Origin of the sequence: Marinobacter salarius (assembly GCF_032922745.1) — a bacterium.
GTDB lineage: Bacteria > Pseudomonadota > Gammaproteobacteria > Pseudomonadales > Oleiphilaceae > Marinobacter.
In genome coordinates, this window is record NZ_CP136693.1 from 3,555,485 (window position 1) to 3,786,170 (window position 230,686).

The 230,686-nt window shown below is 57.4% G+C and carries 217 protein-coding genes, 6 tRNA genes, 3 rRNA genes, 3 pseudogenes and 1 riboswitch (2 of these 230 cut by a window edge); of the genes and pseudogenes, 73 read left to right on the forward strand and 156 right to left on the reverse strand.

The window, feature by feature from the left end; genetic code table 11:
- Together R1T46_RS16495 and R1T46_RS16500 are read right to left on the reverse strand one after the other, a co-directional pair.
- Positions 1-244, reverse strand: the 5' portion of a protein-coding gene (locus R1T46_RS16495) for a hypothetical protein (protein ID WP_317306223.1). It extends 29 nt beyond the left edge of the window; the window shows 244 of its 273 coding nt (coding positions 1-244); its start codon is at positions 242-244; the stop codon falls past the left edge of the window.
- Positions 245-343: 99 nt separating this feature from the next.
- A complete protein-coding gene (locus R1T46_RS16500; RefSeq protein ID WP_092034174.1) occupies positions 344-841 on the reverse strand; it encodes a DUF3291 domain-containing protein in 498 nt (165 codons plus the stop codon).
- Between the two features lie 140 nt (positions 842-981).
- Between R1T46_RS16500 and R1T46_RS16505 the strand changes: the two genes are divergently transcribed.
- Both R1T46_RS16505 and R1T46_RS16510 read left to right on the forward strand, forming a co-directional pair.
- Positions 982-1,293, forward strand: coding sequence for a BrnT family toxin (locus R1T46_RS16505; protein ID WP_213480222.1), 312 nt, complete (start codon positions 982-984; stop codon positions 1,291-1,293).
- Positions 1,268-1,540, forward strand: a complete 273-nt coding sequence (locus R1T46_RS16510) for a BrnA antitoxin family protein (RefSeq protein WP_213480221.1) — start codon at positions 1,268-1,270, stop codon at positions 1,538-1,540. The genes R1T46_RS16505 and R1T46_RS16510 overlap by 26 nt, the downstream gene beginning before the upstream one ends.
- A 90-nt stretch (positions 1,541-1,630) precedes the next feature.
- On the opposite strand, the gene R1T46_RS16515 is transcribed toward R1T46_RS16510, so the two are convergent.
- From R1T46_RS16515 to R1T46_RS16595, 18 genes are all read right to left on the reverse strand, one after another.
- The gene (locus R1T46_RS16515; RefSeq protein WP_012137897.1) at positions 1,631-1,918 is read right to left on the reverse strand and encodes a helix-turn-helix domain-containing protein; all 288 of its coding nucleotides are present in this window, start codon (positions 1,916-1,918) and stop codon (positions 1,631-1,633) included.
- Positions 1,911-2,222 carry a type II toxin-antitoxin system RelE/ParE family toxin gene (locus tag R1T46_RS16520; RefSeq protein ID WP_213480223.1) on the reverse strand — a complete coding sequence of 104 codons (312 nt, stop codon included), beginning with the start codon at positions 2,220-2,222 and terminating at the stop codon, positions 1,911-1,913. Before R1T46_RS16520 ends, R1T46_RS16515 begins: the two co-directional genes overlap by 8 nt.
- Positions 2,223-2,367: 145 nt before the next feature.
- Positions 2,368-2,778 carry a hypothetical protein gene (locus tag R1T46_RS16525; protein WP_213480196.1) on the reverse strand — a complete coding sequence of 137 codons (411 nt, stop codon included), beginning with the start codon at positions 2,776-2,778 and terminating at the stop codon, positions 2,368-2,370.
- A gap of 105 nt (positions 2,779-2,883) precedes the next feature.
- Positions 2,884-3,180 (reverse strand): hypothetical protein, encoded by a 297-nt coding sequence (locus R1T46_RS16530; RefSeq protein WP_041336301.1) that lies wholly within the window; start codon positions 3,178-3,180, stop codon positions 2,884-2,886.
- A gap of 100 nt (positions 3,181-3,280) precedes the next feature.
- Positions 3,281-3,646 (reverse strand): hypothetical protein, encoded by a 366-nt coding sequence (locus R1T46_RS16535; RefSeq protein WP_213480195.1) that lies wholly within the window; start codon positions 3,644-3,646, stop codon positions 3,281-3,283.
- Between the two features lie 112 nt (positions 3,647-3,758).
- Positions 3,759-4,169 (reverse strand): YybH family protein, encoded by a 411-nt coding sequence (locus R1T46_RS16540; RefSeq protein WP_213480194.1) that lies wholly within the window; start codon positions 4,167-4,169, stop codon positions 3,759-3,761.
- 211 nt (positions 4,170-4,380) lie between these two features.
- Positions 4,381-4,890: a GNAT family N-acetyltransferase gene (locus R1T46_RS21650; RefSeq protein ID WP_368389748.1), complete on the reverse strand. Its 510-nt coding sequence runs from the start codon at positions 4,888-4,890 to the stop codon at positions 4,381-4,383.
- 97 nt (positions 4,891-4,987) lie between these two features.
- Entirely contained in the window at positions 4,988-5,452 is a 465-nt protein-coding gene (locus R1T46_RS16550; protein WP_062383255.1) for a hypothetical protein, read from the reverse strand.
- 88 nt (positions 5,453-5,540) lie between these two features.
- Entirely contained in the window at positions 5,541-5,927 is a 387-nt protein-coding gene (locus R1T46_RS16555) for a VOC family protein (protein ID WP_213480190.1), read from the reverse strand.
- A gap of 100 nt (positions 5,928-6,027) precedes the next feature.
- Positions 6,028-6,444 (reverse strand): hypothetical protein, encoded by a 417-nt coding sequence (locus tag R1T46_RS16560; protein WP_213480202.1) that lies wholly within the window; start codon positions 6,442-6,444, stop codon positions 6,028-6,030.
- Positions 6,445-6,677: 233 nt separating this feature from the next.
- Positions 6,678-6,857, reverse strand: coding sequence for a hypothetical protein (locus R1T46_RS16565; protein WP_317306233.1), 180 nt, complete (start codon positions 6,855-6,857; stop codon positions 6,678-6,680).
- 135 nt (positions 6,858-6,992) lie between these two features.
- A complete protein-coding gene (locus R1T46_RS16570; protein WP_317306234.1) occupies positions 6,993-7,445 on the reverse strand; it encodes a hypothetical protein in 453 nt (150 codons plus the stop codon).
- Between the two features lie 123 nt (positions 7,446-7,568).
- Positions 7,569-7,868, reverse strand: a complete 300-nt coding sequence (locus R1T46_RS16575) for an antibiotic biosynthesis monooxygenase (RefSeq protein ID WP_317306235.1) — start codon at positions 7,866-7,868, stop codon at positions 7,569-7,571.
- A gap of 549 nt (positions 7,869-8,417) precedes the next feature.
- Positions 8,418-8,753 carry a hypothetical protein gene (locus R1T46_RS16580; RefSeq protein ID WP_303292033.1) on the reverse strand — a complete coding sequence of 112 codons (336 nt, stop codon included), beginning with the start codon at positions 8,751-8,753 and terminating at the stop codon, positions 8,418-8,420.
- Between the two features lie 88 nt (positions 8,754-8,841).
- Positions 8,842-9,192 (reverse strand): Imm8 family immunity protein, encoded by a 351-nt coding sequence (locus R1T46_RS21655; protein ID WP_410797502.1) that lies wholly within the window; start codon positions 9,190-9,192, stop codon positions 8,842-8,844.
- 117 nt (positions 9,193-9,309) lie between these two features.
- Complete coding sequence (locus R1T46_RS16585; protein ID WP_213480180.1) at positions 9,310-9,684, reverse strand: phosphopantetheine adenylyltransferase; 375 nt, start codon at positions 9,682-9,684, stop codon at positions 9,310-9,312.
- Between the two features lie 233 nt (positions 9,685-9,917).
- Positions 9,918-10,238, reverse strand: coding sequence for a hypothetical protein (locus R1T46_RS16590; RefSeq protein WP_317306239.1), 321 nt, complete (start codon positions 10,236-10,238; stop codon positions 9,918-9,920).
- A gap of 6 nt (positions 10,239-10,244) precedes the next feature.
- A complete protein-coding gene (locus R1T46_RS16595) occupies positions 10,245-10,868 on the reverse strand; it encodes a hypothetical protein (protein ID WP_317306241.1) in 624 nt (207 codons plus the stop codon).
- Between the two features lie 131 nt (positions 10,869-10,999).
- Here R1T46_RS16595 and R1T46_RS16600 point away from each other — a divergent pair, with 131 nt between their 5' ends.
- On the forward strand, positions 11,000-11,944 hold the full coding sequence (locus R1T46_RS16600; protein ID WP_041657592.1) for an IS5 family transposase: 945 nt from the start codon (positions 11,000-11,002) through the stop codon (positions 11,942-11,944).
- Between the two features lie 129 nt (positions 11,945-12,073).
- Here the strand turns inward: R1T46_RS16600 and R1T46_RS16605 are convergent, their stop codons facing one another.
- The 3 genes from R1T46_RS16605 to R1T46_RS16615 all read right to left on the reverse strand — a co-directional run bounded on the left by R1T46_RS16605 (position 12,074) and on the right by R1T46_RS16615 (position 14,167).
- Positions 12,074-12,775, reverse strand: coding sequence for a hypothetical protein (locus tag R1T46_RS16605; RefSeq protein ID WP_317306242.1), 702 nt, complete (start codon positions 12,773-12,775; stop codon positions 12,074-12,076).
- A 564-nt stretch (positions 12,776-13,339) separates the two neighbouring features.
- Positions 13,340-13,735 (reverse strand): hypothetical protein, encoded by a 396-nt coding sequence (locus R1T46_RS16610; RefSeq protein ID WP_023012172.1) that lies wholly within the window; start codon positions 13,733-13,735, stop codon positions 13,340-13,342.
- 132 nt (positions 13,736-13,867) lie between these two features.
- Positions 13,868-14,167 (reverse strand): antibiotic biosynthesis monooxygenase, encoded by a 300-nt coding sequence (locus R1T46_RS16615; RefSeq protein ID WP_317306235.1) that lies wholly within the window; start codon positions 14,165-14,167, stop codon positions 13,868-13,870.
- 381 nt (positions 14,168-14,548) lie between these two features.
- Between R1T46_RS16615 and R1T46_RS16620 the strand changes: the two genes are divergently transcribed.
- Positions 14,549-15,556: an integron integrase gene (locus R1T46_RS16620; protein WP_407070123.1), complete on the forward strand. Its 1,008-nt coding sequence runs from the start codon at positions 14,549-14,551 to the stop codon at positions 15,554-15,556.
- On the opposite strand, the gene R1T46_RS16625 is transcribed toward R1T46_RS16620, so the two are convergent.
- Positions 15,553-15,828, reverse strand: a complete 276-nt coding sequence (locus R1T46_RS16625; protein WP_041336773.1) for a YrhK family protein — start codon at positions 15,826-15,828, stop codon at positions 15,553-15,555. The genes R1T46_RS16620 and R1T46_RS16625 overlap by 4 nt on opposite strands.
- A gap of 31 nt (positions 15,829-15,859) precedes the next feature.
- Positions 15,860-16,207, reverse strand: a complete 348-nt coding sequence (locus tag R1T46_RS16630) for a 4a-hydroxytetrahydrobiopterin dehydratase (protein WP_040474671.1) — start codon at positions 16,205-16,207, stop codon at positions 15,860-15,862.
- A 127-nt stretch (positions 16,208-16,334) separates the two neighbouring features.
- On the opposite strand from R1T46_RS16630, the gene imuA reads away from it, so the two are divergent.
- The 3 genes from imuA to R1T46_RS16645 are packed head-to-tail and all read left to right on the forward strand — an operon-like array spanning position 16,335 to position 21,570.
- Entirely contained in the window at positions 16,335-17,024 is a 690-nt protein-coding gene (gene imuA, locus R1T46_RS16635; protein ID WP_151981891.1) for a translesion DNA synthesis-associated protein ImuA, read from the forward strand.
- A gap of 8 nt (positions 17,025-17,032) precedes the next feature.
- Positions 17,033-18,451, forward strand: a complete 1,419-nt coding sequence (locus tag R1T46_RS16640; protein ID WP_075196072.1) for a Y-family DNA polymerase — start codon at positions 17,033-17,035, stop codon at positions 18,449-18,451.
- Complete coding sequence (locus R1T46_RS16645) at positions 18,451-21,570, forward strand: error-prone DNA polymerase (RefSeq protein ID WP_213480177.1); 3,120 nt, start codon at positions 18,451-18,453, stop codon at positions 21,568-21,570. Before R1T46_RS16640 ends, R1T46_RS16645 begins: the two co-directional genes overlap by 1 nt.
- 98 nt (positions 21,571-21,668) lie before the next feature.
- Here R1T46_RS16645 and ltrA read toward each other — a convergent pair whose 3' ends face one another.
- The 5 genes from ltrA to dbpA all read right to left on the reverse strand — a co-directional run bounded on the left by ltrA (position 21,669) and on the right by dbpA (position 28,609).
- Entirely contained in the window at positions 21,669-23,060 is a 1,392-nt protein-coding gene (gene ltrA / locus R1T46_RS16650; protein WP_127401912.1) for a group II intron reverse transcriptase/maturase, read from the reverse strand.
- A 519-nt stretch (positions 23,061-23,579) separates the two neighbouring features.
- Entirely contained in the window at positions 23,580-24,914 is a 1,335-nt protein-coding gene (locus tag R1T46_RS16655; RefSeq protein WP_369810904.1) for a sodium ion-translocating decarboxylase subunit beta, read from the reverse strand.
- Positions 24,915-24,927: 13 nt separating this feature from the next.
- Positions 24,928-26,718: a sodium-extruding oxaloacetate decarboxylase subunit alpha gene (oadA, locus tag R1T46_RS16660; protein WP_075195257.1), complete on the reverse strand. Its 1,791-nt coding sequence runs from the start codon at positions 26,716-26,718 to the stop codon at positions 24,928-24,930.
- Positions 26,719-26,760: 42 nt separating this feature from the next.
- Entirely contained in the window at positions 26,761-27,012 is a 252-nt protein-coding gene (locus R1T46_RS16665; RefSeq protein ID WP_036206745.1) for an OadG family protein, read from the reverse strand.
- A 223-nt stretch (positions 27,013-27,235) separates the two neighbouring features.
- A complete protein-coding gene (gene dbpA / locus R1T46_RS16670) occupies positions 27,236-28,609 on the reverse strand; it encodes an ATP-dependent RNA helicase DbpA (RefSeq protein WP_041335028.1) in 1,374 nt (457 codons plus the stop codon).
- A gap of 115 nt (positions 28,610-28,724) precedes the next feature.
- On the opposite strand from dbpA, the gene R1T46_RS16675 reads away from it, so the two are divergent.
- Positions 28,725-29,261 (forward strand): DUF2058 domain-containing protein, encoded by a 537-nt coding sequence (locus tag R1T46_RS16675; RefSeq protein ID WP_036206740.1) that lies wholly within the window; start codon positions 28,725-28,727, stop codon positions 29,259-29,261.
- 43 nt (positions 29,262-29,304) lie between these two features.
- On the opposite strand, the gene R1T46_RS16680 is transcribed toward R1T46_RS16675, so the two are convergent.
- The 6 genes from R1T46_RS16680 to alaS all read right to left on the reverse strand — a co-directional run bounded on the left by R1T46_RS16680 (position 29,305) and on the right by alaS (position 34,142).
- Positions 29,305-29,381: transfer RNA gene (locus R1T46_RS16680), tRNA-Arg, on the reverse strand.
- Positions 29,382-29,421: 40 nt separating this feature from the next.
- A tRNA-Arg gene (locus R1T46_RS16685) sits at positions 29,422-29,498 on the reverse strand.
- A 51-nt stretch (positions 29,499-29,549) separates the two neighbouring features.
- A tRNA-Ser gene (locus tag R1T46_RS16690) sits at positions 29,550-29,640 on the reverse strand.
- 149 nt (positions 29,641-29,789) lie between these two features.
- The gene (csrA, locus tag R1T46_RS16695; RefSeq protein ID WP_007155535.1) at positions 29,790-29,987 is read right to left on the reverse strand and encodes a carbon storage regulator CsrA; all 198 of its coding nucleotides are present in this window, start codon (positions 29,985-29,987) and stop codon (positions 29,790-29,792) included.
- A gap of 185 nt (positions 29,988-30,172) precedes the next feature.
- The gene (locus tag R1T46_RS16700) at positions 30,173-31,408 is read right to left on the reverse strand and encodes an aspartate kinase (RefSeq protein WP_075195259.1); all 1,236 of its coding nucleotides are present in this window, start codon (positions 31,406-31,408) and stop codon (positions 30,173-30,175) included.
- A gap of 103 nt (positions 31,409-31,511) precedes the next feature.
- Positions 31,512-34,142, reverse strand: coding sequence for an alanine--tRNA ligase (alaS, locus tag R1T46_RS16705; protein WP_213480070.1), 2,631 nt, complete (start codon positions 34,140-34,142; stop codon positions 31,512-31,514).
- 130 nt (positions 34,143-34,272) lie between these two features.
- On the opposite strand from alaS, the gene R1T46_RS16710 reads away from it, so the two are divergent.
- Positions 34,273-34,812, forward strand: a complete 540-nt coding sequence (locus R1T46_RS16710) for an RDD family protein (protein ID WP_036206731.1) — start codon at positions 34,273-34,275, stop codon at positions 34,810-34,812.
- Here R1T46_RS16710 and lptG read toward each other — a convergent pair whose 3' ends face one another.
- Positions 34,813-35,874 (reverse strand): LPS export ABC transporter permease LptG, encoded by a 1,062-nt coding sequence (gene lptG, locus R1T46_RS16715; RefSeq protein WP_126810291.1) that lies wholly within the window; start codon positions 35,872-35,874, stop codon positions 34,813-34,815.
- Positions 35,867-36,970: an LPS export ABC transporter permease LptF gene (lptF, locus tag R1T46_RS16720; protein ID WP_085681073.1), complete on the reverse strand. Its 1,104-nt coding sequence runs from the start codon at positions 36,968-36,970 to the stop codon at positions 35,867-35,869. The genes lptG and lptF overlap by 8 nt, the downstream gene beginning before the upstream one ends.
- A gap of 210 nt (positions 36,971-37,180) precedes the next feature.
- On the opposite strand from lptF, the gene R1T46_RS16725 reads away from it, so the two are divergent.
- The 4 genes from R1T46_RS16725 to R1T46_RS16740 all read left to right on the forward strand — a co-directional run bounded on the left by R1T46_RS16725 (position 37,181) and on the right by R1T46_RS16740 (position 43,214).
- A complete protein-coding gene (locus R1T46_RS16725; RefSeq protein WP_317306246.1) occupies positions 37,181-38,674 on the forward strand; it encodes a leucyl aminopeptidase in 1,494 nt (497 codons plus the stop codon).
- A complete protein-coding gene (locus R1T46_RS16730) occupies positions 38,661-39,134 on the forward strand; it encodes a DNA polymerase III subunit chi (protein ID WP_085681075.1) in 474 nt (157 codons plus the stop codon). The genes R1T46_RS16725 and R1T46_RS16730 overlap by 14 nt, the downstream gene beginning before the upstream one ends.
- A gap of 261 nt (positions 39,135-39,395) precedes the next feature.
- Entirely contained in the window at positions 39,396-42,266 is a 2,871-nt protein-coding gene (locus R1T46_RS16735; RefSeq protein ID WP_317306247.1) for a valine--tRNA ligase, read from the forward strand.
- Between the two features lie 3 nt (positions 42,267-42,269).
- Positions 42,270-43,214 carry a ketopantoate reductase family protein gene (locus R1T46_RS16740; protein WP_300495683.1) on the forward strand — a complete coding sequence of 315 codons (945 nt, stop codon included), beginning with the start codon at positions 42,270-42,272 and terminating at the stop codon, positions 43,212-43,214.
- Positions 43,215-43,235: 21 nt separating this feature from the next.
- Here the strand turns inward: R1T46_RS16740 and R1T46_RS16745 are convergent, their stop codons facing one another.
- The 4 genes from R1T46_RS16745 to R1T46_RS16760 all read right to left on the reverse strand — a co-directional run bounded on the left by R1T46_RS16745 (position 43,236) and on the right by R1T46_RS16760 (position 49,374).
- Positions 43,236-45,266, reverse strand: coding sequence for a methyl-accepting chemotaxis protein (locus tag R1T46_RS16745; RefSeq protein ID WP_317306249.1), 2,031 nt, complete (start codon positions 45,264-45,266; stop codon positions 43,236-43,238).
- 124 nt (positions 45,267-45,390) lie between these two features.
- The gene (locus R1T46_RS16750) at positions 45,391-46,278 is read right to left on the reverse strand and encodes a histidine kinase (protein ID WP_317306250.1); all 888 of its coding nucleotides are present in this window, start codon (positions 46,276-46,278) and stop codon (positions 45,391-45,393) included.
- Positions 46,278-46,838, reverse strand: coding sequence for a 1,6-anhydro-N-acetylmuramyl-L-alanine amidase AmpD (ampD, locus tag R1T46_RS16755; RefSeq protein ID WP_300495700.1), 561 nt, complete (start codon positions 46,836-46,838; stop codon positions 46,278-46,280). Before ampD ends, R1T46_RS16750 begins: the two co-directional genes overlap by 1 nt.
- Before the next feature lie 172 nt (positions 46,839-47,010).
- Entirely contained in the window at positions 47,011-49,374 is a 2,364-nt protein-coding gene (locus R1T46_RS16760; protein ID WP_300495677.1) for a DUF1631 domain-containing protein, read from the reverse strand.
- 223 nt (positions 49,375-49,597) lie between these two features.
- On the opposite strand from R1T46_RS16760, the gene nadC reads away from it, so the two are divergent.
- Positions 49,598-50,446 (forward strand): carboxylating nicotinate-nucleotide diphosphorylase, encoded by an 849-nt coding sequence (gene nadC, locus R1T46_RS16765; RefSeq protein ID WP_286749194.1) that lies wholly within the window; start codon positions 49,598-49,600, stop codon positions 50,444-50,446.
- A gap of 26 nt (positions 50,447-50,472) precedes the next feature.
- Here nadC and R1T46_RS16770 read toward each other — a convergent pair whose 3' ends face one another.
- The 5 genes from R1T46_RS16770 to R1T46_RS16790 are packed head-to-tail and all read right to left on the reverse strand — an operon-like array spanning position 50,473 to position 54,270.
- A complete protein-coding gene (locus R1T46_RS16770) occupies positions 50,473-50,811 on the reverse strand; it encodes a YqcC family protein (protein WP_286749196.1) in 339 nt (112 codons plus the stop codon).
- A 14-nt stretch (positions 50,812-50,825) separates the two neighbouring features.
- Positions 50,826-51,623, reverse strand: a complete 798-nt coding sequence (locus R1T46_RS16775) for a ParA family protein (RefSeq protein WP_286749198.1) — start codon at positions 51,621-51,623, stop codon at positions 50,826-50,828.
- A 38-nt stretch (positions 51,624-51,661) separates the two neighbouring features.
- A complete protein-coding gene (gene hda / locus R1T46_RS16780) occupies positions 51,662-52,378 on the reverse strand; it encodes a DnaA regulatory inactivator Hda (RefSeq protein ID WP_286749200.1) in 717 nt (238 codons plus the stop codon).
- The gene (locus R1T46_RS16785) at positions 52,357-52,914 is read right to left on the reverse strand and encodes a CDP-alcohol phosphatidyltransferase family protein (protein ID WP_286749202.1); all 558 of its coding nucleotides are present in this window, start codon (positions 52,912-52,914) and stop codon (positions 52,357-52,359) included. The genes hda and R1T46_RS16785 overlap by 22 nt, the downstream gene beginning before the upstream one ends.
- Before the next feature lie 33 nt (positions 52,915-52,947).
- Complete coding sequence (locus tag R1T46_RS16790; protein ID WP_317306251.1) at positions 52,948-54,270, reverse strand: DUF2066 domain-containing protein; 1,323 nt, start codon at positions 54,268-54,270, stop codon at positions 52,948-52,950.
- Between the two features lie 198 nt (positions 54,271-54,468).
- Between R1T46_RS16790 and purM the strand changes: the two genes are divergently transcribed.
- The 3 genes from purM (at position 54,469) to R1T46_RS16805 (ending at position 57,034) form a co-directional block, all read left to right on the forward strand.
- The gene (purM, locus tag R1T46_RS16795; RefSeq protein WP_286749206.1) at positions 54,469-55,533 is read left to right on the forward strand and encodes a phosphoribosylformylglycinamidine cyclo-ligase; all 1,065 of its coding nucleotides are present in this window, start codon (positions 54,469-54,471) and stop codon (positions 55,531-55,533) included.
- Positions 55,530-56,195 (forward strand): phosphoribosylglycinamide formyltransferase, encoded by a 666-nt coding sequence (gene purN, locus R1T46_RS16800; RefSeq protein WP_036206689.1) that lies wholly within the window; start codon positions 55,530-55,532, stop codon positions 56,193-56,195. Before purM ends, purN begins: the two co-directional genes overlap by 4 nt.
- Before the next feature lie 98 nt (positions 56,196-56,293).
- On the forward strand, positions 56,294-57,034 hold the full coding sequence (locus R1T46_RS16805; RefSeq protein WP_317306252.1) for a DUF3108 domain-containing protein: 741 nt from the start codon (positions 56,294-56,296) through the stop codon (positions 57,032-57,034).
- Between the two features lie 9 nt (positions 57,035-57,043).
- Here R1T46_RS16805 and R1T46_RS16810 read toward each other — a convergent pair whose 3' ends face one another.
- The 4 genes from R1T46_RS16810 to apbC all read right to left on the reverse strand — a co-directional run bounded on the left by R1T46_RS16810 (position 57,044) and on the right by apbC (position 60,953).
- Positions 57,044-58,315, reverse strand: a complete 1,272-nt coding sequence (locus R1T46_RS16810) for a valine--pyruvate transaminase (RefSeq protein WP_317306253.1) — start codon at positions 58,313-58,315, stop codon at positions 57,044-57,046.
- Between the two features lie 69 nt (positions 58,316-58,384).
- A complete protein-coding gene (locus R1T46_RS16815) occupies positions 58,385-58,984 on the reverse strand; it encodes a YjaG family protein (RefSeq protein ID WP_036206680.1) in 600 nt (199 codons plus the stop codon).
- Positions 58,985-59,039: 55 nt separating this feature from the next.
- Positions 59,040-59,606 carry a dCTP deaminase gene (gene dcd / locus R1T46_RS16820; RefSeq protein WP_085681099.1) on the reverse strand — a complete coding sequence of 189 codons (567 nt, stop codon included), beginning with the start codon at positions 59,604-59,606 and terminating at the stop codon, positions 59,040-59,042.
- A 246-nt stretch (positions 59,607-59,852) separates the two neighbouring features.
- Positions 59,853-60,953, reverse strand: coding sequence for an iron-sulfur cluster carrier protein ApbC (gene apbC, locus R1T46_RS16825; RefSeq protein WP_317306254.1), 1,101 nt, complete (start codon positions 60,951-60,953; stop codon positions 59,853-59,855).
- A 180-nt stretch (positions 60,954-61,133) separates the two neighbouring features.
- Here apbC and metG point away from each other — a divergent pair, with 180 nt between their 5' ends.
- The 8 genes from metG to nth are packed head-to-tail and all read left to right on the forward strand — an operon-like array spanning position 61,134 to position 69,364.
- Positions 61,134-63,167, forward strand: a complete 2,034-nt coding sequence (gene metG / locus R1T46_RS16830) for a methionine--tRNA ligase (protein WP_317306255.1) — start codon at positions 61,134-61,136, stop codon at positions 63,165-63,167.
- 12 nt (positions 63,168-63,179) lie between these two features.
- Entirely contained in the window at positions 63,180-63,761 is a 582-nt protein-coding gene (rsxA, locus tag R1T46_RS16835) for an electron transport complex subunit RsxA (protein ID WP_007155451.1), read from the forward strand.
- Positions 63,762-63,776: 15 nt separating this feature from the next.
- On the forward strand, positions 63,777-64,355 hold the full coding sequence (gene rsxB / locus R1T46_RS16840; protein WP_036206670.1) for an electron transport complex subunit RsxB: 579 nt from the start codon (positions 63,777-63,779) through the stop codon (positions 64,353-64,355).
- Positions 64,355-66,193, forward strand: a complete 1,839-nt coding sequence (rsxC, locus tag R1T46_RS16845; RefSeq protein WP_317306257.1) for an electron transport complex subunit RsxC — start codon at positions 64,355-64,357, stop codon at positions 66,191-66,193. Before rsxB ends, rsxC begins: the two co-directional genes overlap by 1 nt.
- A 19-nt stretch (positions 66,194-66,212) precedes the next feature.
- The gene (gene rsxD, locus R1T46_RS16850) at positions 66,213-67,265 is read left to right on the forward strand and encodes an electron transport complex subunit RsxD (RefSeq protein WP_317306258.1); all 1,053 of its coding nucleotides are present in this window, start codon (positions 66,213-66,215) and stop codon (positions 67,263-67,265) included.
- Between the two features lie 3 nt (positions 67,266-67,268).
- Entirely contained in the window at positions 67,269-67,970 is a 702-nt protein-coding gene (rsxG, locus tag R1T46_RS16855) for an electron transport complex subunit RsxG (RefSeq protein WP_317306260.1), read from the forward strand.
- A 1-nt stretch (position 67,971) separates the two neighbouring features.
- Positions 67,972-68,682: an electron transport complex subunit E gene (locus R1T46_RS16860; protein ID WP_036206662.1), complete on the forward strand. Its 711-nt coding sequence runs from the start codon at positions 67,972-67,974 to the stop codon at positions 68,680-68,682.
- A 40-nt stretch (positions 68,683-68,722) separates the two neighbouring features.
- Positions 68,723-69,364 carry an endonuclease III gene (gene nth, locus R1T46_RS16865; RefSeq protein WP_317306261.1) on the forward strand — a complete coding sequence of 214 codons (642 nt, stop codon included), beginning with the start codon at positions 68,723-68,725 and terminating at the stop codon, positions 69,362-69,364.
- 42 nt (positions 69,365-69,406) lie between these two features.
- On the opposite strand, the gene R1T46_RS16870 is transcribed toward nth, so the two are convergent.
- The 17 genes from R1T46_RS16870 to R1T46_RS16950 form a co-directional block, all read right to left on the reverse strand.
- Complete coding sequence (locus tag R1T46_RS16870; RefSeq protein ID WP_317306262.1) at positions 69,407-69,982, reverse strand: chalcone isomerase family protein; 576 nt, start codon at positions 69,980-69,982, stop codon at positions 69,407-69,409.
- A gap of 187 nt (positions 69,983-70,169) precedes the next feature.
- On the reverse strand, positions 70,170-71,171 hold the full coding sequence (rpoS, locus tag R1T46_RS16875) for an RNA polymerase sigma factor RpoS (protein ID WP_036206655.1): 1,002 nt from the start codon (positions 71,169-71,171) through the stop codon (positions 70,170-70,172).
- 215 nt (positions 71,172-71,386) lie between these two features.
- Entirely contained in the window at positions 71,387-72,142 is a 756-nt protein-coding gene (locus tag R1T46_RS16880; RefSeq protein WP_317306264.1) for a peptidoglycan DD-metalloendopeptidase family protein, read from the reverse strand.
- A 352-nt stretch (positions 72,143-72,494) separates the two neighbouring features.
- Positions 72,495-73,397, reverse strand: a complete 903-nt coding sequence (locus tag R1T46_RS16885) for a DUF368 domain-containing protein (RefSeq protein WP_317308325.1) — start codon at positions 73,395-73,397, stop codon at positions 72,495-72,497.
- A gap of 74 nt (positions 73,398-73,471) precedes the next feature.
- Positions 73,472-74,128 (reverse strand): protein-L-isoaspartate(D-aspartate) O-methyltransferase, encoded by a 657-nt coding sequence (locus R1T46_RS16890; RefSeq protein ID WP_286749229.1) that lies wholly within the window; start codon positions 74,126-74,128, stop codon positions 73,472-73,474.
- Positions 74,128-74,892, reverse strand: a complete 765-nt coding sequence (gene surE, locus R1T46_RS16895) for a 5'/3'-nucleotidase SurE (protein WP_317306266.1) — start codon at positions 74,890-74,892, stop codon at positions 74,128-74,130. Before surE ends, R1T46_RS16890 begins: the two co-directional genes overlap by 1 nt.
- Positions 74,870-75,970 (reverse strand): tRNA pseudouridine(13) synthase TruD, encoded by a 1,101-nt coding sequence (gene truD, locus R1T46_RS16900; protein ID WP_317306267.1) that lies wholly within the window; start codon positions 75,968-75,970, stop codon positions 74,870-74,872. Before truD ends, surE begins: the two co-directional genes overlap by 23 nt.
- Positions 75,967-76,446 (reverse strand): 2-C-methyl-D-erythritol 2,4-cyclodiphosphate synthase, encoded by a 480-nt coding sequence (ispF, locus tag R1T46_RS16905; RefSeq protein ID WP_286749234.1) that lies wholly within the window; start codon positions 76,444-76,446, stop codon positions 75,967-75,969. Before ispF ends, truD begins: the two co-directional genes overlap by 4 nt.
- 42 nt (positions 76,447-76,488) lie before the next feature.
- Positions 76,489-77,187, reverse strand: coding sequence for a 2-C-methyl-D-erythritol 4-phosphate cytidylyltransferase (gene ispD, locus R1T46_RS16910; RefSeq protein WP_317306269.1), 699 nt, complete (start codon positions 77,185-77,187; stop codon positions 76,489-76,491).
- Between the two features lie 39 nt (positions 77,188-77,226).
- The gene (locus tag R1T46_RS16915) at positions 77,227-77,499 is read right to left on the reverse strand and encodes a septum formation initiator family protein (protein ID WP_286749238.1); all 273 of its coding nucleotides are present in this window, start codon (positions 77,497-77,499) and stop codon (positions 77,227-77,229) included.
- A 183-nt stretch (positions 77,500-77,682) separates the two neighbouring features.
- Positions 77,683-78,978, reverse strand: coding sequence for a phosphopyruvate hydratase (eno, locus tag R1T46_RS16920; protein ID WP_317306270.1), 1,296 nt, complete (start codon positions 78,976-78,978; stop codon positions 77,683-77,685).
- A gap of 181 nt (positions 78,979-79,159) precedes the next feature.
- Positions 79,160-80,005 (reverse strand): 3-deoxy-8-phosphooctulonate synthase, encoded by an 846-nt coding sequence (gene kdsA / locus R1T46_RS16925; protein WP_317306271.1) that lies wholly within the window; start codon positions 80,003-80,005, stop codon positions 79,160-79,162.
- Between the two features lie 2 nt (positions 80,006-80,007).
- Positions 80,008-81,636: a CTP synthase gene (locus R1T46_RS16930; protein WP_317306273.1), complete on the reverse strand. Its 1,629-nt coding sequence runs from the start codon at positions 81,634-81,636 to the stop codon at positions 80,008-80,010.
- Positions 81,637-81,724: 88 nt separating this feature from the next.
- On the reverse strand, positions 81,725-83,086 hold the full coding sequence (gene tilS, locus R1T46_RS16935; RefSeq protein ID WP_317306275.1) for a tRNA lysidine(34) synthetase TilS: 1,362 nt from the start codon (positions 83,084-83,086) through the stop codon (positions 81,725-81,727).
- Positions 83,070-84,023 carry an acetyl-CoA carboxylase carboxyl transferase subunit alpha gene (gene accA / locus R1T46_RS16940; protein WP_286749247.1) on the reverse strand — a complete coding sequence of 318 codons (954 nt, stop codon included), beginning with the start codon at positions 84,021-84,023 and terminating at the stop codon, positions 83,070-83,072. The genes tilS and accA overlap by 17 nt, the downstream gene beginning before the upstream one ends.
- A gap of 176 nt (positions 84,024-84,199) precedes the next feature.
- Positions 84,200-87,682: a DNA polymerase III subunit alpha gene (gene dnaE, locus R1T46_RS16945; protein ID WP_317306277.1), complete on the reverse strand. Its 3,483-nt coding sequence runs from the start codon at positions 87,680-87,682 to the stop codon at positions 84,200-84,202.
- Positions 87,683-87,725: 43 nt separating this feature from the next.
- Positions 87,726-88,205, reverse strand: a complete 480-nt coding sequence (locus tag R1T46_RS16950; RefSeq protein WP_407070132.1) for a TlpA family protein disulfide reductase — start codon at positions 88,203-88,205, stop codon at positions 87,726-87,728.
- Positions 88,206-88,277: 72 nt separating this feature from the next.
- Here R1T46_RS16950 and arsC point away from each other — a divergent pair, with 72 nt between their 5' ends.
- From arsC to R1T46_RS16970, 4 genes are read left to right on the forward strand one after another with little or no spacing between them, the layout of a single operon-like run.
- The gene (arsC, locus tag R1T46_RS16955) at positions 88,278-88,631 is read left to right on the forward strand and encodes an arsenate reductase (glutaredoxin) (protein ID WP_036206611.1); all 354 of its coding nucleotides are present in this window, start codon (positions 88,278-88,280) and stop codon (positions 88,629-88,631) included.
- Positions 88,632-88,644: 13 nt separating this feature from the next.
- The gene (gene wrbA, locus R1T46_RS16960) at positions 88,645-89,247 is read left to right on the forward strand and encodes an NAD(P)H:quinone oxidoreductase (protein ID WP_036206608.1); all 603 of its coding nucleotides are present in this window, start codon (positions 88,645-88,647) and stop codon (positions 89,245-89,247) included.
- Positions 89,248-89,280: 33 nt separating this feature from the next.
- Positions 89,281-89,649 carry a DUF2069 domain-containing protein gene (locus R1T46_RS16965; RefSeq protein ID WP_036206605.1) on the forward strand — a complete coding sequence of 123 codons (369 nt, stop codon included), beginning with the start codon at positions 89,281-89,283 and terminating at the stop codon, positions 89,647-89,649.
- A gap of 13 nt (positions 89,650-89,662) precedes the next feature.
- Positions 89,663-91,465: a GspE/PulE family protein gene (locus tag R1T46_RS16970; RefSeq protein ID WP_036206603.1), complete on the forward strand. Its 1,803-nt coding sequence runs from the start codon at positions 89,663-89,665 to the stop codon at positions 91,463-91,465.
- 36 nt (positions 91,466-91,501) lie between these two features.
- Here the strand turns inward: R1T46_RS16970 and R1T46_RS16975 are convergent, their stop codons facing one another.
- The 8 genes from R1T46_RS16975 to smrA form a co-directional block, all read right to left on the reverse strand.
- Positions 91,502-92,551, reverse strand: coding sequence for a DUF3080 family protein (locus R1T46_RS16975; RefSeq protein WP_036206600.1), 1,050 nt, complete (start codon positions 92,549-92,551; stop codon positions 91,502-91,504).
- 6 nt (positions 92,552-92,557) lie between these two features.
- Positions 92,558-93,250 (reverse strand): acireductone synthase, encoded by a 693-nt coding sequence (gene mtnC, locus R1T46_RS16980; protein ID WP_317306279.1) that lies wholly within the window; start codon positions 93,248-93,250, stop codon positions 92,558-92,560.
- A complete protein-coding gene (locus R1T46_RS16985; RefSeq protein WP_317306280.1) occupies positions 93,247-93,807 on the reverse strand; it encodes a cupin in 561 nt (186 codons plus the stop codon). The genes mtnC and R1T46_RS16985 overlap by 4 nt, the downstream gene beginning before the upstream one ends.
- Positions 93,804-94,430, reverse strand: coding sequence for a methylthioribulose 1-phosphate dehydratase (locus tag R1T46_RS16990; protein ID WP_036206583.1), 627 nt, complete (start codon positions 94,428-94,430; stop codon positions 93,804-93,806). Before R1T46_RS16990 ends, R1T46_RS16985 begins: the two co-directional genes overlap by 4 nt.
- A 115-nt stretch (positions 94,431-94,545) precedes the next feature.
- On the reverse strand, positions 94,546-96,744 hold the full coding sequence (locus R1T46_RS16995; protein WP_317306281.1) for a xanthine dehydrogenase family protein molybdopterin-binding subunit: 2,199 nt from the start codon (positions 96,742-96,744) through the stop codon (positions 94,546-94,548).
- A 7-nt stretch (positions 96,745-96,751) separates the two neighbouring features.
- Complete coding sequence (locus R1T46_RS17000) at positions 96,752-97,237, reverse strand: (2Fe-2S)-binding protein (protein WP_041334968.1); 486 nt, start codon at positions 97,235-97,237, stop codon at positions 96,752-96,754.
- A gap of 71 nt (positions 97,238-97,308) precedes the next feature.
- Positions 97,309-97,500, reverse strand: a complete 192-nt coding sequence (locus R1T46_RS17005; RefSeq protein ID WP_036206969.1) for a hypothetical protein — start codon at positions 97,498-97,500, stop codon at positions 97,309-97,311.
- Positions 97,501-97,540: 40 nt separating this feature from the next.
- A complete protein-coding gene (gene smrA / locus R1T46_RS17010; protein ID WP_036206967.1) occupies positions 97,541-98,119 on the reverse strand; it encodes a DNA endonuclease SmrA in 579 nt (192 codons plus the stop codon).
- Between the two features lie 185 nt (positions 98,120-98,304).
- Between smrA and R1T46_RS17015 the strand changes: the two genes are divergently transcribed.
- The 9 genes from R1T46_RS17015 (at position 98,305) to R1T46_RS17055 (ending at position 110,497) form a co-directional block, all read left to right on the forward strand.
- Positions 98,305-100,221, forward strand: coding sequence for a putative nucleotidyltransferase substrate binding domain-containing protein (locus R1T46_RS17015; RefSeq protein WP_317306282.1), 1,917 nt, complete (start codon positions 98,305-98,307; stop codon positions 100,219-100,221).
- Positions 100,222-100,238: 17 nt separating this feature from the next.
- The gene (locus R1T46_RS17020; protein ID WP_036206569.1) at positions 100,239-100,949 is read left to right on the forward strand and encodes a PolC-type DNA polymerase III; all 711 of its coding nucleotides are present in this window, start codon (positions 100,239-100,241) and stop codon (positions 100,947-100,949) included.
- 208 nt (positions 100,950-101,157) lie between these two features.
- The gene (locus R1T46_RS17025) at positions 101,158-101,421 is read left to right on the forward strand and encodes a DUF4212 domain-containing protein (protein ID WP_036206566.1); all 264 of its coding nucleotides are present in this window, start codon (positions 101,158-101,160) and stop codon (positions 101,419-101,421) included.
- Positions 101,422-101,427: 6 nt separating this feature from the next.
- Positions 101,428-103,194 (forward strand): VC_2705 family sodium/solute symporter, encoded by a 1,767-nt coding sequence (locus R1T46_RS17030; RefSeq protein WP_036206564.1) that lies wholly within the window; start codon positions 101,428-101,430, stop codon positions 103,192-103,194.
- Between the two features lie 98 nt (positions 103,195-103,292).
- Entirely contained in the window at positions 103,293-103,799 is a 507-nt protein-coding gene (locus R1T46_RS17035) for a hypothetical protein (protein WP_036206561.1), read from the forward strand.
- Between the two features lie 52 nt (positions 103,800-103,851).
- On the forward strand, positions 103,852-107,370 hold the full coding sequence (locus R1T46_RS17040) for a PAS domain-containing hybrid sensor histidine kinase/response regulator (protein ID WP_317306285.1): 3,519 nt from the start codon (positions 103,852-103,854) through the stop codon (positions 107,368-107,370).
- The gene (locus R1T46_RS17045; RefSeq protein WP_317306286.1) at positions 107,367-109,007 is read left to right on the forward strand and encodes a tetratricopeptide repeat protein; all 1,641 of its coding nucleotides are present in this window, start codon (positions 107,367-107,369) and stop codon (positions 109,005-109,007) included. The genes R1T46_RS17040 and R1T46_RS17045 overlap by 4 nt, the downstream gene beginning before the upstream one ends.
- Entirely contained in the window at positions 109,004-109,720 is a 717-nt protein-coding gene (locus tag R1T46_RS17050) for a HAMP domain-containing sensor histidine kinase (RefSeq protein WP_317306287.1), read from the forward strand. Before R1T46_RS17045 ends, R1T46_RS17050 begins: the two co-directional genes overlap by 4 nt.
- A 33-nt stretch (positions 109,721-109,753) precedes the next feature.
- A complete protein-coding gene (locus R1T46_RS17055; RefSeq protein ID WP_317306288.1) occupies positions 109,754-110,497 on the forward strand; it encodes a response regulator in 744 nt (247 codons plus the stop codon).
- 43 nt (positions 110,498-110,540) lie between these two features.
- On the opposite strand, the gene rrf is transcribed toward R1T46_RS17055, so the two are convergent.
- The 24 genes from rrf to R1T46_RS17175 all read right to left on the reverse strand — a co-directional run bounded on the left by rrf (position 110,541) and on the right by R1T46_RS17175 (position 138,860).
- Positions 110,541-110,656, reverse strand: a 5S ribosomal RNA gene (rrf, locus tag R1T46_RS17060).
- A 101-nt stretch (positions 110,657-110,757) separates the two neighbouring features.
- Positions 110,758-113,653, reverse strand: a 23S ribosomal RNA gene (locus R1T46_RS17065).
- Between the two features lie 361 nt (positions 113,654-114,014).
- Positions 114,015-114,090 (reverse strand) — tRNA-Ala (locus R1T46_RS17070).
- 270 nt (positions 114,091-114,360) lie between these two features.
- Positions 114,361-114,437 (reverse strand) — tRNA-Ile (locus R1T46_RS17075).
- Between the two features lie 88 nt (positions 114,438-114,525).
- Positions 114,526-116,065: ribosomal RNA gene (locus tag R1T46_RS17080) — 16S ribosomal RNA — on the reverse strand.
- Together the 16S, 23S and 5S rRNA genes with 2 tRNA genes alongside form the textbook arrangement of a ribosomal RNA operon.
- A 369-nt stretch (positions 116,066-116,434) precedes the next feature.
- The gene (gene purT / locus R1T46_RS17085; RefSeq protein WP_036206548.1) at positions 116,435-117,625 is read right to left on the reverse strand and encodes a formate-dependent phosphoribosylglycinamide formyltransferase; all 1,191 of its coding nucleotides are present in this window, start codon (positions 117,623-117,625) and stop codon (positions 116,435-116,437) included.
- A gap of 38 nt (positions 117,626-117,663) precedes the next feature.
- Positions 117,664-117,846 (reverse strand): DUF1289 domain-containing protein, encoded by a 183-nt coding sequence (locus R1T46_RS17090; RefSeq protein WP_007154793.1) that lies wholly within the window; start codon positions 117,844-117,846, stop codon positions 117,664-117,666.
- Positions 117,847-117,879: 33 nt separating this feature from the next.
- A complete protein-coding gene (gene bluB / locus R1T46_RS17095) occupies positions 117,880-118,602 on the reverse strand; it encodes a 5,6-dimethylbenzimidazole synthase (protein WP_317306290.1) in 723 nt (240 codons plus the stop codon).
- 18 nt (positions 118,603-118,620) lie between these two features.
- The gene (locus R1T46_RS17100; RefSeq protein ID WP_317306291.1) at positions 118,621-120,078 is read right to left on the reverse strand and encodes a cobyric acid synthase; all 1,458 of its coding nucleotides are present in this window, start codon (positions 120,076-120,078) and stop codon (positions 118,621-118,623) included.
- A gap of 15 nt (positions 120,079-120,093) precedes the next feature.
- Positions 120,094-120,705 (reverse strand): cob(I)yrinic acid a,c-diamide adenosyltransferase, encoded by a 612-nt coding sequence (gene cobO, locus R1T46_RS17105; RefSeq protein WP_007154796.1) that lies wholly within the window; start codon positions 120,703-120,705, stop codon positions 120,094-120,096.
- Positions 120,698-122,026 carry a cobyrinate a,c-diamide synthase gene (locus R1T46_RS17110; protein WP_228210901.1) on the reverse strand — a complete coding sequence of 443 codons (1,329 nt, stop codon included), beginning with the start codon at positions 122,024-122,026 and terminating at the stop codon, positions 120,698-120,700. Before R1T46_RS17110 ends, cobO begins: the two co-directional genes overlap by 8 nt.
- Positions 122,027-122,039: 13 nt before the next feature.
- Positions 122,040-122,810: an ABC transporter ATP-binding protein gene (locus tag R1T46_RS17115; RefSeq protein ID WP_085681135.1), complete on the reverse strand. Its 771-nt coding sequence runs from the start codon at positions 122,808-122,810 to the stop codon at positions 122,040-122,042.
- Positions 122,810-123,763: a FecCD family ABC transporter permease gene (locus R1T46_RS17120; RefSeq protein ID WP_300498503.1), complete on the reverse strand. Its 954-nt coding sequence runs from the start codon at positions 123,761-123,763 to the stop codon at positions 122,810-122,812. Before R1T46_RS17120 ends, R1T46_RS17115 begins: the two co-directional genes overlap by 1 nt.
- Before the next feature lie 33 nt (positions 123,764-123,796).
- The gene (locus tag R1T46_RS17125) at positions 123,797-124,693 is read right to left on the reverse strand and encodes a cobalamin-binding protein (RefSeq protein WP_317306296.1); all 897 of its coding nucleotides are present in this window, start codon (positions 124,691-124,693) and stop codon (positions 123,797-123,799) included.
- Positions 124,687-128,898: a cobaltochelatase subunit CobN gene (locus R1T46_RS17130; RefSeq protein ID WP_317306297.1), complete on the reverse strand. Its 4,212-nt coding sequence runs from the start codon at positions 128,896-128,898 to the stop codon at positions 124,687-124,689. The genes R1T46_RS17125 and R1T46_RS17130 overlap by 7 nt, the downstream gene beginning before the upstream one ends.
- A gap of 22 nt (positions 128,899-128,920) precedes the next feature.
- Complete coding sequence (locus R1T46_RS17135) at positions 128,921-130,732, reverse strand: TonB-dependent receptor plug domain-containing protein (RefSeq protein ID WP_317306299.1); 1,812 nt, start codon at positions 130,730-130,732, stop codon at positions 128,921-128,923.
- Between the two features lie 144 nt (positions 130,733-130,876).
- Positions 130,877-131,084: riboswitch (cobalamin riboswitch) on the reverse strand.
- 52 nt (positions 131,085-131,136) lie between these two features.
- Complete coding sequence (gene cobD / locus R1T46_RS17140; protein ID WP_317306301.1) at positions 131,137-132,156, reverse strand: threonine-phosphate decarboxylase CobD; 1,020 nt, start codon at positions 132,154-132,156, stop codon at positions 131,137-131,139.
- A gap of 28 nt (positions 132,157-132,184) precedes the next feature.
- On the reverse strand, positions 132,185-132,742 hold the full coding sequence (locus tag R1T46_RS17145; RefSeq protein WP_317306302.1) for a cob(I)yrinic acid a,c-diamide adenosyltransferase: 558 nt from the start codon (positions 132,740-132,742) through the stop codon (positions 132,185-132,187).
- Positions 132,743-132,784: 42 nt separating this feature from the next.
- Positions 132,785-134,482: a methylmalonyl-CoA mutase family protein gene (locus R1T46_RS17150; protein ID WP_317306304.1), complete on the reverse strand. Its 1,698-nt coding sequence runs from the start codon at positions 134,480-134,482 to the stop codon at positions 132,785-132,787.
- Entirely contained in the window at positions 134,469-135,449 is a 981-nt protein-coding gene (meaB, locus tag R1T46_RS17155) for a methylmalonyl Co-A mutase-associated GTPase MeaB (protein WP_317306306.1), read from the reverse strand. Before meaB ends, R1T46_RS17150 begins: the two co-directional genes overlap by 14 nt.
- Positions 135,450-136,871 (reverse strand): phenylacetate--CoA ligase family protein, encoded by a 1,422-nt coding sequence (locus R1T46_RS17160; RefSeq protein ID WP_317306308.1) that lies wholly within the window; start codon positions 136,869-136,871, stop codon positions 135,450-135,452.
- 60 nt (positions 136,872-136,931) lie between these two features.
- Positions 136,932-137,357, reverse strand: coding sequence for a cobalamin B12-binding domain-containing protein (locus tag R1T46_RS17165; protein WP_007151650.1), 426 nt, complete (start codon positions 137,355-137,357; stop codon positions 136,932-136,934).
- A 15-nt stretch (positions 137,358-137,372) separates the two neighbouring features.
- On the reverse strand, positions 137,373-138,065 hold the full coding sequence (locus R1T46_RS17170; RefSeq protein WP_317306310.1) for a GntR family transcriptional regulator: 693 nt from the start codon (positions 138,063-138,065) through the stop codon (positions 137,373-137,375).
- A gap of 207 nt (positions 138,066-138,272) precedes the next feature.
- A complete protein-coding gene (locus tag R1T46_RS17175) occupies positions 138,273-138,860 on the reverse strand; it encodes a CoA pyrophosphatase (RefSeq protein WP_317306311.1) in 588 nt (195 codons plus the stop codon).
- Positions 138,861-138,962: 102 nt separating this feature from the next.
- Between R1T46_RS17175 and R1T46_RS17180 the strand changes: the two genes are divergently transcribed.
- Positions 138,963-139,511 carry an NUDIX hydrolase gene (locus R1T46_RS17180; protein ID WP_317306312.1) on the forward strand — a complete coding sequence of 183 codons (549 nt, stop codon included), beginning with the start codon at positions 138,963-138,965 and terminating at the stop codon, positions 139,509-139,511.
- A gap of 20 nt (positions 139,512-139,531) precedes the next feature.
- Here the strand turns inward: R1T46_RS17180 and R1T46_RS17185 are convergent, their stop codons facing one another.
- Complete coding sequence (locus tag R1T46_RS17185) at positions 139,532-139,843, reverse strand: YqfO family protein (protein ID WP_036206488.1); 312 nt, start codon at positions 139,841-139,843, stop codon at positions 139,532-139,534.
- A 465-nt stretch (positions 139,844-140,308) separates the two neighbouring features.
- Positions 140,309-144,214, reverse strand: a complete 3,906-nt coding sequence (gene purL, locus R1T46_RS17190) for a phosphoribosylformylglycinamidine synthase (protein ID WP_317306313.1) — start codon at positions 144,212-144,214, stop codon at positions 140,309-140,311.
- A gap of 536 nt (positions 144,215-144,750) precedes the next feature.
- On the opposite strand from purL, the gene mltF reads away from it, so the two are divergent.
- Positions 144,751-146,145 carry a membrane-bound lytic murein transglycosylase MltF gene (gene mltF, locus R1T46_RS17195; protein WP_407070141.1) on the forward strand — a complete coding sequence of 465 codons (1,395 nt, stop codon included), beginning with the start codon at positions 144,751-144,753 and terminating at the stop codon, positions 146,143-146,145.
- On the opposite strand, the gene R1T46_RS17200 is transcribed toward mltF, so the two are convergent.
- Positions 146,140-146,607, reverse strand: coding sequence for a regulatory protein RecX (locus R1T46_RS17200; protein ID WP_317306317.1), 468 nt, complete (start codon positions 146,605-146,607; stop codon positions 146,140-146,142). The genes mltF and R1T46_RS17200 overlap by 6 nt on opposite strands.
- 185 nt (positions 146,608-146,792) lie before the next feature.
- Here R1T46_RS17200 and R1T46_RS17205 point away from each other — a divergent pair, with 185 nt between their 5' ends.
- Entirely contained in the window at positions 146,793-149,258 is a 2,466-nt protein-coding gene (locus tag R1T46_RS17205; protein WP_317306318.1) for a DUF349 domain-containing protein, read from the forward strand.
- 40 nt (positions 149,259-149,298) lie between these two features.
- Here the strand turns inward: R1T46_RS17205 and R1T46_RS17210 are convergent, their stop codons facing one another.
- Entirely contained in the window at positions 149,299-149,562 is a 264-nt protein-coding gene (locus R1T46_RS17210) for a late competence development ComFB family protein (RefSeq protein WP_317306320.1), read from the reverse strand.
- Positions 149,563-149,750: 188 nt separating this feature from the next.
- Between R1T46_RS17210 and R1T46_RS17215 the strand changes: the two are divergent.
- From R1T46_RS17215 to R1T46_RS17230, 4 genes and pseudogenes are all read left to right on the forward strand, one after another.
- Positions 149,751-150,960: pseudogene (locus tag R1T46_RS17215) on the forward strand (acetyl-CoA C-acetyltransferase).
- A 32-nt stretch (positions 150,961-150,992) separates the two neighbouring features.
- Complete coding sequence (locus tag R1T46_RS17220) at positions 150,993-153,143, forward strand: 3-hydroxyacyl-CoA dehydrogenase NAD-binding domain-containing protein (RefSeq protein WP_317306321.1); 2,151 nt, start codon at positions 150,993-150,995, stop codon at positions 153,141-153,143.
- 131 nt (positions 153,144-153,274) lie between these two features.
- Positions 153,275-153,415, forward strand: coding sequence for a hypothetical protein (locus tag R1T46_RS17225; protein WP_317306322.1), 141 nt, complete (start codon positions 153,275-153,277; stop codon positions 153,413-153,415).
- An 8-nt stretch (positions 153,416-153,423) separates the two neighbouring features.
- A complete protein-coding gene (locus R1T46_RS17230; protein WP_407070140.1) occupies positions 153,424-155,616 on the forward strand; it encodes a carboxy terminal-processing peptidase in 2,193 nt (730 codons plus the stop codon).
- Between the two features lie 6 nt (positions 155,617-155,622).
- On the opposite strand, the gene mtnA is transcribed toward R1T46_RS17230, so the two are convergent.
- Complete coding sequence (mtnA, locus tag R1T46_RS17235; protein ID WP_317306324.1) at positions 155,623-156,687, reverse strand: S-methyl-5-thioribose-1-phosphate isomerase; 1,065 nt, start codon at positions 156,685-156,687, stop codon at positions 155,623-155,625.
- Between the two features lie 160 nt (positions 156,688-156,847).
- On the opposite strand from mtnA, the gene R1T46_RS17240 reads away from it, so the two are divergent.
- The 8 genes and pseudogenes from R1T46_RS17240 to rdgC all read left to right on the forward strand — a co-directional run bounded on the left by R1T46_RS17240 (position 156,848) and on the right by rdgC (position 162,719).
- Positions 156,848-158,188: a TRZ/ATZ family hydrolase gene (locus R1T46_RS17240; RefSeq protein WP_317306325.1), complete on the forward strand. Its 1,341-nt coding sequence runs from the start codon at positions 156,848-156,850 to the stop codon at positions 158,186-158,188.
- Positions 158,189-158,222: 34 nt separating this feature from the next.
- Positions 158,223-158,951: a bifunctional 2-polyprenyl-6-hydroxyphenol methylase/3-demethylubiquinol 3-O-methyltransferase UbiG gene (ubiG, locus tag R1T46_RS17245; protein ID WP_317306326.1), complete on the forward strand. Its 729-nt coding sequence runs from the start codon at positions 158,223-158,225 to the stop codon at positions 158,949-158,951.
- Positions 158,952-158,974: 23 nt separating this feature from the next.
- A complete protein-coding gene (locus R1T46_RS17250) occupies positions 158,975-159,634 on the forward strand; it encodes an HAD-IA family hydrolase (RefSeq protein WP_317306329.1) in 660 nt (219 codons plus the stop codon).
- Positions 159,635-159,680: 46 nt separating this feature from the next.
- A pseudogene (locus tag R1T46_RS17255) lies at positions 159,681-160,415 on the forward strand (YciK family oxidoreductase); the annotation flags it as partial.
- Between the two features lie 15 nt (positions 160,416-160,430).
- Positions 160,431-160,664 carry a glutaredoxin family protein gene (locus tag R1T46_RS17260; RefSeq protein WP_007151668.1) on the forward strand — a complete coding sequence of 78 codons (234 nt, stop codon included), beginning with the start codon at positions 160,431-160,433 and terminating at the stop codon, positions 160,662-160,664.
- 12 nt (positions 160,665-160,676) lie between these two features.
- Positions 160,677-161,447 (forward strand): peroxide stress protein YaaA, encoded by a 771-nt coding sequence (yaaA, locus tag R1T46_RS17265; RefSeq protein WP_317306331.1) that lies wholly within the window; start codon positions 160,677-160,679, stop codon positions 161,445-161,447.
- Positions 161,448-161,473: 26 nt separating this feature from the next.
- Positions 161,474-161,674 (forward strand): DUF2788 domain-containing protein, encoded by a 201-nt coding sequence (locus R1T46_RS17270; RefSeq protein ID WP_199480788.1) that lies wholly within the window; start codon positions 161,474-161,476, stop codon positions 161,672-161,674.
- 115 nt (positions 161,675-161,789) lie between these two features.
- A complete protein-coding gene (rdgC, locus tag R1T46_RS17275; protein ID WP_317306332.1) occupies positions 161,790-162,719 on the forward strand; it encodes a recombination-associated protein RdgC in 930 nt (309 codons plus the stop codon).
- Between the two features lie 10 nt (positions 162,720-162,729).
- Here the strand turns inward: rdgC and R1T46_RS17280 are convergent, their stop codons facing one another.
- Complete coding sequence (locus R1T46_RS17280; RefSeq protein WP_288352870.1) at positions 162,730-165,474, reverse strand: GNAT family N-acetyltransferase; 2,745 nt, start codon at positions 165,472-165,474, stop codon at positions 162,730-162,732.
- Positions 165,475-165,646: 172 nt separating this feature from the next.
- Between R1T46_RS17280 and R1T46_RS17285 the strand changes: the two genes are divergently transcribed.
- Positions 165,647-166,573 (forward strand): histone deacetylase family protein, encoded by a 927-nt coding sequence (locus R1T46_RS17285; protein WP_288352872.1) that lies wholly within the window; start codon positions 165,647-165,649, stop codon positions 166,571-166,573.
- Positions 166,574-166,590: 17 nt separating this feature from the next.
- Here the strand turns inward: R1T46_RS17285 and R1T46_RS17290 are convergent, their stop codons facing one another.
- Positions 166,591-167,523, reverse strand: coding sequence for a flagellar protein MotY (locus R1T46_RS17290; RefSeq protein WP_199448956.1), 933 nt, complete (start codon positions 167,521-167,523; stop codon positions 166,591-166,593).
- Positions 167,524-167,676: 153 nt separating this feature from the next.
- Here R1T46_RS17290 and pyrC point away from each other — a divergent pair, with 153 nt between their 5' ends.
- Positions 167,677-168,708 (forward strand): dihydroorotase, encoded by a 1,032-nt coding sequence (gene pyrC, locus R1T46_RS17295; protein ID WP_288352874.1) that lies wholly within the window; start codon positions 167,677-167,679, stop codon positions 168,706-168,708.
- A gap of 110 nt (positions 168,709-168,818) precedes the next feature.
- On the forward strand, positions 168,819-169,445 hold the full coding sequence (gene rnt, locus R1T46_RS17300; protein WP_407070142.1) for a ribonuclease T: 627 nt from the start codon (positions 168,819-168,821) through the stop codon (positions 169,443-169,445).
- A 65-nt stretch (positions 169,446-169,510) separates the two neighbouring features.
- Here the strand turns inward: rnt and R1T46_RS17305 are convergent, their stop codons facing one another.
- A complete protein-coding gene (locus R1T46_RS17305; RefSeq protein ID WP_317306334.1) occupies positions 169,511-171,496 on the reverse strand; it encodes an SDR family oxidoreductase in 1,986 nt (661 codons plus the stop codon).
- 401 nt (positions 171,497-171,897) lie between these two features.
- Here R1T46_RS17305 and R1T46_RS17310 point away from each other — a divergent pair, with 401 nt between their 5' ends.
- Both R1T46_RS17310 and R1T46_RS17315 read left to right on the forward strand, forming a co-directional pair.
- Positions 171,898-172,197, forward strand: coding sequence for a hypothetical protein (locus R1T46_RS17310; protein ID WP_288352877.1), 300 nt, complete (start codon positions 171,898-171,900; stop codon positions 172,195-172,197).
- A gap of 24 nt (positions 172,198-172,221) precedes the next feature.
- A complete protein-coding gene (locus R1T46_RS17315; RefSeq protein ID WP_317306335.1) occupies positions 172,222-175,074 on the forward strand; it encodes an insulinase family protein in 2,853 nt (950 codons plus the stop codon).
- Between the two features lie 7 nt (positions 175,075-175,081).
- Here the strand turns inward: R1T46_RS17315 and R1T46_RS17320 are convergent, their stop codons facing one another.
- Genes R1T46_RS17320 through R1T46_RS17330 form a run of 3 tightly spaced genes read right to left on the reverse strand, consistent with a single transcriptional unit; the run spans position 175,082 to position 176,841 of the window.
- Positions 175,082-175,720 (reverse strand): TIGR04282 family arsenosugar biosynthesis glycosyltransferase, encoded by a 639-nt coding sequence (locus R1T46_RS17320; protein WP_317306336.1) that lies wholly within the window; start codon positions 175,718-175,720, stop codon positions 175,082-175,084.
- Positions 175,704-176,447: a TIGR04283 family arsenosugar biosynthesis glycosyltransferase gene (locus R1T46_RS17325; protein ID WP_227664155.1), complete on the reverse strand. Its 744-nt coding sequence runs from the start codon at positions 176,445-176,447 to the stop codon at positions 175,704-175,706. Before R1T46_RS17325 ends, R1T46_RS17320 begins: the two co-directional genes overlap by 17 nt.
- A gap of 25 nt (positions 176,448-176,472) precedes the next feature.
- The gene (locus R1T46_RS17330) at positions 176,473-176,841 is read right to left on the reverse strand and encodes a DUF488 domain-containing protein (RefSeq protein WP_075194573.1); all 369 of its coding nucleotides are present in this window, start codon (positions 176,839-176,841) and stop codon (positions 176,473-176,475) included.
- An 87-nt stretch (positions 176,842-176,928) separates the two neighbouring features.
- Between R1T46_RS17330 and R1T46_RS17335 the strand changes: the two genes are divergently transcribed.
- Positions 176,929-177,005 (forward strand) — tRNA-Arg (locus tag R1T46_RS17335).
- Positions 177,006-177,027: 22 nt separating this feature from the next.
- Here R1T46_RS17335 and merR read toward each other — a convergent pair.
- The 4 genes from merR to merT all read right to left on the reverse strand — a co-directional run bounded on the left by merR (position 177,028) and on the right by merT (position 179,641).
- Positions 177,028-177,462 (reverse strand): Hg(II)-responsive transcriptional regulator, encoded by a 435-nt coding sequence (merR, locus tag R1T46_RS17340; protein WP_286749383.1) that lies wholly within the window; start codon positions 177,460-177,462, stop codon positions 177,028-177,030.
- 97 nt (positions 177,463-177,559) lie between these two features.
- Positions 177,560-178,963, reverse strand: coding sequence for a mercury(II) reductase (merA, locus tag R1T46_RS17345; RefSeq protein ID WP_317306338.1), 1,404 nt, complete (start codon positions 178,961-178,963; stop codon positions 177,560-177,562).
- A 5-nt stretch (positions 178,964-178,968) separates the two neighbouring features.
- Positions 178,969-179,265 carry a mercury resistance system periplasmic binding protein MerP gene (merP, locus tag R1T46_RS17350; protein ID WP_317306339.1) on the reverse strand — a complete coding sequence of 99 codons (297 nt, stop codon included), beginning with the start codon at positions 179,263-179,265 and terminating at the stop codon, positions 178,969-178,971.
- A 13-nt stretch (positions 179,266-179,278) separates the two neighbouring features.
- Positions 179,279-179,641 (reverse strand): mercuric ion transporter MerT, encoded by a 363-nt coding sequence (gene merT / locus R1T46_RS17355; protein WP_317306340.1) that lies wholly within the window; start codon positions 179,639-179,641, stop codon positions 179,279-179,281.
- 163 nt (positions 179,642-179,804) lie between these two features.
- Here merT and R1T46_RS17360 point away from each other — a divergent pair, with 163 nt between their 5' ends.
- From R1T46_RS17360 to R1T46_RS17410, 11 genes are all read left to right on the forward strand, one after another.
- On the forward strand, positions 179,805-180,479 hold the full coding sequence (locus R1T46_RS17360; protein ID WP_278593430.1) for a MerR family transcriptional regulator: 675 nt from the start codon (positions 179,805-179,807) through the stop codon (positions 180,477-180,479).
- A 227-nt stretch (positions 180,480-180,706) separates the two neighbouring features.
- Positions 180,707-182,161 carry a cytochrome D1 domain-containing protein gene (locus tag R1T46_RS17365; RefSeq protein ID WP_185906433.1) on the forward strand — a complete coding sequence of 485 codons (1,455 nt, stop codon included), beginning with the start codon at positions 180,707-180,709 and terminating at the stop codon, positions 182,159-182,161.
- Positions 182,162-182,234: 73 nt separating this feature from the next.
- Positions 182,235-182,819 (forward strand): RNA polymerase sigma factor, encoded by a 585-nt coding sequence (locus R1T46_RS17370; RefSeq protein WP_127400882.1) that lies wholly within the window; start codon positions 182,235-182,237, stop codon positions 182,817-182,819.
- Complete coding sequence (locus tag R1T46_RS17375; RefSeq protein WP_127400880.1) at positions 182,812-183,627, forward strand: anti-sigma factor family protein; 816 nt, start codon at positions 182,812-182,814, stop codon at positions 183,625-183,627. The genes R1T46_RS17370 and R1T46_RS17375 overlap by 8 nt, the downstream gene beginning before the upstream one ends.
- 125 nt (positions 183,628-183,752) lie before the next feature.
- A complete protein-coding gene (locus tag R1T46_RS17380) occupies positions 183,753-184,982 on the forward strand; it encodes a sulfite oxidase (RefSeq protein ID WP_127400878.1) in 1,230 nt (409 codons plus the stop codon).
- Positions 184,983-185,048: 66 nt separating this feature from the next.
- Entirely contained in the window at positions 185,049-185,363 is a 315-nt protein-coding gene (locus R1T46_RS17385) for a c-type cytochrome (protein ID WP_127400877.1), read from the forward strand.
- 186 nt (positions 185,364-185,549) lie between these two features.
- Positions 185,550-185,711 carry a hypothetical protein gene (locus R1T46_RS17390; RefSeq protein ID WP_317306345.1) on the forward strand — a complete coding sequence of 54 codons (162 nt, stop codon included), beginning with the start codon at positions 185,550-185,552 and terminating at the stop codon, positions 185,709-185,711.
- Positions 185,712-185,851: 140 nt separating this feature from the next.
- The gene (locus tag R1T46_RS17395) at positions 185,852-188,278 is read left to right on the forward strand and encodes a cation-translocating P-type ATPase (protein WP_317306346.1); all 2,427 of its coding nucleotides are present in this window, start codon (positions 185,852-185,854) and stop codon (positions 188,276-188,278) included.
- Positions 188,279-188,319: 41 nt separating this feature from the next.
- On the forward strand, positions 188,320-188,637 hold the full coding sequence (locus R1T46_RS17400; RefSeq protein WP_199448948.1) for a heavy-metal-associated domain-containing protein: 318 nt from the start codon (positions 188,320-188,322) through the stop codon (positions 188,635-188,637).
- Positions 188,627-189,544, forward strand: a complete 918-nt coding sequence (locus tag R1T46_RS17405) for a transporter (protein WP_288352886.1) — start codon at positions 188,627-188,629, stop codon at positions 189,542-189,544. The genes R1T46_RS17400 and R1T46_RS17405 overlap by 11 nt, the downstream gene beginning before the upstream one ends.
- Before the next feature lie 14 nt (positions 189,545-189,558).
- Positions 189,559-190,530, forward strand: coding sequence for an NHL repeat-containing protein (locus tag R1T46_RS17410; protein ID WP_317306347.1), 972 nt, complete (start codon positions 189,559-189,561; stop codon positions 190,528-190,530).
- Here the strand turns inward: R1T46_RS17410 and R1T46_RS17415 are convergent.
- The 21 genes and pseudogenes from R1T46_RS17415 to R1T46_RS17515 form a co-directional block, all read right to left on the reverse strand.
- Positions 190,527-191,366: an ABC transporter ATP-binding protein gene (locus tag R1T46_RS17415; RefSeq protein WP_317306348.1), complete on the reverse strand. Its 840-nt coding sequence runs from the start codon at positions 191,364-191,366 to the stop codon at positions 190,527-190,529. The two genes, R1T46_RS17410 and R1T46_RS17415, sit on opposite strands and share 4 nt — an antisense overlap.
- 14 nt (positions 191,367-191,380) lie before the next feature.
- Positions 191,381-192,457 carry a FecCD family ABC transporter permease gene (locus tag R1T46_RS17420; RefSeq protein ID WP_269400121.1) on the reverse strand — a complete coding sequence of 359 codons (1,077 nt, stop codon included), beginning with the start codon at positions 192,455-192,457 and terminating at the stop codon, positions 191,381-191,383.
- Position 192,458: 1 nt separating this feature from the next.
- Entirely contained in the window at positions 192,459-193,463 is a 1,005-nt protein-coding gene (locus R1T46_RS17425; RefSeq protein ID WP_127400871.1) for a FecCD family ABC transporter permease, read from the reverse strand.
- Positions 193,460-194,383: an ABC transporter substrate-binding protein gene (locus R1T46_RS17430; protein WP_286847944.1), complete on the reverse strand. Its 924-nt coding sequence runs from the start codon at positions 194,381-194,383 to the stop codon at positions 193,460-193,462. Before R1T46_RS17430 ends, R1T46_RS17425 begins: the two co-directional genes overlap by 4 nt.
- Positions 194,383-196,491 carry a TonB-dependent receptor family protein gene (locus R1T46_RS17435; RefSeq protein WP_286847943.1) on the reverse strand — a complete coding sequence of 703 codons (2,109 nt, stop codon included), beginning with the start codon at positions 196,489-196,491 and terminating at the stop codon, positions 194,383-194,385. Before R1T46_RS17435 ends, R1T46_RS17430 begins: the two co-directional genes overlap by 1 nt.
- A 105-nt stretch (positions 196,492-196,596) precedes the next feature.
- On the reverse strand, positions 196,597-197,793 hold the full coding sequence (locus R1T46_RS17440) for a type III PLP-dependent enzyme (protein ID WP_286810023.1): 1,197 nt from the start codon (positions 197,791-197,793) through the stop codon (positions 196,597-196,599).
- On the reverse strand, positions 197,786-199,636 hold the full coding sequence (locus tag R1T46_RS17445) for an IucA/IucC family protein (protein WP_286847942.1): 1,851 nt from the start codon (positions 199,634-199,636) through the stop codon (positions 197,786-197,788). Before R1T46_RS17445 ends, R1T46_RS17440 begins: the two co-directional genes overlap by 8 nt.
- A gap of 4 nt (positions 199,637-199,640) precedes the next feature.
- On the reverse strand, positions 199,641-200,822 hold the full coding sequence (locus tag R1T46_RS17450) for an MFS transporter (protein WP_286847941.1): 1,182 nt from the start codon (positions 200,820-200,822) through the stop codon (positions 199,641-199,643).
- On the reverse strand, positions 200,819-202,615 hold the full coding sequence (locus R1T46_RS17455; protein WP_286810026.1) for an IucA/IucC family protein: 1,797 nt from the start codon (positions 202,613-202,615) through the stop codon (positions 200,819-200,821). The genes R1T46_RS17450 and R1T46_RS17455 overlap by 4 nt, the downstream gene beginning before the upstream one ends.
- Positions 202,615-203,826, reverse strand: coding sequence for an ATP-grasp domain-containing protein (locus tag R1T46_RS17460; protein WP_317306354.1), 1,212 nt, complete (start codon positions 203,824-203,826; stop codon positions 202,615-202,617). The genes R1T46_RS17455 and R1T46_RS17460 overlap by 1 nt, the downstream gene beginning before the upstream one ends.
- A 37-nt stretch (positions 203,827-203,863) precedes the next feature.
- Positions 203,864-204,649 carry an HpcH/HpaI aldolase family protein gene (locus R1T46_RS17465; protein ID WP_075194559.1) on the reverse strand — a complete coding sequence of 262 codons (786 nt, stop codon included), beginning with the start codon at positions 204,647-204,649 and terminating at the stop codon, positions 203,864-203,866.
- Between the two features lie 202 nt (positions 204,650-204,851).
- A pseudogene (locus R1T46_RS17470) lies at positions 204,852-205,019 on the reverse strand (ISNCY family transposase); the annotation flags it as partial.
- A gap of 73 nt (positions 205,020-205,092) precedes the next feature.
- On the reverse strand, positions 205,093-205,491 hold the full coding sequence (locus R1T46_RS17475) for a heavy metal-responsive transcriptional regulator (RefSeq protein ID WP_286810028.1): 399 nt from the start codon (positions 205,489-205,491) through the stop codon (positions 205,093-205,095).
- A 241-nt stretch (positions 205,492-205,732) separates the two neighbouring features.
- On the reverse strand, positions 205,733-206,014 hold the full coding sequence (locus R1T46_RS17480; RefSeq protein ID WP_286810029.1) for a permease: 282 nt from the start codon (positions 206,012-206,014) through the stop codon (positions 205,733-205,735).
- Positions 205,981-206,247 (reverse strand): DUF4396 domain-containing protein, encoded by a 267-nt coding sequence (locus R1T46_RS17485; protein WP_317308328.1) that lies wholly within the window; start codon positions 206,245-206,247, stop codon positions 205,981-205,983. Before R1T46_RS17485 ends, R1T46_RS17480 begins: the two co-directional genes overlap by 34 nt.
- Positions 206,248-206,261: 14 nt before the next feature.
- The gene (locus R1T46_RS17490) at positions 206,262-206,642 is read right to left on the reverse strand and encodes a hypothetical protein (RefSeq protein WP_041334575.1); all 381 of its coding nucleotides are present in this window, start codon (positions 206,640-206,642) and stop codon (positions 206,262-206,264) included.
- A gap of 90 nt (positions 206,643-206,732) precedes the next feature.
- Positions 206,733-207,938 carry an ISL3 family transposase gene (locus tag R1T46_RS17495; RefSeq protein ID WP_317306355.1) on the reverse strand — a complete coding sequence of 402 codons (1,206 nt, stop codon included), beginning with the start codon at positions 207,936-207,938 and terminating at the stop codon, positions 206,733-206,735.
- A gap of 79 nt (positions 207,939-208,017) precedes the next feature.
- Positions 208,018-208,158: a hypothetical protein gene (locus R1T46_RS17500; RefSeq protein ID WP_286931000.1), complete on the reverse strand. Its 141-nt coding sequence runs from the start codon at positions 208,156-208,158 to the stop codon at positions 208,018-208,020.
- 81 nt (positions 208,159-208,239) lie between these two features.
- On the reverse strand, positions 208,240-208,362 hold the full coding sequence (locus R1T46_RS17505; RefSeq protein ID WP_265091860.1) for a hypothetical protein: 123 nt from the start codon (positions 208,360-208,362) through the stop codon (positions 208,240-208,242).
- Between the two features lie 125 nt (positions 208,363-208,487).
- A complete protein-coding gene (locus R1T46_RS17510; RefSeq protein ID WP_041334572.1) occupies positions 208,488-209,402 on the reverse strand; it encodes a cation diffusion facilitator family transporter in 915 nt (304 codons plus the stop codon).
- 38 nt (positions 209,403-209,440) lie between these two features.
- Positions 209,441-209,725, reverse strand: a complete 285-nt coding sequence (locus tag R1T46_RS17515) for a zf-TFIIB domain-containing protein (protein WP_041334569.1) — start codon at positions 209,723-209,725, stop codon at positions 209,441-209,443.
- 331 nt (positions 209,726-210,056) lie between these two features.
- Here R1T46_RS17515 and R1T46_RS17520 point away from each other — a divergent pair, with 331 nt between their 5' ends.
- Positions 210,057-210,755, forward strand: coding sequence for an MBL fold metallo-hydrolase (locus tag R1T46_RS17520; protein WP_041334566.1), 699 nt, complete (start codon positions 210,057-210,059; stop codon positions 210,753-210,755).
- A gap of 43 nt (positions 210,756-210,798) precedes the next feature.
- The gene (locus R1T46_RS17525; RefSeq protein ID WP_286811664.1) at positions 210,799-211,236 is read left to right on the forward strand and encodes a TIGR01244 family sulfur transferase; all 438 of its coding nucleotides are present in this window, start codon (positions 210,799-210,801) and stop codon (positions 211,234-211,236) included.
- A 93-nt stretch (positions 211,237-211,329) separates the two neighbouring features.
- Here R1T46_RS17525 and R1T46_RS17530 read toward each other — a convergent pair whose 3' ends face one another.
- The 15 genes from R1T46_RS17530 to R1T46_RS17600 form a co-directional block, all read right to left on the reverse strand.
- On the reverse strand, positions 211,330-212,562 hold the full coding sequence (locus R1T46_RS17530; protein WP_286811665.1) for a TolC family protein: 1,233 nt from the start codon (positions 212,560-212,562) through the stop codon (positions 211,330-211,332).
- Positions 212,559-215,705, reverse strand: a complete 3,147-nt coding sequence (locus tag R1T46_RS17535; protein ID WP_041334559.1) for an efflux RND transporter permease subunit — start codon at positions 215,703-215,705, stop codon at positions 212,559-212,561. Before R1T46_RS17535 ends, R1T46_RS17530 begins: the two co-directional genes overlap by 4 nt.
- A 60-nt stretch (positions 215,706-215,765) precedes the next feature.
- On the reverse strand, positions 215,766-216,107 hold the full coding sequence (locus tag R1T46_RS17540) for a copper-binding protein (protein ID WP_052479501.1): 342 nt from the start codon (positions 216,105-216,107) through the stop codon (positions 215,766-215,768).
- Between the two features lie 15 nt (positions 216,108-216,122).
- The gene (locus tag R1T46_RS17545; RefSeq protein ID WP_041334556.1) at positions 216,123-217,619 is read right to left on the reverse strand and encodes an efflux RND transporter periplasmic adaptor subunit; all 1,497 of its coding nucleotides are present in this window, start codon (positions 217,617-217,619) and stop codon (positions 216,123-216,125) included.
- Positions 217,620-217,708: 89 nt separating this feature from the next.
- Positions 217,709-218,095 (reverse strand): hypothetical protein, encoded by a 387-nt coding sequence (locus R1T46_RS17550; RefSeq protein WP_143071139.1) that lies wholly within the window; start codon positions 218,093-218,095, stop codon positions 217,709-217,711.
- A 153-nt stretch (positions 218,096-218,248) separates the two neighbouring features.
- A complete protein-coding gene (locus tag R1T46_RS17555; RefSeq protein WP_278367928.1) occupies positions 218,249-219,022 on the reverse strand; it encodes a class I SAM-dependent methyltransferase in 774 nt (257 codons plus the stop codon).
- A 48-nt stretch (positions 219,023-219,070) separates the two neighbouring features.
- The gene (locus R1T46_RS17560; protein ID WP_227664202.1) at positions 219,071-219,757 is read right to left on the reverse strand and encodes a methyltransferase family protein; all 687 of its coding nucleotides are present in this window, start codon (positions 219,755-219,757) and stop codon (positions 219,071-219,073) included.
- A gap of 17 nt (positions 219,758-219,774) precedes the next feature.
- Positions 219,775-220,578 carry a prolipoprotein diacylglyceryl transferase gene (gene lgt / locus R1T46_RS17565; protein ID WP_075194548.1) on the reverse strand — a complete coding sequence of 268 codons (804 nt, stop codon included), beginning with the start codon at positions 220,576-220,578 and terminating at the stop codon, positions 219,775-219,777.
- Between the two features lie 39 nt (positions 220,579-220,617).
- Entirely contained in the window at positions 220,618-221,508 is an 891-nt protein-coding gene (ccmI, locus tag R1T46_RS17570; protein WP_317306356.1) for a c-type cytochrome biogenesis protein CcmI, read from the reverse strand.
- On the reverse strand, positions 221,505-221,993 hold the full coding sequence (locus R1T46_RS17575; RefSeq protein WP_317306358.1) for a cytochrome c-type biogenesis protein: 489 nt from the start codon (positions 221,991-221,993) through the stop codon (positions 221,505-221,507). The genes ccmI and R1T46_RS17575 overlap by 4 nt, the downstream gene beginning before the upstream one ends.
- The gene (locus R1T46_RS17580) at positions 221,984-222,505 is read right to left on the reverse strand and encodes a DsbE family thiol:disulfide interchange protein (protein WP_371915651.1); all 522 of its coding nucleotides are present in this window, start codon (positions 222,503-222,505) and stop codon (positions 221,984-221,986) included. Before R1T46_RS17580 ends, R1T46_RS17575 begins: the two co-directional genes overlap by 10 nt.
- The gene (locus R1T46_RS17585; RefSeq protein WP_127402369.1) at positions 222,505-224,502 is read right to left on the reverse strand and encodes a heme lyase CcmF/NrfE family subunit; all 1,998 of its coding nucleotides are present in this window, start codon (positions 224,500-224,502) and stop codon (positions 222,505-222,507) included. The genes R1T46_RS17580 and R1T46_RS17585 overlap by 1 nt, the downstream gene beginning before the upstream one ends.
- A gap of 108 nt (positions 224,503-224,610) precedes the next feature.
- The gene (locus tag R1T46_RS17590; RefSeq protein WP_036206316.1) at positions 224,611-225,249 is read right to left on the reverse strand and encodes a peroxiredoxin; all 639 of its coding nucleotides are present in this window, start codon (positions 225,247-225,249) and stop codon (positions 224,611-224,613) included.
- Between the two features lie 99 nt (positions 225,250-225,348).
- Complete coding sequence (lspA, locus tag R1T46_RS17595; RefSeq protein ID WP_036206313.1) at positions 225,349-225,861, reverse strand: signal peptidase II; 513 nt, start codon at positions 225,859-225,861, stop codon at positions 225,349-225,351.
- Positions 225,862-225,864: 3 nt separating this feature from the next.
- Positions 225,865-226,761 carry a cation transporter gene (locus R1T46_RS17600; RefSeq protein WP_036206310.1) on the reverse strand — a complete coding sequence of 299 codons (897 nt, stop codon included), beginning with the start codon at positions 226,759-226,761 and terminating at the stop codon, positions 225,865-225,867.
- Between the two features lie 97 nt (positions 226,762-226,858).
- Between R1T46_RS17600 and cadR the strand changes: the two genes are divergently transcribed.
- Complete coding sequence (gene cadR, locus R1T46_RS17605) at positions 226,859-227,260, forward strand: Cd(II)/Pb(II)-responsive transcriptional regulator (RefSeq protein WP_317306359.1); 402 nt, start codon at positions 226,859-226,861, stop codon at positions 227,258-227,260.
- Between the two features lie 46 nt (positions 227,261-227,306).
- Here the strand turns inward: cadR and R1T46_RS17610 are convergent, their stop codons facing one another.
- The 5 genes in view from R1T46_RS17610 to dsbG are tightly spaced (at most 56 nt apart) and all read right to left on the reverse strand, a layout consistent with a single transcriptional unit that may run on beyond the window.
- Positions 227,307-227,882 (reverse strand): TlpA disulfide reductase family protein, encoded by a 576-nt coding sequence (locus R1T46_RS17610; RefSeq protein ID WP_317306360.1) that lies wholly within the window; start codon positions 227,880-227,882, stop codon positions 227,307-227,309.
- A 56-nt stretch (positions 227,883-227,938) separates the two neighbouring features.
- On the reverse strand, positions 227,939-228,643 hold the full coding sequence (locus tag R1T46_RS17615; protein ID WP_317306362.1) for an SCO family protein: 705 nt from the start codon (positions 228,641-228,643) through the stop codon (positions 227,939-227,941).
- A 42-nt stretch (positions 228,644-228,685) separates the two neighbouring features.
- Positions 228,686-229,276, reverse strand: a complete 591-nt coding sequence (locus R1T46_RS17620) for a protein-disulfide reductase DsbD domain-containing protein (RefSeq protein WP_036206299.1) — start codon at positions 229,274-229,276, stop codon at positions 228,686-228,688.
- Between the two features lie 16 nt (positions 229,277-229,292).
- Positions 229,293-230,483 carry a protein-disulfide reductase DsbD family protein gene (locus R1T46_RS17625; protein ID WP_041334537.1) on the reverse strand — a complete coding sequence of 397 codons (1,191 nt, stop codon included), beginning with the start codon at positions 230,481-230,483 and terminating at the stop codon, positions 229,293-229,295.
- Positions 230,483-230,686 carry the end of a thiol:disulfide interchange protein DsbG gene (gene dsbG, locus R1T46_RS17630; protein WP_317306368.1) on the reverse strand. 519 nt of this gene lie beyond the right edge of the window, so only the last 204 of its 723 coding nucleotides appear in the window; its start codon lies off the right edge, out of view; it ends in the stop codon at positions 230,483-230,485. Before dsbG ends, R1T46_RS17625 begins: the two co-directional genes overlap by 1 nt.

Genomic DNA, 230,686 nt, shown 5'->3' on the forward strand with positions numbered 1-230,686 from the left:
TATTGATTGCCCCGTTGATTTTATCGGAATACTCCTTGGCTTCCTTCGCTGAAAATTTCTTCCTCGAGTACCACCATCCACCCGTGGGTTGCTGGATTTCGATTTCGGTGGGTTCAAGTAACGATCCCGAATACCCAACTGCGTGGACCTCAAGGGGAGTCTTGGTGCCTTCTATATCGTCGACAGCCCATATATATCCATCTTTAACCTCTAGTGAATCGTAGTACTGCTTGCTGGATGGCATGACGTAACTCCCTTCGTATTTGGCTAACGCTGAAATAAGCGGCGGCCCGACAGGGACGTCCGGTGGAGGCCGCAGGCCGGAACGAACTTAATTGATTTGTTAAGTGGCTGGACATTCACCACCCCAAGTATCGGTTGGCACACTGGCTAGTTCGCTGGGAGCAGGGAATGCTTTCTTGAATGTGAAAGCCTCCGCGGTTGGGCCATGCTCTCGCAGAATGTTCAGCTTTTGCGCTGCTTCTTCGACTGACGGAATGTGACCGGCAGGCACCCACCAAAGCACCATATATGCCTCACCCATTTTGTTGAACCACTCTTTCTTGCGGCGCATGATCTCGACGTGGGCAGACCGATAAACGTAATTGTGCAAAGCCTCGACCGAATCCCAGAGGGAAAGATTCACGATTTTATCGGAGCCGAAATAATCAATGCCGGTGGCATCACCTTCTTCGGTTTGCAGCCTCCAAACAAACCCCGGAGACTCCTCTGCCAACGCATTGATCCTGTCGAGATTCGCAACAAAATCCGAAAGCTGCGGGGAATCAATCGGAGCCAAAAGAGTGGCAATGTTGAGTTGCGCAATATGATACTTACTCACAGTTTCCTCCCTGAAAACACTTAACGCCTGCAGCACGCGCGCCCTTGGAATGCAGCCGAAGGCGCAATGTAAAGGGCGTCGCCGTGCCTGCATTGGTTAGCACTTGTTGACGCCTGCGTATATGCTGATAATATACTTTTATGATCAATTGGGCACAAGTTACTGGCTTTGACTGGGACGAAGGCAACTCCCGCAAAAACGCGGAGAAGCATGGCGTCAGCCAGTCCGAAGCGGAAGAAATTTTCTTTAACGAGCCGCTTCTGTTGCTGGAAGACTCCAAGCACAGCCAGGCTGAGGCCCGTTTTCACGCTCTTGGTGAAACAGATGATGAGAGGCTGCTCCACATAACGTTTACATTAAGGCAGGGCGGTACGCTGGTTCGGGTGATTTCCGCTCGAGACATGCACCGCAAAGAGAGGGCTGTTTATGAGCAAGCTAAAAAAGATGCCTGAGTTCAAAACTGAAGCAGAAGAGCGAGAGTTCTGGGAAACTCACGATTCCACAGACTACCTGGATTGGGGTCAGGCCAAGCAGGCATCGTTCCCGAAGCTGAAACCCTCAACCAAGACCATCTCACTCCGGTTGCCGGAAACCCTGCTTGATCGGATCAAAATCGAAGCCAACAAACGGGACATGCCCTATCAATCGCTGATCAAGGCTTGGCTTGCGGATGACGTGAACGACAGTCGTCGGACCTGAGGTGCTAACGCCCGCCATCACCGGTGACAAAACCAGAGCGAAGCGGAGGTTTTGGCATCCGGTGCATGGCCTGGTTACACCTCACTCAGGTCAGTGAAGCTGATTGAAAACTTCCGGGTGTTGCTCAGCAATGCGCAGAAGCGCAACCGCAGGCCCCTGCGGCTCGCGCCGACCCTGTTCCCAATCCTGAAGGGTTCGCACACTCACACCCATAAGACCGGCAAACGCAGATTGCGACATGTTCAACTTCAGCCTGATCACTTTAGGCGGTGAGGGCTCTGATAGCTCATGGGTTCGTAGAGCCAATTTGCCCTTCTTGAACTGCTTGATTTCATTGATGCCATCAAGAATTTCTGCCCCAAGGTTCCTGTCACCCATTTTTGATTGCCTCCGCTATCTGCTTGAGCGTATGGCCAGGAATGCTGGCGCGCTCTGATTTACTGTACAGCGTGAGCATCCATATCTCGTGGTCAGACTTCTTCCAGTAGTAAATGGCTCTGATACCACCGCTCTTTCCCGAACCCGCTGGTGCCCATCGAACTTTACGAACGCCACCTGAGCCTCTGATTAGATCCCCGGCATCCGGCTTCTGCAAAAGGTAGGTTTGAAGCCCACGATATTCCTCGTCCGTGAGGTAGTTCGGCAATAGCTTGGTGAACGTTGAGGTTTCGATGAATAGCATTACCAAAATATACGGCATTGCCGTACAAGCATCAAGACAAGATCTGTGAGGTGTAACGCTGAGCTTAGCGGCGACCTTGGAGTGGCGACGAAGGAGCCACGTAAAGGGCGTCCGGCGGCCATCGGCCGCGAACTACAGCGACTTGTTAATTGGATACTTCAATGTACCACTTCGGTTTGATACGCCCGAAATCTCTACGAGTGTTGGATTTCAGTGCTTTCTTGGAATCCAACACCTTTGCCTCGCCATACTCCCGGGTAAAAACAACCCAATGCCAAAACGGCTTGCCTCGCTCAATACGCCATTTAATAGCCATCAGCGCTTTATCTGGCAGGCTCTCCCATGATTTAAAAGGAGTTTCTTCGGAGGATGCGGAGATGCCGAATTCACGCAACAGTGCTCGAACATGCTCTGTTTCTGACCAGAGCGCTGTGTCTGCCGCATATATGCCCAGCGCGTTTGCCTTTTGCTTGGCCTCCGCATAACTGACACCGGCAAGAGCAGCACTTGCCGCAATACCGCAACCAGTTGGCTCTTCCTGGATGACAGGTTCCATAGCTTTACCAATTAACGCTGAGCTAAGCGGCGCCCTGACAAGGGCGTCCGGTGGACGGCCGCTAGGCCGGGAACAGACTTAAGCGACTGGTTATGTGGCATGCATTCACGACGCACCAAAGTTCTCCCACGGAGCGAGGAGCACCGCAATGGTGAACGGTACTGCTAAACCAACCAGGCAAACCAAAATTGCTTCCGTCAGTGAGGCATTGTCACCATTGCCAATCTCCGTTTTCGGAAAATGCCCAATGCTCAGTGCCCGACAAATGGGCCAACCAAAATACCAGGCCAAGTTCACTATAAGGTATTCCCAAGCCGCGACGACGAGCCAAACCATTGATCTTGCAGCTAAACCGAGTAATTTCAGTAGCCAGCCAATTATGCCTACGCCTATCTCTTCCATGTTCGGCTTTCCTTACACATAACGCATAGGTAACCGGCGCCGGAGCGCCAGCGGAGGGAACCAAAAGCGGTACGCTTTTGGCGTCCGGTTGACCGACTGGTTATGGCTGCTCATTCCGCCTCACGATACCGATGACCAACTTGCCGCAACCTAGCGCCAACAAAAGCATCGATAGAATCTGCACTACGCTGATGGCTATAAAGTACCACTGGTATTTGTCTTGGGCTTCTTTTTTGGCTGAAGAGAACTTTTTCAGGAAGTCATCATTTTTCATAAGACTCGAAAGCTGCTCTTTCGACATAAATTCCCAGGTTTCGAGATTCCAAGGCTCCTGACTAAGCACGCTCACGCGAATCTCTTTCTCCAACCTTTCCTGAAGAACGCTTCGACCTGTTTCCAATACAGATTCGACCAAGTTCACGAGAAAGAAAAAGACGAAAATGGTAAAACAAACTTTAAGCTTCACTCGACTTCCCTGTGGGCATAACGTCGCCAACACGCGCAGCTTTGCAGTGGAGGCAAAGCCGAAACGAAAAAGCTGTCGCGGTGCTTGGCCTTGTTATGCAACTGACACATTCTCAAGAATCCCCTATAGGTTTAGATATGTGTTGGTGCTTAATTATCCAAGAGCCATTTTCCTTTCTCAGGCAAAAAGTCGCACGGACCAAATCCTGAAACGTCCTTCCGTCTGGTAGCGTACCACCACAACGAATGAAACTGTATGCGAACGCAACGTCTTGGCTGGCAGTAATGGATAGGTTTTCAAGGTTGAAAGTAGCTTCACCCTGAGACTCCGGCTGCCACTCTTCCCAGCTACGGCGATACGATTCGGCACTCACATATTTCATGGGAGGCAGAACATCGAATATCACAAGATCGATGGCATGATTTTTCAGGATGTCATCCTGCCGGCCCTCGCGTGTCGCAGCAGCCCAGGATTCCAGCACGGTGCGAATTTCGGACTCTGTCGCGGAATTGTTACTCATCATTCATGCTCCTGGTTATGAAATATACACTCATTAGTCGAATGACCAATCGAGAATTCGACAGGTGCTGAAAAAATTTGTAGTTCTCCAATCTAATATTCGAGCGGATGCATAACGCCAATATTCAGCGGCGACCTTTACGCAGCGAAGCGGAGAAAAGGGCGTCCGGTGGAGGCCCATCAGGGCCGGAACGAACTGGAATGACTGGTTATACCTAATCCTCGGTTTTAGCCATAAATACCGCATCTTGCCCGTATGCGGATAAACCTCTCTTAATCGACTCACCTGCATGCACAACTTTGAAGCCATGACGCATCCAATACGATGACGCTCCTTGGATAGCAACCAAGAATATCCGTTTGTACCCCCTGTGCTTTGCGGAAGCTAGCACAGTGTTAAGCATGTGTTTCGCAGCGCCGACCTTACGGACGGTAGGAGTAACCGCCATATCATGGATGCACAAGCTATCCGCACTTGGAGGCACGGGATACTCAGCGCCATCCAGGTCGGGTATTTCACCGAACACCCATGGAAAAGATACAACATAGCCTACTACCAGCTCCCCCTGTACTGCCGTGAAACAAAAATCAGGGGAGGCAGAGAGCTTTGCGGAGAACGAATCTACAGATTCAAGAATGCTCTCGCTGTAGCACTCCCGCTGTATGCGAGAAACCTCCGGGAGGTCAGACTGTGACATTTTTCGGATTTTCACGTTGGCACACATCCCGACCCATTTAGGTATAAACGCCTGCGTCACGGGTGGCGAAAAGCGCAGCTTTTTGACATCCTGTGCACGCACTTGTTAGAAGTTTTTTCGCTCATTATTTACCTACTGGAATATGGTAAGTTGTAAAATACCGACCTAATTGTTCTGTTTTATGAACTTTAGTGGCCATTTTATTTAGTGCCTTGTACTCAGGCCTACTTTCGAGTAAATGAAATAGTATTTCTTTATGCCCTAACTCATTAGCCCAACACATGAGCACTTTAAAAATTGGAATGCCAAAACCCCAGAATTTTTGTGAGATAACAACAGCTAACTCAAAACCATTATCATCTGGCTGAATTCCACACCAACCAGCTAAAACCCCACCTATATAAACTGCCCGAATACGACAACCCTCTATCGCATCCACTTTAATTTTATCTCCCATCCACTCTTGAAGGCTGGCTGCATCAAAATATGGATGATCGATTAAATGTGTTCTCAGAGAATCCTCATTGACGACTGCCATGAAGTCTTCTGGATTCACTTGATTAAAACACAAAAATTCAATTTCACTCATATCTCAATACTTCTAACGCTTGCAGCATGCGCGCCTACGAAATGAAGCCGAAGGCGCAATGTAGTAGGCGTCGCCGTGCCTGCACTTGTTATGTTGCAGTTGCATATGACGACACCTCGATCAAATTATGATCTGGATCTCGGAAATAAAACGACTGAATTGGTCCTACCGCCCCCGTACGTGAAACGATACCCTCAATGATACAGACGCTCTTTTCCGAAACTCGATCGTAGGCTTCGCTGATAGGCAAATCTGTAATAAAGCATACGTCGGCTGAACCTGGCGTAGGCGAGTTAGCTTTTGGCTCAAATTCTTTACCTGATTCATGCAAATTGATCTTTTGAGCACCAAACTTCAACGCAACTCGTCCCGTACCGAAAATTTCTTGCTCCATACCTAGCACTTCCGTATAGAAGCGAACTGTATCCTCTATGCTGCGAACAGTTAGGACTATGTGGTCAAGGCGCGATATCACTGCTTAACTCTCCTCGCAACATAACGCTCTTGTTTAGCGGCGCCCTGACAAGGGCGTCCGGTGTAGGGCCGCCAGGCCCGGAACGTACTACAACTATTTGTTAAACAGCGCCACACTTTGAAGCCGCAAGATCCACCAATTTCTCGTAATAGTGAGGCTCTACCTCGTATTCGTGCGCATCTTGAATTCTCGGATCACCGTCCAGCTCTGCTATGGCCAGAAGAACCCTCAGCTCATGCCCGGCTACACGAAATGACTCAGCAGGGGCTGTTCGGCCAAAAGCTTGGTGCAACCAGACAGAGAAGCGCGCAAACAAGCTATTTTTCTCTGCCGCATGGAATCGAACTCGATTCTGCGCCACGCGGATGATTTGATCGTCAGAATATTTGAGCTGATTGGCATATCTTCGCGCATCGTCTGCCCATTTGCCCCGTGGGGGGATAGACAACCGATCCTCGCGAATAAGGTTGCGCCTGATCTCACTATCAATATTTCTATAGCTTTCCTTTGCCACCACGAACTCAATATTCCTTATTGTTTAACGCTGAGCTTAGCGGCGCCCTGACAAGGGCGTCCGGTGGACGGCCGTCAGGCCGGGAGCGTACTACAGCGACTGGTTAGCTGGGGGCATCACTGAAGCCCGGTCCGTGGCAACCAACATCGCAGCCCACACCGCTGCCCTTGCACCCAGATTCGCCGGCGCATCATTATTGGAACCACCACCAATGATGCGGTGAATGAACCTGAACATCAGAATAGCAGGTAAGCAAGGAACCCACTCTCGGCGGACAGCCCCACACGGCTAACTCCAATTTCGAAACCAGCGCCGGTGACCAATTGCGCTGCCAGCAACACGCCAATTTCTCGGGCCTTGGCAGAGCAACAAGCCTGCCGGTTTTGCTGCCAGTTTTCGGCCAAGGCCATGAGCATCCAACCACCCGAAAAGTGCAAAGCCACACCAGCTAACGCCATGCGAAGCGGCCGATTTGGAGGCGCACCCGCGCCGGAAAACCGGTCCGCTTGCGCTACTGGTTATATCAGACCTCACTCTCGTAAGGCACTACGCTACCAGCCGGTCAATAAATCCAGAGCATGCGGGAACGTAAACACCGCAAGAATCAGTGCAATAACTCCTATGTACACAACCCTATAAAATTCAAAAAGTTTCGGGTCAACATCTTTATAGATGACCTTGTACTGAACCAATACCTTATGCTTTGACATCAAGTAGACCTCTCCTCCCAATAAGGGAGGAACAACCACAGCAGCAAAATACTCTTTCTCCAGATCCACTCCCAAGAACAAGACGCTCGTAAAACATACCGCTAGGAGAAGAAACCCCGCTATGAGAAGGCCTACACGGCTTTTTACGTATGGTTTAAGAGTCTCAACATTGGTTTCAAAGTATCCAATCGAAATGCTTACGATCTCATGGCATTGCGCGCACACATACCCTCTATTCGTGGGAGAAGGCATTGTCGACCCGCACTTGGGGCACACAGAGTAGTATCCACTCATAAGATTTAACGCCGATGTTAAGCGGCGACCTTTTTGGAGCGAAGCGGAGAAAAGGGCGTCCGGTGGACGGCCGTCAGGCCGGGAACGAACTTGAACGACTGGTTACAAAGCAAGTACACCCGTTTACCCCCGCTGCTCTGCCGAAAACTGATGTTCGATGACTTCATAGTGCTGCACCGAAAGGTCGGGCTCAAGCTGATAAACCTCATCTTCCGGGTAAAGGCGCGCCTGCGAAATATCGTTGCCAGCGAACGCCTTGATCGATTCCAGGTTGTCCCAGTACGTGATGAGGGTGAGTTCAATTTCGGCCGCCAAGGAACGGCGTAAAATCTGAGCGCCGAGAAAGCCTGGTGTTGCGGACGAATCCTTGATGCCGGTTTGGTAAAGATAGCCTGTGAACCCTTCATTGTGGGCTTCAGGCACTCGGCATTTCCATTCCCTGGCGATCATCGCTATGCACTTTCCCTTGCTTTGTAACGCTGAGGTAACCGGCGCCGGAGCGCAGCGAAGGGAACCAAAAGCGGTACGCTTTTGGCGTCCGGTTGACCGCCTGGTTAATGGCCGTTCACCACCGTGGTTGAGTCTGAAATTAAAGGCCGCATGCCCTCTCCCGGACAGATTGCACCAACTCAACGAATGGCGAAAGGAACCAGAACGCAAACGCTGCCGGCCCGATTACCGTTTAAGACGGACGGCCCCACGACTGGGGCACACCATGAATACCAACACCGCTGACCATTGTGGCAACCAAACCAGACAGCGTATTTTCCGGCCTTGGCGATCATCAGAGTAAGCGGACTTTGCAACGAAAGCTGGTGCCAAGGCCTTTGCACCGGACCAGCCAAAAACTCACAAATGCCGGGCCAATAACGCCTGCATTTGCGCGCAGGAACGGAGTGTGGCCTTTTGTGCGACAGTGGCGAAGCCACGCACAAAAGGCCACACGTAGTGACTGTCCGCAAGATGCACTGGTTATACGTTTTTGTTGATGCCATAGTATTTTTTACACGTTGCCCAAAACTGCTCTTTTTTACCTTTTACATTATCGAAATAATCTTCGAAAAAGTAGTTGCGAAACCATGGAGGTGGATACGCATAAAGTTCGCCGTCCTCGCCCTTTTCACTGAGCCAAAACTTGGGCATTTCAGAGTCAATGATTTCAAATTGCTCTGGCTCATATAGGTAAGGCTCATTTTCATCACATATTACCCTAAAGGAATCACCTTCAATACCAAGGACAATATACTGTTTACCTATTGTCATATTTTGAGCTTGGTCTTCTAGGTATTTGATGAATCTTGCTTTCATTTTTTACGTATAACGCCGGCCATAAGCGGCGCCCTGACAAGGGCGTCCGGTGGAGGGCCATCGGCCCGGAACAGACTTAATGGCATTGTTAACTGGCATGAGGCACGTAACCCTCGAACTCCCATCCAAGGGTTCGGGATAATTTATTGGAAACCTCGCCCCAGTCCGAACCCGTACATTGGGTAACCAGCTTATTAACAGCTTCCTCTATACCTGACCAAGAAAACTCTGGAAGAAGTAAGTAGCCTCTCAACCACGACGGAGCGGGCAAAGATTTGACGGCAGCTGGCGTAACCACCTCGAAAGAGAAAACCTCAGCCCCTTCACTTTCAGAAGGTCCGATTTCCACCTCTATCAAGACACAACAATTTTCGGGATCGTCCGGAAGTGAACCGTAGTCCAAATCCGGGCTCATGATACTCTTGACCCGAGCGTACATTGCTGATCCTTTGCTAGTTAACGCCAGCGCACAACGGCGCCCTTGTAATGGAGGCGCAGCCGCAATGAAAAGGGCGTCCGGCGGCCATCGGCCGCGTATTGATGCGCCTTGTTAAATTTAGTTGCGACCGACGACATGGATTACCCCTGCAGCAATGAGCGCGATTATGGCGACAATGTCTGCGATGACGACCTTGCGAACGGACTCATTGCAACCGCCAACTGACCACGCAATCGCGATGAAGGACACAACGCTGACGAGGCCCGCAACAATAGCCAATGTTTGCAACGATGGCCGAAACGCCGCATACACCAAGAACAGACCGAGAAGCCCGAACAGGATAGCCCGGTGGCGCATCAGGATTTCGATATTGGGCTCTCCCAGGGAAATGCCGTATAAAGCGGCCAATCGCTCCGCGCCCAAAACTCCAGAAACGGGCAAGAGATGAATAATGCCTACGAGCACCAGTAAGCCTGTGACAACTTTCTCCATTAGTGCGTTTCCTCCCTGAATTTAACGCTGAGCTTAGCGGCGCCCTGACAAGGGCGTCCGGTGGACGGCCGTCAGGCCGGGAGCGTACTACAGCGACTGGTTAGCTGGGGGCATCACTGAAGCCCGGTCCGTGGCAACCAACATCGCAGCCCACACCGCTGCCCTTGCACCCAGATTCGCCGGCGCATCATTATTGGAACCACCACCAATGATGCGGTGAATGAACCTGAACATCAGAATAGCAGGTAAGCAAGGAACCCACTCTCGGCGGACAGCCCCACACGGCTAACTCCAATTTCGAAACCAGCGCCGGTGACCAATTGCGCTGCCAGCAACACGCCAATTTCTCGGGCCTTGGCAGAGCAACAAGCCTGCCGGTTTTGCTGCCAGTTTTCGGCCAAGGCCATGAGCATCCAACCACCCGAAAAGTGCAAAGCCACACCAGCTAACGCCCGCATTTGCGGCTTGGTTTGTAGCGCAGTGGAAAACCAGTCCGACAACATGCGATTGTTATAGGGCAACACTCGGATCTGGTTAATGTTTTTTGTGATCATTGTTTCCTAGTACTTTCCAAGCATGAAGCCCAGCGCCGCACCGGCGGCCAGCCAGCCCCATGAAAATGTGCTTTTCTGATAGAGCTTACCTAAATGCTCGCCAATCTGCTGAAGCTCTAGCCGTAAATCATTGAGTATACTGTTTTCGCCGAATTCATTAGACTCTTGATATTCACCTTTGTCGCCAAGTAGCGCTTTATGTAACTCGGCAACTTGAGTGTTTAAATACTCTAAACGTTTTTCTCGCCGCTCGTCCGCATCTTCAATTTCTTCAAATGGCAGCTCTCCTGACCAGCTATCTTTGAACCATTCAGGATGTTTAGCAGAAAGGTATTCTGCTCTAGAGTTGAAATAATTGGGGTAATCCATTGTGCTATGTTCATCTGGGGCATCCCAGCAAGCCTGTTTTAAAGCACTTCTTGTTTCTTCGCTTGTGAAAAATGAGTCATTGTAAATGGCGGAATCCAGAAATTCCTTCCCGTCTTTATCAAAACCATCAGATACATCCTCAGGTTTCGCCCACCTTAAATTGGCGTAATATCCCTTTCTGAGGGCCACATCATCGTGGCTTTTTAAATCTTTAAATTCATCGCTATAGTTCCCAATAATCTTTACAAGAGCAGTGCGCACATATGAGAAAGTCTCATCTTCTTTCTTATCGTTAGACCGCCAGCGGTCGACTACATTTAGGGAGACTCTGAATAAGTCTCAAAATCAGCGATAATATGGCCATCGCCAACCGCATAGGATTCGTTGCCACCATGGATCAGATCACTTTCTCCGAAGCTGAGTACCAGACCAAGAAGCGCAAGACGCGTCGCGAGATCTTTCTGGAACGGATGGACAAGCTGATTCCGTGGAAGCAGTTGGAGAAGAAGGTAGCCCGTTATTACCCCAAGGGTCAGAACGGTCGGCCTCCGTATCCGCTGCCTGCCATGCTTCGAGTTCACTGCATGCAGTTGTTCTATAACCTGAGCGACCCGGCGATGGAAGACGCTCTTTACGAGATCGAATCCATGCGCCACTTCGCTGGCCTGAAGCTGGACCGCTTGCCGGACGAGACCACCATTCTCAACTTCCGGCATTTCCTGGAGCAGCACGGTCTTGGCAAGGCGCTGTTTAAAGAGGTGAATAAACACTTGGAGAAGAACGGCCTGATGCTGCGTGAAGGCAGCATCGTAGATGCCACCATTATTTCTGCTCCAAGCTCCACCAAGAACAGCACTGGCAAGCGCGATCCTGAAATGCACCAGACCAGAAAGGGCAACGAATGGCACTTCGGCATGAAGATGCACATTGGTGTCGACGATACGCTTGGCCTGATTCATAGCATCGATACCACCGCTGCCAACGTGCACGACATCGTGCCCACCGACAAGCTGCTGCACGGTGAAGAGCAACGGGTCTTCGGCGATGCCGGGTACCTTGGCATTCAGAAGCGGGATGAGCATAAGCACCGTGAAAACGTCTCCTGGTTCATTGCCAAACGGCCTGGCACCCGGAAGAAGCTGGATGCTGACAAGCTGAAAGCCGAGAAAATCAAAGCCAGTGTTCGTGCCAAAGTGGAGCATCCCTTCCGGTACATTAAACAGGTCTTCGGTTATAGCAAGGTCCGCTATCGCGGTCTAGCCAAGAACAACAACCGGCTGCATTTGCTGGCCGCGTTCAGCAACCTGCTGATTGGTGAAAAATACATGCTGGCGTAGGGCCAGTGCGCCTGTTTTTCGCCAAAATGGCGGGAATCGGGCAAGAAACACACAACTAACGGGAAAATAGTGTCTGAATCTTCGATTTTTTGCCGGTTAAACCCAAGATCGGCAAATATCAGCAGTTATTCAGACCTTCCCTAGTGCCTTCATATCGTGTGGGCCATCAGGTACCAATCGATCTGAAAGATAGCTAAGGACATGTGCAGCTCTTTTATTTACAGGAAACTCCTTAAAAAGACGCCAAGCCGCTGAAAAAACCGCGTTGTATCTATACTCATCATAACCATCCATCCAAGTGCTACTATAAGGGGTGGACAACCGTTCATTTCTGGTGCTCATCGCCACCATACTTATCCATAAATTGTCATCTACATCGGAAAAGTGGCCGGATTTCTCGTAAACAGCCTCTAATATTCCAGAGGGTAAGAATTTATTACTAAGGAGTTCGTTTAGTAGCGTAACTCCATCATCGTCCGTTTCAGAGTTTTCGTTTTGCCTTTCTTCTTCTAGCAGCGCTGGAATAACGTCATCATTCAAGACCCAGCTTTCATCCAGAAATATTGGCCTAACCGACCTTCCAGATAAAGCTGCTCTTTTAATGGTTGGGTCATCTGATTTGAAGAGTGAGTAGCCAACAGAAGGAACCTCGCCATAAAGCGCAAGGCCTAAATTGATCAATTTCTCATTGCGTGACAATAGAGAATTTTCAAGTTGATCTCGCTTCTCGTCACCCAATGTGTGCTTTTCTACTACATTATCCTTAAGCCACTCAAACACATATTCCGGTGCTGCATTAACCAACTGATATTCAATTGCCCACAATTCCATTCGCATACCTTAAATTTTTACCTAAATTAGCTCTATCGCCCTGGCTTGAGCAGCCCTATAACGCCTGCATAAACGGCGCCCGACTAGGGCGTCCGGTGGAGGGCCATCGGCCCGGAACGTATTTAATGCGTTGGTTAGAAGCCGGTCACCCGTTGGTCTCCGGTCCGCACCAAAACGTCCATGCGTACTCCAGAGAAGCCCCGCACCTGCTCGCGGTCCGGCACCGATACACACCATCAACCTACCCCGCTTACTCAAAACTTTCGGCGAACAGCCCCACAACCTGGGAACGTTGCCGATAACCCGTAAAAAACCAATGCCGGCTACCAAATTGGATGCGGAGTTCGATGGCCTTGGCCGTTACCGAAAGCTTAAATCTTTACTCCAGATTTTCCGCCAAGGCCCATGCACCCAACCACCATAAAAATGACCGAGGCCTTGGCTTATAACGCCAATATTCAGCGGCGACCTTTTTGCAGCGCAGCGGAGAAAAGGGCGTCCGGTGGAGGCCCTTCAGGGCCGGAACGAACTGGAATGACTGGTTAGAAACTTTTTGCACGGTCTCTACCTTTCCGATTTGTACACGATCCAGTTCCGATAGGACTCTGGCTTGATTTCCTCAGTTTCCACTGGCTTAACGGGAACCCGGGATAACCACTGCTCTGAGTCAATTTGCTCGAACGTTTCGGACCTAACCTTGTACACATATCCCACCTGATCCCAATCCACCTCGGTATCCTTTAGCACGATACGAGGTGGACGCTCCGAGGTTTCAACAGAGAAAACTGCCCCGTCACCGAGAGGGCGATATGAAATTGCAAAAGGGATTGCCAACTCGCGCTCTGAAACAGCATAAACGCCGTGCTCATTATCCGCCATGCCATATCCAACGCCCTGCGTCGGATTGAGCAGATCTAGCTTTTTTCGAGTACCGTGATACAGATATTCGGGCTTACTCATCGCTCGACTCGTTTCTAACGCCGATGTTAAGCGGCGACCTTTTTGGAGCGAAGCGGAGAAAAGGGCGTCCGGTGGACGGCCGTCAGGCCGGGAACGAACTTGAACGACTGGTTACAAAGCAAGTACACCCGTTTACCCCCGCTGCTCTGCCGAAAACTGATGTTCGATGACTTCATAGTGCTGCACCGAAAGGTCGGGCTCAAGCTGATAAACCTCATCTTCCGGGTAAAGGCGCGCCTGCGAAATATCGTTGCCAGCGAACGCCTTGATCGATTCCAGGTTGTCCCAGTACGTGATGAGGGTGAGTTCAATTTCGGCCGCCAAGGAACGGCGTAAAATCTGAGCGCCGAGAAAGCCTGGTGTTGCGGACGAATCCTTGATGCCGGTTTGGTAAAGATAGCCTGTGAACCCTTCATTGTGGGCTTCAGGCACTCGGCATTTCCATTCCCTGGCGATCATCGCTATGCACTTTCCCTTGCTTTGTAACAGCTAATTCAACGACAAATGACATCTACCAAAAACGCGCCTATTTCCATGCGCCCAGATGTCACTGACCATAATTTCCTTTATTTTCAATGAATTAAAATGCTCAACAACTGCCCAGTCTGAAAATAAGCGTCAATTGTCAAGTTTCACCCAGTACACCTGTTCGCTTATCTGAAATAGATCCTCAACGACTATTCCATATCTTTCATAGAGTTGTCAGCTCATTGGCACAAAATTTACGAAGTTTTGCGACAATTGTCGTATATCTCCGTTTTTCACCGTGAAATAACCCAAAAGTAGGCCTAAAATGCTGTATAAATAAACAGCATGGAGGCTGAGCCGATGATTTTGGATGTACCACCAAAGTTGCCAGACAACCCTACCCGCTTTATGGATCAGCTGCGCACACTGATTCGTAGCCGAAATATGGCCTACAAGACTGAACAGACGTACTGCCACTGGATCAAGCGCTTCATCCGTTTTCATGGTATGCAGCATCCTTCCGCGTGTTCGGCAAAAGAGGTGGAACAATTTCTATCGCACCTTGCGGTGCAGCGTAACAACAGTGTCAGTACCCAGCGGACTGCGCTGAATGCCCTCGTGTTTCTGTTCCGCGAGTTTCTGGAGCAGCCCCTGGATGAACTATCGTTTGAAATGGCACGAAAACCCAGACGCTTACCCACCGTTTTTACCCATGATGAAGCCAAAGCCGTTATCAACGGCCTGGAAGGCGCTCCTCAGTTGGTTGCGCGCCTGATGTATGGCTCCGGCCTGCGAATCAACGAAGCCTTGAGACTTAGAGTGAAAGATGTGGATTTCGGGATGCAGCAAATCATCGTGCGCAGTGGAAAAGGCAATAAGGACAGAACAACCTTGCTCCCGGACTCATTGGCAGAGCCATTAACCCTGCAAATTGACGCTTGCTTGGTTCAGCACAAGAAAGACCTGGCCGGCGGTCATGGCGAAGTCTATATGCCCTTTTCTCTGAATCAAAAATACCCCAGCGGAGGCAAAGAACCTGCCTGGCAATATCTGTTTCCAGCCGCCAAGTTATCCATGGATCCGCGTAGCGGCGTCTTACGCCGGCACCATCTTCTGGATCGCGGTGTTCAACGGGCCATCGGGTTAGCTATTCGTGAGGCGGGAGTATACAAGCAGGCAAACAGCCACGCGTTTCGCCATAGCTTTGCCACTCGCCTACTGGAAAACGGATACGATATTCGCACTATTCAGAAGCTGCTGGGCCACGCCGACGTGCGCACCACTGAAATCTACACACATGTGGTTCGTAAAGGAGGCTTTGGAGTTCGCAGCCCGATAGACGACACCTTCTAACTTTCCCAGCGGCTTTCCGGAATGCGCTGTACGTGGATATGCCCGATCAGGCGAATGGTGGGGCGAATCAGGAATTGGAAACTGCCAATAATGAACAGCCAGATGGCCGCCTTCTCGTGTTCGGGAAACAGAAACAGGACGCTGCCCACCAGAAACCAGATGGCGATCAGGAAATCATTGATGATGCTGAGCACTTCGTAACGGCGCCGTATAACCAGTTCTTCATGGCCTAACCGAAAGGTTAGTGGGTTATCTGTACGGTCTTCAGCCATTACACATCCTGTTTCCGGTGGGTTTGGTGAATTATTGCATGTCTTTGTAGGCTGCGTCGGTGCGCGCCGCCATGATGTAATCGTTTTTGTGCAGGCCGCCTATCTTGTGGGTCCACCAGCGTACGGTGACCTTGCCATATTCCAGAAGGATGGCGGGGTGGTGCCCTTCCTCTTCGGCCAGGTCACCCACCTTGTTGGTAAATGCCTGGGCCTGGGCGAAATTCTTGAGCTTGAACACTCGCTGTAACTGTTCCTCCCCGTCCAGCTCAATCTCCTGCCAGTCGGGTACATCTTTACCCAGGGCTTGCTTCTGATCGGCAGTGACTGTGGGAGCATCTGCGCTGCAGGCTTCACAGCTTTGTTTCGTCAGTTCACTCATTTCAACCTCCATGGTTGATGGCTGTACTACTAAGCGTGGGTTCGTTCCGCCACATTATCAACCCACTGCTTGAAATCCTGTCTTTTTCAGAATACTGTATATTTAAACAGTATATAGAGAACTTTCCATGAGCGAGATTCTGAATACGCTGATGCAGGACGACCGTGTGTGGCAGGGTCAGCACCATACCCGCACTGGTCGGCCAACGGAGCCAACCGGTTACCAGGTGCTGGACAACCAGCTCGGCGGTGTTGGCTGGCCCCGTGGGGCGTTGAGTGAGTGCCTGCTGGATGAGCCCGGCATTGGTGAGCTGCACCTGCTGCTCCCCCTGATGCAACGGCTTTCTCAGGCAGGTAAGACCGTCTTCTGGCTGAACCCTCCCCATACACCCTACGCCCCTGCCCTGGCCCGCGAAGGGGTCAATCTGGATCAGGTCATACTGATCAACACCGAAGACGATGGCGACTTCCTGTGGACACTGGAAAACTGCCTGCGTTCACCGGTCACCGGCCTGGTGATGGCCTGGCCCGGAAAACTGGCTGCCCGTGACATACGGCGCTTGCAACTGGCTGCGGAGGCCGGCAGCAATGTGTGCGTGCTGTTCCGCGAACGGCGTCATGCCGAACAGAACTCCCCGGCGGCGCTACGCCTGGATCTGACGGCAGGAAGTCAACAGGCGCTCAAGGTCAATGTTCTGAAACGTCGCGGCAGTTGGCCCGGCCAATGTTGCTCCGTAGCCATGTCTCACCGGGCGGATCTGGCCTTCCGGGAAGCCCCCCGGGTGGTCCAGGGCCCCTGGGCCGGCAAGACCGGGTAAGGCGTATCATGCTCTGGCTGTACCTGCATTTTCCTCACCTGTTGCTGGATCATATTCGCCGCTCCCGCGAAAACCAGGGGGCGCTGGCTGTTGTGGAAGGCTCCGGCCAGAAGATTATCCAGGCCTGCCCGGAAGCTTATGCCCAGGGAGTACGCGCTGGCATGCGCCTGAAAACCGCTATCAGCCTGGTTCCGGAGCTGCGTATGCTCAGGGCGGACCACCAACAGGAAGCCCGGATACTGGAAGACCAGGCGCGCTGGCTATACCGGTACGCGGCTCATATCGTATTGGTACCCCCGAATGGCCTGTTGGCGGAAGTGGGCAGCCTGCAGCGGCTTTACGGTGGGCTGGCAGCCGTCTGGCAAACGGTGGAACAGGGGCTGGAGGAACGCCAGCTTAACGCCTGGACAGCCATCGGCCACACACCACTGGCCGCCCGACTGATTGCCCGGGCCGGCAAGGGCGAGTGCACGGCGGACAAAGGCCATATCCTGCGTACACTGGGGCAGATGCCCCTGCTGACGGCAGAGTTCGATGACAAAACCTGTACCCGTCTGCAACGGCTCGGCCTGAACACCCTGGATGAGGTCTTCGCACTGCCTGCCAGTGAACTGGCCCGCCGTCTGTCGCCGGAAACCCTCGCGTATGTGCAGAAAATCCAAGGTAACCGCGCGGACCCACAAACACCCTGGCAACCGCCCCACACCTTTCGCCAGCAGGCGGATTTTGTGCAGGAGATTGAGCAGTCCCAGGGCCTGCTGTTCCCCCTGCAGCGCATTCTGTCAGAACTCGAGGAAGACCTGTGCTGGCGACAGCAGGATACCGACAGCCTGCTGCTGGTCCTGCAGCACCGGCATGAGGAGCCTACCCGCATTCGGGTTCGCACCTCCGGCCCCGAGCATCGGGCCGAAGCATTTCTGAATCTTATCCGCCTACGGTTTGAGCAGCACCCGTTAAGGGCTCCGGTGGTCTCATTAGTGCTGTCCGTTAAACGCTTCCTGGGGCGGGAAGCGGCCTCTGGCCAGGATCTTCTGGGTGAAACGCAGGATCTGAACGAAGCCTGGCACACCCTGATCAGCCGTCTGCAGGCACGGCTTGGCGGACATTCATTACGGCAGTTATCGCCGCAGGCGGATCACCGGCCCGAACGGGCCTGGTCGGCCTCCGAAGTGCAGCGGAAAAATCATAGCCGCCTTCCTTCTCCCGACCAGTTACCCCGTCGTCCTTTATGGTTACTCAAAGGGCCACAACCGCTGGCCGAAGCTCCGACCATGTGGTTTTCGGGCCCGGAACGGATCAGTGGAGGTTGGTGGGATGGCCAGCGGGTTCACCGGGATTATTACATTGCCGAGCTGTCCACCGGCCAGCTTGCCTGGGTGTTCCGGGATGTGCGGGATGGCTGGTTTGTGCATGGCTGGTTTGGCTGATGGACAACTTCAGCTATGCCGAACTCTTCTGCTTCAGCAATTTCACCTTCCTGACCGGGGCCTCACATCCCCATGAACTGGCCGAGCAAGCACTGGAGCTGGGCTACTCTGCACTGGCCATCACAGATGCCTGCTCAGTGGCTGGCATTCCTCGGGCCTGGGCCGCACTGAAAGACAGCCCGGTAAAGCTGATCACCGGCAGCTGGTTTGAACTTGACGATGCCCCACCCGGAGCGGTTACTCCCCGCTTCATCCTGCTGGCCCGCACCCGTAAGGGTTATGGTCAGCTTTGCCAGTTGATCACCACTGGCCGACGGCAAGCGGAGAAAGGCCAGTACCGGTTATTCTTCCGGGATATCGAGACCCATTCCCTGGACGATTGTGTGTGCCTGTGGCTGCCACCCTCACCCACTGTTGCAGATGCAGACCAGGCCCTGGCCTGTGGTGAGTGGCTTCAGCGCCTGTTTGAGCCGAATCTCTGGATAGCCGCAGCCCGCACTCTTGAATCCGGAGAGGAGCAGCAACTGGCCCGGGCACGCTGGCTGGCAGACCACCTGCGTTGTCCGATAGCCGCCACCGGAGAGGTGCACATGCACAGCCGCGAGCGGCAACCGTTGCAGGATGTGCTCACGGCCCTGCGCAACCACACCAACCTGGAGAACGCCGGCCATTGCCTGTTCCAGAACGGGGAGCGCTACCTTCGACCATTACCGGTTCTTGATCGCCTGTTTCCGGAAGCCTGGCTCAGGGAAACCCTGGTGATTGCAGAGCAATGTACTTTCGAACCGGGTAGCTTGCAGTACGAATACCCACCGGACCTGGTGCCGGGCGGAACATCACCGGCGGCCTACCTGAAACAACTGACCCAAGACGGTGAACGCCGGCGATACCCAAACGGCACGCCACAAAGCGTTCAGAGGCTGATACGCAAGGAACTAAGCCTGATATCAGAGATGAAGTACGAGCACTACTTCCTCACTATCCAGGATATTGTCGCCTTCGCACGCAGCAAAGGCATCCTGTGCCAGGGCCGCGGGTCGGCTGCCAACTCTGCCGTGTGCTACTGCCTTGGCATCACCGAGGTCAACCCGGCTCGCGTGGAGTTGCTGTTCGAGCGCTTCATCTCCAAGGATCGTGGAGAGCCACCCGATATTGATGTGGATTTCGAGCATGAACGGCGGGAAGAGGTTATCCAGTACATCTACCGGCGTTACAGCCGGGAACGCGCAGCCCTGGCCGCCACGGTGATCCGCTACCGGCCGCGCAGCGCCATCCGGGATGTGGGCAAAGCCCTGGGTTTTGATCCCGCCATGGTGGAACAGCTTTTGGAAGGCATCGATTGGCGGGACAAGGCCAGCAACTGGCGCCAGCAGATTCTCGACAAACACCTCACCCGCAACCCGAAAGTGGCCGACCAGTTCTTTACTCTGGTGAATACCCTGTTGGGCTTCCCTCGCCACCTGTCCCAGCATGTCGGTGGTTTTGTCATCAGTGCCGGACCATTGGCCGAATTGGTACCAGTGGAGAACGCGGCCATGGCGGACCGTACCGTCATACAGTGGGACAAGGACGATCTGGAAAGCCTGGGCCTGATGAAAGTGGACGTGCTTGCCCTGGGCATGCTCACGGCCATCCGCAAGGCCTTGGACCTGATCAGTGAGGAAAAGGGTGCTCCTTTTTCCATGCAGGATATTCCCCTGGAAGATCCCGCCACCTATGCCATGTTGCAAAAAGGCGACAGCATCGGTGTTTTCCAGGTGGAATCCCGTGCCCAGATCAACATGTTGCCGCGTCTGAAACCGGAAAAGTACTACGATCTGGTGATCGAGGTGGCCATCGTCCGCCCCGGCCCTATCCAGGGTGACATGGTTCACCCCTATCTGCGTCGCAAGCATGGCCTGGAGCCGGTGGACTATCCCAACGACGCTGTACGGAACGTTCTGGAGCGCACCCTGGGTGTGCCTATCTTCCAGGAGCAGGTGATCAAGCTGGCCATGGTGGCCGCTGGCTTCTCTGCCGGTGAAGCCGACCAGCTCCGCCGTGCGATGGCTGCCTGGAAGTCCCACGGCGACCTGACGCCATTTCGGGACAAGTTGATCAACGGCATGCTGGAACGGGGCCACGATGCCGATTTCGCCGAACGGTTATACCTGCAAATCTGCGGGTTCGGCGGTTACGGCTTTCCCGAATCCCACGCCGCCAGTTTTGCGCTGCTGGTGTATGTGTCCTCCTGGATTAAACGCCACTACCCAGCCGCTTTCTACTGCGCCCTGCTCAACAGCCAACCCATGGGATTCTATTCACCGTCCCAACTGGTCCAGGACGCCCGTCGTCATGACGTCACCGTGCTACCACCGGATGTAAACCACAGCCAATGGAATCACACCCTGGAGTCGCCTAATCGTCATTTGCGTCTGGGGCTCAGGCTCATACAGGGCCTCTCTGCCAGCGGCGCCGAGCGCCTTTACAACAATCGCCCGGCTGAAGGTTACCGGTCCACCGCCGAACTACGTCACCTGGCCGGCCTGAACCAACGCGACATGGAACTGCTCGCAGGCGCTAACGCCATGCCAGCGTTTACCACTAATCGCCATCAGGCTTACTGGCAACTGCTTGAGCACGAACAGCCCGCGGAGCTCTTTGCCAAAGAGACAGCGGCTCATTACCAGCCAGAACACTGTTACCAGTTGCCCGAACCCACGGAAGGCCAGAATGTACTGGCCGACTACGCCAGCCAGGGCCTGACCTTGCAGCGCCATCCCCTGGCCCTGCTCCGGGAACAGGGGCACCTGAAGTTCTGTCTCAACGCTGAACAACTCAAGAATATCCAGCCTGGCCGACCGGTTCAGGTTGCTGGCCTTGTCACAGGCCGCCAACGCCCCGGCTCCGCCTCCGGCGTCACCTTCGTTACCCTGGAAGACGAAACTGGAAACGTAAACGTGGTGGTCTGGCTGGAAACCGCACGGCGGCAGCGCAAGCCGTTGATAACGGCCCGGTTGTTACATGTGAAAGGGATCCTGGAAAGAGAAGGCGATATTGTTCACGTGATGGCAGGAAGGCTGTCGGATTTGAGCCATCTGATTCAGACGTTACCGGTTAATTCCCGGGATTTTCATTGATGAAGCACCATTGCGGAGGCGACTAAATCGAGTAGGAGGGGGAGTTACCTCCCCCGTCCTCTCACACCACCGGGCATACGGTTCCGTACCACGGCGGTTCATGGTCGGCTCTGAAGCCGAGTCATCGTATCCAGCAAGCTTACCAGAGACAGACGGTCGAATACCCTCTTAGGCAGGGCCGCGTTCATATGAGTCGCGCCACTGTTCCACCAGGGTCCACGACCATTGGTCGCGCTCCTCCAAGCCCTTATCTCAGTCAAGCCTAGCCGTACCAGGTTGCGGGCCCGCGTGCGGGTCCGCTTCCACTGCTGCCACAGGATCAGGCGAAGCCGCCGTCTTATCCAGCCATCCAGGGCTTCGACCGAACGCTTCGAGGCGGTCAGGCGATAGTAATTTGCCCAGCCTCTCAGCACCGGGTTCAGGTTCCGGATGGTGGTCGTCAACGACTGTCCCCGTGACCGTTTCAGCAGGGGGCGAAGCTTGGCCATGAAGGCCTTCAGGCTTTTGGGCGCGACTCTCAACCGGACCTGACGTTTATGCCAGCTCACGCTGTAACCCAGAAAGCTCCGACGCCAGGGGCGGTCCACGGCGCTTTTCACCGTATTCACCTTCAGGCGCAAGCGCGTTTCCAGGAAGTGGGTAATACTGGCCATCACCCGTTCGCCGGATCTTTTGCTGCTGACGTAAATGTTGCAGTCGTCCGCATAGCGGCAGAACCGGTGTCCCCGCCGCTCCAGCTCCCGATCCAGTTCGGTCAGGAGCACGTTAGAGAGCAAGGGCGACAGGGGGCCGCCTTGCGGCGTGCCTTCCCGTCTCGGGCTGACCAGTCCTCCTTCGAGCATGCCGGCTTGCAGGTAACGCCGGATCAGGGTGAGTATCCGCCGGTCGGCTATGCGACAAGCCAGCAGGCTCATCAGCACATCGTGGTTGACCCGGTCAAAGAACTGGGCCAGATCCAGATCGACCACCCAGCGGTGGCCGTCGTTGATGTGTTGCTGCATCGCCTTGACCGCCTGGTGGGCACTTCGACCGGGGCGGAACCCATAGCTGTGATCCGAGAAGGTCGGTTCCAGCGTCGGGCTCAGCACCTGGTGAAGGGCTTGTTGGATCAGGCGGTCCTGCACCGTTGGGATACCCAGTGTCCGCTCCCCGCCTTGCGGCTTGGGGATACTGACCCGGCGGACCGGTTGAGGATGGTAGTCTCCGGCCAACAGCCGCTCGCGCAGCGTTGGCCAATGCTGTTGCAGGTGGCCCTTCAGGGCCATCACCGGCATCTGATCGACACCGGCGGCACCCTTATTGGATACCACCCGCTGATACGCACGCATCAGGTTCGGGCGCTCAAGCACCTGTTCCATCAGCGTGTTCGGCTCCGCGTTCGTCCACGAGTGAGCCCCCGCGTCTGCCTCGACACGGACTTCAGTCTCTGCCGGATACCGTCCAGCGCCTTCCTGAATGCCCTGCCCCATCCGGGTCGCTTCTGTCTTCATAAGCACACTACGAGAACTCATCGCCTACTAACGGCCAACCATGTTCGGCCCTTCCGTACGCGGTGACGCACCTACTATGGCCTCGGCTGAGTTCTGGCTCCCCATCCCCACCTCTCGCGAAGTGAGTAGCACAGCGGCAGAGAACCAGACTTCCCAGGGTAAGACGCGTGACCTTCACACTTATGCCCGCCGCATTTACGTCCACACCTTCCGTGCAAGTACAGGGCTTTGACGATAGTTGACGCCTTACCCGGTGTGACCGCCTCATATGCGATTTCTGTTCGTCAGGCCAGTGCTTTGCCTGCGGCTTCCTTCAGATTCCATCTCACGATGGACACCCTTGCCGTCCGGCTAGTGGTTCCCCTTGCCGGGTCCACAGGGGACTTGCACCCCCAAGTCATCCGGCCAGCACCACCTGTACCGGAACAGCGCCCGTCAAGGCGCTACGCGCCATGCCTGGCGCACAACAAGAAAGCCCCGCAAAAGCGGGGCCTTCTCTCAGGTGCTGAAGTGAAACAATCAGCTAAGCAGCTTGATCATCACACCTGCAGCCACCGCAGAGCCGATAACACCGGCCACATTTGGCCCCATGGCGTGCATCAGCAGGAAGTTCTGCGGGTTGGCCTCAAGGCCGACCTTGTTGGATACCCTTGCAGCCATCGGCACCGCAGACACACCAGCGGAACCAATCAGCGGGTTGATAGCTTCCTTGGTGAAGCGGTTCATCAGCTTCGCCATCAGAACACCACACGCAGTACCCACAGCAAAGGCCACAATACCCAGGCCCAGGATACCCAGCGTCTGCGCATCCAGGAACTTGTCAGCCATCAGCTTGGAGCCAACCGACAGGCCCAGGAAAATCGTTGTGATATTGATCAGTGCGTTCTGGGCAGTATCGCTCAGGCGCTCGACCACGCCACACTCGCGCATCAGGTTACCAAAGCAGAACATACCCAGAAGCGGCGCAGCGTCCGGCAGGAACAGAACCACCGCAATCAGTACCACCAGCGGGAACACGATTTTCTCTTTTTTGCTCACCGGGCGGAGCTGGGACATCTTGATGGCCCGCTCTTTCTGGCTGGTCAGCGCCTTCATGATCGGCGGCTGAATCATCGGCACCATCGCCATATAAGCGTAAGCCGAAACTGCAATCGCCCCGAGCAGGTGCGGCGCCAGAACACTGGACACATAAATGGAGGTAGGACCGTCCGCACCACCGATAATACCGACTGCGGCGGCTTCAAGGATGGTGAAGTCCAGGATACCCAGCCAATCGAGCAATGCAGCACCCAAAACGGTTCCGAAGATACCGAACTGGGCTGCAGCGCCAAGCAGCATTGTCTTGGGGTTCGCCAATAGCGGGCCAAAGTCCGTCATTGCGCCGACACCCATGAAAATCACCAGCGGACCAATGGTGCTACCGATAACCACAGAATAGAAGTTATACAGCATGCCATTGCCATAGCCGAAGTCCTGGGCAATGGCATTTGCCATCGCCATGTCGGAGTAGCTGGCCTCTTTGACCGCCACCTTGAAGGCTTCTTTCAGCTCAGGGGTAATAGCCTGGCCGGCCTGATAAGCAACATCCAGCGGCGCAGCCAGTGCGGCCAGCACCTGCGTAGTGTCGCTCTTCAGGGCGAAATGAATCGCGTTCTCCGCCGCAGTCAGGGCAAGCCCTGCCTCCGGAATATTCGCCAGAATACCGCCGAACCCGATGGGTACCAGCAGCAGCGGCTCGAACCCCTTGCGAATCGCAAGGAACAGAAGAAGAAGGCCGATGGCGATCATGATCACCTGGCCAAGTTCCATATTGAACAGGCCACTACCTGTCCAGAGTGTCATTAATTTATCCATGGAATGCTGGCCCTTATGCGATTGTCAGCATTTCATCATCAGGGGAGACGGCATCACCGACCTTGATGAAGACTTCGCCGATGGTACCGGCTTTCGGTGCCCGAACCTCGGTTTCCATTTTCATGGCTTCGAGAATGATCAGCACATCGCCCTCTTCCACGGCGTCGCCGGGAGATACCAGAACCTTGAAGATATTGCCGCCCAGAGGCGCGACCAGAGGCTCGCCTTCACCCGCAGCCGGTGCAGGCGCGGAAGAGGAAGCAGCAGGTGCGGATGCAGCACCGCCTTCACCCTGAATCTGGCTGATTTCGCCGCCTTCGGACACCGCAACAACATACTTCTTGCCATTAACATCGACAGTGTAGGTTTCCGGGCCTTCAGCTTTCTTGGCAGGTGCTGCGTCTTCAGCGGTCGGAACCGGCTCAAATGCATCCGGGTTGTTACGGTTTTCCAGGAACTTCAGGCCGATCTGCGGGAACAGTGCGTAGGTCAGCACGTCGTCCTCAACGTTGTCGGCCAGCTTGATGCCCTTCTCTTCCGCCAGCTTCTTCAGCTCGTCGGTCAGCTTGTCCATTTCCGGCTCAAGCACATCGGCCGGACGACAGGTCATCACTTCCTTGCCATCCAGAACGCGCTCCTGCAGCTCCTTATTCATGGCCGCCGGCGCAGCGCCGTACTCGCCCTTGAGGATGGCGGAGGTTTCCTTGGAGATGGACTTGTAACGCTCACCGGTCAGAACGTTCAGTACCGCCTGGGTACCCACGATCTGGGAAGTCGGAGTGACCAGCGGAATGAAGCCCAGGTCTTCGCGAACCTTGGGAATTTCATCCAGAACTTCGTCGAACTTGTCGCTCGCGTTCTGCTCTCGCAGCTGGTTTTCCATGTTGGTCAGCATGCCGCCCGGCACCTGAGCAATCAGGATGCGGGAATCGGTGCCACGCAGGCTGCCTTCAAATTTCGCGTACTTCTTACGCACCTGGCGGAAATAGCTGGCGATTTCCTCAAGCAGGGTCAAGTCCAGGCCGGTGTCACGATCTGTGCCTTCCAGAATGGCAACAACCGCCTCGGTGGGCGAGTGGCCGTAGGTCATGCTCATGGAGGAAATGGCGGTGTCCACGTTATCGATGCCGGCTTCCGCGGCCTTGATGGCGGTGGCGGTAGACATGCCGGTGGTGGCGTGGCACTGCATATGGATGGGAATATCCAGCTCTTTCTTCAGACGGCTGACCAGATCAAAAGCTACGTAAGGCTTAAGGATACCGGCCATGTCCTTGATGGCGATGGAGTCCGCGCCCATGTCGGCCACTTCTTTCGCCATTTCAACCCACATTTCGATGGTGTGCACGGGGCTGGTGGTGTAGGCGATGGTGCCCTGGGCATGCTTGCCAGTCTTACGAACGGCCTTGATGGCACGGTCCAGGTTACGCGGATCGTTCATGGCGTCGAAAATCCGGAACACGTCTACGCCGTTCTCGGCGGCACGCTCACAGAAACGGTCGACCACATCATCGGCGTAATGACGGTAACCCAGCAGGTTCTGGCCACGCAGCAGCATTTGCTGTTGGGTGTTAGGCATAGCCTTTTTCAGTTCACGGATGCGCTCCCAGGGATCTTCGCCCAGGTAACGGATGCAGGAGTCGAAGGTAGCTCCGCCCCAGGATTCCAAAGACCAGAAACCAACCTTGTCGAGTTTCTCGGCAATGGGCAGCATGTCGTCAAGTCGCATGCGGGTGGCAAGCAGGGACTGGTGGGCGTCACGCAGGATAACGTCCGTAATCCCCAGCGGTTTCTTTGTGTCAGTCATCGTGTCAGCCTTCTGTTTAAAGGTTCTAATCTATCTGCCAGGTCACTTCTTGTGGCGTGACCGGTATTGTGCAATCGCTTTTTTAATCGCTTCAGCGGTGTCAGGATCGACCGACGATGGCGCCGAAGGCCTTGCACGTGGAGTACGGGCCGGAGCAACGGGTTCAGGCGGGCCGAACCGATGGACCAGTTTTGACATGAGCAGGGTTGCAAACACCAATATGATCAGGAATACGAAGACAAACCCCATGCCTGCGACCATCAGATCGATGGCTTGTGACATTAGCTCACTCATAACAAATAGCTACCTGTATTGAGTTGTTGATTTTCCCGAGCCCTTGGCCAAGCCTCGCCAGGAGCGTGGTTTTACCAGCCATTCGGACAGTTCGGGGGGCAAAATCCCGCGTAATTTACCGTTTTCCGACTCACTGAGCAACCTAATTGGCGGTTTCAATAGGTGGTTTCCGAGCTCTCTGGCCCGTACTGACGGGCCTGAAGTGGGCAAAAATCATTCTCATTCATGCATACCGCACACGCATTTTCCGGCCCTTTATACGCCCCTGCTCCAACCTTTTCAGAGCCGTGGCGGCTGATGCCTTCTCCACTGCCACAAAACACTGAAAATCGAATAGATCGATCTTGCCTACAACGGCCCCGGGCAGCCCAGCCTCACCGGTCAGCGCACCAAGCACATCTCCTGGCCTGACCTTGTCTTTGCGCCCACCCGCTATACACAGGGTTCTCATCGCCGGCTCCAGCGGCTGCAACGCAGTTTTCAGCAGCTTGTCTGTATCCCCCCAGGTCACGGCTTGCTTACGCCCGGATTCCAGCCGATTAATCTTATGGGCCTGCGACGGGGTGCAGAAGGTGACCGCAAGCCCCTGCTCCCCGGCCCGGCCAGTTCGACCGACTCGGTGAGTATGTACTTCCGGGTCCCTGGCCGGCTCCACATTAACCACTAACGGCAAAGATTTTATATCCAGACCGCGGGCCGCCACATCGGTCGCCACGAGCACGGAACAGCTCTGGTTGCCGAAACGAACCAGAACACTGTCACGATCCCTCTGCTCCAGATCACCGTGAAGCGGGAGCGCCGCAAACCCGAGGCCGTTCAGCTCATTGGCGACATCATCACATTGCTGTTTCGTGGTGCAGAAGGCAATGCAGGACGCTGGTTGGTGTAACGACAATAGCGCCGCGACGGCCTGGACTTGCTGCCCGGGTGCGATCTCGTAGAATCGCTCGGTAATATCGGATTCAACAGCCTGACTCTCAATCCGGACGTCAGCCGGCGTATGCTGATATTGCTCGCTCAACTTGCGGATGTTCTCGGGCCACGTCGCCGAGAACATCAGGGTCTGCCGTTTTGCGGGCGCCTGGCTGATGATGTCTTCCACCGCGTCCTGGAATCCCATATCCAGCATCCGGTCCGCCTCATCCAGGATGAGGGTTGTGAGCTGGTCCAGCTTCAGAGTGCCCTTTCGTAAATGATCCTGAATGCGCCCTGGAGTACCCACCACAATATGAGCGCCGTGGCTGAGGGAGCCAATCTGGGGGCCGATAGCCACGCCACCACACAGTGACAGAATCTTTACGTTGTCACGGGCCCTTGCCAGCTCACGCAGCGACTTCGACACCTGGTCCGCCAGTTCACGTGTGGGACAAAGTACCAGCCCCTGCACCGAAAAGCGTCGCGGATTCAGCCTTTCCACCAGGCCAATGCCAAACGCCGCCGTCTTGCCGCTTCCGGTCTGCGCCATGGCGATCAAGTCCTTACCTGCCATAGCATGAGGCAAGGCGCCGGACTGAATCGGTGTCGGATTTTCAAAGCCAAGCCTCGACAGGTTCGCGAGCATTGGCTCGGAAAGGCCCAACTGACTGAATGACGGCATAAAAGAAATTCCCGGGGGCAAATGGATAAATAAAGGATGGGTTCGACCAGCAGCGCTGCGGGCGTATACTTGGGGACAAGTTTACCAGAAATTGCAGACACTCACGGAGCCGTTCATGCCATCACTACAGGATCAGTTGTTGAAAGCCGGCCTGGCCGACGAGAAAAAGGCCAAAGCCATTCGCAACGAGAAACATAAAAAACGCAAACAACAGCCCAAGGGAGCGGTTGAGGTCAATGAAGCGGAAATTCGTGCCCGTCAGGCACGGGAAGAGAAAGCAGAACGGGATCGGCAATTAAACCTTGAGCGCCAGAAGCAGGCTGAGAAAAAGGCCATCCAGGCCCAGATCAGGCAACTAGTGGAAACCAATCGTCTTGATCGCTCGCGGGGTGAGACCTCCTATCAGTTTGTCCACGACAAGAAAATCAAGAAGCTCTTTGTGGACGACACCATGGTGGATCAACTGTCACGGGGAAGGCTGGCTATTGTCTTCGTGAACGACGCCTACGAAGTGGTAGCCGAGGGCGTAGCCCGCAAGATCATGGAGCGGGACGAAAGTGCCGTGGTGGTGTTGCATGACCGCAAGAGTGACGATCAGGGGGATGATGACCCTTATGCCGGATATGAGATCCCCGACGATCTAATGTGGTAAGGCAACAAAAAGCCCCGCTCTCGGCGGGGCTTTTTGTTTAATATGGCGCGGCTGGGAGGATTCGAACCTCCGACCGCCTGGTTCGTAGCCAGGTACTCTATCCAGCTGAGCTACAGCCGCTAAAAACAGTGCCTACTGAAAATGGCGAACTTGGTATAAGTGGCGCGGCTGGGAGGATTCGAACCTCCGACCGCCTGGTTCGTAGCCAGGTACTCTATCCAGCTGAGCTACAGCCGCGCATTCATACTTCCAGATTCAGCAATGTTCTCTTTCTTCTCCGAAAAGAAATGGCGGAGAGGGAGGGATTCGAACCCTCGATACGCGCAATGCGTATGGCTCCTTAGCAGGGAGCTGGTTTCAGCCACTCACCCACCTCTCCTTGAGAACGGGGCGTATACTACCATAATTTTTCTGATTTCATAGGGTTGACACGAGTTTTTTCGAACCGCGCTCCCATAGGTTCAGAAAAGCCGTTCGAGAGACACAAAAAAGCCGCTCGGGTTTCCCTCGAACGGCTTTTTGTCACTCTCAGCTGTTGCCGGGCTCCGGCTCTTCAGAGCCTTTCTCGCTCTGAATTCGCTGATAGATTTCTTCGCGGTGAACCGCCACTTCTTTGGGGGCGTTTACACCAATGCGAACCTGGTTCCCCTTCACCCCAAGGACGGTTACGGTGATTTCATCACCGACCATCAGGGTTTCGCCAACACGGCGGGTCAATATCAACATGTCCTTTACTCCCTTATCCAGAGCTACCTGTTCCGACAAATGTATACTGCTTACTTTTATAGTGGGATCACTTGCCAATCAAAAGCCGCACAATCACTTATACGTACTTATAAAAGCAAAAGCCTGCAAATGATGCCCTTTTTTCGGAAAACCAATGCGAACCGGCTTTTTATGTCCGCGTATTTTCAGGCTTCCTCTACCCCGGGCTTGTCCAGTTCGAACGCACTATGCAGTGCCCGAACGGCCAGCTCAAGATATTTTTCGTCAATCACCACGGAGATTTTAATCTCAGACGTGGAGATCATCAGGATATTGATTCCTTCATTAGACAGTGCTGCAAACATTTTAGTTGCAACGCCGGCATGAGACCGCATACCCACACCCACAATACTGACCTTCGCAATCTTGCTGTCGCCGCTAACTTCACGGGCACCCAGTTCGTCGGACACCCGCTGCAGAATGGCCTGGCCACGCTTGAAGTCGTTGCGATGCACGGTGAAGGTGAAATCCGTGCGGTTATCCGCACCCACGTTCTGTACGATCATGTCGACTTCAATGTTGGCATCGCTGATCGGCTGAAGTATACGCAGGGCGCTGCCCGGGGTATCCGGCACACCGGCGATCGTCAGTTTGGCTTCATCACGGTTAAAGGCTATGCCGGAGACAACCGGTTGTTCCATGGCGTTTTCATCCTCAAGTGTAATCAGGGTACCTTCGCCTTCCTCAAAGCTGGAGAGCACCCTTAAAGGAACATTGTATTTGCCTGCAAATTCCACCGAGCGAATCTGAAGAATCTTGGAGCCCAGGCTGGCCATCTCAATCATTTCTTCAAACGTAATTCGCTCCAGCCGGCGCGCGCTGTCCACTACCCGTGGGTCAGTGGTATAGACACCGTCTACATCAGTGTAGATCTGACACTCGTCAGCCTTCAATGCCGCAGCGAGAGCAACAGCAGTAGTATCGGACCCGCCACGACCAAGGGTGGTAATGCTGCCGTTCTCGTCAATGCCCTGGAAACCGGCAACCACAACCACACGACCGGCGTTGAGGTCTTCCCGCATGCGCTGCTCGTCAATCTGCTTGATGCGCGCCTTGGTATGGCTGCTGTCGGTCAGAATTCGAACCTGGGCACCGGTATAAGAGCGCGCATCACAGCCGCGCTTTTGCAACGCCATGGACAACAGAGCAATGGTCACCTGCTCCCCGGTCGAGACCAGCACGTCCATTTCCCGGGGCGTGGGCTCTTCCATGATGTCGTTGGCCAGACCAATAAGACGGTTGGTTTCCCCACTCATGGCAGATACCACAACCACCACGTCATGACCTTCCTTGCGGAAGCGGCATACCTTTTCTGCAACCGCTTCAATCCGTTCTGTGGTGCCCACCGAAGTGCCACCGAATTTTTGAACCAAGAGCGCCATTTCTTTCCCGATACCAAACGTGGACAGACAGCGGGGCAGCGCCCCACCTCAGACGACCAAATGGGCGAGATTATATACACCTGCCCATTTTGGATACAGTTATCTATGCAATATTTTTCTCAACCCAGGCAGGAACACCTGCCAGGGCATCCGCCAGTTTTGATGGGTCGTTTCCGCCACCCTGGGCCATATCTGGACGACCGCCACCTTTACCGTCAACCTGAGCCGCCAGATGCTTCATCAAATCTCCGGCCTTGATCCTGCCAGTCGCCGATTTGGTGACACCGGCCACCAGTGTCACTTTGCCGTCTTCAACACTGGCCAGCACCACAACACCCTCGCCCAGCTTGTTCTTGAGTTGGTCGGCGGTTTCCATCAGCGCTTTGCGATCCGCGCCTTCCATTTCAGAGGCCACCACTTTAAGGCCAGCCACATCCACGGCAGAACTGGCCAGATCGCTACCAGCAGAGCTTGCCAGCTTCGCCTGGAGAGCATTGATGTCTTTCTCCAGCTGTCGATTACGATCCAGCGTCTGCTGAACTTTCTCGACCAGGGACTCACGCGAACCTTTGACCAGCTTTGCAGCTTCCCGCAGGGTTTGCTCGGTCTCCTCAACCCATTCCAGAGCGCCAAACCCAGTGACGGCTTCGATACGGCGAACGCCCGATGAAATACCGCTCTCCGATGTAATACGGAACAGCCCGATGTCGCCGGTACGCGCCACATGGGTGCCACCGCACAGTTCCACGGAGTATGCGTCCGAGCCCATGCTCAGGACTCGGACGGTATCGCCATACTTTTCACCGAACAGCGCCATGGCACCTTTGGCCTGGGCCTGTTCCATATCGGTGATTTCGGTCTCAACCGGGGTGTTACCCAATATTTGCTCATTAACCTGACGCTCGATTTCCCGCAACTGTTCCGGTGTTACCGCCTCAAAGTGGGAGAAGTCGAACCGCAGTTTGTCAGGATCTACCAGCGAGCCTTTTTGTGTAACGTGCTCGCCCAGCACATTACGGAGCGCGGCATGCATCAGGTGGGTTGCGGAGTGGTTCTTCTTGGTCCGCTCACGACGAGCGTGGTCGATGCGGGCATCCACTTCCAGACCCGGGAACAACTCGCCTTCAATCACGGTACCGATATGCAGGTGATTGCTGCCTTCTTTCTGGGTGTCGGTCACCTTGAAGCGGCCACCGCTCCAGGTCAGCAGGCCGGTATCGCCCACCTGACCGCCTGACTCCGCGTAAAACGGCGTGCGCTCCAACACCAGAACCGCTTCATCGCCGGCTTGGGCCGCTTTCTCTTCACCACCCACTATCACGGTGCGAATGGTTTCGTGGCCGTCGATATGTTCGTAACCGGTAAACTCGGTAGACCCTTCAATGTTCAAACCGGCTGCATTGTAATCCATGCCGAATTTGCTCGCCGCGCGGGCGCGCTCGCGCTGGCGCTCCATGGCTTTCTCGTAGCCATCGTAGTCCAGGGTCAGGCCACGCTCACGGGCAATGTCGTTGGTCAGGTCAACCGGGAAACCGTAGGTGTCGTACAGGGTAAAGATGGTTTCGCCCGGAATTTCGGAACTCTTGAGCGCCGCAATGTCCTGTTCAAGCAGGCGCAGGCCTTTGTCCAGAGTCTTGGCAAACTGTTCCTCTTCCTGCAGCAGCACCTTTTCAATCTGCTTGCGGCTGCTGACCAGTTGCGGGAAGGCACCGCCCATCAGCTCAACCAAAGCGCCAGTCAGCTTGTGGAAGAAAGGCTGTGTGGCACCCAGTTTGTTGCCGTGGCGCGCAGCCCGGCGGATGATGCGGCGCAGTACAAAGCCACGCCCTTCGTTGGACGGCATGACACCGTCAGAGATCAGGAAGGCACAGGAGCGGATGTGATCCGCCACTACGCGTAGCGACGCTTCTGTGGTTTCAACGCCGCCAAGGATGTCGGAGGCTGCATTGAGCAGGTCCTGCATCAGGTCAATTTCGTAGTTGCTGTGAACGCCCTGCAGCACCGCGGTGATGCGTTCCAGACCCATACCGGTATCCACCGAGGGCTTGGGCAGAGGCAGCATCTCACCGTCCGCCTGGCGGTTGTACTGCATGAACACCACGTTCCAGATTTCGATGTAGCGGTCACCGTCTTCTTCCGGGCTACCGGGAGGACCACCATCCACATCGGGACCGTGGTCGTAAAAGATTTCGGTACAGGGACCACAGGGACCGGTATCGCCCATCTGCCAGAAGTTGTCAGATGCGTATGGGGCGCCCTTGTTGTCGCCAATCCGCACGATTCGATCTGCCGGAACACCAACTTCCTGATTCCAGATATCAAAGGCTTCGTCGTCGGACGCGTAAACGGTGACCCACAGCTTTTCCTTTGGCAGCTTCAGCCAGTCGTCGCCAGTCAGGAAGGTCCAGGCAAAATTGATGGCTTCACGCTTGAAGTAGTCGCCAAAGCTGAAGTTACCCAACATTTCGAAAAAGGTATGGTGGCGCGCTGTATAGCCTACGTTCTCAAGGTCATTGTGTTTACCACCTGCACGCACGCACTTCTGCGTGGTTGTCGCCCGGCTGTAATCGCGGGCTTCGCGACCCAGGAACACGTCTTTGAACTGGTTCATTCCCGCGTTGGTAAACAACAGGGTCGGGTCGTCCGCCGGCACCAGTGAACTGCTCGGCACAATAGTGTGGCCCTGCTGTTTGAAGTAATCGAGAAACGCCTGTCGCAACTCTGCGGTTTTCATAGCCCTTTGATACCCTTCTATAAACCCGTGCGGGTCCGCGTTTAAAGACACATACTTACATGCGCTTGCAAATCCGCTACTCTAGCACACGCCGAGAACAGGAAAAACGTGAAACATCACAGGAGAAGCCATGCCCCGCCGCTTTCATACCGCTGAGGAACTCCTTCCTCCCGCTGCATTCATCAAGCGACTGATGGCGGTGATTTACGATTCGTTGATCAGCATAGCGGTGCTACTGGTAACTACCTGGATGTACACCCTTGTAGCGGGTTGGGTCACCGGGTGGGACCAATATGAAGCCATGGCGGAAGCGGGGACTCTGAAGGCAGACCCACTGCTCACATTTGTGCTGTTCCTGGCGCTGTATCTGTTCTTTGGATACTTCTGGACCAAAAACGGCCAGACACTCGGCATGCAGGTGTGGCGTATTCGCATTGAAAACCTGGACGGCACGTCCGTGTCCTGGACACAGGCCCTGAAGCGATACGTGGCCGCGGCGGCTATCCTGTTCGTCGCGCTGCTGGGTGCCTATTACCTGAACGCAGCGACTCTCTTCGTGACTATCCCGGCGATCCTGGCGCTGTTCTACCCGATCAATGGGTTGTCGCTGACTGACCGCGCTTCTGGCAGTATCGTTGCCACTGTCCCCAAAGAGACTAAAAAGAAGTAGCTATCCGGCCCTTTTCATCAGTACCGCACCAACCACCGCATTAATCGCGATTGGCAGGACGATTGCCAGCACCGGGTTAAAGCCAAACACCAGGCTCATGGGGCCCAGCAGGTCCTGCATGTACTTGAATAATAGCCCCACAATCAGGCCCGTAAAAACCCGGAACCCCATGGTAACGGACCGGAGCGGGCCGAAAACGAAAGAAATCGCGACCAGCACCATGACTGCGGTGCCCAGTGGCATAAGCACTTTTTTCCAGAATGCCAGCCAGTAGTTGGCGGCATTCAGGCCCTGCTCTCCCAGATAGCTCGCGTAGGTATAGAGACCGGAGATCGCAAGGTCCTCCGGCTTTACAATCAGCACACTAAGAACGCTGGGCGACAGACCAGTTTCCCATCGCAGGGCCCGATGGGTTTCCTGGGTGGTTTTTTCATCGCTTAGCCTGGTAGTGGCCACGTTTTCCAACAGCCAGTGATCGCCCTGATAGATCCCTCTTTCAGCGAAACTGGCGGACACCAGCCAACGTTCCTCATCAAATCTGAACAGCGACACCCCGTGCAAGACGCCGTTGGGCTGAACCGCATTCAGATGCATGAACACATCACCCTCCCGGTGCCAGATGCCCGAGGCAGAAGCAATATTCTCACCCGCGCCCTGGGCCACGGTCTTCTGGCTCTGGGCCATCCGCTCAGCCGGTGGCGCGATGTACTCGCCAATCAGCACACCAAGGACGACCACCACCAGGGTCGGCTTCATGGCAGACCAGACAATACGTTTGAGAGAAACGCCCGCGGCCCGGATAACCGTGAGCTCCGACGAACTCGCCATGGTGCCGAGGCCGACCAGGCATCCCATAAAGGCGCCAAGCGGGAGGTAGTCATAGATGCGCCGCGGCAATGTCATCAGCACATAGAGCAACGCCTGGAGGGTCTGGTAATCGTTTTCCGCGTCGTCCAACTCGGCGATAAATGCGAAGATCAGGTCCAGGGACAGCACCACCAGCATCACCAGGAACATGGCACCACCCACCGTGCTCATCACATAGCGATCAATCTTACGCATGTTGCCGCGCCTCCTTCAGCAGGCGCCGGCGGTAGAGCCAGGCAGGCCCGAACTGCAGCCATAACCCGAGGGCCAGAAACAGGGCATGCACCCATAGCAACCCGATCCATTCGGGCACCTTGCCGCCTTCAAGGGCATCACGGGCCACGATGAGCAAACCAAGGTAAGTGATATAGACCAGCATGGCCGGCAACAAGTGGAAGAATCGCCCCTGCCGGGGATTCACCCGGCTAAGGCGCACAGCCAGCAGGGTGACAATCGGCACGATGAGCGGCAGTGTGAACCGCCAGTGCAGCATGGCTCGGTGCTCCGGATCATCCGACGCCATCAAGGCGGAGGTCGCAAGCCCTTCCTCCAGCTCTTTCTCACCCGCACTGCCACTGCGGATCTTGAGCCCGTAGGCTTCGAACCCGGTGACGTCGTACGCCAGTTGCCCCGGCAAGCCTTCAAAACGGGCACCATCTTCGAGCACCAGGAAGCGGCTGCCGGTTTGCTCGTCAATAAACTGGGACCCTTCCCGGGCGGTAATGATGGTAAGCCCCTTGCCGTCTTCACTGTGCTCGGCAATGAACACACCCTCAAGCCGACGCTTGTCTTCACTCAACGCTTCCGTGTAAGTCACACGTTCGCCAGACGACAACGACTGGAAGCGTCCCGGCGCCAACATCTCAAATTCCGTCGCCTGGCGTTGCTCGTTGAATATCCCCTCGACTTTCTTCATGCCCCAGGGAGACACATAGAGGCTCATGGCCCCCACCACCAACATCACCGGAATACTGCCAAGAAGTGTTTTCATCAACAGCTGCTTGTCGCTCACACCACAGGCAAACAGCACCGTCATTTCACTTTCCAGGTACATGCGCCCGTACGCCAGCAGGATGCCAATGAAAAAGCCCAGGGGCAGGATCAGCTCCAGGAAACCGGGAAAACGGTAAGCCATAATCTGGAACAACACATCGCCCGCCAGCTCACCGGCAGCGGCTTCCGCCAGATACTTGATAAACCGGCCGCTCATGAACACCAGCAACAGAATGCCGGATACGGCAAGCATGCTGATGATCACCTGGCGGGTTAGGTATCGGAAAACGATGCTCAAATCGGTCTCTCAGAGCCGGATGCGACCGGAGTCGATGGAAAACAGGATTCGCCGTATTCTAAGTAACCTTGGTGCCGAATGACAGAGCACAGGCGTTAACAACCTGTCAGCGCTTGATAATTTACCCCCAAACCCCAATGCTATAGGCATTCGGACATTCAAGCCCGAGGCCGGGCCTGTCCTCCATCAGAATAACCAACGGGAGTTGCTATGAATTTTACTCTGAGCAGTAAGCCCATTTCGGATACCAAAGCGGATTGCCTGGTTGTCGCCCTGCCCGAAAAAGGCGACTGGCCCGCCTCAACCACGCAAGCAAACGAAGCCCTGGGCGGACTGATCAAGACCCTGCAGAAGAACGGGGATGCTACCGGTAAGAACGCAACGACCCAACTGATTCCTCTCGAAGGCCAGCCGTGGTCCCGTCTTCTGCTGGTTGGCACCGGAATTGACAAGGACCGCACACCAGCCAACTATCGTAAAGCCCTGATTGCCATGGCTGGGCAAATCAAGGACGGTCCCTCCAAGCACGTGCTGATTGGCTTGAGCGACACCCTCGTCACTGGCGAAGACGCCACCAGTTCGGAAACGGCACGCCTGAACCTGATCGGCCGCACCCTGGAAGAGCAGCTCTACCGTTTCAACGAGTTCAAGAGCGAAAAACCGTCAGACCGCAAGCTTGGGAAAGTCACCGTTGCCGCTTCATCCGCCGGCAAGGCTTTGAAGGACGCCTTCAATCTTGGCCTGGCTACAGGGCGCGGCATGAACTTCACCCGCGACCTGGGCAACACTCCGCCGAACATCTGCCACCCTACCTGGCTGGCTGAGCAGGCTGAGAAACTGGCCAAAGACAACGACGTCATCAAGACCGACGTGCTGGACGAAAAGCAGATGCAAAAGCTGGGCATGCACAGCCTGCTGTCCGTGTCTGCCGGCAGCGCCCAACCCGCCAAACTGATCGTGATGGAATACCGTGGCGGCAAGGCGAAAGACAAGCCTTACGTCCTCGTGGGCAAAGGCATTACCTTTGACACCGGCGGCATCAGCCTCAAGCCCGGCGAAGGCATGGATGAAATGAAGTACGACATGGGTGGCGCCGCCGCCGTGTTCGGCGCCATGAAAACCATTGCCGAGACCAAACCGAAGATCAACGTGGTTGCCGTAATCGCCGCCGCCGAGAACATGCCCAGCGGCACTGCGACACGCCCGGGTGACATAGTCACCTCCATGTCTGGCCAGACCATCGAAATCCTGAACACCGACGCCGAAGGCCGTCTCGTATTGTGCGACGCCCTCACCTACGTCAAGAAATTCGACCCGGAAGTGGTCGTCGACATGGCCACACTGACTGGCGCCTGCATCATCGCCCTGGGCAGCCATGCCACCGGCCTGCTGAGCAACAACGACACCCTCGCCAACGAACTGCTGGCCGCTGGTGAACGCGCGGGTGACCGCGCCTGGCGCCTGCCTCTGTGGGACGAATACCAGAGCCAGCTCGACAGCAACTTTGCTGACATGCAGAACATTGGTGGTCGCCCGGCCGGCACCATCACCGCTGCCTGCTTCCTGTCCCGGTTCACCAAGGACTACCCCTGGGCTCACCTGGACATTGCCGGCACTGCCTGGCTCTCCGGCAAAGCCAAAGGCTCGACTGGCCGCCCGGTACCCATGCTGGTCGACTACCTGATGTCTCATGCAGGAAAGTAATCCGGGCTCACAGGATGAACGGAACCAGTCCTACTGGTTCCACATCCTCGCCCAGAATACCCCTGCGGCTCGCAATCTCCATACCGCCAAGTTAGTGGACAAGGCACGCCAGCAGGGAGACCGTGTAGGCGTCGTCTGTGACACCATGCAACAGGCTCAGGAACTGGACGACCTGCTCTGGAACTTCAGCCCCGAGGCTTTTATACCCCACAGCATCGTGCCGGACTCCGCCACGACCTGCACTGATCCCGTTGGGATATTGCTTTGCCAACCGGTAGCGGAAGACTGGGACACGGTGATCATCCTCTCATCCACCCTGCCTGCGGACGCAGACCGGTTTAAACGATTGGCGCTGGTTGCCCATAACGACGAAACGGTGTTGAGTCAGGCACGATCGCATTTCAAGCAGTTACGGGCATTGGGAATTGAGCCTCGTGTGCATGACCAAAGGAAGCGGTGAGACGTAAAACAGGCTCACCATCAAACCCGGGTAAAACCATCGAACACAGTCGAGACAACTCGGACTCCATAAGGGTATGGGGGTAGTTTGAATTTCGGACAGCAAAAGGTGTCTGAGCGCAGCGAGTTCTTTTTCTTTCCGAAATTCAAACTACCCCCATGCCCCTGCACCCCAAGGTTCGCCGCAACCCAAGTGAGCATGTATAATCTTCCATCTTAAATTTCCCTTGTGAATCAACCAAACGGTCACCAGCAGAAACCCATGGAAAAAACCTACCAGCCAGAAAACATCGAGCGCCAGTGGTACGAAAACTGGGAATCCAAAGGGTACTTCCGCCCCCGTTCAGAAAAGGCGGAGGGGGGCGAAGGCGAATCCTTCAGCATCGCCATCCCACCGCCCAACGTCACCGGCAGCCTCCACATGGGCCATGCGTTCCAGCACACCATTATGGACACGCTCACCCGCTTCAAACGTATGCAGGGCCGCAACGCCCTTTGGCAGGTAGGCACCGACCACGCCGGTATCGCCACCCAGATGGTGGTTGAACGCAAGCTCGCGGCGGAAGAAGACAAAACCCGTCATGACTTGGGTCGGGAAGAGTTCATCAAGCGCATCTGGGACTGGAAGACACATTCCGGTGGCACCATCACTGGCCAAATCCGCCGCCTGGGTAACTCAGTGGACTGGGACCACGAACGTTTCACAATGGACGACGGTTTCTACAAAGCCGTGCAGGAAGTGTTTGTCCGCCTGTACGACGAAGGCCTGGTCTACCGTGGCAAGCGCCTGGTCAACTGGGACCCGAAGCTGCACACCGCCATTTCCGACCTCGAGGTCGAGAACAAGGAAGAGAAAGGCTTTTTCTGGCACCTTCGCTATCCGCTGGCCGACGGCGAAAAGACGCAGGATGGCAAGAGCTATCTCGTGGTCGCCACCACCCGTCCGGAAACGATGCTGGGCGATACCGCCGTGGCCGTGCACCCGGACGATGAGCGCTACCAGCACCTGATTGGCAAGTTCGTCGACTTGCCCCTGGTAGGCCGACGCATCCCCATCCTCGCCGACACCCACGCCGACCCTGAAAAAGGCAGCGGCTGCGTCAAGATCACCCCCGCCCACGACTTCAACGACTACGCCGTGGGCAAGCGCAACAACCTGGTGATGATTAACGTCATGACCCAGGACGCCTGCATCCGCGATGTGGCCGAAGTGGTCAACGCCGATGGCACCGAGAATACCGATGTCGACGGCAGCCTGCCGGCTGCGTACGCCGGCCTTACCCGCGAACAGGCCCGTAAGCAGATCGTGGCGGATATGGACGCCGAAGGCCTGGTACAGGAAGTCGAAGACCACGTGCTGAGCGTGCCACGGGGCGACCGCTCTGGCCTGATCATCGAGCCCATGCTCACCGACCAATGGTTCGCCGACGCCAAAACCCTGGCCAAGCCAGCCATCGAAGCGGTGGAAGACGGCCGTATCCAGTTCGTGCCCAAGCAGTACGAAAACATGTACTTCGCCTGGATGCGTGACATCCAGGACTGGTGCATCTCCCGCCAGCTTTGGTGGGGCCACCGTATTCCTGCCTGGTACGACGCCGAGGGCAATATCTATGTCGGCCGTAGTGAAGAGGAAGTCCGCCAGAAACACAACCTTGCCGCCGACCTGCAGCTGAATCAGGACGACGACGTGCTCGACACCTGGTTCAGCTCCGCCCTGTGGACCTTTGGCACCCTGGGCTGGCCTGAAATCACCGAGCGGTTGAAAACGTTCCACCCCACCAACGTGCTGGTGACCGGTTTTGACATCATTTTCTTCTGGGTGGCCCGGATGATCATGATGACCATGCACTTCATGAAGAATGAGGATGGCACGCCTCAGGTACCGTTCAAGACGGTGTATGTGACCGGCCTGATCCGCGACGAGCACGGCGACAAGATGTCCAAGTCCAAGGGCAACGTGATTGACCCACTGGACATGATCGACGGCATCGAACTCGATGACCTGCTGGAGAAACGCACTGGCAACCTGATGCAGCCCAAACTGGCCGAGAAGATCGGGAAGCGCACCCGGAAGGAATTCCCGGAAGGCATTACCGCTCATGGCACAGATGCCCTGCGTTTCACCCTCTCCGCCATGGCGACCACCGGCCGCGACATCAACTGGGACATGAAACGCCTGGAAGGCTATCGCAACTTCTGCAACAAGCTGTGGAACGCTGCCCGTTACGTGCTGATGAACACCGAGGGCGAGGATTGCGGCGTCAACGGTGAGGCCGTGGATTTGTCGCTGGCAGACCGCTGGATCATCAGCGAGCTACAAACCTGCGAACAGGACGTAATTCGCCATCTTGACCAATACCGGTTCGACCTGGCCGCCTACGCCCTGTATGAGTTCATCTGGAACGAATACTGCGACTGGTACCTGGAACTCTCCAAGCCGGCGTTGAACGACGACAACGCCAGTGCCGAAGCCAAACGTGGCACCCGCCGCACCCTGGTACGGGTGCTGGAAGCGGTCCTTCGCCTGGCGCACCCGATGATGCCGTTCATTACCGAAGAAATCTGGCAGCGCATCGCACCCCTGGCCGGTAAGAGTGGTGACAGCATTATGCTGCAACCCTTCCCCCAGCCAGATGCCAACAAGCAGGACTCTGCGGTTGCTGCCGATATTGAATGGCTGAAAGGCGTGATTGTCGCTGTTCGGAATATCCGCGGCGAGATGAACATCTCCCCGGCAAAAGCCATCCCGGTGCTTCTGCGTGGTAAAAACCCAGACGACAAACGCCGTTTGGATGAGAACCGGCAATTCCTGTCATCGCTGGCGCGCCTGGACAGCCTGGAGTGGTTCACCGAAGGCGAAGCCCCCATGTCGGCCACCCAATTGGTTGGCGAGATGGAAGTACTGGTACCCATGGCCGGCCTGATCGACAAGGATGCCGAGCTCAAGCGACTGGACAAGGAACTGGAGCGACTGCAAAAAGAAGTTGGCCGACTGGAAGGAAAACTTGGCAATGAAAAATTCACTGCCAAGGCGCCCGCCGAGGTGGTAGAAAAAGAGAAGGAAAAGCTCAGCGATGCCCAGGGCAGCATGAGCCGGCTCAGCGAGCAGCGGACCGCCATCGAGGCCATGTAACCCGTGGCCGAGGCAGGGAAGAATCAGGGTCTGTCCGGGAATGGCCGCATTGCCATTCTCGGAGCAGGCTCCATGGGCCAACTCTGGGCGGGCTACCTGGCCACCGGGACGGTAACGTTTATCCCTCGTCACGAGGTTTCCCCGGAAACAGATCAACCCGCGCTGACTTACACATTTCAGCCGTTCGAAGGCCCAGAGGAAGTCGTCACAGTCCCCTACCTGCTCGCCACAGCAGCACGCCCTTCACTGTTGATGGTCACCACGAAAGCGGGCGATACGCTCGATGCCGTTGAATCCAACCTCCATAGTATTTCTCCGGACACCCCCATTGTTCTGTTCCAGAACGGCATGGGCTGCCAGCAAGCGGTCGCCGAACGTTGGCCACAACGACCGATCCTTGCCGCCAGCACCACCGAAGGGGCAAACCGCCCAGCACCAGGCTGCACAGTCCACGCCGGCATAGGCGAAACCTGGGTTGGCCCATTAACCATCAGTGCGACAACGCATCTGGCGCAGGTAGTAACGGCGCTTGGCACCAGCGGGTTAACGGTTCACGCAGAGCAAGACATTCAGAGGCGGCTGTGGGATAAACTGATCATCAATGCAGGTATCAACGCCTTTACGGCAATCCTCGACTGCCCGAACGGTGATATCCTCACGGACCCGTTCTACCTGGAACATATCGATGAGTTGTGCGACGAAATTGCAAAGGTGATGAAGGGTGATATCGAGAAAGGCCTACCCTCAGTCACGATTCGCGAACGCATTGAAATGATTGCCCGCAAAACGGCGCGGAATACCTCATCCATGCGTAGCGACAGACGGCTGGGCCGCCGCACCGAGATTGACTTTATCAATGGGTATATCGCCAGGCGCGGGCATGAGTTGGGTGTTGATGTTCCGACAAACCAGATGCTGACAGACCGTATTAAACAGCTATCGCCGTAGGTGTCAGGCAGCACACACCCTTCAGACCCTGAATGCCTCCACGAGACGCTGCAGTGACGCAGTCAGTTGTGACATTTCCCGTGACGACGCCAGGGTTTCCTCGGCGTTATCTGCCGTTTTCTCACCCAGAACGCTGATCTGTTCAACGTTGGTATTGACGTTCTTCGCCACGGCAGACTGCTCCTCAGCCGCCTGTGCGATCTGGTGGCTCATATCAACAATGGTCGAAATACCCTGGGCAATCCGGTCCAGCGCTTCCGTCACTTCCGCCGACTTCTTGACCGTGGTTTCAGTCACGTCATGGCTGTTGGTCATGGCCGCAACGGCTTCCTTAACGCCACTTTGCAACCGGGTGATCATACCCTCGATTTCTTCGGTCGATTTGTGGGTACGCTGTGACAGCGAACGTACTTCGTCTGCCACCACGGCGAAGCCACGTCCCTGCTCGCCCGCGCGGGCAGCTTCGATGGCCGCATTCAATGCCAGGAGATTGGTCTGCTCCGCAATCGCCTTGATTTCGACCAGAACCTGACTGATGTTATCGCTATCGGCGTTTACCCGGTTGATAACCTCGACCGCACCGGAAATTTCGGTGGCAAGACGGTTGATGGTGGCAACAGTATCCGCAACCACACCGCGGCCTCTCTCGGTATCCTCTTCAGCCGCGCCGGCGCTGTCAGACACGCGATGGGCACTCTCGGTGACCTCATTGACCGCTTCCACCATCTGGTTCATGGCTTCGTTGATCTGGCCCGACTCTTCCATCTGCCGCGCAACGGCCTCGCTGTTCGCAGCGGCGGTGTCGTTGACACGCGTGGCCTGCTGGTCCACATCCGAAGTGGTGCTACTCACCGAGCGGATCAATTCCGCAATCCGGTCCGTCATATTGTTGAACTCGGTGGTCAGTTCACCCAGTTCATCACGATTGTCCAATTGGATGTGAGTCGTCATATCGCCCTCAGCCACGGATCTTGCTGCCGTGCTGAAACGGTTAATAGCCGTGCGTACCGACATGAAGAAGCCGACATAGAGGTAAACCACCACCAACAGAACAATCACCAGTGCGGCAATAATCAACTGCCGTTGCTGCAGCTCGCCCTCCAGTCGTGAGTTCAGGTTTGCGCCGACGACGTCAAAAATTCCGGCCTTGAGCGCATCGTAATGGGCAAGCTGATTCTCGATGGTACGGTTGAAATCCCGCCAGGGTAACTCCAGGCGCATAGGCGTAATGATATTGGTATCCAGCTCGTCACGCACAACCACCAGACTCTCGAGAATACCGTCGACCGCGTCACCTGTCGTTTCCTCGAGGGTCGGCGATGCATCCATCGATACCGTTAATGCAGGCCCGAGCAACGAGGCGCGGTTGGTCAACTCATCATAAATTTCATTGAGGCCGTCACTGAGGTTGTACCCCACCTGCCCATCGAGGAGCGCAAATATCCCGAAAGTCCTGGCCCGACCAATGATGCTGCGGGCATCCGGCAACGACTCACGCAACAGGCCCAGGAGCAGTAGGTTTTCACGTGAGGCGTCCTGCCCCAGACCGGAAATTTCAATGGTCGCGGACAACAGCGCCCGCACTTTCTGGACGAATTCCTGATAGTACTTGAACTGGGGGTCGATATTGCCCTGATAACTGTCCGTCGATTTGAGCGTTTGCCACTCCTCCACCAGCATCGCTACCTGCTGGGACCAGTTACCGGATTCATCAAAACGAGCCTCTGCGCTAACCAGTTCCTCAAGAAGCCTATCAATGGTTTCTGACGATTCTGCGGATTTCGAAAGCAGTTCATTGTCATCCTTGATCTTGCCAGGAGCTCGGAAGTCCCGGTATGCCATGGATTCTGCCAGCAGCGTATCCACCTTTTCGAGTTGCTCCAATCCCTCAACACCCCGGGTCATGGTATCAACCGACCGGTTCAGTTCACTGATGACCAACCAGGAAAGGGCGATAATGGGAAGCAGGAACAACACACTGATCAGGCTGAACTTGTAAAACATCGGCAGCCGATTCATCAGCGCTACTGCAGGCTTGATAAGGTGGTTCACGTGTACCCCCACAGAGAGCGTCGAAAGGATGGAACTTTATTCTATTTGTTTATATTGTCGACTAAAGTACTACAAACTTGAGCACTATTCGGCGTAAAAATGTAACTTTTGTGAAATGTCGGGGTTAGAGAACGCCGGCAATGACCAGCAGCGCAAGGATGCAGATCCAGACCAGCATGCTTCGGTTCAGCAAATCCCGGATGGCCTCCAGGCTGCGACCGCCAAAACTGGCCCACTCTTCTGGATGAATCTTTGAGAACCGTTCCGGCTCCAACGCATAGCCCGTCAGTGCCGCGCCGGCGGCGCCCATCAATAGCTGGCTGGTTTTGAGGGTAAAATCGAACAGCATCCGTTTTCCTTCTTTCATCCAGCCAGCGAGGTCACCGGCGACTCCGAACGTGAAGGACAGCAGTCGTGAGGGAAGCCAATTGAGTATTTCCGCCAGTCGGGAAAACCCTGGCCTTGCTGCTGCATGCGGCCAGTGGTCCCTCAACGCGATAATACCTCTCGCAAAGAAGGCTACCGCAATACCGCCTACGGCATACCAGAAAGCGACCAGAAAAAAACGCTCAAAGACGTTGACCAGCAGCGTACGTGACAATGCCAGATGCATCTCATCAGGCGACGTTGCCGCGCCCCGCTCCTCGGCCGGCAAACTATCCATAACGTGATGCCACGCGGACTGCATGTCACCCCTCGCCCAGGATTGACTGTAAACCTCCAGGCGAGCACGCCAACCCGGCACTCCCATCAACAACACCATCAACAGGAATTCCAGTGGATACGCGGCCATGCGCCAGCCAATGGTGTGCAGATAGTATTCCCCGGCCGCCAGCATCAGCGAGGGTACAAGAACAATAGACAGCCCCTTCCATCGGCCCGCCTCGTTACCAGAGCTCCCGGTACTTCCCCGCTTAAAGGCGGAACGCCACAACGCCTCCGAAGACCAGGCGCTGACCGCATCCAGCTTGCGTCTGACCAGGTAGGCCAACAGGAAAACCACCAATACCATCAGTTATCCGCTCCGTTGCCATGCCCTGCACCAAGCAGTTGCCGGTATCGGTGCCAGTCAAAAGCCGGGCCTGGATCGGTTTTGCGACCGGGTGCAATATCGCTGTGCCCGGTGATCCGCTCTCGCGTGATGGTCGGCCATGACTTCATGATCAATAGCGACAAATCAGCAAGCACTTCATATTGAGCCGTGGTGTAGGGAATGTCGTCTTCGCCTTCCAGCTCAATGCCGATTGAATAATCATTGCACTCCTCACGGCCCTGAAAGCAGGACCGCCCGGCATGCCACGCGCGCTCCAACAAGCTGACGAACTGAAGGCATGCGCCATCCCGGCGGATCAGCAGGTGTGACGAAACCTTCATATCGGCTATGGTCTCGAAATAGGGGTGCTCTGAGGGAGACAGTTGGTTGCAGAAAAACCGTTCAATGGCATCGCCTCCAAACTGCCCCGGAGGCAGGCTGATATTATGCACAACCAACAGGGATATCGCCGCACCTTCGGGGCGTTTGCCAAAATTTGGAGACGGACACCAGCGGGCGCCAGCTACCCGACCGGTCATCCGTAATCCGGCGACAGCCGGTGGCGACAGGTCAATGGAATTGTGGGAAGGGATGGTTTCAGACAATGTGGTTCCAACAGGCCGGTGGCGAACGAACGGACAACCGCTGTGTTCGCCGTTGTTGCTTTGATGCTCCTGATTGAAGCACAAAGTCTCCGGTCTTGCTATACGGTCAGTCCTTGCGGCTGCTGCGAAGGTTGTCGATGATGGATTCCAGTGCCCGGTCGAATATCAGGCCGTCATCCAACATGGAGATCTCGTCCGCTGCGAGAGCCCGTGCCAGGTTTTCACGTTGATATTCAGCCACTTTGGCACCACTGCGATTAACGAAGATGTATTTGCCCGTCGCCTTGATAAACGCCGCCAGCTTGCAGCGGGTTTTGTTGCCATCACGGGTCAGCTCGATCCAGGAACCAACACGAAGGCCGTCAGCCCGCTCCAGCCACTGAAGCTCGACGTTTTCGACGGAGCTCTCCACCGATGCCTCTACGGCCGGTTTTTCAGGGCTTGCAGGCCCAACGGCTGCAGACATGGCGACGTCCGAGGCCCCTGAGGCGTCTGATACGACACCCTCAAAAGACGGCTCCGCTTTTTCCGGGGCTTTGGGCGCTGCATCCGGCAGGCTCTTGGAGACCACAGACGGTTCCGCCTCCACCTTTTTGGGCGCAGCCTGGGGTTCAGGTTCGGGCGCGACGATAGGACGTGTCGTGGTGGCAAGGCGTTGGAATACATCCACGTGTGCCAGCTCAAGGTCTCTTATGGCGGCGTCGGTCGCAAACGGGTCCCACGAAATTTCCTGCAGGGCGTTTCTCAGACCGTCGACGATTCCCGGAATCGACCGTAGCAACGCGCTGCGGGTGTTGTTGTCGACGGGCCTGGGATCAACACTCCAGATGAGTTGCCGGGTCAGGTCACATGCCTCATCCCAGCGCTCACTGTCTTCACCCTCACGCAACACGATCCACTGCAGATACTTGGCCCACGCCTCATTCAATAGCGTGACAACCGGCGGAGACAAATCCCGACCGGTAATCTGTTCGTTCAGCAGGTTCTCAGACGCCTTGGATGCCCTCTCCTGCTTGGCCCTGCCTTCCTCTGCATCACGCAGACGCTGCTCCACAAGCTCCCTGCGACGACGGTCCAGATCCATGAAATGGCCGAAGTCGCTGAGCAGCTCACTGAAAATATCGACGTTGTCGGTGAATTCATTAAGCACGCGATCGACCACCGACTCGATCTTGTCTCGTAGCGGATCACGTTGGCCGGGCTTTTTCTCAGTCCAACCGATAGCGGACATGGCCAGCTCATTCAGCAGCTTCCGTACCGGATGCCCACCCCGGTTAAAGAAATTGTTGTCGCTCAGAGCGACCTTGAGCACGGGAATCTGAAGGCGCCCGATCACGGCCTTCATTACCGGGTGTAGCTGACGGTCCTCCAGGATAAAATCGAACAACATGGACACCAGATTGATGACGTCGCTGTCCACCTGGCCGACGTCATGTTTTCTCCCGGCGTCCGACCGGAATACCTGCTGTAGTTGCTCTGACAGAGGCACAACCTCACCCTGCCCCCAATGGACAGACTGGGACTGAATTTCGTGAAGCCGCGCCATCAGTGTGCGGGTATCGAGCGCGCCTGCGCTGGGTGGCCCACTGCTCTCTGTGCCGTACTCCGTCGAATTCTGCCCCTGGTGCAACAGGGCACTCAGTTCCGAAAACGTTGCCCGCACATCGTCAGACGGCGCAGTGAGCGGCCCCGACGCATCTGATTCCGAGCGTGCTGACAGCGTCCCGGTGGTCCGTCCCCCAGCCGGGGCATAGTTTCCAGACGCGCTCTGACCACCGACCGGCGGGCGACGCATGTCGGGCAGCACCCCTTCGGCGATCAGTGTTTTGTTGGCATCCTTGTAAAAATCGCCCAGAACACCCACGAGCAGGCGGTCGAACAGTTTAAGCACCACCAGCTTGGCACGGATATCGATATCCAGGTCAGAGCAGGCTTCCGCAACCCCTCCGCAGATCACCTCCGGGCTCAGGGGCATCTGACTGTCCTCCAGACGCACCGAGGGCAGCAGATGAGCAACCCGCACATTCAGCAGGCGTATTACCTCCGCGTGTTGGTTGCGGAGTTTGTTGATCAGGTTGTCGATGGCGACCTGCTGCTCCAGATCGGAATGGTCCAGCAACGCCAGCGAGTCCTGATCCACCTCATCCAGGGTGCCACTGCCACCACCCGGCTTGAACGAACCAATGTCATTGAAAGCACGGCTGACATACTGCAGCACGGACACGGTCATATTCTTGCGCCGCAGCCTCAACTCACGCATGGCGTCGAAGTAAGCAGTCTGGTCCTGGTTGCTTCCAGCCTTGTCCGCCAGCTCAAAGAGCGCGTCATCCGCCTTGTCGAAAAAACCAGACAGCACAGACTTCAGTGACTGACCCGATACGTCACGCAGGCGTACCAGAGAGCCCGGCAGGGAAAACCTGTCAGGAAGCTTCTGGCTCTTGAGACTTACAACCTTGTTATCCTGCGCCATTCGGCTGCTCCGGGTGGTGTCTGGAGAAATGTGTTATTGCACATCTTAGGCCTTACCCACGTCACCTTGTGTCAGAATTTGTCACCTTTTGTGTTTAAGTGATGGTTGTCACAGTTTAGCACCCCACCCTTCCAGGTTTGGCGAATCTGGCGAAGGCCTATAGAATCACATCCGCACACCCAATGTGCCTCAAAACCGCCACTGAACGACCGGAAACTCTGCCATGATCCCAGCCGAACTGCTTCGTCAGTCCCGCATCGAAACCGTTGCACAAAGCCTGCGTGAAGACATTGGAGATGGCGACATTACTGCCATGCTGATTCCGCAGGCGCGCATCAGTCGCGGACATGTCATTACCCGGGATGCCGCAACCATTGCCGGACGCGCATGGGTTGAGGAGGTGTTCCGGCAGGTGGACCCGGGGGTCACCCTGAGCTGGGAGGTGCAAGACGGAGACGAGGCAAGCCCCGGCCAATCGCTGTTTTCCATGGAAGGCCCAGCCCGCAGCCTGCTCACCGCCGAGCGCTCAGCCCTGAACTGGCTGCAGCTGCTGTCCGGCGTTGCCACCACGTGTGCCGGCCATGCCCGCCGTGTCGCCCATACCGGTGTCCAGCTATTGGATACCCGCAAGACCCTGCCGGGCCTGCGGCTGGCGCAGAAATACGCGGTTACCTGTGGTGGCTGCCATAACCATCGCATTGGTCTGTGGGATGCCTTTCTGATCAAGGAAAACCACATTGCCGCCTGTGGCTCTATTGCCAATGCAGTCAGCGAGGCCCGCCGCATTGCCCCTGGCCGACCGGTAGAAGTGGAAACCGAAAACCTGGACGAACTGGATCAGGCCCTGGCCGCAGGCGCGGATATCATTATGCTGGATGAATTCTCACTGGCGGACATGCGTCAGGCGGTTGTCCGCACGGCGGGCGCCGCAAAGCTGGAAGCATCGGGCGGCATCAGCAGCGAGACGCTGGTACCGATTGCCGAGACAGGGGTTGACTACATTTCTATCGGAGCGCTGACCAAGGATGTCCGGGCGGTGGACCTGTCCATGCGCCTGGACATACACGACTGAATCGGTCGGAGACCCCATTTCTACACTCAGGGCTGACCGGACAGCAGGCGGTCCATTTCTGCCAACTCGCTAATCAGGACGGTCCCTGACTCTTCCCGGCCCCGGAAGTGCTCTTCCGCCATCGGTGCCATACCGGACACCTGAGGCAGGGGGTGGCCGCCTTCAATCAACGCTTTCATGCGGCTGACAAAGACGAACTGCAGCCACTGGGTAAACTCCAGCGTGTCCACGGCAAATGGCTGGGCGCTCTGCAGCGCCTCTGGCGATGGCGGCTCGCTCTCCCACGCATCGAGTCGCCGCAATTCAATCTCTATCTGAAGCAGACTATCCGCGACACGGGCGGTATGGTCGGACGAATTCGCCATAGATATGCTCACTCTTAATCTGCCAGGGGTTCCAGTTCAACGGTTTCGCCATGAAGCACTCGATACAGGTCTTCATACTGCCGTGTCAGCGGATGTTTCGGTGCCATATGAATCAACGGTTGCCGGCTCTGGTGCGACTCCTTCATCTTCACCGAACTGGACAACCTCACCGGCAATACGGGCAGGCCCTCGTCCATCAGCTCGCGCACCAGCTTCTTTGGCAGGCTGGCGCGGGGCTGGAACTGGTTCGCGACAATACCTTCGACCACGAGGTCTTCGTTGTGGTCTTCCTGCAGCTCCTGGATCTCGTGAAGGATGCTGTAGAGGGCCTGACGGGAAAAATCATCGCAATCGAAAGGGATCAGGCAGCGCTGCGCCGCAATCAATGCCGATCGAGTGTAGAAATTGAGCGCCGGCGCCGTATCAATGTAGATTTCGTCAAACGACTCACCAAGCTTCTTCAGCGCTTCCCTCAGCTTGTAGATCTTGTGCTTGGCTTCCAGCTTGCGCTCCAGAAAATCCAGTTCCGGGCTGGAGGGCATAACAAACAGGTTGTCGAAGGGAGAGGCGTGGACAAATTCGTCCGCGCGCCGATTGAACACGGTAAACGCCACCGTCTGCTCAAGATAGTCGGCAACGGTATCCTTGAGCTCGCCCGCAGGCCTACCTAGCAGGTAGTGGGTGGAGTTACCCTGGGGATCAAGATCGACAACCAGTGTTCGTTTGCCCCGGGCAGCGCTGATCGCGGCCAGGTTACAGGTGATACTGGACTTGCCGACGCCACCTTTCTGGTTAAACACTACTCGTCTCATGCTGCTTCCTCTGACAGTTTCCCTGCGAATATAACGCCCTACCAGCCCAACACCGACTTAACGAACGGGATCGTCAGCCGCCGCTGGGCGCGTAATGAATTTTCATCCAGGCGATCCAGAATCGCCAGTAGATCAGCCAGCTTCCGGGGTGCTCGTCTGAGTATGAATACAGCCACATCGTCACTGAGGACAAGGCCGCGCTGTTCCGCCCTCGCCATCAGTATTCTCAGGCGATCATCGTCGCGATGGATCCCCAGCTGAATGGTCAGACCATGACTCAACCGGGACACCAGATCCTGCAACCCGAATGGCAGTGACGCCGGGAGCTCCGACAGGCTGACGACCATCAGGTGGCCATGGTCACTGACCCGATTGTACAGATGGAAGATGGCCTCTTCCCAGTTTTCCTGGCCCGCTATGAGATCCAGGTCATCCAGGCAGATGACCGACTGGCCTTCAAGCCCTGAGAGCGCGTCAGGCCCCAGTGGCAACAACTCTTCCATGCTGACACAAACCGCACTCTGTTGGTTTTGCTCTGCCAGATGACAGGCCGCCTGTAACAGATGGCTTTTACCGGTATCAGCGTCGCCGCAGACGGCGATGACGGGCACAGCACCGGCTTGTTCGCAGGCGGATTTAAGCCTCGCCGCGGCGTCGGCATTCCGGCTGCCATGAAAATTGTCAAAACGGGCATCGTCTCGAAGTTTGACCCCCAACACCAACTGCGACGCACTCACTGTCTTTTTGCCCTCCATGCCCTCAGACCCCAAACGCCGATGTAGTGAGCGCCACTGAAAATGGCTGAAGCCGCCACCAGCAAAATGCCAACGTCCATAACCCACGGTTGCATCGGCAAATCCGCCAGCAGAATGATGATCGCGAGGGCGACCAGAATCTGGATCAGGGTGTTGAGTTTGCCGGGCAGGCTCGGCTGCATCTCAAAGCGACCGACACCATAATGAAACGCCAACCCACCACAGACGATCAGGAGATCCCGGCCCAACACCAACCAGAACAGCCAGGCTGGAAGTACGTCAGTCAGAACCAGCATCAGATAAGCGGTGATCAGCAGTGCTTTGTCGGCCAGTGGGTCGGCAATGGCGCCAAGCCGGGTTCGCCAGTTGTAATGACGCGCAAGGAACCCGTCAAAGGCATCCGTTGCAGATGCCAGAAAAAATATCATCAGGGCGAAACGGTATTCTTTGGCCATCAGCGCTGCGGCAAAAGGAGCGATCAGTAAAATGCGCAAAAACGTCAGCGCATTTGGAATCCAGCGCCAGCGGTGCGTCATGTCATGACTCCCCAAATACCGAACACCGCTATATTATTCCCCGTCTTCCGACTCGACGATGGAAGCAGGCTGCCAGCGGTAATGAAGCACCTGGTAGAGTGACTCGAATGCCTGTTCTGATTCTTCCTCATTTGCCAACAGCGGTTGGTAGACGAACAACGGGTTCGCGGAGGCCGCAGCGCTTTCTGTACTCTGTTCTGCGAGCGCAATGCCGCCTTGCGGAGCCTGCTGCACCGGTTGTACCTGCTCCTGCCCACCGGGTTGACTCTCATCACCGGAGGGCATGCGGGAGATCTCGGCCTCTGAAAGCGGAACCAACCGCGGGTCCAGGGCAATGTACTGCTTCAACTGCTCCATCTCCCCTGAAAACGCAACCCTGAGCGTCAGTTGGTCCTTCCTCGCTCTGGTGGCACCCGCATCGACCACGGGCGACAGGTTCTTGAGAACCCCGTTCACACGGGCGTAATCCTTCAGATTACTGACTCCATGCACAACGATGTCCACCTGTGGAGACTCGCCGACATCACTGCCCGCAACCGCATAACGATCGGCAAACATTTCCGCCCAGCGCCCGACAACGGCAGCGGCCAGAGCTTGAGGAGTGTCAGCGGTCACCGACTGCTCTGTACTATCCAGCCCCATACCGTCGAACACCCATCCGGCGCGCCACTGTGATCCTGAACGGCTGACCCGTACCAATGACATCAGGTCATGCTCCATATCTTCAGACGATCTGCGGACACTGGACGTAAACTGGCCCCATATGTCCGACAACAGTTCACGGTCGTCCCGGTACCCTGCTGGGGGAAGACCCACCGGCAAACCCCGGTCAACCGCCGCGTCTTGAAAAACGCGACGCCACTGTTCATCGGCGCCCGTCCCGGTACTGTCGTTTCCCTGATGGACCAGGGTACGGCGCCCGCCTTCTTCGACCGCGATCCAGGCCAGCGTCAGCGGCCTATTCGCGCCCCACACCGGTGCATCCGCGGACGCCAGCGCACGATTGACGCCGACCGCGCCGAAGCTCATCCGTAGCCTATGATTTCCCGTGTCGGAGCGTAAAAACTGGTAGGACTGAAGCAGCGACTCGGCGTTCGCCAGAAGCTCTTCAACGCCTTCGTTGCGCAGCACGTCGCGGGTACCGGAAACGCGCACAAACACCCGGCTCAGGCCGTCCGCATAGCCCTGTTCAAGTTCCTGCGGCTGGGAGCCAGCGACGGGCACTTCCACCGAGTAAAGGCCGGTGACGGTAACAGCTGCCGCTGGCGCGGCCATCAGCGCCAGTACGCCAAACAACCGGAGTGACTGACGGACTATCCGCGCTGCCTGCATCGAGATTTTTCCTGAGTCTGGCATGAAACACCCTGCGATTCGTCTTAATGGCGCATAGGATACACCAAGCCCCCTGGTGTGAGTAGCTAACCGGGATTGCAGAAAGTCAATCCGGTGTCACACTGCCTTAAGGGTGACAAACGGGGCAATTGCATTTGGAGCGCCGTTCCGCACCTGTTAAAATCCGCCGCCTGTCCCACTGTCCAAACGGTTAAGCACACCATGAGCGAACAGAAGCCCTCCCTCACCTATCGTGATGCCGGCGTTGATATCGATGCCGGTAACGAACTCGTCGACCGCATCAAGAATACCGCGGCGCGCACACGTCGCCCGGAAGTCCTTGGCGGCCTCGGTGGCTTTGGCGCCATGGTGGCTATTCCTCCCGGCTATAATGAGCCCGTGCTGGTGTCGGGTACTGACGGTGTCGGCACCAAACTCCGACTTGCCATGCAACTTCAGAAGCACGACACCATTGGCATTGACCTTGTGGCCATGTGCGTCAACGACCTGGTGGTAGGCGGGGCCGAACCCCTGTTCTTCCTGGACTATTACGCTACCGGCAAGCTGAATGTGGACGTGGCCGCCCAGGTTGTCGACGGCATTGGCGCTGGCTGTGAACAGGCCGGCTGCTCCCTGGTGGGCGGCGAGACCGCGGAAATGCCGGGCATGTACGAAGGGGACGACTACGATCTGGCCGGTTTCTGTGTCGGTGTGGCGGAGCGCAGCGAGATCATTGATGGCAGCCACGTGCAGGCTGGCGACGTTCTGCTCGCCCTGGGTTCTTCCGGCCCGCATTCCAATGGTTACTCCCTGATCCGCAAGATTCTGGAAGTCAGTAACGCTGACCTGAACCAGACGGTTGCCGACGTTACCCTCGCGGATGCCCTGATGGCGCCCACCCGCATTTACGTGAAAAACCTGCTCCAGCTCGTCCGCGAAGTGGACGTTCGTGCGCTCTCCCACATTACCGGCGGCGGCCTTCCGGAGAACATTCCCCGGGTTCTGCCTGACGGCATAGTTGCGGCCATCGATACGGACAGCTGGCAGCTGCCCCCGGTTTTCCAATGGTTGAAAGATGCCGGCGGCGTTGCCAGCGAAGAAATGTACCGCACCTTCAACTGTGGCGTCGGTATGGTTGTATGTATCCCTGCCAACCAGCGCGAACTGGCCCTCGATACGCTGAACGCTCTGGGCGAAAAAGTCTGGCAGGTCGGCATCATTGAAGCCTCTGACGACGCCACGGCCTCTGCATCAGTACGTTATGCACCAGGGCTGTTGTCGGCATGAAGGCAGATTCCGTAACCGCCCCACGCATCCTGGTCCTGGCTTCCGGCAGCGGCACCAACCTCCAGGCCCTCATCAATGCCAGCCGGGAGCGGGACTTTCCCGGCCAGATCGTTGCGGTAGGGTGCAACCGCCCTGGCGCCTTCGCTCTGGAGAGGGCAGCCCAGGCCAACATCGACACCTTCACCGTGGATCATACCCATTACGGTTCCCGCGAGGAGTTCGACGGCGCACTGATGGCGGAGATTCGCCGCCACAACCCGGACCTGATCGTCCTGGCGGGCTTCATGCGCATCCTGACCACGGATTTCGTGCGGGCACTGCGTGGCACCATGCTCAACGTGCACCCTTCCCTGCTGCCCAAGTACACCGGGCTGAAGACCCATCAGCGTGCACTGGACGCTGGCGAAACAACCCACGGCGTGTCCATTCATTTTGTCACCGAAGAACTGGATGGCGGGCCGGTGATTGCCCAGGCAGAAGTGAGCATCTCCCCGGACGACACCCCGGAATCCCTGGCCGAGAAAGTCCAGGAGAAAGAACACGTGCTTTACCCAATCGTCGTGCGCTGGTTCTGTGAGGGACGCATTCAACTGGGCACCGACTACGTGGTGTTCGACGGTCAGCCACTGAATCGACCGGTGGTACTTCCGGACGAGAACTAAGCGGCCTCGGCCTGAGTAAACTTATCGTCATCTCCGGAAGCAACCAGTCACGCTAGACTGTTCAGTGACAGATCTGCCATTGCAACCGGAGGAGTCGCATGCCCCTGAAATTCAGCCTCACAGCGTTGCCCGCCCTGTTAACCGGGGCGCTGCTTCTCGGAGCCACGCTCGCACACGCCTCGGACGAGCCGGAGGACGTTACCCTCCAACCCATGAAGCTCAGCTACAACGCGTCCCTGGACAAGGGCATCTCTCTCAATGGTGATGCCCGCCGCAGCCTGGAGCAACGGGACGATGGCACCTGGCGTTTCCGAACGGACGTGGATTCGTTTGTCGCCGATATCGACGAATCACTGATCTTTCGTTGGGAAGATAATCAGGTGGTTCCACTGCGCTACCGCTATAAGCTGTCCGGCCTCTTCATCAGAGACCGTGAGGAAGCGATCGATTTTGACTGGGAAAATAACGTGGTCAGTGGGCATCACGAAGGCGATAAGTTTTCGATGACGCTGGAGGAAGGCGCCCTGGACCCCATGGGCTACCAGCTGCAACTGAGCCAGGACATCAAGGCCGGCAAGCGCGAGATGGAATACCGTGTCATCGACAAGGGCGACTACGACACCGACAGGTTCGCTGTGGTTGACGAGGAGACCGTGCGCATCAACGGCGACGACATCCGCACACTCAAGGCCGAGAAAGTCCGCGACAGCGACAGCAAGCGCCAGTCGCTGATGTGGTTCGCACCAGAGCGTGACTATCTGCTGATTCGCTTCCTCCAGGTGGAACCTGACGGCAGCGAGTACGAACTGACCATCAGCGACGCCAAGGTGGGCCGCTAGAGCGGTGAGTTACGGGCTGGCCGTCGCCCAGACAGCCTTTACTTCATCCGCTATGATTCGCAGCCCCTCCGCCACGCGCTCATCGTCCTGTGAGTAGGTCACCCGCAGGCATTCGTGGCGGTGCTTCCAGCCGTCTTCCGGCAAACCAGGGAAGAAGTAGTGCCCCGACACCACCAGTACGCCCCGCGCTTTCAGCCGCTGATACAGCTCCAGACTGCTGATCGGCAGCCCCGGGAACCAGAGCCAGAGAAACATGGCGCCTTCGGGTTTATGGACATACCAGCGACAGCTGTCCTCACCCATGGCATCCCGGAACACCGCCACCGCCCGCTCCATTTTCGCCTTGTAGAACGGGCAGACCACGTCCCGGCTGAGCGACAGGATCTCTCCTGAGCGCACCAGAGGCTCCGCCAGCATGGCGCCAAAGCTACCGGTGGCCAGATTCATGATGGCATTGATGCCCGACAAGGCCTTGATCACCGGCTCCGCCGCAATAACGATGCCCGTACGCACGGCCGGCAGGCCGAACTTGGACAGGCTCAGACACAGGATCACCTGGTCGTTCCAGTGGGGTGTCGCATCCACAAACAGCAAGCTTGGAAATGGCGTACCGTAGGCTCCATCCACAATCAGCGGGATGTCATGCTGGCGAGCCATGGCTTCCAGCCGTGCCAGCTCTTCGTCGGTGACGACATTTCCGGTGGGGTTCGTGGGGCGGGAAACGCAGATGGCGCCGGTTTCAGCCGTCACCTCGACCGCATCGAAATCCACCCGGTATTTGAACTCATGGGCGTCGGTGAATGAGATATCCGGCTGCACGGCATGGAAAAGCCCGGGCTCAATACCGGCATCGGCATAGCCGATATACTCCGGCGCCAGCGGCAGCAGGACATGCTTGTGCACCCCATCGCCATAATCACCACCGAACATATTGAACAGCATGAAAAACGCGGCCTGACTGCCATTGGTCAGGGCAATATTTTCCGGTTTCAATCCCCAGCCGTATTCCCGATTCAACAGCTCAGCCAACGAGGCAATAAACTGCTTCTCTCCCTGGGGCGGGTCATAAATGCCAACCAGCCTGCGCGTATCACCATCACTTTGGGCCATGTCGGCCAGTATCTTCTGGACCCGAGCCTGGATCTCGGGAATATGGCCGGGATTGCCCCCACCCATCATGATCATGTCGTCGCCTGACGCCAGGGCGTTGCCAAGGTCATCCATCAGGGAGGTGATTCCCGCATCCGCGGTAAATTTCCGACCAAAGGAAGAGAGTTTCATGATGCTTTTCTGTACCGGATTAGAACGGATTGTCACCCAAGTGTAGGCCAGAGCCAGCAGCGTTGCCGGTCAGTCGCTCAGCGAGATGCCCAGGTTGCTCACACCGTCATTGGCGGCATCACCGTGGATGCGTTCAACAAACTGGCTGGTGGGCGTGCGCTGGCGTTTGAGGGCCAGGATCAGGTCGCGCTGGAATACCTTGTCTTCTTTCATCAGCGGATGCTGGTCCAATAGCCTGACCAGCTCATCTTCTTCCAGGTCTTCGCCTTCGGAAAGCTCAACAAAGTTCATGACGGTCGCGGTGGCCATCTGGGAGGCGTCGGTTGCACGGTGCTTGCCCGGATTGAGTCGGTTCAGCAACGCTTGCTCCAGCAACTGGCAGAAATCAAACGCCGGATAGACTCCGTAAGCGTCATAGGCGTTCACGTCTGGCGACAGCGATTCGAGCTTTGCCAATAGCTGGGGAATGGCCGCTTCGGAACTGTCCTTTTGCAGCATCTCCCAGCCAAGATCGAGCAACTGGCGCATTTTTGCACCGGTTTTCAGCCCAACGGCGTCCGCAAACAGGGCGTAATTGGGGAAGGAGCGCTCAGCAAGGGCCATCAGGAAAGTAAATTCCCGCCAGCCCTGCAGTTGTGAGACCGCTTTCAGAAACTGATTGGCGTTCACTGTGGCTCTCTCCTGACGATGTCACTTTCCGGAATCGCCCCTGCGGCACTGCCACTCATGTTCGCGGCAGGGTCACGCCTGTTTGCCCCAGGTACTTTCCGCCCCGGTCTTTGTAGCTGGTGTCGCAGATTTCATCAGACTCAAAGAACAGCATCTGGGCGACGCCTTCGTTGGCGTAGATTTTGGCCGGCAGGTTGGTGGTGTTGGAAAATTCCAGGGTGACCTGCCCTTCCCACTCGGGTTCCAGTGGTGTGACGTTGACGATGATGCCACACCGCGCGTAGGTGGATTTGCCCAAGCAGATGGTCAGCACGCTGCGGGGGATACGGAAGTATTCCACGGTGCGCGCCAGGGCAAAGGAGTTGGGCGGGATGATGCAGACGTCGCCGGTGTAGTTGACGAAGCTGTTTTCATCGAAGTTCTTCGGGTCCACGGTGGCGGAGTGGACGTTGGTGAAGATTTTGAATTCGTTGCTGCAACGGACATCGTAGCCGTAGCTGGATGTGCCGTAGGAGATTACGCGGCCTTTTTCGGTTTCGCGGACCTGATCGTATTCAAAGGGTTCGATCATGCCCTGATCCCGGGACATCCGGCGAATCCAGTGGTCGGATTTGATGCTCATGGGTGACGTCTCGTATCCATAAAAAAGAGAGGCGGTAGTTTACCTGTTCACTTAATGACTGTCGAAGGCCTAGTCGCTAATTTTGACAGGTCTCTCCGATGCGGCCGTAGGGGCTGCAGCTATGGAAAGAACGGGTTCGAAACACGCCGTGGATACGTCCATGTAGGCTTGAGAAAAACATCCATGTTTTTCACAGTTTCAAACCCGTTCTTTCCACAGCCGCGATCAAACTTTGGTGGGGCTCGCCTAGTGTTCGGTTACGGAAACACTGGAGATAGAGCCCGTCAGGTTTCTTTCACGGGTGGAAAGTTCTGCACCTACCCGGCGGGCAATGTCCTTGTAGCGTCTCGACACTTCCGAATCGGGTTCTGCCACCACAGATGGGGTGCCGCCGTCGGTCTGTTCGCGGATGGTCAGGTGCAGCGGGAGTTGGCCCAGCAGCGTGGTGTCGTATTCTTCGGCGATGCGTTCGCCGCCGCCGTGGCCGAAGAGGGGTTCTTCGTGGCCGCAGTTGCTGCAGATGTGGACACTCATGTTTTCCACCACGCCCAGCACGGATATGTCCACCTTGCGGAACATTTCGATGCCTTTTTTGCCGTCCAGCAGGGCGATGTCCTGGGGTGTGGTGACGATAACGGCGCCGTTTACCGGGACTTTCTGGGCGATGGTGAGCTGGATGTCACCCGTGCCCGGGGGCATGTCGAGGATGAGGTAGTCCAGTTCGTTCCACAGGGTCTGTTGCAGCAGTTGCATGACGGCGCCGCTGACCATGGGGCCGCGCCAGACCATGGGGGTTTTCTCGGTAACGACGAAGGCCATGGAGTTGGCCTGCAGGCCGTGAGCTTCCATGGGGACGAAGTATTTGTTTTCCCGGGTGTCGGGGCGTTTGCCCTCGGGAACGCCCAGCATCATACCGATGCTGGGGCCGTAGATGTCTGCGTCGAGGATGCCCACGCGGGCGCCTTCTGCCTGCAGCGCCAGGGCGAGGTTGACGGCGGTGGTGGATTTGCCAACGCCGCCCTTGCCGGAGGCCACTGCGATGATGTTCTTGACGCCGGGAACGGACTGGATGTCTTTCTGGCCTTTGTGAGAGTGGATTTTCTGTCCCACGTGGACATCCACGCCTTCAACGCCATCGACGTCGTCGAGGGCGTTGGTGAGCAGCTCTTTCAGGGCGCCGGCGATGCCTTTGGACGGGTATGGCAATTCGATCATCACGGTGACCTTGCCGCTGTCGTCCGCGGTCAGGGATTTCACCGCACCCAATTCATACAGGTCCTTGCCCAGGTAGGGGTCGCGGTACTGTTGTACGGCGGTTTCCAGTGCCTGCTGTGAAATCTGTGCCATCGGAATCTCCGGTCTAACGTCACGCGCATTTATTAGCGCGGAAACAGGTGTTTCGGGTGAAAATTATCTGCTCGGAAGGTATCATTTGTGCCCGTTTCTGGCCATAAGGGTTCTTTACCCGGAGCAAGGCCGGTAAACGCGAACGCCCAACTCCTGACGAATGAAGGTTCGGACCACAACATGACGCAAGCGAGTTCAAAGCAACAGCGCGATATTCTGGTAACCAGCGCCCTGCCGTACGCCAATGGCCCCATCCACCTCGGCCATCTGCTGGAATACATTCAGACGGATATCTGGGTGCGCTATCAGAAAATGCGTGGCCAGAACTGCTACTACGTTTGCGCGGACGATGCTCATGGTACTGCTATTATGCTCCGTGCCGAGCGGGAAGGCATCTCTTCCGAAAACCTGATTGATCGTATCCGGGACGAGCACCAGCAGGATTTCGGTGGTTTTCACATCCGCTTCGACAACTATTACACCACCCACTCCGAAGAGAACCGCCAGTTCTCGGAATACATCTATCGCCAGTTGCAGGAAAACGGCCACATCGCCACCCGCAAGATTACCCAGGCGTTCGATCCTGAAAAGAACATGTTCCTGGCGGACCGGTTCATCAAGGGCACCTGCCCCAAGTGCAAGACCGAGGATCAGTACGGCGACAACTGCGAAGCCTGCGGCGCCACCTATACCCCAGCCGAGCTGATCAATCCCCGCTCGGCGGTTTCCGGTGCAACGCCGGTGGAAAAGGAATCCGAGCACTATTTCTTCCGTCTGCCGGAATTTGCGGACTTCCTCGCGAACTGGACTCGTAGCGGTACGCTGCAGCCCCAGGTGGCCAACAAGTTGGCCGAGTGGCTGGATGCGGGCCTGCAGGAATGGGACATCAGCCGCGATGCCCCCTATTTCGGCTTCGAGATTCCCGATGCACCCGGCAAGTACTTCTACGTCTGGCTCGACGCGCCCATTGGTTACCTCGCCAGTTTCAAGAACCTGTGCAACCGGGAAGGCATTGATTTCGAGCATTTCTGGAAGGCGGATTCCACCGCTGAGGTGTATCACTTTATCGGCAAGGACATTATCAATTTCCACGCCCTGTTCTGGCCGTCCATGCTCCACAGCGCCGGTTTCCGCACGCCCAGTGCCGTCTGGGCCCACGGTTTCGTGACGGTAAATGGTAAGAAAATGTCCAAGTCCCGGGGCACGTTCATCATGGCCCGCACCTATCTGGACCACCTGAATCCGGAATACCTGCGCTACTACTTCGCGGCCAAACTCACCGGCAGCGTCGACGACATGGACCTGAACCTGGAAGACTTCGCCGCGCGGGTGAACTCGGACCTGGTGGGCAAGGTGGTCAACATTGCCAGTCGTAGCGCCGGGTTCATCACCAAGCGCTTTGACGGCCAGCTCGGTACCGTTACCGAACATGAAAAGCTGAAAGAATTTATCGAGGCTGGCGATGAGATCGCTGACTTCTTCGAAGCCCGGGAATTCGGCCGCGCTATGCGCCGAATCATGGAACTGGCAGACATCGCCAATCAATACGTGAATGACGAGCAGCCCTGGGTCATCGCCAAGCAGGACGGCCAGGACGACAACCTGCAGGCCATCTGCACCAACGCCATCAACATGTTCCACCTGCTGATGACTTACCTTGCGCCGGTTCTGCCGAAAACTGCCAAGGCTTCCGAGGCCTTCCTGAATGCGCCGCTGGACTGGAACAAGCGTGATCAGCGGCTGGAAAGCCACGGCATCAACAAGTTCAAACCGCTGATGAACCGCGTGGACATGGCCCAGATCGAGAAAATGCTGGACGCGTCCAAGGAAGAGATGCCCGCAGCGACAGGACAGAAGGCCCCGGAAGCTAATCTCGAGCCGATTGCCGATGAAATAGAATTCGGGGATTTCGCGAAGGTGGATCTTCGGGTCGTCAAGATTGTCAAAGCCGAACACGTGGACGGTGCCGACAAGCTGCTTCGCCTTACCCTTGACGTTGGAGAGGGCGAGCGCAACGTTTTTGCCGGTATCAAGTCGGCGTACAAACCTGAGGAGCTCGAAGGACGCCTGACGGTGATGGTGGCCAACCTCAAGCCCCGAAAGATGAAGTTCGGGATGTCAGAGGGCATGGTGCTGGCGGCCGGCCCCGGCGGAAAAGACATTTTCATCCTGTCACCGGATTCGGGCGCCACGCCCGGCATGCGGATTATGTAATGGCGCGCTCTGATGACTGAGTATCTGCTGATCCTGGTCAGCACCATACTGGTGAACAATTTTGTGCTGGTTCAGTTTCTTGGACTGTGCCCGTTCATGGGCGTATCCGGAAAGCTGGAAACAGCCATGGGCATGTCATTGGCCACCACGTTCGTGCTGACCCTGGCCTCGGTGTGCAGCTACCTGGCGTATACCTACCTGCTGGAGCCGCTGGACCTGGCGTTCCTGAAAACCATCACGTTCATCCTGGTCATCGCCGTTGTGGTGCAGTTCACGGAGATGGTGGTGCGCAAGACCAGCCCCCTGCTCTATCGGGTACTAGGCATTTTCCTGCCGCTGATCACCACCAACTGCGCGGTTCTGGGTGTTGCCCTGCTTAACCTCAACAAGAACAATAACTTCGTGGAATCTGTCCTGTACGGATTCGGAGCCGCTGCCGGCTTTTCGCTGGTGCTGGTGCTGTTTGCTGCCATGCGTGAGCGCATCGCCGTGGCCGATGTTCCGGTAGCCTTCCGGGGCGCCGCCATTGGCATGGTCACCGCCGGGTTGATGTCTCTGGCCTTCCTGGGCTTTACTGGTCTGGTCAGCGTCTGACGGAGCGTTTGTATTATGTGGACGAGCATACTGATTGCCGTAGTGGTCCTGCTCGCGCTGGCGGTTGTGTTCGGCGGTCTGCTGGGCTTTGCCGCAGAGCGCTTTCGGGTGGAAGGCAACCCACTGGTGGACCAGATCGACTCCATGCTTCCCCAAACCCAGTGCGGCCAGTGTGGTTTTCCCGGCTGCCGTCCCTACGCGGAATCCATTGCCAACGGCGATGCCATCAACAAGTGCCCTCCGGGCGGTGAAACCACCATCAAGGCGCTGGCAGACTTGCTGGACGTGGAGCCACAACCGCTGGACGCGGAACACGGGGTGGAGCAGGCCAAGCGTGTTGCGGTGATTCGCGAGGACGAGTGCATCGGCTGCACCAAGTGTATCCAGGCCTGCCCGGTGGACGCTATCCTCGGCGCTGCAAAACACATGCATACGGTGATCGAGAGCGAATGCACCGGCTGTGATCTGTGTGTGGAACCCTGCCCGGTGGACTGTATCGACATGATTACGGTAGAGCCCGACATTCGCTCCTGGACCTGGACACCGCCCAAATCCGGTGTGATCGCCACCGATCGTCAGGGGGCCAACGCCTGATGACACAGCTCTGGGACTTTTCCGGCGGCATCCATCCTGCCGAAAACAAACACCTGTCCACATCACGCCCTATCACTGGCGCCGGCCTGCCAGAGGTTCTGGTATTGCCGTTGCAGCAGCACATAGGCGAACCGGCTGAAGCCTGTGTTGCAGTCGGTGATCGAGTTCTCAAAGGCCAGAAAATAGCCGACGTAACCGGCGGCATGGGCGTACCGGTTCACGCTCCGACGTCCGGCACTATTGAATCCGTCAGCCTTCAGCCCGTTCCCCACCCCTCGGGAATGAGCGACTGGTGCATTACCCTCAAGCCCGACGGAAAAGATGAGTGGGCGCCTCTCAACCCGGTAACGAACTACCGGGATCTGGACCGGGAAACGGTGCTCGAACGCATCCGCGACGCCGGCATTTCCGGCATGGGAGGCGCCGGCTTCCCCACAAACATCAAGCTACGCCCGCCCCGGGACCGCAAGGTAAACACGCTGATCCTGAACGGCGCGGAGTGCGAGCCTTATATTACTGCCGACGATATGTCGATGCGGGAGAACGCGGGCGAGATCATTGCCGGATTGCGCATCATGGCGTGGATACTGCGCCCGGAGCGAGTTGTGATCGGCATCGAGGATAACAAGCCAGAGGCCATCTCAGCGCTCAGGAAGGCCGCGGACGGCACCCAGACAGAGATCGCGGTCATCCCCACCAAATATCCCTCTGGCGGTGAAAAACAGCTGATACAGGTCCTGACAGGCATGGAAGTGCCCAGTGGCGGGATTCCAGCGGATATTGGAGTGATGTGCCAGAACGTGGGCACAGCCATCGCCGTATCCGCCGCCATTCATCGGGGCGAGCCGTTGATTTCCCGCGTCACAACGATCACTGGGTATGCAGTTACCGATCCCGGTAATTTCGAGGTCCTGATCGGCACGCCTATCGATCACCTGCTCGCGCAGGCCGGGCAGGAAAACAGCAAGCTCCACCGCCTTGTGCTGGGTGGGCCAATGATGGGCTATACCCTGGAAACGCCAGCCGTACCGGTGGTCAAAACCACCAACTGCGTCATTGCCGCCACTGCCACGGAATTACCGGAACCGGCTCCGGAACAGCCCTGTATTCGCTGCAGCATGTGCGCCGAAGCCTGCCCAATGGAGCTGCTGCCCCAGCAACTGTTCTGGTACTCCAAAGCCGGGGAGTTCGACAAAGCCGAGCACCTGAACCTGTTCGATTGCATCGAATGTGGTGCCTGTTCCTACGTCTGCCCCAGCTCCATCCCGCTGGTGCAATATTACCGGGCAGCCAAAGGCGAGATACGGGTACAACAAGCTGAACAGCTGAAGGCAGATCGCGCCCGTGAACGCTTTGAAGCCCGTCAGGCGAGACTCGAACGGGAACAGCAGGAGAAAGAGCAGCGGCGCAAAGAACGCGCGAAGGCGGCGGCCGAAGCCCAGGCCAGGAAACAGGCCGAGGCTGAAAAGGCGGACGCAGAAGGCCAGCCCGCCAACGACCGTGCCGCCAAGGCCGCCCTGGTACAGGAAGCCCTTGCCCGTAAAAAGGCCAAGGGCCAACAGCAGGCCGAAACGAACGCCGGGGCCGCTGAAACCAAAGCCGCCAGCGAACCGGCGCCCGATATTGACGCCCTGGAGAAGCAGCTTGCCCAGGCCACCGCCAAGCTCAACACCATGCAAAGCATGCTGGAGGACGCCAGGGCCGAGAGTGCGGACAATGTCGAAAAACTCGAGAGAGCCGTCACCAAGAACCACGACCGGGTAAAACGGGCGGAAGAGGCTCTGGCTGAGGCCCGGCAATCTGTGGCGGCCACCGATACCCAAACGACAGACTCATGATGAACAGGCCCCAACGCTAATGGCACTTGCGCAACAGTCCTCGCCCCACGCCCGTAACGCCCGCTCCACGTCACAGGTCATGCTGTGGGTGATTCTGGCGGCCCTGCCCGGCCTGCTGGCACTGACCCTGTTCTTTGGCTGGGGCAATCTGGTCAACGTGGTATGGTGCATCGCGGTGGCACTCGCGGCCGAGGCTGCCATCCTCAAGCTTCGCAAGCGCCCGGTGGCTTTCTTCCTGAAAGACAACACCGCTGCGGTCACTGGCCTTTTGCTGGGTCTTTCCCTGCCTCAGTTTGCGCCCTGGTGGGTGTCCGCGGTTGCCGTCATCGCCGCCATCGTCATGGCCAAGCAACTCTATGGTGGTTTGGGCTCCAACCCGTTCAATCCTGCCATGGTGGGTTACGCTCTGGTGCTGATCTCGTTCCCCGTGGCCATGACCACGAATTGGGCGCAGCCCGGTCTCCTATGGGAGACCGCTCCGGGGTTTGGTGACACCCTGAGCATGATCGCCTCCGGCCAGCAGACAGCGGTAGACGCCTTCACCATGGCCACGCCGCTGGACGAGTACAAACACAAGATTACCACCCATACCGCAGCGGAGGTGCTTGCCCATCCCACCTTCGGCGACGGTGTTGCCCGGGGCTGGGAATGGGTCAACGCCGCGTTCCTCGTGGGTGGCCTGGTTCTTGTCGGCCTGAAGATCATCACCTGGCACATTCCAGTCAGCATGCTGGCGGGCCTCGCGATTATGAGCCTTGCCTTTGGCAGCAACGCGGACCTGTATGCGCCGCTGTCCATGCACCTGCTGGCTGGGGGCACCATGTTGGGCGCGTTCTTTATTGCCACGGACCCAGTGTCCGCCGCGTCCAGTCATCAGGGCAAGCTTATCTACGGAGCGGGTATTGGCATCCTGATCTACCTGATCCGCACCTGGGGCGCCTACCCCGATGCGGTGGCCTTCAGTGTTCTGCTGATGAACTTCGCGGTGCCGTTTATCGACCACTACACGCCACCCCGTACCTACGGGCATCATAAGCCCCGGCGCGGCATTCCCGGCAAGGGTCAGGGGTAAACCATGGCAGCACTCGCAAAGTCCATCCGTCGCAACGCCATTGGCCTGGGCCTGTTCGCCATCATTACCGGCGGCACCATCGCCATCACCCAGGTCATGACGGCCGAGCGGATACAGGAACAGGCCGCCAGGGCGGAAGCACAGGCGCTGTTTGAGATCATTCCGGAAAACCGGCACGACAATCATCTGCTGACCGACACGGTGCAGCTTCCGGCGGATAACGGAATGAACGCTAACGACCCCGTCACGGCCTGGGTGGCTCGTCGCAATGGCCGCCCTACCGGGTTGATCATGCCGGTGGCGGCCCCTGACGGTTATTCTGGCAACATTCACCTATTGGTGGGTCTGGATATGAAAGGCACGGTGCTGGGAGTTCGGGTGACCAGCCACCGGGAAACCCCTGGCCTGGGTGACCGCATTGAAACCAAGAAGTCAGACTGGATCCACTCGTTCACCGGTCGCTCCCTTGGCAATCCGGAACCGGAACGCTGGGCTGTCAGGAAGAATGGCGGGGCATTTGACCAGTTCACCGGTGCGACCATCACCCCGAAAGCCGTGGTTAATGCGGTGCAAAAAACACTCATCTATTTCCGTGAGCACCGCAGTGACATTCGCGACATCCTCAATGAACCCGCGTCACCCCGTAGCACGCCGCTGACGCCCGAGGAAATCGCTGGCCAGACACCAGAACGGGAGCATTCGTAACATGGCGACCAAATCCAGCTCAGAGATCATCCGTGACGGGCTTTGGACCAACAACCCTGCCCTGGTTCAGGTGTTGGGGCTTTGCCCCCTTCTGGCGGTGACCAGTACCGTCGTCAATGCCATCGGCCTGGGCCTGGCAACGCTGATGGTGCTGATGGGCTCGAACCTGGCAGTGTCACTGATCCGCAACTTTGTCAGCGAGTCGGTGCGCCTGCCTGCCTTCGTGATGATCATCGCCTCTTTCGTCACCTGCGCTGAACTGTTGATGCAAGCCTATACCTATGAGCTCTACCAGATCCTGGGTATCTTCATTCCGTTGATTGTGACCAACTGTGCCATTCTGGGCCGTGCAGACGCGTTTGCCTCCAAGAACCCGCCCCTACCCGCCCTGCTGGACGGTGTCATGATGGGTATCGGTTTTCTGGTAGTGCTGATTGCACTCGGCGCCATGCGGGAACTCGTGGGACAGGGCACCCTGTTTACCGATATGGATCTCCTGCTGGGCCCCATGGCGGCAGACTGGGGAATCCGTCCGCTGGAGCAGTACCCGGACGTGCTCTTCATGGTGCTGCCGCCAGGCGCCTTTGTGGGGCTGGGGCTGCTCATCGCGCTGAAGAATGGCATCGATAATCATCTCAAGGCCCGCCGTACGGCGGCGGAGCCCATCGTGGCCGGTAGCAAGCGAGTGCGGGTAACAGGCCATGTATCCTGAACATCCAATGACCATTACTTTCTCAGCCAGCGGATAACCCATGAACAAGGCAAAACGTACGGAAATCTTTACCCGTTTGCGGGAAGCCAATCCGACACCCACAACCGAGTTGAACTATACCAACCCGTTCGAACTGCTGATTGCGGTGATCCTCTCGGCCCAGGCCACGGACGTCGGTGTAAACAAGGCAACAGCAAAACTGTACCCCGTAGCCAACACACCCGAAAAAATCCTCGCGCTGGGAGTGGATGGCCTGAAGGAATACATCAAGACCATCGGGCTGTTTAACAGCAAGGCCGAGAACGTGATCAAGACCTGTCGTGCGCTGATTGAAAAACACGGCGGGGAAGTTCCGGACAACCGGGAAGACCTGGAAGCCCTCCCGGGTGTGGGCCGCAAGACCGCCAACGTGGTTCTGAACACCGCGTTCGGGCAACCGGCAATGGCGGTGGATACCCACATCTTCCGGGTATCGAACAGAACGGGGATTGCGCCGGGCAAGAACGTGCTGGAAGTGGAGAAGCGCCTGATGCGGCTGGTGCCCAAGGAGTTCCTGCTGGATGCCCATCACTGGCTGATCCTTCACGGGCGCTACACCTGTACCGCCAGGAAGCCAAGATGCGGCGCCTGCATCATCGAAGATCTGTGCGAATTCAAGCAGAAACGGGATTACATGGACTGACACCGGCCCCGGATAACCGGAACCGGTGCCCCTACCGGGCGCTTACCGCTGGCCCAGCATCTTCTCTTTCAGGTCTTCCTGGGCAGGCTCATCTGACAACCAGATGCCGAACAGCGCCTTCTTGAACTCCAGGTCGCCAATGGTGGCGCGCTCCTCACTATTCTTAAGTACGCGCACGCCCTCACCCGGCAGGTAAACGAGATCAAACACGTCACCGTCCTTGATCTCTTCTGAAAACACATCCAGGAACGCATCCACATCGTCCTTGATCGCGGCCAGGTCTCCCCCTGTGGAATTCTCAAACCCTTCCATTGTGGCGGATTTCATTTTGTCGCTGGTGATCATCCCGGAAATGATGTGCAGGGTGATGGCCTGGGGCTCGTCCGCGTTGATAATGGCCTGGCCATCGTCGATGGTCTCGGGCACATACAGACCACCGATATAAAGGTCCATGAACCACTTGGAACGGGTACCCGCACCATTGAGCTTGAGCTCGGTATCCATCGCCGAGTAGGTATCCGGCACGTCAACGCCCTCCACCGTCAGGGCGGCGGCTGGTGTTGTCAGGGCTGCTGTCAGCAGCAGTGATGCAAATCCTGTTGATAGGGCCTTCTTCATCGTCCTTTCCTTATTGATCGTTATTATTGAATGTCTGATTACACCGGAGTTCGACACCCATATCCCCCTCCGGCCATCCAAGTTTAACAGGGAGCAAACGAACGCTTACGCCGGCTGGTTCTCATTTGGCAACGCAAAAAAAACCGGCCCGCAGACAGCGGGCCGGTTTTTGGTGGTACAGAACCGATTATTTGAACAGCATGGTTCCCGACAGGCCTTCCTTCTCCAGGATTTCGCGAAGGCGACGTAGCGCCTCAACCTGGATCTGGCGTACCCGCTCACGGGTCAGACCAATCTCCTGGCCTACTTCCTCAAGCGTGCTGATGGGGTAACCCCTCAAGCCAAAGCGACGGGAGAGAACTTCCTGCTGCTTGTCGCTGAGCTGATCGATCCACTTTTCGACACAGGAGCACATGTTGTTGTCCTGCAGCAGGTCGGCGGGATCAGAGGCGCCTTCGTCTGCGACGGTATCCAGAAGGGATTTTTCACCGCCGGTACCAATGGGGGTGTCCATGGACGCAACGCGCTCGTTCAGGCCCAGCATCCGCTTAACGTCTGCTACCGGCTTGTCGACCATGCGCGCAATTTCTTCCGCTGACGGCTCGTGGTCCAGCTTCTGGGTAAGCTCCCGTGCCGCGCGCAGGTACAGGTTGAGTTCCTTTACGACGTGGATGGGAAGGCGGATGGTGCGGGTCTGGTTCATGATGGCCCGCTCAATGGTCTGGCGGATCCACCAGGTAGCGTAGGTGGAGAAACGGAAGCCCCTCTCGGGGTCAAACTTCTCTACCGCACGGATAAGCCCAAGGTTACCCTCTTCGATCAGGTCCAACAGTGTCAGACCACGGTTCACGTAACGCCGTGCAATCTTGACCACCAGACGCAGATTGCTCTCGATCATACGTTTGCGACCGGACTCCTCTCCCTTACGGGCGAGCCGTGCAAAGTACACTTCTTCTTCGGGTGTTAAGAGAGGAGAGAAACCGATTTCGTTGAGATAAAGCTGGGTGGCGTCCAGTTGTTTCTGGCTGGTGAAGTATCGACCCTGGGCCGGGATGTCTTCTTCTGTTTCAACGGCTTCCACTTCCGCCGTTTCTTTTTCTTCTACTTTGTCTTCCGCTAACAGCTGATCGTCTGCGTCTTCAACATCTGAAACACGATCAATGATGAGTTCTTCATGCTCTGCTGACATAACTCTTTGCCCCGCCTTTCAATGATCCTGGAAATTCGCCCACGTCTTTTTGTTATTGCGAGCGCCTGCGTTCTTCGCGTTCTTGTTCAGGACATTTATTGCTAGCTGTTGACGGTTGCCGGAACCGCCGTTTTTTTATTGTTTGTCTCGACTATTGTCTTTCGTTGTCTCTGATTTTCGGTGCCGGACGTCAGGCTTTGTCCTGCAAATCCGTTTCATCGGTCCGGGAGGTAGTGGGCGGGGTCGACCGGGTTGCCATTTTTCCGGATTTCAAAATGCAACTTGGGTCTGTCCGTGCCGCTGTTTCCCAGTTCAGCGATGACCTGTCCGGCTTTAACGTCCTCCCCTTCCTGCACCAGAATCTTCCGGTTGTGAGCATAAGCACTCAAATAGTGCTCGTTGTGGTTCACTATGATCAGGTTGCCATAACCGAGCAACCCACTTCCGGCATAAACGACATTACCACTTGCCGCCGCCCTTACAGAATCACCTGCTTTTCCAGCAATATCAATACCTTTATTGACTTTCCCGGATGTTGAATATCCTGCAATTACGGTGCCAACGTGGGGCCAGCGCCAGTTGACATTCGAAACCGTCTGGCTCTGACCTGTTAGTGGTGACGAGGTATCGGGCCGTCGCGAGACTGTCGGTTTTGGCTCCGGTTTGGGAGCAGACTGCCGCGACGCGGCGAGGGTTGGCGGTCGAGAGGCCGACGACTTGCTACTCCCACCATTGTGGGCGGTAGATGTTACATTTCCGCGAAGGTCCAGCCTGAGAACCTGCCCTGCCTTGATATGGTAAGGCGGGCTTATACCATTGGCATTGCCTAGCTCCCGGTAGTCACGACCATAACGCCAGGCGATGCTGTAGAGCGTTTCACCGGATTTGACAACATGACGCCCCCAGTACACCGGCGGGTTGTAGAGGTCATCACGGTAGATTGCCTGCGTGTTGCAGCCAGTCAGCAGCATGGAACCAAGAAGCACGAGCAGAAAGGTGTAGAGACGCTTCCGTTTTTTTGAACACGGAGAAGCAGGGGCACCGAAGGGGAGCCGCGGGAAGACTGCCGTCGCAGCAATGATGAACCCACGCACTAATCTCAAAAGAATAAAAATATGCCCGTTATTAGTAATTCGTATAAAAAATTCGGCGGTTTATAAAGTGTTTTAAGTAACTTGCTAATTTATTGCACATTTTGGGCATGAAACCAAGTTACCCATCTGTTGCATTTGTTACTGCCCGAAACAACCTTACGGATCAAAAAGTAACACTTAGTCTCGATACGCCCGTGAACGCCGTCACAACAGCGAACAGAAAACCAAGCTAACGGGCGGCGCCAGGCTGTTTTTTCCTACCCACCCATTCCACCAGCAAAACCAGCGACAGACCGGCTAACGCACAGGTCATCGCCAGCAGTAATTGTGACTCGTCACCGGTCAACTCAGCATAGCCCATCGGACTGACGCTTGCTTCGTTCAGGGGCACCTGCTGGCCGGCACTGTTGGTACGCCAGCTTAGTGTCTCTTTCCAGGGCCAGACCTTGTTCAGCGCCCCCACCATAAAACCAGTCAACAACGCCAGCACAAGGTCATGGTAGCGATGGAACGCCCAGGTAATGAGCCGGGCAACCGACAGTAAACCGACCAGGCAGCCAACAGCGAAAATCACGAGGATGCCCAGATCCAGGGAACGTATGGCGTCCAGCACCGGGACGTACATACCCAGAATCACCAGGATAAAACTGCCGGAGATTCCTGGCAGGATCATGGCGCAGATGGCCAGGGCCCCGGCACCGAAGAACACCGGCATTGAGGGCGACAACGGGCTGCCGGACAAGGTCGTTACCCACCAGGCAAAAACGGTTCCCACCGAAAATGGCAACAGCAACAATAGCTCATAGCGACGAATCTGACGGCCGACGTGCCACACCGAGGCGACGATCAGGCCGAAGAAAAAACTCCAGATCAGGATCGGATAGGTGGCAAGGGCATGACTGATCACGGACGCAAGGGTGGCAATACTGCCCAGGATCCCCGCCAGCAGGCACAGTAGGAAGGTGCCGTCACACGCCGCCCAGAACTGCCTCACCTGCCCACGGATCAGGTGCTGGAAGAAGGCTTGTGGAACGGCATTGATGGCTTCCAGCAACCGGAAGTAGATGCCGGTAATGAATGCAATGGTGCCACCCGACACACCGGGTACGATATCAGCCGCCCCCATGGCCATACCCCTCAGGAATACCGCAAAGGGATGATGGGAGTGAGGTACGTCGGCAGAAGACTCAGAGGGGCGTTCTGCCGTCACCGTACAACCCCGCCCAACAGGGGCACAAAACGCACCGGTTCAATATCCCTGGTCTCGAAACGGTCGCCCTGGCGTACCATTTCCACCAACATCTGTGTGCCCTCACCGATCGGGGCCACAATAACGCCTCCATCCGCCAGTTGGTCTTTCAGTTCCGGCGGGATCTCACGGGGTGCTGCGGTGACGATGATGCCATCAAACGGCCCCTGTTCTGGCCACCCCATCCCCCCGTCTGCGTGCTTGAGCATGGTGTTGCGGTAGCCAAGCTGGCGAAGCCGGTCGCGGGCCCGGTCCTGGAGCGGTTTGATGCGCTCAACGCTGAAAACCTGATCCACCAGCCTGGCAAGGATCGCGGTCTGGTAGCCTGACCCCGTTCCCAGCTCCAGCACCTTCCTGGGTTTGTGGCGCATCAGGGATTCGGTCATTCGCGCGACAATATAGGGCTGGGACAGGGTCTGACTGTAGCCAATGGGCAGTGCCGTGTCTTCGTAAGCCCTGTGGGACAGCGCTTCATCCAGAAATATGTGGCGCGGCACATCGGATATCGCCGTCAGCACCTGCTCATCGGCTATACCAGCTTCTCTGAGCCTTTGTATCAGTCGCATTCGGGTTCGGCGGGACGTCATTCCAATACCGTCAATCGCTGCCACCATTAACGTCCCTCCCGTCCTGATAGCAACTCAACCCACTCTCGCAGTGGCGACAGTACCTCATGGCGTGTCATATCCACGTGGACGGGAGTGATCGAAACGTAATTCTCGCGCACCGCGTTGAAATCGGTCCCCGGTCCGGCGTCGCTGCCCTTGCCAGCGGCACCGATCCAGTAACGGGCCTTGCCCCGGGGACAGGTCATCGGCACCGCGCCTTCAGCCCGGTCGCGATGGCCAAGCCGGGTCACGCGGAAGCCGGCAATCTCTTCCCATGGCACATCGGGAACGTTCACATTGAGAATGCACCGAGGACCAAGGGTTAGCGGCTGATCGCTTTCCAGCAACGCGCGCACAACCCTGGCCGCCGTTTCGTAGTGGAAACGGCCTTCGTTCACAAGCGATACCGCGATTGCCGGCAGCCCCAGGTTTCTACCCTCAGTGGCGGCCGCCACCGTACCCGAATAGATGATATCGTCGCCAAGGTTAGCGTGGGTATTGATGCCCGAGACCACGCGATCAAACGGCTCTTCAAACAGCCCGTTAACCGCAAGATGAACGCAATCTGTCGGGGTCCCGTCCACGGATCGGAAGCCATTGGCATGGTCTTCCACCGTTAACGGGCGACTCAGCGTCAAGGCATTGCTGGCACCGCTATGGTCCCGATCCGGCGCCACGACCTCAAGATGGCCCAGCCCCTGGAGCCCGTCGTGTAGGGCCTGAAGACCAGGCGAGTGAACGCCATCATCATTGGACAACAGAATTCGCACAATTTTCTCCAATAAACGTGGTTGCGTCCGTTATATCAAACACATCGTCCAGCAACGTCGTTGCGTATTGCCCCGGCGCAAGCCGGAATGACAGCCGCAACTGATCATCGCCATCCCAATGCCATTCCAGAGCTTCCGGTTTCAGGTTCAGTGGCCGACGTTCAGGCTTCATGCGGGTGGTTGAAAACACCGCTGCCAGCTGCGGGTGCCCCGCAACCACGGAACGCTCGATTTCGCCCTGGACTGACACTGCCTCGGTGCCACCGTCGCCCCAGAGAGGACCTGTCACCATCAGGTTCTGATTCTCACAGGCGCCGGGCTCTCCTTCCAGAGGTTCCAGCCAGGTGCCTGTCTCAACACGATGGGCGAGCACCTCGTTGAATAACCACGAACGTGCCGCCGAAAAGTACAATACGTTCTTACTGTCACGACTGCCAGAGGTTGACCGCCCTCGCCCACGTTTTTTGACATTGCGACCACTCCGACGGTTCAGTGTTGTCGGGTCCATGACCAGCGCCCTGTCCAGGTTGGCACCGCCATGGCCAAACCGTTGCGAACCGAAATAATTCGGGCATCCGAGGTCCCGCAACCGGGCCAGAGCCGCATCGATAGCAGATGCGTTGCCGACCACGTCCTTTAACACCAGTTCAAACCGGTTACCCTGATGATCGCCCCGCCTCAGTTTTCGAGCCTGGCGGTACTGTGCCAATACCGGCCAGTGTTCCTCCACCGCCTGGACGAACGTTGCATCCTCGTCTTCCTGTCCCGGCCGATAAAGGCTAAACCACTGACGCGTAACCGCATGACGATCCTTCAGCCCGCAAAAACCCACGTCGAAATGCCGACAGCCGCAGATATTAGCAAGCTGCCGAGCCACGTAGTCGGTGTTGTCCCCGACTTTTTCCAGACGCAGGCAAAGGTGCTCTCCTCCACCGCCACTGTCATCCGGCAGAGACAGATCTTCATCCACGAAAAAGTCGGCAGGTAAGGATTTGATACGCGCCGAAGCCACCCGAGAGCCTGAGGAGGTTGGCCAGTCGAGTCGCCAGCCTTTGGAAGCGTACTGAGCATCCGTCATGATGAAACCTGCTCCAGCAGGCAAACCGCCTGGCATGCAATGCCCTCACCGCGACCGGTAAAACCCAGCTTTTCGGTGGTGGTCGCCTTGACGCTGACCCGGCTCGCCGGGATCGCAAGATCCTCGGCAATGGTCAACCGCATGGCCTCAATGTGGGGCGCCATTTTCGGGGCCTGGGCAATAATGGTGGCATCCACGTTACCGACACCAAACCCTTCACCGGCAACACGTTCCATCACGCGGCGCAGCAGATCCCGGCTGTCCGCGCCCGCCCACTCCTCACTGGTGTCGGGAAACAGATGGCCGATGTCACCGAGGGCCACCGCACCCAACAGGGCATCTGCAAGGGCGTGCAAAAGCACGTCCCCATCGGAATGGGCCTTGAGGGCATGGGTGTGCGGAATCGTCACACCGCCAATAGTGACCTGATCGCCCTCGCAGAAAGCATGGACATCAAAGCCTTGCCCAATTCGCATAGTGCCATTTCCTTCTCAATCAGTGATGATGCAGGTTCGCCGCTAGAGGCGGCCGAGAATAAAACCGGCCAGTGCCAGATCAGCGGGCACCGTTATCTTTATATTATCCGGTCGACCCTCCACGATACAGGGAACATTGCCTGCGTATTCCATGGCCGAGGATTCATCGGTCACCGGGTAACCTGATGCGATGGCAGCCTCCAGAGCCCGCCTCAAGGCGCCACAACGGAACATTTGAGGTGTCAGTGCGCGCCACAGATGACGACGGTCGATGGTTGTCTCCACCTGATTACTGTCACTTGCCACAAGCTTGAGCGTATCGGCCACCGGCGTCGCCAGCAAGCCACCCACAGGGTGATCCTGTAGCTGGGTCAGCAATCGTTCGAGGTCATTGGAATGCAGGCAGGGCCGTGCCGCATCATGTACCAGAACCCAATCGTCATCACCCGCCTGATGTGCCAGCGCGTCAAGTGCAGCCAATACCGAATCCGCACGCTCAGCGCCTCCGGCACAGGTATCGATACGTGTGTCAGAACTGGCCATGGTATCCGGCCACCAGGGATCATCCTCACGAATAGCCACCACACAACCTGAAAAATCGGCATGGTCCAGTAGCCTGGAGAGAGTGATATCAAGGATATATCGATGGTCCAGCTTGAGATACTGCTTGGGACAGTCTGCCTTCATTCGCTGGCCGGAACCTGCGGCGGGAACAATCAACCAATAGCGGGGTTTACTCATGGACGTGGTCAGCTTTGATCGGCCTGGCTTGCGGCTGGGTTACTGCTCGACCACCAGGAAGAAGGTTTCATCGTTACGGATCAGGCCCAGGTTCATACGGGCACGTTCTTCAACCGCGCCTTTCTCGCCGCGAAGGTTGCGCACTTCCGCATAGAGACGCTCATTGCGGACTGCAAGCTCAGCGTTTTCCTCGCGCTGCTCGGCAATGGCGTTCTCCAGTCCCCATACCTGGGCAAAACTACCCTCCCCAACCCACAGGCGAACCTGCAGCAGGAGAATAAGAATAATCATGATGGACCAGAGTAACTTCATTGCGAATTCCGTTTACGATGCATCAACCGGACAGTAAGTATAGACCTTAGTGTAGTTTAGCAACAAGTTCTGCTAACCAGTTGTACAAAAAGGCCATCACGCCTCATCTATTGAGGATCATGATGGCCGTTCCGGATCGGTTACCTGTCAGCACCCTGCCGACAGGGTATCCTTAACAGGCGATTAACCCTGGCCTTTGATCTCGCTCAGGCCACGATAGGGAGCCTTGCCATCCAACGCTTCCTCAATGCGAAGCAACTGGTTGTACTTGGCAACCCGGTCGGAGCGGCACAGGGAGCCGGTCTTGATCTGACCCGCACAGGTGGCCACGGCCAGGTCGGCGATGGTGGTGTCCTCGGTTTCACCGGAACGGTGGGAAATCACCGCCGTGTAACCCGCATCCTGGGCCATCTTGATGGCGTCCAGAGTTTCACTCAGGCTGCCGATCTGGTTGAACTTGATCAGGATGGAGTTCCCGACGCTCTTGTCGATACCCTGCTTGAGAATTTTGGTGTTGGTCACGAACAGGTCGTCACCCACCAGCTGAACCTTGTCACCCAGCTTCTCAGTCAGCACTTTCCAGCCGTCCCAGTCGCTCTCATCCATACCGTCTTCGATAGACACAATCGGATAGCGCTCGCACAGGCCCGCGAGATAGTCGGCAAAACCGGCGGAATCAAAGGACTTGCCCTCGCCGGACAGCTGGTACTGGCCATCCTTGTAGAACTCGGAAGACGCACAGTCCAGCGCCAGGGTCACATCGGTACCCAGCTTGTAGCCGGCCTTCTCCACCGCTTCCTGGATCACCGCCAGAGCGCCTTCGTTGGAAGGCAGATCCGGTGCAAAACCGCCTTCGTCGCCGACGGCGGTGTTAAGGCCTTTGCTATTAAGCACTTTCTTCAGCGCGTGGAAAATTTCCGCACCAATCCTCAGCGCTTCGGCAAATGACTTCGCAGCCACTGGCTGGACCATAAATTCCTGGATATCGACGTTGTTGTCTGCGTGCTCGCCACCGTTGAGGATATTCATCATCGGCACCGGCATGCTGTACTTGCCGGAGGTACCGTTAAGGTCCGCAATGTGAGCATACAGCGGCTTGCCCAATGAAGCGGCAGCAGCTTTGGCAGCAGCAAGGGAGACAGCCAGAATAGCGTTGGCGCCCAGGTTGGCTTTGTTCTCAGTGCCGTCCAACTCCAGCATGATGTTATCCAGGGCACGCTGGTCTGCGGCATCTTTGCCAATCAGCGCTTCACGGATTTTGGTGTTCACAGCTTCGACAGCCGTCAGAACACCTTTGCCCAAGTAGCGATTTGCGTCTTTATCTCGAAGCTCCAGAGCTTCACGGGAACCGGTAGACGCACCGGAGGGTGCACACGCACTACCAATGGTGCCGTCCTCAAGAATCACGTCCGCTTCAACCGTGGGGTTCCCGCGAGAATCCAGTACTTCACGGCCTTTAATGTTGGCAATCTTGGTCATTCTTCTCTGTCTCCAAGTTTGATTTCAAAATTGGGAGTAAGAGCGAGCGGGAACGGCCCTACGAAAAACGCTACAAGCACATCCCTGTGCGCTTGGGCTCCGCCATCCATGGCTCCGCACATTTTCGTAGGGCCGTTCCCGCTCACTCCCATAGTCCTTATGGAACGCAAAAAACCGCCAATCAGGCGGTATCAATAGGTTTGAAACTCTTCACAAGGTCATCAACGGCCTTCACCCGGGCCAGGAACGGCTCAAGCTGGCTCAGGCGGAGAGCACAGGGCCCGTCGCACTTGGCTTGATCCGGGTCGGGGTGTGCCTCGAGGAACAGACCCGCAAGCCCCTGGGACATACCCGCCAGAGCCAGGTCGGTTACCTGGGCGCGGCGGCCGCCGGCTGAATCCGCGCGACCACCGGGCATCTGCAAGGCGTGAGTGACGTCGAACATCACCGGCACATTCATGGATTTCAAAATTCCGAAGCCCAACATATCCACCACAAGGTTGTTGTAACCGAAGCTGGTGCCGCGCTCACACAGGATCACCTTGTCGTTACCGGCTTCCCCACACTTCGCAATGATGTGCTTCATTTCCTGTGGCGCCAGGAACTGGGCCTTCTTGATATTGATGACCGCTCCGGTTTCCGCCATGGCAACGACAAGATCCGTCTGCCGGCTCAGGAAAGCCGGCAATTGGATGATATCGCAAACCTCTGCGGCAGGTGCGGCCTGCTCAGGCTCGTGAACATCGGAAATGATAGGAACACCGAACTTGCTTTTGATGTCCGCCAGAATCTGCAGCCCCTTCTCAAGACCGGGACCGCGGAAGGAGTGCACGGACGAGCGGTTGGCCTTGTCGAACGACGCTTTGAATACGTAGGGAATCCCAAGCTTGCGGGTAGCCTCGACGTACGCCTCGGCCACTTCCATCGCCATTTCGGCAGATTCCAGCACGTTCATGCCACCGAACAACACGAACGGCTTATCGTTGGCAACCTCGATTCCCGAGACGTTCACCGTACTCTGCGCCATGATCAGGATTCCTTTTTACGGGCCAGGGCTGCCTCAACAAAGCCCTTGAACAGCGGGTGGCCGTCCCGGGGCGTGGAGGTAAATTCTGGGTGGAACTGGCATGCCACGAACCAGGGATGATCAGGCACTTCCACAACCTCAACCAGCTTGCCGTCGGTGGAGCGACCGGAAATTCTCAGGCCGGCACCTTCCAACTGTGGCAGGAAATGATTGTTCACCTCGAACCGATGACGGTGGCGCTCACGGATGGTCTTACGACCGTAACAGTTGGCGATGGTGGAACCTTCAGCGACCACGCAGTCCTGAGCGCCCAGGCGCATGGTGCCGCCCAGATCAGACTCTTCGGTGCGCTCCTCTTTCTCGCCGCTGGCATCCAGCCACTCCGTGATCAGCCCCACAACCGGCTCCGGAGTGTGTTCGCGGAATTCGGTGCTGTGGGCATCTTTCAGGCCCGCCACGTTGCGGGCGTATTCAATAACGGCCACCTGCATACCCAGGCAGATACCCAGGTACGGGACCTTGTTTTCGCGGGCGTACTGCACCGTGCGGATCTTGCCTTCGACACCGCGCTCACCAAAGCCACCCGGAACAAGAATAGCGTTGGCACTGGCCAGCGCACCGGTACCATCGCGCTCGATGTCTTCGGAGTCAATGTAGTTCATACGGACTTTGGTGCGGGTCTTGATACCGGCATGCAGGAGCGACTCGATCAACGATTTGTAGGCGTCCAGCAACTCCATGTACTTGCCGACCATGGCGATAGTAACTTCACCTTCCGGATTCATCAGGGACTCAACGACGGCATCCCATTCACCCAGGTTGGCCGGACTGGCATCCAGACTGAAACGCTCAATAACCAGCTGGTCCAGACCAAATTCGTGCAACATGCGCGGGATGGCATAGATGGACTTGGCATCCTGCAGCGGAATGACCGCCCGCTCTTCCACGTTGGTGAATAGTGCGATCTTGCGACGGGAACTGGCGTCCACTTCGTGCTCCGAACGGCACAGCAGAATATCCGGCTGCAGGCCGATGGAACGCATTTCCTTCACCGAGTGCTGGGTAGGCTTGGTTTTGATCTCACCGGCCGTGGCGATGTAGGGAACCAGGGTCAGGTGCATGAACAACGCACGCTGCGGGCCAACTTCCACCTTCAACTGGCGGCAGGCCTCAAGGAATGGCAGCGATTCAATGTCGCCCACCGTGCCGCCGATTTCGATCAGTGCCACATCGGCGCCAGAAGCGCCTTCAACCACACGACGCTTGATCTCGTCCGTGATGTGGGGAATCACCTGAACCGTACCACCGAGGTAGTCACCCCGGCGCTCTTTACGAATTACTTCCTCGTAAACGCGACCGGTAGTGAAGTTGTTCCGGCGTGACATCGGCGTGCGGATAAACCGCTCGTAGTGCCCCAGGTCCAAATCGGTTTCCGCGCCATCTTCGGTGACAAAAACTTCACCGTGCTGGAACGGACTCATGGTGCCGGGGTCCACGTTGATGTACGGGTCCAGCTTGAGAATAGTGACCTTCAGGCCGCGTGCCTCTAGGATCGCAGCCAGAGAGGCCGATGCGATACCTTTCCCCAAGGAGGACACGACACCGCCGGTGACGAAAATATAACGCGTCATGCAGATTCCGTGATTTGTCTGGTTCGGTGAAGGAGGGAGATTGTCATCTCAAGATGGGACGCCAGACTACCAGAAAGGCCTCACCTTCTCAATTACATTCCCGCTCCACAACAATCCGCCAGCCACTGGCCGGGGCCTCTCCACAGTATTTGCCGGAAACCCACAAGTCGCCAGCTCCGACCACGTCTTCATGGCCGTCCACCACCTCAAGAAGCAGCGGTAGTCGGGCTCTCTCCCAAGGTGGAACATTTTTTTCCTGAAGCCAGTTCTTCAACAATTTCGACGGGCCGTCAGGGGCTGGACGGATGCGTTCGCCCCCTGCCCTCGTAGATACCCTTATTTCCGGCGCCGATGTTTTAGGCTTACCTGACGCCACCAGCGTCAATCGCCATCCACCCCACGACAGCGCCTGACCCGGAACCAGGACCGGCTTTCCGGCAGGCAATTCCGTGAACTCGGGAACCAGGTACAGGCACCCCCGGAAACGTCGAATCACGAACCCCGTTCCCCGAAGCTCCGGCTCCCTGTCCGCCGGCGAACTCAGAAAATCCTCCAGAACCTGCGACCAGTCTGCAATCGCGGGAGGCCGGTAATGAAAATACCTTGCCCACCAGCGCAGCAGGTTTTTTTGTTCCGCCAGAGACAGCGCACCGAGCGCACTCAAACAAAGCTCACCAGAAGGCCCGGCACATTGTTTAAAGTGGATTTCCGCCAGCTTTGCGGCCAACTCGTCCCCCTCGCGACACGAATGGGCGGTATGGCCCATGCGGCTGATCAGCGACGGCCAGCGTGATTTGAGGAGAGGAAAAATCGACGTACGGAGAAAGTTGCGATCAAAGCGCTCATCGATATTACTGGGATCTTCCATCCACTCAATACCGTGCTGAACTGCCCAGCCATGAAGCTCTGCGCGACTGAAATCGAGCAGTGGTCGATACAACCGACCAGCACCCAGAGGGCGTGTCACCGGCATACCACCCAGCCCCGCCATACCAGTCCCGCGCAACAACCGAAACAGCACTGTTTCAGCCTGATCATCACCATGATGGGCCATCAACAGTAACTCACCTGGAGCCAGAATCTCCTCGAACACCTGGTACCGCGCATCCCGGGCGGCTTCTTCAACACCACCACTGACGCCAATGTCAGGAGATTCTCGACCGCCGACGGTGACCCGGCGGCTGTCGAGAGGCACACCAAGCTGCCGGCAAATCGATCGACAAAAACGCTCGGTTTGATCGGCATTGGGCTGCAACTGATGGTTGATATGAACCGCAGAAATCTGGCCGTTATGGGCATACAGCTGGGCGGCAACATGGAGAAGCAAAACCGAATCCATACCGCCGCTGAGGGCAATGCGAAGGTGTGAATGATCAGGCAGGTGCCTGACCGGAGCACATAGCGCTTCCGGCCAGTTGTGTCCGAAGCCGGGGTTACCGGCCGGTGTCATATCGGGTCAACCGCTCATAGCGGCGGGACACCAGTTCGTCGGCCGGCAGGCGACTGAGTTCGGCGACGCCCTTGCTCAGGGTCTCACGCAGGGATTCTGCCATTTCTTCCGGGCTGCGATGCGCCCCGCCCAGCGGTTCTGAAATAACGTTGTCCGCCAGCCCAAGATCCTTCAGTCGGTCGGCGGTCACGCCCATCGCCTCTGCCGCCTGGGAGGCGTATTCCGCACTCTTCCACAGAATCGACGCACACCCTTCGGGTGAAATGACTGCATAGGTGGAATATTGAAGCATATTCAACTGATCGCACACGCCGATGGCCAAAGCACCGCCGGAGCCACCCTCGCCTACCACCGTGGAAATAATCGGCGTCTTCAGGCGGGACATGACGGCAAGGTTGAAGGCGATCGCTTCACTCTGGCCGCGTTCTTCGGCCCCGATACCTGGATAGGCACCCGGAGTATCGATAAAGGTCAGAATCGGCATACGGAAACGCTCAGCCATTTCCATCAGCCGCAGGGCCTTACGATACCCTTCCGGGCGAGGCATACCAAAATTCCGCTTTACCTTGTCGCGCACCTCCCGGCCCTTCTGGTGCCCAATCACCATGACCGGCTTGCCATCCAGGCGGGCTGTACCACCCACGATGGCCTGATCGTCCGCATAACGACGGTCACCGTGCAACTCGTCGAAGTCGTCAAAGATCATGTCAACGTAGTCGAGGGTATAGGGCCGGCGGGGATGACGCGCCAGGCGTGCCACGTCCCAGGGTTTGAGGTTCGAGAAGATGCTTTCAGTCAGGCTGACACTTTTCTTGCGCAGCCGGCTGATCTCGTCGGTGATGTTGATGTCGGTGTCGTTTCCCACCATGCGAAGCTCTTCAATTTTGGCTTCAAGGTCGGCAATCGGTTGTTCGAAATCCAGATAATTAGGGTTCATGATGTTCCATCATTTGCTTGCAAGGCGAGAATGTGAGTCGCCAAACCAGAATTTTGGACAAAGATAGCAGCGCCTGAGCATTGGCTAAAGCGGACCTTCGTATGAGTCCGCTTTCTGACAAAAACGTAATTTTTCAACGTGTCCGCCATACCCGGGATGAACCTTGCCGGATAGTATCAATCATAGACCAGTTCTACCGACTGGTCGCCTACAAGGTATTTCAACTCCAATAACAGGTCGTCATCGGGCTGCACGCGCCACGATTCACCCAGTTCGATACGGGTACTGGCATTATCGCTACTGTATTCAATCCACACCGGGCTGCCTTCACAACGGAAGGGCCTGAGCGTGGAGTCCAGTTTATCCAGCAGGCCGTTCTGAAGCTGATCCGCGTGAATAGCGAGCTTGAGACCACGGCTGAACTGTTGCCGGGCCGTACCAACGTCCATCACCGAGCTGACGCGCATCTTCATCTGGCCGGAATAGTCATCATGGCTGACCTGACCTTCCACCACAATGACCTGGTCGGACTGAAGCAACTCCCGATTCTCGAAAAAGGCCTCTGAAAACAAAGTAGCCTCAATGCGGGCACTGCGATCATCCAGAGTGATAAACGCCATGGTCGACCCTGTGCGGGTTTTCATGGAACGCTGCGCAACGACAAGGCCGGCAACACGCTGGGGCTGGCGAGCCGGTTTGAGATCAGCAATGGATGAGCGCACAAACCGCCGCACTTCTTTCTCGTATTCATCGAACGGATGGCCCGTCAGGTAAATGCCCAAGGTGTCTTTCTCCCCCTTGAGGCGCTCTTTCTTGGGCCATTCCCGCACATTCGCTACATCGGAGTAAGGGTCTCCGTCTTCCCCGCCCATCAGCATGTCGCCAAACATATCGGTCATGCCCACGGACTCGTTGCGGGATTGCTGGCCCGCCTGCTGGATGGCCTTGTCGATGCTGGCCATCAACTGGGCGCGCCCGGCGCCCAGCTTGTCCATCGCGCCGGAGCGGATCAGGGCTTCCATGGCCCTCTTGTTCACTTTTTTCAGATCCACCCGGCGGCAAAAATCAAAAATATCCTGGTACGGCTCGCCGTCGGCGCGGCCGGCCTGAATGCTGCCAATTGGTCCTTCACCAAGCCCCTTGATAGCGCCCAGACCATACACGATGGCGCCATCGTCATTGACGGTAAAGGTGTATTCAGAGCGGCTGACGTCGGGCACCAGCAGCTCCAGCCCCATGCTGCGGCACTCCTCCACCAGCGTGACCACCTTGTCGGTGTTCTGCATATCCGCCGTGAGTACCGCCGCCATGAACTCAGCAGGATAATGGGCCTTCAGCCACAGGGTCTGATAGGAAACCAGTGCGTAGGCAGCCGAGTGGGACTTGTTGAAACCATAGCCGGCAAACTTTTCAACCAGGTCGAAAATGTTTTCCGCCAGGGTTTTGTTGATGTCATTGTTTTCACAGCCGTCGAGAAAGAACTGCTTCTGTTTGGCCATTTCCTCGGGCTTTTTCTTACCCATGGCCCGGCGCAGCATGTCGGCGTTACCAAGACTGTAGCCGGCCATCACCTGGGCAATCTGCATGACCTGTTCCTGATACAGGATAACGCCATAGGTGGGCTCAAGAACGGGCTTCAACCCCTCATACTGATAATCCGGATGCGGGAATGACATGGGCTGCCTGCCATGCTTCCGGTCGATAAAGTCATCCACCATGCCCGACTGCAGTGGCCCCGGACGGAACAAGGCAACCAGGGCGATCATATCCTCCAGGGAGTCCGGTTGCAGGCGACGGATCAGGTCTTTCATGCCACGGGATTCAAGCTGGAACACCGCTGTGGTTTCCGCCTTCTTGAGCATGTCGAACGATGGCACGTCGTCCAGCGGAATCTCATTAATGTCCAGAGCCGTCCCGCCCTGCCTCTCCAGGCGCGGGTTAATCATCTTCAGGGCCCAGTCGATGATGGTCAGGGTCCGCAGCCCCAGGAAGTCAAACTTCACCAGGCCGGCATCTTCCACATCGCCCTTGTCGAACTGGGTCACCAGGCTGCCGCCCTCGTCATCACAGTACAGCGGCGAGAAATCGGTAATCTTGGTGGGTGCAATCACCACGCCGCCGGCGTGCTTACCGGCGTTTCGACATACACCCTCAAGTTTCAGGGCCATCTCCCAGATTTCCTGGGCTTCCTCGTCATTTTCCAGGAACTCGACGAGCTGTGGTTCCTGCTCCAGCGCCTTCTCCAGGGTCATGCCCGGCTCGAAGGGAATCATCTTGGAGAGTTTGTCCGCCAGCCCGTACGACTTGCCCTGAACCCGGGCAACGTCCCGCACAACCGCCTTGGCAGCCATGGTGCCGAAGGTAATGATCTGGGACACCGCCTCGCGGCCGTATTTTTCCGCCACGTAGGCGATAACACGATCACGGCCTTCCATGCAGAAGTCGACGTCGAAGTCGGGCATCGAAACCCGTTCGGGGTTCAGGAAGCGCTCGAACAGCAGGTCGTATTCCAGAGGATCAAGATCGGTAATCAACTGGGCGTAAGCCACCAGGGAGCCAGCACCGGAACCCCGGCCAGGGCCTACCGGCACGCCGTTATTCTTGGCCCACTTGATGAAGTCCATAACGATCAGGAAGTACCCCGGGAACCCCATCTGGATAATGATATCCAGCTCGAAGTTCAGGCGCTTGTAGTAGGCCTCGCGCTTGGCATCGTATTCGGGGTCGTCCTTGCTGAGGGTTTTCGCCAGTCGCTCTTCCAGTCCCTCTTCCGACACCTTTCGGAAGTAGTCATCCATGGTCATGCCATCGGGAATGGGGTAGTTCGGCAGGAAATACTCTCCCATACGCACCGGGACCGAGCAGCGCCGGGCAATTTCTACCGTGTTCTCGACCGCCTCGGGGATATCAGAGAAAAGCTCAATCATTTCATCGGCGCTGCGCAGATACTGCTGGTCGCTGAAACGACGCTCCCGCCTCGGGTCGTCCAGGGTACGGCTCTCGCCAATGCACACCCTTGCCTCATGGGCTTCGAAATCTTCGGCATGGAGGAAGTGGACATCGTTTGTCGCCACCACCGGGCAACCCAGCGCCTCCGCCAGCTCTACATTCAGGTGCAGACAGTCTTCATCCCCCGGTCGACCCGTGCGTTGCAGCTCCAGGTAAAACGACTCGGGGTAGAGGTTCATCCAGTATTCGGCACGCTGTCTGGCAAGGTCCAGCTTGCCAGACATCAGTGCTTTGCCCACATCTCCCAGTCGCGATCCAGACAGGGCAATCAGCCCTTCAGTGCGGCTTTCCAGCCACTGGCGCTGGATAATTGGCTTACCGAACCGCTGCCCCTCTGTGTACCCCAGCGAGACCACTTCGGTCAGGTTCAGGTAGCCATCGTTGTTGCGGGCCAGCAGAGTGATACGAAACGGATTGTCGGGCTCGTCGGGATTTTCGACCCACAGGTCAGCGCCGATAATGGGCTTCACCCCAGCGCCCATGGCCGCCTTGTAGAAACGTACCAGGGAGCACATGTTGGACTGCTCCGTAAGCCCGACAGCGGGCATACCCAGTTCTGCAACACGACCGACCAGGGGTTTCACGCGCACCAGGCCATCTACCATGGAGTATTCGGAATGCACGCGGAGGTGGACAAAGGTCTGTGACATAGCGTCGGAAATTTCCTGCAGGTTAATGGCGGTTCGGGCCAGGTCAGCGACCAATCAATTCTTTGATGTCTTCTTCAGTTTGCGGGCCGAAGCGGGCCTCAACGAGGTCTCCATCCGGATCCACAATAAACGTTGCGGGCAGGGCCACGGGGGTTTTCCAGCCAAACTTCGGCCCCGGATCCTCCGATAACATACTGTATTCAATGCCCATTTTCCGCCCCAGGTCGATCAGTTCCTGGCCACGAACATCATCAAAATTCACGCCCAGGACTATCACGGCACCCGCGCGGTCGATACTGTTCAGCTCTGGAATTTCCGCCAGGCACGGCTTGCACCACTCGGCCCAGTAGTTGACCAACACCCAATGTCCCCGCAGGCTCTCCCAGTCGAGGACGGTTCCGTCGGGCTTTTCAAACTCATGGTTCTGACAGCCGACCAGCGACAATGAGGCCAATATTATACCGATCCTGCATAACCCGGTGGAATAACGCACCGTTGCAGGATACTTTGCAGGGTATTGCACAGGGTGCCCTCCTGTTAGACTACGGCGCTCAGACAAACTTGCGGTCAACCTGACCTGGGAAGAGGGAGAACCATGACAGAACCGACCCGAATTTTCCACAATCCGCGCTGTTCAAAATCTCGGCAAACCCTTGAACTCCTTCGCGAACAAGGTGTTGAACCGGATATTATACGTTACCTGGAAACGCCACCGACAGAGCAAATTCTGGAACAGATCCTTACTGCCCTGGACATCACTCCCAGGGAGCTGATGAGAACCGGGGAAAAGGAATACAAGGAACTGGGCCTGGACGACCCGGAACTTGGCCGTGAGATGCTGATCAAAGCAATGGTCGACACTCCGAAGCTGATCGAGCGCCCCATCGTAATCAGGGGTAACAAGGTGGCACTGGGCCGACCGCCCGAAAATGTCCTGAATATTCTCTAACCGGAGATCTCCAATGGCGACCCCCTCGCCCTATATCCTGGTGCTGTATTACAGCCGCACTGGGCAAACGGCCGAATTGGCCGCCCAGATTGCGCGGGGCGTATCCCGGGTGCAGGGTATGGATGCCAGGATTCGCACCGTGCCCAGCGTGTCGCCGAACACCGAGGCGTCCCTGCCAGCGGTACCGGACGACGGCGCGCCCTACGCCAGCAAGGATGACCTTGCGAACTGTGCCGGCCTGGCCATCGGCAGCCCGACCCGGTTCGGCAACATGGCAGCACCGCTGAAGTACTTCCTCGACAGCACCGGCGACCTGTGGCTTAACGGAACCCTCAGCGGAAAGCCCGCTGGCGCGTTTACCTCCACTGGTAGCCTGCATGGCGGTCAGGAGAGCACCCTGCTGACGATGATGGTGCCACTGCTGCATCATGGAATGGTGCTGTGCGGTGTGCCCTATTCGGAAAGCGCGCTCAACGAGACCTCCGCCGGGGGTACGCCCTACGGCCCTTCCCACTGGGCCGGCACCGGAGAGCCACAGTCCGTGAACGACCACGAAAAAGCCATATGCCAGACGTTTGGCGAGCGCCTTGCGCGAATTGCCATGAAATTGCGCTAACCCCGGCGCCACTCAACGACAACGGATCACCGAATGCTTCACAACCCCAAAGCCCGAATAACCGCCCGTCTGACCATCCTGCTTTATCTGGCCACCCTGGCGGCCCTGCTTATCAGCACCTTTTACCCCGCGCAGGTCGAGGGCGTCTCCGTCACGCTGATGCTCAGCGTAAAGCTGGTCCCGCTACTGGCCTTTGCCGTACCGGTGTTTCGAGGCCACAACCGCGGTTATATCTGGCTCAGTTTCGTGGTGATTTTCTATTTTACCCAATACGTCGTATCGTCGTGGCTCAGCGAGGGCGCCATTACCCCTCTGATCATCGCGGTGCTGACCTTCCTGCTGTTTACTGTGGCCATGGTCCACCTTAAGGTGAACCGTCCGCAGCCCGTTACAGAAACCTGACAGGAAACGCATCATGGCTGACAGCACTCATCCACCCGCGCCACATAGAAGTACCTTGACCCTGAGGGATATCTGCACGGCGCTGGTCACCGGTGGTGAGATCACCCAGGAGGATGCCGAACGGGTCCTTTCAGCCAATATTGGCATCCAGACAGGTAGTAGCGGGCCAGCCAGCCAGCGCCACCCATTGGAACTGGTCGCCAAGGCTGGGCTGGAAAGCCAGACAACCGGTCGCACGCTGGATCTGGACAGGCTGACCCAATGGCTGGCGGAGTGGGCAGAGCAACGCTATTACCACATTGACCCGCTAAAGATAGACACACCCGCGATTGCCCGGGTGATGTCCTATGCCTTTGCTCAGCGACACGGCATTCTTGCGGTTGAAATCGGCGAGGATGAAGTGCTGATCGCCAGCACCGAGCCCTTCAAAAGTGACTGGGAAAGCAACCTGCGCCAGGCGGTCAGAAAAGACATCCGCCGCGTGGTCGCCAACCCCGAGGATATCCGCCGTTACACCGTCGAGTTCTATCAACTGGCGAGCTCCGTCAGCAAGGCCGGCGGCAACAATACGGCCAATCCCGCCGGCGCCCAGAACTTCGAGCAACTGCTGGACCTTGGGGCCAGCGAACACCCGGATGCCAACGACCAGCATGTGGTCAAGATTGTTGACTGGCTGCTGCAATATGCCTTTGATCAACGCGCATCGGATATCCACATTGAACCTCGGCGCAATGTTACCCAGGTGCGCTTTCGCATCGACGGGGTGCTGCACAACGTCTACGAATTTCCTGACCAGGTCGGCATGGCCGTTACCAGCCGCCTGAAGATTCTCGGCAGGCTGAACGTGGCGGAAAAGCGCCGTCCCCAGGACGGCCGTATCAAAACCCGAAAGCCGGACAACAGCGAAGTGGAACTGCGACTGGCCACCATGCCAACGGCGTTTGGTGAAAAAATGGTGTTGCGGATTTTTGATCCGGAAGTGCTGTTGAAGTCCTACGAACAACTGGGATTTTCCAAGGAAGACCGGGAACGCTGGCACGCCATTACCGATCATCCCCACGGCATTGTTCTGGTCACCGGCCCTACCGGCTCTGGTAAGACCACCACCCTGTACTCAACCCTCAAGCAACTGGCCACTCCCGAGGTGAACATCTGCACCATCGAGGACCCGATTGAGATGGTGGAGCCGGCCTTCAACCAGATGCAGGTTCAGACCAACATCGAACTGACCTTTGCCTCGGGCGTGCGGGCGCTGCTGCGACAGGACCCGGACATCATCATGATTGGTGAAATCCGTGACCTGGAAACTGCAGAAATGGCGGTTCAGGCCGCCCTGACCGGGCACCTCGTGCTGTCCACCCTGCACACCAACGACGCCCCCAGCGCCATTACCCGGTTGATGGAACTGGGCATCCCCCCCTACCTGATTCGTGCCACCGTGCTGGGCGTAATGGCGCAACGACTAACCAGGACCCTGTGCCCCCACTGCAAGGCGCCAGGGCCGGTGGACGAGCAGGCCTGGCAAAGCCTGACCCGCCCCTGGAAAGCCTCCATGCCCAAGCAGGTCTACCACCCGGTTGGCTGCCTTGAGTGCCGGAACACCGGTTACTATGGTCGAGCCGGCGTGTATGAAATCATGCAACTGTCCGGCAACCTGATCCGGCAGATTACCGAGCAGTGCGAGCTGGACCAACTGAGAGTGGATGCGTACAAGGATGGCATGAAATCCTTGCGGCTCAGTGGCGCGCAGAAAGTGGCCGCCGGCTCAACCACCGTCGAGGAAATCCTGCGGGTAACCCCCGAAAGCCAGCGTTGATGTGCTCCCGGTCATCATGCCAGACATGGTTGAGCTCTACTGGGGAAGCGCTCCGCACTGGGTGAGCAACTGCCGCCAACGCTCTTTATGGGCCGTAATGGCGCGGGCCAGTTGCCCCCAGACACTGTCGGCATTGCCCGTTTCCAGATAAAGCCGATACCAACCACGAAAAGCAGACGGCATGGTCGCCGACTGCTGTGCGGCGAGCGTATCCAGCGGTTTAATCAGCGCCTCCCTCGCCTGCTCAATGCGGCCGAGATAGTCTTCAATGCCACCGCCGTAACCGTCGGTATAGATTTCTAGGAGCTCGCCGGGCGGCGCTTCAGACTCCGACCCCGAGCAAAGTGGTGCCCCTTCCACTCTCTTGACCAACAGGGCCGTTGCGTCGTCAAGCCGCGCTGTGATCAGCCGTGCGCTATTCAATAGCTGACCCGCACGATGTTCTGCCTGCCAGAGTTGATGCACACCACCTACATAATCCAACGACTCACTTGTGTTGCCGTCCAGCAGGCCCCTGACCGTATGGTTGACCCGTTTTACGCCGGAAGACAACTCATCCAGAACCTTGTCATCGCCGCTCCCGGGATAATATCCCTGCGACAGGGTAAACAGACGCTCAATCTCTTCCACACCCCAGGTGGCGTTCCATATCGCAATGGGGAGCGTTTCGGTTTTATGGGCGATGGCCTCTTCCAGTTTTTCCTGTATATCCTCACCATCGGTCTCCGAAATACAGGTCTCAGCGGCACGGATAAACCGCATTTCATAACGCAATCGATTCAACGGTTGCATCACCCGCCCCATGACCGAGTTCCTTTCGCCGACCACGTACTGCAACTCGCACCCATAGAGGGACAGGAAATCGAGCATTCCCATGTCCAGATCCGGCATGTCGAGAACGCGCTCCCGTCGGCGCGGGATCTGGGGAACAGGGGCTATATCGGAGAGTTCGGGGCGCAGTTCCAGAGCATCGGCTACGCTCACAACGTACCCATCCATCATATCTGGAACACCGGAATCCGGCGCGCAGCCGGCAAGGTATAGGCACACCAAAGGCATTATCAGGCATCGAACGTCAGGCACCATGGAGGGTCAACCCTGCTGCAGAAACCTGTCGACCCCTGCAAAGTCCGTAGCCACCGCCCGCTTCGTGTCCGGCAGATCTCCCTCACGCACAAGCCAGACCGTGCGCATGCCAGCGTCCTCAGCGGCCTTCAGTTCGGCCTCAACATCGGAGAGGAACAGCACCGTTCCGGGTTCGACACCCAATTCGTCGATGATGTTGCTGTAGGAAGTTGATTCCTTCTTACCGCCGATACGGGTATCGAAGTAACCGGAAAAGAATGGCGTTAAATCCCCGGCTTCGCTGAAACCGAAAATCAACTTCTGCGCCTTCACAGAACCGGAAGAATATACGAACAGCCGCAAACCTCGATCATGCCAGCGCTGCAAATACTCGGCAGCATCGTCGTAGATGTGCCCCCGGAAAGCACCCTGCTGGTAACCCTGCTCCCAGAGCATTCCCTGCAAGGCCTTCAAGGGTGTTTCCTTGCGATCTTCCCGAATCCAGGTATCCAGCACCTCAACAAGCCCATCGATATCCTCCCTGGCGACACCGGAGGTATGGGCAACGGCATCCAACTGCTCACGGATTTCCGTATTGTCCGCCGCACCTTCCCGCACAAACTCGGCCATATGCTTCGCCGAGTAGGGAAACAAAACCTCATGCACAAAGGAAATCGAACTGGTGGTTCCCTCGATATCCGTCAGGATCACGCGGATCATCCAGCCGCTCCCGCCAGGCGCTCGTAACGCGGCAGCCGGCTGGCGATGTCTTCACCAGTGAAGTCCGCCACCCAGCCTTCCGGGTTGGTAAACAGGCGGATGCAGGTAAACGCCGGCTCCGGCCCCATATCAAACCAGTGGCGTGTGCCATCCGGCACGCTGATAAGGTCATTTTTCTGGCACAGAACGGCGTACACCTGGTCACCAAAATGCAGGTAAAACAGGCCCTGCCCGCGAACAAAGAAACGCACCTCGTCTTCGCTGTGCACATGCTCATCCAGAAATTTCTGGCGGAAAGCCTCTTTCTGGGGGTTATCCGGGTTCAGGCTGATGACATCCGCCGCCTGGAAGCCACATTCCGCCTTCAGCGCCTGGATCTCACCGGAATAGGCCTCAAGAATATCATCAGATGACGCATCCGCAGGCAAATCCCGGGTAGCCCATTGTTCAAAGCGCACGCCGTGCTCTGCCAACAGGTTAGCGATTTTGCCTGCGTCTTCGGTCACGACGCGGGGGGATTCGGGCACACTCTGGTCAAAAATACTCAAGGTTGTCATCGGCGGACCCTCATGGTTTCAAGCTCACATTCGAAAAGGAATTCAAAGGCTTCGACGTGGCGCAGGCAGTCTGACATGGTCCTGCCCCAGGTATAAAGGCCGTGCCCACGAATCAGGTAACCCGGTTGTTCAGGGTGCTGACGAAACCAATCTCTGGTTTGGTCCGCCAGCGCCGGAATATCCTGGGTATTGTCAAACACCGGCACGGTCAGTTGCGACTCGTGGGTATCAACCCCGGAAAACGCCTTCTGTAACTCGTACCCCTGTAACCTCAGCGGTTCTCCGGCGGGCAGCAGCCGACTCAGCACCGTTGCCTTGACAGAGTGGGTATGCAACACCGCGCCAACGTCCGGAAAGGTCTGGTAAAGAGCCGTATGCAAACGTGTTTCCGCCGACGATCGGGCATTGCTCTGGACGGGGTTCCCGGCAAGGTCGACCACCATGACATCACCCGCCACCAGCTGGCCTTTGTGTCGGCCGGACACCGTGACGGCGATATGCTCATCATCGATTCGCGCCGAATAGTTGCTGCTGGTAGCCGGCGACCAGCCCTGTCCGTAGAGAAACCGGCCGGCATCAATGATGGACTGCGCGGCAATGGCGTAGCGGGTTACGTCAAACAAGAATCACCTCTGAACAGACACGCCGGATCAGCGCTTGTTGGCTTCCATTATAAGGATGAGCGTGCCGCCCGCAAAGGCCGACGAACGCTCACCGATCGGCCTGGAAAGCCACGGGTTATACCGAGGCTTTCAGGGGAAGGCTGCGCTGGCGTTTCCCGCTCAGGGCAAACAACGCGTTACCCAAAGCGGGTATCACCGGAGGTACACCGGGCTCCCCCACACCGGTGGGCGATTCATCGCTATCGATGATATCCACCACCACCTCGGGCCGCTGATCATGACGCATGAGCGGGTAATCGTGGAAATTGCTTTGCTGGACCTGTCCGCCTTCCAGGGTAATGTTGCCGTAGAGCGCTGCCGTGAGGCCAAAGATAATACCGCCCTCGATCTGGTCGCGAACAATGTCCGGATTGACCACCTGGCCGCAATCCACAGCACAGTACACCCTGTGCACCCGGATTTCCCCGAACTCAACGCTGGCCTCAACCACCTGGGCCACATAGGTGCCAAAACTGCGGAACAGGGCAACGCCACGGGCCCGTCCTTCGGGTGCGGCGCTGTCCCATTGGGCAAGTTGGGCAGCCCTGTCCAGCACGCCCAGGTGTCTTGGTTCGTGATCAATCAATGAGCGCCGGAACCGGTACGGGTCCTGACCAACTTCATGGGCCAGTTCATCCATAAAGGTTTCAACGGCAAAGCCGTTGTGAGAGAAGCCCACGGACCGCCACCAGGACACTGGCACCCCTGGATCTGTGTGCGTATGACGTATGTCGAGATTCGGCACCCGATACGGATATTCTATGGCACCTTCAATGGCGGAGTGATCTTTCGGAGTCGCGATACCCTCGGCCATCAGCCCGACGCGCCCCAGAGTGCCGTACAGGAATTTCGGAGCCCAGGGGTACTGGGCTGGCGCAGCATTGCGTACGTACCAGTCCAGGATCTGCGGGCCAACAATCTGATGGTGCCAGCCAGTGACCTGATCACGGCTAACACTGGCCCGCATCCGGTGCAACATGGCCGGTCGATAAACATCGTGACGGGTATCTTCTTCCCGCGACCAGATCAGCTTGACCGGTTCGCGTACGCGGTAGGCGACAGACGCCGCTTCCTCGATGTAATCATTGGTCAGGCGGCGCCCAAAACCACCGCCGAGGAAGGTGGTATGAATGGTCACTTCATCAGGCGAGAGGTCCGTCACCCTCGCAGCCGCGATCCGGCCAAGATCGGGTGCCTGGGTCGGTGCCCAGACTTCAATGGCGCCGTCCCGATACCACGCCGTAGCGTTCATCGGCTCCAACGTCGCATGGGCCAGGTAAGGCTGCTCGTAGCTGGCCTCCACCACGCGTTCCGCACCTTGTTGTGCGTCGTCATAATCACCTTCGCTGCGCTCGCTTTCCCCCGGGTCTTCATCAGCGGCTTTGTGGTACGAGGAGAACACCTGATCGGAGGACACATCCAACGCGCCGTCGTTATCCCATTCGATCGTCAGGGCGTCCTGAGCCTTACGGGCCCGCCAGTATTTATTTGCCACAACCGCCACGCCACGCTCTATCTCGAACACGTCCAGAACGCCCGGCAACCGGCGAGCAGCGGTATCATCGTATGATTTTACCCGGGCGCCATAGCTCGCAGGGCGGGACACCACCGCGTAAACCATGCCTTCCAGTTCGACATCAATGCCGTAGATTGGCGCGCCGGTGGACTTGGCTTCGGCATCCAGGCGTCCCCGTTCCTTGCCGATGTACCTCCACTCCTCACGGGGTTTGAGTGACGGAGCCTCCGGCACCGTATGCTTCGCTGCCAGTTCCACTAGCCGACCGTAAGCCAGGCTGTCGCGTCCGTTCGGATGGACCACCCTGCCTTCGGCCGCCCGGCATTCAGCGGGGCTGACTTCCCAGACACTGGCTGCGGCAGCAACCAGCATCATGCGGGCAGAGGCTCCCGCCACCCGTAGCGGCTGCCAACTGGTCGCCAGACTGGTGCTGCCGCCGGTCAATTGCAGTTTGTAGAGGGGATTCCGGTATTCCGGGGCCGCAGGGGCAAATTGCAGTTTGATGGAGGCTGGCGCCACCCCGAGCTCTTCCGCAATGAGGGTGGTCAGGCCAGTGTAGGTTCCCTGCCCCATCTCAACGCGCGCCAGCGTGAAATAAACCTGATCATCGGTCGTCAGCTCCAGCCAGGCGTCAGGTTTCCAGCTACCATCCTGCTCACCATAATCGGTCTGGATGCCAGCGCAGCCCGGAAGCGACAGGGACAGGACCAGCCCGCCAGAGGAGCCTGCGGTTACCTTCAGGAAATCGCGTCGATTCATGGACATATTACCCTTGCCCCCGATCAGGACGGGCTGCGTCATCACCAACCACGGACTCAACCGCCGCGACAATGCGGGAATAGGTACCGCAACGGCAGAGATTTCCGCTTACGGCGGCAACAATATCATCGCGGGAGGGAGCTTCGTTGTGCTGCAACAAATGCGCCGCACTCATAATCTGGCCAGACTGGCAATAGCCGCACTGGGGCACACCATGTTCGACCCATGCCTTTTGCAAAGGATGCAGGTTTCCATCTTGCGACAGACCTTCGATGGTTGTCACATCCCCACCGTCAGCCAATTCAACCGGGGTGGAACAGGAACGCACCGGATGCCCGTTCAGGTGCACGGTACAGGCGCCGCAGAGCCCCATGCCGCATCCAAATTTGGTACCTTTCAGTCCGAGTTCATCGCGAATCACCCATAGCAGCGGGGTATCGCTGTCTACGTCGAGCATCCGCTCCCGGCCATTTACGGTAAGGCTCACGGCCATGGTTGTTCTCTCCCCTGCTGCCCGGAACCCTGGCCCCGGCTGAGTTTTATTATTATGAACGCTGAGCGTCCTTATTTGATGACGTCGTTGCCGTCCTTGTCGGTCCAGATTTTCCGTTCGCCGGCTTCCATTTTACCCTCGGAGTCCCAAACCTCGCGGTCCGTTGTTGCCTCTTCCACCTTGCCGTTGTCATTCCAGATGACCCGGTCTTTACACCCGGCCAGTGCCGCTACCATAAAAAGTACCAACATCAGTTGCTTCACACTTACCTCCGAACCGATCTTGTCGGCGTTGGGTGAATAGTCAGGATCCGTGAATCTCACGGTTACGCTGTTTGTCGCGGTCGCCCTTGCGGACCATGACATAGACGGCACCGGTGCCGCCATGGCGCTTCTGGGCCGAATGAAACGCCAGCACATCTTCCAACTCTGGCAGCCATTTGGCCAGATGGCTCTTGAGCTGGGCGATACCGTCCGGGTTACGCTCTCCCTTGCCGTGGAGAATAATGACGGATCGAAGTCCATAGCGCACGCAATCATTAATGAAACCAAACACGTCCCGACGCGCTTCTTCAACAGTCATTCGATGCAGGTCCAGGCGCGCTTCAATCGGGTACTGCCCCAGACGGAGCTTACGGAATACGCCATGCTGCACACCGGGCCGCTGCCAACAGAGAACATCGTGCGCTGTCAGAGGCTCAACCATATCCGCCGTCAGTGGATTGCGATCCCTGTGCGGCTGATCTATGGCGGACCGCTGCCGCTCAAGGTGCCCTGGGGTCAAATCCTTTGGGGCTTTAACATCGGCTTTGTTCGGCTTCCGGATACGGCGGACATCCTTCATCTCCTCCAGGAAGCTCAGGCGCTCATCTTTGGTTGTCATGGCGATATCATTTACGGTCGAAGTTGCATGGACTTTACCACCCGGCTCACCCATCATAAAGGAGGCCCCTCGCCCTACCCACTGCCAGGCCGGGGCTGGCCCGCGCTCAGACAAACATCGTAGGGCCGGTAGATAGACGGTTGGTCTACACTTCCGGCTCATAAGCACGACAACGGACCGCGATTATGACTGCCGCATCGCAAGACAGTGCACGCCCCCAGAATACCCGTGCCATCATGGCATTTCTGCGGGAGCATTCGCCTTTTTCAAACATGGACGATGCACATCTGGCCCATTATGCCGAGCATGCCTCGCTGAGATTCTACGCCGATGGCGATGTGGTGCTGACACCGGACGAGGGCCCGGTAGAACGGTTCTACGTGGTCAAACAGGGCCGTATTCGCGGCGAACGGGAGCGAGACAAGGACGGAGAAACCGAAACCACCTTTGAAATAAGCCAGGGCGAATGTTTTCCATTGGCCGCGCTGATTGGAGAACGCCCCACCCGCACACTGCATCGCGCCTCCGGAGACACCTTCTGCCTTAGCATTGAACACGACACCTTTGTCATGCTGTTCTCGCAGAGTGATCCCTTTCGTGATTTTTGCCTTCGCGGCGTCAGCAGCCTGCTTGATCAGGTGAATCAGCGCATACAGACCGGCGCCATGGCTTCCATTGGTTCCAGTAACTCGCTGGACACCCCGCTGGAACGCTACGCTATTCGCAACCCCATCGTCTGCTCTCCGGACCTCCCGGTCCGAAAAGCGGTTGCGCGCATGCACGAAAACAGTGTCGGTAGCATCGTGATTACCGACGACGAACGGCATCCCACAGGTATATTCACTCTTAGGGATCTGCGCACCATGGTGGCAGAGGAGAAGGGCCCTCTGGACACGCCCATCGGCCAGGTCATGACCAGGAACCCCTGTTGCCTCACGGCCAGCGCAGATGCTTTTGAAGCCGCCATGCTGATGGCAGAGCATCACTTTGCCCACATCTGCGTGGTGGATGACGAGCACCGACTGATTGGCATGGTATCCGAGCGCGACCTGTTCTCACTTCAGCGGGTCGATCTCGTCAACCTCGCCAGAACCATCGGCACCGCCAGCCATCTCCGTACCCTGGTCAGCCTCCGTAAGGATGTGTCCCGGTTAGTGGACGCGATGCTCGCTCACGGGGCCGATTCCGGCCAGGTGGTAAAAATTATTACCACCTTGAACGATGTCACTGTAAGACGGGTCCTGGAACTGAACATCAAGAAACACGACCCTGGCATCCCTTTCACCTGGCTGACATTCGGAAGCGAAGGTCGGCAGGAACAAACCCTGTTAACAGATCAGGATAACGGCATCCTGTTCCAGACACCGGAGGGGATGACCGAGGAACAGGTCAGGGAAAAGCTGTTGCCCTTCGCGGAAACCGTCAACAAGGAACTGGCGGAATGCGGCTTTACCCTGTGCAAGGGTAATATCATGGCCAGCAATCCCAAACTGTGCCTCAGCGGCAGGGAGTGGGATGACTGGTTTGCCCGATTTATCGACGCCTCAACTCCGCAGAATCTGGTGTACTCCTCGATTTTCCTCGACATGCGGGCGGTATTCGGGCCGATGGAACCACTGGAAAGGTTGCTGGATAAAGTGCTCACGCGCATACGCAAGAACGACCTGTTCCAGAAGATGCTGGCGGGCAACGCCATTACCCGCAAACCTCCTCTGACCATGTTCCGCAACTTTCGCTATGCCCCGGATGGCAAGAAAAACACACTTGATCTGAAGCGCCAGGGACTGGCTCCCTTCGTGGAAGCCGTTCGGGTACTTGCCCTCGCCAATAATGTGGGCACAGCCAACACACTGGAGCGCATGCAGCAGCTCGCCTTAAAAGGTGTCTTTGACACCAAAGACGCCAACGCCTGGCAGGAGGCCTATAGCCTGATCCAGGCTATTCGGATGAGGGCACACCAGGAGATGCTGGACCGCGGCGAGCCCCTGTCCAATTACATAAACCCGGACGACCTTAACCCTCTGGACCGCCGGATTCTTCGCGAGTCGTTCCGCCAGGCACAACGCCTGCAGCAGAAACTGGAAATCACCTACCAACTCTGAAAACCGGGCCAACCTTTATGCTGGAACAGATCAAAAACTGGATCGAACGGCGTAGGGCCGGCAGCACCGGTGGTCCCGATCACGAACACTTGCCAACGCCAAAGGCGGCCGGAGACCAGCGCCTGTCAGACTGCCGATTGATCGTACTGGACCTGGAAACCACGGGCCTCAACCCGGCAAAGGACAATGTCATCGCCATCGGTGCGGTGGCCATTCGGCATAACTCCATTGACCTGGGCGACCAGTTTGATCTGATCCTGCGTCGCCCAGAGTTGGACATCAGCGAAACGGTACTCATCCACGGTATCGGTCCGGAAGCACTGACTCAGGGACATGAGACAGAAGACGCACTGCTCCATCTGCTGGAATGGATGAATGGCGACCCTATCCTTGCCTACCATTCGGCCTTTGATCAGAAATTCCTTGAAAAGACTCTCAAGCAAACACTGAGTTACACCCAGCTCCACACATGGCTCGATGTAGCCGAGATGCTCCCTGCCTTCTTTCCCAACTCCAAAACCGGAGGCAAAGGCCTGGACAACTGGGCCGATTTTTTCGACCTGGAAGTCAGCGCCCGCCATCATGCTGCTGCCGATGCCATGGTGACGGCTGAATTAACCCTTGCGGTCATCAATAAAGCACGAAAAAGCGGTGTCACCACATTGCGTGACTTCAATGAAAAACTGAAGTACCACCGGCAACTGAAGAACATCCATCGGCGAGGCTAGAACCCCGGAACTGTGTTGCGTTTGCAGACGCTTTATCCCTCAAATTACTGAGAATTAGACCTTTTGCCAATATCTATCTATCGCTTGACGGGTAAAGTCGAATAGGACATTACGTCGGAGAAGAACTATATGAATAATAATTTCTCTACAACCAACACTTCTCAGAAAACCCACCAAACCTCCACAACAACAACACAGGAGTGATCCTATGTCAGGTCATGACTACGATGCTGTGAATTACTGGAAGGCGAATCTTCGTCTTATATTCGGGAGCCTCATTGTCTGGGCCCTCGTGTCTTATGGGTTTGCGATACTGCTTCGCCCCATGCTCGCCGGAATCCCCATTGGCGGAACCGACCTCGGCTTCTGGTTCGCCCAACAGGGTTCGATTCTTACTTTCATCGCGCTGATCTTCCATTACGCGTGGCGAATGAACAAGCTCGATGAAAAATTCGGCGTGCATGAGGAGTAAGTTCGAATGAGTCAATTTGCAATCAATTTATTATTTGTGGGCGGCTCATTCGCCCTCTATATCGGCATCGCAATTTGGGCGAGAGCCGGTAGCACAAGTGATTTCTACGTTGCTGGTGGCGGCGTTCACCCAATCACCAACGGTGCGGCGATCGGCGCTGACTGGATGTCCGCAGCATCCTTTATCTCCATGGCGGGCTTGATTGCCGCTGGTGGTTACGCAAACTCGACGTTCCTGATGGGCTGGACAGGCGGCTACGTTCTGCTGGCCATGCTTCTGGCGCCTTACCTGCGTAAGTTTGGTAAGTTTACGGTTCCCGAGTTCATTGGTGACCGCTTTTACAGCAAGAATGCCCGTCTCGTGGCAGTTATCTGTCTGATTGTAGCGTCCGTGACCTACGTCATCGGCCAGATGGCTGGTGCTGGCGTAGCCTTCTCGCGTTTCCTTGAAGTCGAATCAACCATGGGTCTGATCATTGCGGCTGTGGTGGTATTCGTCTACGCCGTACTCGGCGGCATGAAGGGCATCACCTATACCCAGGTGGCTCAGTACTGCGTACTGATCGTTGCCTATACCATCCCTGCCGTTTTCATCTCCCTGCAACTGACTGGTAATGCTCTGCCTCCGCTGGGTCTGTTCTCGACTCACGTGGACTCCGGCATGCCGATTCTGGACAAGCTAAACCAGGTCATCACGGATCTCGGCTTCAACGAGTACACCGCTGATGTCGACAATAAACTGAACATGGTTCTGTTTACTCTGTCCCTGATGATCGGTACCGCTGGTCTGCCCCACGTCATTATCCGGTTCTTCACGGTACCGAAGGTGGCGGATGCACGCTGGTCTGCTGGCTGGGCACTGGTTTTCATCGCCCTGCTCTACCTGACAGCGCCGGCCGTTGCTTCCATGGCTCGTTTGAATCTGATGACCACTATCTATCCTGAAGGCACTCAAGCAGAGCCGATCCAGTATGATGAGCGTCCGCAGTGGATCAAAGAATGGGAAGTTACTGGCCTGATTCAGTACGAGGACAAAAACGGAGACGGTCGTATCCAGCTGTATAACGACTCGCCTGCGTTTGAAAGCACGGCTCAGTCTCGCGGCTGGGAAGGCAACGAGCTGGTCGTGAACCGGGATATCCTGGTACTGGCCAACCCGGAAATCGCCAACCTGCCAGGATGGGTTATCGGCCTGATCGCCGCCGGTGGTCTGGCTGCGGCACTGTCAACGGCAGCCGGTCTGTTGCTGGCAATATCGTCAGCGGTCAGTCACGACCTGATCAAAGGCTCGATCAACCCCAACATCACGGAGAAAGGCGAGCTGCTCGCAGCCCGAATATCGATGGCAGTCGCAATCTGTGTTGCCACCTATCTGGGCGCAAACCCACCGGGCTTCGCGGCACAAGTTGTTGCACTAGCCTTCGGCATCGCAGCAGCGTCCCTGTTCCCGGCGCTGATGATGGGTATTTTCTCCAAGCGGGTTAACAATGTCGGTGCAATCGCCGGTATGCTGACCGGTCTTGGCTTCACCCTGGCGTACATCTTCGTGTACAAGGGCTGGCTGTTCATTCCGGGCACCAACAACCTCGCAGACACCCCGGAAAACTGGGTACTGGGCATTTCGCCTCTGTCTATCGGTGCAGTTGGTGCTGTCGTCAACTTTGCGGTAGCCTTCATTGTGTCCAACGCAACTGAAGAACCGCCCGTTGAGATTCAGGAACTGGTTGAAAGCGTCCGCTACCCACGTGGTGCGAGTCAGGCTCACGACCACTAAGCAACGAATCAGCCTAATTCATTGAATGAATTAGAAGGTTGATGACGAACGGGCTTCCTCTGTGAGGGAGCCCGTTCTTTTTTAAGGAAACCTGTTTTATGTTCTGGACGTTTGTCGCTACCGTTGTTTGCGGCCTCGGGGCCGCTGGTATTGCGCTTGGTATTCGGGCTGTCACCCGAAATCTCGCTCCGAAATGGATCATCCCGGTATTTGCCGGAGCAGGTATGCTTGGATACCTCATATACACCGAATACACTTGGTTTGACCAGAAGCAGTCCCTGATGCCCGAAGAAGCCGTCATTGTGGACACGGAAAGCAACGGCATTCTCTGGCGCCCATGGACGTTTTTCTTCCCTTACGTCAACGCCTTTTCGACAGTTGATACCAAGAGCATCAGCGAAACCCCCTCAAATCCGAACGTAGTGCGATTCACACTGTATCGTTTCGAGCAGAAGATGACCGACGCCGTCTCCCATCGGGTTCATATTCTCAACTGCAGTACCCACGAACTCGTACCATTGGGTTCGGACGGTGCTCCAAGGCTTGATAACATGAAGGAGCTGGATCCGCAGGACAAACTGCTGAACACCGTTTGCAGCGGATAACGATAAACTCAATGAACCCCGACAGTCCCGGGTAGAATAAAAAGAGCGAATTATGATTAGTGCCTGGTTGCTGGTTTTAATCTCCATCACCTACATTTCGATTCTTTTTATTATTGCCTGGGCCGGCGACAAGCATCCTGGTCTCTACCGTCGCCGACTGGCACGTACCCATATCTATGCCCTGTCACTCGCGGTCTACTTCACCTCCTGGACGTTTTATGGTGCCGTAGGCCGGGCAACTCAGGAGGGGCTGGGCTTTTTACCAATCTATCTCGGCCCATTGCTCGTTTTTGTCTTTGGTGCTCCCCTGTTGCGTCGTATTATCTTCATCAGCAAACGCAACAACACCACCTCCATCGCTGACTTCATTGCGTCCCGCTACGGCAAATCCCAGTCACTCGCTGCAATGGTGGCAATCTTTGCGTTAATCGGCAGCGTTCCCTATATTGCCTTGCAACTCAAAGCCATCTCCATGGGCTTTAGCGTCCTGTCGGACACCGGCGTGGAGCCCAATGAGCTCAGTACCGCTGCGTGGAACGACTCAGCCTGGTACATCACTCTGGTCCTCGCGGTATTTACGGTCCTGTTCGGCACCCGACACCTCGAATCAACCGAACATCACCGGGGCATGATACAGGCGGTAGCCTTCGAATCATTGATAAAGCTCGTGGCCTTCGTGGCCGTTGGCCTGTTCGTTATCTATGGTCTTTATGGCGGTTTCGGCGATCTCTGGAGCAACGTCCGCAGCGCAGGACTTGTTGGCACCCTGACCACTGACAGCGTTGAAGCACCGGCTTTTATCACTCAGACGCTGGTGGCCATGCTCGCAATCATCTGCCTACCCCGACAATTTCATGTGATGGTGGTGGAAAACACCGACCACCGGGATTTTGAAACAGCCCGCTGGGCAATGCCGATTTACCTGATTATCGCCAGCGCCTTTGTCCTGCCTATTGCGGCCGCAGGCTTGCTATCCCCGGAAGCCAGTGCATCCGACCCGGATATTCTGATCCTTAACCTACCGATCCTCGCTGGCGAGCAATGGCTGGCCATTCTGGCGTTCCTGGGAGGCGGTTCTGCGGCTGCGGCAATGGTCATTGTCTGCTCTGTTGCCATTGCCACTATGGTGAGCAACGAAATCATCATGCCGGCGTTGTTGAAGTTCTTCCGGCCACGTATGAACAAACGTACCGACCTCAGCTACCTGCTGCTCAGCATTCGTCGAGTTGCCATATTCGTGGTTCTGTTCACAGCCTACGGGTTCTACCGCATGGCAGGTGAGGACTACAGTCTGACCGCTTTCGGACTGCTGTCTTTCGCCGCGGCGGCACAATTCGGCCCAGCGCTGGTCGGTGGCATTCTCTGGCGCAAAGGCAATCACACCGGCGCGGTCTGGGGGCTGGGGCTTGGTTTCCTGATGTGGTGCTATACGCTACTGCTTCCTGCCCTGGCATCGACTGGCTGGCTGAGTAATACCTTCATTGAACAGGGACTCTGGGGTATTAACTGGACGCGGCCGACCGCCCTCTTCGGCTCCGAGTTCGATCAAACCAGTCACGGTATTATCTGGAGCCTGGGAATAAATTCGATTACCTACATCGTACTCTCCATGCTCACCCGCCAACGAGTGCGGGAGAAAATTCAGATTGCCTCATTTTTCCATGATCCGCAGCCGAGAGCAGAAACACCTCAACAACAGAGTTGGCAAGGCGAAATCATGACCTCAGACCTGCAGGCCATCGCAGACCGGTTCATGGGGGAAGAGCGAGCCGAAGCCATTTTTCGCAATTACGAACGGCGCAACGCCATACGGCTACACCCTCACAGGCCCGCCTCATCACACCTGATGAAGTTCATCGAACGCCAACTGGCGTCGGTTATCGGGGCGTCCACAGCACGTGTGGTGTTGGAATCCACACTTACCGGGCGGGACATGCAGATCGAGGATGTCGTCAGCATCGTCGACGAAGCCTCTCAGGCCATGACCTTCAGCCGAGAGCTACTGCAGTCTGCTATTGAGAACATCAGCCTGGGCGTTTCTGTAGTCAACCACCAACAACAGCTGGTCGTGTGGAATCACCGCTACCTTGAACAGTTCAGCTACCCCACTGGCTTCGTTCGCGTTGGCAGGCCGGTGGAAGACCTCATGCGGTACAATCTTACCAGTGCCAATCTCCCGGCCAGACGCATCGACGACATCATTGCTGATCGATGCACCAGCATGCGGGAAGGTCGACCCATGTCCTACGAAAGGCAGCGTCCCGATGGCACGGTACTGAGGATTGACGGTAGCCCGATTCCCGGCGGTGGTTATGTGACTACTTTCCAGGACATCACCGCCATGCGGCGGACAGAACAGGCACTGAAAGAAACCAACATCTATCTGGAACAGAGAGTCAAAGAACGCACCCAGGAACTCCAGGTGATCAACGAGCAGATGCTCAAAGCCAAATCCGTTGCCGAACAAGCCAACCAGAGCAAGACCCGTTTCCTGGCTTCCGCCAGTCACGACCTTCTACAACCGCTGAACGCCGCACGCCTGTTTACCTCCGCACTCGCTGGCAAGGCCAGGGACCCTGAAATGACCGAACTGGTGGACCACATTGACAGCTCTCTAGGCGCCGCTGAAGAAATCATCAGCACCCTATTGGACATCTCAAAGCTGGACGCCGGTGCACTGGAACCGGATATCGGTGTGTTTCCGGTCAACGAGATCATGCGGCACCTGGCAACCGACTTCTCTGCCATCGCAAAAGACCAGGGCCTGGATCTTCATGTCGTCCCCAGCAGCGCCTGGGTGCGGTCAGACTCGAAACTGCTGCGGCGCGTTATCCAAAACTTTCTTTCCAACGCCATTCGTTACACCCCGAGCGGGAAAATTCTACTGGGCTGTCGGCGCCTGAAAGGGTATATCCGCATCGAGGTATGGGATACCGGGCCGGGTATTCCAGAAGACCAGCTTACTCACATCTTCGAGGAATTCCGTCGTTTTCAGCAGGGCCGGGACAAAAAAGGCCTTGGTCTGGGGCTCGCGATTGTCGACCGCATCTGTGGCATGCTTAATCACCCGGTGAACGTGCAGTCGATTCAGGGACTCGGCAGCGTATTCAGCATCACCGTGCCAGTTGCGCCGGCCGAACACAGTGATCAGAACACCACAAAATCTGCACCTGCGTCGCGGCGTGTATCGAGCCTGGGGGGCCTTCACGTCGTCTGTATCGACAATGATCCTGCTATCCTTCACGGCATGAGCGCCTTGCTGGACAACTGGCACTGTGACGTGACAACAGCCGAAAGCCTGGAGGATGCTCGGGACAAGCTGAACGGTACGAAACCGGACATCATATTGGCCGACTACCAATTGGACGAAAACCGGAATGGGCTCGATGCCATGGATTCATTGAGGGACGAGATCAGCAATGATATACCCGGCATACTCATTACCGGCTATATGGCTCCGGACGTCAGGGAGGATGCAATCAGCAGGGGATACCAGATCCTTTATAAACCGGTAAAGCCAGCCGCATTACGAGCACTGGTTAACAAGTTGCTGAAACAGAAACGGCCATGACCAAACCGACTAGCAATGCCATCGGCGCCAGCTTCGGGAAACTCAGTTACCTGATCGTCGACGACTTTGAGAATTTTCGATTGTCCATGCGGCAAATCTTGCGGAATTGCGGCGCCGACAAGATCGAGTCAGTCGCCAACGCACTCGCTGCCGTCCAATATTGTGCCTATAACCACGTAGACGTGGTGCTTTGCGACTACAACCTGGGTGAGGGCAAGAACGGCCAGCATATACTCGAGGAGCTCCGGTACAAGAAACTCCTGAAACGCTCTTCGCTGTTTCTGATGGTGACCGCCGAAACCTCCAAGGAGATGGTGATGGGCGCCCGGGAATACCAACCTGACGGCTACCTCACCAAGCCTATCAACCGTGCCATGCTTGAAAAGCGACTGGGCAGCCTTATCGCACAACGCAATGCCCTGCTTCCCATCAACCGGGAGATCGATCGGGAAAACTTCCCCGAAGCCATTTCTCTCTGCCTGCAGACGCTACCCTCGCAACCCCGCTACAAGACCTGGCTTATGAAAACGCTGGCCGACCTCTATTACCAGGTTGGAGACTTCAGCCATGCCCTGAAAATCCATGACGATGTACTGAGCCAGCGCGATTTGTCCTGGGCAAGGCTTGGTCGTGGCAAGATACTGATTGCCAACCAGAATTACGAAGACGCGGCGGCAACCCTGAAAGAGTTGGTGTCCGAACATCCAGATTACATGGAAGCGTATGACCTTCTTTCCGAAGCTCTCGAAAAACAGGGCCGGCCCATTCAGGCTCAGCAAATTCTTGAGACGGCGGCAGAGCACTCCCCCAACGCCCTGCTACGGCACAAGCACCTGGCCATACTGGCCTCATCCAATCAGGATATACCGACAGCGTGCAACGCCTGGCGACAGACCGTTAGCCTTGGCACCTACTCGGTACACGATAACTCCGAACACTATCTCGCATTGGGTCAGTCACTGTCTGACCTCAGTGAAGGAGAGTCGTCGAATGAGGGTGTTACCCATGCGGACGAAGCTCTGGCAATACTCCGGCGCATGGAAAAGCGGTTTGCCGGGGAGGAGGACGTCAAGCTAAGGAGCCGAATTGTCGAGTCCCGGATTCATGCCGGCCAGGACCGAATAAATGAGGCCCAAAATGCTCTAGACAGCATTGCGGACGAACTCGATCCTGAGCTGATGGCCCCCGAAACCTGCCTTGACTACGCCAAGACACTGTTCCGTCTGGGTCGGGAAAACGACGCCAAGAACCTGCTCAGCGCGCTTGCCATCCGCTGCAGCGACAACTCTCCACTATTGCAGAAAATCGAGAGTTTACTCGATGAGCCCGTGGGCTTCCGACAGAAACTACAGGCCCGGTCGCTGAATCGTGACGGTATCAAGGCCTTCGAGGCAGGCAATCTGGATGATGCCGTTGCCACATTCAATCGGGCACTGGATATTGTGCCCTCCCACGCGGCTCTCAATTTGAACCTGGTACAGGTGTTGATGAAGCAATATCAGGACACAGCAGGTGATCGCGAGCTTTTGAAGCGCTGTGAGAGATGCCTGGAAAGGCTCGCTGGTCTGCCAGAACAACATCGCCAACACCGACGTCTGATCTCTTTGCGCAAGAAACTGGAAGGAATGATGCCATGACCACCAATGATCATGATGAGTTGACCCACTCCCGGGATGCACAGAGCATCGACTTTTCAATGGTTTTGGCCTCTGCCGTCCACGACATGAAGAATTCCCTGGGCATGTTGCTGAACTCCCTGGACGAGCTCCGCCAGGAGCAGGCAGACACCATCGGCGACTCTCCGCGTTTCAATACCCTGCAGTATGAAGCCGAACGCATGCACAACGATCTGGTGCAGTTGCTGGGCATTTACAGGCTTGGCGAAAACAATCTGTCCGCACACGTCGAGGAACACTTCGTTCCGGACTTCCTCGCCCAGCAAATGGCCCGTCATACGCCGCTTCTTGAGGGCATGGGTATCAAACTGGCCATTGAATGCGATGAAATCAACGGTTTCTTCGATGAGGACCTGCTGACCGGTGTACTCAATAACACCATCAACAACGCCATCCGGTACACCAAGAGTATGATCAAGCTGACGGCGACGATGCATGATGGGTTTCTGGTCATTGGCGTCGAAGACAACGGCGACGGATACCCGGAAAACATGCAACACAATGGAACTCCCAGCTTCAAATCGCTGAACTTCAACAGTGGAAGCACCAGCCTTGGGCTGTTCTTCGCATCATCGGTTGCCCAGCTTCATAGCAATGGTGACCGCCACGGATATATCAAGCTGCACAATGATGGCCACCTGCGCGGTGGCGTATTCGAGATCTGGCTGCCATGATGGAACACAGCCAATACTTCAGGAAGGGAATCAATGGCTCGAGGTCACGCATTAATCGTCGATGATTCATCGACCGCACGCATCATCCTGGCCCGCCTACTGGAACGCGCCGACCTGACGACAAAAGGCGTCGCCAGCGCGGAAGAGGGCCTCGCACAGCTACGTGAACAGACATTCGATCTGGTCTTTCTGGATCACCTCTTGCCCGGGATGAACGGCTTGGAAGCCCTGGACGTAATCAAGGCAGACTCTGAGTTACGGCACATCCCGGTTTTCATGTATACATCGCAAAGCGCGGAGCGTTATCGTCAGGATGCCAGGGCCCGTGGTGCCGCTGGTGTGATTGGCAAACAGGTTGATCGTGAACAACTCCTTACCACTATCGAGGCTATCCTGTCTGATGCCTCCACCTTGCCTAGTCTGTCGCCAATCGAAAACAACACTGGCGAACCCATTGAACAAAGCTACACAAGACGGCTGACAGGACGGCTCGCCACCCTGGAGATCGCCTATGAGGAAACCCACGACGAACTCAGGCACCTGCGCAAGACTGTTGCGTTATTGGAGGCTATGCACCAGGAAGGCCTCGATAGGCAGCGCAACCGGCTTAAGTGGCTGGCGCTCGGCGGTATTGCTGTCCTTTCAGGGATCGTTCTCTTCTTTGGACTGGAGTTGAGAGATCTGTCGATGGTGCTTGAAAGCCTGAACGAGCAATTGGCCGTTATGCAGGAAATCGTAGGTAGCCTGGTTGAACTCGAGGAAGTGAGCAGGCAATAAAAAACCCCCGTCGGCGAAGCCGCGGGGGTTTTTGGTATTAAGAGCCTGACGATGACCTACTCTCACATGGGCAGAAGCCACACTACCATCGGCGCTGGTCTGTTTCACGGCTGAGTTCGGGATGGGATCAGGTGGTTCCAGACCGCTATGGTCGTCAGGCAAAACGGTTGATCACTGGGTGGACGAGGTAGAACGATGTGATGTTGATTTCTGTTGAGCGCGATGGCTCTTGCGTCATCCGCAATTGTCTTGGGTGTTATATAGTCAAGCCGCACGAGCAATTAGTATCGGTTAGCTCAACGCCTCGCAGCGCTTACACACCCGACCTATCAACGTCCTGGTCTTGAACGGCTCTTCAGGGACCTCAAGGGTCCAGGGAGATCTCATCTTGGAAGGGGCTTCCCGCTTAGATGCTTTCAGCGGTTATCCTATCCGAACATAGCTACCGGGCAATGCGTCTGGCGACACAACCCGAACACCAGCGGTTCGTCCACTCCGGTCCTCTCGTACTAGGAGCAGCTTTCCTCAAATCTCCAACGTCCACGGCAGATAGGGACCGAACTGTCTCACGACGTTCTAAACCCAGCTCGCGTACCACTTTAAATGGCGAACAGCCATACCCTTGGGACCGGCTTCAGCCCCAGGATGTGATGAGCCGACATCGAGGTGCCAAACACCGCCGTCGATGTGAACTCTTGGGCGGTATCAGCCTGTTATCCCCGGAGTACCTTTTATCCGTTGAGCGATGGCCCTTCCATACAGAACCACCGGATCACTATGACCTACTTTCGTACCTGCTCGACGTGTCTGTCTCGCAGTTAAGCGGGCTTGTGCCATTACACTAACCGCACGATGTCCGACCGTGCTTAGCCCACCTTTGTGCTCCTCCGTTACGCTTTGGGAGGAGACCGCCCCAGTCAAACTACCCACCACACAGTGTCCTCATCCCCGATCAGGGGACCAAGTTAGAACCTCAAACAGGTCAGGCTGGTATTTCAAGGTTGGCTCCACCAGAACTGGCGTCCTGGTTTCAAAGCCTCCCAGCTATCCTACACAAACATGCTCAAAGTTCACTGTGAAGCTATAGTAAAGGTTCACGGGGTCTTTCCGTCTAGCCGCGGATACACCGCATCTTCACGGCGATTTCAATTTCACTGAGTCTCGGGTAGAGACAGCGCCCCCATCGTTACGCCATTCGTGCAGGTCGGAACTTACCCGACAAGGAATTTCGCTACCTTAGGACCGTTATAGTTACGGCCGCCGTTTACCGGGGCTTCGATCAAGAGCTTCGCGCAAGCGCTAACCCCATCAATTAACCTTCCGGCACCGGGCAGGCGTCACACCGTATACGTCCACTTTCGTGTTTGCACAGTGCTGTGTTTTTAATAAACAGTCGCAGGGGCCTGGTATCTTCGACCGGCTTCTGCTCAACCCGCGAAGGGCGTCACATACCACCGGCGTGCCTTCTCCCGAAGTTACGGCACCATTTTGCCTAGTTCCTTTACCCGAGTTCTCTCAAGCGCCTTGGTATTCTCTACCTGACCACCTGTGTCGGTTTGGGGTACGGTCTCGAATCACCTGAAGCTTAGAAGATTTTCCTGGAAGCAGGGCATCAATGACTTCCCGCCCTAAAAGGGCAGTCGTCGTCGCGTCTCGGGATTGTGGACCCGGATTTGCCTAAGTCCACTCCCTACTCGCTTAAACCGGGACAACCGTCGCCCGGCTCACCTAGCCTTCTCCGTCTCTCCATCGCAGTGATCCAAGGTACGGGAATATTAACCCGTTTCCCATCGATTACACCTTTCGGTCTCACCTTAGGGGCCGACTCACCCTGCGCCGATTAGCGTTGCGCAGGAAACCTTGGTCTTCCGGCGTGGGGGTTTTTCACCCCCATTGTCGTTACTCATGTCAGCATTCGCACTTCTGATACCTCCAGCATGCCTCTCGACACACCTTCGCAGGCTTACAGAACGCTCCCCTACCCCGTGCACTTGCGTGCACAGCCGCAGCTTCGGTAACCAGTTTGAGCCCCGTTACATCTTCCGCGCAGGCCGACTCGACTAGTGAGCTATTACGCTTTCTTTAAAGGATGGCTGCTTCTAAGCCAACCTCCTAGCTGTCTGAGCCTTCCCACATCGTTTCCCACTTAACTGGTATTTGGGGACCTTAGCTGGCGGTCTGGGTTGTTTCCCTCTTCACGATGGACGTTAGCACCCACCGTGTGTCTCCCGGATAGTACTCACAGGTATTCGGAGTTTGCATCGGGTTGGTAAGTCGGGATGACCCCCTAGCCGAAACAGTGCTCTACCCCCTGTGGTATTCGTCCGAGGCGCTACCTAAATAGCTTTCGGGGAGAACCAGCTATCTCCGGGCTTGATTAGCCTTTCACTCCGATCCACAAGTCATCCCCTGGCTTTTCAACGACAGTGGGTTCGGTCCTCCAGTTGATGTTACTCAACCTTCAACCTGCTCATGGATAGATCGCCCGGTTTCGGGTCTATGCCCAGCGACTAAATCGCCCTATTCAGACTCGGTTTCCCTACGGCTCCCCTAAACGGTTAACCTCGCCACTGAACATAAGTCGCTGACCCATTATACAAAAGGTACGCCGTCACGGAACAAGTCCGCTCCGACTGCTTGTACGCATACGGTTTCAGGATCTATTTCACTCCCCTCACAGGGGTTCTTTTCGCCTTTCCCTCACGGTACTGGTTCACTATCGGTCAGTCAGGAGTATTTAGCCTTGGAGGATGGTCCCCCCATGTTCAGACAGGATGTCTCGTGTCCCGTCCTACTCGATTTCACTGGACTCAGGTTTCGGATACGGGGCTATCACCCACTATGGCGGCTCTTTCCAGGGCCTTCTCCTACCAGTTGTCCAGCTTAAGGGCTGGTCCCCGTTCGCTCGCCGCTACTGAGGGAATCTCGGTTGATTTCTTTTCCTTCGGGTACTTAGATGTTTCAGTTCCCCGAGTTCGCCCCGTACGGCTATGTATTCACCGTACGGTACCGGTCCGAAGACCGGTGGGTTTCCCCATTCAGAGATGCCCGGATCACAGCTTGTTTGCCAGCTCCCCGAGCCTTATCGCAGGCTTCCACGTCTTTCATCGCCTCTGACTGCCAAGGCATCCACCGTATGCGCTTAGTTGCTTGACTATATAACCCCAAGACAACTGATCTGTTCCTCACACCCAACAAGAACATCGTACCCACCGAAGTGAACACAACCTTCTCATTCAGAGATGAGATTCAGAGACAGTCACTCGAAGTCATATACAACCACTTCAACGACAACACCGGATAACGCTTGAAATCGCTATCACATTGAATCCATTCCTCTCGGAGATAATGAGAGAAATAAATTCGTGTTCTATCTCGTCCAATTTGTTAAAGAGCAAATCTGACCCAGTGATCAGAAAGAAGGTCTTCAGTCACAACCCTTAATCGAGTCATAAAACTGAAAAACTTGTTTCTGTACACTGACCGAAGCCAGGCATTCATCGATCTGTCCAGGTATTGGTGGAGCTGAGCGGGATCGAACCGCTGACCTCCTGCGTGCAAGGCAGGCGCTCTCCCAACTGAGCTACAGCCCCGTCTGCTTGTCCAGCTTTCGTCACTCGTCGTTGCAGCATTCGTTCGCTTCAGTCATGACCCATCGAGGGTCACTCCTTCTCTTACTCAAGCTGCGCCTAGATTGACAAAACCTGTCCGGCGCATCCGCGTTCGTCACTAACTTCGGGTTACCCAACCGGCCCGCCTCAAAACTACAAGGCATGCTCTGAAAATTGGGTTAGCCTAGGCATCGGAAGGTGTAGCGTGCGAATAGCACGTGAGCCTTTCGATAACGACGGATAACGCAATTTTGGTGGGTCTGGGTGGATTTGAACCACCGACCTCACCCTTATCAGGGGTGCGCTCTAACCAACTGAGCTACAGACCCGAAAGTACGGGCCTGTAAGACCCTTTGCTCTCTTCTTAAGCTAACCAAGTAATTCGTGTGGACTCTGACCGAAGCATTCGGCTTCGTTTAAGGAGGTGATCCAGCCGCAGGTTCCCCTACGGCTACCTTGTTACGACTTCACCCCAGTCATGAACCACACCGTGGTGATCGTCCTCCCGAAGGTTAGACTAACCACTTCTGGTGCAATCCACTCCCATGGTGTGACGGGCGGTGTGTACAAGGCCCGGGAACGTATTCACCGCGACATTCTGATTCGCGATTACTAGCGATTCCGACTTCACGGAGTCGAGTTGCAGACTCCGATCCGGACTACGATGCGTTTTGTGAGATTAGCTCCCCCTCGCGGGTTTGCAGCCCTCTGTACGCACCATTGTAGCACGTGTGTAGCCCTGGCCGTAAGGGCCATGATGACCTGACGTCATCCCCACCTTCCTCCGGTTTGTCACCGGCAGTCTCCCTAGAGTTCTCAGCCGAACTGCTAGCAACTAGGGATAGGGGTTGCGCTCGTTACGGGACTTAACCCAACATCTCACGACACGAGCTGACGACGGCCATGCAGCACCTGTGTCAGAGTTCCCGAAGGCACCAATCCATCTCTGGAAAGTTCTCTGCATGTCAAGGCCAGGTAAGGTTCTTCGCGTTGCGTCGAATTAAACCACATGCTCCACCGCTTGTGCGGGCCCCCGTCAATTCATTTGAGTTTTAACCTTGCGGCCGTACTCCCCAGGCGGTCAACTTAGTGCGTTAGCTGCGCCACTAAGACTTCAAGAGTCCCAACGGCTAGTTGACATCGTTTACAGCGTGGACTACCAGGGTATCTAATCCTGTTTGCTCCCCACGCTTTCGCACCTCAGTGTCAGTATTGGTCCAGAGTGCCGCCTTCGCCACTGGTGTTCCTTCCTATATCTACGCATTTCACCGCTACACAGGAAATTCCACACTCCTCTACCATACTCTAGCCTGACAGTTCGAAATGCCGTTCCCAGGTTGAGCCCGGGGCTTTCACATCTCGCTTATCAAACCACCTACGCGCGCTTTACGCCCAGTAATTCCGATTAACGCTTGCACCCTCCGTATTACCGCGGCTGCTGGCACGGAGTTAGCCGGTGCTTCTTCTGTGAGTAACGTCAAGCCTCACGAGTATTAGTCGTAAGGTTTTCCTCCTCACTGAAAGTGCTTTACAACCCGAAAGCCTTCTTCACACACGCGGCATGGCTGGATCAGGGTTGCCCCCATTGTCCAATATTCCCCACTGCTGCCTCCCGTAGGAGTTCGGGCCGTGTCTCAGTCCCGATGTGGCTGATCATCCTCTCAGACCAGCTACGGATCGTCGCCTTGGTAGGCTCTTACCCCACCAACTAGCTAATCCGACATAGGCACATCCAATAGCGCAAGGTCCGAAGATCCCCTGCTTTCCCCCAAAGGGCGTATGCGGTATTAATCCGGGTTTCCCCGGGCTATCCCCCACTACTGGGCAGTTTCCTATGCATTACTCACCCGTCCGCCGCTCGTCAGCGGGGAGCAAGCTCCCCCTGTTACCGCTCGACTTGCATGTGTTAAGCCTGCCGCCAGCGTTCAATCTGAGCCATGATCAAACTCTTCAGTTTAAATCATACAAGAATCCGAAGATTCTCTATTCTTGCTCAAGACAAAACTCAATTTCGACGAGTCACTGTCCTGATATTTCGTATCCGAAATACCTCGGCCAGCGCCCACACGAATTACTTGGTTAACTTTTTAAAGAGCGTTCGGGGCTTGCCCGATCAAGGTGGCGTATTCTACATCGAATCGCTGCCTTGTCAACCGCTTTCTGAAGAATTTTGAAACTCGAAATCTTCAATTAATTCAAACGGTTGTCTTTCAATTTCTGGCCCGCCTCAGTGGCGTGCCCCTCGAAAGAGATGCGTATTCTACAGAGCTCACTCCGACTGTCAACGGTTCGTTATAACTTTTTCAGGAAACCTGACGATTTATCGTCAAAGCTCGGTTTTCACAGCGGCCGCAGCCTGGGTTGCTTTCTCCCTGGCCTCGTCAATCGAGCTACCGGACGCAAGCGCGACCCCCATTCTCCGCCGCCCCTTCAGTTCAGGTTTCCCAAAGAGCCTGATAAAGATGTCAGGTTGAGCCAACGCTTTTTCAAGCCCTGTATAGGCAACCGCATCCGAATCACCCTCCGGCAATATCACTGCGGAGGCTGAGGGGCCCTGTTGACGGATCGCCGGTATCGGCAACCCGAGGATGGCGCGGGCGTGCAAGGCAAACTCGGACAGATCCTGGGAAACCAGAGTCACCAACCCCGTGTCGTGAGGGCGTGGCGACACTTCTGAAAACCATACGTCATCGCCCTTCACAAACAATTCCACACCGTAGACACCATAGCCACCCAGATTGCTGGCAACCGCTTCCGCGATTTCCCGGGAACGGGCCAGCGCCTTGTCACTCATTGGTTGCGGCTGCCAGGATTCACGGTAATCGCCGTCTTCCTGATGGTGCCCAATAGGATCACAGAATGAAATACCGTCGCGGTGCTTCACGGTCAGCAAGGTAATTTCGTAGTCAAAATCCACAAACCCTTCGACAATCACCCTTCCCTTGCCGGCTCGACCACCGGTCTGGGCATAATCCCAAGCGGTCTCAATATCATCGGCGGACTTGACCGTGCTCTGCCCTTTTCCTGAAGAACTCATAACGGGCTTCACCACCAGAGGCATTCCGATGGCTTCGACGGCCGCAAGATACTCCTCTTTCGACTCGGCAAATCGATAGGGTGACGTTGCAAGCCCGAGTTCTTCGGCGGCCAGGCGACGGATACCTTCCCGGTTCATGGTGAGATTGACGGCTCTTGCGGTGGGAATCACCCGATAGCCTTCCTGCTCGAGCTTCACCAGCTCCGGCGTGGCAATCGCCTCAATTTCCGGCACGATGAGGTTTGGCTTTTCCGCTTCAATAATGCTGCGCAAGGCAGCGCCATCGAGCATATCGACAACGTGACTCCGATGGGCCACCTGCATGGCCGGGGCGTTGGCGTAACGGTCAACTGCGATAACTTCCACACCAAAGCGCTGGAGTTCAATCACAACTTCCTTCCCCAGCTCTCCCGAGCCACAGAAGAGAACCCTGAAAGCATTTCCTTTCAGCGGAGTACCAATACGAACTGTGTCAGTCATGAAAGTTTCTGCCTTTCCTGATATCGGGGGTCAAAGACCTAGATCAAAAATTTGCTTTCACGCTCGGCCACTTTACGCAGCACCTCCTGGCGCTCTTCATTGCTCATCTGGGACCATCGCGTGATCTCATCACCACTGCGATGGCACCCAACACACATATCGTTGTCATCAAGGGCGCAAATACTCACACAGGGCGAGCGCACCTTATCAGCCACTTTCATTCCGCAACCTCACCTAACGTCTTGACCACTACTTTAACCTTTCCTGATCTCTGCTTCTAACGCCGGTTCCGTCAACGACTCACCCCAGGTGCTTCCATGCACAAGATCAGCCAGAGGCAACCGCGAGCGCCATCCCTTTTTCTGTAGTTCAGGCTGTTCAAGAAACTCGCTGACAAAGCCAAGGCACAGATAGGCCAACGGGTATACGTGTTCGGGGAGCTTCAGTGTCTTCGCCAGCTTTTCCTGATCCAGAATACTGACCCAGCCCACACCGATCCCTTCAGCCCTTGCTGCCAGCCAAAAGTTCTGTACCGCCAGGCACGTACTGAAAAGATCCGTTTCAACGATCGAGTTACGCCCCAGCACATGGCTACCACCGCGACTTCGGTCACAGGTGATGCATAGATTAATCGGGCTTTCCAGGATGCCCTGGAGCTTCAGACTCTTATACTGTGTATTGCGCTCGCCTTCATAATTTTCCGCGGCTTTCCGGTTCTCTTCCTCGAAAATGGAAAGCACTGCGCTGCGCACTGACTTGCTATCGATTACGAGAAAGTCCCACGGCTGCATAAAACCGACGGAGGGTGCGTGGTGGGCCGCGTCGAGCAGTCGGGCAAGGACATCAGGGGGAATCGGATCAGGAAGAAACTGCGAGCGCACATCCCGGCGTTCATGGATAGCACGATAGAGCCCGCTCGTTTCTTCGTCACTAAAGGGGCGATTCTGGTTTGGCTGGTGAGCTCTGTCGTCTGTCATTCTTTGCCTCTAATACCGTCAATTGAGTCCCAGCAGATGCTTCAGAAACCCCGTGTCCAGACACTCCTCAACGAGATCCGCCAGGCGATCCAGCTGTTCCAGGCGATGTGCCTTGTAGTCTACGGCCTGATGCTGAGCTCCCAAGCCCGCCCATTCGAGTATCTCACGGGTCGCTTCAGGCTGATCGAAAATGCCGTGAACATAGGTTCCAATTATCTGACCGTCCTCACTCACTGCGCCTTCAGGCCGTCCATTCAGTGTCGCCATGGGGCGTTCAAGCGCGGGGCCACAGGAAATACCGTTATGCATCTCATAACCTGTGAACCCCGCCCTTCCACTGCCAAGCGTTAATTCTCCGGAAACGTCCTTCAGCGTTTTGCCGGCAACCATCCGTGTGGTCATGTTGAGCAACTCAAGGCCAGGCGTGGTACCGGCATCCCCTTCCAGGCCGTCCGGGTCGGATACCGACCGCCCCATCATCTGAAAGCCACCGCAAATGCCTAACACCTTGCCGCCATAACGGAGGTGTTTCTGAATAGCCTCAGGCCAGCCCTGGGATCTCAGCCATTGCAGATCATGCCGGGTGCTTTTGCTGCCCGGTAACAGGATCAGGTCAGCCGGGGGAATCCGCTGGTCGGGGCCGATGAATTGGAGGTTGACGCCCGGGTGCAGACGAAGGGGGTCAAAGTCATTGTGATTGCTGATGCGAGGTAACACCGGGACGATCACATTCAGTGCATCGGGTTCATTGGTGCCACTGGTGCCAACGCTGTCTTCTGCGTCAATCACCAAGCCATGCAGATACGGCAATACGCCAGCTACGGCTTTATCAGTGCGTTCGGCCAGCCAATCCAGGCCTGGCTTCAACAAGGCAATATCGCCCCGAAAACGGTTGATAACGAAGCCTTTCGTGCGCGCTCGTTCGCTCTCGGTGATGAGTTCAAGCGTGCCCACCAGTTGGGCGAATACACCACCTTTGTCAATATCGCCGACGAGGAGCACCGGGCAATCGGCCGCTTCGGCGAAGCCCATGTTGGCAATATCATTCGCACGCAAATTGATCTCGGCGGGGCTACCGGCCCCTTCGGCAATGATCACGTCATAGCGGGCACTCAGGGCTCGCCATGCCTCCATCACAGAGGCCATCGCCTCGGCCTTGTAGGCATGGTAATGCAGAGCGTTCATATTGCCGTGAACCTTGCCTCGCAGGATTACCTGGGCACCGCAGTCACTCTGGGGCTTGAGCAACACCGGATTCATATCGCTATGCGGGGCGAGCCCGCAGGCCAGTGCCTGAAGTGCCGTGGAACGGCCTATTTCACCGCCGTCGACGGTAACCGCACTGTTCAGGGCCATGTTCTGGGGTTTGAAAGGCGCTACGGAAACACCCTGCCGCGCCAGCCACCGACACAGGGCGGCGACGACCGTCGTTTTGCCGGCATCGGAAGTCGTTCCCTGTATCATCAACGTGGTCATGGGTAGCAGCCTCTGTTACAGCTCGACACCTTTCTGGGCTTTCACACCCTGGTCCTTGAAGGCATGCTTCACCACGCCCATTTCCGTGACAGTGTCCGCCAGGTCCACCAGTTCCTGTGGTGCCGACCGACCGGTCACTACCACATGCTGCATCTCCGGGCGGCCCTGGAGGTCGTCCAGAACACGGTCGAGATCAATATAGTCGTACTTCAGGGCGATGTTGAGTTCGTCCAGCAGGACCAGGTCGTAGCTGTCGTCTTTCAACATGTTGGCGGCCACATCCCAGGCGGCATTGGCTGCCTCCACGTCCTGCTCCCGGTTCTTGGTATCCCAGGTATAGCCCTGGCCCATCACGTGATAACTCACGTTGGGCAATTCGCGGAAGAACGCTTCTTCACCGGTGCTGAATGCGCCTTTGATGAACTGGACAATACCCACTTTCATGCCATGGCCGAGCGCCCGGGCCACCATGCCAAAACCGGAACTGCTCTTGCCTTTACCCGGGCCGGTCAGCACCAGCAGCACACCCTGTTCTTTCTGGGCACGGGCGATGCGCTCCTGCATGATCTTCTGCTTTGCGTCCATGCGGCGGGCATGGCGTTCGGGGTCTTTGGCGCGTTCACGCATAGTCAGGCTCCTTATCGATAAGCGGGCGAATGGCCTGCCCGCGAAAAATTCCGGCCACCAGTTCTGGGGCGGAGGGAAAATAGCCGTGGAAATAGCTGGCCACCAGCCCCTTCCGGCAATACACCGGTTCAGCCTCGGTGCCCGCAACCTTGCGGGTTCGGGCCAGGGGTTGCCAGTCAGTTTCCAGTCGCGAGTGATGATAGGTATGCCCCCGCAACTGCCCCTGCTCGGTATTCAGGCTCTGCAAACCCAGCGCCTGCAGGCGGCCGGCCATACTGACGCGACCGGGGATAATTCCGAGCAGGTTGTGGATCTCTCCGTCGTGGTCCGCCAGTTCCTCCACACAGGCCATTAACCCGCCACACTCGGCCAGCATGGGTTTACCGGCGCTGTAGTGGTTGCGAATCGCCTCCAACATCGAACGGTTACCGGCCAGAGTGGCACCATGAAGTTCCGGGTACCCGCCTGGTAACCAGAGGGCGTCGGCGTCTGGCAATGCTGAATCTATCATCGGGGAGAAGAAAGACAGTTTTGCCCCCATCGCCTGCAACAGGTCCAGATTAGCGCGGTAAATAAAACTCAGCGCTGCGTCCCGGGCAATGGCGATGCGAACCCCCTCAAGCAACGGTGGTGGGGACTCCGGGGGTTCAGCTTCCAACGTCACGGGAAGCGGCAGGCCATCCAGCCCTGCTTCCGCAAGAACGTCAGCGGCGGCGTCCAGACGCTGCTCCAGATCGCCCAACTCGCCGGCCTGAACCAGCCCAAGATGCCGGTTTGGAAGACTCATGGCCTCGTTTCGGGGAATGGCCCCTAGCAGACTGATGCCTTCAGGCAGGCTCTCCCGCAGCATAGCCCCATGTCGGGGACTTCCGATGCGGTTGGCAATCACCTGATAAACCGGAAGCGCGGAGTCGAATTTTGATAATCCCAGAGCCACCGCTCCAAAAGTCTGAGCCATGCCGCGGGCATCAATGACCGGCAGAGCGGGAATACCCATCAGCTTGGCGAGGTCCGCACTGGAAGGGTCACCGTCAAACAATCCCATTGATCCTTCCACCAGAATAAGGTCGGCATCCTGCGCGGCTTCCATCAGACGCCAGCGACACTCGTCCTCGCCCGTCATCCACGGATGTAACTGGTACACCGGCTGTCCGGATGCGACTTCCAGCACCATCGGGTCCAGGTAATCCGGGCCGTGCTTGAACACCCGTACCTTTCGTCCGGCATTCCTATGCAATCTCGCCAGCGCTGCGGTCACCATGGACTTCCCCTGGCCAGAACCTGGTGCGGTAATCATTGCGGCTGGTACGGTTGCTTTCATATAGCTCCTACGTTCAATACTTAACAGGGACAAATAGCGGCGCACCATCCACGTCCACTGTTAGAAGTTCCTGATCATAAAGCCGTTCAAGCGCGGCCGGCACGAGCATTCGTTCTGCAGGCCCCCAGCACGCTTCGCCGTTGGGGTACAGCAACAGCAGATGGTCACACCATCGTGCTGCGAGATTTAGATCGTGCAGACACATGAATACCGAACGCCCACTACGCGCCTGCTCGGTCAGTAACTGGAGTACCGACACCTGATGGTGCAGATCAAGATGGTTGGTGGGTTCATCCAGAAGCCAGGTATCAGGCGCCTGGGTCAGCACTGTGGCAATAGCTACTCTCTGGCGTTCACCGCCAGAGAGTGTGTTCACCAGCCGATCACTGAGATGGCCCACATCCAGCTGTTCCAGAGCGCCTCTCGCAAGACGTTCATCGGCTCCGGACTCCATCTGCCAGGGTGACAACCAGGGGTGGCGCCCGATCAGCGCCGTTTCCAGTACCGTCGCGGGAAAACCGTCCTGCCGTTCCTGGAAAACCATCCCCAGTTGTTGCGATATTGTCCTGCGCTTCAGGTCTGCCAAAGGATGCTCTCCCAGGCAAACCGATCCGTGACGTGGTGCTCGCAACCCCGCCAGTGTGTGCAAGAGCGTCGTCTTGCCGGCACCATTTGGCCCCAAAACGCCCCAGATCTGCCCGGGTTCCACGGCAAAGTTCAGCGCTTCCCCATCGCCCCGCCCGGGAATGTCGATGACCAACTGTCTAGCCTGCAACGGATTCATCAGCGGCTCCGGTACAGTAGGTAAAGGAAGGTGGGTACACCCAGCAAGGCCGTAATCACACCTACCGGCAACTGCTCGGGCGCAATCACCACCCGTGCCAGGGTATCCGCCAGCACCAGCAGCGTGCCGCCACCCAATGCACAGGCAGGGAGGATCAGGCGCTGGTCATTACCGAGGACCAGCCGCAGCATGTGGGGCACCACCAAGCCGACAAAACCAATACTGCCAGCCATGGTGACCGCGGTGGCCGTGAGCAGGCTGGCAAGGATATAGATCGTCCATTCCAGCGGTCGCACCGCCACTCCAAGGGCTGCCGCCTGCATGGGACCGCGTGCCAGTACGTTAAGGCTCCGCCCCAGGGGCACCACCAAAAGACACACCAGCACCAGGAAAGCCAGTGCGGGCCAGGGCGTTCTAGCGTAGGACACATCGCCCATCAACCAGTACAACATTCCCGGCAAGCGCTGGGCCGGGCTGATCGCTAACATCAGGGTAATCACCGCGCCCCAGCCTGCGGCGACCACCACACCGGTGAGCAACAAACGCGACGGCGTCCAGCTTCCGGTCCCATGGGCCAGACCGAACACCATCAGTGTGGCCAACAACGCACCGGCAAAAGCCGATCCCGAAATCATCAAACCGCCCAGGCCCGCCAGCATCGCAAACAAGGCCCCGACGGCAGCACCGCCAGACAACCCCAGAACGTAGGGGTCCGCCAACGGATTGCGTAACAGCACCTGCATCAGAGCCCCGGCCACGGCCAGCAAACCGCCCGTTGCGAAAGCGGACAGTGTCCGTGGCAGGCGCAATTCCAGCACCAGGGTTTGCTGCAGGTTGCTGCCCTCACCCAGAATGACGGCGACAACATCTCCCGGTGCCACGCTGACACTGCCCACACCCACCGACAACATCATGGCGACGAGGCTGGCCAGAGCCAACAACACAAGTGGCATGGTCAGAGGCCTGCTCAAGGGGTCTGTCTCCCACTAACGTTTGGCACGGGCATCATCCAGTTTCTCGCAAAACAGTTGTGAACCTTTCAGAATACGCGGCGTCGGGCGCTGGATCAGCGACGGTGGAACGAAGTACAGGTTCTCCTTCGCGGTGGCATCGATACTCTGGAAAGCCTCCCAGCGGGTCAGCCAGTGCCGGTTCTCTTCACCCATGCCACCGGCCAGAATGGCCTCAGGGTTGGCGCCGATAACCGCCTCGGCACTGATTCTCGGCACCAGGCGATCAAGATCACCGAATACGTTCACGCCACCGCATAGCGTGATCACCTTACCAATCAGGTGCTCGTCGTTCACGGTCATCAGAGGCTCATCCCACACCTGATAGAACACCGAGACCGGCTCCGCACCCTGATATTGTTTTTTCAGTGCGGCCATTCCCTTGCGGAAACGATCCGCTTCGGCAAAGCCTTCATCTTCGGTACCCGCCAGAATCGACAGCCGTTCGATGGTGCTTGAAACGCCCTCAAAACTTCGGGGTTCAATGGAGAATACCGGCAACCCCAGGTCCTTCAGGGCCGCAATCTGTTCCGGCGGGTTGCCCGTCACCCAACCAATGACCAGATCAGGTTTCAGTGCCATCAGGCGCTCAAGGTCCATGCGAGTGTGGCTACCCACAGAGGTGACCTGCTTCGCCTGCACGGGGTAATCACTGTACGAAACCACCGCGATGACCTGATCACCGGCGCCTGCAGCCCAGACAAGTTCGGTCGCTCCGGGAGACAAGGCGGCGATCCGGCTGGCCGGTTGTTCAAGGCAGACTTCCTGGCCGGTATCGTCGGTAGCACATCGCTCAGTACCGGCCACAGTCTCCAGTGAGATGGTCAGAGCTAACAATATCAGCGCAGCGGTATACCGAAACGATTTCAACATGAGACCCTCTGATTTCCCGGAGTCTGACAATCATCGTTGGCAGCACCTAACGGCGGAAAGTCGGCCGACCCACCTTTTCGCGCGGAGTCGAAGGCTTCCCGCTGCCGGGGGCCCAACTGGTCCGCGACCCAATCCATCAGGGGGTGATCCGGACGGGTGTGGCCACTGCCGGGCAGGCCATGGTCGATGATGTTTCCGGCGAAGTCACGTGCCAGGGCCTGACGGGTGAAGACGTCCGCCTCCCAGAAGCCCCGTTTCGCAGCAAGGAGCGCAATCGCCTGCATGTGGGTTTTGACATGTACGTTGTGGCCCTCTGCCAGGAAGTCGTCCAGGCCAAGGCCGTGGCGATCCTGAAAGTACACTTCATTGACCTCATCCCAGACGCTGGAGCGAAGCACCTGGGGACTCGTTATTTGCCAGCCCCAGAGGTTGTCGAGAAAATCACTGCCCATGGTGCGGGCACCGGCATAGCCATGCTCCATCAGTGGGGCCAACCATTGCGGATTGAGGTTACGGGCTCTCAGCTCTACCTGCAGCGCTCGCTGAAGCGAATCCACCCGGGGATTTCGCGGGTCTGCGTACTGGAGCACCCGGTTCTGCGGTGGCTCGCCGCGCAAGTGCTCCACGGCATTGGACAGCCCGCCCTGGAAATCAAAACCGTCATCGTTGTCCAGCAGGCCATAGAGGTGGCTGGCCCGCCCAAGATAGGTATGGTTCACCGTCTGCAACTGGCGGTCGAAAGCGTCGTGAGCCGGTTCACCCTGGCTGCCCTTGCCATAGACGTGTCCCATGCGCCGGCGATAGGCATCACCCAGTTGCCCTCGGTCCTGCCAGGCGCCCGTCCGGGTAGCAAGCCGGTTAACCCCTGCACCGTATGCGCCCGGAGCCGTACCGAAGACCCGGTAAGCGGCCTTTGCCCCCGCATCCCGAGCCGACGCACCTGCGGCCAGCAATACCCGTGCATCAGCGACCCAGTGGGCGGCAACACCGTTGGTGGACAGGGATTCCTCGCCCGGCTTACGCATGTCGACCGGCAGAACCGATAACGCCTGGTCCAGTGCCTCGTTCAGCTCCGGGTGCTCGGCCCTGATGGATCCCGCCGCACCCGCCAAGGCGTAACGCGATGCCATATCCAACCATTCCAGTTGGCTTTCATAAAGATCCCGGAACAAGCCGGACGTGGTGAAAACCACGTTGCGGCGAATGGGTGTATCGGTTCCCGGGCCCGCTGGCAAACGCTCCAGGCCTTTCACGATGCCCCGACTGTTCCACACCGGGCGCACACCTAATAGCTTCATGCCAAACGCGATCATGACCCCTTCATCTCGCACCGTATCCGAGGCCCAGAGCACCAGTGCATCGCTTTGTTCTGAGGTGCTGTCTTTTGTGGCCCTGGCCTCCTCGACCAGCTCTTCAGCCAACGACCAGGCCACACGGGTTGGAATCAGGTCATCCGACAAGGCGTGAAAATTGCGCCCCGTTGGCAATACCGCCGGCGTTCGCAATGGATCGTTGCCCTGCCCCGGAGCAACAAACCGGCCATTCAACGCGTTGAGAAAGCTGGTGCGCTCAGAAGCAGGAGACGCTTCAAGATCGGTGCGCCAGGCCGGTTCTGGCTTGCCGGCCTTACCCGCCATGGAGTCGAGCATGGTGTCCACCATGTCTGTGCTCCAGTCCCGGCCAAACACGTGCAGCCCCAAGGGCATAAAGTGTTCCTGCATATCAGTGACATAGTGGCCGGCTTCATGAACCAGCAGGTCGGGTGAAAGTTCATCGAGGGAAACCTCTTCCACCGACAAACCCATCTCGCCAGCGATTTCCTGTTCGAGATCGTCGGAGATATCCAGCACCTGGATTTTCTCCCGCAGCATTTTCAGCGCCCGCTCCCTGGTAGGGCTGTCGGGTTCATTGGCGGACTCCCAGGTTTCCACGAGCTGTCGGAGCTCCAGCAGTTCGTCATAAAGCTCCGTTGCGGCCAGCGGCGGCGTCAGGTGACTGATCATGACTCCCAGCGCCCGGCGCTTGGCCTGGATGCCCTCACCCACACCGTCGACGATGTAAGGGTAGATCAATGGCAGGTCACCCCCCAGCAGATCGGGGTAGTCATCCCCCGTCAAACCAGCACGGCGGCGTGGCAGAAATTCCCTGGTTGAGTGGCGCCCAACGTAGACCAGCGCATCAGCCTGGTAGTGATCCCGTAACCAGTGGTAGAAACCCACGTACTGGTGGGTCGGGGGGAAGGTGGTGTTGGCGTGCAACAATTCTTCATCCACTTCCCAGCCCCGGGGCGGTTGCGGACCGATGTAAATATTACCGAATCGAAGCCCAGGGAAAATCAGCCTGTCATCCACCACCATGGACTGGCCCGGCGCTTCTCCCCACCCCTTGAGTCCGGGAATGCCCGTATCGGCCAGCGCAACCCGGCTGTCATCCAGTTCCCCACTGTGACCACCTTCATCGAGACGTGCTTGCCAGAGCGCTTCGTACTCGTCCAGTCGGCTCAGGGCCGCCTTTCGGTTCGGGTGCTGGAGGTGTTCAATCAGGTGCCGCAAGTCACGAATGCCCCGACTCAACAGACCGGTTGCCAATTCTTTCTCGCCCAACCTATGTGCCTGCTCAAGTCGCTCATGCAAATAACCCAGGGGGCCATGGACCATTTCCTGCTGGACAACCCTGGGCAAGGTTTCGAGATACTGACGATAGGTTCTGCCCGCCATTGAGGCAACGTCACCGGCCATTTCCCTCAGCGCGCGAGGATCATCCGGCAGGCTCACGCCTCGTTGCTGGAGGAGGTCGGTGAGGGCTTCCGGACTCTCCGGCAGTGGGCCGGTTTCGTAGCCCTCGGCTTTAAGCCAGTGCAGCATTTCATATAGGGAAGCTGGCACATCGAGATTGTCCGCCCCAATATTCTGCCGGCCCGGTGGATGATTGTAGTAGATGATGGCCACGCGCTTGTCGGCGTTGCCCTTGGCTTGCAGCGTCTGCCAGCGTTTCAGGCGGTCCGCAACGGCGTCCACCCGCTCCGGCACCGGCTGGGTAAGCGTCAGAGCCACACCGGTGTTTTCGTCAATCACTTCCGGCTCCGCCGTAGCCAGCACCATAGGCTGACTGACCCCCTGGAGCTCGGGCATCGCCAATTTGTAGTGCACCTTGTCAGACGGAATACCATCGATCGACAATTGCCATTGGTTGGTGGTGCGGGAGGCCAGGCGCAAGCCCTTGATCACCGGCACATTCAACCGGACCAACGCTTCCGTGACCTGACGCCGACCCTCGCCGCCTCCAATAATAAAGTCCTGAAGACTGACAATACCGGATAGTGTCGCCGGGCCTACCGTTTCATTCAGGGCACGAACAGCCTCCAGGCTGGCACCACCCCAACGGGACAGAATTGCAAAGCATTGCATCCCTCTGGATTCCAGGGCTGCACAGGTTGCGTCCAGCAGTGCCCGATCGCCCGGGCGATCACCGCTATCCAGGTCCAGAAGCGCGACCACGGGGCCGGATTGCAGGTTAAGGTTCGCCGCGCTATCCGTAGCTTCCCCATTACGGTAATAGCGGATCAGCGACCGGGGCGGCAGATCCGGCACGTCAAGCTCTTCGCCCGCCTGAACAAGCAACCAACGCAATAAGGCATCCAGGTGTTGCGGGGTGCGTCCCTGGTATAGGGCCCGGCCTTCAAGCCAGGGTTCCTGTTCGGGGAAACGGGTCTTAAGCTCTGCCAGATGGGCTTTCAAGTCCGTGCCGGGGTCCGGCGCTTTCATCAGGTTGTTCAGGGTCGTGGCATCCAGCCCTTCCAGGGGCTTGCGCCCCTGTAACCGTGACAGCACAGTCAGCGCCCTGTCGCCATTCACCCCCAGAATCGGAAACTCGCGAACGGCGGCCTGCTCGCCCACAGCACGCTCAATCCGGCCCACCTGCTCTCCGAAAACCGCCGCCATCAATAAGGCATCGGCCTGGCCCACCAGATCGTCGAGAGCGCTGTTGTCCAGGTTTGCCAATTGCTCCGGTGTTCGCAGAATAATGCGGTGATCTGGCTGGGCTGCTAGAAAGCGTTCCGCACCAGCAGCCATCTCCGCAGCGGAACGCTCAGACACTACCCCAAATACCGTGGCGCCGGACACTGGTTGGGACAGCATCAACAGAAGCCCGGAAAGGCAGCCGAACAACGGGCGTCTCAGAGTCCTATACAGGCGCTCAATCATGCCCTTACCTCTCCATGGTTGATCATAGGTCGTAGCGAATCGTCAGCATTGCGGTGCGGCCAGCGGCTATGTAAGCACTTCCATCAAAGCGCTGCGCCGTGGCGTATTCTCTGTCCAGCACGTTGTCGACCGTCAGATTGGTGGTCCAATGGCTGTCGATTTCCCACTTTGCCCGCAGATCCCAAGTGACAAAGCCGGCGAGGCGCTCTTCGTTTTCGGCATCGTCGTAACGATACCCCTGGCCCTTAACAGTGGTTCCCAACGACACTCGGCCGAAGTCCCGATCCAGGTCCACCCGGAACTGTTTCGCGCTACGGCGACGAATTCTATTGTCGGTCTCACGGTCGCGGGGGTCGGTTACCGAGGCCCCAGCCTGCACGGTCCATTCGTCCAATTCCAGGCCAGCACTCAGCTCAACCCCCCTGATGCGTGCTTCGTTAACATTGAATGGTGCGAACCGACCGTCCCTAAAGACAAATACAATCAGATCATCAGCGTCTGTCTGATAGATCGCGGCATCCCAGAACCAACGGGCGTAATTTCCGCCAATACCAAGCTCCACGCTACCTGCGGTTTCCGGTTGAAGATCCGCATTGCCGAAGTTCGGGAAGTAGAGGTCATTGAACGTGGGCGCCCGGAAAGAAGTGCTGTAGCTCACCCTTACTCTATGGTTGCGATCCATATCGACACCCATGGCGATCGCACCGGTTTCCTCACGACCAAAAGCCTCGTTATCGTCGGCGCGCAAACTCAACTGAAAGTCCGTCGGACCAAAATTCAACAGGGCCTGACCAAAAACAGCGGCGTTGGTGCGGCTGGTTTCGTCAAAGTCGGTGGTGCTGTCTACTTCATCCATCAAGAGTTCACCGCCCAAGATGTACTCATGGCGGCCGACACTGATCTGGTTCTCCCAACGGGCACTGCGGGTTTTGGTATCGAAGGTGCTGTCACCAAATTCGTCCCGTGTATCCTGCTCATCAATGGATTCGGCTAACAGGATACGGCTCCGCCAATAGTCGCTGATGGGCGCGTCCAGACGAACACCAACGGTTTGGATAGCAAAATCTGTATCACCGCCCTCGAACTCGGTATTGCCCTGGGCACGCATGAGGACAACGCCGGCTTCCCCACCGGAGTCGAACTGGTGAGCAACGGACGCCAGGGCTGAGGTGTTACGAAAGCCCTTGTCTTCGCCCCCTTCAACAATGGCCGTGCCGTCAGTTTCCAGATGGCTTGCGCTCAGGCTGTATGTCATCCGGCCTTCAGTACCGGCCGTCCCGGCCACATACTCCTGGGTATTGAAGTTGCCACCGCCGGCCTGAACCCATCCCTCGCGGCCCTTTTCGGCGCTGTGGGTAAAGGCCTGGATAACGCCGCCCACGGCATCGGCTCCGTACAGGTTACTGCGGGAACCCCGAACAATTTCTACCCTTTCCACCATTTGCGGCGGGAAATACTGCCAGGCAGCACTACCACTGGTGGCCGAGCGCAAACGAATGCCGTCCACCAGGAAAACCGTGGATTCGCTGCCAGTGCCCCGGGTGTAGACACTGGTGTTCTTACCGAACGAGCCGTTGCTGGTGATATCAATGCCGGGTTGCCCCATCAGCAGCTCGTCGAACGTTTGAGGCTGCAAACGTTCGATCGCCTCTTCATCAATCACAGTGACCGATGAGTCACTTTCGCCCCGGGTCTTCGGCCCAAGCGTGGCCGTCACGACAATGGGGTCAAGTGCCGAGACCATTACCTCTTCGTCGGCTAGCGCACTGGAAACTGGCAGGAACACAAGGGGGAGACCGGAAAACAGGACCGGCAAAGACTTCGGACAACTCATAATCAACACTCGCTGGCAAACCACGCGCACCCGCGTGATGGTTATTGTGTTGCGGAGTTTGAGTATGAGATTGGGGAGGCAGGATACGAGTCAAAGTACGGGTGTGAGACCGACGCAACTCTCCCACCGCCGTCGCCCTCCGCAACTTCCGGTGTGCATTCAGGCCGGTCTCCGGGCTTGCGAGTGGATCAGCCTGTTGGACTGGTCCGGGGCAATCACCTTCCCATGCATGATGCACAGTGGCTTTTTCGATTGCCTTTAGCTCGCTTACCGTTGCGGGGGCAGCGTCGGACTTTAACCGACTTCCCGTTTTACGCTTTCCGGCGGGGATACCGCAAAAAAGCGTTACCTGAACACGGTGTTCATCGAATCGGGCGCCAAACTAGCAGCCCTTATGTGCTAAATCAATACAGACGGCTTAAATACAGTGCCTGCTCTAACCGCGTCCATTCCGGTTCTGAGCCGGGCAATCCAAACCGCAGTGCAGCAGGATTCTCGAACCCCCGCACGAGGATTCCCCGCCGTGCGAGTTCGCCTGCAATGTCCGCCGCCCGGCCATGCCGAACGTATCGAAAGAGCGCCGTTCCTGCGGCTCCTTCAAGGCCATGCCGCGACAGGCAGTCCGCCAACCGCTGGCTTTCACTGTGCAGCCGCTCCATCGTCGCGGCCTGCCACTGATCGTCCGCCAGTGCCTGGCCCATGATAAATCGCGCGGGGCCACTGATTGACCAGGGCCCGATCATTGCACCCAATCGGCGAACAATCTCCGAGTCTCCCACCGCGGCTCCGGCCCGCAGGCCCGCCAGGCCGAAAAACTTACCCAGGGATCTCATGACGACAAGACCGGGTCTGTCGGTCGCATACCCGACACTGAGCTCTGGAGTAGCATCGACGAACGCCTCGTCTACAATCAGCCACCCACCACGACGTTGAAGCCGCTGATGCCAGCTCAGCAACCGGTCCGGATCAACAACCTGGCCAGTGGGATTATTTGGATTGATCCACACCAGCACGTCCAGTTCATCCAGCCAGCTTTCGTCATCATCCTCTAGCTGATCATTGCCAATCTCGATAACCCGATGGTCGGCAGAAGCCCAGTTGTGGCCATGCTCCTGGTAACCCGGAGAGGGCACACCTACCCGGCACGGCTTTCGTAAACGGGGCAAGTGCATGATTGCCGCCTGGCTACCAGCCAGGGCCATACATACGGCGCCCTCCGGTGCACCCACCCATTGTCTGATGAGTGGCTCCAGACCATCGTCCGGCTCCGGCAGGCGACGCCAGACCTCTTCCGGGATCGCCGAAACAGGCCACCCACTCGGATTGATACCGGTGGACAGGTCCAGCCATTGATCCAGAGGGATGCCCCACTTCTTCGCGGCGGCGCGTAACCGGCCACCATGTTCCAGCGGCAACAAATTCACGCTTCAGTACCCTGCTCGTGGGCCAGCATTATTTTCCCGGAACCCAAAGCACGTCGTCCTTACCCTGGTTGTTGGCGTGTCTGGCAAGGACGAACAGCAAATCAGACAGCCGATTCATGTATTCCAGCACCAACCGGCTGATGTCCTGCTCTTCCTGTAGCTGAGCAATGATGCGCTCAGCACGCCGCGTTACCGTGCGGGCATGGTGAAGGTGCGCAGCCGCAGCGTTTCCCGCAGGCAGGATAAAGGAGCGAAGCGACGGAATATCCGCGTTGAACCGGTCGATTTCCTGCTCAAGCTCAACGGTCTTGCCCTCGGCAAGCCTGAGTGGCGGATACTTCGGGTTCTCCACGATCGGGGTACACAGATCCGCCCCGACATCGAACAGGTCGTTCTGGATGCGTGCCAGTATCACGTCCAGTTCGTCGTCCACATGCAGCCGCGCAAGACCAATCACTGCGTTGGCCTCATCCACCGTACCGTAGGCTTCCACACGCAGGTCATGCTTGGCGACGCGGCTGCCGTCGCCAAGACCGGTATCGCCCTTGTCTCCGGTTTTTGTATAGATCTTGGTGAGCCTGACCATTCATGTCTCCCGTGAACCGGTTCTGTCAGTATTCAAAGCCGGTCAGATTACAGGTTTTTCGCGATAGGTTCCCCATATCCCTTTCAGGGTTTCAACAATATCACCCATTGAGGCGCCCTCTTTCACCAGCTCAATGGTGATGGGCATGAGATTGGCCGATTCGTCTTCGGCCTGCTCTTTCAGTTGCCTGAGCATGTCCTGGACTTTCTTCTCGTCGCGATTGTCCTTGACCCTATTCAGGCGTTCAATCTGCCGGCGTTCGGTTTCCGGATCGTGGGGATGGGTTTCGATTTCAACATCCTCTTCGTCCTGCACGAACATGTTGACGCCGATAACCGGTCGCTCGCCGCTGGCCTTGCGCAGCGCGAAGTCATAGGCGGAATCGGAGATACCTCTCTGGAAGTAGCCATCGTCGATGCACTGGAGCGTGCCGCCGAGCTCTTCCACTTCATCGAGAATCTTCCAGACTTCCTTCTCGATCTCATCGGTAAGATTCTCGACATAGTAGGAACCGCCCAACGGGTCCACCACCTGAGTGATATTGGTCTCGTAGGCGATGATCTGCTGGGTTCGCAGGGCAATACGCATCGCCTCTTCCGTTGGAATGGCGAACGCTTCATCCATGCCGTTGGTGTGCAGCGATTGGGCGCCACCCAGTACCGCAGAAAGTGCCTGAAGCGCGGTACGGATCGGGTTGATGGTGTACTGTGGCTTGGTCAGAGTGGCCGCGGCAGTCTGGGCGTGAAAACGAAGCCGGCTGGCCTCGGGTTTGGTGGCGTTGAATTTTTCGCTCATGATCTTGGCATAAACTCGCCGGGCGGCCCGGAACTTTGCAATTTCCTCGAAGAAGTCCGCCTGGCTGACGAAGAAAAAGGACAGGCGCGGCCCGAACTCATTCACGTCCACGCCCGCGTCGATGGCGGTCCTGACGTACTCCATGGTGGTTGCCATGGTATACGCCACTTCCTGTACCGCCGTCGAACCGGCTTCAGAAATGTGATAGCCGGAGATGTTGATAGGGTTGTACCGCTTCATGTTTTCGGAGCCGTACTGAATACAGTCCCGCACCAGGCGAACCGACGGCCGCACCGGGAATATCCACTCTTTCTGGGCAATGTATTCCTTGAGAATGTCGTTCTGGATGGTGCCCGACAGGTCATTGAGATCGTATCCCCGTTTCTGCGCCAGGGCGATGTACATGGCGTAGAGAATCCAGGCTGACGGATTGATGGTCATGGATACCGAGATCTTGGTCAGATCAATGTCGTCGAACAACTCCTCCATGTCGGCAAGGGTGTCGATGGCAACGCCTTCGCGGCCCACCTCACCCTGGCTCATGGCATGACTGGAGTCGTAACCCATCAGCGTCGGCATATCGAAGTCGATGGACAGACCGGTCTGGCCCTGGGCGATCAGGTACTTGAAGCGACCGTTGGTTTCCCTTGCCGTACCAAAGCCGGCAATCTGGCGCATGGTCCAGTTCCTGCCCCGGTACATGGTGGGGTATGGCCCCCGCGTAAACGGGTATTGCCCAGGGAAACCAATATCCTCAAAGGGCGTATTCTTCAGGTCCAGTGGCGTGTAAGTGCGTTTCGTCGGCATTCCCGAGGCGGTGGTGTATTCCGTCTTGCTCTCCGGCGCCCGCTTGATAAAGGACGACACCTCGTTCTGTTCCCACTGGTCGAACTCTTTTTCCATGTGCTTGAGTGCAGCGGGGTCATACTGGTCAGTGCGCTTCATGAATGGTCTCCTTCATGGCTTTTAACAAGGTTACTGCGGCTCCATGGGGGTCCAGTTCGCGCTGGGTAACCTTCTTGAGCAGTTCTTCGGTCTGCGACCTGCTGTCACGTGCAAAATTATCCCGGACAATCTCTTCAGCAACCTTCACCACCCGGGTTAATGCAATCTGGTGCCGCCGCTGGGTGATTTCGCCGCTTTTTTCCAGGTGCTCAGCGTGACGATCAATGGCAGCCATCAGGTCGTCAAAACCGGTATGCTTTTCGGAACTGGTGGGCACCACGGGCACCCGCCAGATTCCCTCGCCCGGCTCCAGGCTCATCATCAGCATGGCCTTGAGTTCCTGAATGGTTTTGTTGGAGTCCGGCCGGTCCGCCTTGCTCACCACATGAACATCGGCGATTTCCAGAACACCGGCCTTGATGGCCTGGATGTCGTCGCCCAGCCCGGGCGCGTTGACGACCACGGTCGTGTGGGCGGCACGGACAATATCGACCTCGTCCTGCCCCACCCCAACCGTCTCGATCAGCACCACGTCAAAGCCGCCTGCGTCCAGAAGATCAACCGCATCCAGGGCTGGCCTGGCGAGGCCGCCCAGGGTTCCTCGGGTGGCCATGCTGCGGATGAAAACGCCTGGGTCGGAGACCAGATCACCCATACGGATGCGGTCACCGAGGATTGCACCGCCGGAGTATGGGCTGGAGGGATCAATAGCAACAACGCCAACCTTGCGGCCGCTGGCCCGGTACTCATGAACCAGTTGCGTGACAAGGGTGGACTTCCCTGCTCCCGGCACACCGGTAATCCCCACTACATGGGCGTTGCCGGTGCTCTTGTATAGCTCGGCCAGCGCCTCGCGGACCTCCGCACCACCGCCGTTTTCAACGCGGGTAATAAGCCGGGCGATGGCGCGAAGATGCCCTTCCCGCACACGTTCAGCGAGCTTCATCGAGGGTATGCGGTTAATCATTTAACCTCCTCGCTTCTGGTTAAGGCTCTGGTAAAGATCGCGGTCGTCAACCACACGCTGGGCTTTGAAGTCCGTGCGAGGAAAGGTCTCGGGGTCAACCATGACGACCCGTGCGCGCACGCCCAGTACCCGGCTAAGTTCAGCCTCTGCTTTCTCACCGAGAGATCTGATCGCATCCGGGCCCCTGCCTGCGACCTCCTGATCAAACTCCGCTTTGACAGCCAGCTCATCCATAGAGCCACCCCGTGAAATGATGATCCGGTGCTCGCCACCATAACCAGCCAGGCCTTCCAGAACTTCCGCAATGGCGCTGGGATACACGTTTTCACCGCGGATCTGGAACATGTCATCAATTCGGCCGTAGATGCCTTTGGGCAGCCTGGGATAAGTGCGACCACAGGGATTGTCTTCCATCACCCAATGGGTCAGATCGCCGGAAACCATCCGGATCATCGGCTGGGACGTTCTCTCGAGATGGGTGTAGATCGGCGTTCCCTGCTCGCCGTATGGCACCCGGCGATGGGTGTTGGGGTCTGCCACTTCGGTGTAGACAATGTCCTGCCAAAGCAGCATGCCCTCGGTGTCTGCGCTACCGGAGGCATGCATCCAGGGGGTCAACTCTGCCATCGTTCCGCAGTCAACTACCTTGGCACCGTAGATCTGCTGAATCTTGTCGCGGATGGACGGAATAGAGCCGCCCGGTTCGCCGGAGAAGAACAGCACCTTGATGCCGAATTCTCTCGGGTCTACCCCTTCCTCGCGGGCCACTTCCGCCAGCCTTAACGCGTAAGACGGCGTTGAATACAGCCCGGCTGGCTTCATCATTCCGAGCCAGGTTACCGCTCGCGCAGTCATCCCCGGCGCACCAGCGCCGAAGGGGAAGGCTTTGCACCCCAGTCTTTCAGCCCCGATCAACGCCCCCCATGACCCCATGTAAAGGCTCAGGATCGCCGCCACAAACACCGTATCACCAGGTCGCAGCCCCATACCCCACATGATCCGGGCATGATTGTTGGCGATGGTTTCCCAGTCACACCTGGAAATGCCAAATGCGGTGGGTCGGCCGGTGGTACCGGAAGTGCCGTGAATATGATGGATGTCGCTTTCGGGGCAGCAAAGGTAATCGCCGAAAGGCGGATTTTTCGCCTGGGAATCTCGCAACTCCTGCTTGGTGACGACGGGCACTTCCTCGAAGTCTGCGAGGGTACGGATGTCATTGGCCTTTATACCGGCCTCGTCCCATTTGCGCTGGTAGAACGGCGAATGGTCGTAAGCATAGGCCATCACCTCGCGGATGCGCGCAACAATCAACTCATCGCGTTTTTCCGGGTCCATCGTCTCCCGGTCCCGGAACCAGTAGGGACTGTTCGGATCCGGAAAATAGTTGTTGCGGTAACGGGGGGGAAAATTCCACTCTTCCATCGGAGACTCCTGATATTGTTATTGGTTGTCGTCTGAGGAAATCTGCGGCCACGACTCTGGCTATCGGGCACCTCGATCTGCGACCATTTGCCGGAACGAATCAATGATTTCTTGTGGCGGAGTGTCCTGAAGAAGAATCTTGTGGACGCCCATCTGGTAGAGTTCTTTGACATCGTCGTCGGGGATGACACCGCCACCGGCAACGATCATGTCTTCGGCTTCCTTGTCTTTCAGAAGCTCCAGTACCTTGGGGAAAATGTGCATGTGCGCGCCGGACAGCAGGCTGATGCCGAGGATATCCACGTCTTCCTGAATGGCGGCGTCCACGACCTCCTCCGGTGTGCGATGCAGCCCGGTGTAGACCACGTCCATGCCCGCATCACGCAGTGCACGCGCGACAACTTTGATGCCGCGATCGTGACCGTCCAGACCGATTTTCGCCAACATTACTCGAATCACAGCTGCGTTCTTGTCATTGTTTTGCATCGCGTTCTCCTTGGATTAACTAATCGTGCTCCCGCTTCTTTTCAGGGGGTCACGGCAGACTTGAATCTCTTTCTGAAGCCATTTTGATGCGGTTTCCACATGCTCTCTGGCAAGTGTTTCAGCAGTCCGTGCATCACCGGCCAATACCGCGTTCAGTATTGCCTCGTGCTCTTCCCAAATCTGTTTCTGGTTTTTTTCGACAATGAGAATGTCACTCATGACGCGCCTTACGTGGTTCCAGTGCGCCTCCATTGAATCAAGGATGAAGGTGTTTCCCGCCAACTCGTAAATGAAGCCGTGAAAGCGCATGTCAGCATCGATCAGAGCGGGGAGATCATGTGCTTTCCCTGCCGCGAAACCTTCGGCAATGATGTCCTCACCTCGCTTTCTCGCCCCGGCATCCACACGCTGGGCGGCAAGCCCGGCGCTCACCAGATCGATCCCACACCGGAACTCGTAGAGCTGCGCCACAAAGCTCTCATCAAGCACCGACACCATCAGGCCCCGACGCCCTACCGCTGACAGAAACCCGTCATCACGCAGACGCTGCATAGCCTGGCTTACCGGCAACCGCGACACATCCAGTCTCTCGGCCAGCGTCTCCTGTGTGACCCGCTCACCCGGCTTAAGCAAACCTTCAACGATGGCATTGACCACGGAGTCGTAAATCAACTCCGGCAGGTTCTTTTCTGTTTGAATTTTTTTCATTGATCGCACCTCACGACGCAACTCCTTTTTGTCGTTTGCATACAGTATTCACCATGTAATACCTGATCACTTTATAAGCATATTAGACCTTTGTCTAATATTTGAGCACTCAGAAACACATAAAACGTCAGCGGGCCCAGGAAATGGGCCCGCAGATAAACGCGAAAAGAGAGGAGAACTCGAAAGGAGGGGGTCAGGAGACGCTGGTCAGCGTTTCGGCGGCGGCTCCAGCAAATCAATACCGGCGTCGTAGACCGCATTGAGAAAATCCACCAGAACGACCGCAGACAGGCCCCATATCTGATAGCGCTCCCAACGATAACAGGGCACATAAAAGGTATTGTTGAGGAAGTTAAGCGGGTCTGTGCGCTCTCGATTGTCGTCCAGGAAAAATTCAACGGGCACCCGGAAAATACTATCGATTTCCGCCGGGTTGGCTTGCAGGGGGTGATCGCCGGGTATCACCCCTACGTAAGGCGTTACGAGAATCTGATGCAGCGACATTACCTGGCTCAGCGGCGCAATCAGTTCCACCTGGTCGGGTGGCAGCCCGATTTCCTCGTGGGTCTCGCGCAGCGCGGTATCGGCCAGGGAATGGTCTTCCGGGTCCCGCCGCCCGCCTGGGAAAGACACCTGCCCTCGGTGAGTACTGAGGTTCTCTGATCTCAGGGTAAATACGATTTCAGGATTTTCATGGTCATTAGTGACCGGGACGAGTACGGCTGCTTCGGGGTAATCCAATGTCAACAAACGGGGTACATAGCCCGACAGGCGTTTGGTTAGAAGGTCGCGCAAAACACGGCTCCGTTAAGACTTCTGACTGTTGAATGAGACACCGGCAGCGCAGATAGTTACACTTGCTACCAACACACATTTGTCCAGTATATGGTGAAACAGATGAAATACTGCAGCACATGCGGCCACCCTGTCGAACAGCGCATCCCCCAGGGGGACAATCGTCACCGCTACGTGTGCATCAGTTGTGAAACCATACATTACCAGAATCCCCGGATAGTCGCCGGTACGGTTCCCGTCTGGAAAGGACGGATCCTGTTGTGCCGCCGGGCTATCGAGCCCCGCTATGGTTACTGGACGCTACCTGCAGGCTTCATGGAAAACTCGGAAACCACCCTCGAAGCGGCCACCAGGGAAACCCGGGAAGAGGCGCTTGCGGAAGTAACGGTGGACAACCTCTACACCATCATTCATGTGCCACACATTGATCAGGTGCACATGTTCTATCGCGCCACTCTCATCAGCGAAGACTTCGGGGCCGGCGAAGAGTCACTGGAAACCCAGCTCTTCGCACTGGAAGACATCCCCTGGGATGAATTGTCGTTCCCCACCGTCCGTCGCACCCTGGAGCTCTATGTGGAGGACGTACGCAATGAGCACTTCCCCGTGCACGTGGACGACATTCGGTACCGGATGGGGCCTCGTGCCTAAATATCCACGCCTGGCCGCCGCTACAGCGCTTCCATACGAAACACCTCGTAGGCGGGCTCTTCATAGGGATGCGCCTGTTTCAACGCTCTAAGTGCCGCCTGAATCAGGTCGTCCTTGCACACCAGCTCAACGCGGAATTCGTCCACCCGCTCAATTTCCCCGGCCTGGCCCAGAAAAGGCTGGCTGCCATCCAGCGGACGAAACTGCCCCTGACCTTTACATTGCCAGGCACAACAATCGTAATCTCCAATACGCCCGGCACCCACTTCAAATAGGGCGCTTTTGGTCGTTTCAAGATGACTCTCAGGCACGAAATAACACATCTTGTACATTCGTCAGATCCTCCCTTGAACACCGTTGTGTCAGAACAGAATCGGGCCATTCCGACACCCTTCCAACGGATAATTTTTGTACAGATTAAGCATTTAGCCACTTACCCACAGAATCTGTGGATAACTCTGGGGAAAGTTTTGGGGAACATGCCCCCATCCCCCGGAATTACTGCACTTTTGTTAAATTGGCGACAAATTCACCTACTTAATTAATTTCTTATATTTCATGTAGTTATAGTTGTCGAACAAAAAATGAACCTAAACCCAGTGCTTTGTGCACATTGCACACAGCATGGCACCAGGAATGTGCATAAACCGTTTGAGTCAAGGGGATTTTCGCACTTATAAACAAAAATTTCCCTTGAAAATCCTTGAAAACTCCCGTCGCCAAAAACAAAAAAGCCGGCCCCGGATGAGTCACCTTTATGGTGCGTCCGGGGCCGGCTTTTTAGCTCAGGCTATAGCTTAGCTGAACCAACGCCTCGCATTACGGAACATTCGGATCCATGGCGCGTCTTCACCCCAATCGGCAGGGTGCCACGAAAGCTGGGAGGTTCTGAATACCCGCTCGGGATGGGGCATCAAGATAGTGACCCGTCCATCCCTTGTGGTCACACCGGTTATGCCCGCCTCGGATCCGTTGGGGTTCCATGGGTAACGTGTGGTGACCTCGCCGCGGTTATCCACGTAGCGCAGCGCAATCAGCTCGCTATCACTCAGTTGATCTGCAGACGTTCCGGCCGGGAACTCAACCTTGCCCTCACCATGGGCAACCGCTATCGGCATCCTGGAACCGGCCATGCCCTCCATGAAAGCCGATGGAGAAGCGGGCACCTCCGCCATCACCAACCGGGCTTCGAACTGCTCCGACTGGTTACGTACGAAACGCGGCCAGCCTTCACTGCCGGGAATCAGTTCGTGCAGGTTAGACAGCATCTGACAACCATTACAAACGCCAAGCGCCAAGGTGTCCTGGCGGTTGAAGAATGCGGCAAACTGATCACGAACCCGATCATTGAACAGGATGGACTTGGCCCAGCCCTCACCTGCACCCAGGACATCCCCGTAAGAGAAGCCACCACAGGCTACCAGGCTGTTGAACCCTTCCAGGGAAACACGGCCAGAGAGCAAGTCACTCATGTGAATATCCACGGACTCGAACCCGGCACGGTCAAAGGCGGCTGCCATTTCAACCTGTCCATTCACACCCTGCTCCCGCAGCACCGCCACTCGAGGCCTGGCCCCTGTGTTGATGTATGGCGCAGAAATATCGTCGTTGATGTCGAACGTCAGCTCCGCGTGAAGTCCCGGGTCACTGCTGTCCAGCAGGTTGTCGAACTCCTCCTGAGCGCAATCGGCGTTGTCACGGAGCGACTGTACGCGGTAGCTGGTTTCCGCCCAAAGGCGCTGCAGATCCGTCCGCGGTCGGGATATAACCGACTGCCCCTCAAAGGTATAGCGAATGTGGTCGTCCTGGTTGACGGTACCGATCACCGAGGTGTGGTCACCAAGACCCGCTGCCGAGAACTGCTGCAGTACAAACCCGGTATCCTCCCGACGAACCTGGATCACAGCGCCAAGCTCCTCGTTAAAGAGCTCACGAGGGAACTGGGACGCATCTTCCGCAAGACCATCCAGCTTGATGTCTATACCGGTGTGCCCGGCAAAGCTCATCTCAGCGAGGGTGACGAACAGTCCACCATCCGAACGGTCATGGTACGCCAGCAGCTTGCTGTCTGCGTTCAGGCCCTGGATAACCGCGAAAAACGCTTTGATGTCTTCCGGATCGTCCAGATCTGGTGCTACCGCACCCACCTGCCGGTAGACCTGTGCCAGTGCCGAACCGCCGAGGCGATTCTGTCCCGCCGCAAGGTCGATCAGAATCAGATCCGTATCCCCGGCATCTGTCGCCAACTGAGGGGTCAATGTTCTGTCTACATCCGTCACCGGTGCGAAACCGCTGATGATGAGCGACAACGGGGCCGTAACACTTTTTTGCTCACCGCCATCCTCTTCCCAGACCGTCTTCATGGACATGGAATCCTTGCCCACCGGAATGGTGATACCCAATGCAGGACAAAGCTCCATACCAACCGCACGAACGGTTTCATAAAGGTTCTCATCCTCACCCGGGTGCCCTGCCGCGGCCATCCAGTTGGCGGACAGTCGAATATCCGACAATTTGGCGACAGGGGCGGCCGCCAGGTTAGTAATCACTTCGCCGACTGCCATGCGCCCGGATGCCGGCGCATCGATAACCGCTACCGGTGTGCGCTCACCCATGGCCATGGCTTCGCCTGTTTTCACATCAAAAGACGACGAGGTAACCGCCACATCACTGACAGGCACCTGCCAGGGGCCCGCCATCTGGTCCCGCGCGACAAGCCCGGTAATGGTCCGGTCACCAATGGTGATCAGAAAACTCTTGGAGCCCACGGACGGCAGCCTCAAAACACGGCTTACCGCATCGTTCAGATCAATCTTCGTGGAATCAAAAATAGGCTTGGTGAATGAGGACCGCGACACGCTGCGGTGCATGCGGGGCGGCTTGCCAAACAGCACGTCCATCGGCAAATCAACAGGGCGATCGTCGAAATAGGAATCCCCGAGTTCGAGATGGTGGGCCTCGGAGGCTTCGCCAATCACCGCATAGGGGCAGCGCTCACGGCGGCACAGGGCATCAAACTGTTCAAGATTCTCCGGCGCCACCGCCATCACGTAACGTTCCTGGGATTCGTTACACCAGATTTCCAGCGGTGACATGCCCGGCTCGTCGCTGGGAATGTCACGCAGTTCAAAACGGCCACCACGACCACCGTCCTTGACCAGCTCCGGCATGGCATTGGAAAGGCCGCCGGCCCCTACGTCATGAATAAAGCATATGGGGTTGTCGTCTCCCATTTGCCAGCAACGATCAATCACTTCCTGGCAGCGACGCTCCATTTCCGGGTTATCCCGCTGGACCGAAGCAAAGTCCAAGTTCTCGTTGCTGGATCCGGAATCCATGGACGATGCAGCACCGCCACCCAGACCAATCAACATGGACGGGCCACCAAGGACGATCAACTTGGCACCCACAGGAATATTGCCTTTCTCCACATGGCTCGCCCGGATATTACCCAGGCCGCCGGCGATCATGATGGGCTTGTGATAACCGCGTACCTCTTCGCCACCGGCACCGGGCGCTACTTCCTCGAAGGTCCGGAAATACCCGGCGAGATTGGGGCGGCCGAACTCATTGTTGAAGGCAGCACCACCAATGGGGCCTTCAATCATGATATCCAGGGGCGAGGCAATTCGCTCCGGCTTACCGTAACCAAGTTCCCAGGGCTGCGGATCATTCGGGAGGTTAAGGTTGGATACTGTGAACCCGCTGAGGCCCGCCTTCGGCTTGGAGCCGCGCCCGGTTGCCCCTTCATCACGGATCTCACCACCAGAGCCCGTTGCAGCACCGGCTGCCGGCGCTATCGCAGTGGGGTGGTTGTGGGTTTCCACTTTCATCAGGATATGGATATCTTCCTCATGATAGCGATAAACACCGGTTTCTGGCTCCGGGAAGAAGCGCCCCCCACGACTGCCGGCAATGACCGACGCGTTGTCCTTATAAGCGGAAAGCACGCCCTCACTGTTCATCTCAAAGGTATTGCGAATCATCGCAAACAGGGATTTTTCCTGCCCTTCACCGTCAATATCCCAGGAGGCGTTGAAAATCTTGTGGCGGCAATGTTCTGAGTTGGCCTGCGCGAACATCATCAACTCAACATCGGTGGGGTCACGTTCCAGATCCGAGAAGGACTTAACCAGGTAATCGATCTCATCTTCCGCCAGCGCCAGGCCCAGTGAGCGATTGGCGTCTACCAGTGCCTGACGCCCGCCAGAAAGCACCGGAACACGGTTAAGGGTGCGCGGCTCGTCGGTATGGAACAACAATTCCGCACCGCCCATCTCGTGGAAGACTTTCTGGGTCATGCGGTCGTGAAGCAACGCCGCAATCTTCTCCCGCTGCTCGAGGCTCAGCTTGCGGTTGGCTTTCACGTAATAGGCGATACCCCGCTCAATCCGCCGAATCTGCCGCAGGCCACAGTTGCGGGCGATGTCCGTCGCCTTGCTTGACCAGGGTGAAAGGGTGCCCGGGCGCGGAACCACCAGGAAAAGTACGCCGTCAGGCTCTTCGGCGGAAACACTGGGACCGTAGGTCAGCAGGCGATCAAGTACCGCCTGATCGGATTCGGACAGCGGGAATTCAAGATCCGTGAAGTGCATGAACTCGGCATACACATGTTCCACCGCAGGCACGATGTCCTGGAGGCGAGTATGCAGCTTGCGGGAACGAAAGGGCGAGAGCGCGGGAGCGCCGCGAAGTTCAAGCATGATCAAAACCTGTACGCGCGAGACTGGGAGCCGGGGCAGCATCCTGTGTTCCGTATCGACGGAGTGAAAGGTAAACAGGAAAAGGCCGGCCATCTGAAAGGCCGCAATGATACTTGAAACACGCACCGGGATACAGCGCCAAAAGGTTATAAACCGACCGCTATAATTTACATTGTTTTGCACAGTAACTGAGCAGATTCATTGACCACTCCGGTGTGACCGGGGATCATTACAGATGAGCCAGGGAGGCTCCGTATTGAGTGAACATCGGTTAAACTCCCCAAAGCTGTGCTGGCATGCCACTTGCTGCTTTTTTAGTAACGCAAGAAGTGTGAGCGAGGTAGCAGGGAGTGATCGGACATCAGGGGATATACCGTAACACTCAGCGTCCTGCATCAAGGGAGTTCAGGAATTTGCCTAGAAACCGTCGTCAGCCGTACACGGCCATCGCGAAATACACCTGCCTACTGTCAATAATCCTGACAGTTGCAGGATGCTCAAGGCCAAGCACACTTCAGGAAATCCGTTCTGAGGGAGTGCTTCACGTTATTACCCGGAATGCCCCCTCGGTTTATTTTGAAGGCCGTGACGGCCCCACCGGTTATGACTACGAACTGGCGCGCCTGTTCGCAGAGGATCTGGGCGTTGAACTCAAGGTTCGCGTCGCGAAGGACAACACCAGCGTGCTGTCGATACTTGATCAGGACTACGCCCACATCGGTCTGGCAGGGCTTTCCTCACGCCCTGATTTTCAGCAGCGTTACCAAAAGGTTGCAAACGGCATCGAAGCCGAATCCGTCGTGGTCTATAACCGCGAAGTCGACCGCCCGACCTCCCTGGAAGATCTGGAGGGACAGACTATCCACCTGGTGGCGGACAGCAATCACGAACACCAACTGGAACAGTTCAGTGCCAACAACAGCGGCCTTCAGTGGACCATGCACGCCGGTCTGGACGCCGCTGGCATCCTCTCGCGGGTGGAATCCGGCGAGTTCCCGCTGGCCATCGTGTCTTCCAATGAGCTCGAGTTGAACCATGTGTTCTTCCCGATGGTGAAGAGCGCGTTCAGCCTCGGAGAGCCTGAGCCATTACTGTGGCTCTTTCCCCATGAGCAGGACCAGAGCCTGGCAAATGCCGCCGAGCAGTTTATTCAGGAGCTGCGGGACGACGGCACACTGGCGCATATTTCCGAGCGATTCTACGGTCATCTCGACCGCCTGGACTATGTTGGCGCGCGGACCTTTGTTCATCACGTAGAAAACCGCCTGCCCAAATACGAAAGCCTGTTTCGCGACTACGCCAAGACCTACGAGCTGGACTGGCGACTGCTGGCCGCAATGGGCTACCAGGAGTCCCACTGGCGCCCCAATGCGGTCTCGCCGACCGGTGTTCGCGGCCTGATGATGCTAACGCGGAACACTGCCAGCCATATTGGCATCAACAATCGTCTCGATGCCGAGGAAAGCATCCAGGGTGGCGCAAAATATTTCACCATCGTACATAGCCGGGTCCCTGATCGCATTCCGGAACCGGACCGAACCTGGTTTGCCCTCGCCTCCTACAACGTTGGCTGGGGCCATGTGGAAGATGCCCGCAGGCTGACCGAGGGCGCCGGCAGAAATCCTGACCGCTGGATGGACGTCAAAGAATTCCTGCCACTGCTGGCCCAGAAGGAATGGTATTCCAAAACGCGGTTTGGCTACGCCAGGGGGCATGAACCGGTGATTTACGTTCAGAACATACGCCGCTACTACGATTTCCTGGCCTGGCTGTCGGAGCCAACGAAGGTAGTGGAAACTGAGGAAAAGCCCTGGTTTAAAGAGCTGGAGGGTATGGAAAAGATTGTCGGCCCCGTCGAAGGCAAGGAAAACAACAGCGACATCAGGGCGTCGCTGCCAGAGGAACTCGGTTTCGTTCCACCAACGCTATAGCCTCTGATCAAGCGCGTTTTCCACGTGTTCCGAGGAAAACCCCCGACGGGCAAGAAAGCGAGCCTGACGGGCCTTTTCATCCCAGTCATCGCGAATATCGCTGAGCCCGAATCGTTTTTCCCGAAGCAACGTCGCCCGATCGGACCAGTCCGTGTCATTCATCGCCCTGACGCAGAGCGGCGTCTCCTGGATGCCCCTTTGCTGGAGTTCAGCCTGTATTCTCAACGGTCCATAGCCAAGATCCATTCGCTGCCGGGCGTAGACCTCGGCGAACCGCTCGTCGCTTAACCAACCTTCGGCTTCATAGTCGTCCAGAACCTGTTCAATCACATCCGATTCGATCTTCCTTTGCTTGAGCTTCAGAGCGAGCTCCAAACGGCTGTGTTCCCGTCGGGCGAGCAGACGCAGCGCGGCAGAACGCGCCTTGTGGTCCTGATCTTCCGGATTTGGTGCTTTTCCCATTCAGACTCTTCCCGCAAATGCCGACAAAACGCTAGACTAGCCCCCACCTAATACAGCTGACCATTCAATTCCTTGGATCGATCAGCTGACGTACCCGGCACCCGGAACTCCGGACAACGCCGATGGCTGGTGCCTGCTTACTTTGCCGGCACCGGGAACTGGTTTCAATATCAAAGGACAACCCCATGGCCGCATTCATCCAGAAACTGTTTGGAAATCGCAAGGCAACCGCGACTGCCGTTACCGCTCGCAAGGAAGCCACGAAAGAAGAGGCCGACAGGACCAGCAGGCAGGATGACCAGCGAGAGCTGCAGGCAAAAACACTAAAAGCCAACCCGACCGAAGGCGAACTCGAAGAACTGGCCACTGGCGGCCTGACAGCAGGAATACGCAGCGAGGCCGCGGAAGCACTGACTGAAAAGGCCACCCTGCAGCGCGTCCAGAAGCTTGCCAAAGGCAAGGACAAAGGGGTCTATCAAATCGTTCGCCAGAAGCTACAACGGATTCGCGACGACGAAGATCGACAACGAAAACTGGCCGAAACCATCCAAACCATCGTGCGCCACGCGGTTGAGCAGGCCCGTAGCGACGACACGAAGTTGTTTGAGGCGCGCCTGGACGCCCTCCTTCAGAAATGGACTGATGTGGAAGCTCAGGCCTCACAGGAACAGACCACGGAGTTCCTGCAGGCTGTTCACCAATGCCGCGAACGGCTGCGCGAGATGCAGGCCGAAAAGGACCAGCTCAGACATCAGCAAGAGCAAAAGAGCCAGCGGGCCGAAACGCTGTCCTTACTGGAAGACACCCTTGATGAACTGAAACATCAGGACCCGGATCTGGAGCCTTCCCTTGCCTCCCTGGATGCCTTGCAGAAAACCCAGGAGAACCGCTGGCTGGAAGCCACCCGGGACGCCCAGGTGGAGAAACAGGAACAGAAAACCTACGAGAACCTGATGCAGTCGCTGCGGGGTTATATATCCGCAGTCAAGCGCCTCGGCCAGCACCGCGACGAGATCATGGCATTGCAGGCTACCGACAGCAGTGACACCGATGATAGCAAGCAGACCGATCAAGCCAGCGTAATACTGGAAAACGTCGACTGGCCCCGCGATTTCAGGCGCCCCACTGTGCTGGACACTCTGAACCGCATTGCAGGAAAACCCCGCCCTGCAAAAACCGACAAACCAGACTCTGAAGAACAGAAGGCCATGGCTGATTCGCTTCGGCAGGTGTTGGATAAGCTGGAGGAAGCTCTCGAAGCCAAGCAGTTGAAGGAGTCCCGCCAGCACTTCAAGGCCGCTCAACAACTGGCAAAAGGTCTCGATCATCGCCATGGCAAATCACTGCAACCAAGAATGCACCTGCTCGGCGGCCAGCTTCGCGAACTGACAGACTGGCAGGGCTTTGCAACGCGCCCGAAACAGGAGTCACTGTGCGAACAGATGGAATACCTGGCAAACCAGCCCATGGAACCGGAAGCCAAGGCTGAGCGCATCAAGGAACTGCAGAACGAGTGGCGGGGTTTGGGAGGTTCTTCTGATCGCGATCTATGGTCACGGTTCAAGCAGGCCTCGGATCAGGCGTATGAGCCCTGCAAGGCCTATTTTTCCGCCAAGTCCGGGCTGAAACAGGCAAACCTGGAAACCCGCAAGACGATTTGCGATCAGTTGGGCACGTTCCTCGACAACGCCGACTGGAATAACATTGACTGGAAAACGGCTGAACGCATACATCAGACCGCACGTGAAGAGTGGAAAGCGGCCTGGCCCGTGGAATTTCGCGACAATCGCCCGGTTCAGAAACGATTCGACGATTTGCTAAAACAGCTTGAGGCGCCGTTGGATACCGAGCGCAAGAAAAACGAAGCTCTCAAGCAGGGCATCGTTGAGCGAGCGGAAGCCCTGATTGAACACGAGCCTCTGGGCGATGCCATGAATCAGGCGAAAGCGCTACAAACGGAGTGGACGAGCATTGGCATTACCCGCCACCGCGAAGACAGAAAACTGTGGCAGGCGTTCCGCAAAGCCTGCGATCAGATCTTCGCACGGCGGGATGCTCGCAGGGACGAACAGGAACAGCTTTCCCGCAAGGCGGATGAAAAAGCGGGACCGATACTTGATGCCAGCCAATCCGCGGGTTCCGATAGCACTCTTGACGGGCTCAAAGCGACACTGTCTGAACTTGACTCTCTCAGGAACGAGCCTTTGTCTGCGGACAGCAGGGATCGGGTTGGTCAGGAACGCAGTCGCCTTTCGGGGCTGGTTTCGACCCGCCAGCTACAGGAACAGATAGATACCTGGAAAAGTTGGATCAATTCCCGGAGTTCGAGCGCCCTGGACAGCGACGCACTGCCACAGCACTGGGCCGGGCTGGCTGCCGATGTAGGCCAGCCAGACCCGGTAGAACTGGTTATTCGGGCGGAGATACTGGCGGAAGTGGCGTCACCAGCGGAAGACCAGGGCCGGCGTATGGAAATTCAGGTACAGCGGCTTGCCGAGGGTATGGGCAACGCTTCCTCGGGCAGCGACAAATCAAGGCAGTTGGAAATGCTGGTTGCCAATTGGTGCCTGGTTCAACCTGTGGATGTTGTCAGTGAGCCCCTGGCTGAGCGGCTTGGTAAAGCGCTGGAGGCTATACTGCGGGAGAGCTAACCATCGCGCTGATGGCTTTTCATTCCCGCTGATGGCTCTTTTATTCGCGCTGATGGCTCTTCACAAACTCCCTGGCCTCCCGAACGGCGGTCAGGGCCTGTTTTTTCATGGTTTCGAGTTCGCCGTCGGCGAGGTAGAACATCATATCGATGCTGTGGCGGTAGTATTTGGCTGGTAGCCGATTCAGCGCCACACACATCACGTCGGTCAGGTAGTCCTGATTGTCACCATCCCCTCTCGTTTCATCAATGGCCTCCACAACCAGCGGCTCGTAAAAGTTATCGATGGCATCTCTCAGGGACATCGCCTTGCTCCTGCTTGTGATGGGTATCTGTCTACACCATAGAACCCTACCCTGAAATTGTCATGACCGGAGTGAGCAGTTTCGCCAATTCGATTGGCAGTGCTCGTCATTACGCGCACCCGGCACGACCCGCTATGGTTACCCTTTGCAATGCTATTACTGAGTCAACGACCAACAGAGGACAGGAAATGACCACCGAAGCCTATATCTTCGATGCGGTTCGTACGCCCCGGGGGCGCGGCAAGAAAGACGGCGCCCTGCACAGCGTTAAACCCATTACGCTGCTGACCACCGTTCTCAAGGCGCTACAGGAGAGAAACAGCCTGGACACCGCCCAGGTGGACGACATCGTTATGGGCTGCGTGACTGCGGTTGGCGACCAGGGTGCGGATATTGCCAAAACCGCCGCCCTGGCGGCGGACTGGGACGAAGTTGTAGCCGGTGTCACCCTGAACCGCTTCTGTGCGTCCGGCCTTGAGGCCGTCAACCTGGCGGCGATGAAGGTCCGTTCCGGATGGGAAGACCTGGTGGTTGCCGGCGGTGTTGAAGGCATGTCTCGCGTTCCCATGGGTTCCGATGGCGGTGCCTGGGCCACGGACCCGGCCACCAACCTGCACACTGGCTTCATGCCACAGGGCATCGGCGCGGACCTGATTGCAACACTGGAAGGCTTTAGCCGGGAGGATGTAGAACGGGTTTGCGGTGAAGTCACAACAAAAGGCCGCCAACGCCTGGGAAAACGGCTATTTTTCAAAGTCCATCGTTCCGGTTACCGACCAGAATGGCGTGATGATCCTGGATCGTGACGAGCATGTACGCGGCAACACCACGGTGGAATCCCTGTCCAGCCTCAAGCCCTCGTTCCAGATGATGGGTGAAATGGGCTTCGACGGCGTCGCCCGGGAAAAATACCACTACGTGGAGACGATCAATCACGTGCACCATGCTGGCAACTCCTCCGGCATTGTGGATGGCGCCACGGCGCTCCTTATTGGCAGCGAAGCCAAGGGCAAGGCCATGGGGCTCAAACCCCGAGCACGTATCCTGGCCACAGCAGTCACCAGCACCGACCCCACTATCATGCTGACCGGCCCTGCCCCGGCGGCTCGCAAGGCGCTGAAAAAAGCCGGCATGACAGCGGACCAGATTGACCTGTTCGAAGTAAACGAAGCGTTTGCCTCCGTGGTGATGCGCTTCCAGAAGGAGTTGTCGGTTCCGGACGAAAAAGTGAACGTGAACGGCGGCGCTATCGCCATGGGCCACCCACTGGGCGCCACCGGCGCCATGATTCTGGGCACCCTGCTCGACGAACTGGAGCGGAGAGAACTGCGCTACGGCCTGGCCACCCTGTGTGTGGGTGGCGGAATGGGTATTGCCACCATCATTGAGCGCGTCTGAGCCGACGACTGATTCTGAGAGGAGAACCAACTATGAGCACCATTCACTACGACCTGGGTTCAGATCAGATCCTGACCCTGACCATCGACATGCCCGGCCAGTCCGCCAACACCATGAACGCCGATTTCCGAGCGGCACTGACAGAGACAGTGGGCAAGGTTAAAAGCGATCTCGACACTATCCGCGGCATTATTGTCACCTCCGCCAAAAAAACCTTCTTTGCCGGCGGTGACCTGAAAGAGCTGCACAAAGTAACCCGGAAGGATGCCGGTGCCTTTGAAGACATGGTCAACGGCATGAAAGCCGAGATGCGCGTCCTCGAAACCAGCGGCAAACCCATCGTGGCAGCCATCAATGGCTCTGCCCTCGGTGGTGGTCTGGAAATCTGCCTGGCGTGCCATCACCGGGTTGTTCTGGACGAAGACAAGATTCAACTGGGCCTTCCGGAAGTCACCCTTGGACTGCTGCCCGGTGGCGGCGGCACTCAACGCCTGCCCCGTATGATCGGTTTGGAAGCCGCTTTCCCTTTTCTGATGGAAGGCAAAAAGGTAAACCCGAAAGCGGCGCTCAAGGCCGGCATTGTTGATGAACTGGCCTCGTCCACCGACGACATGATGGCCAAGGCACGGGCCTTTATCGACGCCAACCCAAAGAGCCAGCAGCCATGGGACCAAAAAGGCTTCAAGTTTCCTGGCGGCGCGCCTCACCACCCCGCCATGGCCCAGAAGCTGGCTATTGCGCCGGCAATGCTCAAGCAGAAAACCAAAGGCTGCTACCCCGCCCCGGAGCGTATCCTGTCAGCCGCCGTGGAAGGTGCCCAAGTGGACTTCGACAATGGCAGCCTGATCGAGACCCGCTATTTCGCGGAACTGGTTATTGGTCAGGTCGCCAAGAACATGACCGGCACCTTCTGGTTCCAGCTCAACGCCGTCAACGCGGGTGAGAGCCGCCCCGCAGGCGTAGAGAAAGAAACCTTCCGCAAAGTGGGTGTTCTGGGTGCAGGGATGATGGGCGCCGGCATCGCCTACTCAACCGCAACCCGGGGCCTGGAAGTGGTCCTCAAGGATGTATCCACGGAAAACGCCGAAAGAGGCAAGGCCTATTCCGAGACACTGCTGGCGAAAAAGGTCAGCCGCGGGCGCATGACGGAAGCACAGAAAGCCGAGGTACTGGACCGCATAACGGCCACTGGTTCCGCAGACGACCTTGAAGGCTGCGACCTGGTCATCGAAGCGGTTTTTGAAGACAGCAACCTGAAAGCAAAAGTAACCCAGGAAGCAGAAGCAAAACTCGTCGAGAACGGCCTCTTTGCCTCCAACACCTCCACCATCCCCATTACCCAATTGGCCAAGGCCTCGGCTCGGCCCGAAAAATTCATTGGACTGCACTTCTTTTCGCCGGTGGACAAGATGCAACTGGTGGAAATCATCGTGGGTGAGAAAACATCTGACGACACCCTCGCCCGCGCCTTTGATTACGTCCAGCAGATCGGCAAGATCCCCATTGTGGTCAATGACAGCCGCGGGTTCTTTACCTCACGCGTGTTTGGCACCTTCGTCAATGAAGGCATCGCCATGCTGGGTGAAGGTATCCATCCGTCCAGCATCGAAAACGCTGGCGTACTGGCCGGCATGCCGGTCGGCCCGCTGGCGATTTCCGATGAAGTCAGCATGACCCTTATGCAACATATCCGCGACCAGAGCAAAAAAGACTCGGAAGCGGCCGGTCAAACCTGGAACGCTCACCCGGCGGAAGCCATCATCGACCAGATGGTCGGCAGCCACGACCGCAAGGGCAAGGCCGCCGGTGCCGGCTTCTACGAGTACCCGCAATCCGGGAAAAAGCACCTCTGGCCGGAACTGGACACACTGTTTGTCGATCGGGAAAAAGCTCGGAACACGGACCTCCAGGAGCTGAAAGACCGCATCCTGTTCATCCAGGCCATCGAAACCGTACGCTGCCTGGAAGAAGGCGTACTCCGGACCGTTGAAGACGCCAACATCGGCAGCATTTTTGGTATTGGCTTTGCCCCGTGGACAGGTGGTGCCATCCAGTTCATCAACCAATACGGCGTAAGAGCCTTTGCGGAACGGGCGGAATTCCTGGCCGCGCGCTTTGGTGAACGCTTCAACCCACCGCGTCTGTTGTTGGAAAAGGCGGAAAGCAACACGCTCTTCGAGTAACCGAGGCAGTCCTTGCCGGAGTTGCACCCGAGCGCTCCGGCAAGGATTTCACGTCGTCTTTCCGCCGGCTCGCGCGTTCACAAATCTGACGACTTCATGGACAGATTGTCACGTACAGAAACTTCCCCGCTATGGCAACCGCTTCTGTGCTTGCCTACAATAAAACCATGAGCCAATCCAGCGATATCGAAAAAGCGCTAAATCAACTGCCAGCGGCCACTCATCAGGGGTCCCTCTCCGTAGCGCCCGGTATCGTCCACACCGTCAGGTAACAAAGCTTATGAGCATCGCGGAACGATTTGTCACCCGTTACAGCACGACCATGGGTGGGGTAATCCCCGGCAGAAAGACGTTTGCCCTGGCCCTCACGCTCGCACTTGCTGTGCCTGTATCGGCCAAGCTGGACACCGAAAAGGTTTATCAGCCAGTGTCCCCAACGGTGGAGCAGGCCCGCGCCAACATATTGATTGCCCGTCAATTGCAGTTCACCCACTTCCGCGATTTGAGTATTAATGACTCGCTGTCTGGCGATGTGTTTGACGCTTACCTTGACTACCTGGATGGCCAGCGCGTCTACCTGACACAGAAAGACATCGACAAGCTCAGTGCGATTCGGCTTGGGCTCGGATCGGCACTCAAAACCGGTCAACTGCAACCGGGTTTTGATATCTACAACCTGGTTCAGCAACGCATCATTGAACGCCTCGAGTTCGCTCTCGACCTGATCGATAACGGCATCGACAAGCTCGACTTCAGTGCCGACGAACGCATCCTGCTGGACCGCTCCGACGCCGATTGGGCCGCCGACAGAGAAGCACTGGACGACATGTGGGTAAAAAGAATCAAGAATGCCGTCCTGGCCCAACGTCTCAACGATTCCGATGACGAATCCATCAAGGAGGCTCTGCAGCGGCGCTATGAAGGCCAGTTGAAGCGCGCCTACCAAGCACGTAGCGAGGACGCGTTCCAGGCTTACATGAACGCCTTCGCGGGCATGTGGGACCCACATACCTCCTACTTTTCACCGCGCACGTCCGAGAACTTCAACATCAACATGAGCTTGTCCCTCGAGGGCATCGGCGCGGTGCTGCAATCAGACAACGAATACACCAAGGTGGTGCGCCTGGTGCCGGGAGGGCCTGCCTCAAAGCAAGGCCAGCTTGAGCCGGCAGACCGTATCGTGTCGGTCAAACAGGACGACGAGGAAAAACCCGTCAACGTCATCGGCTGGCGCCTCGACGAGGTTGTGGATCTGATTCGCGGTCCCCGCGAATCCACGGTGACCCTGGAAGTCATTCCCGCCGATGCCCCGGATGAAACCGTCACTGAAACCATCGCCATTGAGCGGGACAAAGTGAAGCTCGAGGAACAAAGTGCCAGCAAGGAAGTCATCGAATTCGAACGGAATAACGATACCTATCGCATTGGCGTGATCGACATCCCCACCTTCTATGCTGACTTCAAGGCGATGCAGGATGGCGATCCCAACTACAAAAGCACCACCCGTGATGTTCGCAAATTGATCGACGAGCTGAAGGCGGACGGCGTCGATGGCGTGGTGATGGACCTCCGCAACAACGGCGGCGGCGCACTCCATGAAGCCAATGACCTGGTCGGCCTGTTCATCGAGGAAGGCCCCACGGTGCAGATTCGTAACTCCAACAACGACGTACAGGTACTCAATGACGAAGACCCGTCCGTTGCCTATGATGGGCCGATGGTGGTACTGGTCAACCGAATGAGCGCTTCCGCATCGGAGATTTTTGCCGGCGCCATCCAGGACTATGGCCGGGGCCTTGTGGTTGGCTCCCAGACCTTCGGAAAAGGCACAGTACAGGCCGTTCGCCCACTCAATCACGGTCAGCTGAAAATCACCCAGAGCAAGTTCTACCGAGTGTCCGGTGGATCAACCCAGCACAAAGGTGTGATTCCAGACATTGAAATCCCGTCGCGCGTGGACAAGACCCGTATTGGCGAGGATGCGCTGGATCACGCGCTGCCCTGGGACCAGATTGAAGCCGTGCCACATGCGCGCTACTTCGACTTCAGCGGTATTATCGATGAACTCCGGAAGCGTCACGATACCCGGTTTGAGGAGAACCCGGAGTTCAGCTTGCTGCAAAAGGAAATCGAATTTCTGAAGCAGCAACGTGAACAGGAATACGTCAGCCTGAACCTCGAAAAGCGCAAGGCATATCAATCACAAATCGAGAACACTCGTTTGACCATCGCCAATGCACGCCGTGACATACGCGGTGAAGAAGCCTTCGAAAGCCTGGACGCACTGGACGACTGGCAGGACGAACAGGCGGCGGAACCAGACAGTGCAGACGACGAACTGGATTTCGTTATCCGCGAAGGTGGTAACATCATGGCGGATATGCTTGAGCTTGATCAGCGCATGGCATCCATCCTGGTTCCCAAGCAGATCACCGCCCAGGCGGACACGCTGAGCGGCAAGTCAGGCCAGTAAAGGGTCTCAGCTAAACAATCCCGCCATACCGGTCAGGTTCGGGGTGCTGACCACGCCCTTCTCAGTGACGATGACGTCGATCAGACTGGCCGGCGTCACATCAAACACCGGGTTGAAGGCCTTCACGCCGGTGGGAGCGACCTGAACACCCCGAACCTGCCTGAGCTCCTCCCCCTCGCGTTCTTCAATCGGGATGTCCTTGCCCGACGCGAGGGCCATGTCCACCGTACTGGACGGTGCCACGACCATAAAACCGACTTTATGATGCCGGGCCAGAACCGCCAGGCTATAAGTACCAATCTTGTTGGCTACATCTCCGTTGGCCGTAATTCGGTCCGCGCCGACAATCACCCAACGCACATGACCCGCCGCAAGTATCGATGCCGCCGCCCCATCTGCGTTGAGCGTCACCGGAATCCCATCCCTTGCCAGTTCCCAGGCGGTCAATCGGCTACCCTGAAGCCAAGGCCGGGTCTCATCGGCAAACACATCCTTCAACAGCTTTTTCTCATGCAGCCGCCGGATCACTCCCAGCGCTGTGCCGTAGCCGCCGGTGGCAAGCGCCCCGGTATTGCAGTGGGTCAGAACCGAAAACGGTTTGCTGGCATCCATGTGGGCCAGTGCATAATCCGCCATTGCCAGATTGGCGGACAGGTCGTCCTTATGGATTTGAACCGCCGTTTCGGAGAGGCGCTTTACCGCCTCCTCCAGGGAGTGACACTCTGAGAACACCTGCTCCATTTTCTGCAGCGCCCAGAACAGGTTCACCGCCGTTGGCCGGGAGGCCGCCAGTTCGCGAATGGCCTGCTTGATCTCCGCTTTCCAGTCACCGCCACCAGCGTGCCGGGCTGCAAGGGCAACACCGTACGCGGCGCTGATTCCGATCGCCGGCGCCCCACGCACCACCATATTGCGGATACTCTGAGCCACCCCGGCGGAGCCCTCCAGCGTAATCCAGTGTTCCTGGTCCGGCAGCAGCCGCTGATCCAACAATTCAAGGCTTCCGCCATGCCAGCGAATGGCGACGGTGCCGATGGCACGGTCACCAGATGAAACAGGGGCGCGACTCATTCATTAACTCCTGAGGGATTACAAAACGGCAGTATACCTGTGTTAATACGGTAAACTCAGCCCCCAGGGTAGTTCTCAACCGGGCCGGTCGCTATACTTTCTGGCTACATTTTCAGACAGCGTGGCCCCGTTCCAGGCTGCACGTACAAAGGCAGGGTTAATGACGGCAGACACCATTACCGCAGCAGACATTCGCATCAACGCACGTTGGCTGATTCCCATCGAGCCCGCTGATGTAGTTCTGGAACATCAGGCGGTTCTCGTCCAAGGTGACAGGATTGCCGCCATCGTATCGCAAGACGAGGCGGACGCCCGCTTCCGTACCAAGGAAGTGATCGACCTTCCCAGCCATGTGGTGCTGCCCGGCCTCATCAATATGCACGGCCACGCCGCCATGTCACTGTTCCGTGGCATGGCCGATGACCTGCCCCTGATGACCTGGCTTAACGACCACATCTGGCCCGCCGAGGGCGCGTTTGTCAGCGAAGCGTTCATCGCTGATGGCACCCAGCTTGCCATGGCGGAAATGCTGCGCACCGGCACCACCACGTTTTCCGATATGTATTTCTTTCCGGAAATCGTTGCCCAACTGGCGCACGACGTCGGCATGCGCGCGCAAATCTGCTTTCCGCTGCTGGACTTCCCCACACCCTGGGGGAGCGGGCCGGATGAATACCTGTCCAAAGGCGAAGCGTTCATCAAGCAGTGGCAGGACAACGCCTTCATCATGCCGGCCATTGGCCCCCATGCGCCCTACACCGTATCCGACGAGCCACTGAGTAAAGCCGTAGCGTTATCGGAGGCGACGGGTGCCCCGATCCAGATTCACCTGCATGAAACCGCTTTCGAAGTTGAGGACGCCCTGGAAAAGTCCGGCAAGCGCCCTACTGCCCGCCTGGCGGAGCTGAAAGTACTCGGCACCAACACCCAATGCGTGCACATGACGCAGATTGATGAGTCAGACGTAGCGCTACTCCAGGCGACCGGCGCCCACGTTATCCACTGCCCGGAATCCAACCTGAAACTGGCCAGCGGCCTGAGCCCGGTGCAGACATTCCGCAACGCCGGCGTCAATGTCGCCATTGGCACGGATGGCGCGGCCAGTAACAATGACCTGGACCTGTTCGGCGAGCTCAACACCGCCGCCATGCTGGCCAAGGTGGTTGCAGACGACGCCTCGGCACTGTCCGCCCACGAGGCACTGGCTATGGCGACCATCCAGGGCGCCAGGGCTCTTGGACGCGACCATGAACTGGGATCGCTGGCCGCCGGCAAACTGGCGGACATCATCGCCGTGGATCTTGGCGACCCATTCCTGCAGCCAGTGTATGATCCCGCCTCTCACCTGGTTTACAGCAACCATGGCCGCCAGGTAAGCCATAGCTGGATCAACGGCGTACCCCAGGTGCAGGAAGGCAAACTCACCCGCATTGACGTTCCAGACCTGATGCTACGCGTCCAGGGCTGGGCCGACCGTATTCGCGAACAGCAAACCAGTTGACGCTCACACTCTCAGCGACCAGGCAGAACGGCACATGAGTAACCACAACGTAGACCAGAACGAAATCGCCAAGTTTGAGGCACTGGCCAGCCGCTGGTGGGACCCTACCAGCGAATTCCGGCCCCTGCACGACATCAACCCCCTGCGACTCAATTACATTGATGAACGCGCGCCCCTCGCCGGTAAACGAGCGCTGGACGTCGGCTGCGGTGGTGGCCTGCTCTCCGAGGGCATGGCACTGCGTGGCGCCCATGTCACCGGCATTGATATGGGGGAAGCACCGCTATCCGTCGCGAGACTCCACGGTATGGAAAGCGGCATTGAAGTGGACTATCGCCAGATCACCGTAGAAGAACTGGCGCAAGATCCTGAACACGCAGGCCAGTACGATGTGGTGACTTGTCTGGAAATGCTTGAGCATGTGCCCGACCCGGCGTCGGTGATCAGCGCCTGCGCCACCATGCTCAAACCGGGCGGACATCTGTTCGTGTCTACCATCAACCGCAACCCCAAGTCGTTCCTGTTCGCCATCGTCGGCGCGGAGTATATGCTCCGCCTGCTGCCCAAGGGCACCCACGAGTGGCGCAAGTTTATCCGGCCGTCCGAGATGTCCGACCATCTCCGCCACGCTGGCCTGGACATCCGCGACCTGACCGGCATGACCTATAATCCGATTACCAAAGCCTACCGCCTGGGGCGGGATGTGGACGTGAACTACATGATGCACGCCATGGACACACGAGAGGACAGTACGCCGTCGTGAACGCCACACCCCCAGAGCCAGCCATGCCAGCAACCCCGTCGACCGTCCTGTTTGACCTGGACGGTACGTTGATCGATACCGCACCGGACTTTATTCGTTGCCTGAATGAGCTGCGACTCTCTCACGGTTTACCAGGCCTGCCCGCACCGCATATCCGGCGCTCTGTCTCCAACGGGGCCCGGGCCATGATCAAGATTGGCTTCGGGCTCGACCCGGACCATCCCGACTACCTGGAAAAGCACACCGCATTTCTCGACCTTTACGAGGCCGGCGTTGCCGTGGAAACCGCTCTGTTCGAGGGCATGGACAACCTCCTGAAAAGCCTCGAAGCACGGGGTATCCCCTGGGGCATTGTCACCAACAAGCCGGTTCGCTTCGCCGTTCCGTTGGTGGAAGCCCTGGGACTTGCAAACCGCTGTGCAGCGGTGATCTGCCCCGACCATGTCACCCACCGCAAACCCCATCCAGAAGCTCTGTTTCTTGCCTGCAAGGAAGTGGGCGTCGAACCGACAGCGGGCGTTTACGTAGGCGACCATGAGCGCGATATCGAAGCCGGGCGCAATGCAGGGATGACAACTATTGCGGTTCGTTACGGTTATATCGAGCAGCCGGAAGCCGTTGATCTGTGGCATGCCGACCTTATTGCGGACACCGTCAGCGACCTGGCAAAACTGTTACAATAGCGCCGATGGCAGCACTATTTCAGCATTTCCCAAATGGAGACTCAGAATGCAGGACTATCAAGCACCGGCCGACCTACTGAAAGAACGCATTATCATGGTGACCGGTGCCGGCAGCGGGATAGGAAGGGCTGCAGCAAAGGCCTATGCGGCTCACGGCGCCACCGTCATTCTCGTCGGCCGCACCGTCTCCAAACTGGAATCCGTCTACGATGAGATCGAAGCGGCGGGTCATCCCAAACCAGCCATCGTACCGCTGAATTTTGAAGGCGCTGCGGTGAAGGAGTACGAAGAGCTGGCCATGACCATTGAAGACAACTTCGACCGGATCGACGGGCTTCTCCACAACGCAGCCATTCTTGGCACTCGCAGCCCGATCGAACTGTACGATCCGGAAATCTGGAACAAGGTCATGCATGTCAATGCCACCGCGCCCTTCCTGCTGAGCCGGGCGATGATTCCGTTACTGCGCAAATCCGACGATGCCTCGGTGATTTTCACCGCCTCCGGCGTCGGGCGCCGGGCCAAACCCTACTGGGGCGCCTACGCCGTTTCCAAATTCGCCATTGAAGGCCTGAGCCAGATGCTGGCAGAGGAGCTGGATGACGACCGCCACAACGTCCGCGTGAACAGTCTTAACCCCGGTGCCACCCGTACCAATATGAGAGCCACCGCGTACCCGGCTGAAAACCCGGACCAGAATCCCGCGCCGGAGGAACTGATGCCGGTGTACCTGTACCTGATGGGTAAGGACAGTCACGACGTGAATGGCCAACAGATAGAACGCACAGCCGAAATAATGGAACTGATTTTCTACACCACGTCCCAATGCCACTTGTGCGAACTGGCGGAAGCCCTATTGGTCAGAACGCCCATGCCGGAGCCGGTGCCCGTGGACGCCGTGGACATTGCCCAGTCCGAAAAACTGGTTGAACGCTATGGCACCCGGATTCCGGTGTTGCGCCGTAACGATACCGGTGAAGAACTGGACTGGCCGTTCACCAGTGACCAGTTAATGAATTTTCTTCGATGAGGACAGCCCGACATGTTGATGGTGATATCCCCCGCCAAGACACTGGACTACGAGAGCCCGCTGGCGACCCAAAAGACAACCCAGCCGGACTTTCTCGACGATGCCTGTGAACTGATAGACCAGCTTAAAGACCTGGAACCCCACGACATCAGTAACCTGATGGGGATCAGCGACAAGCTCGGTCAGCTCAATGCTGAACGCTTTCGCACCTGGCACACCCCCTTCACACCGGATAACGCCCGCCAGGCGGTACTGGCCTTCAAGGGCGATGTTTACACCGGCCTGGATGCGGAAAGCTTCAGCGATAAAGAATTCGAGATTGCCCAGAAGCGACTGAGAATTCTGTCCGGCCTCTACGGTGTGCTCAAGCCGCTGGACCTGATGCAACCCTATCGTCTGGAGATGGGTACCAAGTTCGAGAACCGCAGGGGCAAGGATCTGTACGCTTTCTGGGGCAGCAAAGTGACCGATGAGCTTAACCGCTTGTTGAAGGCTGATGATGGCGTGCTGGTAAACCTGGCCTCTAACGAATACTTCAAGAGCGTTCGCAAAAAGGATCTTGAAGGTCGTCTGGTTACACCGCAGTTCAAGGACTGGAAAAACGGCCAGTACAAGATGATCAGTTTTTACGCCAAAAAGGCCCGGGGCCTGATGTGTCGCTACGCCATCCAGAACGACATCACCCAGGCCAGTGACCTGAAGGGCTTTGACCTGGAAGGTTACCGGTTCAGCGAAGAGCAGTCCGATGCGGACAGCTGGGTATTCCTGCGGGATAAGCCGTAAACCGTTCACTGAATCCGGAGACATTAATGAGTGAAGCCGTTTTTTCCCAGCTCGCCATGCTGGTCTTTCTCACAGGCCTGATCGTCTGGATGGGATTCATCGTGTGGGATCTGGCCAAAAAGTCCCAGGCCGGGCGGTTTGGCACCATCATTTTGTTCACCATACTCGGTGCTGGCGTGGTGGGGTTCATCATCAAGACCGTGATGGTGGAGATCATGAAGCTCTAGCTGCCCAAGATGAGGTTTTCAGCATTGTCACTTTACGGCCACGGACCCGTGGCCGTATCATCCCCACCCTTTTCAGACTCTCACCATCATCGAATAACCAACAAGGATCCGGACCATGTGGTTTCGTAATGCCCGCGTATTCCGTTTTACCAAGCCATTCGAAATAACCGCCGAAGCCCTGGAAGAAAAACTCCAGGAAGACGCCTTCAAATCCTGTGGTCCCCAGGAAACCTCACGCCAGGGCTGGGTATCGCCCATGGGTAAGCACAGCGATCTGCTGGTTCATAGCGCCGGCGGCTATCACCTGATTGCCCTGCGCAAGGAAGAGAAGCTGCTGCCCGCCTCCGTCATCAAGGAACTGGTGGACGAGAAGGCTGAAATGATTGAAGCGGAACAACACCGAAAGGTGCGGCGCAAGGAAAAGGACGAACTGAAAGAAGAAGTGACACTGGAAATGCTGCCCCGGGCATTTTCCAAAAACCGTCGCTGCTACGCCTATCTGGCACCGGCAGACGGTGTACTGGTTGTTGACGCAGGCTCCTCCAAGCAGGCGGAAGATCTGGCCTCCACGCTTCGCAAGAGCCTGGGGTCACTGCCCGTTCGCCCGCCAGCCGTGGAGCAGGCACCCGCCTTCACCTTCACCGGCTGGTTGAACGAGTCCATCGATCTACCCGCGAGCATCGAGCTGGGCAATGAGTGCGAGCTGAAAGATACCTCCGAAGACGGTGGCGTGGTGCGCTGCAAAGGCCTGGATCTTCAGGGTGATGAAATCCGCAGTCATCTGGACGCCGGCATGCAGGTGACCAAGCTGTCCGTCACCTGGGACGACAGCCTGTCGTTCGTGCTGGACGAGGAACTGGGCATCCGTCGCCTGAAATTCGGCGATACCCTGCAGGAAAAGCTGGACGATGTGGACGCGGATGACGCCGCGGCTCGCTTCGACGCCGCATTTTCACTGATGACCCTGGAACTGGCCAGGCTGATTCCTGGCCTGCTGGAGGCCTTGGGCGGCGAAGACCGTTCCGCCATTGTGGAAGAAAGCTGAACTTAACGATTCAGTGGGACGTCTGTTCCAGGCGCTCCCGCTGCCAGTCCTTCTCCGGCTCGTTCAGTACCAGCGTCAGGTCCATTACTTCCTCTTCCGTGTTGTAGTGGATCTCGAAGCCCAGATGCTCAGCCAGTTGCAGCATCGGACGATTGTCCGGCAACACATCACCCACCATCTCCACCGTGCCCTTGGCACGGCAATAGTCGATCATCTTCTGCATCAGGGCCACACCCAGTCCCTCGCCTTTCATCCTGTCGTGCACCATCACCGCGAACTCACAGCGCAGGTTGTCGGCATCGGTCCAGGTTCGCACCGTTCCCAGGGTCTCCTCCCCCTCGCCGTCCTCCCTTGGCGCATTGGCAATAAAGACCATTTCCCGGTCGTAGTCGATTTGCACCATTTGGGCCACGTCTTCACGGGAGAAGTGCTTGCGGTACTGGAAAAAACGGTAACGGATGGACTCCGGGGACTGGAGCTCGTGGAATGCACGGTGCGCCGGTTCGTCTTCCGCCAGCACTGGGCGAATGATGACACGGCGCCCGGACTTCGGCAGAACGACCCACTCCTCCAGTTCCCTGGGATACGGCTGGATAATTGGCCGCCCCGGCTTGTCCGCCAGGTCAATCGCCACGTTAACCGCTACCGTGCCCTGGTCGTTGAACAACAGCGGTGAGATCTCCAGCCCGCGAATCTCCGGAATATCGATCACAATCTGGGACAGAGTCACCAGGGTTTCCGAGACTGCACGTATGTCTTCCTCGGGCTTCAGGCTGTGTTCTTTCAGCAACTTGTACATGTAGGTGCGCCGCAACAGCTCCCGGGCCAACACCATATTCAACGGTGGCAAGGCAATCTGCCGATCCGTCATTACGTTGATATGCGCCCCGGACGCGCCGCAGACCACCAGCGGCCCAAACAACTTATCCCGGGTGATCCCCACACTGAATTCGATGCCACCAACGTGCTGGTAGGAGCGTTGCACTGCGAAGCCCAGAAAGCCACTGTCAGGGTAGTGTTTCTGGTATTCGTCCATCAGGAAGCGACAGGAATCCATAATCGCTCCCTCACTATTCAGTTTCTGAACCGTGCCCTTGTAACGGCGCTGTCCAGGACTGAGCTCCACGAGCGGATGACAGGCCTGCTCATGGATCAGCGTTATGTCCACCGGACGACGCTCCACGGCGAAGACTTCCAGCACTTCCTCCATATCGTCGCAATACATGGTCTCGACGGCGTTAATGCCATAATTCCGGATCACGTCGCGGGCTTCCTGGTTGGACAGATGCGCCCGTCCGGAGCGAATGGCATTCACTACAACACGACGTGTTTGGGTATGGTCGGCCAGATGATCGGTAAAAGACTCCGGCGTTTCTGTCAGCAGCCGCTGCACACGCTGGTGTCGCACGTGCTGCATGAACGCCATGACGGCCTTCTCGGGGTTGAAGAATGACGGTAAGCCCGCCCGATAAAACTCATCGCGGGCATCCAGTACCGTACTTTGCCCCAACCAGCAGGTGAATACGTTCAAGCGCGTGCCCTTGGCCGCCTGCACCACCGCATCGGCAATCCGCAGGCTGTCCTCGGTCAGGCTGGGGGCATACATCACCAGAACGTTGGCCACTTCCGGGTCTTTGGCAAGAATCTTGATGGCTTTGGCGTAGAGCTCCGGCGAGGCGGCGTAACCGAGGTCGATGGGATTCTTTCGAGTCCAGTACGGTGGCAGGAGTTCTGCCAGTGAATCAATCGACTTGCCCGACAGTTTCGCCAATTCGCCACCCAGATACGCCAACCGATCCACAGCCAACACGCCTGGCCCGACACCGTTGGCCATGATAGCGAGCGTTTCACGCCGTAGGCGCCGCATTCGCGTCAGGGTTTCCAACGCATCAAACATCTGCCCCAAGCCATCCACACGCAGAACACCGGCACGCTGGAGCATGGCGTCGTATATGGGGTCACTCTGGGGCAGCCCCGCAGGCAACTCGTGAGGGAACCATTCCGATTCCGGAACACGGCCGCTCTTCACGGCAATCACCGGCTTGGTGCGGGAAGCAACACGCACGGCGGACATAAAGCGGCGCGGGTTGGGGATGTTCTCGATGTGCAGCAATATTGCGCGGGTCTGACTGTCCTGGGCCAGATAGTCGATCAGGTCGTCATGGTCGATGTCCATCCCATCGCCCAGTGTCAGGAAGTAGGAGAAACCCACACCCCGGGCGAACGCCCAGTCAATGACCGAACTGGCGATAGTGCCGGACTGGCCCACAAATGCGACCTTTCCTGGAATAGCCCCCATATGGGCGTAGGTGGCGTTCAGACTGCGAGCTGGCACCATCAGCCCAATGGTATTGGGACCAAGCACGCGGATACCGGTTTCCCGCGCAGCATCGCGGACCGAATACATTAGTGGCTGGCCGGTTTTGCTGTGGCTCCTGGACATGCCGCCGGTCATCACAATAGCCGTGCGGACGCCTGCCTCGCCCAGTCGCTTGATCATCTTCGGCACGGTATCCGGGGGCGTACAGATAATCGCCAGATCGGGGCTAAACCCCATGCGGGATACCTTCTTGACGCACTGCACGCCATGAACGTTGTCGTAGTCGTTCTGGTTGACCACCATCAACTGACCAGGATAACCACCCCCCAGCAAGTTCCGGAGTACCATGCCACCCAAGTTGTCCGCCCGTTCCGAGGCGCCAATAACCACGATGGAGGACGGGTTGAAAAGGCTTTCCAGATAACGGGTGCTCAAGCTTCACTCCTTGATTCGGGTCGACCGGGCATGTGTACACCTTATCTTAGGCGCTTGCCTGGCGATGTAAAACGGCTATCGCCGCCATAAGACCAAAGAAACGCAGAAAGCCCGCCCTATCCCTGATAATATTGGACAAAATACAAGCACAGCCAGAGCGTTCGGAACCAGTATGACAACGGGATTCTTCTCTCACGACGACTGCATGAAACACAATATGGGGGCGGAGCATCCTGAGTGCCCGGAGCGCCTTGCCGCCATCACCAGCTACCTGGCCGACACCGGCCTGGGGCAAGACCTCGACTGGGTGCGGCCCGACGAAGCCACCCGGGATCAGTTGCTGACCGTGCACCCCGAACGCTATCTGAACCAACTTGATCTGATGCAGCCCACCAGGGGACGGGTGTATACCGACCCCGACACCGCCATGATGCCGGACACCCTGAGAGCCGCCCGCCTTGCCGCTGGCGCCAGCATTGAAGCGGTCGATATGGTGCTCAGCAGCCAGCTCACCAACGCGTTTGTGTGCGCCAGGCCTCCCGGGCACCATGCCGAACGCAGTAAATCCATGGGCTTCTGCTTCTACAACAACATCGCACTGGCCGCCATGCGGGCCCTGAACTTTCACCAGTTGGAGCGGGTAGCGATTATTGATTTCGATGTTCACCAGGGCAACGGCACAGTCGACATCGTGGGCGGTGATGAACGCATCCTGATGTGTTCCAGTTTCCAGCACCCGTTCTACCCGCATTCCCACGTCCATCGCCAGGCGGAAAACATCATCAACACGCCCATTCAGGCAGACACGCCAGCGGATGAATACAGAAGGATCGTGGAAGCAGCGTGGCTAAAACGGCTACAGGACTTCCGGCCGCAACTGGTGCTAGTCTCCGCCGGCTTTGACGGCCACCGGCTGGACCCGATGGCGGAGCTGAACCTGGAAGTAGAGGATTACCGCTGGTTGACGGAAATGATCACCAGCGTGGCCCGCGACCATGCCAACGACCGAGTCATCTCAACCCTGGAGGGTGGCTATCATTTGAGGGCGCTGGCCGAGAGTGTCAACGCTCACCTCAAGGTACTCAACGCCATCCACTGAGATTACCGCACGCAACGTCAGGTATTTGGCGTTGCAGCCTCGTAGCCATTGGCTTGTTGCAGGTCAGGCCGTTCGCCTTCGCGCTGAAGGCGAATTGTAGTGCGCCGGTTGTCTGCCGGGCGGCGTGATACCGGGTACTGGTCCGCATGAGCCCTGGTGGTCACGAGATCGGCATCGATGCCCTGCCCGATCAGGTAATCCGCCACCGCATTGGCCCGCTCTTCGGACAACGCGCGATTGTCGATACGGCTACCGCTGCTGTCGGTATGCCCATCCACGAACACTCTCTCCACAGTGGAATCCGCCTGGATGTAAATCAAAATGTTGTCGAGAAACCGACGGTCAGCTTCGGACAGGCTGGTGCTGCCTGACGCAAAGGAAATGCGGGACCGCTTGATCTGATCGTAGTTGACCGGCAACAGGCCGGCGGTGCAGCTTCGATAACCAGAGAACTGGCCCGCAAAGTTAATGTTGGACACTTTCACCCGAACCGGGCTGCCGTCGTACCAGGACTCACGCGTAACCGTTGGGTCCATCCCCTCCAGCAGGCTCTGGACAAGCACCATGGCCAGACGTGACTCGAGCATCACTGGTCGACGACTGTCGTCCACATTTACCCGACCAAGGGGACGGGGGGCGGTTCCCGGACGCCAGGACGGAGCCTCCATCACCAACTGAGCCTGACCCGGGCGCATGAGCGGGGTTTCCGACTCGAGGAAGAAGGACAACGACTCGCCCGCCTTATGGCGGAATACAGCACGACCGTAGCCCGGAACCTGGTGTACCAGAGTACACTCGAACACGGACTCCGACAGGTACCACTGACTGTTCTCGATACCTGCGCCAAAGGTGGCGGCCTGCACCGCGACAGAACCTGCCGTTAGTGCACCGATTGCACTGGAAACCACTGCACCACGCAGGAAGGCGGAAATTCGTGCCATACCATCCATCCGTCTGAAAAGATTCACTACCTTGGTAACGGCCGAAGTGGATCTTTCTTTAGGACACCCACCAAAACAATCGCTGTCGGCTTCTGATATAATTTCGCCAGAATTTTTCAGGGGTTCACGTTTGACGGGCCCCAGCACATCCCGGAACCGTAAATGACCGAACAACTGATCATCACCCGTCCTGACGACTGGCACCTCCACGTGCGGGACGGCGACATTCTCAAGGACGTCGTACCCGCCACGGCCCGCTGCTTTGGCCGCGCCATCATCATGCCGAACCTGGCGCCACCGGTGACGGAGGCCGAACAGGCCATGGCTTACCGTAGCAGGATACTGGCCGCAGCCGGCGAAACCGGGTTTGATCCGCTGATGACGCTGTACCTCACAGAAAGCACTACGCCTGCGCAAATCAGGGATGCCAAGGCTGCGGGCGTGGTTGCCGCCAAACTGTATCCGGCCGGCGCCACCACCAACTCCGCGTCGGGTGTGACCGACATCCGCAACATCTATCCGGTACTGGAGGCCATGAGTGACTGCGGCATGCTGTTGCTGGTCCACGGCGAAGTCACCGACGCAGACATCGACATCTTCGACCGGGAAAAGATCTTCCTCAAGCGCGTACTGGCGCCAACCATGGAAGCGTTCCCGGATTTACGGGTGGTTCTGGAGCACATCACCACCGCCGATTCGGCCGAGTTCGTGCGTGACCACGACGGTGACAACCTGGGTGCCACCATCACGCCGCAACACCTGATGTACAACCGCAACCACATGCTGGTCGGCGGCATTCGCCCTCACCTGTATTGTCTGCCCATCCTCAAACGCAACCGGCACCAACAGGCATTGCGGGATGCCGTAGTCAGCGGGGACCGTCGTTTTTTCCTGGGAACGGATTCAGCGCCGCACTCGAAAGACAAAAAGGAAACAGCCTGTGGCTGCGCCGGTTGCTACTCGGCGTTCAGTGCCATGCCCCTGTATGCGGAGATTTTCGAAGACCTTGGCGTGCTGGATAAACTGGAAGCCTTTGCCAGCTTCAATGGTGCTGACTTCTACGGCCTTCCCAGAAACAGCGATACCATCACGCTGGTGAAAGAATCCTGGGACATGCCCGACGAGTTGCCACTGGCTGACGGGACCATCGTACCTCTGAAGGCAGGCGAAAGCCTGAGATGGCGGCTTACCTGATCATCAATCTAACCAACCGTTCCTTATTAATTGTTCCTTTACCAGGCCTGCAACCCTGGCCAGACACTCCGGGAGTTTAAGTGACTGAAGAACATAAAGAACCGCATCCCATGTCCCGCCGCTTCCGTGGTTTTCTGCCGGTTGTGGTGGATGTGGAAACCGGTGGTTTCAATCCTGAGAAGGATGCCCTGCTGGAAATTGCTGCGGTCATACTGACAATGGATGACGACGGCTGGTTAAAGCGGGCGGAAACTCACGTGCAGCAGATCGACCCGTTTGAGGGCGCCAACCTGGAGCAATCTGCGCTGGACTTCACTGGTATCGACCCGTGGAACCCGGAGCGGGAAGCGGTTCCGGAGCGAGAAGGCATGAGCGAGATTTTCGGGCCCATCCGCAAGGCCGTCAAAGCCCACGATTGCAAACGGGCAGTACTCGTTGGCCACAACGCCACCTTCGATCACAACTTTGTGTTCGCCGCCGCCCTACGCTCAGACATCCGCCGCAACCCGTTTCATCCGTTCTCCACATTCGACACCGCAACGTTGGCTGGCCTGGCCTATGGCCATACAGTATTGGCCCAGGCCTGCAAGCTGGCGGGCATACCGTTCAGCAACAAGGACGCGCACTCGGCCGCCTATGACGCTGAGAAAACTGCCGACCTGTTCTGTGGCATCGTCAATCGCTGGCGCGAAATCGGTGGCTTCCCACCGCCGCCGGTACCGGACGACATCGAATAGCCACCGCAAATAGCAGCCACAAAAAACCCCGCGCGAAGCGGGGTTTTTTGGTTTTCAGGACGCTATTACCAGTAAATACCCCGCATGATCGCCGCAAAGGCTACCTGCTCGGAGGAAACCTTCGGCTTAGCACCGGAACGACTGCCGGCCGCCGACGGAGAGTCCGGGAACATGCGGTAACCAGTGTTCATCACGATCTCGCCCATCTTCGGCGCCAGCGCCTGCATGACCTGGGCGAAAATGCCGAGACGCGTGGCGATGCGCTTGGGACGGTAAACAATGGCATCCGCCACCATTTCCGCCGCTTCGTCCGGCGTCAGTGTAGGCACCGAGTCGTAGATCTTTGTGGGCGCGATCATCGGCGTTTTTACCAGCGGCATGTTGATGGTGGTAAAGGTCACGTTGCGATCCGACCACTCCGCCGCCGCACAACGGCTGAAGGTATCCAGCGCTGACTTCGACGCGACGTAGGCCGAGAAACGGGGCGCGTTGGTCAATACACCAATGGACGAAATATTGACCACGTGGCCGCAACGGCGTTCCAGCATAGCCGGTGCAAACCCCATGATCAGGCGAACGGAACCGAAGTAGTTCAGCTGCATGGTACGCTCGAAATCGTGGAAGCGATCGAACGAGAGCGCCAGCGAGCGACGGATCGAACGGCCCGCATTATTGACCAACACGTCCACATGGCCGTGATTGTCCAGTACCGTTTTTACGAATCGATCACAGTCATCCATGTCGGCAAAGTCGCACTGGTAGGCATGAACGTTGCCACCACGGGCTTCCAAGTCCGCAGCCACTTCCATCAGGCGTTCTTTCTTGCGGGCACCAATCACCAGGATAGCGCCGGCATCCGCCAGTTTTTCTGCCGTCGCCAGGCCGATGCCCGAGGTACCTCCGGTGATTACACAGACCTTTCCTTCCACCGTGCCACGCAGAGTACGATCCTTGAACAGGTCGGGGTCCAGGTTACGTTCCCAGAAATCCCACAGCACCGCAGCGTAACCCTCCAGGCGGGGCACCTCGATACCGGTGTCCTTGAGGACCCGCTCCGTCTCACGGGCGTCAAACCGCGTGGGATAGTTGATGAACGACAACACCGAAGGCGGAATGCCCATATCGTCCAGCAATGCGGTGGTCAGACGCTTAACGGGCGGCAGATTCTTCAGACTCTGGCGGATAAACGGCGGCACGAACCCGAACATGCGCGAGTCGATCCGCATCGCCATACGGGGAGCGTGACCGGCTTCGGAGAAAATATTGAGGATCTCGCCCACTTTGTAGGGGTCGGAATCCACCAGGTGGAAGCAGTTCCCGTCCTCGCCCTTCAGGTGCGCGATGTGATCCATCGCATTCACCACGAAATCCACCGGCACGATGTTCAGTCGCCCACCCTCGATGCCAATCGTCGGCACCCATTGGGGCAGTGCATGGCGAATTTTCTGGATCATCTTAAAGAAGTAATAGGGCCCGTCGACCTTGTCCATCTCACCGGTCTTTGAGTGACCAACCACCATACCAGGGCGGTAAATCCGGAACGGAACGGTGCAACTCTCGCGAACCACCTTTTCAGATTCGTGCTTGGTCAGCAGGTAGGGATGGTCGAGCTTTTCCGCCTCCTCGAACATGTCCTCGCGGAAGGTGCCCTTGAACAGGCCAGCCGCCGCGATGGAGGAAACATGATGGAAGCAACCGGCTTCCATAGCGGCTGCCGCATTGACGGCACTGTGGGTGCCCTCGATGTTAGTGGCCTGCTGGGACTTTTCGTCCGCCCCCATGTCATACACTGCAGCAAGGTGGAAGAAATGATCAATGTTACCCTTGAGCGATTTCATCGTCTTGGCATCGATGCCCAGGTTCGGGCTGGTAAGGTCGCCGATCACTGCTTTCACTCTGGACTCATCCGCGCCCCAGCGCTCCCTCAACGTGTCCAGTTTTTCCTGTGATTGCTCGCGAACCAGTACATGCACTGTGCCGCCACGAGCCAACAGTTTGTCAACGAGAAAACGGCCGATAAATCCGGTGCCACCCGTCAGAAAGTAATTCATTGATAGTCCACCCTGCTTATTGCTCAGTTGTTGTCATTTCCCTTTGTTGCCATCGGATATATTAGACCAAAGTCTTATACCGCCGATGCACGCCGGCATTGTACTTAATTGCAACACTCATGTATCGAACTTTTTTAGAGCATTTACTCTGTAAGCCATTGTTTTGGTTAGAGCGTTTACTCTAATTCATGCATGCAATACACGCCGGAACCTGTTCGGTTAACCGGCACTCTGAAATTGAGACTAGCACAAGGTGGGCAGGCTGCCCGCAAATCCTTACCATTACTGGAAGGAAATGAAACCTGACGGTTGCAATGACATAATCGGAACCTTCAACGGCAGTTTCTGTCTCTATACTCTCTACACACTCTCTACATTTCCCGCACTTCGGAACCCGGAACATGCACAAAGACGATCCCAACGCTGAACGCTACATTGCCATTGCCCGCGCCTGCCTGAAGGCGATCAACGACACAGCCGCCGACGCCGGCACCCGGGAACAGAAAATCCAGGCCGTGTATCAGGCCATTGACCACGCCTTCCAGGCCGAATTCGCGGATTATCGCCAGTCCGTTGCGGTGATGGGGACGGTTCTTGAGCGCATTGCCTCCGGCCAGCTCGATGCCGACGCAGCCACCAGCCTGGCCAAGAAAACCCTGGATCAACAACCGGAAAGTACCCGTAACGCCCTGATTCATTAACGTTTCAACGCAAAGAGAGACTGTATGCACCCTGGCATCCATGGATTTGCCCAAGGTTTCCTTGGCCTGAAGCAAGGATTTCTCCTGGCGCTGGTATTGGCCTTCAGTTCGGTTGCCCTGGCGAGCCAGTCGCCCACAAAAAGCCCGAATGACGCCAACCTGTACCGTTATGTGCAGTTGGACAACCAACTTCGGGTGCTTCTGATTTCCGCGCCGGGCTCCGACAAAGCCGCAGCATCCATGAACGTTGCCGTCGGCAGTGGCGATGACCCCGCCAACCGCGAAGGCCTCTCTCACTTCCTTGAACACATGCTGTTCCTGGGCACGGAAAAATACCCTGACCCTGGCGAGTACCAGCAGTTCATCAAAAGCCATGGTGGCAGTCACAACGCATTCACCGCATTCCAGGACACCAACTACTTCTTCGACGTACAGGCCGAGCATCTGAAGGAAGCCCTGGATCGCTTCGCCGAGCAATTTTCAGCACCGCTGTTCACGCCAGAACTGGTGGATCGCGAACGCCGCGCCGTGCACTCGGAGTACAGCTCGAAACAGAAAGACGACAGCCGTCGCTTCTACTCCGTAAAAAAGGCCGTCAGCAATCCCGACCACGCGTTCCACCAGTTTGCCGTCGGTAACCTGACCACCCTGGAAAACACCGAAGAGCGCCCCTTGCGCCCGGACCTGATCGACTTCTGGAAAGCCCATTACTCGTCCAATCTGATGACGCTTGCCGTCTATGGCCCGCAATCGCTGGATCAGCTCGAGGCCATGGTACGAGGCCGCTTCGACCGCATCGAAAACCGCAACCTGAACGCGAAGGTCCACGACGAGCCACTGTTCAGCCCAGGCACCCTGCCCGCCCGCGTGCATGCGGATGCGCTGAAGGATATCCGCAACCTGACGCTCACCTTCCCCATCCCGTCTCAGGAAGACCACTACCGCGACAAGCCGGCCAACTACGTTGCCAGCCTGCTTGGCCACGAAGGCCCGGGCAGCCTGTTTGACGTTCTTAAGAAGGCTGGCCTGGTAGAAAGCCTGTCCGCAGGTAGCGGCATGGATACCGGCCAGGAAGCCACCCTGGAACTGAACATGGCGCTGACCCCGGAGGGCCTTGAAAATCAGGAAACCATTCTGGAACTGACCTTCGCCTACATCGACAAGGTGCGCGAGGAAGGCATTTCCCGCACTCGTTTCGAAGAAATGAAACAACTGGCACAGATCGATTTCCGTTTCCGTGAGAAGAGCCAACCGGTACAAGAAGTGATGCATCTGTCGCGACAGATGCGGCATGTGGCGCCAGAGGACGTACTCCAGGCGCCATGGATGATGGAAAGCTATGCACCCGATAAATACCGGAACATTCTGAACCGGCTTACTCCGGATAACGTGCTGGTGTCCGTCCTGGAAACAGAACCGAACCTTGAAGACCCCAACCTGACCCAGTGGTACGACGCCGCCTGGAAACTGAAGCCCCTCGCCATCCGGGACATTCGGGAACAGGACGACAACCCCATGGTGTCCAGGCTGGCCCTGCCGCTCGACAACCCTTTTATTCCCGAAGAACTCGACATGATCGACGGCGCAACCATGGAGCAGCCCGTTTCCATGGGGACCGTCAGTGGCATGGAGGTTTGGTACGCCCGGGACACCCGGTTTGAGACGCCCAAGGCCAATGTGTACCTAAGCCTGCGAACCCCGGCGACACGGGCATCCGCTCGCAGCAATGTGCTGTCGTCGCTGTTGGTGGATGCCATCAACACCAACGTGAACGCATGGGCCTATCCCGCCCAGCTGGCGGGACTCGACTACAGCATCTACCCCCACCTTCGGGGCATAACCGTCCGCGTCGGCGGTTACAGTGACAAGCTCCACACCCTGATGGCCCGCATCCTGACCCAGGTGGCGGACCCCACACTCACCGAGCAACGCTTCCGCATTGCCCGGCAAAACATGATCGATGGACTGCTAAACAAGGCCAAAGAACGGCCTGTGCAGCAGACCTCTGAACGCATTCAAAGCCTGCTTATCGAGGGTGCCTGGAGTACAGAGGAGAAGCTCAAGGCCGCCCGGGAAGTCACGCTGGATGAACTCAAATCCTTCTCCGAGGCGTTCCTGGCCCAGGTTGATCCTGTGATGCTGGCACACGGCAACATGACGCAAGCGTCCGCCCTTAACCTCACCAATCGTATCCATGCCATGGTGCTGGACGACAGTGAGCTGACAACGGTCGAGCGCAGCCGCGTTCGGGCCTTACCGGAAGGTGAAACCCTGTTACCGCTGGAGGTAGACCATCCGGACACCGGCTATACCCTCTATGTACAGGGCGATAACACCGGCTTTGAGGAACGCGCCGTATTCCGCCTGCTGGGGCAGATTATCAGCAGCCCGTTCTATGAAGAGCTCCGCACCAATCGCCAGCTTGGCTATATCGTTTACGCTACCCCGTTCGAAATGCTGGAAACCCCGGCGCTGGGCTTCGTGGTGCAATCCCCGGAAGCCAGTGGCGACCAGATCGACCAAGCGGTGCGGGAATTTTCCAAGGCTTTCAAGGACACGTTATCCAACCTCTCGGAGCAGGACCTGGCGCGAGAGAAACAGGCTGTCATCAGCCAACTGATGGAACAGGATCGGCAACTTGGTGAGATTTCGGAGCGTTACTGGCGTGAAATCGACCGCGGCGCGACCGACTTCAAATCAAGGGAGAAACTGGCCAAGGCGATACAACGCGTGAGCCGGGAAGCCCTGGTTAATACTTTGCAAAAGCAGGTCATTGACCGTAAACAGGCACTGCAGGTGTTCACTACAGCCGAGGCAAAAAACAACGCCAGCGCGGTTGAGCTGTTGCTGCAACGCAGCGCTGTTCCCGACGCCTGATCAGCTCTCAACCTGAGGACTGGCCCGTGAACCGGTGCCAGTCTTCGGGTTCATCCACGTCCCATCGTTGCGGAAGCAACCTGAATGACAAACCCGCTTGCGTAAGGCGGTCACAGGTTTGCGACAACGCCTTTTCCGTTCCCCAGGCCACGTCGGCCTGCATGCCCGGGAGGACCCGGCGAGCACCGATGAGTACATAGCCGCCGTCCTCCGACGGCCCCAGTACCACGTCCACCTCGTCCAGCGCAGCCACGGCTGTTCGCACGTAGTCCGCATCCACGGAGGGGCAATCACTGCCCACAATCATCGCCTTGCCAAAGCCACGCAACCCTGCGTCCAGTGCCTGTGACATGCGTTCCCCAAGGATGTCGCCCTCCTGTACAGCCTGAGCAACGCCGTGAACGTCAAGCCGTTCCAGTACAGGAGCAGCACCCGTGGGCGCATTCTCCAGCGCCCGGTCCCACAGGAACTGGACGGTATAACCACTGGCCACCAGATTATCGAGCACGGCCAGACTGAGCCTGACGTGTGCCGCCATAGCGCCCTCGGCGCCCAGTGCCGGCATCAGACGGGTTTTCACCCTGCCCGCCTCCGGCCACTTGGAAAACTGCATAACCAGCACTGAAGCATCAGGATTGACGGGCATTACGAACATCCGACCGGTAGAGGGTAACAAGGGTTTCCGGCGAGTCGCCGCGCCAATAGCGCCAGCGCAATCGCCACATCAGCAGGATGGTACGCCAGGCACCTTGCTGTTCCCAGCGCCGGCTATCCGTGACCACGGGATCGGTAATACGGAAAGGTCGTGACACCAGTCTCAGACGAGACGATAGTTCCACATCCTCCATCAACGGCATCTCTTCAAAGCCACGCAAGGCCTCGAACACCGGCCGACGCACGAACAGAGCCTGGTCGCCAGTAGCGATACCCGTCAGCCAGGAGCGTTGATTCATGAACCAGGCGATCACCCGGTACAGCACTCTCTTGCCGCTGAGACGCACATCAAACCGCCCCCATGCCTTACGGCTTGCATTAAATTGCTCCAGTGCCGCCAGCGCAGAATCCGGTAAACGGGTATCAGCGTGCAGGAACAGAAGGACATCGCCACGGGCTGCTTGTGCGCCGGCGTTCATTTGCGGCGCCCTTCCACGGCCACACTGGATGACACGGTCACAATGACCCTGCGCCAGCCTGGCTGTTCCATCATCACTGCCACCGTCCACCACAATGACTTCATGGCCCGCCGCTCTGAGCGGCTGCAGATGATCCAGGGTGTCGCGAATGGTGGCGGCTTCCTGCCAAACAGGCACAATAACGCTTAAACGCAACGGCTGGGGCGGTGTCTTGGAAGTGTGCTGTGCTGGTGTCTTCAATGCGCCTGGTATCCCCTGTGCCCGATCAAACCGGTAGCTGCCTCGCCTCAATAAACTGTTTCAACGCTACCGCATTATTATGATCTGTATCCTTGGCTGCAAATACCAGCGTGATTCGTTCGTGCTTATCAACGTAGGATGCCAGAGTGCACAGGTCCGCACGATCGGACGATGCCAGTTCCTGCAGGTACTTTTCACGAAACCCGTCCCATCGGGCCGGGTCATGGCCAAACCACTTACGCAATTCAGTGGATGGGGCCAAATCCTTCAACCACTCGGCCAGACTGGCCTTTTCCTTGGCAACGCCTCTCGGCCACACCCGGTCAACCAACAGCCTCGGACCATCAGAACGGGCCGGTTCATCATAGGCACGCTTCAACCGAATTTCTGTCATAGCGATCTCCTTCTATTCCGGAAGTATTCCCGCAAGCCCTTGAGACACATCACTCAGCCCGCTATCATACCCGCCTTCTGACGATCAGCCCCCGTAGCTCATCTGGATAGAGCGTCCCCCTCCTAAGGGGAAGGTAGCAGGTTCGAGTCCTGCCGGGGGTACCATACCATCAATAAAATCATATGGTTAGAGATCTGTCTCTGGGACTTTACTGATTCCGGTGTGCAATGACGCAATGAGAGGGCACGCGATGTCCCCTTTTTGTTCATGGCATCGAGCGACCATATCGCTCAGAACACTTTCAATCCTCTCCAGTTTTTTAATCTTTTCACGCACGGACTTCAGTTTATGCTCGGCCAGGACACTGGCTTCCTGGCAGTGTGCACCATCTTCCAGCCGAAGCAGGTCGATAATTTCGTCGAGACTGAAGCCTAGATTCTGCCCCGATTTCACGAACGTCAATCGATCGATATCAGCAGAACCATAGCGTCTGATCCCACCGGGAGGACGCTGGGGTTCCGATAACAGGCCCCGCCGCTGGTAATAGCGAATGGTCTCGACATGGACACCGGTCGCCTTGGCCAGCCCACCGATGGTCAGTGGATTTACTTTATTCACCATGCGGGCTTACTCCGTAGTTGACTACGGCATCAGTTTACTTCATCAAACAAGGTCACTAATAGAGCATTTTCCCATGCTATCCATGGGTTGCCTTGCCTTATCCCGCACAGCAGGATAATTGTTTAACATCCTTGGTAAAGGTTTGAGCGCACAGCTTCAAACCTTCTACCATCGTCAGGTACGGGAACAGCTCATCGGCAATCTCGTTGACGGTCATGCGCGCACGTAGCGCCATCACCGCAGTCTGGATCAGTTCGCCGGCCTCACCCGCCACGGATTGCACACCCAGTAACCGCCCGCTTTCACGTTCCGCGACCATTTTGATGAAGCCCCCGGTATCAAAGTTGACCAGTGCCCTTGGCACGTTGTCGAGGGTCAGGGTGCGGCTGTCAGTGACGAAGCCTCTTGCCTCAGCGTCGGCTTCAGACAAACCGACGGTCGCAATCTGCGGATCGGTAAAGACCACTTCGGGCATGGCGCTGAGATCGAGCCGCGCATCACCACCGGTCATATTGACCGCTGCCCGACTGCCGCCCGCGGCCGCCACATAGACAAACTGCGGCTGGTCGGTGCAGTCCCCAGCAGCATAGATGTCGGGCACGGTGGTACGCAGACAGTCATCGACTAAAATCGCCCTGCGGGCAGTCTCGACGCCGATAGCCTCCAGGTTCAGCCTGTCTGTGTTCGGTGTACGTCCCACGGCCACCAGCAGCCGATCGGCGCGCAGCTCTCCCACGTTTGTGGCGAGCACGAACTCCTCATTGGTATAGCGGATCTGGCTCGCCTGCGTGTCATTCAGAACCTTGATACCCTCGGCCTGGAACGCGGTTTCAATGGCCTCGCCAACAGCCGGGTCCTCACGGGAAAACAGCCGGCTACGCGCCAGGATGGTCACCTCGCTGCCCAGCCGGGCAAACGCCTGTGCCAGCTCCACTGCCACGACGGACGCCCCGATGACAACCAGCCGTTCCGGAATGGTGTCGCTGGCCAGTGCCGTGGTGGACGTCCAGTACGGCGTATCGGACAGGCCCGGAACCGGGGGAATGGTAGGCCCCGCACCGGTACCAATGAACGCTCTGTCAAAGCGTACCTCGCGTTCCGTGCCGTCGGTTCCAGTCACTGTCAGCGTATTGGCGTCGGTAAAACGGGCCTCACCCTGCAGGACAGTGATCGCCGGATTGTCTTCGAGAATCCCCTCATATTTCGCGTGACGAAGCTCATCGACCCGGGCCTGTTGCTGGGCCAGTAACCGGGGCCGGTGAATAGAAGGCTCGACCGCGGCAATGCCCTCGTCGAACGGACTGGCGCGACGCATGTGGGCCACGTGAGCGGCGCGGATCATGATCTTCGAGGGCACGCAGCCGACATTGACGCAAGTGCCACCGATGGTGCCACGCTCGATCAGCGTGACCCGGGCTCCGCGTTCCGCCGACTTCAAGGCGGCGGCCATGGCAGCGCCGCCACTGCCAATCACGGCAATGTGCAGATCGTTATCACTCATAAACACTACTCCTGTTTCGCCCCGGACTGTATCAGTGTGGACGGGTAGCCCGCGTTGGTCGTGGCCTCAGTTATTGCTTCAACGGAGGTTTTTTCATCGTCGAAAGTAACCGTCGCATCCCGTTCCTCATAACGGACCTGCACAGAACTCACCCCATCGACCCTCTTGAGAGCGGCTTTGACGGTGATCGGGCAAGCCGAACAAGTCATTCCGGGAACCGACAAGGTCACCGTTTTTTGCGCCGCCAAGGCAGGCAGGCTGAACAGCGCAAACAGTACGGCAGTGATCAGGGACTTTCTCATGGTGTATGGCCTCTCAGTAAAATAGCGGTAAGACGAAAGGGAATGCCAACGCGATCAGTACGAGCAGCGCGACGATCCAGAAGGTGATCTTGTAAGCGGTGCGCACTTGCGGTACTGCGCAGACCTCGCCCGGATCGCAATCCTGTGCAGGCCGGTATATCCGACGCCAGGCAAAGACCATCGCCACCAGAGCAGCACCAATGAACCACGGCCGGTAGGGCTCCAGAGCGGCAAGGTTACCGATCCAGGCACCGGAAACACCAAGGGTGATCAGAACCAGGGGGCCAAGACAGCAGGCCGATGCGAGCACTGCTGCGACCCCGCCTGCGATTAACGACCCGCGACCGGATTTGGGCTCTGCTTTCAACTCTGACATTACGACGGTTCCTTTCACGGCTCTGCTGATTACCTCCAAAATACTTCCGTAGCCGGCTACGGAGTCAAGCTCTTCACTCTTATAGAATGCTCAGCACTCTTGACCCCGTACCGTGGTACGGGCACTAATGTGAGCTGAGAGTTCGTGAGGTGAGGATTCCGCCATGACTGACATGACCATTGGCAAAGTGGCTGACGTGGTGGGTGTCGGTGTCGAGACGATTCGTTTTTACGAACGCCGCAAGCTCATCGAGCAGCCACCACGTCCCAGGGAAGGTGGCTATCGTATTTACTCGGACACCACGGTAAAGCGACTGCATTTTATTCGTCGAGCGCAAGAGCTGGGCTTCTCACTGCGTGAGATCGCTGAGCTGCTCGCGTTGCGTGATGCCGAAAGCAACCAGGCAGACGCAAGTGATGTACGCCAGCGGGCGATGGCAAAGCTGCACGACGTAGACCAGAAAATTGACCAGTTACGGCGAATCCGCCAGGGGCTGGCGGCACTTGTGGACTGTTGTCCCGGACAGGGGCCGTTGCAGTGTTGTTCCATATTTGACGCCCTGGAGCAGAATGCGGGGCCTACAGGCGGGCCGATCATAAGTGAGGAGACAGACATGCAGACAATCAGGCTTTCAATCGGCGGCATGCACTGCGGTGGGTGCGAGGAAATTGTTCGTCATGTTCTCGAACAGCAAACCGGCGTCAAGGGGTGTTCCGTCTCCCATGAAAGCGGTGAAGCCCGGGTGGCAGTTGACGAATCAAGGATTTCGGACGAACAACTTGCGGAGGCTGTGCGTGGTGCGGGGTACTCCGCAAACATCATGAACACGACAGAATAACCCCTTGGAATTCTCGGCGGCCTTGCCTCTGGCCGCCGGCCTCGGGTTACTGGCCTTCGTTGAGCCTTGGTCTGCGGGTAGGGGCCGGGCCGAAAGTTTCGGGAATAAATCCCGGCCCGGTGACGCCTTTGGCTTCAGAGATCGTTTTCGACCGGTGCTTTGTTGGCAAGAGGTCTTGCCAGCACATGAGTCCGGCCGAACTTCTTTTAGCCTTTGGAGTTTGTAATATGCGTCCACCGATCCCCCATGCCATCACATCATTCGTCGCCGCAACCCTGCTCAGTGTCAGTGTGCCCGTGAGCGCGGCGGAAAACACCCGCTTTGAGCGCGGCAGCGAGGTGTACAACCAGCAGTGCGCTGCCTGCCATCAGGCTCAGGGTCAAGGCATACCGGGGTCGTTTCCCCCGCAAAAAAACCACACCGCTCAAATGTACAATGCCACTGACGGTATCGGTGGCCGCCGCTATCTGGGGCATGTGCTGCAGTACGGCCTGACCGGCCCCATCAAAGTCGACGGCACAAGCTACAACGGCAACATGCCGGCCTGGGGCGGTGCGCTCACTAGCCAGCAAATGGCGGATGTGCTGAATTACGTGCTGACGGCGTTCGGCAATGAAAAGCGGATTGCTGGTGAGTTTCAGCCCTACACTCCTGAAGACATCGAAGCGATTGCGGGTAAGGACCTGTCCGGCAAGGATGTTTACCAGCTGCGGCAGACCCTGCTGGGCCAATCGCCTGAGCAGTCGCGGAACAAAGCCACTCCCGTGCGGTCGGCGCCCGAACTAAGCCTGGAAAAGTCCATTCGCGACCCTCTGTATGTGGCGGTCCAGAACAGCGGCATCGTGAAAGTCCTACCCTCAAAACAGGCCTGGCCCGGCGTCGCGGGCGCTCACTACGATGCCCTGAGTCCTGATGGTTCCCGGCTGATGGTGTCCGGCTTCAAAACCGGCAATGTCTACGTTTTGAATACCGCCAGCGGTGAGGTGATGGCCAGCGTGCCGATCGGTGAGGTGGCCCAGGGCGTAAAAATCTCACCGGATGGCCGTTACGGCCTCGCCGTGGCGCCGACCCAGGGCGACGTTGCGGTGATCGATATGAATACCCTTGAACTGGTCAGGAAAATTCCAGTGGGCAAGGTACCCCACAACCTCGTTTACAGCGCCGACGGCACACTCGCCTACGTCACGCTGCAGGGCGAAGGCGCGCTGGCGGTAGTGGATATGCGGGCTCTGGAAAAACAGCGTCAGATCCCCACTCCGGGTCTCAAGACGCCTCACAACATTGACATCAGCGCCAACGGTCAACGGCTATGGCTGCGCGACTTTACCGGCAACGTGGGGGTACTGGACCTGGCTAGCGAAACCATGCTGAAAACTTTTAAAGTGGGTAGTGGCCATGGCGGCATCGACGTGGTGCCTGGCGAGCAATACGTCGCAACCGGTGCGATTTCTGCGTCCGTGGTCACTATAATCGACTCCGAGAGCCTTAAAATTGTCAAAAATGTCGACGTGGGCGTTGGCCCCCACGGCGTTCGGGCAAGCCGCGATGGCCAGTTCATTTACGCGTCGGTCACGGCGGATAACCACATTGCCGTTATTGATACCCAGTCCCTCGAGGTGGTCCGCCGGGAGCCAGTTGGAGGCCAGTTCCCCTTCTGGCTCGCAGTACCGGGCAATCCATAAAAAAGTCGGGAATAAAAGGCGATCCGGTGACGCCCTCCAGTAAAGTAACCATAAATAGGTAGCGGGCAGCCCCATGCGCAGCACTGGAAGCAGGCAGCAATTCGACACCCTGGTACGGCCCTGGCGCTACCGCCTGTACGGTGTTGCGCAACGCCAGGCCCCCTCACAGGAAATGGCGGAGGACTGGACCCAGGAGACCTTGCTCCGGGCCTGGCGGGACTTTGACCAACTGGACGATCACGTGGCGGCCTACGCCTGGCTGCTAAGGATTCTCAACCGGGTGGTCGCCGATGACTATCGGCGGGATGGGCGCCGGCAGCAACTGGCTCCGGTGCTGACCACCGGTGACGCGGTGTTGAATGGGTATCCCTGCAGTGCCCCAGGCCCCTTCGATCAGGTCCTGAAAAACCAGAGCGATGCGCAGGTCATGGCTGCGGTTCACGCCCTGCCGGACAGCTTTCGGCAGGTCATTCTGTTGCGGGACTTTGAGGAGCTGAGCTATCAGGACATCGCACAAATTTTGGATCTGGCACCGGGGACGGTCATGAGTCGCCTGTCACGCGCGCGGCGCCTGCTCGCTAAGCGACTGATCAAGGCAAACCCGAGCGCCTTGGCTACCAGCCACACAAAATACACATCGGTGAATCCTCATGAGTGATCTCAAAAACACAAACACCCACGAATGGTCCGACCTGCACGCCGAAATCCAGGATTGGCTGGCGGGCTATGCGGATGGTGAGTTGGATGAGCATCACACCGCCCTGGTCGAGGCCCATCTTGCTGGATGCAAGACCTGCCAACACGATGTCGAACGTCAGCGGATTCTTTCCGAACGACTGCAGATGATACCCACTCCGGGACTGTCCGCCGATTTTGACGGGCGGCTCGATATCGCCCTTGCGAACGCCCCCGCTGGTGGCAAGCGCCCATCCGGTCGTCGCCGCATGACGAATCTGAAACGCTGGCTGAGCAGCCTTCGCCCGTCGGTTGTAATTGGCAGTGGCGGTTGGGCCGTTGCCCTGGTACTGGCAGCGGTACTGCTGATGCCCAGCGTGACGCCGGATAATATCAACAGGATTCCCATGGTCAGTGACGTGCTGAACGATTATCAGCGTGTCGCCCTTGAGGAGCTGCCTACCCAGGCCGGCAACTCGGAAGTGTCTCCGCCATTGCCGTGGGCAAACAGCCGGGTGCTGGCAACCTGGATGACCCGAGTGGGGGGCGAGCCTGCCCAGGCGTACGCCATACGCCAGGGCAACAGCCTAGTCATCCAGTATCGTATCTCGGAGCGCGTGTTCTTCCGGAATCCGGATGTGCGACAGGCGGTGGCCCGAGCCGGCGACTTTCGTACCCGGGCCGATCAGTTGGAGGTGCTCGGGCTACCCATGGAGGACTCGGGATTGCTGGTGGTTGCGCCAGCCGGGAATATGCCGGCGGTGAGCGAATCCACGACGGGGGCCTCCTGACACGCTGTCAACGGCGATTATTTGACCATGAAATACACTGAATCAAAATCAGGTTTGTCACGAATTCACGGCACCGATGACCACCGTCGGCAAGTGTTCTGAACAAACATCAACGAGGGAAAACCATGTCTGTTTTCGATGCGTCTTCAACGTCCCGCCGTGCACCCGAAAGTTCTTTACCGATAAGTCGCCGGCGCCTGCTGCTGGGCTCTGCCGGCGCCATGGCCTCCGTCAGTCTGCTGGGGCTAAGCCCCCTTGCCAGGTCGGAGGAACCCAAAACGCTGCCCGATTACGTGCGCTGGAAAAACGCCAATGACGTGATCGTGCACAGCGCCAACACCATCGAAACCGAGCGCGGCGCCATTGGCAGTGGTGTGGTGACGAACAGTGACAAACTGTATGTCCGTAACAACCTGCCAGCCCCCAATGCTGATATTGTGGCGGACCGGAACGCTTGGAAAATCACGTTGGAAGGCGTCAATTCGCCCCAGACCCTGACCCTGGGTGAGCTGAAAAAAATGGGTGTTGAGACGGTAACCACCGTTCTGCAATGCTCGGGCAACGGGCGAGCCTACTTTGAGCACGGCCCGGGCGGTACCCAATGGGGCACCGGCGCGGCAGGCTGCCTGGTGTGGACCGGCGTACCGCTGCGTGACGTTGTGGCCCGGCTCGGCGGAGTAAAGCCGGACATGAACTACATCACCAGCACCGGCGGCGAGACCCTGCCTGCAGGGTTGGACCCGAAAACCATTATGGTGGAGCGCTCCGTTCCGGTGAGGGCGCTGGATCAGGCGCTGCTGGCCTGGCAAATGAATGATGAGCCCGTGCCGCTGGCTCATGGCGGCCCACTGCGCATGGTCTTTCCGGGTTATTTCGGGGTCAATAACGTGAAATACGTGGACCGAGTCGCGTTTACCGAGGGGCAGTCAGACGCCAAGATCCAGGCCTCAGGCTACCGCATTCGTCCCATTGGCGAAAAAGGCGCGCCCGGTCAGCCGTCGATGTGGGAGATGCCGGTCAAATCCTGGGTCACCGCCCCGCTGACAACGGCCAGCAAGGGCAGGAATCTGATTTACGGCGTCGCATTCGGCGGCATCAATGCCGTTAACCAGGTGGAGGTGTCGGCCGACGGTGGCGAGACCTGGAAGAGTGCCCGTTTCCTGGGTCCGGACATGGGGCGCTACGCCTGGCGGCCGTTTGTGGTGGCGATGGATCTGAGCGCCGGCGACCATCGGATCGTTAGCCGCGCGACGGACACCGAGGGCAACACCCAGCCGCCCACCCGCACCGAGAATGAGCGCGGTTACGGCAACGCCAGTTGGAAAGACCATGGCGTGACCGTCACCGTTTCCTGAGTGTATTAACCCTGTGGTGGTCCGTTGGTCGGGCCGCCTGTTCCCTTGACTGAATCAGGATTTTCCATGTTATTACGCACACTGTTGTTGACGATCTTTGCCCTCGCCACTGGCCCTGTATTGGCGGATGAGCAGCTCGAACTGGGTAAGAAAGTGTTCCTGGAGCAGGCACAACCATCCTGCACGGTTTGCCATACGCTGAACGATGCCGGTTCCGCCGGTGAGATCGGCCCCAATCTTGACCAGCTCAAGCCCTCGGCGGAGCAGGTCAGCAACGCGGTGAAGAGTGGTGTTGGCATCATGCCGGCCTTCGGTGACTCACTGTCAGAGCGGCAGATCAGTGCCGTGGCGAAGTACATTGAATCGGTCACCCGAAAATAGTCCTCCCGCATGCCGGATGACTCACCGCTATGGGTCAGGGTTCATTCTGTGCCACTCAGCTGAGAACCCTTGACCCTGTATCGGGGTACGGGTGTTAATCTGTGGCTTAATTCACGTGCGACAGAGTAGTTCCTTGGAATTTTCAGTTGCTTTGCCTCTGGCTACTGGCCTTCGTTGAGCCCTGACGTGGGCCTCTTTGATGGCCGTGCTTGGCGTGATGCCGTCTTCGTTGGAACCGCCTTCACCGGGCTGCAGCAAGGCCTGTGGGCTGTGCTCGGGAGTCTCTATGTGTTGGTCGGGCTGCTTTACCTGGGTGGTGGCACCTCGTGGTTTATTGCGCTGGCTTAGGCCTTAAGACCAAGTACATCCTCCCTGTTTTGACAGCTTTCCCTGTTTAACCTGTTTGATATTCCTCAATCACTTGACTCCGTATCTTGGTACGGGGCCTACCCTTGAAACATGACCTCATTTCATCAAGGGGACGCATCATGAACACGGCAGTGACAACCGCTGACGACGATACCCAGCCCTGGAGTCTGGAATCCACGGCGGACCCCGACATTCAACGGGTCAAGGCCCATATCGGTGGACTGCACTGCTCGCTGTGTACCGGCACGATTGAAAGCGCGCTGGGCAAGAAATCCGGCGTGCGTCGGGTTGCAGTGAGTCTGACTCACGAGCAGGCGCTGGTGGAGTTCGACTCTCGGGAGAACAGCGCCGAGGCTCTGATGGGTACCTTGCAGCAGATCGGCTACACCCTGAGCGACCCGCGCAAGGTGGAACCGTTCGAACGCCAGGAGCAGGCGCTGGCGATTGAGCGCAATCGGTTTGTCGTCGCCCTGGCCATGAGCCTGGCAGCGGTCGGACTGATCGTTGATTTTACCTCGGCCTCGACCTTCGGGCTTTCCGCGCTGGTGTACGTCAGCCTGGTTCTGTTCGGCTTCGCGGTGCTGCGCGGCCAGGGTAGGTCAGCCGCACTCACGGGAACGGCCCTGTTGGCGGCAGGCGGACTGGCATTCCTTGCGCTGCGCACCACCGGTGTTTTGGGCGGTTATGAGCCGTTGGCCGTCGGCGCGCTGGCACTGGGTATGGTGTTTGGCGTGGCACGGCAAATGTTGAACATGGCCTTTCAGGCGTTGCGCCGTGGCATCCTCAACCAGCACGTACTGGTGGAAATCGGTGCCTTCGCAGGGCTGACCGGGGGCGCCATCGGCCTGATCGCATCGCCCGAAGGTTATCCCACGGCGGCGTTTTTCGCCGTCTCCGTCATGGTACTGACCTATCATCTGTTCTCCGAATGGCTGTCGCTGATCGTCAAGACCCGCAGCTCGCAATCGGTCAAGCGGTTGCTGGACCTGCAGCCGGAGACGGCGTGCGTCGTCACCGAGGACGGTGAGCGTGACATGCTCGCAGACCAGGTTGAGGTTGGTATGCGGGTACGTATCAGGCCCGGAGAACGCATTCCCCTGGACGGCGAGGTGGTTGAAGGCGGTTCGGCCGTGGACGAGTCCCTGATCACGGGCGAGCCGCTACCGGTGGAGAAAACCACTGGCGATACCGTCGTGGGCGGCGCCATCAACGGCTCCGGCACCCTTCTTCTGCAGGTAACGGCCATCGGCAGCGAAAGCTTTCTCCAGCAAGTGATCAGCAGCATTGAGGATGCGCGTGCACTCAAGCCGGGATTGCTGCACCTGGTGGATCGCGTGCTGCGGATCTATACGCCGGCCGTGCTGATCATATCGGCGCTCGCCTTTGGCTTCTGGTCGGTCGGCCCTGTACTGATTGGCGGCGAGCCGGCCCTCGAACGAGCCGTTTTTGCCGCCCTGACAGTGCTGGTCATGGGTTATCCCTGCGCCGTGGGCATCTCAGCACCCCTATCCATCGTACGTGGCGCAGGAGAAGCTGCGGACAAGGGCGTACTGATGCGCACCGGCGAGGCTTTTCAGGCCCTGCGCAAAGTGAACAAGGTGGTGTTCGACAAGACCGGCACTCTCACCGAGGGCCGTCCCGCTGTACGCTCTCTGTACAGTGTGGATGGCAACGACGATGCGCTGCTGGCGCTGGCTGCAGCCGTGGAGGCGGTCTCGGAGCACCCGCTGGGGCGGGCCGTCGTTGAAGCGGCACTTGAAAGAAATGTGGACTTCCCCGAGATCGCCGATTTTCAGGCCGAATCCGGTCGTGGTGTCACCGCGCAGGTGAATGGCAAGCAGGTACTGGTGGGCAGCCCGCGTTTTGCCGAAGCGGCTGGCGTGGAAATGACATCCGTTGCCGATGCAGTGGAAGCGGACGAGGCCCAGGGCCGTACGGTAATCGTGGTGGCCCGCGATGGCACTTTGTTGGGCACCATCGCACTCGGTGACGCTCTGCGACCCGATGCCGCCGGCACCATAGCCAGCTTGCAGTCGATGGGCATCCGCACCGCCCTGTTGACGGGCGATAACGAACGCACTGCCCGCCACATCGCGCAACAGGCCGGTATTGATGAGGTGCATGCTGGCGTGCTGCCTGAACAGAAAGCGGACCGGCTGCGAACCATGCAGCAAAGCCAGCGGGTCGCCATGGTCGGCGACGGCATCAATGACGCCCCCGCCCTGATGCAGGCGGATGTGGGTATTGCCATGGGTGGCGGCACGGACATCGCCATTGACGCCGCCGACATTATCATCCTCAACAGCCGGGTGGACGCCGTGGTGACGGCAATAGACATCAGCCGTTGGGGCTATCGCAAAATGCTCCAGAACGTCAGCCTGGCCTTTTTGTTCAACGGTATCGGCATTCCGCTGGCCAGTACGGGGCTGATTTACCCGGTCTGGGCGATGGTGGCCATGGCAGCCAGCGTGACAGCCATTTTCATTAATTCATTGTGGCAACGCCCGGCATTGTTTTTCGATACGGTCGCGAGCGTGAATAATTGACCAACTCGTTTGTAAGCTACCCCCTGAAAAGAGGATTCGTCATGTTTAAAAAATGGTTCCTGATGTTAGCGGCGTTGGTGTTCAGCGTTGCCGCGCTGGCCGCCGACAAAAGCTACGTATTGGGCGTGGACGGCCTGGCCTGTCCCTTCTGTGCCTATGGCATCGAGAAACGTCTGAATAAAGTGGATGGCGTCACCGGCGTGGAGGTGGACATCGGAAAAAGTACGGTGCGTGTCACCCTTCAGGAGGGCAAGCCTTTCTCTGAGGAGCGGGCACGTCAGGCTGTTGAAGAGGCCGGCTTCACGCTGCGCTCATACTCAGAGGCCGAAGGTGAAACAGGAGGCAGTGATGCGAAATAACAACCAGTCAATAGGCTTGTCCCTGCTGGTCGGTGCTCTGGTACTGACCGGTGTGCCCTCGGCACAAGCCGCACCCAACACCTTCAACACGGCTCTGCCCGTGCCCCAGGGTGAAACCATCTGGCGGGAGCAACTGGTCTTACGAGAGCGTTCCGATGATGGGCCCATGGATCGAGAGGTCTCGGTCCAGGCTCTGGGCAGTGTCCTGGGTTATGGCATAACCTCGAAGCTGGCGGTGTTCGGCGTTGTCCCTTACTTTTTCAACAAGACACTGGACGTCACCACGCCCATGGGCCGGATTGAGCGCGATACCGGCGGCATCGGCGACGTCTCGTTGTTCGGGCGTTACACGGTTTACCAGGACGACTTCACCGGCGGCACCTTCCGGGTCGCGCCGATTTTCGGGCTCACCGCACCAACCGGCGACAGTGACGACCGCGATCGTTTCGGCGAACTGCCACGCCCATTGCAGGTTGGTGACGGAGCCTGGGATGGGTTTGGCGGCGTGGTGGCCACCTATCAGACTTTGCAGTACCAGATGGACGCGCAGTTGCTCTACCGCGAAAACGGGCGCCACGAAGGCTTCGCCCACGGCGACGAGACCCGTCTCGACGCCTCACTGCAATACCGGATCTGGCCACTCAGCCTGGAAGGTGTATCCGGCACTCCAGGCTTTACCTACGCCCTGCTCGAATCCAATCTCATTCACCGCGAGCGCAACGAGATCGGCAGTGGTACCGATGCCAATTCCGGTGGTACCCAATGGCTGCTGGCGCCCGGTTTGCAATACATCACCCGGCGTTGGGTCGTCGAGGGCACGGTACAACTGCCGGTGGCCGAAGATCCCAATGGTGATGCCATTCAGGACGATTACATTGTACGCGTTGGCTTTCGCCGCAATTTCTAGGGGTTGAGGGCATCATGAGAAACGTTGGTAAATGGCTCACCTACAGTACGCTCGGGCTGGTGGCAGCACTCACCCTGCTTGGCTGCGCGGGCGGAGCCATCAACTGGAACCAGGAACCGCCCTACTCGCTGACGCTTGCCTGGGGCGAAAAAGGCAGTGGTCCAGGGCAATTCAATGATCCCACCGGGATTGCGGTAACAGACACCGAGGTTTTCATCTCCGATGCCCGCAACGGGCGTATCCAGGTTTTCGATCACCAGGGGCAATTCAGGCGTGAATTCGGTGCACCCGGCGATGGGATCGGTGAGCTCGGGCGCCCCATGAACCTGACCATTCACAACGACAAACTTTACGTGCCGGAGTACATGAACGACCGGATTCAGGTGTTCAGCCTGACTGGCGAGCCGCTGAGGATCATTGGCAGCCCCGGCAAGGGGCCTGGCCAGTTTAACGCGCCCGGAGGTGTTGCAGTGGCCAATGACGGTGATCTGTTTGTGGCGGACTTTTACAATCACCGTGTGCAACATTTGAACACGGATGGCTCATTCGTCAAACAGTGGGGAACAACCGGGAAGACTGGCAGGAGTGCCGGCGAGTTTACCTATCCAACCGACGTGGCTCTGGGAAAGGATGGGGCTCTCTACGTGGCCGATGGCTACGGAAATCGTGTCCAGGTTTTTGACGCTGGCGGCGATTTCCTGCACAAGTGGGGAGGGCCGTTTGCCCTGGGCCTTTACGGGCCTTTCAAGGGCTGGTTCACCACCACGACGTCCATCGCGATTGGCCCCGAAGGCAATGTCTTTGTGGCGGATTTCTATAATGATCGTATACAGAAGTTCGCGGCGGATGGGGGTTACCTCACCGCATTTGGCAGCGAGCCGGAGAACCCCGGCCACATGGCGATGGCGGTTGCCGCTGGCCATGATGGAGCGGTGTGGAGCGTGAATTTTGCCGACAACCGGGTCGGGAGGTGGGAGCCGGATTAAGTGGTCTGATGCTCAGCCATCCCGTGGATCAGACCGTGATGGTTCGGTGTCGGGCTGTCCCGGAAAGACTCGGCAAATCCGGAACAGAATGGTCGGCCGTCCCGCCCCGTTGTGACGTGTGTATGCACCCGAAAGACCCGGTTGATCAGGGGCTCGGTAATAACCTCTCCGGGGCTGCCGATGGTTTCGAGCCGGCCGTCCGCCAGAACCGCAATCCGGTCGGCAAATTGTGCGGCCTGGTTCAGGTCATGCAATGACATCACCACCGTCAGCCCGTGTTCCCGATTCAGCTTGGACAGCAATTCCAGTACTTCCAGCTGGTAGCCCCAGTCCAGAAACGTGGTGGGTTCGTCCAGCAGCAGAATGTCGGTTTCCTGGGCCAGGGCCATGGCGATCCATACCCGCTGCTGTTGCCCTCCGGACAGCGCTTCTACCGGTCGCTCCGCCAAATCCGAGACCCCCGTCATTGCCATGGCATCGAGGGTTGCGTTGTCGTCGGTGGTGAGGTTGCGCTGCCACCATTTGCGGTGTGGGAAACGACCCAGCGCCACCAGATCCTGAACCCGAATGCCATCGGGAACGATCGGTTTCTGGGGCAGCATGGCGAGCCTGAGGGCCAGTTTGCCCCGGTGCCATTGGTCAACCGGCTGGTCGTCCAGGTAGACCTGACCGGACCGGGCCGGCAACAGGCCCGCAAAGCTTTTCAGCAAAGTACTTTTACCAGAACCGTTGGGGCCCAGCAGGCAGGTAATCCCACCCTCGGGAATGGCCAGCGAGACGTTGTCCACGACCGGTTTGGAGCCATAGGCAAGAGAGAGCTGCTCGGTTCGTAACATGGAGAATCCCGGCCTCAGGGTTGTCGCGATAACAGATAAAGAAAGAACGGTACACCAAGGACGGCGGAAACCACACCCACGGGCACTTCGTAGGGTGTAAACAGCGTCCGGCCGAGCAAATCCGCCAATACCGCCAGCACCGCTCCCAATAGTACACACAACACCAGTTGGACCGGAAGGTTGGCCCCAGCCAGCCGTCGGCTGATGTGGGGAATCAGCAAACCAATGAAGCCAACCGGCCCCACCACGCCCACGGCACTGGCCGCCAGCAGGGTGGCAATCAGCAGGGCAAAGGCGCGCCAGCGGTTCAGGCCCAGGCCCAGAGTGCGAACGTGTTGATCGTCAAGCTGCATGACTTCCAGGGGACGCACTAGCAGGCCGACACCGACCAGACCAATAAGCGTCCATGGCAGCAACGTGTGTAGGTGCTGCCATTCGGCGCCGTACAGTGAGCCAGCCAGCCACTGGGCAACCAGTTCAGTATGGGCGTGGCCCCAGAATGCCAGCGCACCGGTGGTCAGTGCATGCAACATACCGGCAATGACCGCACCGGTCAGCGTCATTTTGACCGGCGACAGCTGGCCATGCCGCATGCCCAGGAAGTACACCGCAAGCGCTGTTACCAGCCCGCCTGCCATGGCAAACAGGGGCAAATACTGAAGGGCAAACGACGTATTGTTGTAGGGATCGGCACTGGACACCAACCAGTCTCCGATAATAAAAGCGACGACCGCCACCAGGCTGGCGCCGGCGGAGATGCCGAGAATGCCGGCTTCTGCCAACGGATTGCGGCTAAGCAACTGTAACAGCCACCCTGACAGGGCAAAATGAATACCAATCAGGGCGCCGGTCAGGGTACGGGGCAACCGTAATTCGAAGACCACTCGCTGCACGTGTTGAGTGCTGTCGCCGGTCAACCCGGCCCACACCTGGGACCACGTCAGGTCCACCGCCCCCAGTTGGACGCCCGCGACGATGACAACAACCAGGCTGAGCCCGCCAGCCAGAAGCAGCCGGGCAACGGGGCCGGCGCCTGGAATCTGCATTCCACGGCGGTCTGCCCGAGGCGTTGTCGTAGCCGGATGGTTCACGTTATGCGCTCCGGGGTGAGGTTCGCGAGTTAAGCAGATAGATCAGCCAAGGGGCCCCAATAAGGGCCGTCAGCATACCGACGGGTAGCTCCTGGGGAAAGGCCAGTTGCCGAGCCAGGATATCCGCTGCCAGCAACAACAACCCTCCAAACAGAGCGCTCAGGGGCAGCCAGTGCTGGATCTGGTTGCCGGCCAGCCGCCTGGCAATGTGCGGCGCTACTAGTCCAATAAACACGATCGGGCCGGTGAAGGCGACCAGCGCGGCGGCAAGCAGCAAAGCCAGCAGCAGAAAAATCAGTCGCCAGCGGCCGACCGACAGTCCCATGGCAAGCGCCAGATCATCATCAAGTTGCAGTAGGCGGAGGGGTCTCTGCATCGCAATCAGGGCACCGAGCGGAAGCAGCAGCCAGGGCAGCACCATCTGGAGCTGAAGCCAGCCCCGCCCCATCAGGCTACCCGCCAGCCAGTAATACAGTTCCGCCGCCTCCGCCCCGGAAACCAGTAAAAGGCCCGTGGTCAGTGCCGTGGCCAGCGACGTGACGGCGATGCCGGCGAGTACCACACGCTCGGGCTGAAGCTGACGGCGGCCAGCAATGGCAAACGTCAGAGCACCACCGAGCAGCCCCCCGGCAAGAGCCATCAGCGGCAGCCACAGTGCGCCCGGCGAACTCAGGGTTCGAAGCGACACCACCGCCAGGGCAGCAGAGGCAATCACGCCGGTGAGGCCGGGGGATGCCAGCGAATTCCGGGTAACGCCCTGCATGACAGCACCCGCAACCCCGAGGGCCGCCCCACCGAGAATACCGAGCAGATTGCGCGGCAGCCGCAGCTCCAGCACGGTGATGCGCGTCAGCAAGTCGCTGCTGCCGTCGATGGCTGACAGCAACAAGGTCGGCGACACCCATCGGGAGCCCGCCATCAGGCCAGCGAAGAACAGCAGCACGAGGAGAAATACCGTTGCCCCGTAGAGGCCCATCGGGCGTATGGCTGAATCGGAACCCGTCATTTGTCGGGTTCCGATGTCAGCAGCAGGCGCTGTATGTCATCCAGGATACGCTCACGGGCAATCGGACCGGCCCCTTCTTTCCAATAGTGCGGTACTTCGTAGACCTGGCCCGTGCGCACGGCCTTGAGATAGGGCCAGATGGGGTTCATCGTGAACGCGCGCTGACGGCTGGTGGGCAACAGCAGAATGGTATCCGGGTTAAGTTCCAGCAAGGCTTCAAGACTGATCCGGTAGCCCAGTGGGATGCCGCTGTCAGGATTCGGCGGCTGGCCCCCGACATTGTCGAAGCCCAGACGCTCCAGCAGCGCCGTCGGCAGAAAATGGTCGTAATAGACGAAGGGAGTTTCACTACCGCTGGTCAGCAGCGCCACTGTCTCGGCAGGCTTTGGTTCGTTGCGGTCCGCGAGTAATTGAACGCGATCAAGAAAGCGGGTGTTGAGTGCACTGGCTTTCGCCGGTGCACCCAGTGCCTGCCCCGCCAACTCAACCCCCCGCAGGCTGTCCTGGACGGTGATCAGGTCCAGGGCCAGCATCGGGGCGATGGCTTCGATCTGGTCACCGTCTTTCTCGGTATAACGGCGAATGGCGATGACAAGATCCGGCCGGACCGACGACAGTACCTCCAGGTTAGGCTGATGTCGGGGGCCGAGCCCCGTAACACCGTCTAACCGTGACGCCAGGTAGTCGGGCACGCCCTGAAGTCCGTAATCGGTGACGGCAACCGGCGGTATTTCCAGTGCCAGTGCGACATCGGCCCCAAAGGTCGAAATCGCAGCGGGCCGGGCCGCCGGTTCGGACAACCGCAGGGTTTCCCCGCGGTCATCCGTCAACCGGATAGTCTCATCCTGCGCCCATCCTGACGCAGGCGACAGCAAAACAACGAGCAGGATCGTTGCGATCCGGTTACGTAAGCAGGCCATCAGAAGTCGAGCTGTGCCTCAAGGATAAAGCTTCGACCCGGCTGGGGCACACGGCCGACCGGGCTGACGTCCACGCCCCGGAAGTAGTAATCTTCATCCAGCAGGTTGTTGACCGCCAGGCCAAGGTTCAGCACACGATCACCGCCAACCGCGAAATCGCGACCGACCCGGGCCGTAACCAGATGGTAATCCGGCAACTCACCGGCACTGCCATTGCTGGTTTCTTCTTCGGTGTTGTCCGCATCGCTGTAGCTTTCGCTGACGTACACCCAGTTCAGGCTGGTGTCCCAGGCCTGGTAGCTGTATGTCGCGTCAGCACTGACCTTATGGGTGGGCGCGTTGGGCAGCTCGTTGCCTTCGTTGTCACCGGACAGCTGTTCGGTGTCGAGGAAGGTATAGCCAAGGCCCAGTTCCCACTGGCTGTTGAGGTTCCAGCGGTTTGCCAGCTCGATACCCTGGTGACGGGTTTCTCCCAGGTTCTCGAAACGACTGGTCGAACGGTTAAACTGAATCTGATCCTCGTAATCGATGCGGAACAAGGTCGCTGAAGACAGCAGCTCGGGGGTGACCTGCAGGCGTGCGCCCAGCTCGTGGTTCCACGCTGTTTCATTGGCAACTGCACCGTCACGGGTGGTCTGGGCAATCTGTACCGGCACCAGAGAGCGCTGGCTGTTGGCAAAGACAAACAGGTCATCAGACGCCTGATAGCCTACGGTCAGGCCCGGCAACAGCTCATCAGCGTTGTTTTCCTCGGTGTTGCCAGTCAGGTTGTCACGGAAGTCCATGTCGACATCTTCATAGCGCAGGCCCGGTGTCACCGTCAGGCGGTCATCCAGGAACGACACAGTATCACTGATGTAAAATGCCATGGCCCGGGTGTCCAGGTGCCAATCGCGCGCCACGGAACGGTTACCGGAGGAAAATTCCAGGCGATTAACGTCGAACTCCACGTCCTCGCTGACAAATCGTGCACCCAGGGTGATGTCGTGGCGGCCGTGGCGAATAGCAAGCCGTGGCTCCGTGCCCAATACGGTGAACAATCGTGGTGAATCCGCGACATGGGTGGAATCCAGCCCCGGGTCCGCCCAGTGGCCGGTGCCGCTGAGGTTTTGGCCGAAGTAGAAGGTGCGGTCGGCATCGTGCACAAAGTTGCGCCACTGGAATTCCACGTTATCGGCCGGCGTGTATGTCCAGGTGAAGGTCGCGCGGCTCATGTCCGCTTCGTATCCGTCATGTGGGCGCTGGCTCTGGGTGCGATCCTCTTCATAGGCTTGCGGTGTCAGGGCACCGGGCAGTTCGGCCTCGACGCGATAGTATTGCAGCTGGGTGGCCAGTTCATGCTGGTCGTTCAGATAATAGCGGGCGTCCAGGATCAGGTTATCCACTTCGGTATCGGAGTGATCGCGAAATCCGTCGCCACGCTGGACGTTGGCCTGGAACTGCAGGTCGAGCTTGTCGGTCGCCCGGCCGCCGACACGGTAATAGGTATCGGTAAAGACATTGCCGGTCTCTTCCGCAATGGTCACCCGCTCACGAAGGGTCTGGGAGGTTTCCGCCGGAATCGGTTTGGTGACGAAATTCACCACGCCGCCCACGTTGTTGGGGCCGTAATGAACGGAGGCGCCGCCCCGGACAATATCCACGACTTCCAGGCTCGGAAGTGTAACCGGGAAAAGCGACACGCCGACGTTGCTGTAGGGGCCGATGGCAATCGGGTAACCGTCCAGCAGAATCTGAAGCCGTTCACTGCGCAGCGGGTTCAGACCACGCACACCGATGTTGGGAAGGATGCCCGTGCCAGTTTCATCAAGCACCGTGAGCCCCGGAACCGGGCGCAAGGCGTCGTTCAGATTCAGCGCTCCGGTCGCCTGGAGCTGATCCTCCTCCACCACCGTGCGGGCCCCTGTATAGGTCTTCTCGGACTCTTCGGTCGGTGGACCAAGCCAGTCAGCGGTAACATTGAGGCCGGGTAGCTGGGTGGGCGCATCAGCCTGCTCCTGTGCCAAAGCGGACGCCGAGCCAGCCGCCAGAAACGACACGGGGAGCGTGGCTATAGCAACAGACAGTCGATGGCGGCGCAGTGGCGTTGAAACTTCGGACTTCGACATTGGATTCTCCAGCACGTATTATTAAATTTGATTGCGCATTTTACTGATAATAATTCGCATTTCAATTAAATTAGAATATTCCTTCCTCAAAATCTGCTTCCCGGACTACTCGATGAAATGTTCTTTTGGGTGGGGATGCATCAGAAACGCCTGATGGGAAATATTCCAGGCGTAGGCACCGGCGTAACGGAATACCACCAGATCGCCAACCCCGAGCGACTCGACATCAACCCGGCGGGCGAACACATCCTTGGGAGTACAAAGCTGGCCGACCAGGGTAACGGAATGATTGGCAACGACTGGGGCTGCAGCCTCCCTGTCGTGGGTGGGCAAAATGTCAAACGGATGATCGTGGGCCTGGGCCGCCGGAGTCCGGAAGTGGTGGGTGCCGCCCCTGCAGATGGCAAACCATTCCTCGCCGCATCGCTTAACGTCCAGAACTTCGCCAACATAAAAACCACAGGGAGCGGTTATGAAACGACCACACTCGAACCGGATTTTCCAGGCACGATCCGAGTAAGCCTGAAGCAATTCATCAAGGCCGGAACAAAACCCCGACCAGTCAAACTGCTGGTCGGGCCGGGTGTAATTTATCCCGATTCCGCCCCCGACATTTATCTCGGTAATGGTCAGGCCGTACCTGGCTTCCCACGCACGGACGGTTTCCAGATAGTGTGTTATTAACCCGAGGTGGCGTTTTTCATCCAGTTGATGCGACATCAGATGAAAGTGAAAGCCGCGCAGCCTGACTCTGTCCTGCCGCCCGAGCAACGCAAGTGCGTCTGGTATACAGGCTTCTTCCATGCCAAATGGAGTAGGCACACCGCCCATGGTAAGACGTGTAGAGGGTGTGTCTGCCAGTTCGAGATTGATCCTCAGAAGAATGTCCTGGTGAGCCTGCCTGCGGCCGGCAATGTCGCACAGACGCTGCAGTTCCAGCAGGCTTTCCACATGGATCAGTTCAACGTTCTGATCGATGGCCTTTTCCATATCGGATGCCAGTTTGCCGGGACCACCAAAAATCACAGGCGTGTCTGGAAAATGTCGGCGCACCCAGTCCAGCTCACCGCCAGATGCCACTTCGAAGCCATGTACAAAGGGCGCCAAAGCGCCGAGCACCGGTAAGGCAGGATTCGCTTTCGCGGCATAGAACATCTCACAACCGGGCGGTAAACACTCGACTATGCCCTGCGCTCGGTGGCGGAGCTCAGGCAGGTCATACACGTAGGCGCACAGCGGGTCACTGTCCTGGCCTTTCAGTTCCTTGATGGCTCGCTGAACGGAAACAGGTACTTCAGGCATTGCACTGCCCTCCCCTGCTGTCCACGGCTCGGGGCAGAGGCATCGCCAGCGGGTTTGGTACCCAGGTGTACTGCGACTCACGATCCGGACGCTTGAAAAGGCGGGTCATCAGGTTGCTTTTGTTCGGAATGGGCTCGCCGGCCAACAGCCTGCCCAGAACATCGGCCGCCCAGGGATCGTCGGTGCCTGCGAGCCAGTTGCGCACTTCACTGGCAAGCGCGTTCCACAACCGGAGTTCGATGTGGTTCTCCCCCCGGGAGAGGCAGGCCACGGCCTGGAACAGGTGGTTCACCAACAGACAGTACGCGATCCGCTTCCAGGCCTTGTCCTGGCTGTAATGAACAGACGCCAGCGTTTGTTCATCAAGGGTATCAGGCAGCCCTCCTGACCAGCGGCCCGGTACCAGTTTTGTTCCCTCCAGGTCACGAACAAAGACCTGAACGGGGTATCCCTCCCGAATACCAACCACCACGTTCTGAAGGTGTGGTTCAAAAACCACACCATGATGGAACAGCGACTCAAAGAGCGGAGGGATGAGTAAGGCGAGATACTGTTCAAACCATCGTATTCTGGCGTCCTGTTCGTTGACGCCGGTGGCGGCAGCCAGTGTTCCGGCGGCCTCCGTGGCCGGGCAGCGACCGAAGCGGTCGTCGCTGAACAGCGCGGCGGCCAGCACGGGTGTTACGCCTGCGTCCAGATACTGTTCGAGGTTGTCCCGCATAATAACGCCAAAACCCTCCGCGATGCTCCGGCGGTCAGGCTCGGGGTGATCGGCAAAATCAAGGGTCTGGTAGGCTGGCTCGTACAGTAGACGGAATCCGCGCCACCGCGCCAGTGAAGGCGCAAGGTGAGCCTTGAGGGCTGCAGAGAGGGCAACGGCGCTTTCCAGTTCATAGACGGCATTTTTCCGAATGCAGTTGGTCAGCCGGACATGGGTTGAGAATTTCAGGAAATAGGGGTTGCCCGGTTGGTAAAGCGTTCGAACCGACGCTGTTGGGTAGAACCGTGGGCCGGCCTGCCCCAGTGGTAAGATCCGCCCTGAGCGGATAGCGCTGCAGACGATGGGCAGGCGCATGAGGTAGCGTGCCTGCCAGGGGTGCACAGGAATCGTGACCCATCCGTCGGGCAGGTCGAGCCCTACGCTCGCGTCTGACCCGAAGGCCGGCCCGGCAATGTCACCGCGGGTGCGAAGATCGCCCGGATGAACCGCGAAGTAATAGAGGGCAAACCCCGCGCCCATTTCCGGGGAATATTGCAGGATATCCTCCGGGTCGAACCCTTCCCTGGATTTTGGTGCCGGGTGGTAACGGTGCCCGAAACTCAGGGATTGCTCAGACCAGCGGAAGGCGTCCAGCCCCTGCCCCCAATCGGCGGGAACGCGGGTGTATTCGAGAATGCTCCGCATGACGTTCCGGCTGAGAAGAATCTGCCGGTAGAGCTCGCTGTTGAAAGGCTCTTCGAAACGCTGCGACATTTTATGAAGCAGTATCCGGCCCAGTTCCTCGAGCCCCAGCACCCGCCATCCCCTGAGCGCAGACTTGTAGTATGGCGCAGACAGGTAGCGGTAGTTGCACGTTCGTGAGCCTCCTGCAACCAGAACCAGCAGGGAATCTTCGGAATCAGGGAAGCCGATGTGCAGTACACTGACAGGCTCCAGCGCCAGGCGAACCCGAAGCCCCTGTGGCCAGGACCGGCTCCTTTCGCCGCCCTGAACAGACAGCTCCCCGGAGGGCTCGGCAATATCCCGGCAATAACAATTCAGCAGGGCCTCCATGCTGGCCTGGTCCGCCTGATAGTCGCAGTGCTGATCCCTGAAATAATGATGTGAAGCTGTCAATGACATGACTCTATTCCTCCTTCAAGCGTTCATGATGGTCGATGGCGGGGATGTTGGCCCGGTAGGAGCTCAGGGTGATGGTAAGAAGGGTCACCGCAGCGCCCAGCCAGAGTGGCGCAGTCTGGCTGCTCATACCCGCGGCGACACCCGCGAGTACACCGGCCGCGACACCGGCCCATTTACCAGCGCTGTCAAGGGCGCCAAAGCTTTGGCCCGCGTTTTCCGTTCGTGTAAGACGTGCGGTTTCGGCGTTGAGGGCAAAAAGACAGGTCGTCATGCCCAGCCCCATGACCAATCGTCCGGCGAGAATGGCGGCCGTTGTTCCGGCCGTCGCCTGAATAACGTAGGACAGTGCGAACAGTGTCAGGCCCGCGGGCAAGGTCCACGGGTTACCGAAAAACACGCTTCGTCGCAGCGGGCTGACCAGAATAATCAGGTAGATGGCATGAGGGAGGCTGTAGAGAACTCCGGCCATAGCGGCGGTACTACCCGTTCGTTCCTGGGTCCAGGGAATGAAGTAGGGAAAACTGGCCACCAGCGCGAAATTGAAACCGAAGTAAAGCAATCTCAACCGCAGCCAACTGGCGGATGCCGAAACCCTTTCACGGGAATGTTTCTGGTCACGAGGCCCACCCGAAACCGGGTCCGGGGGAGCGAGTTTCCATACCAGTAGTGCCGACAGAAGAGGCAGGATGGCCATATAGAGGTACAGACGCTGGGCTGGGACCCAGGTCATGAAGAAACCGAAAAGGATGGGCGCCAGTATCATGGCCGACCTGGCCGAGCCCTGCATCCAGTTCAGTGACTGGGTCAGGTTTTGACCGCGAGCAACGGTGGAAAGGTATGCGCTCGATGCGGCAAAGGTTCCACCCAGAAAGCCCTGAACCATCAGTGCCATGGCAAAGGTGACCACGCCCGGCGCCAATCCGGCGATTACGAAGGCCACGGCCAGACCAATCTGGGCCCGCAGCAGCGACCAGCGGCGGCCGAAACGGTCCGCTATTCTTCCCCAGAACGGCGCCGCCAACGCCGTGCAAACCGTCGGGATAATATAGAACCAGCCCACCCAAACGGTGTGTTCAACCGCAAATGTGTCGGTCAGGATCAGCCCAAAAAATGGTGGCATCCCCAGCGCCACCAAGGCCGCGGTAAAGTGGCTGAGCAGGATCACCGGCAGAACAGACTGGCTCATGACTCCTGCCCGAGAAAGTTTGGAGCCAGCTTGCCATAGAATTTATTGATGTCAGCGGCGCCGGTGCGGGACTTGCTTTCCAGGCTGCCTGCCCTGAGAAGATACTTGGTATAAAGCTGGCGATCCTCCAGCAGCACCTTGCGCGCTGGCTGAGTATTGACGCCCTCTTCGTCAAGCTGATCGAGGACGCTGATCACCTCCTCACGAAGCACCTTATACCAGTGGCCCCTTGATCCGAGCCCCCGTGCGGCCAGACCCTCAAGGATAACCGCCAGGTTCAGTTGCAGGGTTATGGTGGTAAACATCTGAGCCAGGGGTATTTCATTATTGACCAGGATCCGTTGATCCCGGAGTTGCGCGACTTTTGACTCCATGGACGGCATCTGGCCGCATAGCCTGTCTGGCCACAGCCTGGGGGCGTCGTTGTCCTTGAAAAGCAGCTGCGGTGGCCGACCCGGCGTGAGCAGCACCATGGAGTTCTGCTGGTTGGATTCCAGTGCAATGCCGTAGACAAGCCACAGTCGCAGGTGCACCGTTAGCGTTAAGGCAACGTACTGACGCACCCACTCCGTCAGGTCGCCACTATTGAACTCGTCCGCCATCATCTGGGCAACGCAGCGACCGTCCGGGCTGTCGGCTAACAGGGAGGCTACGGGCACAATCTGCTGCTGGTCGGAAAACCCGCAAAACCGGCGCACAATACAGCCCAGCCAGGGCAGATCGCCAACGTGCAGGCCTGAGGATTCGTCGGTTACAGAAAAGGTCCCTTTAAGGACCGGGTCCTTGCCGGCTATCTCGTGCAGGATTTGCTGAACCGTATGACCATCATAAAGTGTGCTCGGTTTGACCGTTCGAATGTTCCGGTTGCCCAGTGTGCGAATGGTCAAAGGGACTTTCACGTGGACCTCCGGCGCTGCCTCAAGCTGGAGGGTTCGTACCGACAATGTTGGCTGAACCCAAAGCGCAGGCGTTGGCGCCCGGATGACGCTGGCACCGATGTCTGTGTTCGACAGATAGTCACTCAGCGCGGTGTCCCAGAGATGAGGGTGCACCGGCAACAAGTAGTGGCTGTCAGCAAGCCGGTTATCCAGTCCTACCTCGCTGAAATCCGGCCAGCAACCCGGGAGCTCGCCCACCGCAGTGACTTCCGGGCAGGGGACGGCAAGCCACCGTAACCGGAAACGCGGGGCAAATTCAGGCGCGTACGCCGCCAGTGCCGCCTTATCAAAACCACTCTTGGCGCGGGCACTGGGGTAAAACGGATGATCGAGAAAAGCCGCGAGGCGATCGAAGTGGAGCAAGCGTTCGGATAGCCGGGGAAAATCCTTCCAGCTTTGCCCCTGATGGCGGATTTCGTCAAACCACCTGGACTGCTCCTCGTGGCAGAAGGAGGCGTGAGACTCCGCCGTTCTGCACTCATCGGCATAGACCTCCAACTGCTCCCCAGAGTCATCGTGTTCGTCCGCGGTGAGGCACGCCAAAACCTGTTCGTAGTGATTCACTTCTGACACGCTTCCGGCCTGGTCTGCGGACTGCCAGATGAGCGGGTCGCCACTCCACTGCCAACGCTGCATGAAGGTTGCGGGATTGACCGGCAACCACAGGATGCCTTGCGCCAGCGTCCACCGTAACCAGGTCGCCGGCGTTCCCGGGGAGCCGGGCACGCTGTCTACCCCAACTGCCTGAGAATCGCTCTGGCAGCCGGCCACGTCTTCGCGGATCAGGGCATCGACCAGCCTCTGGGTCAGATACTGCCCGGGGTCTGTTGAAGACAGAGCGGTGTTCCTGATCATCAGCCTATCTCCCACTCTGCTTCAAGGTCGGTGGCCCATTCAGCCAAGGTATCCTTCACCCGGGAGGGATCGCTCGAAAACAACCGCAACACACCCAGGTAGTCCTTGTTTGAGTGGGTCAAGCGGACGTCATCACCCACTTCCCTCAACGGCTCAAACTCGGCAATGCCGTCACCGCACGGCTCCCTGCGCTCAGGAGCTGAACGGCGAACCCGCCCGCTGGTAGAAGCACTGAGATAACGTATCTGCGCCGCCTGCGTGGGCGGGGATAATTCAAGAGGGTTGCCAACATGGGCCTGAAGGATGGCATGGAACAGTCCATGATTCGTCATACGGTCAAGCAGGAATTCGCGGCCATCCCCCACCGTTCGGTAATTGATCTCGATAAGTCTTGGCCCATTGTCGGTTATCACAAATTCGGAATGGCAGGAGCCAAGGCCCACACCGAAGCGCCGTACCTGCCTGAACATCTCCTGAAGGTGAGGCCTTTCAGGCTGGTAAGGCACCCACGCCGCTTCAAGTTCGACAAAATGGGGAGGCTCGGAAAGCTGCACTTCAAATCCTCCGAGCGCAATCAGGCTGTTTCCGTCCCCAATGGTTTCCAGAGTGTGAACAGGGCCTGACAGAAACTCTTCCAGCAGCAGGGGTTGCCCGGGTTGTTCCTGCCAGAACTGATCACAGAATGATTGCAGTTGCGCAGCATTGTCCAGGCGCCTGACGTTGAGGCTGGCAACCCCCTCCCGGGGCTTGGCAATACACGGGAATGGAACGTCGTTGATCACCTTCCCCAGGGATGTCTGATCATTCACAGCCCTGAACCAGCATGCGCCATCATCGAGCGCTTTCAGGTACTGGCGCATGGCTGCCTTGTTTTTTGCCCGGTAACAGGTTTGCCAGTCTTTGCCCGGCAGATTCAGGTAGGCTGCGGCCAGGGCGGTCACCGTCTGCAGGTGATCGCTGTTGGAAAACACGCCCACGGGGGCCGGGAGTTCTGAGAGAAGATCGAGAACAGACAGGGGATTAAATACATCACACTGGAGAATCTGTTCCGGATAGGCGGGAAGGTCCGGTTGACTGAAATAGTGGTGATGAGTCGCCGCCTGGTCTGTCAGCAGGATCACTTTCAGCCCCATCGACTGGGCAGCAGGCAGGAATCCCCGATTCAAGGCTTCCGTTGGAACATGAGCAAGAAAAAGTACGGTATCGCGCATAGAAAACTCTTGTCAGGCTTGAAGAAGAATGGTTGCCTCAGGGAGACGGCGGGCTCGACTCGGCACGGCAGGTCGCAAGGTGGGACTTGAGGTATTTAAAGAGCAAACTGCGGTCTTCTCCCAGGAGAAAGGCTCTTGCTCCCCACTCCTGCCATTCCGTCAATTGGTCAGGACTTCGGGGCAAAGCGCAAAATTCCACTGGACGCCCGCGGCAACTCTCGGCCAGTTCCGCGATGGCGTGATTGACAGACGAATGGAACGGGTCACCCGGGCAGCCCAGTGATTGCGACAGATCGACCGCTCCCGGAAGCACCCAGTCAACACCGGGAACACCCAGGATGGCTTCGCGGTTGTCGATGCCTTCCTGATCCTCAATCATGAGCACAATGAGGACTTCCTGGTTGGCCTGCCTGAGGTAGTCTTTCAGCGGGAGGGTTCCGAAACCTGTTGTCCGGCCGCCGGTAATACCACGTTGCCCCGCAGGCGCGTACCGCGCCATCTGAACAACGTCGCGCGCCTCTTCGGCATTGCGGATACGGGGAACAACGATCCCCTGTGCACCACTGTCCAGAGCTCGGGCAATCGCAGCACGATCAACCCCAGGCACTCGCACCAGAGGTGTGACGGAGGCACACTCGGCGGCACGAATCATGTGTTCGAGGGACTCCGGGTTCGTGGACATATGCTCGGTGTCCAGTATGACAAAGTCATAGCCGGCATGGCCGATCATCTCTACCATCCATGGTGTTGGCACCGCGTTAAGTAGTCCATACGCCGAGCGGCCCTGGGCGACCTTCTGGCGTGTCTGGTTAACTGTAAGCACATAAGCTCCGCAAGCAATACGATTTAAATGGTAATCGTTTACATTCGTATTTAAAAACAGTTCGGTTTCAAAAGCAAGCGCTATGCGGATGACATCGGGGTAATGTGAAGGACTGCCATGTCGCCCAGAACCTGGCCTCAGGGGCCGCTAGCCCAACTCCGGGCAACAGGATCAGTGAATAGCATTGCCAGCAATCGTTTCATGGTGACCCCCTAAAGGTTCTATAGGTCACTGAATCCGACAAGTGAAAGGCCAGTTGTTCATAGCTGAAACCCAATGGCTGCCTTAATACCAGGCGGCACAGAACACTCTCTGCGTTCAGACCGGTTCGCCCTGCGACCGATACCGAGGAATCGATCAGATCCGCTGCTGGGAATCGTCACAGGATTAACCGCAAGAGCGTGATCGTGCTGGGTGAGGATGGCAGGAGGAGCGCTTACGTATCAGGAGCCATATGCCCGTTCAAACGATTCGAGTATTGGGCAACCATCAGTACTTGCTCCACAAAGGTTGGTCAGCAAACGCAACTCATCTCGCAATGCTTCCAGCTCGGACAGGTGATGTTCAATCTCGGCCAACTTAAGACGAGCCAATTTCTGTACATTGGGTCTCGCATTTTTGGAATTGTCCCGAAAGCTGAGAAGGCCAGCGATCTCATCCAGGCTGAAACCCATCTTTTGTGCCCGCTTAATAAATCGCAAACGGGAAAGATCCTTGTCGCTGTATAAGCGCGCACCACCATTATTGCGGTGAACCCCGGGCATCAGCCCGATTTTTTCATAGTAACGCAGGGTATCGGCGCTTATGGCCAACGCCTGCACGACCTGGCCAATTTTTATCATCGTTCAAATCCGGACTTGACATTCGTTGAGTAAACAGAAGTGTACCACTATCAGGATGCTCCCCCGCAGCGCTTCAATGTTGAGGATGCTTGAATGACCATACTGCTTCAAATGCATTCTTGAGTGTCACTCTCACTACGAGGGTAAAACCCAGCCCAACTAGCGGTTCGACGTTGGATACCTCAGCATCTGAAGAATAAAGGTACCAAGCAGTACGAACACAGTCATTACCAGCGTGATATCAAATTTTACTTCCAGGAAGCTCTTGAACGCTTAGGCGTGGTGGAATCCAGCCAAGTTTTCTGAACACGAGCTCCATGAGGATGCTGACCAGTAGGGAGCCACCTAGCCGCTCGGCTACCAACAACGGCCAGCCCAATTTGCCATAGACCAGAAGGCCCAGCTTGATAACCAGGTTGGTCGAAGCGAAGCTGAAGGCGAACGAGGCCTCTGCGGAGGCGCCCTTTTTGAACAGCGGCTGTGTGATGCTCAGAACCCCGAAAGTGCAGGCGGAACTGGCCACACCGGCGTCGTGACACCTCGCCCGAGCAGCCAACGCACCATCGGGTAGGCGGTCATGAAACCCAGCAGTAACCCACCCCACATGACGAACCAGAACGCGATGGTGGTGGGCTGATAGCCCAGCACAAAAGCCACGACCAGCATCGTGACGCCCATACCGATATCAAAGGCGACGATCGCCAGCGCGGATATCTTCAGCGCCACCCGCAGCCGCGACTGTCTGTGCCGCGTTATCGTTCATACCAAAGTCATTGGCCCGATGGCTGGGTGATTGCGCCCATCGACTGCCCGCCGACCGGTATGATCAGATGTGCGTACGGGGTATTCGCCTTCATGACCCAGGGCGCTCCACTTTGCGGCGTGGTGGGGAATTGTTTCAGATCGGTCGGGTCGGGAACGATCACCATGACGTGCGGGGGCATCTGCATGCCGGTGTCTGTCGTCATGCCATGCAGCATGTAGGTGAGGCCAATGCGCTCGACCTGTGGTGTTTTACCCTGGAAGCGGGCTTTGAAATAGGCACGGGACTGCGAATCCAGACAGGTTGGTGTGTCACCGGTCAGGCCTGCGAAGCGGCACACCCACTCGCCGCTGCCCTGTTGTAGAACCTTGCCCGCCCGGGAAAGCACGGTGGCATGTTTGGTAACCGATTCGGGGCCGGCGCTTAAAAGCGTCTGGATGATGGCTTCATCCGAATCCGCCTGAGGCTTTTTTTTGGTTCATCGCACTTTACCGGGAAACGCTGCTTTTATCTTAAGGAAGAAGTAGTCGTTGTCCCGGTAGCCATAGGCCATCCGTTTGATGACCTTAACCTTGTTGTTCATCCCTTCCAGGACGCTGGTATTCATCCGGTAGACAGCACTGGCGATAATACCTTCGACATAGCCTTTGAGGCGTCTGGCAAATTGCTGAACTGGCGCCAGCCCACTGCTCATTGCCAGATTCAACCAGTCCTGCCAGCGTTGCTTGGCTTCGTCCTCTGAAGGGGCGTACCAGAGTTCTTTGAGCTGGTCTTTCAGCACATACACTGTCATCAGAGGCTGGTTAGCCTGCAGCAACTCTTCGAGCTTCAGAGCTTGATCATCTTTGAGGTTGGTCCGATTTCTGAGCAATAGCCAGCGACTTCGCTTCACTACCTTTCGAGCGGGCTTGTCGTGTCGAAGCTGATTGGCCTGGTCGACCCGAACCCGATCAATCACTTCCCGTCCGAACTTGGCGACAACATGGAACAGGTCGTAAACCACGCGAGCGTTAGGGCAATGATGCTGAACTTCCAGATCCATGGCGGTATTCATGTCCATCGCCACAGCTTCGATCCGCGTGCACGCCTCAGCTCCTAACCATTCAAAGAAGGGACGCACAGCGGCTCGGCTACGCCCCTCTCCAACCCAGAGCACTTGCTGCGTGTCTGCATCAATCGCCACTGTGGCGTACCGGTGCCCCTTGAACAAGGCGAACTCATCCATGATCAATCGGCGAATTCGATGCCTGTCAGGCTCAGTCACTTCCCGCTTGAGACGTTGATGGTCGACGGCTTTGACCGTATGCCAGTGCAACCCCAACAGGGTTGCTACATGCTGAACTGGCATCAGGCGCACCAAGGACTCAATCCAATTGATCATGCCCGCTGTCAGGCGCTGTCGCCCTGGTAACCAGCGAATCTGTTCAAGTCTGGGACCACAGGATACACAGCGAACTCGACGGACAGGCACATCCAGCCAAACTCGATAATGAAACAGGTTGCGCTCTCGAACTCGTCGGGTACTAGTGTCGTGGATGGCAAGCGTGTGCTGGTTACAACCACTGCAGCAGGGTAGATGATCAGCGGCAGGTTGCAGTCGGATGAGCACGGAGTGGGAGTCAATCTGGACGTAGGATTCCATCGTGAATCCTTCCCAGAACAGATCAAGAAGATTAGCATTCATAGAGGCGGCGGTGGATTGGCTAATTTTGTTGTTTTGGCGAACTCAAAACTAACCGGTTTTACCGCCGTCTCCTACTTTTTCACGCTAACCCGCGATGAACCTTTTTTTTGGGCTGGTCAACCTCGTTCTGATTGGCGAGCGCGGAGGCTACAAGGCCCAGTCCTAAAAAGATGGCCACGGCAGCCACCGATAAACTCTGGTTGACAACATTGCGTTTCATAGCACCTCTCCCGATCTGGATGGATATCAACAATGCCAAGGAAGCTTACTACCTGGAGTCAACTCCAGGTCAAGCCTTTATTTATTTCCGGGAACCGCAGGCGGTATCAAAATTGACCAGGGCCCTTGGTACGTTGTCGAGGGTCAGGGTGCGGCTGTCGGTGACTTGGCCTCTTGCCTCGGCGTCGGCTACAGAGTCAAGCATTCTCTTTCAAAAATAGGGGCCAGGATGTGCAGACCCGCTGCCCAGGAGGTTGTCAAGGAAAAGAACAGGAGCAGTCACAGGTGGGGTCCAGACGCCATACGTCGATCGCCGCTCCGCATCGCTTATTAGTGAGCATCACTCTCATCCATTCGCAGATCGGCGTCCTCAATCTGGATCGTGCAATGGGTAATGCCAAAACTTTTTTCCATCGTCTGTTGCGCAGCCAGGAGCGCCTGGCGACCACGCGCCATGTCCTCGACGACAAGATGGCAACTCAGCGCGTCAAGGCCCGAAGTCAACGTCCAGACGTGCAAATCGTGCACTGCGGTCACGCCAGGCAGATCCATAAGTTGCCGTTCCAGCAGGCCAACATCAACTTCGGGCGGAGTGCCCTCCATCAGTATATGGACGGCGCCTTTCAACAGTATCCAGGTGCGTGGCACAATGAAGAGCCCAATGCCTGCGCCGATGATCGGGTCAGCCAACGTCCAGCCGGTCAGCAACACCACTGCTGCGGCAAGGATTACTCCAACCGAGCCAAGCATGTCAGCCAGCACTTCAAAATACGCACCTTTGAGATTCAGACTTTCCCGCGAGCCGGCGTGCAGCATCTTCATTGACACAAGGTTGACTGCAAGGCCGACGACCGCGACCGCCAGCATCGGCCCGCCAAGGATTTCCGGCGGTGCAAGGAACCGCTGCCAGGCCTCGTAGAGGATGTAGATCGTCAGGAACAGCAACACAACCGCATTGGCCAGCGCCGAGAGCACCTCCATCCGCACATAACCGAAAGTTTTTTCCGGAGTCGCGGGGCGGGCGGCGAAGCGGATGGCCACCAGCGCCAGCAACATTCCGCCTACGTCGGTCAACATGTGTGCGGCGTCAGCCAGCAGCGCCAGGCTGCCGGTCCAGAGCCCGCCGACAACCTCGACCACCATAAACGTCGAGGTCATTGCCAGCGCCCATTTCAGGCCACCACTGTGACGCGCTGCGGCCGTGCCGGATCCTACAGCGGCCTTTTCACCATGCCCCTCGCCCATCTGTGACTTCTCCCGATGCTGGTTCCGTGGAACACAGTTTAGTCAAAAATTTCCGCCAACCAGGATTTGCGGCGGTGGCCACCGTGTTTGCCGCCATGCCTGCCGTGGCCGCCGTACCGGTCGTCATAGCCGCGTTGTTGCGGTTCCGGGGTGCGCGGCGGCGCTAATTCTGCGGCGGTGCGCTCGATGATCTTGTCCAACTCACCCCGGTCCAGCCAGACCCCGCGGCACTGTGGACAGAAGTCTATCTCCACCCCCTGTCGATCAGCCATACTCAGTTGTACCTCGCAGACCGGGCACATCATCTTGCCTTTTGTGTTCATGTTGCTTTCACGCTCCCTACCAGTTTGCAGTTTACCTCTGTTCAATGCCCATCGACCTAGTGTCCCGAAATCCCAGACATTATTCGAGCAGAATTAGAGGGTATCGACCTATTTGTCAAACTTCATATTGATCACTGGATGACGTTGTAAATATTGGCCTGCATGCAAGACCGCAGAAATGACAGCCTACGGCAGTGGAAAACCCTCAGGGCTGCAAAGTGCCCTGGAAAACGCCTGTACGAATTGTCATGCAACGGCTTTGACGCTAGCCCGCCAATTTATTACCTTTAAACCTATAGTTAGAACATTTTACTGTTCAGGACAGAATGCCATGCTTTTTCGCCAATTCTTTGACAATACGTCCAGTACCTATACCTACCTCATTGCATCGGGCCGCGGCCGGGAAGCGCTTATCATTGATCCGGTCAAGGAGTATACGCAAGCCTACCTCGATATAATCAATCAACTTGACCTCAGGCTTGTCCGGGCGATTGATACCCACACGCATGCGGATCACTTCACGGCTCTTGGCGATCTGCGTGATGAGACCGACTGCATCACCACCATGGGTGAATTTACCAACGCCGACTGCGTATCCGAGCAGGTATCCGAAGGGGACCGGATAGATGTCGACGGTATTCGGCTCGAGGCATTGTACACCCCGGGGCATACGGATGAGTCCTTCAGCTTTTACTGGAAAAAGGGCGACCAGCAGGCCGTATTCACTGGCGATGTGTTGTTGATCCGCGGCAGCGGCCGGACTGACTTTCAGGGCGGCGACCCGCACAAAAGTTACGATTCGATCGTCAACAAACTGTTCCGTTTGCCTGACGATACGCTGGTATATCCGGCCCATGACTACAAGGGAATGCTGAGTTCTTCCATCTATGAGGAGAAGCACTACAACCCACGCCTGGCCGGCAAGTCGGAAGCGGAATACGTGCAGATCATGAATGACTTGAATTTGCCCGACCCCAAACTCATGGACGTGGCGGTGCCTGCGAATCTGGCCTGTGGAAAACAACCGTGACACGGGCCCGCCCCAAGGCGAACTACATTAGAGGAGAATTTAAATGGATATCAAACAGCTTGATCAGAACTACAGCGTGACGGCGCAACCTGCCATTGCTGACATCGAAGAACTGGCAAGCGCGGGCTTTCGCACTATTATTGCCAGCAGGCCTCGAAATGAAACGGAAGACCAGCCTGACACGGACGCCCTCAAGAGCAAGGCGGAGCAGCTGGGCATGACCTGGTACGAAATTCCTGTTGAGCCGGGCAAGTACGGACCCAAGGATATAGAGGCTTTTGCGAACGCCCTGAGGTCATCCCCGGACCCGGTGCTCGGCTATTGTCGCACTGGCAAGCGTGCCGTTCACTTATGGGCCCTTGCCAATGCAACTTTCTACCCTATCCCGGACCTGATCAGCAAAGCCGGGGCTGCGGGCTTTGATCTGGAACCCATGCGAAATAGCCTCGAAACCCTCAGGAATCACAGTGATCGGCAATGACGACAAATACGCCGGGAGTACGGCACTTGGCATTTGATCTACTTTTCCTGTGCCGATAGCATCGCCAGTAGTACTTTCATGGTGAATCCCCTTCTAGTTTGAAAGGCCGGTGGCCTGCGTTGTTTGCAAGGCTTCGTATCGTGCCCTGGCACTGAACAGGTCGCGGATGACCGTTTCCCGGGTGAGTTTTACGCCGGTAAGCTTCCGTGCACTGTCTATGGCATCTTCCAGTGCACCGGTACCGCTGGCCAATTCATTCAGGCTGGCTTCCCAGTGAGCGCGTTGATTCGGAAGATGGCGTTCGTCAAGGATTTCAAGGCGGCTGTAGCCTGCCTGAATGGCTGCCTTTACGTCGCCGATTGACGCTCGCAGATCGCGATGGGCCTGAGTGGTTTGCCACTGTCGTTGAGATACTTCCGCAGTCGCCCTGCGAACGGCACTGTTCTGTCGCTGTCCCGTAAACGGAATCTGAATCCCTACGCCCACCATCCAGCGCTTGCTTTCGTCCGCCCACAGGCTGTTGTAGCCCGCATTTGCGGTAAACACGGGTCTGCGGTTGGCTTCGGCAACGTCCAGTCGGGCCCGGGCCTCCGCGGTCCGCGCCTCGGCGGCCTGAACCAGCGGGTGCTCGGTTCCGGTCAGGCTGTCCGCTGCCATTGGCATACGAGGAGGCAGGGATAGCATCAGTTCGGAGGGTTGTGGGCGGCGCCCCAATAATGGGATCAGGTTGGCAGACAGCCTGGCCTGGTCCGCCTGCAGCTCAACCAGTTGCGCGTCCAGCGTATCCAGTTCCGTCTCTACCCTGAACAACTCACTCTGTGTGGCCTCGCCGTATTCCAGTCGTTGCCGGGTAATCTCGGCTAGCTGTTCCACCAGTGCACGGGTCTCGTGATGCAACTCAATGGCCCTGTGCGAATACCACAAACGGGCATAGGCCTCCTTGACCGAGGCCGTCAGTTTTCTGGTCTGCCAGAGGGTGTCCTGGGTTGCGGCACGCACACCCGCCTCCTCGGCTCCGCGGGACGCGGATAACTGGTCCGGCCAGGGCAGCTTCTGACTGACCTCAAACCGGTGCCCGACCACACTAGGGCCCTCCAGAGTTTCGGGTGCAATACCGTACTTTACGACAGGATCCGCCCAGGCATCCGAGCCTTCCACTTCGGCCCTTGCTGCCTCGATGGCGGCTCGCTGCGCACTCAGGGTGGCGTTGCTATCCAGGGCCTCCGCAATCCACTGGTCCACCGTTTCCAGCGATTCAGCCATTGCGGGGGCAGAAAGGGAAACGAATACCGCCAGAACGGCGTAAATTCCACTGCGTCGAATCATTGGTTCGCTCCTTTTTGGGCGAGCTTCTTCAACCGCGCACGCTGCCAGAGGTAGAAAATCACCGGAATCAGCAGCAGCGTCAGCACTAGAGTAGTAACCATGCCGCCAATCATCGGCCCGGCGATCCGCTGCATCACTTCCGAACCAGTGCCGCCGCCCAGCATGATGGGTACAAGGCCAGCCACGATGGCGGCAAAGGTCATCATGATCGGGCGCACCCGCTGCGCAGCCCCGTGGCTGATCGCCTGGCGCAGGGCATCCGCCGACAGTTTCCCGGGCTGATGATCGACGGCCTCCAGGGCGTTGTGCAGGGACTGGTTGAGGTACACCAGCATCAGCACACCGATTTCCACGGCGACTCCGGCCAGGGCGATAAAACCAACGGCAACAGCCACGGACAGATTGTAGCCCAGCAGGTACATCAGCCAGATGCCGCCAATCATACCGAACGGCAGGGTGCCCATTATAATACCCACCTCGGTCATGTTGCGGAAATTCAGGTACAGCAGGATCACGATAATCGCCAGCGTCAGCGGTACCACCAGTGTCAGGCGTTCCTTTGCGCGCTGCATGTACTCATACTGGCCGGACCAGGTCAGGGAGTAGCCGGCAGGCAGGTCCACCTGCTCCCGCACCACCGACTGAGCCTCTTTGACCCAACTGCCAAGATCCCGACCTGCAATGTCAACCAGGGTCCAGCCATTGAGGCGGGCATTTTCCGATTTGATCATGGGCGGCCCCCGGTCGACCCGGATATCCGCCACGTCGGCCAGCGCGATACGCTGTCCACCGGGCGTCACTATGGGCAGTAAGCGCATCTGCTCCACCGAATCCCGGTAGCCCTGGGGATAACGCAGATTGATGGGATAGCGCTCCAGGCCCTCCACCGTACTGGCCACGTTCATGCCGCCAATCGCAGTGCGTACCACGGATTGAATATCTGCGATATTCAATCCGAAACGGGCGGCAGCCTCCCGCTGGATATCCACCTTGATGTAGCGTCCGCCGGCCACCCGCTCGGAAAACGCAGAGGCTGTGCCGGGTATGTCAGTCAACACCCGCTCTAGCTTTTCCCCTATGCCCTGGATCACCGTCAGGTCAGGACCGGCCACCTTGATGCCCACCGGGGTCTTGATGCCCGTTGAGAGCATGTCAATACGGGTTTTGATGGGCATGACCCAGGCGTTAGTGAGGCCGGGAAGCCTGACGGTCCTGTCCAGTTCCCGGCGCAGGGATTCCGGCGTTACGCCGGGGCGCCACTGGTCCCGGGGTTTAAACTGGATAAAGGTTTCAATCATGGTCAGCGGGGCCGGATCGGTGGCCGTGTCAGCGCGGCCGATTTTGCCGAACACAGTTTTAACCTCTGGAATACTGGCAATCAGCTTATCGGTCTGTTGCAGGATCTGCCGGGCCTTGCCAATGGAGATGCCGGGATAGGTGGTGGGCATGTACATCAGGTCCCCCTCATCCAGGGGGGGCATGAACTCACTGCCCAGCTTGTTGGCGGGCCAGAAGCCGATGATCAGCACAATCAGGCCACCGGCAAGCATCAGGGCGGGCCGCCGCAAAGCCCAGTCAATGGCTGGGCTGTACAGGAAGATCAGCAGCCGGTTAATGGGATTGCGGTGCTCCGGCAATACCTTGCCACGAATGAAGTAGCCCATCAGCACCGGTACCAGTGTAATGGCAAGCCCGGCAGCCGCAGCCATGGCATAGGTTTTGGTGAACGCCAGGGGTGCGAAGAGCTTGCCCTCCTGAGCCTCCAGCGTGAACACCGGCAGAAAGCTCACGGTGATGATCATCAACGAGAAAAACAGCGCGGGCCCCACTTCACCGGCGGCCCTATACATCACGGCCCATCGGTTTTCCGGTGTCAACGGGGTCCGCTCCATGTGTTTATGGACATTTTCAATCATCACAATGGCACCGTCGACCATCGCACCGATGGCGATGGCAATGCCGCCGAGGGACATAATGTTGGCGTTGATACCCTGAGCGTGCATCACCACGAACGCAGCAAGAATGCCCACCGGCAGGCTCACGATCACCACCAGGGAAGAGCGCAGGTGAAACAGGAATACCGCGCAGATCAGGATCACCACCAGAAACTCTTTCAGCAGCTTGCTGTAGAGATTGTCCACCGCATTGTTGATCAGTGTGGAACGATCATAGGTGGGCACCATTTCAACGCCATCCGGCAGGCTGCCCTTGATCTCCTCCAGGCGTTGTTTAACACCCTCGATGGTAGCCAGAGCGTTTTCGCCAAAACGCATCACCACGATACCGCCGGCCACTTCGCCTTCTCCATTCAGTTCAGCGATACCCCGGCGCATTTGTGGCCCCAGCCGGATATCCGCCACATCCTTGAGCAACAAGGGCTTGCCATTATCGTTGACACCCAGCGGCACCTGGCGCAGGTCGTCCTCGTTCTGCAGGTAACCGGTGACCCGCACCATGTATTCCGCCTCGGCCATTTCCACGACGGATGCCCCGGTTTCCTGGTTGGCGCTGTTGATGGCGGCATGAATACGCTGCAGCGTGATGTTATGGGCGCGCAGCCGGTCCGGGTCCACCACCACCTGATACTGCTTGACCATGCCGCCAACACTGGCGACCTCGGATACCCCGGACACGGTTTGCAGTTCAAACTTCAGGAACCAGTCCTGAATGGCCCGAAGCTCCGAAAGGTCATGCTGGCCGGTGCGGTCCACCAGGGCGTAGGAGTATACCCAGCCAACGCCGGTGGCATCCGGCCCCAGCTCTGGTTTGGCGGCATCGGGCAATTGCCCGGCTACCTGGCTCAGGTATTCCAGTACCCGGGAACGAGCCCAGTACAGGTCGGTGTCGTCATCGAAGATCACATACACATAGGAGTCGCCAAAGAAGGAATACCCCCGAACCGTTTTGGCGCCCGGCACCGACAGCATGGCGGTGGTGAGCGGGTAGGTCACCTGGTCTTCCACCACCTGGGGCGCCTGGCCAGGATACGGGGTCTTGACGATCACCTGTACATCCGACAGGTCCGGTATGGCGTCAATGGGCGTTTCCCTGACGGAATAGAATCCCCACCCAATCAGTATGAGGGTGGCGAGCAATACAAAAAATCGGTTATGAAGCGACCACTGGATAATGCGGTTAATCATGAGCTGAGTCCGGTCTGGTGATGGCCGGGGGCAGCCCGATGGCGCACCCCCGGGCTATCACTACTGTTTCCTGATAGAGGTCACCTGCTGGCCCTTGCCAGCGGGTGCCAGAGTGAAGACAACCTTGTCACCCTTATCCAGGGCATCCAGGTCCACCTCCGGGGCTACGGGAAATCCCATGGTCATGCCCGGCCAGTTCAGCGCCGGAATAGGCTCATGCTTCAGCGTTACTTTGCGATTTTCGGTGTTGATCATGGTGATTACGCCCCGGCTCTGGACCGGGCCAGCGGACTCTTTGGTGTCCATGCCGGACATCGAGCCCATGTTGTTATCGGCCGCTGCCAGAACAGGTCCCAGGGATAATCCGAACACAACAGCCGTCATCAGGTTTTTCAGTTTCATGGTTTTCTCCAGTGGTTACTGCGCGTCTTGCGCGGGCTCAATACGTTCAACAAGATAGCCGTCCGGCGTCTCCCGGAACCCGAAATTGACGGTCTCACCCGGGGCCAGTTCCACCAGATCGACGGATTCGGCAATACCAAAGGTCATGGTCATGGCCGGCCAGCCAAGACCGGGTACCGGGCCATGGTCGAGCGTGACTGAAGAACTCTCAGCATCAAGCTCCGTAATCCGGCCAGCGGCTTCAAACAGTTCGGGCGCAGAGCTGTCTGCACCGGCCATGCCGGCGCTGTTCTGCTCCTCGGGCTCCAGGCGCAGCATGGCGGCCTCGAGGCTGGTTTCTGAATCAATCAGGAACTGGGCGGACACCACCACCTGCTGCCCTTCTTTCAGACCTTCGTGAATGACCACCCTGTCGCCGGCTTCCCGGCCCGTCTTGACGGGCACCGGACGAAAATAGCCGTCATCCTCAGCCAGCAGCACATGCTGGCTGTCGCTTCGCCGGATCAGCGCCGGGCGCGGGATAGTGAGCAGGTCCTCACCGATGGGGGCATCCATGGTGAGATTGACGAACATTCCGGGGCGCAACCGGCCATCCGGGTTCGGAACGCGTACCCGGGCCCGAAGAGTCCGCATTTTGGGATCCAGTTCCGGGTAAACGTAGTCAATGTCACCATTCCAGTTTGTATCCGGCATGGACGGCGTGGTGAATTCAACGGCCTGACCCGCTTCAACCAGCCCGGCCTGACGTTCAAAAAACTCGGCGATCACCCACACCGAATCGCGACTGCCAATGGCCATGATTTCAGTATCCGGGCGCACGTACATGCCGGCACGAACAGGCAATGCGGCCACATAGCCGGAGCCAGGGGCAAATACGGTGATGCGTTCTCGGATTTTTCCTGTTTTTTTCAGGTTGGCAATCTGTCTATCCGTCATGCCCAGCGCGCGCAGCTTTCCGCCGGTCGCTGTTGCCTCTGAGCCCCGCCCAAGGCGCTCGGACATCAGAAACTCCTGCTGGGCATTCACCAACTCCGGTGAATAGATCTCATACAGTGGTTCACCACGGTCAACGATTTCTCCTTCTGACCGAACATGCAACACCTCGACCCATCCGGCAATGCGGCTGTGCACCTGAATCAGTTGATCTTCATTGTCAGTGACATAACCCACGGTTCGGACCGGAACAGACACTGCCCCACGGGAAACTGCCCGGGTTTTAACCCCCAGATTGTTTCTGACTGCAGGATTGATCTGAACCCCGCCGTCGTCCCGGCCGCTACTGCTTTCTTCGTACACCGGCACCAGGTCCATTCCCATGGGGGACTTGCCAGGCTTGTCACGGCGGTAGTTGGCATCCATGGGAGCAACCCAGTACAAGGGCTTTTCATCCGCCGATTCACCGGCAGGATTACCAGAACCGGCGGATTCTGACATCGGCATGATTTGCAGGCTGGCCAGCCAGCCCAGACCAAAAGCGACAGCGATCACCATCGCCATCAGGGAAATGCGCATTGATGTTTCCTTATTTGAAGCTTATAGACGCTCGCCCGAGTGGCCTATCGGCCCAGGTGTAAACGTGCGAACTTAGATAAAGACTAAGATCAGACTACTGAGAAATCAGGGGGAGGTGTAAGGGTATCAAGGATAACGCTGAGATAGACTTCTCGGGGACGAAGAGAGGTAGGGTCGGAAGAACATTGCACTGGCAAAACCGCCTTCTCAGAAACCAGTGCGGATAGCATCGCACCGCAACTGCCCTGGTTGGCGGCGATAGCACAATCGGTAGACGCCATATCACCACAGGCCATATCCTGTTCCGAATGCCCGTCAGTGCTGGCACTCCAACAGTCCACCATGGCCATGTGGCCGAAACGGGCAGGAGGTTCTGCTGTGTCTGCCGTGAATTGCCCGAACGCCAGCACCGGCTGTATTGCCATGATCAGCAACAGCAGGTTAAGAAGGGCTTTAGGCGTTATCAAGCGTGGCAAATGGAGCGACCCAGGTAATTGAGTTTTCAAGAATTCTCGTGATGGTACGGCTTTCACGCCACAGGCGTCAAGCAATTAATCATGCCGGCACGAAGCTGTCTTAGCTCACTAAAATGCTGATCTAGCCGAAAAGACGATCTGTACATCGTTTCTTCATTTCGCCGCTGGAGAAGCCTTCGCCTGTCCACTGGGCATGTCTGACTCGCGCTCGACGAGCACAAACAACAGATGATCAATAAATCGAATCTGATCCCCGTCCAGCTGATCATCGATTTCCAGAATACCTTTCTCAATTTCATCAGAAGTAAAACCTGCCAGATTTGACATAAAACGCGCCCGCAGCATCGCATACCAGCGATCCTTCGGGATTTCGACGCGGTACTCTTCCCTGCTTGTCACCGCACCAAGGCCGGAGGCGGCGATTTCACCGAGAAGAATGTCAAGCTCCGGTTGACTCTCTGAAAAGGCAGTCATCGCCCGGCTGAAAAGGGGAAACTCGGGCAAACTGGGCCGGGTGACCACCAGAACACGACCATCCGGTCGCAAACATGAGCGCATTTTTTTCCAGAATCTCTCACGATTGCGGATGTGATGAATGGACTCCTTGATCAGCACCCGGTCCAGTTGCACCCCGCTGTCAATGAACGCTTCAGCGGATGCACAACGGGTCTGGATGCCGCTGTATTGTTCAGCATTCAGGAGCATGGCGCCTGAGGGGTCCACGCATATCGCTTCAGATTCCAGCGGCACAGCCTGGCTGAGCAGATGTGTGAAGATACCGGTCCCACCACCAAGGTCTGCAAACCGGCTGTCAGCCTGCATATTTAAATGATTAAGAAGCTTTTTCAGCATCCAGCCCCGGTAATCCCTGGTCAAAAGCCACAGATCATCATAGTCCCGGGAGACTTCGGTAAAAGCCGTCGTCATTGCGTGTGCCCCATAAAACGCTGGTAACGCTCTGCGTTACCCTGTGTGTCAACCCAACCCCGAGCGGGACTTGCCAACGAGTTTTGCAAGCCGGCCCATTCGTGGAACAAACCTTGGCACTTCCTGCTGATAGGTCCGGTACTCCTCACCGAACCGCTCAATGACCTGTCGCTCTTCATGCCGTGCGAGCAAGCTGTAGGCAAGGACAATGATGGGGAACAGACTAACGGAGAACAGCGTCGGCCAGTGCACAATCCCCTCCCCGAACAGGATGAGAAAAAGGCCCGTATACTGCGGGTGCCTCACCAAACCGTAGAGCCCATCCGTTGCAAGACGCCCTTGTTGGTGTGCACGATGAAGTTCGCGCCATCCCTGCAGAAAAATACCGATGCCAGTCACAGCCAGAGTATAACCAAGCAACATTGAGATAAGCATGCCCACCTCGCCGACACCAAGCAGCGAGGACCAGAGATTCGCGCTGAGGTCGCTACCGTCCAGATCAAAGAACCGCACGAGCAAATAGACAGTGAGAGGGAAGCCGTACATCTCCGCATACAATGCGATTATAAACGCCTGCACCACCCCGGCACTGCCCCACTCCCGCCATGTTCTGGGAGCGAGCCAACGATACATGACCCAGGAGATCAGCACGATCATGATCGCCGCTATACCCCAGGCTCCCGAATGACCAATAGTTTCTGTCATGTTAAGTTTTCCTCGTAAGTCAACGAACAAACAAGCTAAGACAGCTTTTATCTGGCTGTCGCCGCCTCCGTTTTATTGATCGGTTGACGTCTTGACCAGGCAATTAATGCAAGGCCGCCAAGGATCATCGGCAGGGTCAGCAGTTGCCCCATGGTCACCCAGCCGAGGGCGATGAACCCCAGTTGCGGGTCGGGGAGGCGAACAAACTCGACCGCAAAACGGAAAATTCCGTAGAGCAACAGGAACAGGCCGGACGTTGCGCCCATCCGACGTGGGTTGCGTGAGAACCACCACAGCACCACAAACAGCACAACACCTTCCAGGGCAAACTCATACAGTGACGACGGGTGACGTGGCGCCGACCCCATATTCGGGAACACCATGGCCCAGGGAACATCACTGACCCGCCCCGGGAGCTCGTGATTGATAAAATTGCCAAGGCGCCCTGCCCCCAGGCCAATTGGTACCAATGGCGCTATAAAGTCCGTGAGTTGGAAAAATCGCAGGTTCTGCTTTCGAGCAAACACCAGAGCTGCAATCAGGACGCCAGTCAAGCCGCCGTGAAAACTCATGCCCCCTTCCCAGACCTTGAGCAGCCAGAGCGGGTTGTCTGCCAGCTTGTCAAAACCGTAGAAGAGCGCATAACCGACGCGGCCACCGAGAATGACGCCCATCGCGCAGTAGAAAATCAATGTTTCAACAGCGTCTGCATTCAACCCCAGCCGATGAGCCCGACGACGCCCCAGCCACCAGGCCGCAAGAAAACCGACAAGGTACATCAGGCCGTACCAATGAATTTTTAGTGGGCCCAGTGCAATGGCTACCGGGTCTATTTGAGGATACTGGAGCATAAGCTTTCCTGATTTCGTGATAGAAAGTGCGTTAGGGTTTTAATCAGTAACACGTTCCGCTCCATTGGCTGTCTCCTCCAATCGTTGCCTGGCAACAGCAATACCGTTGCGCATGGCCTGTGCGGACTCGTTGTCGCCGAAGCCAGCCAATGCCCGACGCCAGTAATTGATCGCCTGTTCATAGCGGCCGTCGTCAAAGGCCTCGACCCCCAGTATGCCCAGCACCGTTGGCTCACGTGGATCCTTGTCGAGTATTTCGTCGATCAGCGCCTGCACTTCAGTGGTCAAGCTGCGCCCGGTCACAAAGAATTTGATCTGGGCCAGTTGGGCCAGTAGGTCAACTCTGCGGCCTTCCAGTTCGATCAGTCGTTCCAGGGCGCCAATCGCCTGCCCCGGTTGACCGATCTTCTGGTAAAGCGGAAACAGCAACGACCAGACCTTGGGATTATCCGGCTGAGTCCCGGCCTCCTCTTCGAGCCGGCCAACCAGGGTTTTCATTGAGGCACCGGGTGTGTTGAGCGCGTCCTGTTGGGCGGCATACAGCGCCAGATCGCCATCGGCACCCAGCCATCGATAGCCGATCATGCTGGCAGCCATGACTGCCGTTATCACCAACGGAATCATCAAACGTCCTGACAGGGGGCGCCTGAGAGGCGTTCGGCGGCGGGCCTCGGTGTCCTCCAGCAGATTGCGGTCCAGCTCGTGACGGCTTTCTTCAAAACGGGCGACGTCAATCTCGCCGCGATCGCGGGCTCTTTCCAGTGCTGAAAGCCGGCGCTCATAGACGGCCAGGTTTTGCGCCTCTGCATGATCATCGGCCTCAAACCGCTGCTGCCAGTCATGGATCGCCCTTGCTCTCCGCAACGGTAGACTCAGGAACCACAGCGCTATAAGCAACAGTGTGCCGATACTTAACCAGAGCATAGTCATTCCGACCTCTCACGATGACGATGAATCAAAGAGGACAGGCGGGTACGCTCCTCCTCGGAGAGCGGCCGCACTCGCCGGTGCCTGCGTGCCCGGACAAAGGCAATCACAACCAGGGCGCCCCCTGCTACCAGCGCTGCCGGCAATGCCCAAAGCAGCCACGTGCGCCCGTCAAGGCGCGGGTTGTAAAGAACGAACTCGCCAAAACGATTAGCCATGAAATCAAGAATTTCCTTATCCGCACGCCCATCACGAAGCATCATTGCTACCCGCTCCCGCATGTCCGCCGCCACCGGCGAATCGGAACTGTCGATGGCTTGAGCATCACATTTAGGGCACCGCAACGACGCCGTAAGGTCGCGATAACGCTCCGCCATCACCGGATCCTCGAAATGACGCGCATCGATTGCCGTGTCCGCCACCGACTGGAACGAAGCCAGCAAAAACACGATGACCACACAGCAACGGCTCTTTCGGTTTAGCGCCATTTCTCTACCTCCGCCATGACTTCATCCACCTGAGCTGGCGTTATGTACCCGACGTGCTTGTATCGAACGATACCGTTTGCGTCGACCAGGAAGGTTTCGGGCACGCCATACACGCCGAGCTCGAAACCCAGGTCACCGGCAGGATCAAAGATGTTGACCTCGAAAGGTTTTCCAAACTCTTCAAGAAACTGTCGCCCCAGGTCACGTGTGTCTTTGTAGTTGATGCCCACCATCTGAATGCCGCGTTCGGAGAGCGCCAGTAGCTGGGGCATTTCCTCCTTGCAGGTCGGGCACCAGGACGCCCAGACATTGACCAGAGACATCTGCCCGCGAAGCAGGGATTCATCCACCTCGGTGTCAGGGTCCTCTAGCGTCGGAAGCGTGAACGCGGGAAACGCCTGGCCTATCAGGGCCGACTCGCGAGCACTGGGGTCCAGCGAAAGCCCCCGGTACAAAAAGAAGGCCAGGCCAAGGAACACCACAAAAGGAAGCATCAGCAACAGGCGGCGCATCATGCGCGAACCTCGCGCGCCGGCCTCATCGATTCCCGGTCAGCTGCAGCGGCACGGCGGCGACGATAGCGACGATCCGCCACAGCCAGCACGCCCCCGGAGGCCATCAGCAGCGCACCCAGCCAAAGCCAGCGTACAAATGGCTTGACCTGTAGGCGCATTGCCCAGCTGCCGTCGTCCAGTTCCTCCCCCATGGCCACGTAAAGGTCCCGCAACAGGCCGGGGTCGAGTGCGACATCGGTCATCGGCTGCCCACGGGCAATGTACAGGCGCTTCTCCGGGTACAGGGTGGTGACAATCCGGCCTTCACGGGCAACCTCGATGGTCGCCGTATCGGCGAGGAAGTTGGGCCCCCGACGCTCGCCCAGTTCGGTCAGCGTAAAATCGTACCCGCCCAGATCCACCTGCTCACCGATATCAAGCCGCACATTACGCTCCATGGCGTAGTTCGACACCATCACCACGCCCACGATGGTGACGGCCAGGCCCACGTGGCCGACCACCATGCCCCAGTATGAAGGGGTCAACTTACGCAATCCGGCCAGCGCAGAGGACGCATTGCGGACTTTATCAAACAGGTCGCGCACCAACGCCAGTACTACCCACAGGGCCGCCACCATCCCCAGCGCCACGGCGACATTCCACTGGCCGTTGTAAAGAAACGGTATCGATACCGCAATCGCCAGTGCGGCCAGACCCGCCCCCAGTAGTCGCCGGAACAGCTCGCGACCGGGCATCTGCTTCCAGCGTGCGACCGGCCCCAGCCCCATAAAGGCACAAAGCATGACGGTCAGTGGCACGAACAGGCTATTAAAGTAAGGCGCGCCGATACTGATTTTGCCCAGCCCGAGTGCATCCAGGATCAAGGGGTACAGGGTGCCCATCAGGACCGTGATCGTCATGATGACCAGCAAAATATTGTTGATCAGTAACAGTGCATCCCTGGAAAGCCAGCTAAAGCCCGCATTGGCGCTCATTCGCGGCGCCCGTAGCGCAAAGATCAACAGCGAGACGCCGACCGTTATTCCCAGCAACGCCAGAATGAAGAGCCCCCGTGACGGATCATTGGCAAAGGCATGAACCGAGGTCAGTACCCCTGAGCGCACCAGGAAGGTGCCCAGCAACGAGAGTGAGAACGTGAAAATCGCCAGCAGCGCCGTCCAACTCTTGAACGTGCCACGCTTTTCCGTGACCGCCAGTGAATGTATCAGCGCTGTCCCGCTCAGCCAGGGCAGGAGCGATGCATTTTCCACCGGATCCCAGAACCACCAGCCTCCCCAGCCCAGCTCATAGTAGGCCCACCAGCTACCCAGAGCGATGCCGAGGGTCAGAAAGGCCCAGGCAATGTTGGTCCACGGCCGAACCCAGCGCGTCCAGGCCGCATCCAGACGCCCTTCGATCAGCGCAGCGATGGCAAAAGCAAAGACCACTGAAAAACCCACATAGCCCATGTAAAGCATCGGCGGATGGATGATCAGGCCAACATCCTGCAACAACGGATTCAGATCGGCACCGTCGGCTGGCATGCCCGGCAACAGGCGATCAAAGGGACTGGACGTAACGACGATGAAAAGCAGGAACCCTGCGCTGACGACACCCAGAACTCCCAGAACCCGTGCCAGCATATCCTGTGGCAACTGGCGGGAAAACAGACTGACGGCAAAGCCCCAGCCACTGAGAATCAGACTCCATAACAGCACCGAGCCTTCATGAGAGCCCCAGACGGCGGTGAACTTGTAGTACCAGGGCAGCATCGAGTTCGAATTACGGGCCACATAGTCCACGCTGAAATCATCCAGAAGAAAACTGGCGGTCAGGCTGGCATAAGAAACCAGTAGAAAGGCAAATTGCCCCCATGCCATGGGCTCAGCAAATGCCATCCACAACGGGCGCCGGGTGGCGGCTCCCAGCAAGGGCACGGTCGCCTGAAGCAGCGACAGGCAAAGTGCAATCAATAACGCGAAGAGACCAACTTCGGGAACTGTCAGCGTAAGCATTTCGAGGCCGTGTTCGGTTAAGGGTTCGGCGATGACCGAACCTATCGGTAAGGGGTTCTCAGGTATTGCTTCGTCAGCCAGCCGCATGGCCGGCTGACGAATTCCCTATTACTTCCGACCAGGTTGGCGGGTAACGCGCAGATACGGTGTCTGCTCATCCCATCCGTCGGGGAAACGCTCTTTGGCCTCTTCGTTGGAGAGCGACGGAACGATGATCACATCCTCGCCATTCTTCCAGTCCACCGGCGTGGCCACTTTGTGGTTGTCGGTCAGCTGGAGCGAATCAATGACGCGCAGGATCTCGTCCAGATTGCGCCCGGTGCTGGGGGGATACGTCAGCATCAGACGGATTTTCTTCGCGGAATCGATAATGAATACCGTTCGAACAGTCACCTTGGGGTCGGCTTTTGGATGGATCATTCCGTACAGGTCGGCAACCACCTGATCCTTGTCTGCCAGCAGGGGAAAATTGAGCCCCGTGCCCTGGGTTTTCTCGATATCCTTCGCCCAGTCGTTATGGGAGTCGAGCGGGTCGACGGAGACCCCGATCAGCTTCACACCGCGACTGGCGAACTCGTCCTTACGCTTCGCGAAGGCACCGAGCTCTGTGGTACAGACGGGGGTGTAGTCGGCGGGGTGTGAAAACAGCACGGCCCAGTCGTCTCCCAGCCACTCATGAAACTGAATGTTTCCCTCGGTGGATGCGACGGTGAAATCGGGAGCGGTTTCTCCAAGTTGCAATGTCATCGTTTCATTCTCCTTTGCTTTGGCTGTCGTTCTTGGTTCGTCAGAATAGACGGTATCCTTAAAGTCAACTTTAAGGTCAAGACGTTTGTCAGATGTTTTTTAGCCTGATCCATCGAGCTCGACGTTCGTGCCCGATTTTTCGGGTATGAAACTGACATAGAGGAAAAGCACAGTGCCCAGCACAATGGCGATATCGGCAAGGTTAAAGGCCGGCCAGTGCCAGGATTGCCAATAGACATCAAAGGAATCCACAACATAGCCACGAAATATCCGGTCAATCAGGTTGCCCACGGCACCGCCAAGAATAAGGCTGTACGCGATGGCTTCTCCCCTGCGGCGGCACTGAAGAATCAGCCCGATCAGTACAATCGAGACAACTACCGCGACTGTGATAAGAAAGTATCGCTGCCAACCTCCGCCATCGGCAAACAGGCTGAATGCGGCGCCGGTGTTCCAGACATGCACCCAGTTAAAGAACGGGGTCACCGGAATCGACTCGCCATACGCCATTGACTGCTGGACCGACCATTTTACAACCTGATCAGACGCCGCAATCAGGCCCGAAATCGCCAGCAGGCCATACGGCAAGTGTTTTTTGGCAACGATGGACATTATTTAACCCTTAAGCGCAAGGATGCGCCTGGCCCCGTTGAGTACGATAATCCCCGCAATGCTGCCGATGATCAGGTCCGGGTAATTGGAGCCAGTCCATGCCACCAGGGCGCCAGCGGTAATGACCCCCAGATTGATGACCACATCGTTGGCTGAGAAAATCCAGCTCGCCTTCATGTGGGCACCGCCCTCCCGATGTTTGGATATCAGCAGCAGACACGTGGTGTTAGCGATCAATGCGATGAACGCAATCCCCATCATTACCAGCGACTCCGGCTCACTGCCGAAGACAAAGCGCCTCACCACCTCTGCAAGTACGCCCACAGCCAGTATCAGTTGGAGTACGCCCGCGAGATGCGCAGCACGCACCTGCATTTTTACGCTGTGCCCAACCGCATACAGGGCGAGCCCGTACACGGCCGCGTCGGCGAAATTGTCCAGGGATTCTGCAATCAAACCGGTGGAGTGCGCGATCAGGCCGGCCGTCATTTCCACCACAAACAGGACAGCATTGATACCGAGCAACCAACGCAGGGTGCCGGACTCCTGCTCGGCAGAGATAGCCGTATCCCCGACCGCCTTGATTGACTCAGGGTCGGCAGCGGCCGTTTCCTGAAGCGAAGCGCCCAGCCCGAGGGTCGCCAGCTTCGCGGTGATAGGCTCAGCCTCGCCATCGTGCACAACCTTCAACCGCCGATCAGACAGGTCGAAGGACAGCCCGCGAATGTCTTCAAAACCGTTCAGGGCCAGTCGAATCATCCGTTCCTCCGAAGGACAATCCATCTTCGGTACGGTATACACACTGATCCAGTTGCCGGACGCTTCAGAGGCCTCCGACCCGGTATTACCCTCGGCGGGTGTTGCGTCGCAGCCACAGGCGTCTTCACAGGATTTACTCATGATACGGCTCCACTTGAGTATTGTCGGATTATGATTTAAAACCATATAGTCACTATAAGGTCAATAGAACAGATACCATCTGTTGAGGAGAAACCCGATGCGCATTGGTCAGTTGGCACGGTCCGTAGGAGTCGATACTCAAACTGTCCGCTTCTATGAACGGGAGGGCTTGTTACCACCGCCGGATCGGCAGGACAACGGTTACCGTGTTTACACCGAACGGCATGTTGAGCGGCTGGCCTTTATCAGGCGCTGCAGAATACTCGAGCTGTCACTCGCTGAAATCCACGAGTTACAGAGGTATCAGACCGCCCCCCATCAGCCTTGCAGGGCCATCAACATCTTGCTTGATGATCACATCGCTCATGTACGGTCTCAGATAACCGATCTGCAGGTACTGGAGAAACAACTTGTGTCGCTGCGAGCAAGTTGTAACGATGATCGGGAAATTGAGGCCTGCGGGGTTCTCGAAGGGCTCAGCGAAGGAAGCATCCAGTAGTAGCTTGAAGCATTACGCACCTGCCTTTTCAATTGCGTAAATCCAGTCAGTCCGGAACCCCTTCAATGGTGCGGGTCATCAAATCCACCATGGCCGGGCTGTCCCATTCCGCGGCACCGACCAGACGGCCAATTTCGCGACCGTCGTGATCAATCAGCAGCGTTGTAGGAACACCTTCTATGCCCAGTGTTGAGGTCGCCAGTGTCGACGGATCAATATACTGGCGAAGATGTTGGATGCCTGTTTTCCGGTAGAATTTCTCAACAACGCTGATGCCTACGTGGTCAACAGACAGCGCGACCACTTCAAATTGCTCGCCGCCCAGTTGAGCCTGAAGTGAGTCCAACGTCGGCATTTCCTCACGGCAAGGCAGGCACCAGGTCGCCCAGATATTGAGCAATATCGCCTTACCCTTAAAGTCAGCCAGTGTCAGCGGCCTGCCGACTTCGTCTTGAAAAGCCAGCTCGGGCAGAGTGCGAGGAGACTCCCAGATCAGGAACCCCTGGGGCCCCACGGACTTCGGAATCTTCCCTGCAGCCATAACTGGAGCGGCTATGGAAATAGCAAGCGCGAAAAGGACTACGGCGATTCTCCGGGCGGCAGATATGCGCTGGTGACTCATTGGACATTACTCCTGATTACAGTGGTCGGTTTGTTGCCCGCATGGTGCCCCACGCGTTACTCACTCTGTAACAGCTCTTCAATTTGCCCGTGCAGTCGGCCCCAGAACCCATCATCGGCTGCCGCGTTGGGGCCTTTGGCAATGGCCGTCAGGTAGGTCACCAGGTGTTCAGGCTTGAATTTTAATCCATGGAACCGGGCCCGCATCTGACCTTCCGGGTCAATCACGTGGGTTACCACGCCATGGACCTGTACACCCTCACCCGTATCCCTGAACTGAACGCCGTAGGCCTTGGCGAGCTCCGACGTCAACCCGGGCGATTCGCCTTCGCCCCGGTACAGAAAGTGCCAATTATCGGGGTTCAGGTCGAAATTGTCGCCATACGCGCGCATGTTGTCCCGGGTACCGGCAATATCCTCGCGATCAGTGGCAATGGTGATGAACACCACCTCTTCACTCAGCCCTTCTTCTTCAACCCCGGTTTGCAACTGCCGTATCAGGTTCATATGAAAAGGGCAGGCCTCGGTACAGCGCGTGTAGAGAAAATTGAGCACAACGGTTTTGCCGTTTAAGTCGGCAAGGGAAAGGGTATTGCCATCAACGCCTGTAAGATCAAATTCAGGGGCCGGCTGATCCACAAACTGGGCATACCGCTCTTTCTCGTTCAACGAGGCCTCCACATCCTCCATGGAATGGGCCATGGCATTGGTGCTGACCAGGGCAATCACGGCAATCAGGAATACTCTGAATAAGCTGTTCACAGTCATTCTCCATTTGAGTTGTTTTCCGAAGGGAGTCCCGGGTTATTGTGGCTTGGTATCGTCCAGATTCAGCGCAACGGGCAGGTCAGCTGGTGCCAGGCAAACGCCCTCATCACTGCAGGCCTGTACCCGTACTGTCATGTCAAGCCTGCCTGCTTCTTTCAGCGCGGCGGTCTGTTTTTCGTCTGGCAGCAGCCGAATACTCGCACCGTCGTCGTACACCTCCAGGGCAGTGTCACCCAGTGTGATGTCACTGACCCTGCCGCGGGGGTACTGGGTCGGGATGTCAAGCGACTGGCCGCCAGCCGAAGACTTGGCGACGGTGGGGATCAGAAACTCCATGGAGGCTGGATTCGCATTCACGTGCCAGCCCGGTTCAATGTCCAGTGTCAGAACGATTTCACCGGTCTCCCCTATCAGGGCTTTGCCGCCTTCCGCAAGATTGAGGCGGACCTTATCGGAAGAATCTGCCAACCCCGTGCGGGCAACTGGTGCCTGAGGGTCAGAACTGGCTTGTTCAGTCTGGGCTGAGCCAGGAGCCTTTCCGGAATTGGTGCCGATCAACATGAACGCCGCGATCGCGATCAGAAAAACCGCTACGCCGGTCAGCAATACCTTGGTTCGGGTTGTCATGGTTCATCTCCAGTATCTAGCGTTGTGAATTCTCGGTACGGTTGATCGCCTCGACCAGGCTGTCGGTATCAAAGAGCCCCGTGAAACGGGCGACAGCGGTGCCGTCAGCGTCAAAAATCGCCGCAAAAGGCAAAGCTTGCCCTCCCGTTGCTGTTAACAATGCGTCTTTTTCGGGATCGCTTGCTGTCACGTCCACCTGAATCGGCACCATGCCGGCTCGCTCCACGGCTTCGGCCACAGCGGGCTCTTTATACACGGTGCGCTCCAGGACTTTGCAGTTGATGCACCAGTCCGCAGTGAACTCCAGCAAATACGGTGTGCCACGGGCTTTTGTGTCCGCCAGGAGTTCTGCTGAGTAGGGTTGCCAGACAAGCTCGTCTTCGCCGCTGCCCAACGGAGATGCGAATACCACTGTCACCGCCAAGGCAAGGCCTGTCGCCGTTGCAGTGATCACGCGCACGGCACCGTTCCCCTGAACGAAACGGCGGAGACCCCAGACCAGCACCAGCGCCAGCCAGGCCCACCACAGCCAGGGGTATACCGCTTTGGGCACCAGGCTCGCACTGAAAAACACGGCGGCGGCCAGCAATATCAGCGCGAGCACTTCACGAATGGCTACGGTCCAGGGGCCCGCCTTGGGCAAACGGCTCAGCCACTCGGGCCTGAGCATCAGTACCGCGTAGGGCAACGACAGCCCCAGCCCGATACTGCCGAATATCCCCATGATGACCGGCGCCGGCTGGGTAACGGCAAAGGCCAGTACGCCACCCAGGAAAGGGCCTGCGCAGGGCGCGGCCAGGATCGCACTCAACAGCCCGGATACATAGGCTTCAAAGTAACGCCGGCCATGCGCCGAGGCGGCGAATGTCGGGACGGGGATGGGCAGATCGAGCCAGGTAATCACCGCAAACCCGACCATTAACGCAACCAGGACGGCCACGAATAGCGTTGACTGGAACAACGTGCCCCAGTTCCACTGCAGCAGTGCAGTCAGGCCGCCCAGCGTCAGGAAAAAGGTGAGTGTTCCGGCCGTGAATGCCAGCGCGGCCAGCACCCGATGGGACCTCTGGCCGCCCGCCTCCCGAAGGATGGTTCGGACTTTGATGGGGATGGCGGGCAACACGCAGGGCGTCAGGTTCAGCAGTAGACCTGCCATAACCGCCATCATGATCTGGCCGGCAATGAGCAAAGAAGGCAACTGATCCATCACTCAGCTATCCCCAGCGCCCTTCCCAGCGCTTCCTGCCCAGGCACGCCGGTCTGGCCTTGCCATTGACCACTCGTGTCTTTGAACAGCAGCCCTGGCGTTCCACTGAAACCCAGTTCGGCCATCCACTTGCTGTGCTGCTCAAGCGCCGCCTTGAGGTTCGCCGGTACGGGCGTGAGCTCGGAAATGCCCTCCACGCTACC

Excerpts from the sequence above, each read along its gene's own strand:
- R1T46_RS17575 (WP_317306358.1), bottom strand. The coding sequence starts at position 221,993 with ATGGCGCTAAACCGAAAGAGCCGTTGCTGTGTGGTCATCGTGTTTTTG.
- merP (WP_317306339.1), bottom strand. The coding sequence starts at position 179,265 with ATGAGAAAGTCCCTGATCACTGCCGTACTGTTTGCGCTGTTCAGCCTG.
- R1T46_RS16880 (WP_317306264.1), bottom strand. The coding sequence starts at position 72,142 with ATGCTGCTGACTGGCTGCAACACGCAGGCAATCTACCGTGATGACCTC.
- dnaE (WP_317306277.1), bottom strand. The coding sequence starts at position 87,682 with ATGTCACAGACCTTTGTCCACCTCCGCGTGCATTCCGAATACTCCATG.
- csrA (WP_007155535.1), bottom strand. The coding sequence starts at position 29,987 with ATGTTGATATTGACCCGCCGTGTTGGCGAAACCCTGATGGTCGGTGAT.
- R1T46_RS16700 (WP_075195259.1), bottom strand. The coding sequence starts at position 31,408 with ATGGCGCTCTTGGTTCAAAAATTCGGTGGCACTTCGGTGGGCACCACA.
- ccmI (WP_317306356.1), bottom strand. The coding sequence starts at position 221,508 with ATGACTATGCTCTGGTTAAGTATCGGCACACTGTTGCTTATAGCGCTG.
- R1T46_RS17230 (WP_407070140.1), top strand. The coding sequence starts at position 153,424 with ATGAGCATCGCGGAACGATTTGTCACCCGTTACAGCACGACCATGGGT.
- R1T46_RS17590 (WP_036206316.1), bottom strand. The coding sequence starts at position 225,249 with ATGACATTGCAACTTGGAGAAACCGCTCCCGATTTCACCGTCGCATCC.
- R1T46_RS16775 (WP_286749198.1), bottom strand. The coding sequence starts at position 51,623 with ATGAGACGAGTAGTGTTTAACCAGAAAGGTGGCGTCGGCAAGTCCAGT.
- R1T46_RS16550 (WP_062383255.1), bottom strand. The coding sequence starts at position 5,452 with ATGAGTGAAATTGAATTTTTGTGTTTTAATCAAGTGAATCCAGAAGAC.
- R1T46_RS16675 (WP_036206740.1), top strand. The coding sequence starts at position 28,725 with ATGCCATCACTACAGGATCAGTTGTTGAAAGCCGGCCTGGCCGACGAG.
- purN (WP_036206689.1), top strand. The coding sequence starts at position 55,530 with ATGAAGGCAGATTCCGTAACCGCCCCACGCATCCTGGTCCTGGCTTCC.
- R1T46_RS17145 (WP_317306302.1), bottom strand. The coding sequence starts at position 132,742 with ATGGTCAGGCTCACCAAGATCTATACAAAAACCGGAGACAAGGGCGAT.
- R1T46_RS16970 (WP_036206603.1), top strand. The coding sequence starts at position 89,663 with ATGGCTGACAGCACTCATCCACCCGCGCCACATAGAAGTACCTTGACC.
- R1T46_RS16655 (WP_369810904.1), bottom strand. The coding sequence starts at position 24,914 with ATGGATAAATTAATGACACTCTGGACAGGTAGTGGCCTGTTCAATATG.
- rsxA (WP_007155451.1), top strand. The coding sequence starts at position 63,180 with ATGACTGAGTATCTGCTGATCCTGGTCAGCACCATACTGGTGAACAAT.
- R1T46_RS17135 (WP_317306299.1), bottom strand. The coding sequence starts at position 130,732 with ATGAGTTGTCCGAAGTCTTTGCCGGTCCTGTTTTCCGGTCTCCCCCTT.
- R1T46_RS17160 (WP_317306308.1), bottom strand. The coding sequence starts at position 136,871 with ATGGAAGAGTGGAATTTTCCCCCCCGTTACCGCAACAACTATTTTCCG.
- R1T46_RS17125 (WP_317306296.1), bottom strand. The coding sequence starts at position 124,693 with ATGTTGAAATCGTTTCGGTATACCGCTGCGCTGATATTGTTAGCTCTG.
- R1T46_RS17455 (WP_286810026.1), bottom strand. The coding sequence starts at position 202,615 with ATGATCAGGAACACCGCTCTGTCTTCAACAGACCCCGGGCAGTATCTG.
- rsxB (WP_036206670.1), top strand. The coding sequence starts at position 63,777 with ATGTGGACGAGCATACTGATTGCCGTAGTGGTCCTGCTCGCGCTGGCG.
- lptG (WP_126810291.1), bottom strand. The coding sequence starts at position 35,874 with ATGCGTAAGATTGATCGCTATGTGATGAGCACGGTGGGTGGTGCCATG.
- lgt (WP_075194548.1), bottom strand. The coding sequence starts at position 220,578 with ATGCTCCAGTATCCTCAAATAGACCCGGTAGCCATTGCACTGGGCCCA.
- R1T46_RS17370 (WP_127400882.1), top strand. The coding sequence starts at position 182,235 with ATGCGCAGCACTGGAAGCAGGCAGCAATTCGACACCCTGGTACGGCCC.
- R1T46_RS17305 (WP_317306334.1), bottom strand. The coding sequence starts at position 171,496 with ATGAATTACTTTCTGACGGGTGGCACCGGATTTATCGGCCGTTTTCTC.
- R1T46_RS17055 (WP_317306288.1), top strand. The coding sequence starts at position 109,754 with ATGGCTCGAGGTCACGCATTAATCGTCGATGATTCATCGACCGCACGC.
- R1T46_RS21650 (WP_368389748.1), bottom strand. The coding sequence starts at position 4,890 with ATGTGTGCCAACGTGAAAATCCGAAAAATGTCACAGTCTGACCTCCCG.
- R1T46_RS17205 (WP_317306318.1), top strand. The coding sequence starts at position 146,793 with ATGGCCGCATTCATCCAGAAACTGTTTGGAAATCGCAAGGCAACCGCG.
- R1T46_RS16750 (WP_317306250.1), bottom strand. The coding sequence starts at position 46,278 with ATGGTATTGGTGGTTTTCCTGTTGGCCTACCTGGTCAGACGCAAGCTG.
- R1T46_RS16565 (WP_317306233.1), bottom strand. The coding sequence starts at position 6,857 with ATGCTCATGGCCTTGGCCGAAAACTGGCAGCAAAACCGGCAGGCTTGT.
- purL (WP_317306313.1), bottom strand. The coding sequence starts at position 144,214 with ATGCTTGAACTTCGCGGCGCTCCCGCGCTCTCGCCCTTTCGTTCCCGC.
- R1T46_RS16665 (WP_036206745.1), bottom strand. The coding sequence starts at position 27,012 with ATGAGTGAGCTAATGTCACAAGCCATCGATCTGATGGTCGCAGGCATG.
- R1T46_RS17360 (WP_278593430.1), top strand. The coding sequence starts at position 179,805 with ATGACTGACATGACCATTGGCAAAGTGGCTGACGTGGTGGGTGTCGGT.
- R1T46_RS16725 (WP_317306246.1), top strand. The coding sequence starts at position 37,181 with ATGAATTTTACTCTGAGCAGTAAGCCCATTTCGGATACCAAAGCGGAT.
- R1T46_RS17045 (WP_317306286.1), top strand. The coding sequence starts at position 107,367 with ATGACCAAACCGACTAGCAATGCCATCGGCGCCAGCTTCGGGAAACTC.
- R1T46_RS17250 (WP_317306329.1), top strand. The coding sequence starts at position 158,975 with ATGCCAGCAACCCCGTCGACCGTCCTGTTTGACCTGGACGGTACGTTG.
- R1T46_RS17405 (WP_288352886.1), top strand. The coding sequence starts at position 188,627 with ATGCGAAATAACAACCAGTCAATAGGCTTGTCCCTGCTGGTCGGTGCT.
- R1T46_RS16580 (WP_303292033.1), bottom strand. The coding sequence starts at position 8,753 with ATGAAAGCAAGATTCATCAAATACCTAGAAGACCAAGCTCAAAATATG.
- R1T46_RS16605 (WP_317306242.1), bottom strand. The coding sequence starts at position 12,775 with ATGGAATTGTGGGCAATTGAATATCAGTTGGTTAATGCAGCACCGGAA.
- eno (WP_317306270.1), bottom strand. The coding sequence starts at position 78,978 with ATGACCAAGATTGCCAACATTAAAGGCCGTGAAGTACTGGATTCTCGC.
- cobO (WP_007154796.1), bottom strand. The coding sequence starts at position 120,705 with ATGCGTGAACGCGCCAAAGACCCCGAACGCCATGCCCGCCGCATGGAC.
- metG (WP_317306255.1), top strand. The coding sequence starts at position 61,134 with ATGACGCAAGCGAGTTCAAAGCAACAGCGCGATATTCTGGTAACCAGC.
- bluB (WP_317306290.1), bottom strand. The coding sequence starts at position 118,602 with ATGACAGACGACAGAGCTCACCAGCCAAACCAGAATCGCCCCTTTAGT.
- rsxG (WP_317306260.1), top strand. The coding sequence starts at position 67,269 with ATGGCAGCACTCGCAAAGTCCATCCGTCGCAACGCCATTGGCCTGGGC.
- dbpA (WP_041335028.1), bottom strand. The coding sequence starts at position 28,609 with ATGCCGTCATTCAGTCAGTTGGGCCTTTCCGAGCCAATGCTCGCGAAC.
- nth (WP_317306261.1), top strand. The coding sequence starts at position 68,723 with ATGAACAAGGCAAAACGTACGGAAATCTTTACCCGTTTGCGGGAAGCC.
- R1T46_RS16760 (WP_300495677.1), bottom strand. The coding sequence starts at position 49,374 with ATGGCGCAGGATAACAAGGTTGTAAGTCTCAAGAGCCAGAAGCTTCCT.
- R1T46_RS17530 (WP_286811665.1), bottom strand. The coding sequence starts at position 212,562 with ATGATTCGACGCAGTGGAATTTACGCCGTTCTGGCGGTATTCGTTTCC.
- R1T46_RS16890 (WP_286749229.1), bottom strand. The coding sequence starts at position 74,128 with ATGGTGGCAGCGATTGACGGTATTGGAATGACGTCCCGCCGAACCCGA.
- cadR (WP_317306359.1), top strand. The coding sequence starts at position 226,859 with ATGCGCATTGGTCAGTTGGCACGGTCCGTAGGAGTCGATACTCAAACT.
- R1T46_RS16995 (WP_317306281.1), bottom strand. The coding sequence starts at position 96,744 with ATGAATCGACGCGATTTCCTGAAGGTAACCGCAGGCTCCTCTGGCGGG.
- wrbA (WP_036206608.1), top strand. The coding sequence starts at position 88,645 with ATGGCGACCCCCTCGCCCTATATCCTGGTGCTGTATTACAGCCGCACT.
- R1T46_RS16730 (WP_085681075.1), top strand. The coding sequence starts at position 38,661 with ATGCAGGAAAGTAATCCGGGCTCACAGGATGAACGGAACCAGTCCTAC.
- R1T46_RS17100 (WP_317306291.1), bottom strand. The coding sequence starts at position 120,078 with ATGACCACGTTGATGATACAGGGAACGACTTCCGATGCCGGCAAAACG.
- R1T46_RS17270 (WP_199480788.1), top strand. The coding sequence starts at position 161,474 with ATGAGTGAAGCCGTTTTTTCCCAGCTCGCCATGCTGGTCTTTCTCACA.
- merR (WP_286749383.1), bottom strand. The coding sequence starts at position 177,462 with ATGGTGAATAAAGTAAATCCACTGACCATCGGTGGGCTGGCCAAGGCG.
- R1T46_RS16630 (WP_040474671.1), bottom strand. The coding sequence starts at position 16,207 with ATGAGTGAACTGACGAAACAAAGCTGTGAAGCCTGCAGCGCAGATGCT.
- R1T46_RS17525 (WP_286811664.1), top strand. The coding sequence starts at position 210,799 with ATGGATATCAAACAGCTTGATCAGAACTACAGCGTGACGGCGCAACCT.
- R1T46_RS17200 (WP_317306317.1), bottom strand. The coding sequence starts at position 146,607 with ATGGGAAAAGCACCAAATCCGGAAGATCAGGACCACAAGGCGCGTTCT.
- R1T46_RS17035 (WP_036206561.1), top strand. The coding sequence starts at position 103,293 with ATGTTCTGGACGTTTGTCGCTACCGTTGTTTGCGGCCTCGGGGCCGCT.
- R1T46_RS16505 (WP_213480222.1), top strand. The coding sequence starts at position 982 with ATGATCAATTGGGCACAAGTTACTGGCTTTGACTGGGACGAAGGCAAC.
- R1T46_RS17585 (WP_127402369.1), bottom strand. The coding sequence starts at position 224,502 with ATGCTTACGCTGACAGTTCCCGAAGTTGGTCTCTTCGCGTTATTGATT.
- R1T46_RS17435 (WP_286847943.1), bottom strand. The coding sequence starts at position 196,491 with ATGTCGAAGTCCGAAGTTTCAACGCCACTGCGCCGCCATCGACTGTCT.
- R1T46_RS16885 (WP_317308325.1), bottom strand. The coding sequence starts at position 73,397 with ATGGCCATGGGGGCGGCTGATATCGTACCCGGTGTGTCGGGTGGCACC.
- R1T46_RS17625 (WP_041334537.1), bottom strand. The coding sequence starts at position 230,483 with ATGGATCAGTTGCCTTCTTTGCTCATTGCCGGCCAGATCATGATGGCG.
- R1T46_RS17620 (WP_036206299.1), bottom strand. The coding sequence starts at position 229,276 with ATGACAACCCGAACCAAGGTATTGCTGACCGGCGTAGCGGTTTTTCTG.
- R1T46_RS17495 (WP_317306355.1), bottom strand. The coding sequence starts at position 207,938 with ATGAATGCTAATCTTCTTGATCTGTTCTGGGAAGGATTCACGATGGAA.
- ispD (WP_317306269.1), bottom strand. The coding sequence starts at position 77,187 with ATGAGTAAACCCCGCTATTGGTTGATTGTTCCCGCCGCAGGTTCCGGC.
- R1T46_RS17290 (WP_199448956.1), bottom strand. The coding sequence starts at position 167,523 with ATGGATGGTATGGCACGAATTTCCGCCTTCCTGCGTGGTGCAGTGGTT.
- R1T46_RS17425 (WP_127400871.1), bottom strand. The coding sequence starts at position 193,463 with ATGACGGGTTCCGATTCAGCCATACGCCCGATGGGCCTCTACGGGGCA.
- rdgC (WP_317306332.1), top strand. The coding sequence starts at position 161,790 with ATGTGGTTTCGTAATGCCCGCGTATTCCGTTTTACCAAGCCATTCGAA.
- lspA (WP_036206313.1), bottom strand. The coding sequence starts at position 225,861 with ATGTCCATCGTTGCCAAAAAACACTTGCCGTATGGCCTGCTGGCGATT.
- R1T46_RS17365 (WP_185906433.1), top strand. The coding sequence starts at position 180,707 with ATGCGTCCACCGATCCCCCATGCCATCACATCATTCGTCGCCGCAACC.
- R1T46_RS17400 (WP_199448948.1), top strand. The coding sequence starts at position 188,320 with ATGTTTAAAAAATGGTTCCTGATGTTAGCGGCGTTGGTGTTCAGCGTT.
- R1T46_RS16860 (WP_036206662.1), top strand. The coding sequence starts at position 67,972 with ATGGCGACCAAATCCAGCTCAGAGATCATCCGTGACGGGCTTTGGACC.
- R1T46_RS17410 (WP_317306347.1), top strand. The coding sequence starts at position 189,559 with ATGAGAAACGTTGGTAAATGGCTCACCTACAGTACGCTCGGGCTGGTG.
- meaB (WP_317306306.1), bottom strand. The coding sequence starts at position 135,449 with ATGATTAACCGCATACCCTCGATGAAGCTCGCTGAACGTGTGCGGGAA.
- rnt (WP_407070142.1), top strand. The coding sequence starts at position 168,819 with ATGTCCCGCCGCTTCCGTGGTTTTCTGCCGGTTGTGGTGGATGTGGAA.
- smrA (WP_036206967.1), bottom strand. The coding sequence starts at position 98,119 with ATGACAACCAAAGATGAGCGCCTGAGCTTCCTGGAGGAGATGAAGGAT.
- kdsA (WP_317306271.1), bottom strand. The coding sequence starts at position 80,005 with ATGGCGCAGAGTACGGTGAACGTCTCGGGAATCGAGGTTGCCAACGAT.
- R1T46_RS17040 (WP_317306285.1), top strand. The coding sequence starts at position 103,852 with ATGATTAGTGCCTGGTTGCTGGTTTTAATCTCCATCACCTACATTTCG.
- yaaA (WP_317306331.1), top strand. The coding sequence starts at position 160,677 with ATGTTGATGGTGATATCCCCCGCCAAGACACTGGACTACGAGAGCCCG.
- R1T46_RS16600 (WP_041657592.1), top strand. The coding sequence starts at position 11,000 with ATGGATCAGATCACTTTCTCCGAAGCTGAGTACCAGACCAAGAAGCGC.
- R1T46_RS17450 (WP_286847941.1), bottom strand. The coding sequence starts at position 200,822 with ATGAGCCAGTCTGTTCTGCCGGTGATCCTGCTCAGCCACTTTACCGCG.
- R1T46_RS16930 (WP_317306273.1), bottom strand. The coding sequence starts at position 81,636 with ATGACGCGTTATATTTTCGTCACCGGCGGTGTCGTGTCCTCCTTGGGG.
- R1T46_RS16585 (WP_213480180.1), bottom strand. The coding sequence starts at position 9,684 with ATGGAGAAAGTTGTCACAGGCTTACTGGTGCTCGTAGGCATTATTCAT.
- R1T46_RS16515 (WP_012137897.1), bottom strand. The coding sequence starts at position 1,918 with ATGGGTGACAGGAACCTTGGGGCAGAAATTCTTGATGGCATCAATGAA.
- R1T46_RS17540 (WP_052479501.1), bottom strand. The coding sequence starts at position 216,107 with ATGAAACTGAAAAACCTGATGACGGCTGTTGTGTTCGGATTATCCCTG.
- oadA (WP_075195257.1), bottom strand. The coding sequence starts at position 26,718 with ATGACTGACACAAAGAAACCGCTGGGGATTACGGACGTTATCCTGCGT.
- R1T46_RS17520 (WP_041334566.1), top strand. The coding sequence starts at position 210,057 with ATGCTTTTTCGCCAATTCTTTGACAATACGTCCAGTACCTATACCTAC.
- merT (WP_317306340.1), bottom strand. The coding sequence starts at position 179,641 with ATGTCAGAGTTGAAAGCAGAGCCCAAATCCGGTCGCGGGTCGTTAATC.
- R1T46_RS17110 (WP_228210901.1), bottom strand. The coding sequence starts at position 122,026 with ATGAAAGCAACCGTACCAGCCGCAATGATTACCGCACCAGGTTCTGGC.
- R1T46_RS17475 (WP_286810028.1), bottom strand. The coding sequence starts at position 205,491 with ATGATAAAAATTGGCCAGGTCGTGCAGGCGTTGGCCATAAGCGCCGAT.
- R1T46_RS17315 (WP_317306335.1), top strand. The coding sequence starts at position 172,222 with ATGCACCCTGGCATCCATGGATTTGCCCAAGGTTTCCTTGGCCTGAAG.
- R1T46_RS17505 (WP_265091860.1), bottom strand. The coding sequence starts at position 208,362 with ATGCTTGACTCTGTAGCCGACGCCGAGGCAAGAGGCCAAGTCACCGAC.
- R1T46_RS17320 (WP_317306336.1), bottom strand. The coding sequence starts at position 175,720 with ATGCCCGTCAATCCTGATGCTTCAGTGCTGGTTATGCAGTTTTCCAAG.
- R1T46_RS17600 (WP_036206310.1), bottom strand. The coding sequence starts at position 226,761 with ATGAGTAAATCCTGTGAAGACGCCTGTGGCTGCGACGCAACACCCGCC.
- R1T46_RS17000 (WP_041334968.1), bottom strand. The coding sequence starts at position 97,237 with ATGGCCGTGAGCCTTACCGTAAATGGCCGGGAGCGGATGCTCGACGTA.
- R1T46_RS16785 (WP_286749202.1), bottom strand. The coding sequence starts at position 52,914 with ATGACGCACCGCTGGCGCTGGATTCCAAATGCGCTGACGTTTTTGCGC.
- ltrA (WP_127401912.1), bottom strand. The coding sequence starts at position 23,060 with ATGAAGACAGAAGCGACCCGGATGGGGCAGGGCATTCAGGAAGGCGCT.
- R1T46_RS17500 (WP_286931000.1), bottom strand. The coding sequence starts at position 208,158 with ATGAAACGCAATGTTGTCAACCAGAGTTTATCGGTGGCTGCCGTGGCC.
- rpoS (WP_036206655.1), bottom strand. The coding sequence starts at position 71,171 with ATGTCAGCAGAGCATGAAGAACTCATCATTGATCGTGTTTCAGATGTT.
- tilS (WP_317306275.1), bottom strand. The coding sequence starts at position 83,086 with ATGACACCGGCCGGTAACCCCGGCTTCGGACACAACTGGCCGGAAGCG.
- R1T46_RS17440 (WP_286810023.1), bottom strand. The coding sequence starts at position 197,793 with ATGCCTGAAGTACCTGTTTCCGTTCAGCGAGCCATCAAGGAACTGAAA.
- R1T46_RS16790 (WP_317306251.1), bottom strand. The coding sequence starts at position 54,270 with ATGCCAGACTCAGGAAAAATCTCGATGCAGGCAGCGCGGATAGTCCGT.
- R1T46_RS17380 (WP_127400878.1), top strand. The coding sequence starts at position 183,753 with ATGTCTGTTTTCGATGCGTCTTCAACGTCCCGCCGTGCACCCGAAAGT.
- R1T46_RS17020 (WP_036206569.1), top strand. The coding sequence starts at position 100,239 with ATGCTGGAACAGATCAAAAACTGGATCGAACGGCGTAGGGCCGGCAGC.
- R1T46_RS17430 (WP_286847944.1), bottom strand. The coding sequence starts at position 194,383 with ATGGCCTGCTTACGTAACCGGATCGCAACGATCCTGCTCGTTGTTTTG.
- R1T46_RS17555 (WP_278367928.1), bottom strand. The coding sequence starts at position 219,022 with ATGACGACGGCTTTTACCGAAGTCTCCCGGGACTATGATGATCTGTGG.
- ampD (WP_300495700.1), bottom strand. The coding sequence starts at position 46,838 with ATGACCGGTCGGGTAGCTGGCGCCCGCTGGTGTCCGTCTCCAAATTTT.
- R1T46_RS17015 (WP_317306282.1), top strand. The coding sequence starts at position 98,305 with ATGACTGCCGCATCGCAAGACAGTGCACGCCCCCAGAATACCCGTGCC.
- mtnA (WP_317306324.1), bottom strand. The coding sequence starts at position 156,687 with ATGAGTCGCGCCCCTGTTTCATCTGGTGACCGTGCCATCGGCACCGTC.
- R1T46_RS17385 (WP_127400877.1), top strand. The coding sequence starts at position 185,049 with ATGTTATTACGCACACTGTTGTTGACGATCTTTGCCCTCGCCACTGGC.
- R1T46_RS16735 (WP_317306247.1), top strand. The coding sequence starts at position 39,396 with ATGGAAAAAACCTACCAGCCAGAAAACATCGAGCGCCAGTGGTACGAA.
- R1T46_RS16620 (WP_407070123.1), top strand. The coding sequence starts at position 14,549 with ATGGAGGCTGAGCCGATGATTTTGGATGTACCACCAAAGTTGCCAGAC.
- ispF (WP_286749234.1), bottom strand. The coding sequence starts at position 76,446 with ATGCGAATTGGGCAAGGCTTTGATGTCCATGCTTTCTGCGAGGGCGAT.
- R1T46_RS16810 (WP_317306253.1), bottom strand. The coding sequence starts at position 58,315 with ATGAAACTCTCTTCCTTTGGTCGGAAATTTACCGCGGATGCGGGAATC.
- arsC (WP_036206611.1), top strand. The coding sequence starts at position 88,278 with ATGACAGAACCGACCCGAATTTTCCACAATCCGCGCTGTTCAAAATCT.
- pyrC (WP_288352874.1), top strand. The coding sequence starts at position 167,677 with ATGACCGAACAACTGATCATCACCCGTCCTGACGACTGGCACCTCCAC.
- R1T46_RS16770 (WP_286749196.1), bottom strand. The coding sequence starts at position 50,811 with ATGGCGAATTCGTCCGACCATACCGCCCGTGTCGCGGATAGTCTGCTT.
- R1T46_RS16570 (WP_317306234.1), bottom strand. The coding sequence starts at position 7,445 with ATGAGTGGATACTACTCTGTGTGCCCCAAGTGCGGGTCGACAATGCCT.
- mtnC (WP_317306279.1), bottom strand. The coding sequence starts at position 93,250 with ATGATCCGCGTGATCCTGACGGATATCGAGGGAACCACCAGTTCGATT.
- R1T46_RS16525 (WP_213480196.1), bottom strand. The coding sequence starts at position 2,778 with ATGGAACCTGTCATCCAGGAAGAGCCAACTGGTTGCGGTATTGCGGCA.
- dcd (WP_085681099.1), bottom strand. The coding sequence starts at position 59,606 with ATGAGCATCAAATCCGACCACTGGATTCGCCGGATGTCCCGGGATCAG.
- nadC (WP_286749194.1), top strand. The coding sequence starts at position 49,598 with ATGATCCCAGCCGAACTGCTTCGTCAGTCCCGCATCGAAACCGTTGCA.
- R1T46_RS17415 (WP_317306348.1), bottom strand. The coding sequence starts at position 191,366 with ATGTTACGAACCGAGCAGCTCTCTCTTGCCTATGGCTCCAAACCGGTC.
- R1T46_RS17445 (WP_286847942.1), bottom strand. The coding sequence starts at position 199,636 with ATGTCATTGACAGCTTCACATCATTATTTCAGGGATCAGCACTGCGAC.
- R1T46_RS16975 (WP_036206600.1), bottom strand. The coding sequence starts at position 92,551 with ATGGTGCCTGACGTTCGATGCCTGATAATGCCTTTGGTGTGCCTATAC.
- R1T46_RS17150 (WP_317306304.1), bottom strand. The coding sequence starts at position 134,482 with ATGAAGCGCACTGACCAGTATGACCCCGCTGCACTCAAGCACATGGAA.
- R1T46_RS16610 (WP_023012172.1), bottom strand. The coding sequence starts at position 13,735 with ATGAGTAAGCCCGAATATCTGTATCACGGTACTCGAAAAAAGCTAGAT.
- purM (WP_286749206.1), top strand. The coding sequence starts at position 54,469 with ATGAGCGAACAGAAGCCCTCCCTCACCTATCGTGATGCCGGCGTTGAT.
- R1T46_RS16590 (WP_317306239.1), bottom strand. The coding sequence starts at position 10,238 with ATGATCACAAAAAACATTAACCAGATCCGAGTGTTGCCCTATAACAAT.
- R1T46_RS17120 (WP_300498503.1), bottom strand. The coding sequence starts at position 123,763 with ATGCCACTTGTGTTGTTGGCTCTGGCCAGCCTCGTCGCCATGATGTTG.
- hda (WP_286749200.1), bottom strand. The coding sequence starts at position 52,378 with ATGGAGGGCAAAAAGACAGTGAGTGCGTCGCAGTTGGTGTTGGGGGTC.
- R1T46_RS17510 (WP_041334572.1), bottom strand. The coding sequence starts at position 209,402 with ATGGGCGAGGGGCATGGTGAAAAGGCCGCTGTAGGATCCGGCACGGCC.
- R1T46_RS17610 (WP_317306360.1), bottom strand. The coding sequence starts at position 227,882 with ATGAGTCACCAGCGCATATCTGCCGCCCGGAGAATCGCCGTAGTCCTT.
- rsxC (WP_317306257.1), top strand. The coding sequence starts at position 64,355 with ATGACACAGCTCTGGGACTTTTCCGGCGGCATCCATCCTGCCGAAAAC.
- R1T46_RS17240 (WP_317306325.1), top strand. The coding sequence starts at position 156,848 with ATGACGGCAGACACCATTACCGCAGCAGACATTCGCATCAACGCACGT.
- R1T46_RS16540 (WP_213480194.1), bottom strand. The coding sequence starts at position 4,169 with ATGATGAGTAACAATTCCGCGACAGAGTCCGAAATTCGCACCGTGCTG.
- R1T46_RS17090 (WP_007154793.1), bottom strand. The coding sequence starts at position 117,846 with ATGAAAGTGGCTGATAAGGTGCGCTCGCCCTGTGTGAGTATTTGCGCC.
- accA (WP_286749247.1), bottom strand. The coding sequence starts at position 84,023 with ATGAACCCTAATTATCTGGATTTCGAACAACCGATTGCCGACCTTGAA.
- R1T46_RS17220 (WP_317306321.1), top strand. The coding sequence starts at position 150,993 with ATGAGCACCATTCACTACGACCTGGGTTCAGATCAGATCCTGACCCTG.
- R1T46_RS17515 (WP_041334569.1), bottom strand. The coding sequence starts at position 209,725 with ATGAACACAAAAGGCAAGATGATGTGCCCGGTCTGCGAGGTACAACTG.
- R1T46_RS16985 (WP_317306280.1), bottom strand. The coding sequence starts at position 93,807 with ATGACAACCTTGAGTATTTTTGACCAGAGTGTGCCCGAATCCCCCCGC.
- R1T46_RS17025 (WP_036206566.1), top strand. The coding sequence starts at position 101,158 with ATGTCAGGTCATGACTACGATGCTGTGAATTACTGGAAGGCGAATCTT.
- R1T46_RS17185 (WP_036206488.1), bottom strand. The coding sequence starts at position 139,843 with ATGTACAAGATGTGTTATTTCGTGCCTGAGAGTCATCTTGAAACGACC.
- R1T46_RS17170 (WP_317306310.1), bottom strand. The coding sequence starts at position 138,065 with ATGAAAAAAATTCAAACAGAAAAGAACCTGCCGGAGTTGATTTACGAC.
- R1T46_RS16805 (WP_317306252.1), top strand. The coding sequence starts at position 56,294 with ATGCCCCTGAAATTCAGCCTCACAGCGTTGCCCGCCCTGTTAACCGGG.
- R1T46_RS17460 (WP_317306354.1), bottom strand. The coding sequence starts at position 203,826 with ATGCGCGATACCGTACTTTTTCTTGCTCATGTTCCAACGGAAGCCTTG.
- R1T46_RS16520 (WP_213480223.1), bottom strand. The coding sequence starts at position 2,222 with ATGCTATTCATCGAAACCTCAACGTTCACCAAGCTATTGCCGAACTAC.
- R1T46_RS16870 (WP_317306262.1), bottom strand. The coding sequence starts at position 69,982 with ATGAAGAAGGCCCTATCAACAGGATTTGCATCACTGCTGCTGACAGCA.
- R1T46_RS17260 (WP_007151668.1), top strand. The coding sequence starts at position 160,431 with ATGGAACTGATTTTCTACACCACGTCCCAATGCCACTTGTGCGAACTG.
- R1T46_RS17545 (WP_041334556.1), bottom strand. The coding sequence starts at position 217,619 with ATGCGCATTTCCCTGATGGCGATGGTGATCGCTGTCGCTTTTGGTCTG.
- R1T46_RS17310 (WP_288352877.1), top strand. The coding sequence starts at position 171,898 with ATGCACAAAGACGATCCCAACGCTGAACGCTACATTGCCATTGCCCGC.
- ubiG (WP_317306326.1), top strand. The coding sequence starts at position 158,223 with ATGAGTAACCACAACGTAGACCAGAACGAAATCGCCAAGTTTGAGGCA.
- R1T46_RS17115 (WP_085681135.1), bottom strand. The coding sequence starts at position 122,810 with ATGAATCCGTTGCAGGCTAGACAGTTGGTCATCGACATTCCCGGGCGG.
- alaS (WP_213480070.1), bottom strand. The coding sequence starts at position 34,142 with ATGAAAACCGCAGAGTTGCGACAGGCGTTTCTCGATTACTTCAAACAG.
- R1T46_RS21655 (WP_410797502.1), bottom strand. The coding sequence starts at position 9,192 with ATGTACGCTCGGGTCAAGAGTATCATGAGCCCGGATTTGGACTACGGT.
- apbC (WP_317306254.1), bottom strand. The coding sequence starts at position 60,953 with ATGGCACAGATTTCACAGCAGGCACTGGAAACCGCCGTACAACAGTAC.
- R1T46_RS16645 (WP_213480177.1), top strand. The coding sequence starts at position 18,451 with ATGGACAACTTCAGCTATGCCGAACTCTTCTGCTTCAGCAATTTCACC.
- rsxD (WP_317306258.1), top strand. The coding sequence starts at position 66,213 with ATGGCACTTGCGCAACAGTCCTCGCCCCACGCCCGTAACGCCCGCTCC.
- R1T46_RS16510 (WP_213480221.1), top strand. The coding sequence starts at position 1,268 with ATGAGCAAGCTAAAAAAGATGCCTGAGTTCAAAACTGAAGCAGAAGAG.
- R1T46_RS17580 (WP_371915651.1), bottom strand. The coding sequence starts at position 222,505 with ATGCGCCGCCTGTTGCTGATGCTTCCTTTTGTGGTGTTCCTTGGCCTG.
- R1T46_RS16965 (WP_036206605.1), top strand. The coding sequence starts at position 89,281 with ATGCTTCACAACCCCAAAGCCCGAATAACCGCCCGTCTGACCATCCTG.
- R1T46_RS16710 (WP_036206731.1), top strand. The coding sequence starts at position 34,273 with ATGCCCCGCCGCTTTCATACCGCTGAGGAACTCCTTCCTCCCGCTGCA.
- R1T46_RS17030 (WP_036206564.1), top strand. The coding sequence starts at position 101,428 with ATGAGTCAATTTGCAATCAATTTATTATTTGTGGGCGGCTCATTCGCC.
- R1T46_RS17395 (WP_317306346.1), top strand. The coding sequence starts at position 185,852 with ATGAACACGGCAGTGACAACCGCTGACGACGATACCCAGCCCTGGAGT.
- R1T46_RS16915 (WP_286749238.1), bottom strand. The coding sequence starts at position 77,499 with ATGAAGTTACTCTGGTCCATCATGATTATTCTTATTCTCCTGCTGCAG.
- merA (WP_317306338.1), bottom strand. The coding sequence starts at position 178,963 with ATGAGTGATAACGATCTGCACATTGCCGTGATTGGCAGTGGCGGCGCT.
- truD (WP_317306267.1), bottom strand. The coding sequence starts at position 75,970 with ATGACGGATGCTCAGTACGCTTCCAAAGGCTGGCGACTCGACTGGCCA.
- R1T46_RS16640 (WP_075196072.1), top strand. The coding sequence starts at position 17,033 with ATGCTCTGGCTGTACCTGCATTTTCCTCACCTGTTGCTGGATCATATT.
- R1T46_RS17165 (WP_007151650.1), bottom strand. The coding sequence starts at position 137,357 with ATGCAAAACAATGACAAGAACGCAGCTGTGATTCGAGTAATGTTGGCG.
- R1T46_RS17225 (WP_317306322.1), top strand. The coding sequence starts at position 153,275 with ATGGCAACCGCTTCTGTGCTTGCCTACAATAAAACCATGAGCCAATCC.
- R1T46_RS16530 (WP_041336301.1), bottom strand. The coding sequence starts at position 3,180 with ATGGAAGAGATAGGCGTAGGCATAATTGGCTGGCTACTGAAATTACTC.
- R1T46_RS17050 (WP_317306287.1), top strand. The coding sequence starts at position 109,004 with ATGACCACCAATGATCATGATGAGTTGACCCACTCCCGGGATGCACAG.
- R1T46_RS17375 (WP_127400880.1), top strand. The coding sequence starts at position 182,812 with ATGAGTGATCTCAAAAACACAAACACCCACGAATGGTCCGACCTGCAC.
- R1T46_RS17285 (WP_288352872.1), top strand. The coding sequence starts at position 165,647 with ATGACAACGGGATTCTTCTCTCACGACGACTGCATGAAACACAATATG.
- R1T46_RS17130 (WP_317306297.1), bottom strand. The coding sequence starts at position 128,898 with ATGATTGAGCGCCTGTATAGGACTCTGAGACGCCCGTTGTTCGGCTGC.
- R1T46_RS17330 (WP_075194573.1), bottom strand. The coding sequence starts at position 176,841 with ATGACAGAAATTCGGTTGAAGCGTGCCTATGATGAACCGGCCCGTTCT.
- R1T46_RS17180 (WP_317306312.1), top strand. The coding sequence starts at position 138,963 with ATGAAATACTGCAGCACATGCGGCCACCCTGTCGAACAGCGCATCCCC.
- R1T46_RS16625 (WP_041336773.1), bottom strand. The coding sequence starts at position 15,828 with ATGGCTGAAGACCGTACAGATAACCCACTAACCTTTCGGTTAGGCCAT.
- imuA (WP_151981891.1), top strand. The coding sequence starts at position 16,335 with ATGAGCGAGATTCTGAATACGCTGATGCAGGACGACCGTGTGTGGCAG.
- R1T46_RS17210 (WP_317306320.1), bottom strand. The coding sequence starts at position 149,562 with ATGTCCCTGAGAGATGCCATCGATAACTTTTACGAGCCGCTGGTTGTG.
- purT (WP_036206548.1), bottom strand. The coding sequence starts at position 117,625 with ATGACTGACACAGTTCGTATTGGTACTCCGCTGAAAGGAAATGCTTTC.
- R1T46_RS17535 (WP_041334559.1), bottom strand. The coding sequence starts at position 215,705 with ATGATTAACCGCATTATCCAGTGGTCGCTTCATAACCGATTTTTTGTA.